We start from the raw sequence: 225,191 nt of genomic DNA, 5'->3' as shown, positions 1-225,191 counted from the left end.
ACCGGCATCACCCTCGCCCTGGCTCTGGCCAGCCTGCCTGCCTTCGCCGCTGCTGCCGACGACACCTCCGCGTCGGTCAAGGATCTGGACGCGGTGACCGTCCACGCCCAGCTCGACCAGGCCCGCAACATGCTGTCGCCGGACATCGGCAGCAGCCAGTACCAGATCACCGCCGAGGACATCCAGAAGCAGCCGCTGGGTGCCTCCGCGCCACTCAGCCAGGTGCTGCTGCAGGCCCCGGGCGTGGTCCAGGATTCCTATGGCGGCGTGCATGTGCGCGGCGACCACGCCAACCTGCAGTACCGCATCAATGGCGTGCTGCTGCCGGAGTCGATCTCCGGCTTCGGCCAGACCCTGGATGCGCGCACCATCAAGAGCATCCGCCTGATGGACGGGGCGCTGCCGGCGCAGTTCGGCGAACGTACCGCTGCGGTGGTCGACATCACTACGCGCAATGGCGCCGAACTTGGCAATGGAGGCAGCGCGGGCCTCACTGCCGGCTCGTTTGGCAAGGTCAATCCGAATGCCTCGTGGTGGGGCAACCAGGGCCGCTGGAGCTGGTTCCTGACCGGCAACTACGACCAGAACGAGGTCGGCCTGGAGAATCCGACCCCCTCGCGCAAGCCGCTGCACGACGACACCCACCAGGGCAAGGCCTTCGCCGACCTGACCTATCTGGTCAACGACAACACCCGGCTGAGCGTGTTCGCCGGCTTCGCCAACAACCGCTTCCAGATCCCGGTCAATCCAGGCCAGACACCGCAGTTCGGCTACCTCGACACCACCACCTTCGACTCCAGCCAGCTGGATGAGACCCAGCGCGAGACCACCCGCTTCGGCATGCTGGTGCTGCAGGGCACGCTGGGTAGCACCGCCTACCAGCTCTCGGCCGGGCAGCGTTACAGCGATGTCGGATTCAACCCGGACGTGGTCGGCGACCTGGTGTTCAGCGGCGTCGCCTCGCAGGTCCAGCGCAGCAACCGCGCGAACACCCTGCAGGCCGACTTCTCCACGCCGCTCGGCAACGACCACACGCTGCGCTACGGCCTGTACGGCAACTACGAGAGCGCGCGGGCCAGCAACAACAGCTGGGTGTTCCCGGTCGACGACGCCGGCCAGCAGTCCAGCACCACGCCGCGGCTGATACCCGATCGCAGCGCCTTCCACGCCAGCACGCTGGCGTTGTACGTGCAGGACGAATGGAAGATCGGCGACGACTGGACCGTCAACTACGGCCTGCGCGGTGATCGCTACAAGGCGTTTGGGCGCACCGAGGGCCAGCTCAGCCCGCGCGTGGGCGTGGTCTGGAATGCCAGCGACAGCACCACCGTGCACGCCGGTTATTCGCGCTACTTCACCCCGCCGGCCAGCGAGCTGATCGCCAGCAGCGACATCGCCCTCTACGACGGCACCACCAACCAGCAGCCCAGTGGCGGCAACACCATTCCGCTGGCCGAACGCAGCGACTACTACGACATCGGTGTCTCGCAGCAGCTGGGTGAACACCTCACGCTGGGCCTGGATGCGTACGACCGACGCGTCGCACGCCTGCAGGACGAAGGCCAGTTCGGCGCCGCCTACATCTATTCCACGTTCAACTATCGTCGCGGCCACATCCGCGGCCTGGAGTTCAGTGCCGATTACAGCAACGGGCCGTTCAGCGCCTACTTCAATGCTGCCCTGAACAAGGCCATCGGTACCGACGTCATCACCGGGCAGTACAACCTGGATCCGGAGGCCCTGGCTTACGTGGCCGACCACTGGATCCACCTCGATCACGACCAGAAGCTGACCTCGTCGGGCGGCTTCAGTTACGCCTTCGCGGGCCACAACCGGATCGGTGCCAACTACGTGTTCGGCAGCGGCCTGCGTTCGGATACCGAAGGCGTGCCCAACGGTGGTGAGCTGCCGTCGTACCTGCAGGTCAATCTCAGCGCAGGCCACGACTTCAACGCCGACAGCGGCCATCCGCTGCATGTGCAGCTGGCGCTGATCAACGCACTGGATCGCAGCTACCAGCTGCGCGATGGTGGCGGCGTCGGCGTGTTCGCCCCGCAATGGGGCCCGCGCCGCGGCGCCTACCTGAGCCTGCAGCAGGACTTCTGAGGACGGACCGTGGTAGTGCCGGCCGCTGGCCGGCATTACCTTGCCTCAGCGCTTGACCTTGCGCAGCGACACCAGCAGCGCCCACAGCGCCAGCAGCACGAACCACACGCCCGACCACATCGGCATGGTCAGGCCCAGGAAGGTCCAGTCGATGTTGCCGCAGTTGCCGGTACCGGTCAGCACGGTGCGGAACACTTCCAGCGGCCCCATGGTCTCGCGCAGGAAGCTCAGCGGCGGGCCGCAGGTCGCGCCCATCTCCGGCGGCAGCATCTGCACGTAGACGTGGCGCGCGGCGATGCCGACACCCACCGCGGCGGCGATGAAGGCCAGTACGCCATAGGTCGCCCGGCCGGGGCGGTTGGACGGCCCGTGCAGCGCGCCGATCAGGAACAGCAGGCCCAGCGCGGCGAATGCCAGGCGCTGGAAGATGCACAGCGGGCACGGTTCCAGGCCCATCTTCAACTGCAGGAAGATCGCGTAGCCCAGCAGGCCCGCACAGATCAGGAAGCCCAGGAAGAACTGGGCGCGGAAGGGCCAGCGCAGTGGATTCATCGTCAACGCTCGAATGGATCAGGCGCCAAGCGTAACCGAGAGTGCGCGCCATTCGAACCGCCACAGGTGACGCCTGTCGGAACGGTGTGGCTTGCGCGGCTCGCCGTGCAGCGTCCGGCAAGCCCGGAAACGCAAAAGCCCGGCAGAGGCCGGGCTTTCGCTGTGTCGCGTTGGAGCGGTCCGATTACTCGGCCACTTCCTCGGCCACGACCGGACGGTCAACCAGCTCGACGTAGGCCATCGGCGCGTTGTCGCCGGCGCGGAAGCCGCACTTCAGCAGGCGCAGGTAGCCGCCCGGACGGTTCGCGTAGCGCGGGCCCAGGATGGTGAACAGGTTGCCCACGGCTTCGTTGTCGCGCAGGCGGGCGAAGGCCAGACGGCGGTTGGCGACGGAGTCGACCTTGGCCAGGGTGATCAGCGGCTCGGCAACGCGGCGCAGTTCCTTGGCCTTCGGCAGGGTGGTCTTGATCAGCTCGTGCTTGAACAGCGAGGCGGCCATGTTCTTGAACATCGCTTCGCGGTGCGCGCTGGTACGGCTGAACTTACGGCCAGACTTCTGGTGACGCATGGTGATATTCCTTGGTTAATGATGAGGCTGTGCGGATCGTTGTCGCCATCCTGGCGTTGCTGCGCGGACTGCGGATGGTCCTGGCCGCCCATCCTGGACGACCTGCCGCGCGAACCTGGGGTTCGTCGTGGCATGTTGTGTTGCGTTGAAGGCTCCACCGTTGCCGGTGGAGCCTCCAGGCATTACCGATATCAGCCCAGCATGCCGTGGCTGGCGACGCCGGCCGGCGGCCAGTTCTCCAGCTTCATGCCGAGGGACAGGCCGCGCTGAGCCAGCACTTCCTTGATCTCGGTGAGCGACTTCTTGCCCAGGTTCGGGGTCTTCAGCAGCTCCACTTCGGTCTTCTGGATCAGATCGCCGATGTAGTAGATGCTTTCGGCCTTCAGGCAGTTGGCCGAACGCACGGTCAGCTCCAGATCGTCGATCGGGCGCAGCAGCACCGGATCCACGCCGTTGTTGGCCGGCTTGGCCGCACCGCGGTCGCGGTGGGTGAAGTCACCGAACACCGACAGCTGGTCGCTGAGGATGTCGGCGGCGGTGCGCACGGCTTCCTCGGCGTCGATGGTGCCGTTGGTCTCGATATCGATGACCAGCTTGTCCAGGTCGGTACGCTGTTCGACGCGGGCCGCTTCCACGGCATAGGCGACGCGGCGGACCGGCGAGAACGAGGCATCCAGGACCAGGCGGCCGATGGCACGGGTTTCTTCGTCCGGACGACGACGCGCGGCAGCCGGCTGGTAGCCGAAACCACGTTCGATCTTCAGACGCATGTTCACTGCCGTGTCCTTGGTCAGGTGGCAGATCACGTGGTCGCCGTTCAAGATTTCCACATTGTGGTCAACCTTGATGTCGGCAGCGGTGACAACGCCCGGGCCCTGCTTGGACAGGGACAGGGTGGCGCTGTCGCCGGAGTGCATACGGATGGCCACGTCCTTCAGGTTCAGCAGGACTTCGAGCACGTCCTCCTGCAGACCTTCGACCGTGGTGTACTCATGCAACACGCCGTCGATTTCGACTTCCGTGATGGCGAAGCCCGGGATGGACGACAGCAGCACGCGACGCAGGGCATTGCCCAGCGTATGCCCGTAACCCCGCTCCAAAGGTTCGATAACGACCTTTGCACGGGTGTCGGTAAGGCGTTCGATCTGCGGACCGCGAGGACGCAGAACCTGGTTGGCGGTAACCGTCATGTTGCGGGTTCTCCTAGTGAACCCCCGGCCGTCGCCGGGGGCTCTCCAATGATGAATTACTTCGAATACAGCTCGACGATCAGCGCTTCGTTGATGTCCGCAGGCAGATCCGAACGATCCGGAACAGCCTTGAAGATGCCGGTGAACTTACCGGAATCCACTTCAACCCACGACGGGCTCAGGTCATGCTGGGCGGCGACGGTCAGGGCTTCCTGGACGCGCAGCTGCTTGGCAGCCTTTTCAGACAGAGCGATGGCGTCGCCAGCCTTGACCTGGTACGAAGCCAGGTTGACCGACTTGCCATTCACGGTGACGCCGCGGTGCGACACCAGCTGACGGGCAGCCGGACGGGTCACGGCGAAGCCCATGCGGTAGACGACGTTGTCCAGGCGGGTTTCCAGCAGCTGCAGCAGGTTCTCGCCGGTGTTGCCCTTCTTGGTCGAGGCCTTCTTGTAGTAGTTGCGGAACTGACGCTCCAGCAGACCGTAGATACGCTTGACCTTCTGCTTTTCACGCAGCTGGGTGGCGTAGTCGGACAGCTTGCCCTTGCGGGCAGTGGCGCCGTGCTGGCCGGGCTTCTGCTCCAGCTTGCACTTCGAGTCCAGCGCACGCGCCGGGCTCTTCAGGGACAGGTCGGCGCCTTCGCGACGGGCGAGCTTACAGGTAGGACCGATATAACGAGCCATTTCTTATCGCTCCCTTTAGACGCGACGCTTCTTCGGCGGACGGCACCCGTTGTGCGGGATAGGCGTCACGTCGATGATGTTGGTGATCTTGTAGCCGACGTTGTTCAACGAACGCACGGCCGACTCACGGCCCGGACCCGGGCCCTTGATGCGGACTTCCAGCGACTTCACGCCGTAGTCCAGCGCAGCACGACCGGCCTTTTCAGCAGCCACCTGGGCAGCGAACGGGGTCGACTTGCGCGAACCGCGGAAGCCAGCGCCACCGGAGGTCGCCCACGACAGAGCGTTGCCCTGGCGGTCGGTGATGGTGACGATGGTGTTGTTGAACGAAGCGTGGACGTGGGCAACGCCGTCGGTGACGACGCGCTTGATCTTCTTCTTGGTCTTAGCAGCGGGCTTAGCCATTTCTCAGTCCCTTACTTCTTGATCGCCTTGCGCGGACCCTTGCGGGTGCGGGCGTTGGTACGGGTGCGCTGGCCACGCAGCGGGAGGCCACGACGGTGACGCAGGCCGCGGTAGCAGCCCAGGTCCATCAGGCGCTTGATCGCGATACCGATTTCACGGCGCAGATCGCCTTCCACGATGTACTTGCCGACTTCGGCGCGCAGGCGCTCGATTTCCGGCTCCGACAGATCGCGGATCTTGGTGGTCGAAGCAACGCCTGCGACTTCGCAGACCTTCTTCGAACGGGTACGGCCGATGCCGTAAATGCTTTGCAACCCGACCCAGACGTGCTTCTGGGCTGGCAGGTTGACGCCTGCAATACGCGCCATGACGCGGTTCTCCAGCTGAGTGATGGCCGACAGCGCGCCTCGGGCACGCCAATCCGGCAGGATGGATCAAAAAAGTGAACTAGCGATACTAACAAGGTTCCGGTTTACATGGAAGCCCGTGAAACCATTGGTTTCATGAACCCGGCCTGGGGAGTGTGCCCAGGCTCCGGCGCCGGATGGGGTTGGACCTGGGGTTTCCCCCGGAGCCGCCCGCGCTACTCCAGCGCGGGACCACCTCATCACACCCCCACCCGGAACCGCTGCGGGGGCCGCCCTTCGTTTGTGTGGCCGGAGTCCGCGAAGCGGAGGGACCATCACGTCAGGAAGACGAAAGTATAACAGGCCAATCAGCCGCGGGCAAAACCGCCGCGGTTGCCGCCCTTCAGGTTGGCCTTCTTCAGCAGGCTCTCGTACTGGTGCGACATCAGGTGCGCCTGCACCTGGGCGATGAAGTCCATCACCACCACCACCACGATCAGCAGCGAAGTACCGCCGAAGTAGAACGAGGCGTTCAGCTGCGTGCGCATCAGTTCCGGCAGCAGGCAGACGATCACCAGGTACGCCGAGCCGGCCGCGGTCAGGCGGGTCAGCACGCCGTCGATGTAGTCGGCGGTCGCCTTGCCCGGACGAATGCCCGGAATCAGCGCGCCCGACTTCTTCAGGTTGTCGGCGGTTTCCTGCGAGTTGAACACCAGCGCGGTATAGAAGAACGCGAAACCGGTGATCAGCGCAGCGAACACGATCATGTGCAGCGGCTCGCCCGGACCCAGGGCATTGGCGACCTTCTGCAGGATCTGGCCGAAGCTGCTCTGGTTGGCGGCCTGGCCGGACCACATGGCCAGGGTGGCCGGGAAGGCCAGCAGGCTGGAGGCGAAGATCGCCGGGATGACGCCGGCCATGTTGAGCTTCAGCGGCAGGAACGAGGTCTGGTTCATGTACGCGTTGCGACCACCCTGGCGGCGCGCGTAGTTGACCGTGATCCGGCGCTGGCCACGCTCGACGAACACCACGAAGAAGGTGAAGGCGAGCACGACGATGGCGATCAGCAGCAGCTGGATGAACTGGATGTTGCCGTCGCGGTAGGCGTCGAAGGTGTGGATGACCGCACCCGGCAGGCCGGCCACGATACCGGCGAAGATGATCAGCGACACGCCGTTGCCGATGCCGCGCTCGGTGACCTGTTCACCGACCCACATCAGGAACATGGTGCCGGCGGTCAGCGCGACCACGGCGGTGAGCACGAAGCCCATGCCCGGTGCGTACACGACCGGAGCGCCCGACGGCGAGACCTGGCCCTGCAGGGCCAGCGCGATCGAGCCGCCCTGCACCACTGCCAGCAGCACGGCGCCGATGCGCGAATACTGGGTGATCTTGCGGCGACCGGACTCACCTTCCTTCTGCATCGCCTTCAGGGCGGGGAAGATGTGCACGGCCAGCTGCATCACGATCGATGCCGAGATGTACGGCATCACGTTCAGCGCAAAAATGCTGAAACGGTGCAGGGCGCCGCCCGAGAACATGTTGAACATGTCCACGATGCCGCCGCCCTGCTGTTGCATCATGGCAAGCATGGCATCGGGATTGACGCCCGGCACCGGCACGTAGCAGCCAATGCGATAGACGATCAAAGCCCCGACGACGAACAGCAAACGTTGGCGAAGTTCAGTGAACTTGCCCATTCCGCCCGCGAGGTTACCGATGCCAGCTTGCGCCATGATTTTCTTACTCCGTCACGCTGCCGCCGGCAGCTTCGATTGCGGCCTTGGCACCAGCCGTGGCAGCAATACCCTTCAGGGTGAACGCCTTGGTCACTTCGCCCTTGACGACGACCTTGGCCTTCTTTGCGGTGCTCGGGACCAGCTTGGCAGCACGCAGGGCGGCGAAGTCGATCTCACCGGCCGGCAGCTTGTCCAGCGCGTACAGCAGCACTTCAGCGGTGTCCTTGGCGATCGGCGAACGGAAGCCGATCTTCGGCAGACGACGCTGCATGGGGGTCTGGCCGCCTTCGAAGCCAGCCTTGATCTTGCCGCCACCCTTACGGGCGAACGAACCCTTGTGGCCGCGGCCAGCGGTCTTGCCCAGGCCCGAGCCGATACCGCGACCGACGCGGGTGCGCTCGGTGCGGGCGCCCGGTGCCGGGCTCAGTTCATTGAGACGCAGAGTCATGATCGATTACTCCTCAACCTTGACGAGGTAGTGAACGGTGTTGATCAGACCGCGAACCTGCGGGCTGTCCTTCAGTTCACGCACATCGTTGAGCTTGTTCAGGCCCAGGGCACGCACCGACAGGCGGTGACGCGACTGGGTACCACGCAGGCCGCGCACCAGGCGCACCTTCACAGTCTTGTTGGACTCATTAGCCATGGTTGAGTTCCTCCACCTTCTTGCCGCGCTTGGCCGCGATGCGAGCCGGCGACTGCGCAGCAGCCAGGCCCTTCACGGTGGCACGCACCAGGTTGATCGGGTTGCGCGAACCGGTGGCCTTGGCCAGCACGTTCTTCACGCCAACGGCTTCCAGCACGGCGCGCATGGCACCGCCGGCGATGACACCGGTACCTTCCGAAGCCGGCTGCATGAACACGCGGGCTGCGCCGTGACCATCCTTGATGGTGTGCCACAGGGTGCCGTTGTTCAGGTCAACGCTGACCAGGTTCTTGCGAGCCTGTTCCATCGACTTCTGGATGGCGACCGGCACTTCGCGGGCCTTGCCATAACCGAAACCGACCTTGCCTTCGCCGTCGCCGACGACGGTCAAGGCGGTGAAGGTGAACTGGCGGCCACCCTTGACGGTCTTGCTGACGCGGTTGACCGCGACCAGCTTTTCGATCATGCCGTCGTCGATCTTCTCTTCGCGGTTACGGTCGCGATCGCGACCCCGCTGCTGACGCTCTTCTGCCATGTTGATTCCTTGGTTGTTTGGGTATGTACGGCTCGAGGCCGCTTATGGTTGTGAAGTGACGCGTCGTTCCGGTGGGCCACTGCAGAAGAGCGGCGCCGTCCAGCCTCGCTCAGGCTGGCGAGCAGGCGGGCAGGAGGCCATCGGCCCCCTGCCCTGATCCCTTAGAACTGCAGGCCGGCTTCGCGGGCCGCTTCTGCCAGGGCCTTGATGCGGCCGTGGTAGCGGTAGCCCGAACGATCGAAGGCAACCTTCTCGACGCCGGCGGCCTTGGCGCGCTCAGCGACGATGCGGCCAACCTTGGCAGCGGCATCGGCGTTCTTGCCGTTCTTCAGGCCTTCCATGACGTCGGTCTGGGTGGTGTTGGCGGCAGCCAGCACCTTGGAACCGTCGGCGGTGAAGACCTGGGCGTACAGGTGCTGGCCGGTGCGCAGCACCGACAGGCGGGCGACGCCGAGCTCACGGATGTGGGCGCGGGTCGACTTGGCGCGACGCAGGCGGGCGATGTTCTTGTTCATTTTGATTATTCCTTGAAAGCTGAAGGTTGGGCTTTTCCCTGAGGAGTCCGCACAAGGATGTGCGAGCTCTTCCGAGGGACTCGCGCTTACGCCTTCTTGGCTTCCTTACGGATGATGACTTCGTCGGAGTACTTCACGCCCTTGCCCTTGTACGGTTCCGGCTTGCGGAACGCACGGATCTTGGCGGCGACTTCACCGACGACCTGCTTGTCAGCGCCCTGGACCAGGATCTCGGTCTGGGTCGGGGTGGTGATGGTGATGCCTTCCGGCGCCACGAACACGACCGGGTGCGAGAAACCGAGCGACAGGCTCAGATCCTTGCCCTGCATGGCAGCACGGTAACCCACGCCGACCAGCTCCAGCTTGCGCTCGAAGCCTTCGGACACGCCCTTGACCATGTTGGCCAGGATCGCGCGGACGGTACCGGTCAGCGCGACCAGCTCGGCGTTCTCGGCGCTCAGGGTGGCAACGCCGTTGTCGACGTTGATGGCAATGCCAGCCGGCTTCGGCAGCGACAGGGTGCCCTTCGGGCCCTTGACGGTGACGCTTTCCGGCTGGACGTTCAGTTCAACCTTGCCCAGGGTGACGGGCTTCTTGGCTACGCGGGACATAGTTCTACTCCTCTCGCCTTAGGCCACGAAGCACAGGACTTCGCCGCCGACGCCCAGCTGGCGCGCCTGCGCATCAGTCATGATGCCCTTGGAGGTGGAAATGATGGAGATACCCAGGCCGTTCATGACCTTCGGCAGCTCGCTCTTGCCGCGGTACTGGCGCAGGCCCGAACGCGAGAAGCGCTTCAGGGTCGCGATGACCGGCTTGCCTTCGAAATACTTCAGCACGATTTCCAGCTCGGACTTGTTGTTTTCCAGCTGGGTCACGCGCAGGTCGGTGATGTAACCCTCGTCCTTCAGGACCTGGGCGATCGCAACCTTGATCTTGGACGACGGGGCTTTCACCGTCTGCTTGCCAACCGCGGCCGCATTCTTGATGCGGACCAGCAGGTCGGCGATGGGATCAGTCATGCTCATATGAGTACCTTTGAGTGCACCGATATCCGCTTTCGCGAAAATCTGTTGTCTCCTGGAAACGGGCCAGGTCCCTTGATGCAGCGGGCCAGAGACCCGCTCCTGCAACCCCGTTTGCACAGGGCAAGACGCGGGAGTATACGCCAAAAGAGCCCGGCTTGCGCCGGGCTCTTCGGTTTTTTTGCTCAGGGAAGGCTGAACGCCTCCCCTGCCCCGGTTCAGGAACCCCCGAGGGGGCTCCTGATCGCAGGGCCGGCTGGGATTACCAGCTGGCCTTGCGCAGACCCGGGACGTCGCCGCGCATGGTGGCTTCGCGCAGCTTGTTGCGGCCGAGGCCGAACTTGCTGTACACGCCACGCGGACGACCCGACAGCTCGCAACGGTTGCGCTGGCGGCTCGGCGACGAATCGCGCGGCAGCTTGGCCAGCTTGGTTGCGGCGTCGATCTTCTCTTCGTAGGTCGCGTCCACGGAGGACACGATCTTCTTCAGAGCCGCACGCTTTTCAGCGTACTTCTTTGCCAGCTTTTCCCGCTTGATGTCGCGGTTGACCATGGAGGTCTTTGCCATTTCGGTTTCCTCGACGGATCAGTTACGGAACGGGAACTTGAACGCTGCCAGCAGCGCCTTCGCTTCCGCATCGGTCTTCGCAGTGGTGGTGATGGCGATATCCATACCGCGGATCGCGTCGACGGCGTCGAAGTCGATTTCCGGGAAGATGATCTGCTCCTTCACACCCATGTTGAAGTTGCCGCGGCCGTCGAAGGAACGACCGGAAACACCACGGAAGTCGCGCACGCGCGGCAGCGAGATGTTGATCAGGCGATCCAGGAACTCGTACATCTTGTGGCGACGCAGCGTGGTCTTGCAGCCGATCGGCCAACCATCGCGGATCTTGAACGACGCAACCGACACACGCGACTTGGTGACAACCGGCTTCTGGCCGGAAATCTTGGTCATGTCGCCGACGGCGTTTTCCAGGATCTTCTTGTTGGTGGCCGCTTCGCCGACACCCATGTTCAGGGTGACCTTGACCAGCTTCGGCACTTCCATCGGATTGGTGTAGCCGAACTGCTTCATCAGCGCCGGCACCACTTCGTCCTTGTAGAACTTTTCGAGACGGGAACTCATCTTCTCATTCCTCAGGCGTCGAGCGCCTCACCGCTGGAGCGGAACACACGCAGTTTGCGTCCATCCTCCAGCACCTTGAAGCCAACGCGTTCGCCCTTGCCCGAAGCCGGGTTCAGAACATTCACGTTGGAGATATGGATCGAAGCTTCGCGCTCGACCACGCCGCCGGCAACACCTGCCTGCGGGTTCGGCTTGGTGTGGCGCTTGACGATGTTCACGTTGGCGACGACCACACGGTCGCCGTCGACGCGGACGACTTCGCCCTGCTTGCCCTTGTCCTTGCCAGCGTTGACGACAACCTGGTCGCCCTTCTTGATACGGTTAGCCATGATTATCTCCTGTCGCTCACAGCACTTCGGGAGCGAGCGAGACGATCTTCATGAACTTCTCCGAACGAAGTTCACGGGTCACCGGCCCGAAGATACGGGTACCGATCGGCTCCTGCTTGCTGTTCAGCAGAACGGCAGCGTTGCCGTCGAAGCGGATCAGCGAGCCATCGGCGCGACGCACACCCTTGCGGGTACGCACCACGACGGCGTCATACACTTCACCCTTCTTGACCTTGCCGCGCGGAATCGCATCCTTCACGGTGACCTTGATGATGTCGCCGATGCCGGCGTAACGGCGCTTGGAACCACCCAGCACCTTGAAGCACATCACCTGCTTGGCACCCGAATTGTCCGCGACGTCAAGGTAGCTCTGCATCTGGATCATGATTCAGACTCCTTATTCAGCCGCACGCGTGATGACTTCCACCACGCGCCAGTTCTTGGTCTTGGACATCGGAGCAATCTCGGTCACGCGGACGACATCGCCTTCCTTGCAGGCGTTGTCGGCATCGTGGGCGTGCAGCTTGGTCGAGCGCTTGATGTACTTGCCGTACAGCGCGTGCTTGACCTGACGCTCAACCAGGACGGTAACCGTCTTGTCCATCTTGTTGCTGACGACACGGCCTTCGACCGTGCGCAGCGTCTTCTTTTCAGTATTGTCGCTCATAGCGGCCATCCTTACTTCGTGCTGCCGAGCAGGGTCTTGACGCGAGCAATCTCGCGACGGACCCGGCGAATGTCGTGGGTCTTCGGCAGCTGGCCGGTGACCTGCTGCATACGGACAGAGAACTGTTCCTTACGCAGGTCGATCAGGTGGGCCTTGAGTTCGTCAGCCGACTTTTCACGGAGAGTTTTGATATCCATCAGCGCACCGTACGGGTCACGAAAGTGGTGGTGACCGAGAGCTTGGCGGCGGCCAGGCGGAACGCCTCGCGAGCCACTTCCTCGGAAACACCCTCGATTTCATAGATCATGCGGCCGGGCTGGATCTGGGCCACCCAGTATTCCACGTTACCCTTACCAGAACCCATTCGGACTTCGATGGGCTTCTTGGTGATGGGCTTGTCGGGGAACACGCGGATCCACATCTTGCCGCCGCGCTTGACGTAGCGGCTGATCGAGCGGCGGGCCGCTTCGATCTGACGCGCGGTCAGCTGACCGTGTGCGGTTGCCTTCAGGCCGTACTCGCCGAAGCTGACAGCGTTGGCGCTCCAGCTCAGGCCATCGTTACGGCCCTTGTGTACCTTGCGGTACTTGGTTCGCTTGGGTTGCAACATTGTCGTTACCTCGCTTCACGGGCCGGGCGCTGACGGTCACCGCGGTCGCCGCGATCGTGACGATCGTTGCGCGACGGGGTGTCGTCCTGCTTTTCCTGGCCAACCTGGGAGAAATCGAAGACCTCGCCCTTGTAGATCCAGACCTTGATGCCGATGATGCCGTAGGTCGTCTTGGCTTCAGCGAAGCCATAGTCGATGTCGGCACGCAGGGTGTGCAGCGGCACGCGGCCTTCGCGGTACCACTCCGAACGGGCGATTTCTGCACCGTTGAGGCGGCCACCGACGTTGACCTTGATGCCCAGGGCACCCAGGCGCATCGCGTTGCCGACCGAGCGCTTCATCGCGCGGCGGAACATGATGCGACGCTCCAGCTGCTGGGCGATCGACTCGGCAACGAGCTGCGCGTCCAGTTCCGGCTTGCGCACTTCGGTGACGTTGATGTGCGCCGGGACGCCCATCATCTCGCTCACTTCCTTGCGCAGCTTCTCGATGTCCTCACCGCGCTTGCCGATCACCACGCCCGGACGGGCGGTGTGGATCGTCACGCGAGCGGTCTTGGCCGGACGCTCGATCAGGATCTTGCTGATGCCGGCCTGAGCCAGCTTCTTGCGCAGCATTTCGCGCACTTTCAGGTCGGCTGCCAGGTAACCAGCGAACTCGGCCTTGTTGGCGTACCACTTGGAGTTCCAGTCCTTGGAAATGCCGAGGCGGATACCAATCGGATGAACTTTATGACCCATGGTCTTTTCCTTATCCGCTTACTTGGCGGCGCCCACAACCACAGTGATGTGGCTGGTGCGCTTGAGGATGCGGGTACCGCGGCCTTTCGCCCGCGCCATGAAACGCTTCAGGGTCGGACCTTCATCAACCATGATGGTCTGAACCTTCAGCTCGTCGACGTCGGCGCCCTGGTTGTTCTCGGCGTTGGCAATTGCCGACTCCACCACCTTCTTGATCAGGTGGGCAGCCTTCTTGTCCGAGAACTTCAGCAGGTTGACCGCACGCTCGGCCGGCAGACCGCGCACCTGGTCAGCGACCAGACGAGCCTTCTGCGGGGAGATGCGCGCAGTGCGCAGGATGGCTTTCGCTTCCATTGTCATCTCTCCTTACTTGCCCGACTTCTTGTCACCACCGTGACCCTTGAAGGTCCGGGTGATGGCAAATTCGCCGAGCTTGTGGCCGACCATGTTCTCGTTGACGAGAACCGGGATGTGGTTCTTGCCGTTATGCACGGCAATGGTGACGCCTACCATGTCAGGCAGGATCATCGAACGGCGCGACCAGGTCTTGATCGGCTTCTTGCTGCCCGCAGCGGCCTCCACCTTCTTGACGAGGTGGTGATCGACGAACGGGCCCTTCTTGAGTGAACGTGCCATGGTCGATTAGCCCCTACGATCGCGGACGATGAACTGCTGAGTGCGCTTGTTATGGCGCGTCTTGTAACCCTTGGTCGGGACACCCCACGGGGTGACCGGATGCGGGTTACCCTGGCCGGCCTTGGCCTCACCACCACCGTGCGGGTGGTCAACCGGGTTCATGGCAGCACCACGAACGGTCGGGCGGACGCCGCGCCAACGCTTGGCACCGGCCTTGCCCAGCTTTTCCAGGCTGTGCTCGTCGTTGCCGACTTCGCCGATGGTGGCGCAGCACTCGACCGGAACCTTGCGCATTTCACCCGAGCGCAGGCGCAGGGTGGCGTAGATGCCTTCGCGAGCCACCAGCTGCACGGCCGCACCAGCGGCGCGAGCGATCTGAGCGCCCTTGCCCGGCTTCAGCTCGATGCAGTGGATGGTGGTGCCGACCGGGATGTTGCGCAGCGGCAGGGTGTTGCCAGCCTTGATCGGGGCGTCCGAACCAGCGATCACCTGATCACCAGCCTTCAGGCCCTTCGGGGCGATGATGTAGCGACGCTCACCGTCGACGTAGCACAGCAGGGCGATGTGGGCGGTGCGGTTCGGATCGTATTCGATGCGTTCCACGCGCGCCGGGATGCCCAGCTTGTTGCGCTTGAAGTCGATGATGCGGTAGTGCTGCTTGGCACCACCACCGACGTGACGCACGGTGATGCGGCCATGGTGGTTACGACCACCCGAGCGGCTCTGCGACTCGACCAGCGCGGCGTGCGGAGCACCCTTGTGCAGGTCGGGGGTGACCACGCGCACGGCCGAACGGCGGCCGGGGGAGGTGGGCTTGAATTTCATCAATGGCATGGGATGTACCTCAGGCCTTGGCCGTTACATCGATCGACTGGCCGTCGGCCAGGCGAACGTACGCCTTGCGCCAATCGCCGCGGCGGCCAGCACGGTTACGGAAGGACTTGTTCTTGCCCTTGACGTTGACCACGTTGACGGCTTCGACCTTGACGTCGAACAGCTGCTCAACCGCGGCCTTTACATCGGCCTTGGTGGCTTCGTTCGAAACTTCGAAGACATACTGGTTGGAGAGTTCCTGCAGGCGCGCGGTCTTTTCGGAGACACGCGGGGCACGCAGCACGCTGAAGATTTTTTCGTTGCTGTTCATGCCAGCCACTCCTCGACCTTCTTGACCGCGTCAGCGGTGATGACGACCGTGTCGGCACCGACCAGCGACACCGGGTCCAGACCCTGCACATCACGCACCTGCACGTACGGCAGATTGCGGGCGGACAGGTACAGGTGCTCGGAGGCTTCTTCAGTGACGATCAGCGGGCGCTTGCCCACTTCCAGGCCGGCCAGCTTGGCGATCAGACCCTTCGTGTTGGTCACTTCGACATCGAAGGACTCCACGATGGTCAGACGGCCCTGACGGTTCAGCTCGGACAGGATCGCGCACATGGCGGCACGGTACTGCTTACGATTGACCTTCTGCTCGAAGCTGCGCGGCTTGGCCGCGAAGGTGACACCGCCGCCGACGAAGATCGGAGCCGTCAGTGCGCCATGACGCGCGCCGCCGCCCTTCTGCTTCTTCGACTTCTTGGTGGTACCAGCCACTTCAGAGCGAGTCTTCTGTGCCTTGGTGCCGGCGCGACCGGCGTTGCGGTAGGCAACGACGACCTGGTGGACCAGATCTTCGCTGAAATCGCGACCGAACACGGCGTCGGAGACCGAGACCTTGTTGTTGCTACCCGTGATAACGAGTTCCATCGTCATCTCTCCTTATGCCTTGCTCGCCGGACGGACGATCACGTCGCCACCCGCCGCGCCCGGAACGGCGCCGCGAACCGCGATCAGACCGCGCTCGACGTCGACCTTGACCACTTCCAGGTTCTGGGTGCTCTGCTGCACCGCGCCCATGTGGCCCGACATCTTCTTGCCCGGGAAAACACGACCCGGGGTCTGGCGCTGACCCAGCGAACCCGGCGCGCGATGCGACAGCGAGTTACCGTGGGTTGCATCGCCCATACGGAAGTTGTGGCGCTTGATGGTGCCCTGGAAGCCCTTACCCTTGGTGACACCCTGGACGTCGACGATCTGGCCGACTTCGAAGATGTCCGCCTTGACTTCGCCGCCAACGGCGAAATCGCCGAGCTGCGCGTCTTCAACGCGGAATTCCCACAGGCCACGACCCGCTTCCACCTTCGCCTTGGCGAAGTGGCCGGCTTCCGGCTTGTTGACCAGGGCAGCGCGACGCGCGCCGACGGTCACCTGCACGGCGCTGTAGCCGTCGGTTTCGACGGTCTTGATCTGCGCGATGCGGTTCGGGGTTGCTTCGATCAGGGTCACCGGGATGGAGCGGCCATCTTCAGTGAACACGCGGCTCATGCCAGCCTTGCGGCCCACGAAGCCCAACGAATACTTCTTCGTCATGGTCGTAGTCCTCAGGTCAGCTTGATCTGAACGTCGACGCCGGCAGCCAGTTCGAGCTTCATCAGCGCGTCCACGGTCTTGTCATTCGGGTCAACGATATCGAGCACGCGCTTGTGCGTGCGGGTCTCGTACTGGTCACGCGCGTCCTTGTCGACGTGCGGGGAGACGAGAACGGTGTAACGCTCGATCTTGGTCGGCAGCGGGATCGGGCCACGCACTTGCGCGCCGGTCCGCTTTGCCGTTTCAACGATCTCGCTGGCCGAACGGTCGATCAGACGATGATCGAACGCTTTCAGCCGGATCCGGATCTTTTGGTCCGCCATGGCGGTAGGTTCCTTCGTTAAAAGAGCGACAGACAAAGCCTCTGGGTTGCTTTGCCCCATGAAATTCCTGAATACAGACGGCCCACACTCCTGCAGGCCGACAAGGTCAATCCGTAGACCTCAAAAACGTAGGCAGACCCGTTCCCAGGCCTGCCCAGACGTAGAAGCATAATGGCACGCAAGGCAGCTGTCAACAGTCGCCTGTTGACGCCGCCTGAATGGCATTGACCCTTCCTGGTCCGGGGAACACAAGGCACATCCTGTGCCTGCTTTCCCATTTGATACGCCCCGATGCCCTACCCAGGCAACATCGGGGCGCAGATACTACCAGATTACTCGATGATCTTCGAGACCACGCCGGCGCCGACGGTACGGCCGCCTTCGCGGATGGCGAAGCGCAGGCCTTCGTCCATTGCCACCGGGTTGATCAGGGTGACGACCATCTTGACGTTGTCACCCGGCATCACCATCTCGACGCCTTCCGGCAGTGCAGCTGCGCCGGTGATGTCGGTGGTGCGGAAGTAGAACTGCGGGCGGTAGCCGTTGAAGAACGGGGTGTGGCGGCCGCCTTCGTCCTTCGACAGGACGTACACTTCGCCTTCGAACTTGGTGTGCGGCTTGATCGAACCCGGCTTGGCCAGGACCTGGCCACGCTCGACGTCGTCACGCTTGGTGCCGCGCAGCAGCAGGCCAGCGTTGTCGCCTGCCTGACCCTGGTCCAGCAGCTTGCGGAACATTTCAACGCCGGTCACGGTGGTCTTCTGCACCGGACGGATGCCGACGATTTCGATTTCGTCGCCAACCTTGATCACGCCGCGCTCGATACGACCGGTCACCACGGTGCCGCGGCCCGAGATCGAGAACACGTCTTCCACCGGCATCAGGAACGGCTTGTCGATTGCGCGCTCCGGCTCCGGGATCCAGCTGTCCAGGGCGTCGACCAGCTTCAGGATGGCCGGCACGCCGATGTCGCTCTGGTCGCCTTCCAGCGCCAGACGGGCCGAACCGGCGATGATCGGGGTGTCGTCGCCCGGGAAGTCGTACTTGCTCAGCAGCTCGCGCACTTCCATCTCGACCAGCTCGAGCAGCTCGGCGTCGTCAACCATGTCGGCCTTGTTCAGGAACACGACGATGTACGGCACGCCGACCTGACGCGACAGCAGGATGTGCTCGCGGGTCTGCGGCATCGGGCCGTCAGCGGCCGAGCAGACCAGGATCGCGCCGTCCATCTGGGCGGCACCGGTGATCATGTTCTTGACGTAGTCAGCGTGGCCCGGGCAATCGACGTGGGCGTAGTGACGGACCGGGGATTCGTATTCGACGTGCGCGGTCGAGATCGTGATACCACGAGCCTTTTCTTCCGGCGCGGCGTCGATCGAGGAGTAGTCCTTGAACTCGCCACCGAAGCGCTCGGCACCGATCTTGGTCAGTGCGGCGGTCAGCGTGGTCTTGCCGTGGTCGACGTGACCGATGGTGCCGACGTTGACGTGCGGCTTGGTGCGCTCGAACTTACCCTTGGCCATGGCTGCTTATCTCGAATTCGTCTGAGAGGTGATGCTTAAGATGGTGCTCACGAAAGGAATCGAACCTTCGACCTCTTCCTTACCAAGGAAGTGCTCTACCGACTGAGCTACGTGAGCCGAGTTTTGCATTATGACATGAACTCGATAATATTCAAAGTTCATTCAATGGAGCGGGAGACGGGAATCGAACCCGCACCATCAGCTTGGAAGGCTGAGGTTCTACCATTGAACTACTCCCGCGCCGGGAATGTCACAACGTGAAACTGGTGGAGGGAGGTGGATTCGAACCACCGAAGGCGTAAGCCAGCAGATTTACAGTCTGCCCCCGTTGGCCGCTTGGGTATCCCTCCTTACCACCCCATTCCGTTGCCGCCGAAGCGTTGCGGTGTGTGGTGGTGAGCCGCTTATTCTGCTGATGGGACGGGGGCCTGTCAACGCTTTTTTCCATCTTTTTCACACGTTGTCGCAAACCCATTGATACGCAAGGTTATTGCCCCGGGACCGGCAGGGTCTCGCTGGCGAAAATTGCGACATGGGGTACGCCGTCGGCGCCGATCCAGCCCCGATACATGCCCTGCGTGTTGAACGGCGTGGCCATTTTTCCATCGGCGGCCAGTACGATCGCACCACCGTCGCCACCCATCTGCGGAATCGTCTCGTTGATCACGCCCTTTCCGGCCTGCTCCGGTGTCTGGCCCTGGTAGCGCATGCGTGCGCAGATCTCGTGCGCGGCGGCGGTGCGGATGTAGTACTCGCCCCAGCCGGTGCCCGACACCGCGCAACGGGCATCAGCCCAGGTGCCGGCGCCGATGATCGGCGAGTCGCCCACGCGCCCGTAGCGCTTGTTGGTCATGCCGCCCGTGGAGGTGCCGGCGGCCAGGTGCCCCTGCGCGTCGAGCGCGACCGCGCCCACGGTTCCAAAGTGCTTTGCGGTCTCCAAGTCGGCATGCGCCTGGCCGCTGGCCTCTTCCTTCAACGCCCGCTGCAGCTGCTGCCAACGCTTGTCGGTGCGGAAGTACGACGGATCGACCAGGGTCATGCCCTGCTCCACCGCAAAGGCTTCGGCGCCCTGCCCGACCATCATCACGTGCCTGGACTTCTGCATCACGGTCTGCGCCAGCAGGATCGGGTTGCGCACCCGCTGCACACCGGCCACTGCACCGGCAGCCTGGCTCGCACCATCCATCAGCGCCGCGTCCAGTTCGTTGTGGCCATCGTGGGTGAACACGGCACCCTTGCCGGCGTTGAAGGTGGGATCATCCTCCAGCACGGTGATCGCCGCGGTGACCGCGGCCAGGGCCGGGCGCCCGGCCGCCAGTTCGGCGTGCCCCTTCAGCAGCGCGGCCCGCAGCGCTTCGCGTGCGGCCTTCTCCTCGGCCGGCGACAGATCCTTGCGCTCGACACCGGCGCCGCCATGGATGACCAGCAGCGGCGAAGTGGCCGGTGCAGCCTGGGCAAGCAGGGGCATGGACAGCAGCGCGGACAGCGCCAAACGCAGTTTCATCGGGTACGTCTCCAGCAGGACGAATGAATGGATTGCGGGGGTCATGGCCAGCGGCCGGCACGAGCGGAAAGGAGCATCATTGGCGCACGACGTCGATCTCTCCATCGCTGACGTCGGCGACGGCCTGGTAGTCGGCCTCGGCCTCGAAGTCATCCAGCCGCATGCGGCTGCCACTGCCGACCACCGTCACCGGCACGGCATGGAACCGCAGCGGCTCGCCTTCGACCAGGCGGTCGGCATCACGCCCGGGGCTGACCACCCACACCTTGCCCTCGCCGTCGGCGCTGTAGACCTGGGCCTGGCCATCCGGCTCCACGCACAGCGCGGTGTCCTCGTCGACGCCGATACCGACGATGTCGGGGTCGCCACTGTCCTGCGCGGCACGGGCCACGAACACGATGAGGCGGCCAAGGCGGTCGCGCTTGTCGAAGTGGGTGTCGGTGACCACCCGCTGCAGGTAGGGCATCTGCAGGAAACCGCTGTCCATGGTGACCGCGCTGCCCATCGGGTCGGCCAGCGCACCGGCGGAGGTGACACTGCCTCCGTCCATCGCGCCATAGGCATAACCACCGAGGATGGCCAGACCTGCGCTGGTACCGGCGATCGGCTTGCCGGCGCGTACGTGGGCGTTGAGCGCGCGGTTGAGCGCGGTGCCCTTCCAGAAGCGGATGTAGCGCGACTGGTCACCGCCGGCGATGAAGATGGCATCGGCTGCTGCAACCACCCGCAGCACGGCCGGATCGTCAGCGCCGCGGCGGCTGTCGAAGACCAGGGTCTGCACCGCGGTGGTACCGCCAATCTCCCGGTACAGGCGGTCCTGCAGTTCGTCGCGACCGGAGGCACGCAGAATCAGCACGCGGCCGTTGCCGGCCTGCCTGAGCCACCACTGGAATGCCTCCGGCACCCATTCGCCGCCGCCCATCAGCATCATCGCCGGCGCGCGCGGGCCGGGCCTCGGCGCCTCCAGGTCCCCCACTTCGTAGTAGGCGAAACCGGGGCTCTGCAGATCCTGCGCCGGGGTGGCGAGCGGCCAGGCCAGAACCAGGCAGGCCAGCCAGAAGGAGGGCCCTCGCAGGGCGCTGAGGAGGCGTCGCATCTTGATCTCCCTGAACAAAATCGACTTGCAAGCGTTTTCACTCTTTGCCAGATAGAAAGCCAGTAGTCAAGGACATAAAAAAGGCGTTAAATGCGCGCGCCCATTCCGGAAATCTGAATGGGGGACAGGGCCCCTCCTCTGCGGGCCGGCTTCATTTTCGAGAATTCCTCATGCGTAGAAAGGCGATGGCGTGGTCGATCCAGCTGGCGTTGATGGGCGTGGCTGCTTCCGCGGCGGCCCAGGCACCGGCTTCCTCTTCGGTTCAACAACTGGATGCGGTGCAGGTCACCGGTTCGCGCATTCCGCGCGCCCAGGTGGAAGGTCCCGCCCCGATCACGGTGATCAGCGCCGAGCAGATCCGTTCCAGCGGCTTCACCACCGTGCCGGACGTGCTGCGTTCGATGACCCAGAACGGCGGTGAGACCCAGAGCCAGCAATCGTCCAGCGGCGCCGACTTCTCGCCGGGCGCCCAGCAGGTGGACCTGCGCGGCCTTGGCCCGAACCACACGCTGGTGCTGGTCAATGGCCGCCGCATCGCCGACTTCCCGATGCCGTTCAAGGGCCGCAGCAACTTCACCGACGTCTCCAACATTCCGCTTGGCATGATCGAGCGCATCGAAGTGCTGACCGGCAGCGCCTCGGCCATCTACGGTTCCGACGCGATCGCCGGCGTGGTCAACTTCATCCTGAAGAAGAAGGCCGACGGCACCACGATCGACATGCGCATGGGCACTACCAGCGAGGGCGGTGGCGAGTCGTTCGACATGAGCCTGGCCAGCGGCTTCAGCCGCGGCAACTTCAACGCCGTGTACAGCGTTGAGCTGCAATCGCAGACCCCATTGTGGGCCTATGAGCGCGACATCCAGGATTCAACCCAGGACGGCCCCACCGAGGGCTCGCGCATCGCGCGCCGCGCCTACCTGCGCACCGACTACAACGATGACTATCTGGACCCGGGCGCCGCCACCTGCGAGGCGTTGGCCGGGCAGAACCAGGGCAGCACCTACCGCGCCTTCCGCCCGAAGTACGGCTACTACTGTGGCAGCGACGCGTCGATCGGCTACGGCACCATCCTCAGCAAGCGCCGCGGCGCCAATGGCTATGCGTCGCTGAGCTACGACTTCGACAACGGCCAGCAGTGGTTCGCCGACGTGCAGCTGGGTTACCACACGATGTCGCTGATGCGCGACGTCACCAAGTGGGGCCGGATGGATGCCAACGGTGACGAGTCGGGCTACTTCAACAACCAGGCCACCGGCGAAATCGAATTCTGGCAGCGCCAGTTCTCGCCCGAGGAAATGGGCGGCCTGCGCAATGCGATGGTGCGCAGCACGCAGAAGACCTTCAGCGTGACCACCGGCTTCAAGGGCAACCTGGCCGGCAACTGGGACTACGAGGCGGCGCTGAGCCACTCCCAGTACCAGTCGCGGATCAGCTGGGCGCAGATCATCGCCGCCAAGGCCAATGACCTGTTCCTCGGCCCGCAGCTGGGGGTGGACGATGACGGCTTCCCGATCTACAACGCCGACCCGTCGCGCCTGTACCGGCCGCTGACCCGCGCCGAGTACGATTCGATCGCCGCACGCACCACGTATTCGCCGAAGTCGCGCACCGAGACGGCCGCGTTCACCGTAACCAACTCGGCACTGTTCGGCCTGCCGGGCGGCGATGCCGGCTTTGCCGCGACCGTGGAAGTGGGCCAGCAGGCCTACGCGCTGAATCCCGATCCGCTGGCCACCCAGTACTACTACTACAGCTGGAAGGACTCGGACGGCCAGGGCTCGCGCAACCGCTGGGCCACGGCGGCCGAGCTGCGCATGCCGCTGCACGAGACGGTCAACCTGAGCGTGGCTGGTCGCTACGACCAGTACCGCTATTCGGGTCACACCATCGGCAAGGCCACCTGGAGCGGCGGCCTGGAATGGCGCCCGATCGACACCCTGCTGCTGCGTGGTTCGTATGGCACCGCGTTCCGTGCACCGGACCTGCATTACGTGTTCGCCGGCCCGGGCAACGACGAGACCAGCGCCGAAGACCTGTACAGCTGCCGCCTCGAAGGCGCCAGCGACTGTTCCGACTACGAGCGCAACCTGATCCGCAGCCGCACCGGCAACCGCCAGCTCGCCCCGGAAACCAGCACATCGTGGAGTGCCGGCTTCGTCTGGTCGCCGGCCATCGGCCTGGACCTGTCGGTGGACTGGTTCGACATCGACATGCGCAAGCAGGTGCAGGACATGGACGTGCGCACGATCCTGGCCAATGAAGCGAACTGCCGCCTGGTCAGCGCCGACATCAATTCGCCGACCTGCGTGGATGCGCTCGACCGCATCACCCGTACCAGCGATGGCCGCCTGTACGGCGTGCGCGTGGCCCCGATCAACGTTGCCCGCGAGTCCACCTCCGGCATCGACGTGGGCCTGCGCTACCGCCTCCAGACCGGGATCGGCGACTTCATCCTCAACGGTACCCACACCTGGGTGAAGAAGCACGATTTCCAGCGCTACCCGGGCGACCCGACCCTGGACCAGTTCGCGGTCAACAGCGGCTTCGACATCCCGCGTACCAAGACCAGCCTGAGCGTGACCTGGGAGAAGGACGCCTGGTCGGCCACGGTCTACGGCTCGCGCCTGGGCAAGCTGCCGACCTCGGACAACTACGACCAGGTGTTCAAGTGGGACAGCGGTGACAGCCCGTACGTGAAGGCGACCTACCGCTACAACGCGTCGCTGCAGTACCGCTTCGACGACCATTCGCGCCTGTCGCTGTCGGTGGTCAACGTGTTCAACAAGATGCCGCCGAAGGACGCCACGTACACCGCGTACCCCTACTACGACGTGTCCTGGTTCGACAGCGTCGGCCGCACCATCAACCTGCAGTACACCCACAAGTTTGGTGGCAGCGCGCTGTAAGCGCGGGCTGCTGTACTGGATGCAGGAAGGACGGAGGCGCAAGCCTCCGTCTTTTTTTACAGAGTCGCCTCAGGCCCCGACTGCGCCGGCGCTGCAAAGCGCCAGAAAACGCGCACCACGCCCAGCATCTGCCCATGCAACTCGTCATACCGGGCGATGACCTCCGGCGGGAACGATACTCTGCCGCTTGCATCCAGCGGAACCGGCTCCCCCAGCGCGCGGGCCACGTCGATGTAGAAGTGCGACATATCCCCGTACGGGCGCTTGCTGTCCATGAGCATCACCGCCCGACCCAGCACCCGGGTGTTCATGCTTCGCAGCAGCAAAAGATGCTCCGATGACACGGTGATCACTTCGCCGCCGCCGGAGCCACCTGCGGCCTCGGCCAGCACATAGCTGCCAGGCTCAAGCATGCCCTCCAGCATGAAACTGGATGCGATCCGGGAGAGCCGTTCGGCAAAGGCCCTTTCCTCGATGGCGCCTCGCCCAGATGACCCAGGGCAGATGCGAGCCAACGCTGCGTAGGCGATCAGCGCTTCCTCATCTGCAGCATCGACGGCGTCCAGGTAGATACCCTGGCTCTCGCTGAAGTCCGCTTCGGGCCGCAGCCATTTGCGCATTGCACTCAGCATGATGACCTCACTGCACTCCAGTGCTGCCGCGCTTCCTCCGACCTTCTCGGATCGCGCGACCATGGATCGATATCCATAAGCCAGAAGGAGGCCGACGAGAAGGATCGCAACTACCCACCAGTACGCTCGGGGTGCCATGGAGATTCTCCGGATAGCGCGCAGGCATGACATCGCGCCCCCGTATGAGTGGAAGGGTCAGCCGGTAGTCTGAAGCAATACCATCCAGTACTACATGCAATGAATCCGAAATTGATGGCTGCCATGGCATGTGGGTTTTCCACACCACGCGTGGAAAGCGATGGGAACTTGGTGTGGACAAGTGGCCGCGAGGCTTGCAGTGCAGGCGTTTCCGGGTGTGGTGATTTTTTATCCATCACCGTGATTGTTTTCCACACGGGACGTGGAGAGCGATGGGCACTTGATGTGGACAAGTGGGTGCGAGCATTGCGCCGCAGGCGTTTTGAGGCGTGGCGAATTTTTGTCCACGATTCGAAAGCACTGATCGGGGTCGGAGCCCTTTCCTGCGGAAAGGGCTCCGACCCCACGGTTTTCCACATTGGGCGTGGAAAGCGGTGGGGGTTTGGTGTGGACAAGTGCGTGCGAGCCTTGCACCGCAGCCATTCCGGAGCATGGTCAATTTTTGTCCATGCCCGAAACCGATACCGGAAACGCAAACGCCCCGCACAAGGCGGGGCGTCCGGCGTCGATCCGATGCCGCTGGATCAGACGTTGAAGCGGAAGTGCAGCACGTCGCCTTCCTGCACGCGGTATTCCTTGCCTTCCAGGCGCAGGCGACCGGCTTCCTTGGCGCCGGCTTCGCCCTTGTACTTGATGAAGTCGTCATACGCGATGGTTTCAGCGCGGATGAAGCCCTTCTCGAAGTCGGTATGGATGACCGCGGCAGCCTGCGGGGCGGTGGCGCCCTTGCGCACAGTCCACGCGCGCACTTCCTTCACGCCGGCAGTGAAGTAGGTCTGCAGGCCGAGCAGGCTGTAGGCCGCGTTGATCACGCGGTTCAGGCCCGGCTCGCTCAGGCCGAGGTCGGCCAGGAAGGTATCGCGGTCTTCGTCGTCGAGCTGGGACAGCTCTTCTTCGATCGCGGCCGACACCGGCACCACCTGCGCGCCTTCGGCGGCGGCGTGGGCACGCACGGCGTCCAGGTGCGGGTTGTTCTCGAAGCCGTCTTCCAGCACGTTGGCGATGTACATCACCGGCTTCAGGGTCAACAGGAACAGGTCACGCACCAGCGCCTTCTCTTCCTCGTCCAGGCCGACCGAACGACCGGACTTGCCGTCCGACAACGCCGCCTGCAGCTTGGCCAGCACCGGCTTGCGCGCGGCCGCTTCCTTGTCGCCACCCTTGGCGGCGCGCTCGGCGCGGTTCAGGGCCTTCTCGACGCTGTCCAGGTCAGCCAGCGCCAGCTCGGTATCGATGGTTTCGATGTCCGAGATCGGGTCGACCTTGTTGTTGACGTGGATGACGTCGGCGTTCTCGAAGCAGCGCACCACGTGGGTGATCGCATCGACTTCGCGGATATGGGCCAGGAACTTGTTGCCCAGGCCTTCACCGCTGGCGGCGCCGGCCACCAGGCCGGCGATGTCAACGAACTCGACCGCGGTCGGAATGACCTTCTGCGGGTTGATGATGCCCGCCAGTTCGTTCAGGCGCGGGTCCGGCACCGGCACGATGCCGACGTTCGGCTCGATGGTGCAGAACGGGAAGTTCGCCGCGGCGATGCCCGCCTTGGTCAGCGCGTTGAACAGGGTCGACTTGCCGACGTTGGGCAGGCCGACGATGCCGCATTTGATACCCATGGGTGACAGCTCTCTGGGGTGAAAGTGATTGGGAAAGCAGCGGCATGGGTGCTGCTTTTCCAATCATTCTCCGTACCGACCAACGGTCGGTACCTACCGGCGGCCTGTTTCCGTACCGACCAACGGTCGGTACCTACCGGCCGCCTGTTTCCGTACCGACCAACGGTCGGTACCTACCGTTTATTTCGGGGTGTGCAGCCGCTTCATCGCTTCGCTGAAATCACCCTGGACCGCCAGCGGCATCACGTCGATGGCATCGTCGATGGCGCGTGCGATCAGCAGGTCGTCATCCTTGGACGGGCGGCCCAGCACCCAACCCACCACGCGGTCCTTGTGGCCGGGGTGGCCGATGCCCACGCGCAGGCGATGGAACTTGCCGTGGCCGAGCAACCGGATGGTGTCGCGCAGGCCGTTCTGGCCACCGTGGCCGCCGTCGAACTTCAGCCGCGCCACACCGGGCGCCAGGTCCAGTTCGTCGTGAGCCAGCAGGGTTTCCTCCGGCTCGATCTTCCAGAACCGCTGGGCGGCGGTGACCGACTTGCCGCTGAGGTTCATGAAGGTAGCGGGCTTGAGCAGCCACACCGTCTGCCCGGCGATCTCGACCTTGGCGGTCTCACCGAACAGCTTGCTGTCCACATTCCATCGCGCACCGGCCTTTTCAGCCAGGGCCTCAACGAAATGAAACCCGGCATTGTGCCGGGTCCGGGCGTGTTCCGATCCGGGGTTGCCCAGACCGACGATCAGTCGCAGTCCTGCCATGGTTCCTTCCAGAACGGTGCCTGCCCGGAGGCAGGCACCGTCACTGCATTACTCGGCAGCCGGAGCTTCAGCGTCGGCAGCGTCTTCCTTGCCGTGCTTGGCGGTGACGATCGCGTCGTCGTGGTCCTTGCCCAGCGCCAGAGCCGGGATTTCCACGCCCTTCGGCAGCTTGATGTTGGACAGGTACACCACGTCGCCAGCAGCCAGGTCGGCCAGGTCGACTTCGATCGACTCCGGCAGGTCCTTCGGCAGGCAGCTGATGGTCACTTCCTTCAGTTCGTGGGTGACCACGACGTCGGCAGCCTTGCCGGCCGGCGAGGTGTCTTCGTTGATGAAGTGCAGCGGGACCGAAGCGGTCAGGGCTTCGTTCTCGTTCACGCGCTGGAAGTCCAGGTGCATGATCAGCTGCTTGTACGGGTGGCGCTGCATGTCACGCAGCAGGACCTTCTGCACCTGGCCGTCCAGGTTCAGGTCCAGGATCGAGGCATAGAACCACTCGTTCTGCTGGGCCAGCCAGATTTCGTTGTGGTCCAGGCTGATGGCGACCGGCTCGGCGTTGCCGCCGTACACGATGGCCGGGATCACACCGGCGTGACGCAGGCGGCGGCTCGCACCCTTACGCTGCAGTTCACGCTTGGTGACCTTGATTTCATGGGTCTTCGACATTTTCGACTACTCAGGTTGTTGCCGCGCCTTGCGGCGTGGCGGTTGAAGATGCTTCCGCGACCAGAAGCATCCGGGGCATGCCCCCACCGTTGCCGGCGGGGGCGAAAACTCAATCGACGTACAGCGAGCTGACCGACTCGCCGAAGGCGATGCGGCGCATCGTTTCGGCCAGCATTTCCGCCACGCTCAGCTGGCGGATCTTGCTGCACACCCGCGCGGCGTCCTTCAGCGGGATGGTGTCGGTCACCACCAGCTCGTCGAGCTGGGAATTGGTGATGTTGTCCACCGCCGGGCCGGACAGCACCGCGTGGGTGCAGTAGGCGGCAACCTTGAGCGCACCGCGCGCCTTGAGGGCAGCGGCAGCGGCGCACAGGGTGCCGGCGGTATCGACGATGTCATCGACCATCACGCAGGTCTTGCCTTCGACGTCACCGATGATGTTCATCACGGTGGAGACGTTGGCGCGCGGGCGGCGCTTGTCGATGATCGCCAGGTCGGCGTCATCCAGGCGCTTGGCCACCGCACGGGCGCGGACCACGCCACCCACGTCCGGCGAGACGACGATCAGGTTCTCGGTGCCGTAGGCGCGCCAGATGTCGGCCAGCAGCAGCGGAGAGGCGTACACGTTGTCGACCGGAATATCGAAGAAACCCTGGATCTGGTCGGCGTGCAGGTCGACGGTCAGCACGCGATCAGCGCCAGCGGTGCTGAACATCTTGGCCGCCAGCTTGGCGGTGATCGGCACGCGCGAGGAACGCATGCGGCGATCCTGGCGCGAGTAACCGAAGTACGGCACCACGGCGGTCACGCTGGCCACCGATGCGCGCTTGAGCGCGTCGATCAGCACCAGCAGTTCCATCAGGTTTTCCGCGCTCGGCGCGCAGGTCGGCTGGATCACGAACACGTCCTGCTTGCGGACGTTCTCTTCGATTTCCACCTGCACTTCACCATCGGAGAAGTGCGAGACCAGCGCCTTGCCCGGGCGAACCCCCAGTTCCTTGCAGATGTTCTGCGCCAGACGTTTGTTGGCGTTGCCGGAAAAGACCAGCAGGTTCGGGGACTCTTGCATCATGATTGTCTCGGGCGGGGACGAGTGGCGGGGATCCGGAGTCGGCAAGGACCCTCATGGACCCTTGCTGCTGACAACACCGCGGTTGTTTCCACGTCCCGCGCAGGCGATGCGCTGGAAGGCGCGGACACAGCCGCTATTGGCAGGGGCGGTAGGATTCGAACCTACGAATGCCAGGATCAAAACCTGGTGCCTTGGGCCTCTTGGCGACGCCCCTGCATTGATAAATCAGTGTTGCTCGAGTGCATCCAGCAGTGGCGAACGCGCAACGCCCGCTGCCACCCTTGCCCGCAACTCCTTCGGCAACTTCGACCGTCCCTGCTCTGCGGCAGCCTGCGATGCGAACTCGACGAAACAACCACTTCCCGAACCGGTCAGCCGCGCGGAGCCGATGCCGCTCAACGCTGCGAGCGCGGCCTCGACGGCAGGCTCACGGCGGCGCAGCACCGGTTCGAACGCGTTCCCGACCAGGGTCCCGGAAGCGAAGTCCTCTATTTTCGCCACTGGGCTGTCGCGCGTCAAATCCGGGTCTGCGAACAGGGCCGGCGTGGGAACATGAACGCCCGGCTCGACCACCACATACCAGGCCGGCGCCAGCGTGATCGGCTGCAGCCGCTCGCCTACCCCCTCGGCCCAGGCGTTGCGGCCACGTACGAACACCGGCACGTCGGCCCCCAGGCGCAGGCCGAGCGCGGCCAGCGCGTCTTCGTCCAGGCCGGCCTGCCAGAGCCGGTTCAACACGACCAGTACGGTGGCCGCATCCGAGGAGCCACCGCCGAAACCGCCACCGGCGGAAACATGCTTTTCGACGATGATGTCCGCGCCTTGCGCGACATTGGCTGCCTCTTTCAGCAACCTGGCGGCACGCACCGCCAGGTCATCGGCCTCGGCCACGCCCGCCAGGCCGTCGCCCTGCCGGCGCACCTGGCCGTCTTCACGCAGGCGCAGGCCGATGCGATCACCCCAGTCCAGCAGGCGGAACACGGTCTGCAGCTCGTGGTAGCCATCAGCCCGGCGGCCGGTGATGTGCAGGAACAGGTTCAGCTTGGCCGGGGCCGGCCACCAGGACCAGCCCGCGTCGTCGGCTGCAGCCTTCATGGCGCGCCCGGCCCCCACTGGTCCACCAGCAGGCGCACCTTGGCGTCGCCATTGCTGGCCTCGATCCGGCGCGGCAGCGCCGGGCGCGCGGCCTCGGCCGGGTACCAGTCCAGGTACTGCACCTGCCAGCCCATCTGCTGCATGCGGCGCGGGCGGCCTTCACCGTCACGCTCGACCTTCTCCGGACCGGCGGCATCGCCGGCCACCAGGCCACGGATCCAGTCCGGCAACTGGTTGACCGGGATGTCCCAGCCAGTCGCTTCCAGCAACAGCTGCTGGGCATCCTCGCCATCACGCGGCCCCCCGGCCAGTCCTTCCAGGCGGCCGGCCTCGGAATGGGTATCGCCGGTCAGCTTCCAGCTCTGCCGGGTCACCGGCGCGCTCAGCTCAACCACGTAGCGGCGCCCGTCCTGCTTCCAGTCGATGCGACCGCTGCCACCGTCCTTGCCCTTGCTGACCGCGACCCGGCCCTGGAAAGCCCAGTCCGGCTGTGCCTGCAGCGCCGCCACGCGCGCGGCCTCGGCCTGCGCGGCCTCGGCCGACACCGTCTCGACCACGGCCGGGGCCGGCGTCTTCTGCGTGCCCACCGTCGTGCACGCGCTGACCGCCAGGGTCACGGCCGCCAACAGCAGCGGCCGGATAAGGGAAACACTCATGGATTGAATTTCTCGCGGGCGCGCAGCAGCGCGCGGTTCTCGGGATCGAGCTTGGCCGCTTCCTCGAAGAAGTGGCGGGCCTCGTCATGCTTGCCCAGCACCCACAGCACCTCACCGACATGGGCGGCGATCTCCGGGTCCTTGGCCAGGGTCCAGGCACGGCGCAGCTGCACCAGGGCCTCTTCCTTGCGGCCCAGGCGGTACAACACCCAGCCGTAGCTGTCGACGATGGCCGCGTTGTCCGGCTCGGCCACGCGGGCACGGTCGATCAGCTCCAGCGCCTCCTGCAGACGGCCGGTACGGTCGGCCAGGGTGTAGCCCAGCGCGTTCAGTGCCGGCACGTTCTCGGGGTCGGTCACCAGGATCTTGCGCAGGTCAGCCTCGGCTCGCGGAATGTCGTCACGACGCTCCCAGGTGAGCGCACGGGCGTACAGCAGCCCGTTGTCATCCGGGTAGGCCGCCAGGCCGCGGGCCAGCGCGTCCAGTTCCCCAGCACTGTCGTCGGCGCGCTGGCGCAGCTCGGCCTCCAGCAGGTAGGCATCGCGGCGCACATCGTCGTCGACCACGGCGTCGGACTGGATCGCGTGCACTTCATCCAGCGCCAGCGGCAGGCGCCCGGCCAACGCCTGCGCATTGGCCGCACGCAGGCGCGCCTCGCTCAGCTCATCGCCACCGGGCACGCTGTGGTACCACTGCACCGCCTCGGGATAGCGCTTCAGGTATTCGGCGATCTTTCCGAGCAGCAGGCGCTGCGCCGGGTCCGGCTTGGCCGCCTGCCGTGACAGTTCGTTGTACAGGTTGGACAGCGCCGCCTTGTCGCCCTGCTTGGCCAGCAGCGAGGCGCGCATGCCCCAGGTCTGCACGTCCTGCGGGCCGAACGCCAGCACCCGCTCGGCCGCGGACGGCTGGCCGAGGCTGTCATAGGCGATGGCGACCGCGTTGCGCAGTTCCGGGTCCTGGCGGGTCTTCGGCTCGACGTCGTGCAGCAGCGACAACGCCTTGTCGGTCTCGCCCGCCTGCTGCAGCTGGCTGGCACGCAGCAGCGCCACGCGCGGCTCCTCGGGGAAGCGCTTGACCACTTCGTCGATCATGCGCCGCGCCAGCTCGGGCTTGTCCATGCGCAGGGCCAGGCGGCCGAACTCCTGCCAAGCCTCGATCTTCGGCGGAATGGCGTTGGCATCGACCAGCTCACCCAGCACCTGCGCCGGCACCGCCGGATCGCGGCCTCCGCCGATCAGCGCGGCCAGCGCGAACTTCCATCCGCGTTCATCAGGGTCGACCAGCAACGCCTGCAGGTCGCCACGCGCGGCCTTCACATCGCCCTGGCGCATGGCCAGCGCAGCGGCGGCACTGCGCATGGTCAGCGAGCTGGGCGCGCGCTGCTGCCACAGGGCCAGGCCCTTGGCGGCGCTGTCATCGTCGTTGGCGAGCATGGAAATGCGGGTCGCGCGCTCGGCCAGGCCTGCGTCGCCGTCGGTCTGCTGGGCCGCCTGCAGGTACCCGCGTGCGGCCTCGGCCAGCTTGCCGGCCTGCAGCGCGAACTCACCGGCCATCACCGGTTCCAGCGCCAGTTCCTCAGTGGCCGCGGCCCGTACGGGCGCCTTGGGCGGCACTGCTGCCAGGGCCTGGCCGCAGGCCAAGGACAGCAGCAGAACACTGGGGATGCGAATCAATGCGGGCATCGTCGGCATCGGGGCCTTAAAATGTCGTCCAATGGCCAGCAGCTTATCGCAAGCAACTGAACAATGACCCTGTGGGTGCTCGGACTGAATCACCAGACCGCACCGGTAGAGCTGCGCGAGCGCGCGGCCTTCGCCGGTGAGGCGTTGCCGCGCGCGCTCGGTTCGCTGCGCGATACCCCGCAGATCGCCGAGGCAGTGCTGCTGTCCACCTGCAACCGCACCGAGCTGTACGCCGTGGCCGATTCGGCGCAGGCGCTGGACCAGTGGCTGCATGCCCAGGCCGGCGACCTGCAGGGCTATCTGTACCAGCACGCCGACGCCGATGCGGTGCGCCACCTGTTCCGGGTCGCCACCGGGCTGGATTCGATGGTGCTGGGCGAACCACAGATCCTGGGCCAGGTGAAGGATGCCTGGTCGATCGCGCGTGAACACGGCCTGCTCGGCCAGCGCCTGGACCGCCTGTTCCAGCAGACCTTCTCGGTGGCCAAGCGCGCCCGCACCGATACCCAGGTTGGCGCCAATCCCGTCTCGGTGGCGTCGGCTGCGGTGCGCCTGGCGCAGAACGCGTTCGCGCGCCTGGACGATTCCACCGTGCTGCTGGTCGGTGCCGGCGAGACCATCGAACTGGCCGCGCGGCACCTGAGCGAGGGCAAGGTCCGGCGGCTGCTGATCGCCAACCGCACCCTCGCCCACGCGCAGGAACTGGCCACCCGCCATGGCGGGGTGGCCCTGCCGCTGACCGAACTGGACCGCCATCTGGGCGAGGCCGATGTGGTGTTCTCGGCCACCGCCGCACGCGAACCGGTGATCCATCGCGAGATGGTGGCCAAGGCGCTGCGTGCGCGCCGGCACAAGCCGATGCTGCTGTTCGACCTGGCCGTGCCGCGCGACATCGAGGCCGAGGTCGGCACGCTCAATGACGCCTTCCTCTACACCGTCGACGACCTCGAACGCGCGGTGGAAGACAACCGCCGTGGCCGCCGCGAGGCAGCCGCCGAGGCCGAAGCCATCATCGACCTGCAGGTGTCGCGCTTCATCGAGACCCAGCAGGCCAGCGCCCACCAGGCACCGCTGCGGCAGCTGCGCGCATTCGGCGAGGCCACCCGCACCGAGCTGCTGGAGCGCGCCCGCCAGCAGCTGGCCAACGGCAAGCCGGCCGACGAAGTACTGGAACTGCTGGCCCACGGCCTGACCAACCGATTGCTGCATCCACCGACCGCTGCCCTGCGCGCCGCCGCGCTGAGCGGCGATGCCGACCTGACCCGCGCCGCCGAGCGCCTGTTCCCGGCCACGCCGGGTTACCGCCACCCACCCGTGAGACCCGATGACGCCGACCCTGCGCCGTAAGCTGGAAGCGCTGGCCGAGCGCCGCGAAGAACTGGAACGCCTGCTCGCCGAACCCGATGTGGTCGCCGACAACACCCGTTTCCGCGACCTTTCGCGCGAATTCGCCCAACTTGAACCGGTCGCTGCTGCACTCGCCGATGAAGCCCGCGCCAAGGCCGACCTGGCCGCCGCCGAAGGCATGCGTGCCGACCCCGACCTGCGCGAGCTGGCCGACGAGGAAATCTCCGCCGCGCAGACGCGCCTGCAGCAACTGGAACAGGAGCTGGCGCTGCTGCTGGTGCCGCGCGACCCACGTGACGAAGGCAACCTGTTCCTGGAAGTGCGCGCTGGCACCGGCGGCGACGAAGCAGCGATCTTTGCCGGCGACCTGTTCCGCATGTACGCCCGCTACGCCGAGCGCCAGGGCTGGAAGGTCGAGATCGAGTCGGACAACCCGGGCGAACACGGCGGCTACAAGGAAGTGGTGGCGCGCGTGGTCGGCCGTGGTGCGTTCTCGCGCCTGAAATTCGAATCGGGCACGCACCGCGTGCAGCGCGTGCCGGCCACCGAATCGCAGGGCCGCATCCACACATCGGCGGCCACTGTGGCGATCATTCCCGAGGCCGACGAGGTCGATGACATCGTCATCAACCCGGCCGACCTGAAGGTGGATACGTTCCGCTCGTCCGGTGCCGGCGGCCAGCACGTCAACAAGACCGAGTCGGCGATCCGCATCACCCACGTGCCGACCGGCGTGGTGGTGGAGTGCCAGACCGAGCGCAGCCAGCACGCCAACCGTGACAAGGCGATGAAGCGACTGAAAGCGCAGCTGCTCGATGCCGAGCGCCAGCGACAGGACGCCGCGCAGGCCGAGTCGCGGCGCCTGCAGGTCGGCAGCGGCGATCGCAGCCAGCGCATCCGCACCTACAACTTCCCGCAGGGCCGGATCACCGACCACCGTGTGGAAGGCTTGACCCTGTACGACCTGCCCAACATCCTGGCCGGCGACCTCGACCCGCTGCTGCAGCGGCTCAGCCACGAACACCAGGTCGACGCCCTGGCCCAGCTGTCGGCGGGCTGAGCACGATGTCGGCCTGGCAGCAGCGACAGCACCTGCAGCAGGCGATCGCACGCCAGCCCGGCGATTTCGTCGCCTGGGTGATGCTGGCCGACGTGGAACTGGAAGCCGGCGACATCGCCGCCGGCGAACAGGCCGCACGACGCGCGCTGCAGCTGCGCCCGAACCATCCCGAAGCGCTGGCGCGCCTGGGCCGCGTGGCATGGATGGCCGGCGCGCATGCCGACGCCGCGACGCTGCTTGGCCAGGCGGCCGCTCTGGCACCGCAGCACCCGGGCATCGCGCTGTGGCTGGGCCACGCGCTGGAAGATGCCGATGATGCCGAGGGCGCGGCGGCGGCGTATCGACGCGCGCACGCACTGATGCCGTCCGAGCCGTACATCGCCGCACAACGTCTGGCCTGGCAGCGTCGCCTGTGCGACTGGCAGGACGTGGACGCGCTGGCCGCGCAGGTGCGCAGTGCACTCGCCTCCGGACAAGGTGTGGTCGAACCATTCGCCTTCCTCAGCGAAGACGCCTCCGCCGCCGAGCAGCTGGCCTGTGCCCGCACCCGTGCATCTGCCGTAGCCGCTTCGGCGCGACCGTTGCCAGCGGTAACGGTGCGCACCCGGGGCCCGTTGCGGGTGGGTTTCCTCTCCAACGGATTCGGCGCCCATCCCACCGGGCTGCTGACCGTAGCCCTGCTCGAGCAGCTGCGCGACGACCCTGCGCTGCAGCTGCATCTGTTCGCACTGAACCGCGACGATGGCAGCCGCATCCGCCAACGACTGCAGGCGGCGACGCAGCTGCACGACGTGGCCGGCCTGCGTCATGCCGACACGGCCACCCGCATCCGCGGGCAAGGCATCGACCTGTTGTTCGACCTGCGCGGCTGGGGCGGCGGCGGCACGCCGGAAGTGCTGGCCATGCGCCCTGCCCCGCTGCAGCTGAACTGGCTGGCCTACCCGGGCACGTCTGGAGCGCCGTGGATGGATGCAGTGATCGGTGATGACTTCACCCTTCCGCCATCACTGGAACCGCACTACAGCGAACGCGTGCTGCGCCTGCCGCGCGCCTTCCAGCCTTCGGACAACACCCGTGTGCTGGAGTCCGCACCGACGCGTGCCGAGTGCGGCCTGCCCGAACGCGGCGTGGTGTTCTGCTGCTTCAACAACAGCTACAAGCTCAACCCGCGCAGCATGGGCCGCGCCTTCGCCGTACTGCAGGCGGTGCCTGGCAGCGTGCTGTGGCTGCTGTCCGGCCCAGGCCAGGCCGATGCACGCCTGCGGGCGGCTGCGCAGAACGCGGGCCTGGACCCGGCACGCCTGGTGTTCATGGCCAAGCTGCCGCATCCGCAGTACCTGGCCCGCTATCAGCTGGCCGATCTGTTCCTCGACACGCATCCGTACAACGCGCACACCACTGCGTCCGACGCGCTGTGGGCCGGCTGTCCGGTGTTGACCTGTCCTGGCGATACCTTCGCCGCGCGCGTAGCCGGCAGCCTCAACCACCATCTCGGCCTGGCCCAGATGAACGTCGCCGATGATGCAGCGTTCATCGCCACCGCCAGTGCGTTGGGCAACGACCCAGCGGCACTGGCCACGCTGCGTGCCGAGCTGGCGCAGGCACGCGGCCACAGCGGCCTGTTCGACATGGGCGGGTTCGCCCGCGACCTGTCAGCGCTGCTGCAGAGGCTGGCCAGTGAGCACGGCTGGCGCGGCGTCGACAGAACCTGAGCGCCACCTGCGCTACGCTCGGGCTACCTTCCCGCGTGGTGTGACGATGGCAAAGCTCAAGCGCAAGGAGTACGACGAACTGCTGCTGCCGCTGCAGCTGGAACTGACCGCGATGGCGCGTTGGGTGCAGCACAGCGGCCAGCGCCTGCTGGTGCTGTTCGAAGGCAGGGATACGGCCGGCAAGGGTGGCGCGATCCAGGCCATCAGCCAGCATCTCAACCCCCGCCAGTGCCGGGTGGTGGCCTTGCCCAAGCCTACCGACCGTGAAGCCACGCAGTGGTACTTCCAACGTTATGCATCGCACCTTCCCGCCGCCGGCGAGATCGTGCTGATGGACCGCAGCTGGTACAACCGCGCCGGCGTCGAGCGGGTGATGGGGTACTGCAGCGAGACCGAGTACCAGCAGTTCCTGCGCCAGGCGCCGGTGTTTGAACAGCTGCTGGTGGACGACGGCATCCTGTTGTTCAAGTACTGGCTGTGCGTGGACCAGGCGCAGCAGGAAAAGCGCTTTGCCGAGCGCCACATCGATCCACTGAAGGGCTGGAAGCTGTCGCCGGTCGACCTGAAGTCGCGTAGCAAGTACAGCGCCTATACCGAAGCGCGCGAGGCGATGCTGCGTGCGACCCATCGCGAAGGTGCACCGTGGACGCTGGTGGATTTCAACGACCAGCGGCTGGGCCGGCTGACCCTGGTGCGCAACCTGCTGGACCGGTTGCCGGACACCCGGGTGGATGCGCCGTTGCCGGACCTGCCGAAGCTGAAGGGCAAGCTGCATCGCGAGCACTACGATGTGCTGAAGCCGATCGAGGATTTCCCGGTCGAGGAATAAGGTGGTTCGGCAGGGCTGCGCCCTGCACCTGCAGAAGCCTTAAAGCAACGGCCGAAGCAACAGCAGAAGCAGGCATTACGTGGGATGGCGGGGCGGTGCCGGAGTGCGGGGACGCCGTGAACCCATCCCTGGGGGCTTGGCCGCGGCATCCATGCCGCGGACACCCCGCACTCCGGCACCGCCCCACCTCTGACAGATTTCTGCGATCTGATGGATCCACTCTGTGTGTGGATGAATCCCAATCAAAATCGAATATTTCGACAGTTGAATGAAGAGCATCCACGCATGGCGTGGATCTACTGCAGGTCGCGAGAAACTGTCGAAGGCGGGGTGGGTCCGGTTGCGGGAGTGTCCGCGGCATGGATGCCGCGGCCAAGCCCCCATGGATGGGTTTACGGCGTCTCCCGCAACCGGACCCACCCCGCCATCCCAAGGAATGCGCGCTTTTGACGTTGACGTTGACGTTGATCCAGCGGGTGCAGGGCCGCAGGCCCTGCCGATCCACCCGCTACCTGGCAGCGGCGATCTGCTTTTCGATGTCGGCGGCCGTCACCGGGCCGAGGAAGCTGTGCGCCAGCTTGCCCTGCGGATCGATGAGATGCGTCAGCGGCAGGCCACGCGGTGTGGCGAAATCGGCCGGCGGATCGAACGGATCGACGATCACGATCGGATAGGTCACCGGATGCTTGGTCAGGAACGCCCGCATCTCCGGCGCTTCGATGTCCTCATACGCCAGGCCGACCACTTCGATGTTGCTGCGCATCGCATGCAGCGCCGACAGCTCCGGCATCTCCTTGCGGCACGGCGCGCACCAGGTCGCCCAGAAATTCACCACCACCCACTTGCCGCGGTGCGCGGCCAGGTCGTAGTCGCTGCCATCCACCGCCTTCATCTTCAGCGTCGGGAACTCGGCGGTGGTGCGTTCGGCCGGGGTCTCTTCGACCGGTGCAGGCGTGCTCGGTGCCGGTGCCTGCGCCGGCGGCTGGCTGCTGGACGGGGTCGGTTCCTGCGCCGGCTTGCAGGCGGCAAGGGCCAGCGCCAGGGCCAGCGGGAGCAGCAGCAACGGGGTCTTGCGGGTCATGGCGTGTCTCCGGAATCAGTATAGATATCGCTGACCTTGCGCTTGAGGCGTTCGCGCAGGGGCAGTCGCAGGTCGTCCAGTGCCGCCAGGGCGGCCCGGCCCAGGCTGTCGTCGCGGTACGGCAGGTGCTGCTCGGCTACCGGGATGCGCAGCTGGGTGCATTCGTACAGGTCGGCCAGGCTGACCTGGTCCAGGTCTCGCGACAGCAGCCACTCGCCTTGCTCGTCGCGGCGCAGCAGGCCGATCTCCTGCAGGTTGCAGGCCAGGTCATGCAGCAGGGAGTCCGTCAGCATCGGCTCCAGCCGCAGGATTTCATCATCGGCCAGGCCCCTGCCCTTCAAGCGTGCATGGTGGAAGCGGCCGAGCAGGCGCAGCAGGCCGTAGAACTCGTAGCCCTGCGGCAGGCGCAGCTCCACCGGCTGGTAGCGGAAGGCGGCCATCGACGAGGACAACGACGCGCCCAGCAGCACGGCCACCCAGCACAGGTAGATCCACAGCAGCAGGATCGGCACGAAGGCGACCGTGCCATACAGCTTCTGGTAGGACTGGAAGCTGCCCAGGTAGGCGCCGATGCCCCACTTCACCAGTTCCAGGATCACCGCGGCCAGGATCGCGCCGGGCACCGCGTGCCGCCATTTCACGGTGTGGTGCGGCACCACCCGGAACATCAGCGTGATGCACACGAACTCGATCAGGATCGGTGCCAGCCGTAGTGCCAGTTCGGCCAGCCAGCGGCCCTCCTGTGTGCCGAACAGCGGCATCGCGAACACCCGCGCCGATACCGCCAGCGAGGCGGCCGCCAGCATCGCGCCCAGGGTCAGTACGGTCCAGTAGACCAGGAAGCGGGTCAGCTTGGGCCGGGTCGAACCGACCCGCCAGATCTGGTTGAAGGTCTCTTCAACACTGTTGAGGGTGATCAGCAGCGACACCACCAGCGCGATGAAGCCGGCCGCGGTCAGCTGGCCGGCACTGGCCGAGAACTGCCGCAGGTAGCCCTCGGCCGCACGTGCGGCGTTGGGTACGAAGTTGGAGAAGACGTAATCGCTGAGCTGGTCGCTCCAGCGGTCGAAGACAGGGAAGGCCGAGAGCACGCCGAACACCACGATCGCCAGCGGCACCAGCGCGAACACCGTGGTGTACGCCAGCGCCGCCGCTGCCTGGAACAGGCGGTCGTCGAGGAAGCGATGCCACAGGAAGCGGCCGAAACTGATGGCCCGTGCGCGATCCCGCGCGCGCTCCATCCACAGGTTGAGCGTATCCAAAGGTTCCATCGGCGAAAGGGTACCCGATGCGGAATGCTCGCAGGATAGCCATACTGGTGGCCAGACGACGAGGAGAAGCGGGCACGATGGGCGAGATTCTGGTGCTGTACTACAGCCGGGGCGGTTCGGTGGCACGGCTGGCGCGCCAGATCGCGCGGGGCATCGGCGAGGTGCCGGGGATGACCGCGCGCCTGCGCACGGTGCCGCCGGTGGCCGCGGTAACCCAGACCGCGCAGCCGCCGGTACCCGACGATGGCGCCCCCTACGTGAGCGTGCAGGATCTGGTCGAGTGCCAGGGCCTGCTGCTCGGCAGCCCGACCCGATTCGGCAACATGGCCGCGCCGGTGAAGCACTTCCTCGATGGTCTGGGCGCCGAATGGGTCAATGGCACGCTGTCGGGCAAGCCGGCCGGGGTATTCACCTCGACCGCCTCGATGCATGGCGGCCAGGAGTCGACCCTGCTGTCGATGCAGGTCCCGCTGCTGCACCACGGCTGCGTGATTGTCGGCATCCCGTTCACCGAGCCGGCGCTGAGCCATACCACCAGTGGCGGCACGCCGTACGGTGCAAGCCATGTGGCCGGTGCCGCCGACGACCCGCAACCGACCGACGACGAGGCCGTGCTGGCCCGCGCGCTGGGCCGCCGGGTGGCCGACATCGCGCAGCGGTTGGCCCGATGAACCGGCCGCCGCGCACGGTCCTGCTGTTGGCCCTGATGGGGCTGGCTGCGCTGTTCGCAGGCTGGTTCATCAATGACAAGCACTGGCTGGCCACCCAGCTGGTGTTCACCGCGCCGCCGCTGGCGCTGGCCTTTGCGCTGCGGCTGGGCTGGCGCAAAGCCGGCTTCTGGGCCTCGGTATTGGCCCTGGGCTGGTTCAGCCACGGCGTGATGAGTGCATGGAGCCACCCGGAAACACGCTGGCTGGCGCTGATCGAGATCGGCCTGGCCCTGCTGGTGATCTTCAGCGCCAGCCTGCCGGGGCTGCGCGCCCGCTTCGGCAAGCGACGCTGACGCTGCGGCCGCCGGGCCGTATCATCTGTGTTCCTGGCCCCGCGCCGCTGTACCTGTCCTGGTTTCGCGCATGCACATGATGGAAGAGCTCCTGGTCGTCACCACCGGCGGCACGATCGACAAGATCTACTTCGACGACAAGTCGGACTACCAGATCGGCGATCCGCAGATCGGCATGATCCTGCGCGAGCTGGGCGTGACCTTCCGTTTCAACGTGATTCCGATCCTGCGCAAGGACTCGCTGCACATCAACGATGAGGACCGCGAGCTGATCCGCGCCACCATCGCCGCGCAGCCAACCCGCCACGTGCTGGTGACCCACGGTACCGATTCGATGGTGCAGACCGGCAAGGTGCTGGCGACGATCCCGGACAAGACCATCGTGATGACCGGCGCACTGAGCCCGGCCCGTTTCCGCGGCTCGGATGCGGAGTTCAACATCGGCTGTGCGATCGGCGCGGTGCAGTCGCTGCCGACCGGCGTGTACATCGCGATGAACGGGCGGATCTTTGATCCGCAGCACGTGCGCAAGAACGTGGCGGCGAACCGCTTCGAGGCGGTCTGAGGAACGGCGTGCCGACCAAGGTCGGCACCCACCAAAGCCCTGCCCTTGTAGTGCCGAGCGATGCTCGGCAACCGAAGGTCGGCACCCACCCAAAGAGAAAACGCCCCGGCCGAAGCCGGGGCGTGCCCATGGAGAGGGACTTGGGCTCAGTACTGCGCGTTCAGGGTCAGGCCCGAGAAGGTGCTGTACGCCTTCACCCGCACATACCAGGTGCCGGCAGCCGGGCTGTTGATGGTGCAGGTCTCACTGTTGCCACTCAGGTACGGGCGGCAGGTGTAGGTGGTATCGGTCGGGGCACTGCCCTGGCGCACATACAGGTCGGCATCGCCGCTGCCGCCACTGATCGCCACGCGCAGCTGCGTGCTGCCAGCCGGAACCGCGACGGTGTAGTTCAGCTCGGCACCGGTCGCAGCACCCAGGCCGGTCACCGGCACATTGTTCTGCAGCACGTTGCCACCCGGGTTCGGGGTGCCACCGTTGATGGCCGCAGCGACCGCAGCATTGGCGTCGATGATGCCGGCACCGCAACCACCCGAGCATGCACCCGGCAACGGACGTGCGGTGCTCTTGATGATGCTTTCAACCTGCGCGGGGCTCAGCGGGCTCGGCGCGACCGCCTGCATCAGCGCAACCACGCCGGCCACGTGCGGCGCCGCCATCGAGGTGCCGTTGTAGGACGCATAGGTGGCGCTGCCCGGGGTGGTGGTGCCGGTGTTGAGGGTGGACAGGATGCTCTGGCCCGGGGCCGAGATGTCGATGCCGGCGCCGTAGTTGGAGAAGCTGGCACGCGCACCGGCCGAGGTGGTGGCCGCCACCGCGATCACGTTCGGGCAGTTGGCCGGCACCGACGAGGACACGTTGGTGTTGCTGTTGCCGGCGGCCACCACCACGGTGGTACCGCGGCCAACCGCACCATTGATCGCATTCTGGTAGGTGGTCGAGCAGCTGCCGCCGCCGCCTAGCGAGAGGTTGATGACCTCGGCCGGATTGGCGTTGGCCGGCACGCCACTGACAGTGCCGCCGGAGGCCCACACGATCGCATCGGCGATGTCGGAGGTGTAGCCGCCGCACTTGCCGAGCACGCGTACCGGCACGACCTTGGCGTTGAACGCGGTGCCGGCCACGCCGGTGCTGTTGTTGGTCACCGCCGCCACCGTGCCGGCGACGTGGGTGCCGTGCCAGCTGGAGTTGGAGGCCGGAATGCCCGAGCCGCACTCGTTGGCGCCGTACCAGTCGCCTTCGTCATTCGGATTGCTGTCGCGGCCACCGCCATCGCGCGCCATCGCGGCGTCGCTGATGAAGTCGTAGCCGGGCAGGATGTTGGCATTCAGATCCGGATGATTGGTGATGCCGGTGTCGATCACCGCCACCACCACACCGGTGCCAGTGGACTTGTCCCAGGCCGGCTGGATGTTGATGCCGGCATTGGAGGTGCCAAAGCCCCACTGCTCGCTGAAGCGGGTGTCGTTCGGCGTCAGCGTGGCGCGCATGATCTGGTCGACCTCGACGTACTCCACGTTCGGGTCGGCGGCCAGCTTGCGCATCAGCAGCTCGGATTCGGCCTGGTCGAGCGGACGATCGGTCCTGACCACGGTCGGGCCGACGGCCAGCTTGCGCACTTCCTGCAGGCCCAGCGCGCGGCCCTGGCTGCTGGCGAGGCCGGCGGCAGCCGTCTTCAGCGAGGAAGCCAGTGCGGTGGTATTGGCCACCGGCGCACTGCCGTCACGGTACTTCACGATGAAGCGCTGGTGCGTCGGCGCGGACTGCAGGCCGCTGAGCTGGACGTCACCGGCCAGCGCAGGCGTGGCCAGCAGCAGCGATGACAGAACGGACGCACCAAGGACCACCCACACTCGACGCACACGCGGTTGCGTTACCTGGGACATCGTATTTCCCTTTCTAGTGGTGTGAATGCCGGAATCGGCAGAAGCACCGGCCCGAACCATGGGCTGGCTTGCGTTGGCGAGGTTCGAAGTCCGGCGAGTCAGCGGATCCCCCTTTTGATCCGCCGTGCAGATGACGCTAATGACCAAAACCGGACACCACAAGATTTTCAGCGTCTTTTCAGCAAGATGAAATGTCTGATCTGAGACTTTCCGGGTCGAGGGTTTGTGAAGGTGAAGGAACTTTCGCGCGCCCTGCACAGCCCTGACTGGGGGATGTCATGTCCACGCATGACTTTGCCGACATCGGCGTCCGCTCACCAACGACGACGGCCGCCCGGCATCGGAACGGCCGTCACGCGTGCGCTTCGGGGAACAGCGCTACTGCGCCTGCGCAGCACCGGCAGGACGGATCTGCTGCCCTTTGACCGGCTCACCGCGCGCGACGGGCTGGCCATCGGCCAGGTAATCGGAGAACTGCGCAGGCAGCGCCGCGCCAACACCGAATGCAGGCCCTGCCTGCAGCTGGTAATGCAGGTGCGGCTCGGAGGAATTGCCGCTGTTGCCACAGTCGGCCAGATGCGCTCCGCTGCGGACCCTCTGCCCCCGTGCGACGCGCACGCTGCCCTGCCGCAGGTGCGCCAGCACCGAGTACTCGTCATTGCCGTGGTCGAGGATGACCCGGTTGCCGGTGAGCTGCGCCGCATTCATCTGGCCGGGCACGTTGTCGGCAACATTGTCGAGCGCCTCCACCACGGTGCCGTCGGCAGGCGCGAGGATCGGGCGACCGAAGCAGAAGTAGTCTTCATTGCGCAGCCCGTCGCCGCGGTGCGACCGCCCCTCGCGGACCATCAGCAGGTCCAGCGCGAAGCGCTGGCCTGCGTGGGCTGCATGGTAGTTCTGCTCGATGCTGCGCCCACCCCAGAACACGAAGAACTCGTCGGCGAACGGCAGTTGCAGCCGCGTGCGGGTGGTGTAGTCAAGGTACCGGCTGGCCGCGGCCTGTGGGGGCGAGGACTGTTCGGGGCGGATATAAAAGCCGCTGATCCGCCCCTCGGCGTCGAGTGCCCACAGCATCTGGACGATGCCCGGACGCTTCTCGAAACGAGCCTGGCGCAGATAGGTGTCGTTTCCGTCAGCGCTGCCAACCTTCTCGCTGACCACTTCCGTTTCCGCACCCCAGCCGGAGATCACCTGCTCGCGCAGGGCCACCAGGTTCTGCCTGGACTGCAGCGCCGCCTGCATCTGCGGCGTCATCCGCTCCCACAGGGCGTCGATGTGTCCCTCGTAGAACTGCGTGGTCAACGCCGCCCCCTGCTGGCGCGGATCGCTCGTCGCGGCGCTGCCGCCGAAGGCTGGAAGGGCGAGAACCAGAACTGCAATCAGGCGTGGAAGCAATGTCATGTCAGGGCTCCTTGCGATCTGGAACGGGAATACCGGCGACGATCGCCGCCAGCTGCGTGCGGTACTCGGTAAGGGCCTGGCGCCCAACCGGAGTCAGCTGCAGGGTGGTCAGGGGACGCTTGCCCCGGAACGTCTTGTCGATGGCAACCAGCCCGGCCGCTTCGAGCTTGCTCAGATGGCTGGACAGGTTGCCCTTGCTCAGTCCACTGAGATGCTCGACGAAACCGAACTCGGCAGATTCGGCGCCGGCCAGGATCGACAGGATCAGCAGGCGTGCCGGTTCGTGGATCAGGCGATCAAGCTGCAGCAGCGTGCGGGCATCAGGCAATCTGCTCATTCGGGGTGTGCCCGCCCCGCCATGAACATGCGCATCTCGGCCTGCAGCCGGAGGAAGCGCTGGTGATCATGCCAGCCGACGACGATCAGCGCGATGGACGCCAGCGGGAACACGGCGGTGCTCGGCCCGAACCCATAGGTCTGCCCGGTGAAGGCCAGCGCGGCCTGGCACATCAGGAACACGCCCACGATGAACTCCAGGGGAGTACGCAGCCAACGCCACACCACCCAGGGCAGCATCGCCACCACCCCGAGGTAGCCGAGTGCGCGCAGGTCCCAGGGCCGCTCCCCCATCGGGGCCAGGCGGGTCAGCACGCTGCCGACCACCAGCACGCTCACCAGCGCGGTGAAGGCGATGAAGAATCGCTGGAAATTGCGCTCGACCGGCGTGACCTGCTCCTCGACCTGGCCCAGCCGCTGGTAATAGCGGCGCGCAAGCCACTGCTTGCCGACGATCCACAGCACGGGCATGGCGATCAGCACGATGCGCAACGCCAGGGTGGTCGGCAACAGGGCGCCGGCCAGGAAAGAGGCCAGGCAGGCAACGCCACCGGCCATCGCCGACAGGCCGCCGGCGCTTCGCGAGTACCGCGAGTATTCACGGGTCAGCGCCTGCAGGCGCGAGGAAGGGTCGATGACGGACGGCTGCTGCATGACATGCTCCATCGGGGGCGCGTGGATTAAGTTTGCAATGCAAACCTATTTGCGTCAACCACTTCCGGCGGCGATCCGGTGGCCCCATAACGCAGAAAGCCCGTCACGGGGACGGGCTTTCCGGAAACGCGGTCGAGCCTGGCTCGACGCTATCGTTCGGTGCGGGCAATCAACCCAGCTTGACCAGCCAGTTGTGGCGGTCCGGCAGACGGCCGTACTGGATGTCGGTCAGTTCCTTGCGAAGCGACATGGTCACTTCGCCGGCCGGGGCGTTGATGTCGCCGACCGAGAAGCCCTCGCCCTTCAGCTGGCCGATCGGGGTAACCACCGCCGCCGTGCCGCAGGCGAACACTTCGCTGATCGCACCGGACGCCACGCCGTCCTTCCACTCGTCGATGCTGACCTTGCGCTCTTCGACCTTCATGCCGCGGTCGCGCGCCAGCTGCAGGATGCTCTCGCGGGTGATGCCCTCGAGGATGCTGCCGGACAGTTCCGGGGTGACCAGCGTGCCGTCCTTGTAGACCAGGAACACGTTCATGCCGCCCAGTTCTTCCAGGTACTTGCCTTCGACCGGGTCGAGGAACAGCACCTGCGAGCAACCCTGGGCCTGCGCCTTCTGCTGCGGCAGCAGCGAGGCGGCGTAGTTGCCACCGCACTTGGCGGCACCGGTGCCACCCTTGGCCGCACGGGCATACTCGGTGGACAGCCAGATCGACACCGGGGCGACGCCCTTGGCGAAGTACGGGCCGGCCGGGCTGGCGATGACGTAGTAGCCGGCCTTGTGCGCGCCACGCACGCCGAGGAAGGCTTCGTCGCCGATCATGAACGGACGGAAGTACAGGCTGGACTCGTCGGCCGACGGCACCCAGGCGCTGTCCACCGCGATCAGCTGCTTCAGCGATTCGACGAAGATCTCCACCGGCAGTTCCGGCAGCGCCAGGCGCTGCGCCGAACGCTGCAGGCGACGGCCGTTGGCATCCGGGCGGAAGGTCCAGATCGAACCGTCGGCGTGGCGGTAGGCCTTGATGCCTTCGAAGATTTCCTGGCCGTAGTGCAGCACGGCTGCAGCCGGGTCCAGCTGCAGCGGGCCGTAGGCGCGCACGTTGGCGTTGTGCCAGCCGGCGTCCTTGTCCCAGCGCACTTCCACCATGTGATCGGTGAAGTGCAGGCCGAAGCCCGGCTTCTCCAGGATCTGGGCGCGCTCTTCAGCGCTGCGCGGGTGGTCCGAACGGGTGACGGCGAAGCTGGGAATGGACTGGGACACCGGAGATTTCCTGTTCTGGTTGCGGGTAGTGCCGGGCCCGCGTCGCTGCGGGCCGTGGGTCAAAGCATGCCGGTCTCGAGCCGCGCCGCTTCGGACATCATGTGCTGGTTCCACGGCGGGTCGAACACCAGCTCGACGTCGGCCTCGGCCACCGTCGGGATCATTTCAAGCTTGCTGCGCACATCATCGACCAGGATGTCACCCATGCCGCAGGCCGGTGCGGTCAGGGTCATCTTCACGTCGATCTCGCGCTGGCCTTCGTCCAGGTGCTTGATCTCGACTTCGTAGACCAGGCCCAGTTCGACGATGTTCACCGGAATTTCCGGGTCGAAGCAGGTGCGAAGCTGCTGCCACACCAGCTGTTCCACCTGTTCATCGGTGGCATCGGCGGGCAGCTCCAGCGGTGCCGGGGCCTCCTTGCCGATGGCGTCGCCGTCCTTGCCGGCGATGCGGAACAGGTTGCCCTCGACGAACACCGAGTAACTGCCGCCCAACGCCTGGGTGATGTACCCATAGCTGCCGGCGGGCAGGGTCACGGTATCGCCCTGCGGGACCATCACGGCCTCGCAATCGCGTTCGAAGTGGACAGGTTCGCTGCTACGGGAATACATGGGGACCGATATGGGGCCGCGGCCGAGGCCACGCAAGACGGCATTCTAGCCCAGCCGTCCTGCCACCGCCGGTGCACTGCGGCAAACCACAGTATCCTGTGGGCGACCTTCTGGGAGCTTCGATGTCCTCCAATGCCGCGCGTGCCAGGACCGTGACCTGGCTCTGGCCCTTCATGCTGTTGCTGGGTCTGGTTGTTGCTCCCCTTGCCTGGATGGTGCTGGCGCTGATGACCGGTCGGCAGGTCGGCTGGATGGCGGTACTGACCGCGCTGGAACTGGTGTTCATGCTGCGCATGGGCACGCTGGGGCCGGGTCGCCTGCGCATCGCGCTGGTCGTGCTGGGCACGCTGCTGGTCGCCGCCGTGGCCAACTGGACCATCGCCAGTGCCTGGATGGGCGGTTCGATCGGGCTGGGCCTGTGGGACGCCAGCCTGCGCATGGGCCCGCACCTGGCCTGGACCCTGATCACCCTGGCCAATGGCGCGATGGAATGGCTGTGGCTGGCCGTGGCCGTGGTCGTCGGCGGCTGGCTGGCGCGCTGATCCCACCCACAGGTAGTGCCGGCCGCTGGCCCGCAGAAACGTGCGGACCAAGGTCCGCACCTACCGCCCCCCGCGGATCCGCCCCCGGCCTTCAATGCCCGCCGTCGAGCGCCTTCAGTTCACTTACCAGTGAGGCCGCCGCTTCAGCACCATCGCCGTACAGCATGCGGGTGTTGTCGGCGTAGAACAGCGCATTCTCGATGCCGGCAAAGCCCGTACCCTTGCCGCGCTTGATCACCACCACATTGCGCGCGTTGACCACGTCCAGCACCGGCATGCCGTAGATCGGGCTGGCCGGATCGGTACGCGCGACCGGATTGACCACGTCGTTGGCACCGATCACCAGCACCACGTCGGTGTTGGCGAACTCCGGGTTGATGTCATCCATGTCGGCGATCATGTCGTAGGGCACGCCGGCCTCGGCCAGCAGCACGTTCATGTGCCCGGGCATGCGCCCCGCCACCGGGTGGATGGCGAACTTCACCTTCACCCCGCGCTGGCCCAGCCGCTGCGCCAGTTCCCAGATCTTGTGCTGCGCCTGCGCGACCGCCATGCCGTAGCCGGGCACGATCACCACGCGCTCGGCGAAGGCCATCATCGCGGCCACGTCGGCCGCATCGATCGGCTTCTGCGAACCGGAGATCGCCTGTGCTTCACCGCCGGCACCACCACCGAAGTTGGAGAACAGCACATTGCGGATCGGCCGGTTCATCGCCTTGGCCATCAACCGCGTCAGCAGGATGCCTGCCGCACCGACCATCATGCCGGCAATGATCAGCGCCTCGTTGCCCAGCACATAGCCTTCGAACGACACCGCCAGGCCGGTGAACGCGTTGTACAGCGAGATCACCACCGGCATGTCGGCGCCACCGATCGGCAGCGTCATCAACACGCCCAGCGCCAGCGCCAGCACGAAGAAGGCGACGATCGCCCAGGTGCTGAGCGTGCTGGCGGCGATGATCGCCAGCACCACCACCGCCAGTGCCACCACCAGGTTCATCACTTGCTGGCCCGGCCAGGTCACCCGCTTGTCGAGGCGGCCATCCAGCTTGGCCCAGGCGATCACCGAGCCGGACAGTGACACCGCGCCGATCGCTGCGCCGACCACCGCCAGCAGCAACACCGTGCCCGACGGCTGGCGCGCGGCCAGGTCGGCCAGTGCCTGCTCGCTCCAGTGGCTGGTATCGCGATGTGCCAGGAAGGCATAGCGCAGCAGCTCCACCGCACCGATGGCCGCCGCCGAACCGCCACCCATGCCGTTGTACAGCGCGACCATCTGCGGCATGTCGGTGATGGCGACCTTGCCGGCCGACCACCAGGCCAGGCCCGCGCCGAGCAGCAGCGCCACCAGGATCAACGGCACGTTGTGCAGTTCGGGCAGGAAGAAGGTCGCCACCGTGGCCAGCAGCATGCCCAGCCCGGCCCAGCGGATGCCGCTGCGTGCGGTCAGCGGCGAGGCCATGCGCTGCAGGCCCAGCAGGAACAGCGTAGCGGCGACGAGGTAGCTGGCCTTGACCAGCCAGTCGAGCAGTTCGACGGTGCTGATGTTCAAGCCTGTGGCTCCTTCGGTTGGTCCTTGCCACCCTTGGGCGCGCTCGGCTTGAACATCTCAAGCATACGCGCGGTGACCACGTAGCCACCGGCGGCGTTGCCGGCACCGAGCACCACGGCGAGGAAGCCCAGCGCTTTTTCCAGCGGCGTCTGCGCATGCCCCAGCACCACCATCGCACCGATCAGCACGATGCCGTGGATGAAGTTGGAACCCGACATCAGCGGGGTATGCAGGATCACCGGCACCCGCGAAATGATCACGTGGCCGGCAATGGCCGCCAGCATGAAGATGTACAGCGCTACGAACCCGTCACTCACTGGCAACGCTCCCGCTCTGTCTTCGTCGGCCCATCATAACCACGGGCTGAACCCGGCGCGTACTCCGGGTCAACCGAAGCTGCGCTCACGCGTTGTCGATGGTGACCCCGAGCGAGGAACCGTACCCTGTGCTGGTGAGCAGCCCCGTCCCCCCGAGCGCCGAGACCGATGCCCTGCCGGCGTCGCTGGAAGCGTTCCTGGCCAGCGTCGGCCCGCGTGCATTCCGCTTCGCCGAGGCCGGCCTGCGCCAGCGCGAAGACGCCATGGATGCGGTGCAGGACGCACTGATGCGCATGCTGGACTATGCCGACAAGCCGGTCGCCGAGTGGGCGCCGCTGTTCTGGAGCATCCTGCGCCGGCGCGTGATCGACCTGCAGCGCCGGCGCCGCTTCCGCCTGCCGTTCTGGCGCGACAACCAGGACGCCGACGGTGGCGAGATCGACTGGGCCGACCCCGGCCCGGACCCGGCGCAGGCGCACGAGCAGCGCCAGCAGTACCAGCAGCTGGTGCAGGCACTGCGCACGCTGCCTGCGCGCCAGCGCGAGGCTTTCACCCTGCGCGTGCTGCAGGATCTGGACGGGGCCACCACCGCCCGCGCCATGGGCTGCAGCGAAGGCGCGGTAAAAACCCATCTGGCACGCGCCCGGCAGGCGCTGCAGGACTACCTGGAGACCCACCCGTGAACCGCTCCCTGCCCTCCGATGACACCCTGCGCAGCCTGCACGCGCAGTCGCTGCAGGCGCTGTCGCCGGCCACGCTGGCCCGGTTGCGCCTGGCCCGCTACGGCGCCACGGCGGCCCATCGCGGGCGCTGGCGCTGGTGGCTGGCCAGTGCCTGTTCGCTGGTGGTGGCCCTGGGTATCGGCCTGCAGTTCAGCGGCCACGGCCCCGTGACGGGCCCCGCGCCGGCTCCGGTGCTGACCTCGGTGGAAGACAACAGCGCGCTGTACGACGAAAATCCCGATCTGTACCTGTGGCTGGGCGATACCGACCTGGCGATGGAGTGAAACCATGCCCCGATTGAACATCCTGCCGCTGTTGCTGACCCTGTCGCTGCTGCCGGCCGTCCCGGCGCTGGCGCAGAGCGCCGCGCACACGCCTGCCGCGCGCCCCCTGCCGGCCACGCCCCTGCCAGCGTGGGAACAGCTGAGTGAAGCCCAGCGCGAATCCCTGCTGGCACCGCTGCGCGACCGCTGGAACGGCGCCGATGCCGGCCAGCGCCAGCGCATGCTCTCGCACGGCCAGCGCTGGCAGTCGATGAGCCCGGAGGAGCGCGACAAGGCCCGCCGCGGCCTGCGCCGCTTCGAGCACATGAGCCCGGAACAGCGCGAGCAGGCGCGTGCCCTGTTCGGGCAGATGCGCGACATGCCACCTGAGCAGCGCGAAGCCCTGCGTGAGCGCTGGTCGCAGATGACGCCGGAACAACGCAAGGACTGGGTCCGCGACAACCCGCCGCCGGCGAAGCCGCGGTAAAGGCAGCGTTCAACCCTTTGTAGAGCCGAGCCCACGCTCGGCTGCTTTATAGCGCCTGCGCAAGCCGAGCATGGGCTCGGCTCTACAGGAGGCATATCAGGTTCACACCTGCCAGCGCGTCTTGGCCAGCAACTCGTCGTCCCAGTCGAACGCCAGCTCGCCCTCGCGCACGAACAGCGCGACGAAGTTGAGCAGGTTGCGCGCATACATTTCGCTGGCCTGGGTCGCACCACGACTGGCCAGGCCCAGCGGGCCATCGATGGTCACCCCTTGATGCTCGATGCACTGGCCCGGCTGAGTCAGCGCGCAGTTGCCGCCGCTTTCCGCCGCCAGGTCCACGATCACGCTGCCAGTGGCCATGCCCTCCACCATCCCCGCGGTCACGATCGTCGGTGCCGGGCGCCCCGGCACTGCCGCCGTGCAGATCACCACATCGACGCCGCGCAGATGGTCGGCCAGGCGGCGCTGCTGTTCGGCGCGCTCCTCATCGGTGAGCGCGCGCGCATAACCGCCCTCGCCGGCCGCGCTCACGCCCAGGTCGAGGAAGCGCGCGCCCAGCGACTGGATCTGCTCGCGGGTTTCCGGGCGCACGTCGAAGCCCTCCACCTGCGCGCCGAGCCGACGCGCGGTGGCAATCGCCTGCAACCCGGCCACGCCGGCACCGATCACCAGCACCTTGGCCGGCCGCACGGTACCGGCGGCGGTGGTCAGCATCGGGAAGAAGCGCGGCGCGCGTTCGGCGGCGATCAGCGCGGCCTTGTAGCCGGCCATGCCGGCCTGCGAACTGAGCACGTCCATCGCCTGCGCGCGGGTGGTCCGCGGCAGCTGCTGCAGCGGGAACAGGTGCAGACGATCGTCGGCAGCGAGTGCAGCCAGGGCCGGATCGCTGGCCGGGGTCAGCAACCCGACCACGCTGGCACCCGGCTTGAGCTTTTCCAGCACCCCCGCAGGCGGTGCCTGCACGCACAGCAGGATGTCGATCTCGCCCCAGCGCTGTGCATCGAACGCACGGGCACCGGCATCGTCATAGGCGGCATCGGTGAAACCCGCCGCCAGGCCGGCACCGCTTTCGTACCAGACGGTGATGCCCAGGGCACCGAGCTTGCGCGCGGTCTCCGGTGTCAGCGCCACACGCCGTTCGCCCGGCGCGGTCTCCTTGATCCCCAGCAACGCCACGGCCATGCAGGTCCCCGCTGATCGGTGAGTTTTCCCGATCCTAGCAGGCGGCCCCGCTCAATGCAGGGTGGCGCTGCCCGGGTCCAATCGATCGATCACACCCTGCATCGCGCTGTCGAAGGCGCCATCGTCAACGTGGGCACGCAGCCGGCCCAGCCGCACCATGACTGCCAGCTCTTCCGGCGAGGCCACGCAGAAACGCACACCGCGGCGGTTCACGAACAGCAGGCGCGAGGAAATCGGGCTGACCCAGGACAGCTTGCCGGCCTGGACCTTGCCATCCTTGTCGACGAAGTCCAGCCAGTTGCCGATTTCCATGCGACGGAAGCGATCGGCGTCGGCATTGTCGAAGTCATCGGCATCGATCTGGCCCCCCAGTTCCACTGCCGGCGATTCGGCCACCGGCGGTGCCGGCAGTGCGACCTGCGGCAGCTCCGGCAGCGCGCGCTGCAGCTCCGGCCGGGACTCGGCGATGCCCTGCAGGGTGTCATGCAATGCGTCGATGGCGCCGGTCGCCGCGTCGCCATGCACGCCGACACTGGCAAACACCTTGGCCAGCGCCGGCTGCCAGGCCTGCAGCCACGGCTTGCCGACGATCTGGCGGCGGGCCTCGGCCACTTCCTCCAGCAGGCCGTCGCCCAGGCCCAGGGCCTCGGCCACCGACGCGCCCTCCTCGCCCTCGCGCAGCAGCGCCAGGGTCAGGTGGTGCTGCCACGGCTGGCGCAGGAACTCGGCGATGGCCGGCGGCAAAGTGGCGTCACCGATACGGCGATCCAGCTCCGCCCCGGCACGGCTGCGGGCCATCTCCAGCTTTTCCTGGCCGCGCTGGGTCTCGGCGGCGCGACGCTCGGCGATTTCCACGCGGCGGCGATGCTGCACCAGGAACTCGCGGAATTCTTCTTCCAGGGTCAGGAAGATCGCCAGGTTCTCGTTGAACTCGGCCACCAGGCGCTCGATGATTTCCTCGACCTTGGCCATCAGCATGCGCTCGGCCTGGCTCTCGCCGGTGTTGCCTTCGCAGGCCTCGGCCAGCGAGTTGAGCAGCTTGCGGGCCGGGTGGGTCTTCTGCACGAACATGCGGCGGTCGAGCATCGCGACCTTGACGAACGGCACCACCAGGCGGCCGATCAGCTCGCGCGAGCGGCCTTCCAGTTCGCGCTCGTCCAGCATCACGTCGAACAGCATGCCGACCAGGTCGATCGCATCTTCGTCCTGCGGGTCCAGCCGGGTCTGGCCGGGGTCGACGCCGAGGCGGGTGGCGCTGGACAGCACTTCACTCTTCAACCGCTGCGCCAGTGATTCACCATCCTCGCCGATCGCTGCACGCAGCGTCGCACTGGGCGTGGCCTGCAGCAGCGACAACACCGACATCATCTCGCGCTGGCTGAGCGGACGCTGCTGGCCGATCGCCACCTGCGCGGCCGACGTCGCATCCTCGCGTACGTGGCGGGTCTGCTGCAGCAGTTCGTGCAGCGCTTCCAGCAGCATGCCCTGCTGGCCGGCGTAGGCCTCGCCAGTACCGCTGTCTTCGCCCGGCAGGTGCTGCTGCATGTGACCACGCCGCTCGGACCAGCGCGCGGCAAAGCGCTGTGCCCAGGCCGGCGCGGCCTGCTCATCTTCACTGAAGTCGGCATCGAAGCCCGCGCCCTGGCGCTGTTCCACCAGGTCATCCAGGGCCGAGGCCATGCGCGGGTCGGGCGCGGCCGACGGCGGACGCCGTGGCGCCCCCATCTGCGACATCACGCCGGCCGCAGCCAGTTGTTCGTCAAGTTTCTCGTAGATGCGGCCGACCGGTGCGCGCAGGTCGCGCTCGCACAGCTTGATCAGCACCAGGTGCACTTCCGGGGCCAGTTCACAGCCGGCAAAGGCTTCGTGGATGGCAACACCCAGATGCTCGGGACTGATCGGGTTGTGATCGGCATCCAGCTCGCTGCCACCGATCAGCCGGCCCAGGCGGCGGTCGAGCCGCGCCAGCACCGGTTTGAAGTCACGCAGCAGCACGGTGGCGAAGTTGCGCACCGCCAGCCGCGATTCCAGTACATGTTCCGCCAACAGGCTCAGGCCGTCCTCGGCCGGGCCGGACAGGGTCGTTTCGGCCGACAGCGGTTCACCGCTGGCCAGCGCCTCCCAGGCCCGCTGCAGATGGCCGGCAAAGGCGGCCGCGATATCCTCGCGGCGGCGGCGCAGTTCGCGCATCGCATCCAGGAACAGCAGCTGCGACGAACCGGCATTGCCGGCCCGGTCGAACAGGGCATCGTCGAACCGCGCCAGTGCAGCCCCGAAGGCCTGGCACAGCGCCGGCAGGACCATGTCCCGGGCACGCTGGAGCTGGGCCGGGTCACGCCCCGGCGATCCCATCGGTGTGGGCACGCTCATCATTCGGGAAGGCTCCCCACCTTCTCTGGTACGACAGACAGCATGGACATCGCGACGGCCGGCACACCCCATGCACCGGTACGTCGATGGTAGGCCGGCCAGCCCGTCACGGACAGTGAAACAGTCCTCACTTCAAACCTCATGACCGGCGGCCCGGCAAGATAGATATCGTAAGCCGTGCAAGGCCTGCGAGGCGAGGGGAAGCGGCCGTCCGTTTCCCGCCAGTGGCATGACGTTCATCACAGTTTGATATTCAAAGGCCGGACGCGACACAAACGGCGTCGTTGACCACCCCGACTATAATCAAACACCCGTGATGACCGGTTCAGACTCCATGCCCGACCCCGCCGCCCTGCTTGCCCTGGATGCCCGCCGCTCAGTGCCCTCGCGGCAGCTCGGCGAGCCCGGACCGGACCCGGCCACCCTGCAGCGGATGCTGGCCTCGGCGGTGCGCGTGCCCGACCACGGCAAGCGCGTGCCGTTCCGCTTCCTGAAGATCGCCGGCGATGCACGTCACACTCTGGGCGACTTCCTGGTCGAGCGCAGCCGGCAGCGCGACCCGCATGCCGGCGAGGCGGTGTTCGAGAAGGACCGCCAGCGCTTCAGCCACGCGCCGCTGGTGATCGTGGTGGTGGCCAGCCCACGCCCGGACCCGAAGGTGCCCGAGCAGGAACAGCTGATGACCGCCGGCTGCGTCTGCTTCGCCCTGCTGCAGGCGGCACAGGCGCTGGGCTTCGGCGCCCAGTGGCTGACCGCCTGGATGGCGTTCGACCCCGCAGTGCAGGCCCACCTGGGCCTGGCCGCGGGCGAAAGCATCGCGGGTTTCATCCACATCGGTACGCCGAAGGCCGAGGTTCCCGAGCGCGAGCGCCCCGACCCTGCGGCGCTGCTGCGCGACTGGACGCCGCCGGCATGACCCTGCCGGCACCGGCGCCTTCGCTGTACCTGGTTGATGCCAGCATCTACGTGTTCCGCGCCTGGCACTCATTGCCGGACCAGTTCCAGGATGCACAGGGGTGGCCGACCAACGCCGTGCACGGCTTCGCCCGCTTCCTGCTGGACCTGCTTGAGCGCGAGCGCCCGCGGCACATCGCCATCGCCTTCGACGAAGCGCTGGACAGCGGCTTCCGCCACCGCCTGTACGCGGCCTACAAGGCCAACCGCGACCCGGCGCCGGAAGCACTCAAGCGCCAGTTCGTGCACTGCAAGGCACTGTGCGCCGCGCTGGGCCTGGTGGTTCTGGCCCATCATGACTACGAGGCCGATGACCTGATCGGCAGCGCCCTGCACCAGCACCGGCACAGCCATCGTGGCGTGATCATTTCCGCCGACAAGGACCTGTCGCAGCTGCTGCTCGATCACGACGAGCAGTGGGACTACGCGCGCAACCAGCGCTGGGACGTGGCCGGCGTCAAGGCACGTCATGGCGTGCATGCACACCAGATCGCCGATTACCTGGCGCTGTGCGGCGATGCGGTGGACAACATCCCCGGCGTCAGTGGTGTCGGCAGCAAGTCCGCCGCCGTGCTGCTGGCCCACTTCGGCAGCATGGACGCGCTGTACGAACGCCTGGACGAAGTGCCGTTCCTGCGCCTGCGCGGCGCCGCACAGATGGCGGTGCGCCTGCGCGAGCAGCGCGAGCACGCCCTGCTGTGGCGCCAGCTGACCACCATCGCGCTGGATGCGCCGCTGGAAGGCAGCCAGCCCGGACTGCTGCGCCAGGCCGCCGACCCGGAGCTGCTCGGTGGCCTGTGCCAGACCCTGCGCTTCGGCCCGATGACCCGCCGCCGGCTGTTCGATGCCGCCGGCGTGGCCGACCCTCTTCCCATCCACAGCGAGCCCGCATGAGCCAGCGCAATACCGAAGCCCCGCGTGTCGTCTATGAAGGCAAGTACCAGCGCATGCTGGTGCGCGGCACCTGGGAATACAGCGAACGTACCCATGCCGGTGGCCTGGCGGCAATCATCATCGCCGTTACCCCCGAGGACAAGGTGCTGTTCGTCGAACAGTTCCGCGTGCCACTGCAGGCACCCACCATCGAGATGCCAGCCGGCCTGGTCGGCGACATCCATGCCGGCGAGTCGATCGAAGTCTCGGCCGTGCGCGAGCTGGAAGAAGAAACCGGCTGGACCGCCGATCACGCCGAAGTGCTGATGATCGGCCCGACCTCCTCCGGTGCCAGCAGCGAGAAGATCGCCTTCGTACGCGCCACCGGCCTGCGCCGGATCGGCGAAGGCGGCGGCGATGACAGCGAGGACATCACCGTGCACGAGATTCCGCGCGCGCAGGCCGCAGCGTGGCTGGTGCAGAAAATGGGCGAAGGCTACGAGCTGGATGCCAAGCTGTGGGCCGGCCTTTGGATGATCGAGCACCACCTGGACGGGCGCGCGCGTGGCTGACGCCGATCTGCACGCGCTGCCAGCGTTGCTGGGCGCCGATGACCCGGCGCTCTACACGATCCACCAGCCGCAGGGCGCCTCGCCGTTCCTGCTGCTGGCCGACCACGCCGGCCAGCAGGTGCCGCGTGCCCTCGCCGGCCTCGGCTTGCCGCAGGCCGAACTGAACCGCCACATCGGCTGGGACATCGGCATTGCCGGCACCACCCGCGCATTGGCCGAACGGCTCGATGCCTGGGCGATCGAACAGACCTATTCGCGGCTGCTGATCGACTGCAACCGCCCGCTGGCCTCGCCCACGCTGATTCCGGAAGTGAGCGACCACACTGTGGTGCCAGCCAATGCCGGGCTGTCGGCAGCGCAGCGGCAGCAGCGCATCGATGCGATCCACGCGCCCTACCACGCACGCATCGACGCCGAACTGGATGCACGCCACGATGCCGGCCGACCGACCCTGCTGGTGATGATGCACAGCTTCACCCCGGTGATGAACGGCATGCAGCGGCCGTGGCAGGCCGGCGTGCTGTACCACCAGGACACGCGATTTGCACATGCACTGCTGCAGGCGCTGCGCGACGAAGGCGACCTGGTGGTGGGCGACAACGAGCCGTATTCGGTGAGCAGCACCAGCGACTACGCGGTGCCGGTGCATGGCGAAGGCCGCGGCCTGGTGCACGTGGAACTGGAAATCCGCCAGGACCTGATTGCCGACGCCGCCGGGCAACAGGCCTGGGCCGAGCGGCTGGCGCGGATCTTCGGCGCCTTGCAGCCGCAGTTGCTGGCCCTGGCATGACCCTATCCACGCATGGCGTGGATCTACCCGGCGGCGGGTAGTGCCGGCCGCTGGCCGGCAACCTCAGGACAGTTGGATCATTGCGTTTGCCGGCCAGCGGCCGGCACGACCGCTACCGCTACCGGGCGCAGGCCCAGCGCGATCACCACGCCGAGCGCGGCGAACAGCGCGGCGCCGTACTGTGCGTTGACCATGCCCTGCAGGGCATCGGGACTGGTTGCTGCCTGCGTGCCGCGCGCGGCGTTGGCGACCATCACCAGTACCGCCAATCCCAAGGCGCCGCCGATCTGCTGGGCGGTGGCCGCCATGCCGGACGCGACACCTTGCTGCGGCCCCGGCACGCCCTGCCCGGCCACGATCCACATCGCCGTCCAGCTCATGCCCTGGCCGATGCTGAGCACCACGACGCCCGGCAGCAGCGGCCAGTAACCGGCGCCATGCGGCATCGCCAGCGCTACCGCGGCGATGCCGATGGCACCGGCGGCGAATCCCCAGGCCAGTACCTGCCGTGGCGAACGGCACCGCAGCATGCGTTCGGCAATACGGATGCCGAAGGTGCACACCAGTGTCGGCAGCAGGAACGCCATCCCGGCCTGCAGCGGGCTCCAGCCATAGCCATCCTGGAAGTACAGCGCCAGGAAGTAGTACTGCACGCCGTAGCTGCTCATGAAGGCGAAGGTCAGGCCGAGGGCCGCACGCAGGCCAGGCAGGCGCAACAGCGAAAACTGCATCAGCGGGTCACGGCTGCGCTTCTCGATCTGTACGAACACCGTCAACAGTACGGCTGAAAGCAGCAGGCAGATGAGCGTGGCCGGCGCCGTCCAGCCCCACTCCGGCCCTTGCACCAGGGTGGTGACCAGCAGGCTGCCGCCGGCCGTGACGGTGAGGCAACCGGCCAGATCGAATGAACGGCCCTGTACCCGTGGGCCATCGGCCGGCAGCCACGCGCCGGCCGCGACTGCACACGCCGTGGCCAGGGGAACGATCACCGCCAGCACCGCCGGCCAGCCGAACGCCTGGGTCAGCACCCCGCCCAGCAACGTGCCCAACGCCAACCCGACCGCGCTGGCCATGCTCCAGATCGCCAGCGCGCGGTTGCGTACCGGGCCTTCCGCGTACAGCGTGTTGATCAGCGCCAGCGTGGCCGGGAACAACAATGCAGCACCGATGCCCTGCGCCGCGCGCGCGATGATCAACAGCGTGGCATTGGGCGCCAGTGCCCCCAGCAACGAGGCCAGCGCGAACAGCAGCATGCCCAGCCGGTAGAAGCGGCGGCGGCCGATCAGGTCGGCGGCGCGCCCACCCAGCAGCAGGCTGCCGCCGAAGGCCACGGTGTAGGCACTGACCACCCATTGCAGCTGCTGCGCGTTGATCTGCAACGCGCGCCCCATGTCATGTAGGGCGACGAAGATGATGGTGGCATCCAGGGCGATGATCAGCTGGGCGGTGGCCAGCAGGGTCAGCGCCCAGCGCGGGTATTTGAGGGGAGGCATCGGCGGTCTGGCGTGGCGGGGGAACGCAGTCTCATTGATGCAGCCGAATCAATAAACCCCCGATTCACCATATCTGTCATGATTTTCGGCATGAATGAAGCCCCGATGGACCTCAATGCCGTGCGCATGCTGGTGCAGGTGGCCGAGGCACGCAGCTTCACCATTGCCGCCGGCCAGCTCGGCCTGAGCCAGTCCGGGCTGTCGCGCGCGATCAGCCGGCTGGAAGCCACGCTGGGGGTGAAGCTGCTGCAGCGGAACACCCGCAACGTGGCACTGACCCCGGATGGCCGCCAGTTCGTCGATCAGGTGTCGCCCCTGCTCGCCGGCCTCGACGACGCCGAACGGCAGCTCGCCGATCGCCCGTGCACACCCTCGGGCACGTTGAAGATCAGCGCGCCGTCGATGTTCGGGCGCAAGGTGCTGGTGCCGCTGCTGGCGCCGCTGCTGCAGCAGCATCCGCAGCTGCAGGTGGAAGCCGTGCTCAGCGATCGCCTGGTCGACCTGGTTGAAGAAGGGTTCGATGCCGCGCTACGCACCGGCGTCATTGCCGACCAGCGCATCGTCGCGCGTCCCCTGCGTCCGCTGCGCTGGGTGACTGTGGCCAGCCCGCAGTACCTGGAGCGCTGCGGCTCGCCGGCCGATGTGGCCGCGCTGCAGGATCACGCCTGCCTGGCGGTGCGCAACCTGCGCAGCGGCCGCCTGGTGGACTGGCAGTTCCTGCAGGACGGGCAGCTGCGTGAGTTCACCCCGCCGACGCGGATGGTGTTCGACAGCGGTGATCCGCTGGTGGAAGCGGCGATCGCCGGCATCGGCATCGTGCAGGTGATGGATTTCGCGGTGGCCGACGCGCTGGCCGATGGCCGCCTGCAACGCGTGCTGCAGCCGTTCGAAGGCCGCAGCCGTGCGTTGTCGTTGATCTACCCGCCTTCGCGCCAGCACTCTCCGAAGCTGCAGGTACTGGCCGACGCGCTGCTGGCGGGGGAGTGGTAGCGCCGGCCGCTGGCCGGCGCCTCCAGGAATTCAACCGTCCCAGGTTTGCCGGCCAGCGGCCGGCACTACCGATCAGGCAAAACCATCGGTGGCGCGCACCAGCGCGTCCACATTCTCCGCTTCGAACGCCGAGTGCCCCGAGGCCGGGGTGATTTCCAGCTTCGCCTTCGGCCACACCTTGGTCAGGTCCCAGGCGTTGGCCAGCGGGCAGACCACGTCGTAGCGGCCGTGCACGATCACACCCGGAATGTCGGCGATGCGGTGCGCGTCGCGCAGCAGCTGGTCTTCCACCTCGAAGAAGCCGCCGTTGACGAAGTAGTGGTTCTCGATGCGGGCGAAGGCCAGGGCGAAATGCGGGTCTTCATGGCTGTTGATGAAGTCATCATCCACGTGCAGGAAGCTGGTCGCGCCTTCCCACACCGCCCACGCCTTGGCCGCTTCCAGCCGCGTGGTTTCGTCGTCGCTGGTCAGGCGGCGGTGGAAGGCCGAGATCAGGTCGTGGCGCTCGACGGCCGGAATCGGCTTCAGGTAATGCTCCCACGCATCCGGGAACAGGCGGTTGGCGCCTTCCTGGTAGAACCATTCCAGCTCCCAGCGGCGCAGCATGAAGATGCCGCGCAGCACCAGTTCGGTCACGCGCTGCGGGTGGGTTTCGGCGTAGGCCAGGGCCAGGGTCGAGCCCCAGCTGCCGCCGAACACCTGCCAGCGATCGATCTTCAGGTGCTCGCGCAGTTTTTCGATATCGGCAACGAGGTCCCAGGTGGTGTTGTCCACCAGGTCGGCGTGCGGGGTGGATCGGCCGGCGCCGCGCTGGTCGAACAGGATGATGCGGTACTTGGCCGGGTCGTGGAACTGGCGCATCTTGTCGCTGCAGCCGCCGCCCGGACCACCGTGCAGCATCACCACCGGCTTGCCGTCCGGGTTGCCGCACTGTTCGAAGTACAGCGTGTGGCGGTCGTCGACCTTCAGGGTGCCGACGTCGTAAGGGGTGATGGCGGGGTACAGCGTACGCATGCTTGCAGCTCCAGGGTGATGCCCTGCCGGGGCAGGAGAACCCCCATTCTAGGCCGGTCGCCGGCCCAGGGTGATGCGATCGCGCTGCTCCAGGTCCTGCACGGTCTGCACGTCGGCGAAACGCGCCGCCTCGAACAGCGCGCGGATCGCTTCGCCCTGGTCCCAGCCATGTTCGATCAGCAGCCAGCCGCCGGGCAGCAGATGCGCCTGGCCGCCGTCGACGATGCGGCGGATGTCGTCCAGGCCATCCACGCCGGAGGCCAGCGCGGTAGCCGGTTCGAAGCGCAGGTCGCCCTGCTGCAGATGCGGATCGTCGCTGGCGATGTACGGCGGGTTGCTGGCGATCAGGTCGAAGCGCGCGCCCTGCAGCGGCGCGTACCAGTCATGCCCGCCCTCGGCGAAGCGCACGTTGCGCAGTTCGTGGCGCGCGGCGTTGCGCGCGGCTACCGCCAGTGCACCCGTGCTGGCATCGGTGGCCAGCACCTGCGCCTGCGGCCGTTCGCTGGCCAGCGCCAGCGCGATCGCGCCGCTGCCGGTACCGAGGTCGGCCAGCTGCAGCGGGCCGTCCAGTGGCAGGCGATCCAGCGCCAGTTCCACCAGCAGTTCGGTTTCCGGGCGCGGAATCAGCGTGGCCGGATCGACCTCCAGGTCCAGCGTCCAGAAACCGCGGCGGCCGGTCAGGTAGGCCACAGGCTCGCCGGCCACGCGACGCGCCAGCAGCGCTTCGAAGGTGGCGAGTTCAGCGGCGGCCAGCGGGTCGGTGGCGTGTGCGAACAGCCAGCTGCGTGGGCGCTCCAGCACGTGCAGCAGCAGCAGTTCGGCCTCATGGCGGGCCTCGATGCCGCCCAGGCGGGCACTGGCCTCGGCCACGACCTGGCGCAGGGAGGGTTCGGTTTTGACGGACATGCCGCAATTGTAGAGTCGAGCTTGCTCGACTGCTCCCTGCCAATGGTCGAGCAGGCTCGACGCTACAAAAGGCGGGAATCCGTTCAGGTTCTGGCGGACGGGATAAGGAAGGGCTATCGGCCGTCTTCACCCGCCAGGGAAGATTTTCCTTGTCACACAGGCAGTTGCAGGATGGAGGCAGCCGGGTTCAGTGCCTGCTCAGTGCATTTTGATAGACTCCATCTATCAAATAGATGCAATCAATGGATTGTTCTTATCGCCAGCGAGTCGGTAACCTAGCTCCTGTCGATTCACCCACCCCCCTTCACCCAGAGGAATAACGATGTCCCTGATCAACACCCAGATCCAGCCGTTCGAAGCCAACGCTTACCTGAATGGCGAGTTCATCAAGGTTTCCGACAGCACCCTGAAGGGCCAGTGGTCGGTCCTGATCTTCATGCCGGCCGCCTTCACCTTCAACTGCCCGACCGAGATCGAAGACGCCGCTGACCATTACGCCGAATTCAAGAAGGCCGGCGCCGAGGTCTACATCGTCACCACCGACACCCACTTCTCGCACAAGGTGTGGCACGAAACCTCGCCGGCCGTCGGCAAGGCCCAGTTCCCGCTGGTTGGCGACCCGACCCATCAGCTGACCAACGCCTTCGGCGTGCACATTCCGGAAGAAGGCCTGGCCCTGCGCGGCACCTTCATCATCAACCCGGAAGGCGTGATCAAGACCCTGGAGATCCACTCCAACGAGATCGCCCGTGACGTCTCCGAGACCCTGCGCAAGCTGAAGGCTGCCCAGTTCACCGCCGCCAACCCGAACCAGGTGTGCCCGGCCAAGTGGAAGGAAGGCGAGAAGACCCTGACCCCGTCGCTGGACCTGGTCGGCAAGATCTAAGGCAGTACCGGCCTGCCGTGGCCCCACGCCACGGCGCGCCCTTCATCCCCGTGCCGGTCCCCCCGCCGGCGTGGGGGTGAACCCAAGACAGCCAACGCTCGCCCGCCTTGGCCAGCCAGCCCCTTCCACGGTCGCTGTCTTGGGTTCACCCCTACCCCCTGCTGGTCCGCTAACTTCTACAGCGGTGCCACGCCCCCTGTTTGCCTGAAGCCAGGAGATGACCCGATGTTGGACGCCAACCTGCAGTCGCAGCTGAAGACCTATCTGGAGCGCGTGACCCGCCCGATCCAGATCACCGCGCACGCCGACGACGGCGCCAAGTCGCAGGAGATGCTGGAACTGCTGCAGACCCTGGAAAGCCTGTCGGACAAGATCTCGCTGCAGGTGCTGCGCGACGGCCAGGGCCGGGTGCCGTCCTTCGACCTGGGCACCCCGGGCCAGGACATCCACCTGACCTTCGCCGGCCTGCCGATGGGCCACGAGTTCACCTCGCTGGTGCTGGCCCTGCTGCAGGTCGGCGGCCACCCGTCCAAGGCCACCGCCGAGCTGATCGAGCAGGTGCAGAACCTGGAGGGCGACTTCAAGTTCGAAACCTACTTCTCGCTGTCCTGCCAGAACTGCCCGGACGTGGTGCAGGCGCTGAACCTGGCCGCCGTGCTCAACCCGCGTATCCAGCACGTGGCCATCGACGGCGCCCTGTTCCAGGACGAAGTGGAGAAGCGCGAGATCATGTCGGTACCGACCGTGTACCTCAACGGTGAAGTGTTCGACCAGGGCCGCATGACCCTCGAGCAGATCGTGGCCAAGCTGGACACCAATGCCAGCAAGCGCGATGCCGAGAAGATCGCCGCCAAGGATGCCTTCGACGTGCTGGTGGTCGGTGGTGGCCCGGCCGGCGCCGCTGCGGCGATCTACGCCGCGCGCAAGGGCATCCGCACTGGTATCGCCGCCGAGCGTTTCGGTGGCCAGGTGCTGGACACCATGGCGATCGAGAACTTCATCTCGGTGAAGGAGACCGAAGGCCCGAAGCTGGCCACGGCGCTGGAGCAGCACGTGCGCGAGTACGACGTGGACATCATGAACCTGCAGCGCGCCAGCGCCCTGGTGCCGGCCGGCGAAGATGGCCTGGTGCAGGTGCAGCTGGAGAACGGCGCGGTGCTGAAGTCGCGTTCGGTGATCCTGTCCACCGGCGCGCGCTGGCGGCAGATGAACGTGCCGGGCGAAGACCAGTACCGCAACAAGGGCGTGGCCTACTGCCCGCATTGCGATGGCCCGTTGTTCAAGGGCAAGCGCGTGGCGGTGATCGGCGGCGGCAACTCCGGCGTCGAGGCGGCCATCGATCTGGCCGGCATCGTGTCGCATGTAACCCTGCTGGAATTCGATTCCAGCCTGCGCGCCGATGAAGTGCTGCAGAAGAAGCTCCGCAGCCTGGCCAACGTGACCGTGCTGACCAGTGCGCAGACCACCGAAGTGCTGGGTGACGGCAGCCGGGTCACCGGCCTGGTCTACAAGGACCGCGTTGGCGGCGATGCCCACCGCGTCGAGCTGGAAGGCATCTTCGTGCAGATCGGCCTGCTGCCCAACACCGAGTGGCTGAAGGACACCGTGGCGCTTTCGCCGCGTGGCGAGATCGTCATCGATGACCGTGGCCAAACCAACCTGCCGGGCGTGTTCGCCGCAGGCGATTGCACCACGGTACCCTACAAGCAGATCATCATCGCCATGGGCGCTGGCTCGACCGCCGCACTGAGCGCGTTCGACCACCTGATCCGCTCGTCGGTGAGCAACAGCAGCGGTGCCGTTGCTGAAGCGGCCTGATCCACCGTTCCCAGATCACCGGGAACATTGTCTGCCTGCCGGGTAACCAAGCCGTCAGCCGGTCCGTTACCCCTGGGGTGTAAGGATGAACCTACGTGATCTGAAGTACCTGGTAGCCCTGGCCGACCACAAGCATTTCGGCCGGGCTGCCGCCTCCTGCTTCGTCAGCCAGCCCACGCTGTCCACGCAGATCCGCAAGCTGGAAGAAGAGCTGGGCCTGCCGCTGGTGGAACGCGCGCCGCGCAAGGTGATGCTGACCCCGGCCGGGCAGGAAGCCGCCGCGAGGGCACGGGTGATCGTGTCCGAAGTGGAGCAACTGAAGGAAGCGGCGCGACGCAGCCGCGATCCGGAAGCCGGTACGGTGCGCCTGGGGATCTTCCCGACCCTGGGCCCGTACCTGCTTCCGCATGTGATCCCGCGCATCCGCGAACGTTTCCCGGAGCTGGAACTGCTGCTGGTCGAGGAAAAGAGCGACGTGCTGCTCGACCGCCTGCGCGAAGGCAAGCTCGATGCCGCGCTGCTGGCGCTGCCGGTGATCGACGACCAGCTGCATGCCGAGTTCCTGTTCGAGGAGCCGTTCCTGCTGGCTGTGTCCGGGCGCCATCCGCTGGCCCGCCGCGAACACCTGGACGTGCAGGAGCTGGCCACGCAGAAGCTGCTGCTGCTGGAAGACGGCCATTGCCTGCGCGATCAGGCGCTGGAAGTGTGTCGACTGTTCGGCGCCAACGAGAAGTCCGAGTTCCGCGCCACCAGCCTGGAAACCCTGCGGCAGATGGTCGCCGCCGACGTCGGCATCACCCTGCTTCCCAGCCTGTCGGTACAACCGCCGGTGCCGCGCTCGAACAACATCCGCCTGCTCGACTTCACCGGCGAAGGTCGTCCGAGCCGCCGCATCGCCATGATCTGGCGCCGCAGCTCGGCGATGAATGGCTTCCTGATGGAGCTGGCCGACCAGTTCAAGCGGCTGCCGCATGCACTGTTCACCCTCGACGCGGTGAACGCCGTCGGCGACGACGCCAATGCACTGCCCGGCCCCGCGCTGAACGGCTGAGCCCCCACAGCCTCGGCCCGGAATCGGCAGGAGTCGATTCCGGTCGCATTTGTCCCCACAATACAGACAGGCGGCGCCAGCGGGTGCCGCCTTTTGCATGGCTTTCAACCAAGGAGCGTCACCATGAACACCGCCAGCGGCCTGCCGCCGTCGATCACTGTTTCCACCTTCGACATGGACCGCCTGGAGGCCATGCTCGACTCCCCTGCGCTGAGCCAGACGCCTGCCGCGCTCGCGCTTGCTGAAGAACTCAACCGGGCCACCGTGCTGGCGCCGGACCAGATTCCCGAAGGCATCGTCATGATGCATTCGCGCGTGGAGTGCGAAGATGAAGTGTCGGGCGAAAAACACGTCCTGACCCTGGTCTTCCCCCGCGAAGCCAACGTCGATGAAGGCAAGGTTTCCGTGCTGGCCCCGGTCGGCAGTGCCCTGCTCGGCCTGGCCATCGGCCAGAGCATCGACTGGAATGCGCCCGGCGGCCGCAAGCTGCGCCTGCGCGTGACCGCGGTCCACAACGACCGTCCCTGATTACCGCTGCGCACCGCGCGCGATTCGATCCCCCTGCACCAGGAGCCATAATGAGTACCCCGTCCAAACTGTCCCAGCTGCGCGAACTGTCCGTGGTCGTTGCCGATACCGGTGACTACGACGCGATCAAGCGCCTGCAGCCGGTGGATTGCACCACCAACCCGACCCTGGTGAAGAAGGCGCTGGACCTGCCGGTCTACGCCGAACTGATCGAACGTGAACTGGCCTGGGGCCGCCAGCAGAGCGGTGACCGCGAAGCGGTGGTGCACGCCGTGGCCGACCGCCTGACCATCGGCGTCGGCGCGTTGCTGAGCACGCTGGTGCCGGGCCGCGTGTCCACCGAAGTGGACGCCGACCAGGCCCACGACACCGCCGCGACCGTGGCCAAGGCCCGCCAGTTCATCCAGATGTACGCCGATGCCGGCGTGCCGCGCGAGAAGATCCTGATCAAGATCGCTGCGACCTGGGAAGGCGTGGAAGCCGCGCGCATCCTGCAGGCCGAGGGCATCGACTGCAACCTGACCCTGATCTTCAACCCGACCCAGGCGCTGGCCTGCAGCGAAGCCGGCGCATTCCTGATCTCGCCGTTCGTGGGTCGCATCCTGGACTGGTACGTGGCCAACGGCCAGGCCCCGGCCAGCATCGATGAAGACCCGGGCGTTAAGTTCGTGCGCGGCGTGTATGCCGAGTTCAAGCGCCGCGGTTCGCCGACGGTGGTGATGGGCGCCTCGTTCCGTTCGACCGCGCAGATCGAAGCGCTGGCCGGCTGCGACCGCCTGACCATTTCGCCGGACCTGCTGGAGAAGCTCGATGCCGACCACGGCGAGCTGCCGCGCAAGCTGGTGGCCGGTGCCGCCGATGGCGTGGCGGTGACCCCGATCGATGCGGCGAAGTTCGCTGCGGACCTGGCGGCGGACCCGATGGCGACCGAGAAGCTGGCGACCGGCATCGATGCGTTTGCCAAGGATCTGCAGGCGCTGCGCGAGCGGATTCGTTCGGAACTGTGAGGATTTCGGCCAACGGCTGAGCCCCTCGTGGCGGGGGGCTCAGAGCAAAAGCCGTGCTGGGTCGGGCGGGTTGGGTTCGCGGGGGACGCCGTGAACCCGTCCCTGGGGGCTTGGCCGCGGCATCCATGCCGCGGACACCCCCGCGAACCCAACCCGCCCGCCCTCTGACAGTTTCCGGCGGCCGCCCGCCACGTAAGAAAGAAAGAAGAGCAACAGCGGGTCGCGCGCTGCGCTTGCTCGCAGTCGAGCAAGCTCGACTCTACGGAGCACTGCATACAAACAAAAGGACGCGGCGAAGGCCGCGTCCTTTTGTTTTCCTTCAGTTCGTCAGTAACCCATGCTCTTGCCCACCGTCACCGGGAAATGATCGGAGGCGGGACGGGTGCAGATGGCGGGACCGTCCACGGCATGGATGCCGTGGCCGAGCCCCCAAGGACGGGTTTACGGCGTGTCCCGCCATCTGCACCCGTCCCGCCCAACTCACAACCACCCAGAGCCGCTTTGGCTTTGGCTTCTGCAGTAGATTCTGCCCGCCGCAGGCGGACCACCGCGCGTCAGCGCGGCCCCTCCACATCCAGCCCGATCGGGCAGCTCACCCCCGTGCCACCAATGCCGCAGTAACCGTTCGGATTCTTCGCCAGGTACTGCTGGTGATAATCCTCGGCGTAGTAGTACGTTGGTGCCGGGTACACGATCTCGGTGGTGATCGCGCCGTAGCCGGCCGCATCCAGCTGCGCCTGGTAGGCCTCGCGACTGGCCAGCGCGGCGGCGTATTGGGCCTCGTCGGTGGCGTGGATCGCCGAGCGGTACTGGGTGCCGGTGTCGTTGCCCTGGCGCATGCCCTGGGTCGGGTCGTGGCTTTCCCAGAACAGCTGCAGCAGCCGCTCCAGGCTCACCACCGCCGGATCGAACACCACCTGCACCACTTCGGTGTGGCCGGTCAGGCCCGAACACACCTCTTCATAGGTCGGGTTCGGGGTGATGCCACCGGCGTAACCCACGGACGTGCTGTACACGCCCGGCTCGTTCCAGAACTTGCGTTCGGCGCCCCAGAAGCAGCCCAGCGCGAAGCGGATCTGCTGCAGGCCGGCGAAACGGTCCTTCAGCGGATGACTGTTCACGAAGTGCTGGTTGCTGTGCAGCGGCAGCGGCTGCTCGCGCCCCGGCAGCGCTTCTTCCGGGCGCGGCAGGCGCTGCTTGAAGGCCCCGATGCCGAGGATGCCCTGGCCAATTCCCAACATGATGCGCTCCTACGCCGGAAGGCCGGCAATGTCGTCTGCATCTGAAATGGGGTCGTCCGGCGCGTGGCCCAAGTCCAGCGAGGCCACGATGTCCTCGGCCTGCGGCCGCGCCGCATCCGGGATGCCGACCCGCAGTACGCCGAACAATGGCAGCTCGCCCATGCCACCCAGCAGCTGCTCGCCAAACACGAAGGCGGGGATGCCGGCGTCTTCCAGCGCGTGCTTGACCAGGTGGGCGTCGAACAGGTTGTCGGCCTTGTACACGATGTGCATGCGGCGGCTCCTTGGGGCAGGGGTCCAGCATACGCCCGGGCGCTGAATGGTGGCGGTGGCGGCGGATGACCATTGCGCCGGAAGGTGGGGTGGTCGTGCCGGCCGCTGGCCGGCAACCCCGGACGGCGCCGGGCAGCCCTGCGCCGTACGCGCTAGACTGTTGGTCTTTCTGCCCTTTTTCGCCCCAGACTCATGTCCGAGCACACCCCCGCCAGCCCCGAGACCCCCGCCGACAGCCACGAAAAGCGCGATTTCATCCGCCAGATCGTGCGCGAGGACCTGGCCAGCGGAAAGCACCAGGCGATCAAGACCCGCTTCCCGCCCGAGCCGAACGGCTACCTGCACATCGGCCATGCCAAGTCGATCTGCCTGAACTTCGGCATCGCCGGTGAGTTCAGCGGTGTCTGCAACCTGCGTTTCGACGACACCAACCCGGCCAAGGAAGACCCGGAGTACGTGGCCGCGATCCAGGACGACGTGCGCTGGCTGGGCTTCGAGTGGAACGAGCTGCGCCACGCCTCGGACTACTTCCAGACCTACTACCTGGCCGCCGAAAAGCTGATCGAGCAGGGCAAGGCCTATGTCTGCGACCTGTCGGCCGAGGAAGTGCGCGCCTACCGTGGCACCCTGACCGAGCCGGGCCGCCCGTCGCCGTGGCGCGACCGCAGCGTCGAGGAGAACCTGGACCTGTTCCGCCGCATGCGCGCCGGTGAATTCCCGGATGGTGCGCGCACCCTGCGCGCCAGAATCGACATGGCCAGCGGCAACATCAACCTGCGCGATCCGGCGCTGTACCGCATCAAGCATGTCGAACACCAGAACACCGGCAATGCGTGGCCGATCTACCCGATGTACGACTTCGCGCACGCGCTGGGCGATTCGATCGAGGGCATCACCCACTCGTTGTGCACGCTGGAATTCGAAGACCACCGCCCGCTGTACGACTGGTGCGTGGACAACGTTGATTTCGCCCACGACGACGCGCTGACCCAGCCACTGGTCGACGCCGGCCTGCCGCGCGAAGCCGCCAAGCCGCGCCAGATCGAGTTCTCGCGCCTGAACATCAACTACACGGTGATGAGCAAGCGCAAGCTGATGGCGCTGGTCACCGAACAGCTGGTGGACGGCTGGGAAGACCCGCGCATGCCGACCCTGCAGGGCCTGCGCCGCCGTGGCTATACCCCGGCGGCGATGCGCCTGTTCGCCGAGCGCGTGGGCATCAGCAAGCAGAATTCGCTGATCGACTTCAGCGTGCTGGAAGGCGCGCTGCGCGAAGACCTGGACAGCGCCGCGCCGCGCCGCATGGCCGTGGTCGACCCGGTCAAGCTGGTGCTGACCAACCTGCCCGAAGGCCACGAAGAGCAGCTGACCTTCAGCAACCATCCGAAGGACGAGCGCTTCGGCAGCCGCCAGGTGCCGTTCGCACGCGAAGTGTGGATCGACCGCGAGGATTTCGCCGAAGTGCCGCCGAAGGGCTGGAAGCGCCTGGTCCCGGGTGGCGAAGTGCGCCTGCGCGGCGCCGGCATCATCCGCTGCGACGAAGTGATCAAGGATGCCGATGGCACCATCACCGAGCTGCGCGGCTGGCTGGATCCGGAATCGCGTCCGGGCATGGAAGGCGCCAACCGCAAGGTCAAGGGCACCATCCATTGGGTCAGCGCCGTGCATGGCGTGCCGGCCGAGATCCGCCTGTACGACCGCCTGTTCTCGGTGCCGAACCCGGACGACGAATCGGAAGGCAAGACCTACCGCGATTACCTCAACCCGGAATCGCGCCGCACAGTCACCGGCTATGTCGAGCCGGCCGCGGCCAGCGCCGCCCCGGAGCAGTCGTTCCAGTTCGAACGTACCGGCTACTTCGTTGCCGACCGCCGCGACCACACCGAGGCCAAGCCGGTGTTCAACCGCAGCGTGACCCTGCGCGACACCTGGTCGGCCTGAGGACCTGCGCGGGCGCCAGCACGGCGCCCGCTCGCCCGCGACGATGATCACCGCCCTGTCCGCCCTGCTCTGGTTCATCTCGCAGCATCCGCTGCTGACGTTCTTTGCAGCGATGGTGCTGGCCGGGCTGGTCTCGTGGTGGCGCCGCTTTCCGGGCTACGCCATCGTGGTGTTCCCGCTGGCGATGCTCAACATCTTCCTCGGCCACTTCCTCAACGCCGCCTTCCTCAACGTGGTGGGCGAGCGTGGTGAAGCGGTGATCGTCAAGGCCGAGGAAACCAACTCCACCCTCAACGAACAGTACATCTGGCGCTACGAAGCGGTGCTGCGTACCGCCGAGGGCCGTGACGTGGAGGTGGTGTTCCACACCAACACTGCCTCGCTGTGGCCGCTGGAGAACGCGATCCGTATTCCCGCGCGCGACCAGCCCTTCGTGGTGAAGTACACCCCGGGCTTCCCGCGCAACTTCGTCATCCTTACCAACGAATCACCGCACGGCATCGCGCAGGCCCGGGCCAGCGCGCGCGAACGGGTGGAAGTGGCCGCACGCAAGCTGCATTTCAGCCCGGGCAACGCCAATTTCCGCGAAGACTATCGCCGCGAGCTGGACACCTGGCTGCGCGAGCATGGCAATGATCCGCAGCAGCAGCCCGACGCGCAGCGCTATCGCGCCGAACTCGAAGCGCTCGACGCGATCGATCGCTAGACCCCAGGCACGGCCTGGATGTTCCACCCCATCCATCCACAGGCCTGACATGACCACGACTTCCACCGCCCTCCTCCCGCTGCTGCAGCAGGTCCTGCAGGGCGCCGGCATCGCCAGCCGCGTCGACGATGGCGCACTGCTGCTGGACAGCGGCCTGCGCCTGACCCCGCATGCAGTGGCCGCGAATGAACGCGACAACGGTGGCTGGCAGACCTCTACCGTCATCGAGACCCAGCACCCCGTGCTCTTCGCCGACGGCCTGTTCGAGTACCAGCACGCCAACGGTGCCGACGAACAGGCCTCGCTGCTGTCCGGCTTCCAGACCTGGATCCGGGTGGACCTGGCGACACTGCAGACCGCCATCGGCGCCGCAGACGCACAGGGCCTGCCGATGTTGGGCCTGAGCTATCCGGGCGCCGAGGAAGGCGAAGAACTGCAGCGCACCGTGGTGCTGGGGCCGCTGGCGCACTACCGCGCACAGGAGGTGGATGCCTCCAGCTGCAGCGAGGACGACCACGGTTCCTGCCCGTGCTGCCTGTTCACCCGCAGCATGGACGCCTTCGATGAGCTGCTGAGGGCGCGCCCGTTCCTGGCCATCCGCCTGTTCGCCTCGCGCGACGCCGAAGGCCTGTGCGAAGCCGATTGCCGGGTCAACGGCCACGATTTCGCCGCTGCCCTGCCCCTGCTGCGCGCCTATGCCGCCAGCTGGCCACAGGCCGGCCTGGAGTTCCGCAAGCAGTACGTGGTGATCCGCACCGGCTCGCCGGGCTGACCCGTCGCCACACCCGGTACAGGCCGGTGCGGCTACACTGCGCGCCGGTTTCCCAAGCAACCGCACCTTCTTCCATCCCACACGAGGCACCCCCGCGATGCTGTACGCGCAAGTCCACCTGACCCTTCCCGCCTGGATCCACGACCAGATCGACCTGGATCGTCGATATCCCGGCGATGAGGCCAAGGTCGCGCTGGCGATCGAGCTGTCGCGGCTGAACGTCGAGCACGCCAGTGGCGGCCCGTTCGGCGCGGTGGTGTTCGGCCCGGATGACAAGGTGATCGCTGCCGGCGTGAACCGGGTGATGCCGCACGCGACCTCGCTGGCGCACGCCGAGAACATGGCCTACATGCTGGCCCAGCAGCGCCTGCAGACCCCGCGCCTGAACGCGGTGCTGTCGCCGGTCACCCTGGCCACCAGCTCGCAGCCGTGCTGCCAGTGCTACGGCGCCACGGTGTGGGCCGGCATCGACCGCCTGCTGATCGGCGCCAACTCGGCCGACGTCGAGGAACTGACCCCGTTCGACGAAGGCCCGCTGCCGGCTGACTGGGTGGGCGAGCTCAACAAGCGCGGCATCGAAGTGGTGCAGGGCCTGAACCGCGACGCCGCACGCAGCGTGCTGCGCGCCTATGGGGAAAGCGATGGCGCCCGTTACTGAGGCCGGCATCGGCCTGCTGTGCCTGTGCCGGCAGGGCTTCGAGCCCGAGCTGGCCGGCGAGCTGCAGTTCCGCGCGGGCGAAGCCGGTTTCGCCGGGTATGCGCGCACCCAGCGCAACGACGGCTATGTGCTTTTCATGTGCGACGAAGCCGCTGCATTGGCACCGCGCCTGCGCTGGCGCGAGCTGATCTTCGCGCGGCAGAAACTGCTGGTACTGGCCGAGCTGCCGCAGCTGGATCCGGCCGACCGCATCACGCCGATGCTGGAGGTGCTGGCCGATGCGCCGCGCTTCGGCGACCTGTGGGTGGAGCATCCCGACTCGGATGCGGGCAAGCCGCTGTCCGGTCTGGCGCGCGCCTTCGGCAACGCGCTGCGCCCGGCGCTGCGCAAGGCCGGCAAGCTGACCGACAAGCCGAACAACCGCCTGCCACGCCTGCACGTGGTGTTCGTCGATGGCACCCACGCCTTCGTCTGCATCGCCGACCCGGCCGACAGCGCACCGTGGGCGCTGGGCATTCCGCGCCTGAAGCTGCTGCCCGAAGCCCCCTCGCGTTCGGCGCTGAAGCTGGACGAAGCGCTGTTGACCCTGCTGACGCCGGAAGAACGCGAGGCTCTGGCCAGACCCGGCATGCGTGCGGCCGACCTCGGTGCTGCACCGGGCGGCTGGACCTGGGTGCTGACCCGCCAGCACATGCACGTGCTGAGCATCGACAACGGGCCGCTGCGCCAGCATGTGCTGGATACCGGCCTGGTCGAGCACCTGCGCGCCGATGGCTTCCACTGGCATCCGGAACAGCCACTGGACTGGATGGTCTGCGATATGGTCGAGCAGCCGCGCCGCGTGGCCGAGCGCATGGCCACCTGGTTCCGCGAAGGCTGGTGCCGGCACGCGATCTTCAACCTGAAGCTGCCGATGAAGAAGCGCTGGGACGAGACCCGGCTGTGCCTGGACCTGTTCCAGGACCAGGCCGGCAAGCCGCTGGTGGTGCGCGCCAAGCAGCTGTACCACGACCGCGAAGAGATCACCGTACTGGCTTCGCCGCTGCGCTGAGGCCATCGTGCCCGCCGGGCATGGCCCGGCGCTACCGAGGGATGCAACCATGCGATACCACTCGACTCCGATACTGATCGCCCTGCTGGCGGCGGCGCCTGCCCTTGCCCAGCAGTTGCCGCATACGCCCGCGCAGAGCCAACCGCTCGGCCCGACCGGTGGCGCGATCCGCCAGCAACCGCTGGGCGCTGGCCGGGTCACCGGCAGCGTGGAGATTGCACAGCCGGCCGGCGAAGCGCAGGTGACGGTACGTTCGCTGGAACCGAGCAGCGTGGTCGGCCAGTACCGCATCCGCTTCAGCGACCTGGACGTGAACGGCGATGGCTTCATCAGCCGCGAGGAAGCACAGGCCAACCCGGCGTTGGCCGACGAGTTCAACGCGCTGGACCGTAAGCACCGCGGCAAGCTCGACCGCACCGACCTGGCCGGTTGGCTGGTGGATTGATCCGCCGTCGCGATCGTCATCCACGCATGGCGTGGTTCTACTGACTCCGGGCACACGACCCGTTCCCGGTGGGTGCCAACCTTGGTTGGCACACTGTCGAAGGCGTGCCAACCAAGGTTGGCACCTACCAGAGGGGCCGGTACTCCGGTCAGACGCCGGCGGCGCGTTTCCAGAATGCCTGCACCAGCGGCGGCCATTTGCCGACGCAGCCCAGCGCGCGGCCGCGGGCCAGGGTCAGGTGCATCTCGTCATTGGAGAACAGACGGTTGATCGCATCGAAGCTGTAGGCGGCGATGTGATTGTCACTGCGGCGTTCGCGGGCCCAGCGCTGCAGCCGCTGCGGTGAAAGGCGTGGCTGGCCGCGTCGTTCGCTCGAGGGCGCCAGCCACTGCTGCAGGGCGGCGACATCGCGCAGGCCCAGGTTCACGCCCTGCCCAGCCAGCGGATGCACGACATGCGCGGCATCGCCCAGCGCCAGCACGCGACCGGCGACATAGTGGCGAGCGAGCTGACGGCGCAGCGGGAATGCCGCCCGTGCCGAGGCCAGCCGCAGTTCGCCCAGGCGGGCGGCAAAGGCACGGGTCAGTTCGCGATTGAACGCGGCTTCGTCCAGTGCCAGCACGCGCGCGGCTTCCTCCTCCGGAAGGGTCCAGACGATCGAACTGCGGCGCTCGGCCACCGGCAGCAGCGCCAGCGGCCCGGTCGGCAGGAAGCGCTGCCAGGCCGTGGCCTGGTTCGGCAGCTCGCTGTCCACATAGGCCACCACGCCACGCTGGTGGTAGTCATGCCGCTCGACCTCGATCCCGGCCAGCTGGCGCAGGGTCGATTCGGCGCCGTCAGCAGCCACCGCCAGCGCCGCTTCCAAACGACGGCCATCATCCAGGCGCAGGCGCACGCCGGCCTCGTCCTGCTCCAGCGCTTCCACCCGCGCCGGGCAATGCAGCTGCACGCCCGCGGCCGGCAGCGCCGCCCACAGGCGATCCTGCAGCAGCCCGTTTTCGACGATGTAGCCGAGCTCGCGCCGACCGAAGCGGTCCGCGTCGAACAACAGATCCTCGCCACCCGCCGCATCCCACACCTGCATGCGCCGGTAGGGCCAGGCGCGGGCCTGGGCAATCGCCGGCCACACCCCCAGCCGGTTCAACAGCTGCACATTGTCAGCGGCGAAGGCAAACACCCGCAGGTCCGGCTGCGCGGCCTGCCAGGGCGCCGGTTCGCGCCCTTCCACCAGTGCGACCGAGAGCCCGGCATCGGCCAGTGCCAACGCGCAGGCCGCGCCCACCACGCCGCCGCCGACGATCGCCACGTCCAGTCGCGCGCGCCGGTTCATGCGGCTTCTCCACGGCACAGGCGCGGCACCTCGCCGCGGAAGCCCATCGCGCCACCGACCAGCATCGACTGCACCGAGGCACGTTGCGCGGCGACCAGGCCGAGGCTGCGCAGCGGTCGCATCAGCGGTGCCGGATTGCTGGTCAGCCGCGCCAGGCCACCGGAGAACGCCACCGTCTGCCGGCGGTCCTCCTCACGACGCGCGACATAGGCCTGCAGCAACGCGTCACTGCCGGCGTCCTCGTTCGCATCCTCCAGCAGTTCAGCCAGGGTCAGCGCATCGCGCAGGCCCAGGTTGAAGCCCTGTGCGCCCAACGGGTGGATGGTCTGTGCGGCGTTGCCGAGCAGCACGCTGCGCTCACCGGCCAGCGCGCGCGCCAGCACCTGGATCAGCGGATACGCACTGCGCGGGCCGGAGTCGAGCAGGCGCCCAGCACGCCAGCCGATCGCATGCTGCAGCCGCTGCAGCCAGGCGGCATCATCCAGCGCCATCACCGCGTCGGCCTGGTCGCGCGCAACACCGTGCACGGTGCCGAAGTGGCGGTCGCCGCGCGGCAACAGCGCGGTCGGGCCGGTATCGGTGAAGCGCTCCCACGCCGTGCCATCCGGCGCGCGCTGGCTGCGCACGCGGGCGACAAACAGCGTCTGCTGGAAATCATGGCGGTCGACCTCGATCCCCAGCGCGTCGCGCACGCCACTGGTGGTGCCATCGGCACCGACCACCAGCCGGGCCAGCAGCACGCGTTCGCCCGCCTCGTCGGCCACCCGCACCTGGCGGTAACCATCGAGCACCCCGCCCAGCCCGAGGAAACGCATCGGCCGGTAACGGCGCAGTCGCGGCAGCTCCTGCAGCCGTGCCTCCAAGGCCTGGCCGAAGTCGCGCGCAACCACCACCTGGCCGAACCAGGGCCGGTCATAGTCACTGGCGTCAAGCTGCACACGGCCGAAATCACCGGCGCGGCTGACATGGATGCGGCGGATCGGGCCCGGAGCCATCGCCAGCTTCTGCATCACGCCCAGTGCGGTCAGCGCGTTGACCGTGGCCGCAGCGAAACTGAGGTTGCGCTGGTCGAACACCGCCGGCAGTTCACCGGCGGGACTGGCCTCGAGCAGGCCCACATCGCGGCCCAGGCGCTCCAGGGCAATGGCCAGGCTGGCGCCGACCAGGCCGCCTCCGACGATCAGCACGTCATGTCGTTCACTCATGCGTTCATGATACGCGCTCGTCCCGACTGTACGTCGAACGGGACTACGCCAGCGCCATCCCGTGCGGCGGGCTAGAATGAAACCTGAATCCGCCCCGGGCCCCCACCATGTCCGACACTGCCAACCGCGCCTTCGTCCTGTCCGTGCTTGTACTGCTGCTGGCGGCGACCCGGGTCAATCACTTCGCGGCCATTCCCGATGCGTCCTGGGCCGTGTTCTTCATCGGCGGCTTCTATCTGGCGCGCTGGACGCGCTGGGCGTTCCCGCTGCTGATGGTGTTCGCGGTGCTGGTCGACTGGATCGTGATCCGCAGCAGCGGCCTGGATTTCTGGCAGCACTACTGCGTGTCGCCGGGCTACTGGCTGCTGCTGCCTGCGTATTTCTCGCTGTGGGCCGGCGGCATGCTGCTGGGCCGCAACTATCAGGGCGCGCGCTGGCCTGTGCTGGCCAAGGGCGCGCTGCTGCTGGTCGCCTCGGTGGCGGTCTGCCATCTGCTGGCGCAGGGCGGCTTCTACTGGACCAGCCGCAACGTGGCCGAACCGACCCTGACCGGCTGGGCGCAGAACTACGCGCAGTGGTTCGGGCCGTACCTGCGCACCACCGCAATCTACGTGGCGCTGGCCGCCGCCCTGCAACTGGCCGTGGAGCAGGTCCTGAAGCTCCAGCAGGCCCGCCGCGACATCCGCCACTGAGCCGCGCCATGGGCCATCGCCTCTCGCGCATCTACACCCGCACCGGCGACGACGGCAGCACCGGCCTCGGCGACGGCCAGCGCGTGGCCAAGGATGACGCGCGCGTTGCCTCCTTCGGCACGGTCGACGAGGCCAATGCGGCGCTCGGCCTGCTGCTGGCGGCGCCGCTGCCGGAGGACGTGCGAGCGCTGGTCGTGCACCTGCAGCACCAGTTGTTCGACCTGGGTGCCGAGCTGTGCATCCCCGGCCACGCCGCGATCCATGCCGCCGATGTCTCGGCGCTGGAACAGCAGCTGGACCACTACAACGCCGGCCTGCCGATGCTGAAGGAATTCATCCTGCCGGCCGGGGGCGAAGCCGCCGCGCGCTGCCACCTGGCGCGCACCATCGTCCGCCGTGCCGAGCGCGAGACCGTCGCGCTGGCCCGCCGCGAGGCGGTGCGCAGCGAGGCGCTGCAGTACCTCAACCGGCTGTCGGACCTGCTGTTCGTGCTGGCCCGGGTGCTGGCCCGTGCCGATGGCCACGGCGAGGCGCTGTGGCAGCCACAGCAGCGCCAGCGCTGAGTCGGCACGATGCTGGTCTATACCCATCCGTCCTGCCTGCTGCATGACCCCGGCCCCGGGCACCCCGAATGCCCGCAGCGCCTGCAGCATGTGCTCGATGCCCTGCATGCGGCCTTCCCCGGCCAGCTGCAGTGGCGCGAAGCCCCTCCGGCCAAGTTCGGCGAACTGACCCGCGTGCACGACAGCGCCCTGCTCGACGTCGTGCTGCAGCCCCAGACCGCCCCGCTGCGCCAGCTGGACATGGACACCTGGACCTCGCCGGGATCGGCCAGCGCCGCCGTGCATGCCGCTGGCGCCGGTGTGGCCGCGGTCGATGCGGTGATGCTCGGCGAGGATCCGCTGGCCTTCTGCGCGGTGCGGCCCCCGGGCCACCACGCCACCAGCAGTACCGCGATGGGCTTCTGCCTGCTCAACAACATCGCCATTGCCGCTGCCTACGCCCGCGACCGCCACGGCCTGGAACGGATCGCCGTGGTCGACTTCGACGTGCACCACGGCAACGGCACCCAGGACATCTTCCAGCACGATGCCCGGGTTTCGTACTACAGCACCCACCAGGCCGGGCTGTTTCCCAACTCGGGGCTGCGCCGCGACCGCGGTGCCGGCAACCTGATGAACATCCTGCTGCCGCCCGGAAGTGGCGGATTCCGCTTCCGCAATGTCTGGGCCGACGAAATGCTGCCGGCCATCGATGACTTCCGCCCGCAGCTGCTGTTGATCTCGGCCGGCTTCGATGCGCACCTGCGTGACCCGCAGGCCGATCTGATGCTGGAGACCGACGATTTCGCCTGGATCACCGGCGAGCTGCATGCGTTGGCACGCCGTCACGCGGCCGGCCGGGTGGTCTCGATGCTGGAGGGTGGCTACGACCTGCAGGCACTGGCCGAGTGCAGCGTGGCGCATGTCCGGACCCTGATTTCAGGCGCCGGTGGTACCGTTGCCGGATGAACCCGAACCGGCAGTCTCCACCGCCCTTCATTGCCCCTATGCAAGGGATGGGGCAAGCTACCGTCCGTTTTCGCCCGAATCCGAACCGCGTGCGCCGAGCCCTCCGACTGCTTCCCCTGCCTCTGAGCATCGCCATCAGCCTGCCGGCGATGGCCGACGACAAGCCGCTCAACTGGGGCCTGTGCCCGGCTACCGACGTGATTCCCGCGTTCACCGACGCCCCCACCCCGGTCCCCGGCCAGGACAAGGCCGCCGCCGCGGCCGCCCGCGAGCAGCAGTCGACCGACATCGAGGGCGACCAGCTGCTGGGCACCACCACCGTGCCGCAGTACGAGGGCAACGTGGCGCTGCGCCGCGGTGATCAGTTCGTCGGCACCGACAAGCTCAGCTTCGATACCGAGACCGGCAACTACATCGCCGACGGCAATGTCCGTTACCAGGACGGGTCGATCCGGATGATCGCCAAGCGTGCCGAAGGCAACCAGGAAAGCGACACCCACAAGATTTCCGACATCAAGTACCAGCTGGTGTCGCGCCGTGGCAACGGCGATGCCGAGTCGGTCGACCTGCAGGGCGCGGTCGGCCAGATGCACCGCTCGACCTACACCACCTGTGATCCTTCGCAGCCGGTCTGGAAGCTGTCCGCGCCGCAGATCGAGGTGGACAACGACGAGGGCTTCGGCACGGCCCGCAACGCCGTACTGCGTATCGGCAACGTGCCGGTCCTGTGGGCGCCGTACTTCAAGTTCCCGATCGATGACCGCCGCAAGACCGGCCTGCTGTTCCCGCAGCTGGGCATGTCCGGCCGCAACGGCTTCGACTACGCGCAGCCGATCTATTTCAATCTGGCGCCGAACTACGACGATACGTTGACGCCGCGCTACATGAGCCGGCGCGGGCTGCTGCTCGACAACGAGTTCCGCTACCTCTACAACGGCGGCCGTGGCGAGCTGCTGACCGCGTTCATCCCGAACGACAAGCTGCGCGACCGCGACCGCGGCCGGGTGATGTTCACCGGATATCACAACCTGGATGAGCACTGGCAGGCCCGCGCCAACCTGGCCTGGGTCAGCGACGAGCGCTATGTCGAGGACTTCGCCAACCGCCTTGTCGGCGTGACGGCCTCGAACCTGCAGAGCACCGTGGGCCTGTATGGCACCGGCCAGAACTGGACGGCCGGGATCATGGCCGACCGCTGGCAGCTGACCGACTACACCCTCAACGAAAGCGCCCTGGCCTACAACCGTCAGCCGCGCCTGTTCCTCAACTGGGACAAGCCGGTGCTGCCGTGGCTGGACGCGGGCGTCTACGCCGAAGCGGTGCGTTTCACCCACGACGACATCAACTACAAGTACGACGCCAGTGCCGGCCCGGACCTGCAGTACACGCGCAATGGCCTCCAGCAGCGATCCGGCGTGGGCGTCAGCGGTGGCTCGCGCCTGGACGTGAAGCCGTACGTGTCGTTCCCGATCAGCGGCGCGGCCTGGTACGTCACCCCCACCCTGGCCTATCGCTACACCGCCTACCAGCTGGACCGCAGCCTGGTGGACGGCGTCAATGGCATCCGTGGGCAGATCCTGCGTTCGCAGGGCATCGATCCGACCACCGCCACGCCGGAACAGCTGCGTGGCAATACCTCGCCCAGCCGCAGCCTGCCGATCGCCAGCCTCGATGCCGGCCTGTTCTTCGATCGCGAGACCAGGATCGGTGGCAAGTCGTTCCTGCAGACCCTGGAACCGCGCCTGTTCTACCTGCGCACGCCGTACCGCAACCAGGACGAGCTGCCGATCTTCGATACCCGTGATTTCACCTTCAGCTGGGGCCAGCTGTTCCGCGATTCGCGCTATACCGGCGCCGATCGCCAGAACGATGCCAACCAGCTGACCCTGGCCCTGGGCACCCGCTTCATCGACCAGACCACCGGCAAGGAACGGTTCTCGGCGGCCATCGGCCAGATCCAGTACTTCGACGAGTCGCGGGTGACGCTCCCGGGCGGCGCGCCGGTGGAAAAGGGCAAGTCGGCCTGGATCGCCGACGGCAACTACATGATCAACGACCGCTGGACCCTGGGCGCCACCTACCAGTGGGACCCGAAGTACAAGCGCGAGGATCTGGCCAGCGTCCGTGCCCGCTACCTGATGCCCAACGATGGCGTGGTCAACCTCAGTTACCGCTATCGCATCAATGCCGGTGCCCCGGCCAGCGCCAACAAGCATGACCGGACCCTGCTGGAGCAGGCCGACCTGTCGTTCCTGTACCCGCTGAATGCGCGCTGGAGCCTGGTGGGCCGCTACTACTACTCCCTGCAGGACAAGGAACCGCTGGAAATCATCGCCGGCGTGCAGTGGGACAGCTGCTGCCTGGCCGTGCGCGCCGTGGCCCGCCGCTACGTGCGCAACCGCGAAGGCGACATGAACAATGCCATCCAGCTTGAGTTCGTGCTCAAGGGCCTGAGCTCCATCGGCCAGGATACGGACCGTACTCTGCGCCGTGCTATCCTCGGCTACAACCGCGACGACCTCTATCTCGTGCCGCCCAGCAACACCGGGGCGACCCGGGATGACTACGATCCGAATCTGATCCCATGACCAAGCGCTTCCCCGTTCTTCTCGCCTCGCTGCTGGCGGTGTCCAGCGTGTCCGCCCCCCTGCAGGTGCTTGCCCAGGAGGCGCAGCCGCTTGACCGCATCGCCGCCGTCGTCGATGAGGACGTGATCCTGCAGAGCGAGCTCCAGCGTGCGATCGCCAACATCAAGGCGCAGTACGCCGGCCGCGAAAACCAGCTGCCGCCGGAAGACGTGCTCAGCCGCCAGGTGCTCGAGCGCCTGGTGCTGGTCAAGCTGCAGGTCGCCCGCGCCCAGAGCAGCGGCATCCGGGTCGGCGACCAGGAGCTGAACCAGGCGATGAATGCCATCGCCCAGCAGAACGGCTCGACGCTGGACGCCCTGCGCCAGCGCCTGGCCCATGACGGTATCGACTTCAACGACTTCCGGGCGTCGGTGCGCGACGAGATCACCGTGCAGCGCCTGCGCCAGAGCTTCGCGCAGAGCCGCATCAGCGTCAGCGAGGGTGAAGTCGATGCCGCGCTGAAACAGCAGGCCACGGTGGGCAACCAGTACCACCTGGCGCACATCCTGGTGGCCCTGCCCGACGGCGCCAACGCCGACCAGATCGCCACCGGCCAGAAGAAGGCCGACGGTGTGAAGGCCCTGCTGGACAAGGGCGAGCTGGACTTCAACGCCGCCGCCGTCCGCTATTCGGACAGCCCCAACGCGCTGGAAGGCGGCGACCTGGGCTGGCGCAGCCTGGATGAAATTCCGCAGGCGTTCGCGCAGATGATGGAAAAGATGAAGCCCGGTGAAGTGGTCGGCCCGATCCGCGGCCCGAGCGGCTTCCAGCTGCTGAAGCTGGTGGACGTGCGTGATGCCAGTGCCACGGCCGGTGCGAATACGGTCACCGAGTACCACGGCCGCCACATCCTGGTACGCGTGGACGACCACCAGACCGACGCGGCCGCCAAAGCCAAGATCGATACCCTGCGTGCCCGCATCGCCGGTGGCGCGGACTTCGAGACCGTGGCCAAGGAGTCTTCCGAGGACAACAACAGCAAGGGCCAGGGCGGCGATCTGGGCTGGTTCCCGGCCGATGCGTTCGGTCCGGCGTTCGGCCAGCAGGTCTCCGGCCTCCAGGACGGTGGCGTCAGCCAGCCGTTCCGTACCGATGCCGGCTGGCACATCGTGCAGCGCGTGGCCACCCGCCAGACCGACGTGACCAACGACAACCAGCGTGCCCAGGTCCGCGAGACCATCGGCCGCCGCAAGCTGGAAGACGAGTACAACCGCTTCCTGCAGGAACTGCGTGGCGAAGCCTACGTCAGCTTCCGCAGCGGCGACCGCGCGGAAAACACCGCCACGCCGCCGCAGTCCTGACCGATGCGCCCCGAGCTCGCTCTGGTACCGGGCGAGCCCGCCGGGATCGGCCCGGAACTGTGCGTCCGACTTGCCCAGCAGCCGCGTGAAGACAGCCGGCTGCTGGCCTTCGCCGACCCGGACACCCTGCGCGCGGCTGCAGCCGCGCTGAACCTGCCCCTGCAACTGCTGCCCGAGGACGCCGAAGCGTGCGTCCCGGGTGATCTGCGCCTGCGCGTGGTTGCCAATGCCGTGCCCAGCCGGTTTGGCCAGGCTGATCCGGCCAACGCGGGGGCGGTCATCGACGCGCTTCTCGGCGCCGGCCAGGCCTGCCTCAGCGGCGAGCTGCACGGCGTGGTCACCGGCCCGGTGCACAAGGCGGTCATCAACGAAGGCGGCATCGCCTACAGCGGCACCACCGAACTGCTGGCCGACCAGGCCGGGGTGAAGGTGGTGATGATGCTGGCCAACCACATCGTGCGCGTGGCCCTGGCCACCACCCACCTGCCGCTGCGCGAGGTGGCCGATGCGATCACCACGCCCGGCCTGGAACACACCCTGCGCACCGTGCATGCCGCGCTGCGGCGCGAGTTCGCCGTGCCTGCACCGCGCATTGCCGTGCTCGGCCTGAACCCGCACGCCGGTGAAGACGGCCATCTGGGCCGCGAGGAACTGGACCTGGTGATCCCGCTGCTGCAGCGCCTGCGCGCCGAAGGCATGGACCTGGTCGGGCCGCTGCCGGCCGACACCGCTTTCCTGCCGGCCAAGCTGGCCGGCTTCGACACCGTACTGGCCATGTATCACGACCAGGGCCTGCCGGTGCTGAAGTACTCGGGCTTCGAACAGGCCGTGAACCTGACCCTGGGCCTGCCCTATCCGCGCGTGGCGGTGGACCATGGCACCGCGCTGGATCTGGCCGGCCGCGGCATCGCCGATCCCTCCAGCCTGCAGGCGGCAACGACGCTGTGTGCGCAGCTGGCGCGGCAACGTACACTGAGCGCATGAATTCCCCGCATTCCCCCTCCGGCCCGGTGTTCACCGCCCCGGCCAAGAAGCAGCTTGGCCAGCATTTCCTGGCCGATCGCCACTACATCGACAAGATCGTGATGGCGGTCAATCCGAAAGACGGCGACCGCCTGGTCGAGATCGGTCCCGGCCAGGGCGCGATCACGCTGCCGCTGCTGCGCGTGCATCCGAAGCTGACGGTGATCGAGTTCGACCGCGACCTGATCGCGCCGCTGACCGCCGCCGCCGAGCCGCTGGGCGAGCTGACCATCGTCCATCGCGACGTGCTGCGCGTGGACTTCACCGAGCTGGCCGCCGGCCAGCCGATCCGCCTGGTCGGCAACCTGCCCTACAACATCTCCTCGCCCATCCTGTTCCATGCGCTGGAACATGCCGCAGTGGTCCGCGACATGCACTTCATGCTGCAGAAGGAAGTGGTCGACCGCATGGCCGCCGGCCCCGGCAGCAAGGTCTATGGCCGCCTCAGCGTGATGCTGCAGGCGTACTGCCAGGTGACCTCGCTGTTCGTGGTGCCGCCGGGCGCCTTCCGGCCGCCGCCGAAGGTTGATTCCGCCGTGGTGCGGCTGGTGCCGCGCGATCCGGCCAGCATCGGCATCAACGATCACAGGCGCTTTGCCGAGGTGGTCAAGGCCGCCTTCGGGCAGCGCCGCAAGACCCTGCGCAATGCGCTCAACAACGTGGTGTCCGCCGAGCAGTTCATCGCCGCCGGCGTGCGTCCCGATGCCCGCGCCGAACAGCTGGACGTGGCCGAATTCGTCGCTCTGGCCAATGCCTCCTGATTACACTGCCGGTATGGAAGACGCTGACGTTTATGCCATCTCCGTCGAAGTCGCGCCGCGCTTCCTCGACGATCAGTCCGCACCGGAAGACGGTCGCTTTGCGTTCGCCTATACGATCCGCATCCACAACCAGGGACGGGTGGCCGCACGCCTGGTCGCACGCCATTGGCGTATCACCGATGCCAATGGCCGCGTCGAGCATGTCGATGGCGACGGGGTGATCGGCGAGCAGCCGCGGCTGCGCCCCGGTGAAGACTTCCGTTACACCTCCGGTGTCATGCTGGGGACCGATCACGGCACCATGCAGGGACACTACGACATGGTTGCCGACGATGGCACCGAATTCGCCGCGCCGGTCGCACCGTTCGTGCTGGCCATCCCGCGTACCCTGCACTGACAAGGAGGCCGAACGATGAGTGTGTGGGCGATCGGCGACCTGCAGGGCTGCTATGACGTCACCCAGCGACTGCTGGAGAAGATCCGCTTCGACCCGGCGCAGGACACCCTGTGGTTCTGCGGCGATCTGGTCAACCGCGGTGGCCAGTCACTGGAAACGCTGCGGCTGGTGCACTCGCTGCGCGAGCACAGCGTGGTGGTGCTGGGCAACCATGATCTTTCGCTGCTGGCCGTCGGTGCGCGTACCGAAGAGGAGCAGCGCAAGGTCAACCCGGACCTGCTGCGCATCGTGCAGGCCGAGGACCGCGACGAACTGCTGGACTGGCTGCGCCTGCAGAAGCTGGTGCACGTGGACCGCGAGCTGGGCTGGATGATGGTGCATGCCGGCCTGGCGCCGAAGTGGACCACGCAGATGGCCGAGAAACATGCGGCCGAAGTCGAGGCGCAGTTGCACGGCGCCGGCTACCGCAAGCTGTTCCGCAACATGTACGGCGACAAGCCGAGCTGGGCACCCAACCTGTCCGGCTATGACCGCTCGCGCGCGATCATCAATGTGCTGACCCGCATGCGCTACTGCACCCCGCGTGGGCGCATCGGCATCGAGGACAAGGGCACGCCGGGCACCCAGGAACAGGGGTTGTACCCCTGGTTCGAAGTGCCGGGCCGGGTCGAGCGCGACCTGAAGGTCGTCTGCGGCCACTGGTCCGCGCTGGGCCTGACCATCACCCAGGGCGTGCACGCCATCGACACCGGTGCGGTGTGGGGCGGGAAGCTGACCGCGCTGCAGCTCGATACCGATGAGCTGCGCGTGGTGCAGGTGCCGGGCCGCGATGTGCCGGCCCCCGTTGCCAACGCCCGTCCGCCGGCGCGACCGGCACACGAGCGTCCTGCCGCTTCGGCACAGGGCAAGGAACAGGGCAGCAGCACACCTGCTGCCAACCCGGGCACCCGCGGCCCGCGTCGTCGTCGCCGTCGGGGCGGTGGTGGTGGCTCCGCAGGCCCCGGCAACAACGGCGCACCGCCGCAGGCATGATGCGACCGGGCCGGGCACCAGGGACGGTGCTGCTGCTGACGCTGGCGCTGGCCAGCGGCTGCCAGCCCGGTTCGCCCCCTGCTCCCACGGCCGCGCAGGACGCCGCAGCCACGCCGGCACCACCGCAGCCGCCCTCGCCGCCGCTGGTGGCCGCCGCACGTGCACAGATCGACGTCACCGTCCGCTACGATCCGGCTTATCAGGTGCTCGCCTATCCCGGTGGTGACGTCGCGCGCGATCGCGGTGTCTGCACCGACGTGGTGGTGCGCGCCCTGCGCGATCTGGGACTGGACCTGCAGGCACGCGTGCATGAGGACATGCGCGGGAATTTCAGTGCCTATCCGGCGATCTGGGGCCTGTCACGGCCGGACCGCAACATCGATCATCGTCGCGTACCCAACCTGATGCGCTGGTTCGAGCGGCAGGGCTGGCAGCAACCGGTCACCGCCCTCGCCATCGACTATGCAGCCGGCGACATCGTCGCGTGGAAGCTCAACGGCAATGGCCTGCTGCACGTCGGCATCGTCTCCGACCGGCGGCTGGCCGATGGCACGCCACTGGTACTGCACAACATCGCGCGCGGCACCCGCGAAGAGAACCTGCTGTTCCAGCACGCGATCATCGGGCATTACCGGATGCCGGCTCCGTAGAGTCGAGCTTGCTCGACTATGCCCTGTGTATCCACCAAGAGCAGTCGAGCAAGCTCGACTCTACAGGTGCGTTGCGGTCAGCGGCGAACGTAGTGAACGAAGCGGAACGCGTAGGCGTGGCGTTCGTCAGCCGGGTGCGGTTCGCCGCTCACTTCCTGCCAGTCGTGCGCATCCACCTCGGGGAAATGGGTGTCGGCCGGCACTTCGGCATCCACCCAGGTCAGGTACAGGTCACTGGCCTGGTCGAGCAGCTGCCGGAAGATCTCGCCCCCCCCGATGATGCACAGCTCGCTCGCGCCCTCGCCTTCGGCAACCGCCTTGGCCTCGTCCAGCGACGCCACCGCGCGCATGCCTTCAAATGGCACCTGCCCGCTACGGGTCAGCACCAGGTTGGTCCGCCCCGGCAGCACGCGGCCGATCGATTCGGCGGTCTTGCGCCCCATCAGGATCGGCTTGCCGAGGGTCAGCGCCTTGAAGTGCTTGAAGTCATCCGGCAGGTGCCAGGGCATGGCATTGCCCTGGCCGATGCCGCGGTTGCGGTCCAGCGCGACGATCATCGACAGCTTCATCGCACTCACACCGCCACCGGTGCCTTGATCGCCGGATGCGGGTCGTAGCCGTCGATGCGGATGTCGTCGAACTGGAAACCGAACAGGTCGGTCACGTCCGGGTTCAACCACAGCGTCGGCAGCGCGCGCGGTTCACGCGACAGCTGCTCGCGGGCCTGCTCGAAATGGTTCGAGTACAGGTGCGCGTCACCCAGCGTATGCACGAAATCGCCCACGCCCAGGCCGGTGGCCTGCGCCACCATGTGGGTCAGCAGCGCATAGCTGGCAATGTTGAACGGCACGCCGAGGAAGATGTCGCCGCTGCGCTGGTACAGCTGGCAGCTGAGCTTGCCGTCCACCACGTAGAACTGGAACAGGTTGTGGCACGGCATCAGCGCCATCTGCGAAAGCTCGCCCACGTTCCAGGCGCTGACCACCAGCCGGCGCGAATCGGGGTTGCGCTTGATCTCGTCCACCAGCCACTGCATCTGGTCGATCGCACCGCCATCGGCGGTCGCCCAGCTGCGCCACTGCTTGCCGTAGACCGGGCCGAGATCGCCGTTCTCGTCGGCCCACTCGTCCCAGATGCGCACCTGGTTGTCCTTCAGGTAGCCGATGTTGGTATCGCCCTTCAGGAACCACAGCAGCTCGTGGATGATCGAGCGCAGGTGCAGCTTCTTGGTGGTAACCAGCGGGAAACCTTCGTTGAGGTTGAAGCGCATCTGCCAGCCGAACACGCTGCGGGTGCCGGTACCGGTGCGATCGCTCTTTTCGGCGCCGTGCTCAAGCACATGCGAGAGCAGGTCCAGGTAGGGCTTCATGCCTTGCCCTCGGCGGTCACCATCGGCTGCGGCTGCAGCACCGGCGCGCGGCGCGACATCGCCAGCAGCACCAGGCCGAAGGCGATCAGCGGCAGGCTGAGGATCTGGCCACGGGTCAGCCAGTCGAAGGCCACGTAGACGCCGTTGTCGGGCATGCGCACGAACTCGACGGCGAAGCGGAACAGGCCGTACATCAGCGCGAACAGGCCGCCCACCAGGTAGCGGTGGCGCGGTTTGGCCGACACCACCCACAGCACCACGAACATCACCAGCCCTTCCAGGAACGCTTCATACAGCTGCGAAGGATGGCGTGCGAACTGGTTCAGCGCGCCGCTGGCGAACTGCGCCTGCAGGGTCGCGTGGTCGAGCTGGTTCAGCGGCGCCGGCAGGCCGGACGGGAACACCACGCCCCAGCTGCCGTCGGTGTACTTGCCCCACAGTTCGGCACCGATGAAGTTGCCGATGCGGCCGAAGCCCAGCCCCAGCGGCACCAGCGGCGCCATGAAATCCATGGTGTCGAAGAAGTGCAGCGCGTGCTTGCGCGACCACCACCAGCAAGCGCCGAGCACGCCCAGCAGGCCGCCGTGGAAACTCATGCCGCCGTCCCACACCTTGAACAGCAGCAGCGGGTTGTGCAGGAAATCGCCCAGCGCGTAGAACAGCATGTAGCCGATGCGCCCGCCCAGCACCACGCCGAGCATGGCGTAGAACAGCAGGTCGGAGAAGCCGTTGGCATCAACGCCCGGCAGGCGCCCGTCGGCGATGCGCTTGCGGCCCAGCAGCCACGCCGCGGTGAAGCCGAGCAGGTACATGATGCCGTACCAATGCACCTTGATCGGCCCCAGCGAGAGGGCGATGGGGTCGATGTCGTGGAAATAGATCATGGAAGGTGCCTTGCGGTTGAACGCCTATTCTCGGGCCAGTGCCGCCCCGGCTCAACCAAGGAGCTGCGGGGTGTTGGGCAGGCCGTCATCGTCTGACCGCGTCGCGGCCGGAAAGTGCCCTTCCACCAGGGTCGAGACCTCTTCGATGGCGCCGCGCAGCGCCTCGACCGGGTTCGGGCCGCGCAGGCCCTCGCGCAGGTGGGTGCAGACCCGCTGCCATTGCGCCGGGCTGACCCGGCCGTGCAGGCCACGGTCAGCGACGATCTCGATCGCGTGATCGGCCAGCAGCAGGTAGATCAGCACGCCGTTGTTGTGGGTGGTATCCCAGGTGCGCAGGCGGGCGAAGGCGTGTTCGGCGGCCTGGCGTGGGGTGACCTTGCGCCACAGCGCGTCCAGCGGCAGGTCCGCCTCCACCGCGAACATCACCTGGCCGCCGTGGCGCTGCTCACCGGCGGCGATGGCCTCGGTGATCGCCTGCAGCGTGGCCGGCGGGAAAGCGCGTCGTACCGACGGCGAGAACAGATGGCGGCACAGACGTTGGATCATCACCAGCCCCCCGATGCGCCGCCGCCGCCGGAACGGCCACCGCCGCCGCCCCAGCCACCACCACCGAATCCACCACCGCCGCCGAAGCCGCCTCCGCCGCCCCAGCTGCCACCGCCCCAGCCACCGCCGCCGGCAAAACGCCCAGGGTGCCCGGACAACATCGCCACGATCAGGCCCACGATGCCGGCCAGGCCACTGGCCAGCAGCGTGGAGGTGAACAGGAACGCCGCCAGTGCAGCTCCCCCGCCGCCGAGCAGCCCACGCAGCGGGCGCGGCACGCGCGAGAACACACCGCGCAGGATGCTGCCGGCAAACACGCCGATGAACAGGGCCAGGAACCAGGTGTCGCCACCGCCGTCGGGCTCGCCGCCCCGCTGGCCACTGACCGGCGCCGGCAGGTCTTCGCCGTCGATCAGCTTCACCAGCACTGCAGTAGCATCGGTGATGCCACCGGCATAGTCGCCGCTGCGGAATCGCGGCACCAGGTATTCCTGGATGACGCGGTTGGCGATGGCATCGGGAATCGCGCCCTCCAGGCCGTAGCCCGGCTCGATGCGCACCCGTCTGTCATCCTTGGCCACCACCAGCAGCACGCCGTCATCCACGCCCTTGCGGCCGATCTGCCATTGGTCGAAGACCCGCGTGGTGTACTGCGCGATGTCCTCCGGCTGGGTAGTGGGCACCACCAGCACCTGCAGCTGGCTGCCCTTGCGCTGCTGCAGGTCAGTCGCCTGCTGCACCAACGCCTGCTGCTGCGTGGCGTCCAGCGTGCCAGTGGTATCGACCACCGGCGAATCCAGCGCCGGAATCGGCGCCAACTGCTGCGCCTGCGACGCCAGCGGCAGCCACAGCAGCAGGGCCAGCAGCGCAGTGGCCAGGCGCATCGGTCAGTGGCCCGGCTGCGGTGCCGGCTGCTGCTGCGGCGCGTTGCCGAAATCGACCGCCGGCGCGCTGGAGATCTGCGCTTCATTGTCCACCGTGAAATTCGGCTTGGTCTTGTAGCCGAAGATCTTGGCGGTGATCACCTGCGGGAATGAGCGGATGTAGGTGTTGTAGTCCTGCACCTGCTGGATGTAACGGCCACGGGCGACGGTGACCCGGTTCTCGGTACCTTCGAGCTGCGCCTGCAGGTCGCGGAAGTTCTGGTCGGACTTCAGCTGCGGATAGTTCTCGGTGACCACCAGCAGCCGCGACAGCGCGCTGCCGAGTTCGCCCTGGGCCTGCTGGAACTGCTTGAGCGAGGCTTCGTCATCGGCGTTGACGTTGATCTGGCCGACCCGCGAACGGGCGTTGGTGACTTCGGTCAGCACGCGTTCTTCCTGGCTGGCGAAGCCCTTCACGGTCTGCACCAGGTTGGGCACCAGATCGGCGCGGCGCTTGTACTGGTTGATGACCTCCGACCAGCTGGCCTTGACCGCTTCATCCTTCTGCTGGATGGCGTTGTAGCCGCAGCCGGAGAGCAGGGAGGCCAGCAGCATCAGGGGCAGGATACGAGTGAACAGGCGCATGGCGGAGGTTCCGGGTGGACGTGGCGCCGAGGATGCCATGGTTCGGGTGAAGGTCGGCCATCGGGCGCCGCCCCCTCCGCGGTGGTTGTGCTCATGGATCGCCTGAGTAGTCCGGGCGGGTGGGCATGGCGGGGGACGCCGTGAATCCGTCCCTGGAGCCTTAGCCGCGCCATCCATGGCGCGGATACCCCCGCCACGCCCACCCGCCCGGCCTCATACGGTTTCCTGCGCACCGCGGGAAGATCAAAAGAAAAAATCAAAAGCAAAAGCCGGTTCTTCAGGCATTCGTGCCGACCAACGGTCGGCACCCACCATCAGCAGCAGGTTCCAACAGATCACAGGAAACTGTCGAAGGCGGGGTGGGTCCGGTTGAGGGGGTGTGAGCGGCATGGATGCCGCGACCAAGCCCCCATGGATGGGTTTACGGCGTCCCCCTCAACCGGACCCGCCCCGCCAACCCACGGAATGCAGGCTTTTGCCGTTGACGTTGACGTTGATTGCAGCGGGTGCAGGGCTGCAAGCCCTGCCGGACCCCACAGCCCTCAGCACGCCTCGACCACCGCAGCGCGCGGACGCCCCAGCCACGCCAGCAGCAACCCCGATGCCGCCAGCAACCCACCGGCCACCGGCACCGCCGCATACCCCAGCCCCGAGCTGATCACCGCACCGCCCAGCGCGGCACCCACCGCATTGCCGAGGTTGAACGCACCGACATTGATCGACGATGCCAGGCCGGGGGCCTCGCTCGCAGCCTCCATCACCCGGATCTGCAGCGGCGGCACGATCGCGAAGGTCGCCGCACCAAACAGCAGTACACCCAGCGCCGCCGTGGCGTGGCTCATGAAGGCCAGCGGCAGCACGAACATCAGCACGGCAAGGACCGCCAGCAGGATCCGGGTGGCGCCATCCAGCGACCAGTCGGCCATGCGCCCGCCGATGCCGTTGCCGAAGGTGAAGCCGATGCCGATCAGCGCCAGCGACATCGCAATGAAGGCGTTGGAAGCACCGGTCAACTCGGTCAGCACCGGCGCCACGTAGGTGTACAGCGTGAACATCGCACCGGCACCGAGCACCGTGGTGCCCATCGCCAGCAGCACCTGCGGCTGCAGGATCGCCTTCAGTTCCCGGCGCACATCCGGACGGGGCCCGGGGGCCGACGCCGGCAGCGCGAAGCCCAGCGCGGTGATCGCGACCAGGCCCAGCACCGCAGTGCCGGCAAAGGACAGCCGCCAGCCCAGCTGCTGGCCGACCCAGGTCGCCAGTGGCACGCCGCCGATGTTGGCGATGGTCAGGCCCATGAACATGGTGGCCACGGCGGCAGCCTGCTTTTCCTTCGGCACCAGGCTCGCGGCAACCACCGCGCCGATGCCGAAGAAGGCGCCGTGGTTGAGGCTGGTGACCAGCCGCGACAGCAACAGCAGGCCGTAGTTCGGGGCCAGCGCCGACAGCAGGTTGCCGACCACGAAGATCGACATCAGCAGCATCAGCGCGGTGCGCCTGCCGAAGCGCCCCATCAGCAGGGTCATCACCGGCGCGCCCAGCATCACGCCCACCGCGTAGGCCGTGATCAGCATGCCGGCGGTGGGGATGTTCACGCCGACGCCGTCGGCAATGACCGGGAGCAGGCCCATCGGGGCGAACTCGGTGGTACCGATGGCGAAGGCGCCGACGGCAAGGGCCAGCAGGGCGGCTCGGGAATTCATGGCGGGTTCCTGCGTGGGGCAGGCCTTGGGAAGAGAGCGCGTAGCCTGCGCGCATCGTCCTGCCGGATTAAGCCCCGCGGCGGGGAAACACTGTTGCCTCCACTTCACAGATGAGGCGTGGCGCTCCGCCGGGCATGCCCCGACAAGCCCTGCAACGCAGAACCCCCGGCAGTGCCGGGGGTTCTGGATCACGCGCTTACCAGTTGCCGGCGCCCGGCACGTTGTGTTCGCGTGCGCGGCGGCGCATCAGCAGGTTCAGCCACTCCACCAGCACCGAGAAACCCATCGCTGCATAGATGTAGGGCTTGGGCACGTGCACGTCCAGGCCGTCCAGGATCAGCACCGCGCCGATCAGCAGGATGAAGGCCAGCGCCAGCATCTTCACGGTCGGGTTGGCATCGATGAAGCGGCCCAGCGGGTTGGCGGCCAGCAGCATCACCATCACCGACAGCAGGATGGCGGCGACCATCACCGGGATGTGGTCGGCAATGCCGACGGCGGTGATCACCGAGTCCAGCGAGAACACGATGTCGATCACCGCGATCTGCGCGATGACGTAGCCGAACACGGCCGAGGCCTTGGTCGTGCTGGGATCTTCATCCTCGCCGCCGCTGATCAGTTCCTTGATCTCCATGAAGCCCTTGATGATCAGGAACAGGCCACCGACGATCAGCACCAGGTCGCGGATGGAGATGCCCATGCCGGCCACGGTGAACAGGTTGGCCGCCATGTGCGCCAGATAGGCCAGCGACACCAGCAACGCGATACGCGTGATGCACGCCACGGCGATGCCGAGCTTGCGTGCGAACGGGCGGCGCTCTTCCGGCAGCTTGCTGACCGCGATGGAAATGAACACCAGGTTGTCGATGCCGAGCACGATTTCCAGCGCACTCAGGGTGAACAGGGTCACCCAGGCATTGGGGTCGGCGAGGAACTCAAAGGACATGGAAACTCTTCAAGGCAGTGGGGGAATGGGGTTTCAGCCGTAGCTGCCGGCCAGCACGTGCGGAACCACGACCAGCGCCCAGCACAGCAGTACGTTCATCATCAGCACGAACACCGCCGCCGAGCCCATGTCCTTGGCGCGGCCGGCCAGTTCGTGGATTTCGCTGCCGTAGCGTTCGATCACCGCCTCGATGGCCGAGTTGGCCAGCTCCATCGCCAGCACCAGCAGCATCGAGCCGATCATCAGCGCGCGTTCGACCGGGGTCTGGCCCAGCCAGATCGCGACCGGGGTCAGCACGATCAGCAGGTAGACCTCCAGCCGGAACGAGGACTCGTGCAGCCAGGCGGCGCGAAGGCCCTGCCAGGACCAGCGGGCGGCCTGGAAGATGCGGCGCGGGCCGCGGGGCAGGTGGCCGAACTGATCAGCCACGGGAGGAAGATCCAGCAACAGGAGCGCGGCGCAGCGACCGCTCAGACGCACGGCAGGGAATCATGGGTGCACAGGAATAGGCAGATGGCGGCCATTTTGCCACAAGGCCGCCAGCCATACCCCCGGCGGCCCGGCCGAATGGCCTGCCAACGGCAAGCACCCGGCCGGCCCCTGCTCCTATGATGGAGGCTTCCTTCCTCGCTGGAGCGCCTGATGTCCCGTCGCCGTACCTGCCTGCTGATGCTGGGCCTGCTGACCGCCGCACCGCTGGCCCAGGCCCTGAGCCCGGCCAGGCCGCCCCAGGTGCCCGAACAGGTCTCGAACGTGGCCTGGGCGGGTGACATGGCCCGCTTCGCCAGCGCCGACCAGGCCAACCCGCCGCCGCGCGGTGGCATCGAGTTCATCGGCAGCTCCTCGATCCGCTTCTGGGAGAGCCTGGCCACCGACTTCCCCGGCCAGCCAGTGTTCAACCGCGGCTTCGGCGGCTCGGAAGTGCGCGACAGCACCTGGTACGCCGACCGCATCGTGGTGCCGTATGCGCCATGCAAGGTGTTCTTCTATGCCGGCGACAACGACCTCAACAGCGGCCGTAGTGCCGTGCAGGTGCGTGACGATGTGGTCGCCTTCGTGCAGCGCGTGCATCGCGACCTGCCGAAGACGAAGGTGGAATACCTGTCGATCAAGCCGAGTCCGTCGCGCGCGCACCTGCTGCCGGCGATCAACGAAGCCAACACGCTGATCAAGGCTGCCCTGGCAAAGCTGCCCAACACCGGCTTCACCGATATCTACACGCCGATGCTCGGCGCCGACGGCCAGCCGGATGCGACGCTGTTCCGCGAAGACATGCTGCACATGACCCCGGCCGGCTACGCGATCTGGACCAAGGCGGTGGCGCCGAAGGTGAAGTGCGATTGAGGCAGGCGTGTGCCGGGCATGGCCCGGCGCTACCGCAACTTCATCCACGCATGGCATGGATCTACTGCGGATCGCGGGAAACTGTCGAAGGCGGGGCGGTGTGGGTGTGCAGGACCGTTGGCGCCATGGATGACGCCATAGAGCCCCCATGGGTGAGGGCGCTTTGCTTGCGAAGCACTGCTTCGCAAGCGCCCGAACGCACAGCCGCCAGCGGCTGGGCCGGACCCCGGAGGGGGGTTTACGGCGTGTCCTGCACACCCACACCGCCCCGCCACTCCCCGGAATGCCCGCTTTTGAAGTTGATGTTGCCTCGGCGGGTGCCGGGCGCAGCCCGGCCAAAGCCCTCTACCGGAAGATCACAGTCGCCTCGGTGCCCTGCCCCGGCTCGCTGGCCAGGCTGACCTTCCAGCCGAAGCGGTCGCACAACCGGCGCACGATCGACAGGCCCAGCCCGGTGCCCTGCGGGCGGCTGGGCTCGGCGCGGTAGAACGGCTCGAACGCCCGCGACAGCGCCTCGGCGGACATGCCGATGCCGGTGTCGCGCACCACCACCCGGTCGCTGAGCACATGCACGTCGATGCGCCCTTCGTCGGTGTAACTGCAGGCGTTGCGCACCAGGTTGCTGACCACCACCTGCAGCACCCGTGGCGGCGCGTGCAGCTGCACCGGACCATCGCTGTGCAGGTGTACGGCTACCGGGCGCGTTCCCAACAGTTCGTTGGCGTTGTCCACTTCATAGCGGACGATGTCGTTGACATCGAACAGCTCGATCTGCGGCTCGACATCGGCCTCGCGGGCCAGGATCAGGAACGCATCGATCACCGCTTCCATGTCACGGCCGGCGCGCTGGATGCGCTGCAGGCTGCGGCGCAGGCGCGGCTGCAGCGTTTCATCGCCCAGCGCCATGTCACTGGCCACGCGGATCACGGTCAGCGGTGTGCGCAGTTCGTGGCTGGCATCGCGGGTGAAATTGCGCTCGCGCGCCACATGTGCGCTGACCCGGTTGGCCAGCGAATGCAGTGCTGCGGCCAGCTGCCGGGTCTCGCCCTGCATGTCGGCCGGCAGCTTGTTCGGCTCCAGATCGGCCGCCTCGGGGTGCCCAGGGTCCCAGCGCGACACGCGCCGCGCCAGCCAGTTCACCGGCGATACCAGGCGCTTGGAGGCACGATAGGTCACCCAGCTGGCGCCATACACTGCCAGCAGGGTCAGCAGCACCGGCACGATGCCGAACCAGAACGCCAGCATTTCCGCACGCGAGCGCAGGAACACCAGGTACAGGCGGCCGGCCGGGCGCACATCGACCAGCACCAGCTGGTCGTCCTTGGGCAGTTCGTGGAAACCAGGTTCCAGGTTGCGCAGGTTGGCCGGCAGCGACAACGCCGACTGCCCGCTTTCCAGCAGGTAGCCACGGATGTTCTGGGTGTTGGGTGGCGGCTGCACGGGCGAGGCCTCGTGCAACGTCCAGTAGTACGCCGCTTCCTCGCGCAGGGCGGCGCCGACCAGGCTGTGCTTGATCACCAGCGAGACCAGCCAGGCACCGAGCAGGATGCCCAGGCTGGCCAGCACTGCCTGCAGGATGAAGGCGATACGGATCTTGCGCGGCAGGCCGTGCGGCATTGCGGGGTCCCGGTCAGAGCGCTGCGATTATAGGCAGCGCGCCGCGCCGTGCGGGTGCACGGGCGATGACCGGCGGCAATGCCAGCCGGTCATCCCCTGCCCTCGTTCATGGCCATACCCCGGCCGGGCCTGCTGCTGCACCGGCACGGGCCCCGATCAGGCCATCGGCTGGGCGATATCGGCAATGCGGTAGCCGGCACTCTGCACGGTGTGCAGCAGCGGACGGTCGAACGGCTTGTCGATGATCTTGCGCAGGTTGTACAGGTGGCTGCGCAGGGTGTCCGAATCCGGCAGGCCATTGCCCCAGATCTCGCGTTCGATCTCCTGGCGGGTGACCACGCGCGGCGATTCGCGCATCAGGATGGTCAGCAGGCGCAGGCCGATCGGCGACAGCTGCAGCTCGGTGCCGGCACGGGTGGCACGCATGCTGACCGGATCGAGCACCAGGTCGGCGACCTTGAGCACTTCCGAACCGACCTGGCGACGCTCGCGGCGGATCAGCGCGCGCAGGCGGGCCTCCAGCTCCTGGATCGCGAACGGCTTGGTCAGGTAGTCATCGGCGCCGAACCCGAGGCCGGTGAGCTTGTCGTCCAGCGTGTCGCGTGCCGTGAGCATCAGCACCGGGGTGGACTTGCGCGCATCGTTGCGCAGGCGACGGCACACTTCGATGCCATCCAGGCGCGGCAACATCAAGTCGAGCACCACGACGTCATAGCTGTTTTCCGCCGCGAGGCGGTAGCCATCCAGGCCGTCCTGTGCATAGTCGACTTCGAAGCCGCGACCTTCCAGGTATTCCCCGATCATCTCGGAGATGTTGCGGTTGTCTTCGACCACCAGCACCAAGCCGGAGGTCTCCTTCGTCTGACGCATGTGATTCCCTCTAACTTCAGCTTTGTGAAACATGCCGGATCGACGGTGGACGCGATGTGAAGTTCCGTCAAGAGGGATGTAAATCGTTCAGAGCAGCGGACGCAGCAGTGGCCAGACGTTGTCCAGCACCTTCGGCTGCGCCTGCGCCGTAGGGTGCAGGCCATCGGCCTGCATCATGCCGGGCTGCAGGGCCACGCCCTCCAGCAGGAACGGCAGCAGCGGCACCTTGTACTGCGTGGCCAGTGCTTTGTAGGCCGCCGCCAGGCGTTGGCGATAGGCCGGCCCGTAGTTGGGCGGCACGTCGATGCCCAGCAGCAGCACCCTGGCGCCCGCCTTCTGGCTGGCCTGCACCATCTTCTCCAGGTTGCCCTGTACCTGCGCCGGGGTCAGCCCACGCAGCGCGTCGTTGCCGCCCAGCGCAATCACCACCACGGTCGGCTTCTCCTTCGCCAGCAGGCCAGGCAGGCGGGTCAGCGCGCCGGCGGTGGTCTCCCCGCTCATGCTGGCGTTGACGATGCGTGCCGGGGTTTTCGACTGCTGCCTGACCCGCTGCTGCAGCAGGCTGACCCAGCCGGCGTCGGCGGGGATATTGTGGGCAGCACTGAGGCTGTCGCCGAGTACCAGCACGGTACCCGCCGGACCTTTGGCACAGGCCAGCCCCGGCAACAGCAGGAACCCTAGCAGCAGCACCATCATCACGCCGGCTCGCCGGCTCCATTCCGTCTTGCGCATCTGGAGTCTCCTCATCGACAGCCTGTCCCCCCGCAGCGCGCCCGTCGCCATCGCCATCGCCGTCGACCAGGTCGGCAAGTCCGTGCAGGGCCCGGAGGGTGAAGTCCACATACTGGACAACATCACCCTGACCGTCCATGAAGGCACCAGCGTGGCCATCGTCGGCGCCTCCGGTTCCGGCAAGACCACCCTGCTCGGCCTGCTGGCCGGGCTGGACCTGCCCAGCCGCGGCAGCATCGCGCTGGCCGGCCAGGATCTGGGCGGTCTCGACGAGGAAGCCCGCGCCCAGCTGCGCGCACGCGAAGTCGGCTTCGTGTTCCAGAGCTTCCACCTGCTGCCGGCGCTGACCGCCGCCGAGAACGTCGCGCTGCCGCTGGAGCTGGCCGGCCGCGAAGACCGGGTGCGGGTGGACGAAGTGCTGGCGCAGGTCGGCCTGGGCCATCGCGCCCGTCACTACCCGCGCCAGTTGTCGGGCGGCGAGCAGCAACGCGTGGCCCTGGCACGTGCCTTCGTCACCCGCCCGCGCATCCTGTTCGCCGACGAACCGACCGGCTCGCTGGACCACGCCACCGGCCAGCACATCAGCGACCTGCTGTTCGAACTCAACGCCGGCAGCGGCACCACACTGGTGCTGGTCACCCACGACCTGCGCCTGGCCCAGCGCTGCCAGTACATCCATCGCATCGACGACGGCCGCCTGCTGCCGGTCGAGCGCGGAGCCGCAGCATGAACCTGCTGCGCCATGCGTGGCGCGCGCTGCGCCGCGAGGCGCTGGCCGGCGACCTGCTGACCGTGTTCGCGGCCTTGGTGCTGGGCGTGGCGGTGATGACCGCGGTCGGCACCCTGGTCAACCGGGTCAACCTGGCCCTGACCGGCAGTGCGGCGGAAATGCTCGGCGGTGACCTCGGCATCGCCGGGCGCGACGACCCGGCGCAGGCCTTCGCCGAAGAAGCGCAGCGGCGCGGACTGGCCTACACCCGCATCGCCAGCTTCGGCAGCGTGCTGTTCCACGGCGAGGCCAGCCAGATGGCCAGCATCAAGGCGGTGCAGGCCGGTTATCCGCTGCGCGGCGCGCTGCGGGTGCGGGCCACGCCCGGCGGTGCGCTGATCGCCGACGCCGGCATGCCCGCCAAGGGCCAGGCCTATGCCGATCCGCGCCTGCTGCAGGGGCTGGGGCTGAAGGCCGGCGATGACCTCGAGTTCGGCGCCGGCACGCTGCGCATTGCCGGCATCATCGAGGCCGAACCGGATGCCGGCGGTGACCTGCTCACCCTCTCGCCCACCCTGCTGGTCAACCGCGCCGATGTGGAGGGCACTGGCCTGCTCGGCCCGGGCAGCCGCATCAACTACCGGCTGATGTTCGCCGGAGCGGCCGATCAGGTGGCCGGGCTGCGCCAATGGCTGCTGCCGCAGGTCAAGGGCCTGCGCCTGCTGAGCGTGGACGACACCCAGCGTGGCGTGCGCCAGGCGTTCGACCTGGCCGGGCGCTTCCTCGGCCTGAGCGCGCTGCTGGCGGTGCTGCTGGCCGGCGTGGCAACCGCGCTGGCGGCCAACCGCTTTGCCCTGCGCCGCATCGACCAGGTAGCGATCCTGCGCTGCCTTGGCGCGCGCCAGCGCGACATCCTGTTCGGCCTGGCACTGCAGCTGCTGATGCTGGCGGTGCCGGCCTGTGCGCTCGGCATCGGCCTGGGCATGGCCGCGCAGGAAGGCCTGGTGCAGGTGCTGGGCAGCCTGGTACCGCAGCGCTTGCCGCTGCCGGAAGCGATGCCGGCGCTGACCGGTGCCGGCATCGGCCTGTTGCTGCTGTTCGGCTTCGGCCTGCCCCCACTGCTGCGCCTGCGCGGAGTGCCGCCGATGCGCGTGCTCAACCGTTCCTTCGCCGCGCTGCCACCAGCATCGCTGCTGGCCTATGTCGCGGCGCTGGCGGCGAGCCTGCTGCTGGCGGTGCAGGTCACCGGCGACCTGAAGCTGGCCCTGTGGGTGCTGGGTGGGCTGGCCGCACTGGCCGTGGCCGCCGGTGTGGTCGGCTTCGTGCTGCTGCAGCTGCTGCGCGGCCTGCAGCACCGCCTGCATGGCAACTGGCGACTGGGCCTGGCCGCGCTGACCCGGCGCCGCATGCTGGCGGTGATGCAGCTGGTCGGGCTGTCGCTGTCGCTGTGCGCACTGTTGCTGCTGGCGGTGACCGGTCCTGGCCTGCTGCAGCAGTGGCGCGAGCGGCTGCCTGCGGATACGCCGAACTACTTCCTGATCAACATCCAGCCCGAACAGCGCGACAGCGTGCTGACCGCGCTGCGCGGATTGGGCGCCAACGATGCCAGCATCGAACCGATGGCCACCGGCCGCCTGATCGCGATCAACGGCAAGCCGCCGCTGCGCGTGGACCGCACGCCGGAACAGAATGGGCAGCCCGCATCCGGCGAAGCCCAGCGCGACGACGATGACGAGAACCGGCCGTTGAACTTCAGCTGGCGCAGCAGCTTCCCGCCCGCCAACACGCGGGTCGACGGCACGTTCTGGACGGCCGACAGCACGGCGCCGGAAGCGTCGGTGGAGATCGGCTGGGCCAAGCGTTACGGGGTGGCCATCGGCGACCGAATCAGCATCGCCGTCGGCGAACAGGAGCGCGAATTCACCGTCACCAGCGTGCGCAAGGCGGACTGGAACACGTTCCGACCGAACTTCTTCGTGCTGCTGAACCCCAACGCGGTGGGCGACACCCCGCACAACCTGCTGTCGGCGTTCCATCTGCCGGCCGGCAGGGCCGCCGGGCTGGGTGAACTGGTGCGCGCGCAGCCGAACCTGTCACTGCTGGACGTGGATGCGGTGATCTCGCAGGTGCGCGATGTGATGGAGCGGGTGGCGCAGGCGGTGCAGCTGGTGATGGTGTTCAGCCTGCTGGCCGGCGTGCTGGTGCTGCTGGCCGCACTGCAGGCCACGGCCGGCGAGCACCGCTACGACAGCGCGGTGCTGCGCACGCTGGGCGCGACCCGGCGCCAGCTGCGCGGTGCGGTGCTGGTGGAGTTCGGCGCACTGGGCACGCTGGCGGCGCTGCTGGCGGTGGGCGCGGCCGCCGCCATCGGCGTGGCGGTCTCGCAGAAGGTGTTCGAGCTGCCGCTGCTGCCGCCGTGGCCGGGCCTGCTGCTGGGCGGGCTGGTTGGCATCGGGCTGAGCCTGCTGGCCGGCTGGTGGGGTACGCGGCGCATCCTGCATGCGCCGCCGGCCCTTGCCTTGCGCGAAGCTTGACGCGGCGTCGGACCGGAGAGCGTGCCGAGCAAGCTCGGCACCTACCAATGCGAAGGACCGGTAGATCCACGCCATGCGTGGATGCACGGAGGAGCGTGCCGAGCAAGCTCGGCACCCACCAAAGCGGCGGATCGGCACCTACCAATGCGAAGGACCGGTAGATCCACGCCGTGCGTGGATGCGGTGCCGGGCGCGCCCGGCACCTCACCGGATCCGCGGCGGCGATCAACCTTCCTTCGGCGCCTTTTCCACGTACTTGGCGAAGACTTCGTCGATCTGCTTGTCCTTCACCTTCTTGCCTGCCTGGATCTCTTCGGCCTGGGTGAACAGCGGGATGATCATCGCCATGCCGTCGATCTTGGTCTTCAGGCGCACGCCCGGGGCCTGGCCGAGGAAGCCGTCCCAGCGCTGGCGCACCTTGGCCCAGTAACCGGCGGTGGCCTTCCAGTAGTTGCGGGCCGGGGTGAAGTCGATCTCGGTGGTCTTCACGTAGTCGTTGAAGCCGAACTCGCGCGCGATCTCCACCTGGCTGCCATCGGCATTGCGCTGCACCTTGGTGTTGAACTGCTCGTGGGTCCAGCCGTTCGGGGTCAGCGTGTGGCGGTTGATCACGGCCAGCGCGTTGTAGTCGCTGCGCTTGGTGTACTCGCGACGCGGCAGCGGGCGCCAGCTCAGGTCGCTGGTCCAGCTCGGCACGTTGTTGGTGTAGGTCCACTTGCCGGTGCCGCAGTAACGCGGTGCATCGCTCACTTCATACACGCACTGGGTCCACGCCCCCTGGTTGGTCGCCGCCGGAATGGTGCGCACCTGCCAGGTCTGGTCGGCACTGAACTCGAAGCGGTTCGGCGCTTCGTACACCCAGTCCTGGCGCCAGTGCTTGGTGATGTGGCCGCTCTTTTCGTCCAGCAGCAGGTGCTGCAGCACGATGCGCTTCGGCGTGTCTTCCACCACGATGACCACTTCGTTGCCGCCGCTGCGCATCGCCGGCGCGCGTTCGTAACCGGGCTTCAGCAGCACGGTCTCGTCGAAGGCGAAATCCACGGTGTACTCGCCCTGCATGGCGAGGATGCTGTCGTGGTCGCGGGCGATGTCGGAGGGCTGCGCGCTGGCCACGCCGCTGGCGGCGAGCAACAGCAGGGCGCTGGCTGTCTGGAACTTCATCGGGGTCTTCCTTCAGGGTTGCAGGTTTGTTGAGAGGCCATCCGTGGCCGACAGGCGTTCCATCAGGTTCAAAGACGGATCAGCGGCAGGTCGCCGGGAATCCGCGGTGCCGGTCGCCGCGCGGCGTCGGCGCAGCAGCAGTCGTCGATCGCCAGCTCGCCTTCGGCGCCTTCCAGGCGTGCGATGCGGCGCGCGGTGGCGGCGCCCAGCGAGGACAGGGTCGACAGGCTGGCGGCCAGGGTGCGGCCATCGTCGGCCGCATGCAGGCGCAGCGCGCACAACCGCCAGCGCTGGCCACCGAGGTGGCCGGCCAGGCGTCGCCACAGCCGCTCGCCGACGCTGCCGTCGCTGTCGTGTTCCGGGCCGGGCGGCAACGCGGCCACCAGCCGGTCCCAGGCCAGGAAATCGCTGTCCGGCAGCAGGTACAACCGCCACACGCAGCGGCCGCGGCCATCGAGGAAGCACAGGCTTTCGCGCAGGCCCTCGCTGTCCACACCCTGGCAGGCATGCACGCGCACCGCCTGGCGCCAACCGCCCAGTTCGTTGCCGTCGGCGTGGTACAGGCACAACACGGTGCCGAGCGTGGCCAGCTGTGCCGGGGTCGGCCAGGCCGCACCGTTCGGTGCGGCGATGGAGTCGTTCCTGCGTGCGGACAATGCTCGGCTCATGAGGTCACCAGGAAACGGCAAGGCTGGCGGAGAAGGTGCGGCCCGGGCTGGTATAGCGGTCCAGCACACGGCTGGTCGGCAGCAGCGTCGAGCCGACATTGGACCAATCGATGTAGCGCTTGTCGGCCAGGTTGAACACGCCGACGTTGAAGGTCGCGCCCGGCGCGAAGTTCCAGTGCGCCATCAGGTCGGTCACGCCGTAGCCCGCCGGGCGATAGGCCGTGCTGCTGGCCAGGCGGTCCTTGCGCTTGACGAACGTGCCAGCCAGTTCAACACCCCAGGTCTCGGTGTCGTACATCAGGCCGACGGTGCCGCGCAGCGGGTCGACCGAGTCCAGCGGCGTGTCTTCGGTCTTGTTGTCGCCACGCGACCAGGCCACCGCACTGCGCAGCGCCCAACCCTGCAGGGTCGGGCTGATCTGCCCGAAGTCGACACCGGCCTTCAGTTCGGCGCCGTAGATGCGCGCATCGGCGATGTTGCGCGACTGGAACACCATCAGGCCCTGTGCGTTGGTACCGACCAGCGACTGCGACTCGATGAAGTCCTTGTATTCGTTGTAGTAGCCACTGACGCTGACGTAGGCGGCCGGCGACAGGAAACGCAGGCCCAGCTCCATGCCATCACTGGTTTCCGGCTTCAGGTCCGGATTGGGGATGGCGGTGTAGCCGAAGGCGAAGTTGGTGAAGCCAAGGTTGACGTCGTTGTACGGCGGCGAGCGGAAGCCATGCGAGTAGCCGGCGAACAGCGACCATTCGTCGGTGAAGCGATAGACCATGCCCAGCTTCGGCGAAACGCTGGTCTTGGTCAGCTTGGCCACCGGCACGCCGGGATTGTCTTCGGCGAAGATGCTGTCCACCTCCGGCTTCAGCTCGTAGCGGTCAACGCGCACGCCCGGCACCAGCGACAGCTTGCCGCCGGCCATGCGCATCTCATCCTGCGCGTAGAGGCCCAGCTCGGTGGTCTTGCTGATCGGGAAATCGCGCACCGGGAATGCATCGGGCAGGATGGTGGTGCTGGTCTGGCCGTTGGCCAGCACCTGGAAACCATCGCGTTTCTGGCGGATTTCGGTGCGTGCGCCCTCGAAGCCATAGGTCAACGCGTGTTCGACGCTGCCGGTGCTGAAGGCCTTGTTGAACTGCGCCTGCAGGCCGTACACGCGCTGGTCGAAATTGAACTCGCGGTGGCGACGGCTGCGGTTGGCGCGGTCCTCGTCGGTGACCTGGGTGGTCTCGCTGTGCTGGGTGTAAACCTGCCAGTGCAGGCTGTCGGCGAAGCCCTTGTCCAGCGCATCCATTTCATGGGCGAACGACACGCGGGTGCGGTTCTGCTTGTCGCGCGCCTTCATGCCGGTGGTGGTGGTGCGGTCGATCGACGACAGCACGTTGGTCTCGGTCTTGTCTTCGTTGCCTTCCACGGTCAGGCGGAAGCGCTGGTCCTCGCTCGGCGCGTAGACCAGCTTGGCCAGGCCGCTGCGACCATCGCGGTCCTGCGGGTTGGGCGCAGTGCGGGTGTTGTCGAGGCTTCGCACGTCACCCTTGTTGTCGGTTTCCTGGCCCTGGCGATGGTTGATGTTGACCATGCCGCTCCAGTGCTCGCCACCGAAGGCGGTGGTGACGCCGCCGAGCAGCCCCTTCCACTCGCCGTCATAGCCGAATTTCAGGCCGACGTAGCTGTCCTTGCCATCCTTCAGGTAGTCGGCCGGATCCTTGGTGACGAACGCGACCACGCCGCCGAGCGCGTCCGAGCCATACAACGAGCTGGCCGGACCGCGCACGATCTCCACGCGCTTGAGCGTGTCCAGGTCGGTGAAGTTGCGGTTGGCATTGGAGAACGAGCCAATGTTGAAGCTGGTCGGCATCGCGATGCCGTCGGTCTGCACGCGCACGCGGTTGCCGTCCAGGCCACGGATGCGGATGCTGCCGAGGCCGAAGCGGGCCGCGCTGCGGTTGACCGACAGGCCCGGCTCGTAGCGCAGCAGGTCCTTGATGTCCTGCACCAGGTGCCGGTCCATCTGCTCGCGGTCGATCACATCGACCGTGGCGGCCACATCACTCACCGCACGCTCGGTGCGGGTGGCGGTGACCTGCACGCGATCAAATTCGCGCGCGTCGGGCGCGGCGGTGGCAGCGGCGGCAGCATGGGCGGACAGCGGCAGGGCCATCCAGACAGCAAGGCAAAGGGCGGTATGGCGGGTCATCGGTTTCGTTCGGTCAGGCAAGGGAACCCCCGGTTACCGGCACACCCGGAGGGTGCGCGCGATAGACCGAGGGGGAGAGAGCGGGCGCGGACGGGTCGCCCACCCTGTCGGCGTCGCCGGCAGGAGGGAGGGAGGCGGGCGACCAGGCCGCGGTTACTTGGTCAGGATCAGCTTGTCGTTGCTGGTGTGCCGCAGGCGATAGAAGCGGTCGCCGTGCTGGATCAGGATTTCACGACGGCCCTTGAGCAGGGCTTCGCTGTCGATGACCTCTTCCGGCGGAACGACGCGGACCGGACGATCGCGGAGGGTCAGCGTTTCGGGGCGCAGCAGTACAGGTTGAGCATTCATGAGCATCTGGACTCGTGCGAGGGACGAGTTAAATGATAATGATTCTCAGTTGACAATCAACAACCATTCTCAATTTGATTGATGAGATTAATGATCGAATCCGGAAATTCGATAGTTTTCATCAATCAAAATGGCGTGGCGCTTTTGTAGAGTCGAGCCCTGCTCGACTGCTCTCACAGGGCCGGAGTCGAGCACGGCTCGACGCTACAAAGGGCAGTCAGGCGAACGCGGCTTCGACCTGGGCCCAACCGGCGGCATCGACCTGCTCCAGCACCTCCAGCGCCTGCAGGTTCTGCAGCAGCTGGCTGACCCGGCTGGCGCCGAGGATCACGCTGGAGACGTTCGGGTTGCGCAGGCACCAGGCGATGGCCAGGGTGGCCGGGGACAGGCCCAGCGCACGCGCCACCTCGCTGAAGCGGCGCACCTGGCCCAGGCGGGCCTCGGCGTCCGCCCCCAGCACCATGTCCTGCAACCACTCCATGCCCGGGCGGCCCAGCCGCGCATCGGCCGGGATGCCCTGGTCGTACTTGCCGGTCAACAGGCCCGAGGCCAGCGGCGAGAAGATGGTGGTGCCCAGGCCGGCACGCGCATACAGCGGTGCGTACTCCAGCTCTACCCGCTCGCGGTGCAGCAGGTTGTACTGCGGCTGCTCCATCGACGGTCCCTGCAGGTTGTGCGCCTCGGCGATGTCCAGCGCCTGCTGGATCTGCGCGGCCGACCACTCCGAGGTGCCCCAGTAGAGGATCTTGCCCTGCCGCACCAGCGTGTCCATGGCGTGCACGGTCTCGGCGATCGGGGCGTCCGGATCCGGGCGGTGGCAGTAATAAAGGTCCAGGTACTCCACCCGCAGGCGCTTGAGCGCGGCATGGCAGGCATCGGTCACATGCTTGCGCGACAGGCCGCGCTGGGTCGGCCGCGGGTCCTTGGCGCTGCCGAAGAACACCTTGCTGGACACGCAGAAACCGTCGCGCGGCAGGCGCAGGTCGATGATCACGTCACCCATCACCTGTTCGGCGCGGCCGTTGGCGTAGCCCTCGGCGTTGTCGAAGAAGTTGACACCGTGGTCCCAGGCGGCCGCCACCAGGTTGCGCGCCTCGTCGCGCGGAATCTGGTCACCGAAGGTCACCCAGGCACCGAAGGACAGGGCGGAAATCGGCAGGCCGGTGGAGCCCAGGCGACGGTATTGCATGCGAATCTCCTGCTGCGGGCCCGCATCCGGGCCGGGATCGAGCCTCATTCTACCTGCCGCTGCCGGCCGCAACCCCTTGCCGTTGCTGGCCTGATCGGTACCGATGGACGCCTGCACGTTGCTTTTCCTTGCCCCGGCCCCGGCCCTGCACTAGGCTTCCCGTTTTTCGCGACGCCCCAGGGGAGTCACTCACATGGTCGAAGGTTTGGGCAGGATCGGCTTCGGCCTGTTCGGGTTGGCGGTGCTGATCGGCATCACCTGGTTGTTTTCCAACAACAAGCGCGCGGTTGACTGGAAGCTGGTTGCCACCGGTATCACCCTGCAGATCGCCTTTGCGGCGCTGGTGATCCTGGTGCCGGGCGGGCGCGACGTGTTCGATGCGCTGGGCCACGGCTTCGTCAAGGTGCTGAGCTTCGTCAACGAAGGCTCGGGTTTCATCTTCGGCTCGTTGATGGACACCAAGAACTACGGCTTCATCTTCGCCTTCCAGGTGCTGCCGACCATCATCTTCTTCTCGGCGCTGATGGGCGTGATGTACCACCTGAACATCATGCAGGCGATCGTGCGCGTGATGGCATGGGCAATCACCAAGGTGATGCGCGTGTCCGGTGCGGAAACCACCAGCGTCTGCGCCAGCGTCTTCATCGGCCAGACCGAGGCGCCGCTGACCGTGCGCCCGTACATCGCCAAGATGACCCAGTCCGAACTGCTGACCATGATGATCGGCGGCATGGCCCACATTGCCGGCGGCGTGCTGGCGGCCTACGTGGGCATGCTCGGCGGCGGCGACCCGGTGCAGCAGGCGTTCTACGCCAAGCACCTGCTGGCGGCCAGCATCATGGCCGCACCGGCCACCCTGGTCGTGGCCAAGCTGCTGATTCCGGAAACCGGCACCCCGCTGACCCGCGGCACGGTGAAGATGGAAGTGGAGAAGACTTCCAGCAACATCATCGATGCGGCCGCAGCCGGCGCCGGTGACGGCCTGAAGCTGGCGCTGAACATCGGCGCGATGCTGCTGGCCTTCATCGCCCTGATCGCGCTGCTGAACGCCCCGCTGACCTGGCTCGGCGATGTGACCGGCCTGGCGGCCGCGATCGGCAAGCCGACCAACCTGTCGACCATCTTCGGTTACGTGCTGGCCCCGATCGCCTGGGTGATCGGCACGCCGTGGGCCGATGCCACCACCGTCGGTTCGCTGATCGGCCAGAAGGTCGTGATCAACGAATTCGTCGCCTATACCGAGCTGTCGCAGATCGTGAACGGCCAGGTGGCCGGCGTGAGCCTGTCCGACGAGGGCCGCCTGATCGCCACCTACGCGCTGTGCGGCTTCGCCAACTTCAGCTCGATCGCGATCCAGATCGGCGGCATCGGTGGCCTGGCTCCGGAACGTCGCCACGACCTGGCCAAGTTCGGCCTGCGCGCGGTGCTGGGCGGTACCATTGCCACCTTCATGACGGCGACCATCGCCGGCGTGCTGACGCACTTCAGTTGAACCCTTGGTTGAGAAAAGATTCCCTATGAGCAGCAGTGTCGTTGTCGTCGGTTCCTTCAATGTCGATCACGTGTGGCGGTGCGAGTCGCTGCCGGCACCGGGTGCGACCATTGCCGGCCGCTACAGCACCGGCCCCGGTGGCAAGGGCTTCAACCAGGCCGTGGCGGCCTGCCGCGCCGGCGCCGACACGCACTTCGTGTGCGCGCTGGGCGATGACGCCGGTGGCGCCACGGCACGCGAACTGGCCGCGCACGATGGTTTCGGGCTGATCGCCGAAGCCAGCAGCGAGCCGACCGGCACTGCCGGCATCTACGTCGACGCCCGCGGCCGCAACACCATCGTGATCGGCCCGGGCGCCAATGCCGCGCTCAGCACCGACTTCCTGCACCAGCAGCAGGCGCTGCTGACCGGCGCCAAGGTGGTGCTGGTGCAGCTGGAGTCGCCGGTGCCGACCATCGAAGCGGCGCTGGCCACCGCGCGCGAGGCCGGTGTCACCACCGTGCTCAACACCGCGCCGGCCGATGCCCCCTCGACCATCGGCCTGCTCAAGCTGGCCGATGTGATCACCCCGAACGAGACCGAATTCGCCGCCCTGCTCGGCCGCCACGTCGGTGAGCGCGTGGACGCCAACGACGTTGCCGCGCTGGACGGTGCCAGCCTGCACGCGCTGTGCCGCAAGCTGGTCGGCAACGGTACGGTGGTGGTGACCCTGGGCTCGGTGGGCGTATTCGTCTCGCATGCCGAAGAAAACCTGCGCGGCGATACCCAGCCGTACTACCGCGTGGGTGCCGAACAGGTGCAGGCGATCGACACCACCGGTGCCGGCGATGCCTTCAACGGTGCGCTGGCCGCCTCGCTGGCGCAGGTGGCCGATGCCCCGTTCGCACGCCATGTGCGCTTCGCCAACCAGTTCGCTGGCCGTTCGACCGAGAAGGAAGGCGCCGCTGCGGCGATGCCGCGCTTCACCCCGGCCGACGCAGAAGTGAAGTAGATCCACGCCCTGCGTGGATGAACGAGCCCGGGCATGCAGATGCCCGGGCTTTTTTGTTGGCCACCCATCGCGGCGCGGCGTGGTCGCCGGCCGATCCGCGGCCCCCTGCGGCCACCTGTCGCATTGCCCATGCAGCGCCCCTCGCCCACCATCCGCCCAGCGTCGTTTCTCGGGAAGGACATGGACGGATTCCCCTGGTTGCTGGCTGCCGCCGCCGGCAGCGCCCTCGCGGCCCTGTTGCATATCGGCTGTATCGCCTTCGGCGCCCCCTCGTACAGATGCTTCGGTGCTGGCCCGCGCATGGTCCGGCTGGCCCAGGCCGGGCACTGGTGGCCGCCGCTGATGACCGCCGGCATCACTGCCATGCTGGTGGCCTGGACGCTGTATGCCCTGGCCGCCGCCGGCTGGCATTCACCGTTGCCGGCCAGCCGCTGGGTGCTGCCCGGCATCGCTGCAGTATTGCTGCTGCGCGCGGCGATGGGCCTCGGCCTGGCGCTGTTCCGCCCCGGCTACAACGGCGCGCGCTTCTGGGCGATCAGCTCGCTGGTCTGCCTGGGCCTGGGGCTGGCCTTCGCCGTGGGTACCGGCCAGGCCTGGCAGAGCCTGGGTTAGCCGGCCACGATCACCCGCCCCTGGGGGCGGCGGAAGCAACCGTCAAGCATCTGCTGATGCCGGTACGGCATGAGGTCGGTGCCGATCGGCCTGAACCGGACCGCGCCCGACACGGCCGTACCGCCGCCCGCACCCTACAATGGGCGCATGCAGATCGGCCCGTACACCATTGCCCCCAACGTCGTGCTGGCGCCCATGGCCGGCGTCACCGACAAGCCCTTCCGCCTGCTGTGCAAACGGCTGGGTGCGGGCCTGGCCGCCTCGGAAATGACCATCAGCGACCCGCGCTTCTGGAACACGCGCAAGTCGATCCACCGCATGGACCATGACGGCGAACCGGCACCGATCAGCGTGCAGATCGCCGGCACCGAGCCGCAGCAGCTGGCCGAGGCCGCGCGCTACAACGTCGATCATGGTGCGCAGATCATCGACATCAACATGGGCTGCCCTGCCAAGAAGGTGTGCAACGCCTGGGCCGGCTCGGCGCTGATGCGCGACGAGCAGCTGGTGGCGCGCATCCTCGAAGCGGTGGTCAACGCGGTGGACGTGCCGGTCACCCTGAAGATCCGCACCGGCTGGGACTGCGACCACCGCAATGGCCCGCTGATCGCGCGCATTGCCGAGGACAGCGGCATCGCCGCGCTGGCCGTGCATGGCCGCACCCGCGACCAGCATTACACCGGCCAGGCCGAGTACGCCACGATCGGCGAGATCAAGGCCGCGCTGCGCATCCCGGTCATTGCCAACGGCGATATCGATTCGCCGCAGAAGGCCGCCTTCGTGCTGAAGCAGACCGGCGTGGATGCAGTGATGATCGGCCGCTCCGCACAGGGCCGGCCGTGGATCTTCCGCGAGGTGGCGCACTACCTGGCCACCGGCGAGGAACTGCCACCGCCGTCGCTGGCCGAGGTGCGCGACATCCTGCTCGGCCATATGCATGCGCTGCATGCGTTCTATGGCGAACCGCAGGGCGTGCGCATCGCGCGCAAGCACCTGGGCTGGTACGCCAAGGACCGGCCGGAGAACGCCGCCTTCCGCGCAGTGGTCAACCGCGCCGAAGACCCGCAGAGCCAGATCGCGCTGACCACCGAGTACTTTGATCGCCTGATCGCCGGGGAACCGGCGTTGTCATCTGCTGCCTGACTGCGCCAGCCGCCTCGTAACCTGCCCGCCTGCCTTGATCCGTAGAGTCGAGCTTGCTCGACTGGCTTTCCCGAACAGTCGAGCAAGCTCGACTCTACAAGAGCACACAATGACCCCGCCGATTTCCTCCCCGACCTACCTGCACGGATTTTCCGGCACCGAACAGCAGCGCCTGATGACCCAGGCGCGCCTGCTGGAATCGAGCATCTTCGGCCAGATCGACTACGGCGGTGCGCGTCGCCTGCTGGAAGTGGGCAGCGGCGTCGGTGCGCAGACCGAGATCCTGCTGCGCCGCTTCCCCGAGCTGCACGTGACCGGCGTGGACCTGAGTGAAACGCAGCTGGCCACCGCACGCGAGAATCTGGCGCGCACGCCGTGGTGCAGCGACCGCTACACCCTGCAGCAGGCCGATGCCGGCGAACTGCCGTTCGACGCCCGCACCTTCGATTCGGCGTTCCTGTGCTGGGTGCTGGAGCACGTGCCTTCACCGGCGCGCGTGCTGAGCGAGGTGCGCCGCGTGCTGGCGCCGGGGTCCCCGGTGTACATCACCGAGGTGATGAATGCCTCGTTCCTGCTCGATCCGTATTCGCCCCACATCTGGCGCTACTGGATGGCCTTCAATGACTTCCAGTACGACCACGGCGGCGACCCGTTCGTCGGTGCCAAGCTGGGCAACCTGCTGCTGGCCGGCGGTTTCCGCGACGTGCATACCGAGATCAAGACCATCCACCTGGACAACCGTGAGCCGGCCCGTCGCAAGACCATGATCGCGTTCTGGGAGCAGCTGCTGCTGTCGGCGGCCGACCAGCTGCTGCAGGCCGGGCTGGTGGACGAGGAGACCGTGGAGGGCATGCGCCGCGAGTTCCGGCTGGTGCAGAACGACCCGAACGCGGTGTTCTTCTATTCGTTCGTGCAGGGCCGCGCGACGGTGTATTGAGCCGCGTTCTACTGCCGATTGAGGCAGTAGAGCCACGCCATGCGTGGCTGCCTTCGCCGATGCACCGCCATCCACGCATGGCGTGGATCTACGAATCAATGCACGGCGGCGTGGTCGACCGCACCCGGCGGTGTCGCCGGCTCCTGCCAGATCCGCTGCCACATCGCGGCCAGCCGGCGACCGACGTCAGCGCGCGCGGCAGGGCTGCTGTAATCCACCCGCACCTGCTCGGGCGTGATCGCCCGCCACTGCCCATCAGCCTGCTCGGCCACCGCGAAGTTGAAGGTGTAATCCGGCTCCAGGCCCATGCGCAGATCGCTCAGCACCAGGCGGCCGTCCACCACCTGCGCGCGCATGAAACCACGGTTGAACCACTGCAGCTGCTGCACCGCCAGCACCGATTGCGCCTCCCGCAACGCCTGCACGTTGGACGCATGGCCTTCGAACCGCATCGGCCCGTGGTCGGCCACCAGCGAGCGGTCGCCGACCACGTAGCCATTCGGCGTCATCGCCACCACCCGCCACAGCAGGGTGTTGAACGGCATCGGCACCGAGAAGCGCGGTGCGTCCCCCAGGCCCATCGCGGCCAGGCTTTGTTCGGCGGCACGATCGACCTGCGCCTTGGCCAGCAGGCCCCAACCCAGGTAACCGCTGCTGACCAGCAGTGCTACGCCCAGCGCCTTGCCCACCCAGGCGCGCGCGCGGCCGAACCAGGCCAGCACGCAGCCCAGCAGCAGCCACACCGTGTAACCGGGATCGATGATGAAGACGCTGGAGCCCATCGTCGGGTGCGGCCGCAACGGCCACCACAGCTGCGTGCCGTAGACGGTGAACGCATCCAGCAGCGGGTGGGTGACCAGCGCCAGCTGCATCGCCCAGAACCAGCGCACCGGAGACTGCGCGACCCGGCCGTTGCCGAAGCGCTTGAACAGCCACCAGAGCAGCGCCGCCACCCACGGCAGCACCAGCAGCGAATGGCTGAAGCTGCGGTGCTCGATCATGTTGGCCACCGGGTCGGCCGCAGTGAAGCCCAGCCACAGGGCATCAAGGTCCGGCAGGGTGCCGAGCGCGGCACCGGCCAGCAGGGCCGCGCGGCGATGGCCGGGCGGTGCGATGGCAGCGGCGACGGCGCCACCGAGCACGATCTGGGTCAGGGAGTCCATTGGCCGATGCTAGCGCGATGGCCGCGCGTTTGTAGAGTCGAGCTTGCTCGACTGCGGATAGAGCAGTCGAGCAAGCTCGACTCTACAAGAGCAGGTTCAGGCCGCCTGCGACAGGCGCGCGCCCGGCAGTTCCACCAGGGTCTGGCCGTTGTGGTCGAGCAGGCGCAAGGCGCCGTCGTGATCCTCGACCAGCGCGGTCAGGCTCTCCACCCAATCGCCATCATTGGCGTAGACCAGGCCATCGCGTTCAACCAGCGCGGCGCGATGGATGTGGCCGCAGACGATGCCATCCAGGCCACGCCGGCGCACGTCATCCAGCCCGGCCTGCACGAAGCGCTCGATGTAGCGCTCGGCCGCACCACTGCGCTTCTTCAGGAATTCCGACAGCGACCAGTAGCGCATGCCCAGCCGGCGCCGCACGGCGTTCAACGCCTGGTTGCCGGTCAGGATGCGGTAGTACAGCCAGTCGCCGAACTTCTCCTGCAGCCCGCCGAAGTGGGTCACGCCGTCGTAGTCGTCGCCATGCGCCACCAGCAGCCGGCGACCATCGGCGGTCACGTGGATGGCGCGTCGGCGCACCTGCATTGCCGGCAGCATCAGCCCGCACACCTGGCGCAGCGAAGCATCGTGGTTGCCGGGAATGTAGATGATCTCGGTGCCGGCCCGGCGCAGCGCATGCAGGGCCTGGATGACTTCGCTGTGCGACTGCCGCCAGTTGGCGCGGCGATGGGCCATCCACCACAGATCGATGATGTCGCCGACCAGGTACAGGCGTTCGCAGCGCAGCTGCGAGAGGAACCGCGCCAGCTCGCTGGCATGGCAATGACGAGAACCCAGGTGCACGTCGGAGACGAACACTGCGCGCCGGTGCGGCGACAGGTTCGCCAGCGTGCTCATGCCGGCGTCCCCGCGTCGCGCAGGTAGCGTTTGCGCTTGTTGGGCCGGATCGCGCACAGGTCCACTTCGATCAGGCCGTCGATCGAGTCGCTGAAATCCGGGTCGACACCGAAGGCAAGGAAGCGTGCACCGCCGGGTTCGCACAGATCGGTGTACTGCCGGTACAGCGTCGGCACGCCGGTGCCGAGTGCGGCCAGGTTGGCCTTCAGTACATCGAATGCAGCGCCCGCATCCAGTTCGCCGAAACTCGGTGGCGCGGCGAAGTACTGGAACGGCCGGTTGGATTCGGCCAGGCCGGCGGTACCGCTGTAATAGCGCTGGTAGTACGCCACCAGCTGTTCGCGCGCATCACGCGGCAGCGCGGCGCTGATCGATACGGCGCCGAACAGGTAGCGGATGCCCGGCCGGCACTGCAGGTAGGCACCAATGCCCTGCCACAGGTAGTCCAGGCTGCGGCTGCCCCAGTAGTCGGGCACCACGAAGCTGCGGCCCAGTTCCAGGCCCTCGGCGATGTGGGTGATGGCGTCGTCGGAGTAGCGGAACAGCGACGCGCTGTAGAGCCCGGACAGGCCGTGCCGGGCCAGTGCCTGCGCACCGCGCATGATCCGGTAGGCGCCGGCGATGCGCTGCGCGGCGGCGTCCCAGATCACGATGTGCTCGTACTGCGGATCGTAGTCGTCCAGGTCGCGGCTGCGCCCGGTGCCCTCGCCCACCTGGCGGAAGGTCAGCTCACGCAGGCGGCCCAGCTCCAGCAGCAACGGTGAATCGGCGGTGCAGGTCGCCAGCAGGATCTGCTTGCCATCGGCGGTCTGGCCCAGCTGGGTCGCCGCGGCGATGCCGGCGGCCACCTGCGAAGGCGGCACCGGCGCTGCCAGCGGCTCGGGGCCGGCGCAGGCAACAGCCCCGCCGGTCGCGCCATTGCGGCCCAGCGCATACAGCGCGCGACGCACCGCCAACAGCTGCGCCCCGGGATCGCCCGCCTTGCCCAGCTGCATCGGCTCGCCGATGCTCAGCCGCAGCGGACGGCCACGGCGGGTGAACATCTCGCGTGCCAGCAGCGCGGTGCCAGCCGGCTTGAACAGGGTCGAAGCGCCGTAGAACAGCGCCGAGTTGCGCGCCTCCACCCGTACCGGCAGCACCGGCGCGCCCGCAGCGCGGGCGAAACGGACGAAACCGCGCTGCCAGCGGCCATCGCGGATGCCGCGCAGCGACAGCCGCGAGACTTCGCCGGCCGGGAACACGATCACGCACTGCTCGGCGGCCAGCGCCTCTTCAACCGCATGCAGGCTGCCACGCTGCGCCTTGCCACCGAGGATGCGCACCGGCAGCAGCAGATCCTGCAGCGGCGCGATCGCGCCCAGCAGATCGTTGGCCACGATCCGCACGTCGCGGCGGATGCGGCCGACCGCGTCCAGCAGGGCCAGCGCGTCCAGGGCACCGGAGGGATGGTTGGCGACGATCAGCAGGCGGCCGGTGGCCGGGATCTTCGCCAGCGCGGCCGGGTCCACCTGGTACTGGCCGTCGATGAATTCCAGGCCGGCGGCGACGAAGCCGAATCCGCGCAGGCCTGCGCTGCGCTGCAGGAAGGCTTCGATCTGGTCCAGCCGCGACCAGCGGCCAACGCTGCGCAGCAATGGCCGCGCCAGCTGGCCACGACGGCCATGGAACCAATCGGGGAAGCGTTGCTGAAGGCGCTGTTCGAGTTCCTGCATGGCGGTTCCATTCATGCCCGGCGGCCGGTTTGGCCGACAGCCTGCGCCCGGCAGGCGGCAGCCATATGGCGGTTTCGGGGCAGAACGATGACCGCATGCCGGATGTCGCAGGCAGCGCGGGCGGGGCCGTCAGGCCCCCGGCCCGTTGTCACGCTGGTGGAACACTGGGCACCGAGGCTGGGACCCAATCCCCGCCGGACGGCCCTTGCCGGGCCTACGCGGACTTAACCACCGCCAACCGGTACAGGTTCACAATGCACAGGCGGCGCGCCCCGTGTATCATGCGCGCCCATCTTTCCATCCGAATCAAGGGATATACCGCCTGATGTCCAGCTATCTCTTCACCTCCGAGTCGGTCTCTGAAGGCCATCCGGACAAGGTTGCCGACCAGATCTCCGATGCGGTGCTGGACGCGATCCTGACCCAGGACCAGCGCGCCCGCGTGGCCTGCGAGACCATGGTCAAGACCGGTGTTGCCATTGTCGCCGGTGAGATCACCACCAGCGCCTGGATCGACCTGGAAGCGCTGACCCGCAAGGTCATCACGGACATCGGCTATGACAGCTCCGAGGTCGGCTTCGACGGCGCCACCTGCGGCGTGCTGAACCTGATCGGCAAGCAGTCGCCGCACATCGCCCAGGGCGTGGACCGCAAGAAGCCGGAAGAAATGGGCGCGGGCGACCAGGGCCTGATGTTCGGCTACGCCACCAACGAGACCGACAGCTACATGCCGGCCGCGATCCACCTGTCGCACCGCCTGGTCGAGCAGCAGGCCAAGATCCGCAAGAAGCGCAACTCGCCGCTGTCGTGGCTGCGCCCGGACGCCAAGAGCCAGGTCACCCTGCGCTACGAAAACGGCGTGGTCTCGGCCATCGACGCCGTGGTGCTGTCGACCCAGCACGCCCCGGGCATCAAGCAGAAGGACCTCATCGAGGCCGTCCGCGAAGAGATCATCAAGCCGGTGCTGCCGGCCAAGTGGCTGCACAAGGGCACCAAGTTCCACATCAACCCGACCGGCAAGTTCGAGATCGGCGGCCCGGTGGGCGACTGCGGCCTGACCGGCCGCAAGATCATCGTCGACACCTACGGCGGCTGGGCCCGTCACGGCGGTGGTGCGTTCTCCGGCAAGGACCCGTCCAAGGTCGACCGTTCGGCAGCCTACGCGGCCCGCTACGTCGCCAAGAACGTGGTTGCCGCCGGCCTGGCCGACCGTTGCGAAGTGCAGGTTTCCTACGCCATCGGCGTGGCTGAGCCGACCTCGATCTCGGTCACCACCTTCGGCACCGGCAAGATCAGCGACGACAAGATCGAGAAGCTGATCCGCAAGCACTTCGACCTGCGCCCGTACGGCATCATCAAGATGCTGGACCTGGTGCACCCGATGTACCAGCAGACCGCCGCCTACGGCCACTTCGGCCGCAAGCCGAAGGAGTTCAGCTACCTCAACGGCGAAGGCGAGACCGTCAACGCCACGGCCTTCTCCTGGGAGAAGACCGACCGCGCCGCCGCCCTGCGCGCCGATGCGAAGCTGAAGTAAGAAACACGAAGGGCCGCTCACGCGGCCCTTCTGCTTTCTGTAGAGTCGAGCTTGCTCGACTTTCTTTTTGCCTGCGCCACAGGCCAATGCAGTCGAGCATGGCTCGACTCTACAAGGGCGACCATGTCGACCGAACTGAAAACCCACCAGCTGTCCATGACCGTGCTGATGTCGCCGGAGATGGCCAATTTCTCCGGCAAGGTCCACGGCGGTGCCATCCTGCGCCTGCTCGACCAGGTCGCCTACGCCTGCGCCAGCCGCTACGCCGGCAGCTACGTGGTCACCCTGTCGGTGGACCAGGTGATGTTCCGCCAGCCCATCGCGGTGGGCGAGCTGGTCACCTTCCTGGCCTCGGTGAACTACACCGGCACCTCATCGATGGAGATCGGCATCAAGGTGGTGGCCGAGGACATCCTCAAGCGCAGCGTGCGCCACGCCAACAGCTGCTTCTTCACGATGGTGGCGGTGGACGAGGAAGGTCGGCCGACACCGGTGCCGACCCTGCAGCCATCCACCTCGGACGAGAAGCGCCGCCTGGCCGCCGCGCAGATCCGCCGCCAGCTGCGCCAGGAAATGGAACAGCGCCATCTGGAACTGCTGGCGTCGAACCCGCCTTCGCCTGAAGAGTGATCGAGTGGCAGCGGTGGTCAATGCACGCCGCTACTCCTCTTCCTCCCGCAGATAGGGCGAACGGTAGCGCTGGATGTTCAACAGCGGATCGGCCTCCGACAGCGCAGACTCAGCATCCACCGACGACACCAGGTACATGTAGTAGTCGTAACCGAAGTGAACTTCGGCGGTGTCGCTCACCAGCTTGCACCAGATGACGTTGCGCAACGCATCGCGCGCCACCCGCTCGATGCCGACCAGATCCAGCGGCTGGCTCTCGTGGTAGTCGCGTGACTCACGCCGTTCAAGTGAATGGATACGCAGCGAATCCACGCCAGCTGCCACGCAGAATCGCCGGATGGCATCGAGATAGGCGTTCTCCACGATCTGGTAATCCTTGAGGGTTACCAACCTGCCCACGTCGCAGAATTCGGTCCATTCAGAGGGATGGGAGGACAGGTACCCCTCCGGCGTGTACTGCCAGTATTTTGTAATGCGCCAGGAATGAACGAGTTCCACTCAGTGCTCCATTGTCACCGGCCGCAACCAGGACTGCGGACTCCAGCCGAGCAGTACCTGCGCCGGCTGCCCGCCCTGGGACGCCACCACCAGGCCATCCATCGCGGGCGCGAAACGCCGCTGGAAACCGGAGGGTTGTGCGGCGAACAGTGACCTCAGCGTCGCCATGGATTGCGCCAGGCCAGCGTCATCGAGGCGCGAGAGGAAGAACACCATCTGCCGCCACGCATAGGCACCACGCTTGCGGGCCGTCAGCCATACATGCCAATGCGGAGCAACCTGCTGCAGGTCGGTACAGACCGCAGAAAAGCCACGCTGGATCATGTCCGGCAGTTCCTCGGCCAGCACCGCGTCGAGCTGGAAACGGTCGAACAGGACCGCCAGGTTGTGGGTGGTCAGGATCTGCACCTGTTCGAGCACTGCACCATTCGCAGCGGGCCCTGCCTGGCCCGGCGCAAGGTCTGCCCGAGCCAGGCACAGGCCCGCCAGATCGTCTACCCGATGCTGCGACCGTCGGCCCGTTCGGGGCCTCGGTTCGCCAAGCCGCTCGAGCATCATGCTGTCGATACCGTAGTAACGGGCGTACAGACTGCCTGCGGTGAACCGTCCGGCATGCCGTGCCGCTGCCGCGAACCCGGGGGCGAACGCGCCCATGAAGATATCTGCGGCCAGCTCTTCCACCAGGGGCAGATCAGCACCAGCACTGTCCGCCAGGCTACGCAGCTGCCGCAGCAGGGGGTTTGGCAAGGGGGTTTCCGGGTAGTGGCGCAAGGCAAGCGCCACGACGTCGCCCAGCATCCGCTGGGCGGCAGGCGTCCCGCGCTGCCGTTCGCTTTCCAGTCCAGCAGCCCATGGCAACTCCGCCATGCGCACCTGCGACTGCAGGTTCAACAGCAACAGTGAACGACGTGCATCGAAAGCGGTCCGGCAGGCGGCATAGAGACGACCATGCGCCGGATCGGTGAAGCCGCGCTCGGCAACCCGCGCACCCAGCTGCGGAAGCAGCAGCGCGAGCGACTCGAGCGAAGGAACCAGGCCGGCTTCGATAAGCTGTTCAACGGTGCCCTGCTGGCACCGGGCCACATGCTGTCGCAGCGTGCGGGGCAGAACGCTACCCACCGCAACCAGGGAAGTCGCTTCATCCGGCTGCACGTCCCGCTGCAGGGAAGCAACATCCACGACACCGGCATCGGCAGGGAACAGGCGCAGACGATTGGCGGCGATGCGTGCGAGCGCAGCATGCGGAGGTGCAGCAACACTCTCCTGCTCGAAGCGCATGCGTGCCGCGTAGATGTCCGAGTCAGGCACACCATGCTTGCCTGCGTGATCGTTCACGATCTGGCCCACGCGTGACCTCTGGTGTGGCGTCAGCACCGCACCATCTACGCACAACGCCAGGTACTCCAGCAGTTCAACATCACGATGCCGGCTCGCCTTGCGCGCGGGTGATTGCCTGCGCAACGTGCGGAACGTGGCCACGGCCTGCTTCGCATCCGGCAACCAGTCCTGCGGGAACTGCATGCAGGGCTGGCCATCGCGCCAGGTCTGCAGGAACAACCCGACAGCGGTCGCGTACAACGGGCGCCATTGCATCAGCACGTGATGCTGCGTCTTCACCCGTGCCGAACTCGTACGCCGCTGCAACTGCGCAACGACGGCGCCGGCGGTCTCCACGAAGAGGGTGAAGTCTCCCCCCGCCGGCAGCTTTTCAGTCCCGGCCGCCAACGGTACCGGCTCCGGATAGAAGCGAAGGCTCGGGAACCAGCCGACGATGGCGACCAGAATCGCTTCCACCTGCGCATGCGCCCCCTGCTGCAGGAGCCAGGCCACGGTGAGCAGCGCCGACTCTTCCGGTACGCCGACGCGATAGTCGCCCTGCTGCAACCGCGCGTGCAGCCAGGCCATGCCCTCATCGCCCAGGCACCATGCGTTCAGGCGCTGCCGCTCATTGCCGGTGCCCGTGTCCAGCACCTGGGCCGCAAGGTGCCTTTCCCAATCCAGCAGGGGCCCACCGGCCAACAGCGCACCGGTGGCGAAGCCGCCGGTAACCACTTCCGGCGTTGCCCATGCGGGCGCCCCCTCGATGGGCGTTCGTGAGCCGTGCAGCAGCAGGTCAAGCGCCTTGCCGTCGAGCAGCCGGCTCCAGCGATCGACACGTGCCTGTGCGGACTGGCGCTGCTGTCGATTGGCAGCCTCCTGCAACGCGCGCAAAGCCCGCGTCATCTGGGCGCCAATGTAGCCGCTCCCTATCGTAGGCGGAGCATCGCGTTCGTCGTCCTTGGCCATCGCTGCTGGAATCCGTGTGGTCCGGGGGCTGGAATCGAACCAGCGCCCACCCGGTTAAGAGCCAGGTGTTCTACCACTGAACTACCCCGGAGTAGAGCCCGCATGCTGCCCAATCGTAGACCGCAGGGCAAGCGATGAAGGGCAGACGGGGATTCCCCGCCCCAGGAACGTGGATCAACCGGTGTTCTGCACGCCCTGCGAAACACCGTTCACGCAGGCCACCAGCGCGCGCAGCAGGTCGTCATCCTCGCGCCCGCTGGCCCGCCAGCGCTGCAGCAGGTCTACCTGCAGCACGCTGATCGGATCGACATAGGGATTGCGCAGGCGGATCGACAGCGCCAACCGCGCGTCGTGGTCCAACAGTGTCTGCTGATCCATCAACGCCAGCAGCCAGTGCCGGGTGAGTTCCAGTTCGCGCTGCACCTGCGGGAAGAAACGCCCGTGCAGCTCACCGGACAGCTTCGAGAACTGCTCGGCAATGGTGATATCGCCCTTGGACAGCACCATCGCGATGTCATCCAGGAAGGTGCGGAAGAACGGCCAGTCGCGTGCCATCACGCGCAGGGTCTGCTCGTGGCCGGCATCGACCGCGGCCTGCAGGCCGCTACCCACGCCGTACCAGCCGGGAATCACCGCACGCGCCTGGCTCCAGGCGAACACCCACGGAATCGCACGCAGGTTGCCCAGCGCCGCGTCCTGGCCGAGCCGGCGCGATGGCCGCGAGCCCAGCGTCATGCGCTCGATCACGTCGATCGGCGTGGCAGTGCGGAAGTAGTCCATGAAACCGGGCTGGGCAACGAAGGCGCGATACACCTCGCTGCTGGCCGAGGCCACCGCGTCCATCACCGGCCGCCAGTCGTCCTCGCGCGGCTCAGGTGCGCGTGGCCGCAGGCTGGCACGCAATACCGCGCCGGTGGCCTGTTCCAGCGAACGCAGGGCCAGTGCACGGATGCCGTACTTGCGGTGGATCACCTCGCCCTGCTCGGTCACCCGCAGGCGGCCATCGATGCTGCCGCGCGGCGAGGCATCGACCGCGTGCGTGGTCTTGCCGCCACCGCGGCTGATCGAGCCGCCACGGCCATGGAAGAAGGTCAGGCGGATGCCGGCCTCGGCCGCCACCTCCAGCAGCTCCACCTGCGCGCGCTGCAGGCCCCAGCGCGAGGCGGCGATGCCACCGTCCTTGCTGCTGTCCGAATAGCCCAGCATCACCATCTGCACGTCGTCGCGCGCTTGCAGGTGTGTGCGATAGATCGGGTCAGCCAGCAGGTCGCGCAGGGTCGCGGTGCCACGCTTGAGATCGTCCACGGTCTCGAACAACGGCGCGATATCCAGCGGCACCGCCCCGCCCTCTTCCACCAGCCCGCCGCGGCGCGCCAATGCGAGCACCGCCAGCACGTCACTGCGGTCATGCGCCATCGAAATGATGTAGCTGCCCAGCGCATCGCCGCCATGGCGCGCGCGTGCATCGGCCAGTGCGGCGAATACTGCATCCAGGCGCTGGTTGCCTTCGTCGTCACTCTTGGGCAGCGCGGCTTCACCACTGGCATGCGGTGCCAGCAGGCGCGCGCGACCCACGGCATCCAGGCCGTCCCAAGCAGTTTCCCCGCCCAGCACCGCCGCCAGCGCGCGCGCATGCACGCTCGACTCCTGGCGCACGTCCAGCCGTGCCAGATGGAAGCCGAAGGTCTTGACCCGCCACAGCAGGCGCTGCACGGCAAAGCCACCGGCATGCTCGCCGCGGTGGGCGCGCAGGCTGTCGAGGATCAGCTGCAGGTCGTCGATCAGTTCGTCGGGGCCGGTATAGGCACCCTCGCCGTCGTCCAGCGTGGCCTGCAGGCGCGCGCGCATGCGGTCGTTGAGCAGGCGGTACGGCATGTCGGCATGGCGCGGCCGTGACTGCACCTGCGGCAGCAGCTGCTGGTAGTGCGCCACGCGCGCCTGCAATGCATCACTGACGCCCACCCGCTCGGTGGACTGGCTGAGCAGGCTGGCCAGTTGCAGCAGTTCCTTCTGGTAGCGCCCCAGTACCGCCTGGCGCTGCGCATCCAGCGTGTTGCGGATGGTGCTGGCATCCACGTTCGGATTGCCATCCATGTCGCCGCCCACCCAGGTACCGAAGCGCAGCAGTCGCGGCAATGGCAGTTCTTCGCCATAGGTATCGCGCAGCGCCTGCTGCAGCGATTCGTACAGCACCGGAATCACCCGGTACAGCACCTGCACCAGATAGAAGCCGACGTGCTCGCGTTCGTCATCGACGGTGGGTCGCACCGGCGAGGAATCGGTGGTCTGCCATGACGCGGTCAGTGCCATGCGGAAGCGCGCGGCATCTGCGGCGGCCTCACCCGGCGTGCGCTGGCCATCGAGGTTGTCGACCAGGCTGGCTACCATCAACTGCTCTTTTTCCAGCAGCGCGCGGCGCACGGCTTCGGTGGGATGCGCAGTGAACACCGGTTCGATATCGATGCGCGGCAGCCACTGCGCCAGCTCGTCCAGGCCCACGCCCTGCGCCTTCAGGTGCTGCAGCGCGTCCTGCAGGCCATCGGGCTGCGGCGCAGCAGTGCCGGCCCGCTGGTAGTCACGGCGACGGCGGATGCGATGCACGCGCTCGGCGATGTTGACCACCTGGAAGTAGGTGCTGAAGGCCCGCACCATGGTCTCGGCCTGCTGCGGCGTGCGCCCGGCCAGTCCTTCGGCCAGCTCCGACAGTGGCGCCTGGTTCTCGCGGCGGGCGATGGCGCGGGTGCGCACGTCTTCGACATCGTCGAGGAAGGCGGCGGAGACCTGCTCGACCAGCAGGTCGCCAACCAGCGCGCCGAGCCGGCGCACGTCATCGCGAAGCGGAAGATCGGGGGAAGCAAACTCGATGCTGCTGCGGTACTCGTTCATCGGCGACGCACAGGCCTCGGTCAACGGATCCAGACCCCAAGCCTATCCCAGATCGGGCGTCGTGCTGCGATGCAAAAATGGTTTCATCTGGTAGTGCCGGCCAGCGGCCGGCACTACCGGGTCCGGTCAGCGCTTCTTCTTCGCCTTGGCCTGCTCGGCCGGGCCGATGGTCTGCTCCAGCCAGCGCTCGCTCTCGGCCAGCATGGTCATGATCGATTCGCGTGCGCGGTAGGCATGCGATTCGTTCGGCAGCATCACCAACCGCGCGCTGCCACCCAGGCCCTTCACCGCAGCGAACATGCGCTCGCTCTGGATCGGGAACGTGCCGGAGTTGTTGTCGTCCACGCCGTGGATGAAGAGGATCGGATCCTTGATCCTGTCGGCGTAATTGAACGGTGCCATCTTCTGGTACACGTCCTGCGCCTGCCAGTAGTTGCGCTCCTCGGCCTGGAAGCCGAACGGCGTCAGCGTGCGGTTGTAGGCACCGCTGCGCGCGATGCCGGCCTTGAACAGGCGCGTGTGCGCCAACAGGTTGGCGGTCATGAACGCGCCGTAGGAATGGCCACCGATGGCGATGTGATCGCGGTCGGTCACGCCACGCCGCACCACTTCATCCACCGCGGCCTGCGCGTTGGCCACCAGCTGTTCGATGTAGGTGTCGTTGGGTTCCTTGTCGCCCTCGCCGATGATCGGCATCGACGGGCTGGCCAGCACTACGTAGCCCTTGGCCAGGAACGCCTGCGGTCCCCAGTAGCTGACCGCATTGAAGCGGTACGGCGAATCGGTCACCTGGCTGGCCGCAGCCGCACTCTTGAACTCGCCCGGGTAGGCCCACATCAGCAGCGGCCGCGGGCCGTCGCGCTTGGGGTCGTAGCCCGGCGGCAGCAGCAGGGTCGCGGTCAGGTCGACGCCGTCCTTGCGCTTGTAGCGGATCTGCTCCTTCTGCACGCCCTTCAGTTGCGGCAGCGGATGGGCAAAGTGGGTCAGCGCGCGCGGCGCGGCGCCAGCGTCGGCCAGCGACTGCACGTAGAAGTTGGCCGGCTCGTCCGGGCTTTCACGGCTCAGCAGCAGCGAACTGCCCTGTTCGTCCAGCAGCGCAACCGGCAACGAATAGCTCGGTGCCTGCGAGTGGAACAGGCGCGTTGCCTTGCCCGTGGCGATGTCGAAGCGATCGACGAACGGGCGGTCGCCTTCCGGCGAGGCACCGGCACCGGCCAGGTACAGGCTGCTGCCATCGGTGCTGGTCTGCAGCAGCGAGCGGCCACGGTCGTCGCTGGACATCAGCGGCCGGCCCGGATCGGCGTAGCGGTCCTGCGCATCGCGATCCCACAGCAGGCGCGGCTCGGCACCGGCGTTGTCCGGGGCGATCAGCCAGGTCCTGGTCTTGCGGGTCTTCCACCACGATTCGGTCAGCAGGGCCAGGTCGCCACGGCCCCAGCTGATGCCGGCCAGGCGGCTGCCGAGCTGGGCCAGGGTCACCGGCGGTTTGTCGAACGGTGCGGCCTGCATCAGCACCGCATCGCGCACCTTGGCCTCCCTGTTCGGGTCGCCGCCGTCCTGCGCCTCCGCCCACACCAGGGTCGCATCGGCATCACCGCGCCAGCGGATGTCACGCACGCCGGTCACCTCGGCATCGTTGCCGGTCGGCAGGCCTTCCACCAGCGGGCGTACCGCCACGGTGTGCACCAGCGTGCCGCTGGCACGGTCGATCACTTCGATGCGGCGCGGGAAGCTGTCCACCGGCACCACGTACGAGTACGGGCGCTGCACAGGCTGGCGCAGCACATAGCGGCCATCCGGCGAAACCGAGAAGCCCATGAAGATGCCGGGCGCGCCGATCGCGCGGGTGTTGCCATCCAGGCTGACTTCCACTGGCTGCGCGGTGGCGTAGTAATCGAACTGGCGCGCGTCGGCCTCGTTCTTCAGCAGGTCCTGGTAGGTACGGATCGAGACGACGCCGCCGCCCTGGCTGGTCTGCTGCACGGCCGGGCCGGTCGGGATGCCGTCGGCGGCGGGGGCGGCGCCCAGGTTGGCCGGGCGGGTGAACACCACCAGCCCACGGCTGTCCGGCAGCCACTGGTAGCCACTGCCCATCACCGTGTTCAGGCCGGCGACCAGGCGGCGGGCGCTGCCGGCTGCCACATCCACCAGCCACAATTCATTGGCACCGCTGGCGGCGTCCACCTGGTTGAAAGCCAACCACTTCTGGTCCGGCGACCACATCAGGCTGGCGATCGACAGCGTGCCCGGCAGGCCGCTGATCGGCCGTTCCTTGCCGTCGGCCACGTTCATCAGCCACAGCTTCTGGCCGAAGCTGAAGCGGCTGTCGGAGAACGTGCGCGGGTTGATGCGCTGGCCGGCCAGCTTCAGTTCCGGCTGCGCCACCACCTGGATCGACGGCAGCGACGGCATCTGCATCAGCGCGGCCACGTCGCGGCGCGGCGACAGGAACAGCGAGGGCGCGCGCGGCGCGTCGACCACCGCCTGCAGCGCGGCCGAGGGCAGTTCGTACGCCGTAACGCCCTGCGCCTGCGCCGCCGCCGGCTGCGGGGTGGCCGAGAAGGCCAGCGGGGCCACTGCCAGCAGACCCATCGACAGGACCAGGCCGGTCCAGCGCCGTGCGCGGCGCGTGTGCATGCTCATCGTTCCACCTGTGTGATGCGTGAAAACACCGACCTTAACAGGCCGTGCATGCCTGCCCATCTGCCGATGGTTGGGTCATCCCTGTGTCATGACGGGGCCGCGATATAATGGGGGTTCTCCCCTGCCGAGGGGCGCTGCGACCGGATCCCACGAGGCCCGGCCAGGCTCGGTAAGGTGGCTATGCAACAACGGCGCCCGGCCAGATGCGAGCACCCGCTCGCCCACAACCGGAGCACACGAATGAACGCTGTTGCCAAGACCTTCTCCACCGAAGGTGATTACAAGATCCGCGACATCACCCTGGCCGACTGGGGCCGCAAGGAACTGGACATCGCCGAGCACGAGATGCCGGGCCTGATGTCGATCCGCCGCAAGTACCAGGCCGAGCTGCCGCTGAAGGGCGTGCGCGTGACCGGCTCGCTGCACATGACCATCCAGACCGCGGTGCTGATCGAGACCCTGAAGGACATCGGCGCCGACGTGCGCTGGGCCTCGTGCAACATCTTCTCGACCCAGGACCACGCCGCTGCCGCCATCGCCGCCACCGGCACCCCGGTGTTCGCCTGGAAGGGCGAAACCCTGGAAGAGTACTGGGACTGCACCCTGGACGCGCTGACCTTCACCCTGGCCGACGGCACCCTGACCGGCCCGGAGCTGGTGGTCGACGACGGCGGTGACGTGACCCTGCTGATCCACAAGGGCTACGAGCTGGAAAACGGCAGCGACTGGGTCAACACCGCGTCCTCCTCGCACGAAGAACAGGTCATCAAGAACCTGCTCAAGCGCGTGGCCAAGGAGCGCCCGGGTTACTGGGGCCGCGTGGTCAAGGACTGGAAGGGCGTCTCCGAAGAGACCACCACCGGCGTGCATCGCCTGTACCAGCTGGCCCAGGCCGGCACCCTGCTGATCCCGGCGATCAACGTCAACGACTCGGTCACCAAGAGCAAGTTCGACAACCTGTACGGCTGCCGCGAGTCGCTGGCCGATGGCCTGAAGCGCGCGATGGACGTGATGCTGGCCGGCAAGGTCGCCGTGGTCTGCGGCTACGGCGACGTCGGCAAGGGCTGCGCCGCGTCGCTGCGTGCCTATGGCGCGCGCGTGATCGTCACCGAGATCGACCCGATCTGCGCCCTGCAGGCGGCGATGGAAGGCTATGAAGTCAACACCATCGAATCGACCCTGGGCCGTGCCGACCTGTACGTCACCACCACCGGCAACAAGGACATCATCCGCATCGAGCACCTGAGCGCGATGAAGGACCAGGCCATCGTCTGCAACATCGGCCACTTCGACAACGAGATCCAGGTCGATGCGCTGGTCTCGTTCGCCGGCATCAAGCACGTCAACATCAAGCCGCAGGTGGACAAGTACATCTTCCCGAACGGCAACGCGATCTTCCTGCTGGCCGAAGGCCGCCTGGTGAACCTGGGCTGCGCCACCGGCCACCCGAGCTTCGTGATGTCCAACAGCTTCGCCAACCAGACCCTGGCACAGATCGACCTGTGGGCGAACAAGGACAGCTACGAGAAGAAGGTCTACCTGCTGCCGAAGAAGCTGGACGAGGAAGTGGCCCGCCTGCACCTGGAAAAGATCGGCGTGAAGCTGACCACCCTGAGCCAGGAACAGGCCGACTACATCGGCGTGCCGGTGGAAGGCCCGTTCAAGCCGGACCACTACCGCTACTGATGCCTGTGGTGCGCCGGCCCACGGCCAGCGCACCCGGTGCATGCAACACACGGAACGGGCGCCTTCGGGCGCCCGTTCTGCGTCTGCATGCAGCCATGCGTGGATGCTCCACCCGCAATAGCCTCGGTCAAGGCAACGCCTCCGCCCCGCGCTACGATGCCTCCATGACACCGGCCATCAACCTGCTCAAGCGCGAGAAGATCGCCCACACCGTGCGCAGCTATGTGCACGACGCCCATGCCGAATCCTATGGCGGCGAAGCCGTCGACAAGCTCGGCCTGGATCCGGCCCAGGTGTTCAAGACCCTGCTGGCCAGCACCGAAACCCACGAACTGCTGGTGGCGATCGTGCCGGTGGCCGGCCAGCTGGACCTGAAGGCGCTGGCCGAAGCTGCGCGCTGCAAGAAGTGCGAAATGGCCGCGGCCGATGCCGCGCAGCGTGCGACCGGCTACCTGGTCGGCGGCATCAGCCCGCTCGGCCAGAAGAAGCGCCTGCGCACCTTCCTCGATGCAAGCGCGCAGGCGCTGCCCACGCTGCATGTCAGCGCAGGCCGCCGTGGCCTGGAAGTGGAACTGGCGCCGGACGACCTGCTGCGCCTGACCGCTGGCCACTACGCGGCAATCGGCAAGGCACGCTGATGCGCTGGCCGTGGTCCGCCGCACCGTCACCCCGGCTTGAAGATCCCCAGGCCGACGTGCTGCTGCAGGACCTGCTGTCGCGCGACGGTGCACGCATCACCGCTGCCGCACGCACGGTTGCCAGGTTGTTCAGCCCCCCGTCGCTGGAAGCACTGGCACCACACGCAGACCTGATAGAGCAGCGCTGCACAGGCCTCCAGCTGGGCGGCATGCTGATCAGCAACCAGGCGCACCTGAAAGCGGCCCTGCAGCGGCTGCGCTACTGGCAGGCGCGCCAGGGCTGCCTGTGCGCACTCAATCCCGGCTATCCGTTCTTCGATCCCCGTCGCCTGCTTGAACAGGGGCAGATGCAGCTGCTCTCGGTGCAGGACGCCGAGGATGGATGGGGCGACTGCCACACCGTTGCCTGCGTGCAGTGCGGACAGCACTGGCAGGCGATCGACCGCGAATACCATTACCCCTGGTGGGAGTGGAACGCCATCTGACAGGGACGGGAACCACGCATGGCGTGGCTCTACTGCAACCACATCGCCCGTGGATGGCATCACCACGCCCCCAGGCGAACGGCCTCACCACAGGTAGATCCACGCCATGCGTGGATGGCCGAGGTCGCTTACGGGCGCCAGTTGGCGTTGCTCTCCCAGAACGCCACCGAGCGCTGGTAGGCCTCGCGGTCCAGCGGCACGCCGGAACCGCCCTCCTCCACGCCCAGCGCATTGCGCATCATGGTGATCGGCGCCATCGGCACTTCTTCCGGTTCGGCGGTGTAGATGCAGCCGACGATGCCCCAGTCGGCCTCGATCGGCGAACCTTCCCTGGCGAGCTGCTCGGCGCTGTACAGGATCACCACCAGGTAGTTCGCGCGCGGCGACTCTACGCCTTCAAACCAGCGCACCAGCACCGGCAGCTCATCGCGGTTGCGCGCTTCATAGCCGCTGCGCAGCTGGTGGCGGTTGGCCTCGGTCACCGGCACCGTCAGGCAACGCGTGCGGGTCCAGTTCTCGTAGACGAACAGCTTGCAGAACGGCGCATAGCCGTCGAGCACCTTCAGCGGTGCGTGCGCATTGAGGTGCGCCTGGAACTGCTCGGCGGTGCAATCCTGGATGGTGTTGCCGCGCGGCACGCGCGGGAACAGGCGGGGACGGGCGAAATCGGTGAGGACGATGGACATGGCGCGATGTGATCAGGAGTTCTGCCGCACAGGGTAACCGCCCCGCAGGCGGCAGGGGCGGATACCGATGCCCACTGGCATCCCATCCAGGTTTGCCGCACCCTGCGCAGGACCCACCGCAAGGATCGCCGGCTCATGGAAGCAGCACGCGCGTTGCCCCGTCCCACTCCCCGTCGTCGCTGGCTGAAGGTGCTGGCCGCACTCCTGCTGGTGCCGCCGTTGCTGTTCGCTGCCGCCCTGTTCTGGCCGCTGTCGGCACCGCCGTTGCCCGATCCCGGGAACAGCCGCGTGATCGTCAATGCCCGGGTGGTAGACGTCGTACGCGGCCAGGTCAGCGAACCGACCACGGTGACGCTACGCGACGGCATGATCACTGCCATCGGCGAAAGCGTTGCCGATGCAGCGTTGCCGGTCTTCGACGCCGGCGGTCGCTGGCTGCTGCCCGGTTTCTGGGACATGCACACCCATGCGCTGCAGTTGTCGCCGCAGCTGCAGTTCCCGCTGATGCTGGCCAACGGCATCACCAGCACGCGCGACATGATGGACTGCCCGCAGGCCACCGATCCGCTGATCGCCTGCGTGGCCGACAAGCGCCGCTGGACCGCACAGGCCATTGCCGGGCAGCAGGTCGCACCACGCTTCATGCAGGTCGCCAGCTTCTACTTCGAAGATCCTGCGCTTGCGCCGGAAGCCGCCGCTGAGCGTGCACGCACCTACAGCGCGCGTGGCGTCGACGCATTGAAGGTCTACAACCGGCTGCGTGCCGATACCTACCAGCGGCTGGCCACCGAGGCGCAGCAGCTGCGTCGCCCGCTGGTCGGCCACCTGCCCAAGTCCGTGCCACTGGAAACCGCGTTGCAGGCCGGCCAGCGCAGCTTCGACCACGCCCATCTGTTCGTACGCCACTGCTTCGACAACGCAGCGGCGTGGCGCGGCGGCACGCTCGATGGTGAAGACCCGACCGCGCTGGCCGAACGGATGGTCGGCGGCTACCAGCCGGCCCTCTGCAGCGAAGCGTTCGGATTGATGCAGGCCAGCGGTGCAGCGTTCGTGCCGACCCACGTCACCCGCGAGGAAGACGCACGCGCACGCGATCCCGCCTTCATCAACGATCCACGCCTGGCTTATCTGGATCCGCTTTCCCGCTGGGCATGGCGCGACGATCTGCAGGCCACGGTGGAGCGCTACCCTGGCCTGCGCGGCGAAGACGTGCTGAAGGCCTACTTCGCGCATGGACTGGCGCTGACCGGCGCCGCGCATCGTGCGGGCGTCACCGTGCTGGTCGGCACCGATACAGGCCTGGGCGGGTTCCGCTACCACGATGAACTGCAGTGGCTGCGACGGGCGGGCCTGAGCCAGGCCGACGTACTGCGTGCCGCCACGCTGCAGGCCGCGCGTCATCTGGAGCTGCAGGCATCGCACGGCAGCGTCGAGGTCGGCAAGGCCGCCGATCTGGTCCTGCTCGATGGCAACCCGCTGCACGACACCGCCAACACCCGCCGCGTGCACGCCGTGCTGCTGGCCGGGCACCTCTACGACCGCCCGCGACTGGATACCCTGCAGGCCTACGCCCGTGCGCAGGCACGATCGCCCGCGGTGATGGCGCGCCTGCTGTGGGGCTTCGTCACCAGCCCGGTCAGTGCCGAACTGTAGCGGCGGCTACAACGCCATCCGTTCGCGCAGCTCGCGTGCCTGCCGCCGCGATACTTCCACTTCGCTGCCGTCATCCAGCGCCAGGTCGTAGCCATCGCCGATGCTCGGCGTCACCGCGCGGATACGGCGCAGATTGACCAGCGTGTTGCGATTTGCCCGGAAGAACAGCTCCTGCGGCAGGCGTGCTTCCAATGCGCTCAGGCTGCGGGTCAGCAGCGCGTTCTGGTCGCGGAACCACAGCCGCGTGTAGTTGCCGTCCACCACCAGCCGCCGGATCTCGGCGACCGCCACGAACCAGCAGCGCTCGCCTTCGCGCACGAACACCTGGTCCTGTGCGCCCAACGTGCCACGCAACGCCGGCGCTTCGGTCGTCTCCACCGCGCGCTGGCGCGCCCGCTGCAGCGCCTCCAGCAGCCGTGGCGCTTCCACCGGCTTGACCAGGTAGTCCAGCGCGTTGGCCTGGAAGGCGCGTACCGCATAGCCGTCGAAGGCCGTGACGAACACCACCGCCGGCACGGATTCCAGCCCCTCCAGCACGTCAAAGCCACTGCCGGAGGGCATCTGCACGTCCAGCAGCACCAGGTCCGGTGCCAGCGTTGCAATCGCCTCGCGCGCAGCCGGCACGTCGTCGGCCTCGCCCACGCACTGCACCCATGGCAACGCCGACAGCAGCGTGCGCAGCTCCTGCCGCGCAAGCCGCGCGTCATCGACAATCAACACACGCAGCATGCCGCTCATTGCGCAATCTCCAGCACGGCCTGCATGCGCTCGCCGACCGGCTGCAGGATGAAACAACCACGCGTGCCCAGCTGTGCACGCAGATAGGCCAGGCCAACGCCATGGCCCGGGCTGGGCTCGCCGGCGCCCCCCAGCGGGTTGTCCACCTGCAGCCGCAGCACGTTGTTGTCGAGCGTGGCACTTATCTGCACCACACCGCCGCCCGGGCGGCTGGCGATGCCGTGCTTGATCGCATTCTCGACCAGCAGCTGCAGCGCCATCGCCGGCAACTGTGCCTGCGTGGCAGCGGCATCGATCTGCTGCCGCACCTGCAGGCGCTGTTCGAAGTGGATCGCCTCGATGGCCAGATAGTCATCGACCACCGCCAGTTCCTCGGCCAGCGTGACCTGCTCGCTGCGGTTGTGCGCCAGCGCCTGGCGCAGGGTACGCGACAGGCGGGTGACCATGTCGCGTGCGCGCTCGGGATCTTCCAGGATCAACGCACGCAGGTTGTTCAGCGCATTGAACATGAAATGCGGATTGAGCCGCGCGCGCAGTGCATCGCGCTCCAGCGCGCTGCGCTCGGCTTCCGCGCGCAGCCGGGCCAGCTCCGCACCCCGTATCCGGCGCAGGCTGTGCAGGCCTGCCCAGAGCGCGGTCCACAGCGCCAGCATCACCGCCGTGGTGTACCAGTAGAGCAGCAGCGCCTTGGGGCTGAAGTCGGCCACCTGGCGACCGGCATCCACCCATCCCAGTGCCAGCGCCGTGTGCAGGGCGATGTTCACCAGCGCCTGCGCCAGCGCCGCGCCGAGCGCCACCGACACGGCCAGCCGCAACAACAGCCCGGCGGTACCGCGCGACCACCAGCCGCCGCGCAGGGCCAACGCGCGGATGCCACCGCTGCAGCCGAACAGGCTGACCGCCAGGCCGACCGTGATCAGCACGCCCGCGCTTCCGGCGTCGGCCAGATAGGCATGCCGCAGCGCGAGGCCGGCGACCGCGTAGAGTGCCCACACCAACGCATTGAGCAGCCAGAAGCGTACCGACGAAGAGGAGTCCGGCATGTCCATTCCGAGGCGTGTTGAATCTCAGGGGTGACGGTCGAGGAAGGCCTGCACCTGCCCGCGCAGCCAGCTCGGATCATCCCACATCAGGAAGTGGAAACCCTGCGCGCTCATCGCAACCTGCACATCGTGCAGCTTCGCGTACTGCGCCTGGAACACCGCCCGGGTGCTCGCTTCGGTGCCGCCCATCGGCTGGTAGCCGGCCCAGCTGCCCAGCACCAGCGTCGGCGCGCTGATCGAGGCGATGCTGTCACGCAGGTCGGTGGTCATCACCGCGTGCATCGCATCGGCCGTGGTCTGGCGATCACTGCTTTCGCCCCAGCGGCCCAGTTCGGCCTGCCGCTGCGGGTCACGGGTCATGCCCGGCAGGCCGGCCTTCAGCTGCGCCTGCCATTGCGCAGCGTCGGCGGCGAGCATGCCCTTGCGCAGCTGCTCGGCCATCGGCCGCACGCTGTCCGCGGTGGCATTCGGGTCGCGTGCCGCCGGCAGGAACGGCAGCGCGTCCACCACCACCAGCGCGCTGACCGCCTTCGGCTCGGCCTGTGCCATCTGCAGACCCAGCAGGCCGCCGAGACTGTGGCCAACCACCACTACCGGCCCCAGATGCTGGTCATGCAGGTAGGCCAGCAGCTGCGCGCGCATCGCCGGCAGGAACCCGGCCGGGCGTGGATCGGCCGGCGCGGCGCCGGCAAAACCCGGCAACTGCACCAGATGGCATTGCACGTCCTTCAAGGCCAGGCAGGTCTCGCGCCAGACCTCGGCGCTGCTGTTCAGGCCGGGGATCATCAACAGCGGGCGACCCTTGCCGACCACCTCGACCTGCACCCTGCCGGGGGCCGTGGCGCGGGTCGGGGCCGCATGCGCCGATCCGGAACCCAGCACGGCCATCGCCATGCCGATCATCGCCAGCCGTGCCAGCGCCTTCATTGCGTACCAGAGTGCCAGGAAGATCTTCATCGTCTGCTCCTTCATCGGGTGGATGTTGCCGGGTCGGGCTCAGCGTGCCGCCAGCCACGGCGCCCCTGTTGCGAATCCGGAGCAACGGCCGGACACCCGGGCGAACGGTCGCCGGCGACGGATGGCGCCCGTCACGCCATGCGTACACATCCATCTTGATGAAGCGATATACTTGTCCGCACCTGCCGCCGCCGCCCGCGCCATGACCGCCATCAGCTTCGAGTTCTATCCACCCAAGACCGACGAACAGCGCAGCCAGCTCGACCGCGCCGCGGACAAGCTGAAGGACTACGGACCCGAGTACGTGTCATGCACCTTCGGCGCCGGTGGATCGACCCTGAGCTACACCTCCGAAACCGTGCGCCACCTCAACCAGCACCATGGCTTCGAAGCGGCCCCCCACCTGTCGTGCGTTGGCGGCACCCGCCAGGAAATCCGCGAACTGCTCAAGCTGTACCGCGCCATCGGCTGCAACCGCCTGGTCGCGTTGCGCGGCGACCTGCCCTCCGGCATGGGTTTCCCCGGCGACATGCGCTATGCCGCCGAACTGATCGCCTTCATCCGCGCCGAGCACGGCGACGCCTTCCGCATCGAGGTTGGCGCCTACCCGGAAACCCATCCGCAGGCCTCCGATGCATTGGCCGACCTGAAGCACTTCAAGGCCAAGATCGATGCCGGTGCCGATGCGGCGATCACCCAGTATTTCTACAACCCGGATGCGTACTTCCATTTCGTCGACGCGGTGCAGCGGCTCGGTGTGCAGGTACCGATCACGCCCGGCATCATGCCGATCGCCAACTTCAGCCAGTTGCGCCGCTTTTCCGAGCAGTGCGGCGCGGAGATCCCGCGCTGGATCAGCCGCAGGATGCAGGCCTATGGCGATGACGTGGATTCGGTGCGTGCATTCGGCACCGAGGTGGTGGCCAGGCTGTGCCAGCGCCTGATCGAGGGCGGCGCACCCGGCCTGCACTTCTACACCTTGAACCTGGCCAAGCCGACCACGTCGGTGTTGAAACTGCTGCAGCTGTGAAAGCACGCCGCGCGAAGCGGAACGGCGTTACCCTGCGCGGATGATCCGGCTCTCCTTCCTGCTGTTGCTGCTGTGGTCTGTCACCAGCGGCGCCCACGCGCAATCCACGCGCCTGAACCGCTGCACCGATGCACAGGGCCAGAGCGTGTATACCGACCGCCCCTGCGACAGTCTGGGTGCACAGTCACGGCTGCCGCCGCCTGCGCCCAGCGGCAGCACCCTGCAGCGCGACACCCTGGGTGCACGCTGCCCACGGCGATTGAGCGAGCTGGTGGAAGCGCTGCGTACCGGCATCCTCAACAACGACGTGAACCGGCTGTCCTCGCTGTACCTGTGGGGCGCGGTCTCCGACACTGGCGCGCAGCGCATCCTCGGCCAGCTGGAATCATTGGCGCGGCGGCCGCTGGTGGACGTGGTGCCGGTGTATCCGCGGCAGGAACAGGACGCTTCGCAGGCGCTGGAGCAGGGTGATCCAGTGCCAGGCTCCGAGACCGAACCGGCTGCCGCGCGGCATCCGGTCGGCCTGCGCCTGGAGCAGACGTTGCCCGGCAGCGTTGCACGGGCCTCCACGGTGCTGGGGCTTCGGCGACAGTACGGGTGTTTCTGGATCACGCTGTGATCGCAGGGGGTCATCCACGCAGGGCGTGGATCTGCTGCATCCGGTGAAGGGTCAGCGCCGCACGTTGCGGGAAACCGACCCTGTTCGCATCACGCCGGCCACAGCCCGCGGATGGCGGCGATGCCCTGCCCACCATGGCGGCGCGCTTCGGTGATGTGGCCGCTGCCCATGCCCCCCAGCGCGTAGATCGGCAGTGACACCTGCGCACGCAGCTCGGCGAAAGCATCCCAACCCAGCGGTGCGGCGTCGGGGTGGCTGGCGGTGGCCTGCACCGGGCCCAGCACCGCGAAGTCGCAGCCCAGCTGTTGTGCCGCCTGCAACTGCTGCAGGTCGTGGCAGGACGCCGCCACCAGCTGCCCCTCGGGCAACGGGCGCTGCGACAGCTGCTGCAGCTGTTCGCTGCCCAGATGCACGCCCACGCTCAGCGCGCGTGCCAGTTCGATATCGCGGTTGAGCAGCCACTGCACGCCGCTGCGACGATGCGCACGCATCACTTGCTCGACCATTGCCTGCCGCTGCGGGTGCGCCGGTGGCAGGCGCAGCTGGATGCGCTGCTGGCCCGCCGCCACCGCGCGCTGCAGCTGGTCATGCCACTGCTGCACGCTGCCGGCATCATCGGCCGGGGCCGGGGTGATCAGGTAGCTGTCAGGCTGGCGCAGGGCCGCCACCACCGGCAGGTCGGCCGGCGGCATCGAATAGCGGCCCAGCTTGTCCGGCGCCACCCAGGTGATCGCCTGGCCCTCGCGCCCGCGCGGCGTGCCCTTCCAGCTGCGCACATGGCGTACTTCCAGGGTCAGATGCTTGTCCGGATAGCGCTGCGGAACATCCATCAGCCACTCACCAACATCGGCCTCGATGCCCAGTTCCTCGCGCAGCTCGCGTACCAGCGCCTGTTCGGAGGTCTCGCCGGATTCGCGCTTGCCGCCGGGGAATTCCCACAGGCCGGCCATGTCACGGTTCTCGGTACGACGGTTGAGCAGCACGCGGCCACGGGCGTCGGTGATGACGGCGGCCACGACGTGGATCGATCGGGTGGGAGGAGCCATGCGCAGAGCATGCCCAGAACAGGGGGACCGGCGCAATCGCGGATCCACCCTGGATCACCCGCCGGAAATGAAAAGCCCCGCTTTCGCGGGGCTCTCCGGAGGTCAGCTCAGCTGGCCGTGGCAGTGCTTGTACTTCTTGCCACTGCCGCAGGGGCACGGGTCGTTGCGGCCGATCTTCGGCTCATCGCGCTGCAGCTGCGCGACGCCCTGGCGTTCGGCCTCCACCTGCGCCGCTTCCTCGTCGGCGCTGTAGCCGCCCGCGTCCTGGTGCTGGAACTGCGACTGGCTCAGGCGTGCCTGGGCCTGCTGGCGTTCTGCCGCTTCCAGCGCCTGCACTTCCTCGTCGCTGCGGATGCGCACGCGCGACAGCAGGGTCACCACTTCGCGCTTCACGTTCTCCAGCATGTCGGAGAACAGTTCGAAGGCTTCCTTCTTGTACTCCTGCTTCGGCTGCTTCTGCGCGTAACCACGCAGGTAGATGCCCTGGCGCAGGTAATCCATGCGTGCCAGGTGCTCCTTCCAGCTCTGGTCCAGCACGGTCAGCATCACGTGCTTCTCCAGCGCGCGCATGGTCTCTTCGCCCACGCCGGCTTCCTTCTCGGCGAAGTGCTGGTTGACGCGCTCCTGCACCTTGGCGGCGATGGCCTCGGCGTCCAGTTCCTCGTGATCCTTGACCAGGTCGGTCAGCGACATCTGCAGGCCGAAGTCCGACTCCAGGGTCGCTTCCAGGCCACGCAGGTCCCACTGCTCGTCGATCGAGTTCGGTGGCACGAAGCGGGCCACCACGTCGAAGATCACGTCGTCGCGGATGCCGTCGACGTTGGCCTTCACCGACTCGGCGTCCAGCAGCTCGTCGCGCTGCGCGTAGATCACCTTGCGCTGGTCGTTGTTGACGTCGTCGAAGTCCAGCAGGTTCTTGCGGATGTCGAAGTTGTGGGCCTCGACCTTGCGCTGCGCCTTCTCGATCTGGCGGCTGACCAGGCGGTCCTCGATGACGTCGTCTTCCTTCATGCCCATCATGCGCATGGCCTTCTGCACCCAGTCGGAGGCGAAGATGCGCATCAGGTTGTCTTCCAGCGACAGGTAGAAGCGGGACGAACCCGGGTCACCCTGTCGGCCCGAACGGCCACGCAGCTGGTTGTCGATACGGCGCGACTCATGGCGCTCGGTGCCGACGATGTGCAGGCCGCCGGCCGCCTTGACCGCCTCGTGGCGCTTCTGCCATTCGGCCTTGACCGCGGCCTTCTGCGCGTCGGTCGCGTCCTCGCCCAGCTCGTGGATTTCCGCTTCCAGCGAACCGCCCAGCACGATGTCGGTACCACGGCCGGCCATGTTGGTGGCGATGGTCACCGCCGCCGGACGACCGGCGTTGGCGACGATGGTCGCTTCGCGGTCATGCTGCTTGGCATTGAGCACTTCGTGCTGCACGCCGGCCTTGCGCAGGTGCTCGGACAGCATTTCCGAGGTTTCGATCGAGGTGGTACCCACCAGCACCGGCTGGCCACGCTTGGCGCACTCTTCGATGTCGGCCAGCACCGCGTTGAACTTGCCCTTGCGGTTGAGGAACACCTGGTCCGGGCTGTCCTTGCGGATGGTCGGGCGGTTGGTCGGGATCACCACCACTTCCAGGCCATAGATGCTCTGGAACTCGAACGCTTCGGTATCGGCCGTACCGGTCATGCCGGACAGCTTCTTGTACATGCGGAACAGGTTCTGGAAGGTGATGCTGGCCAGCGTCTGGTTCTCGCGCTGGACCGGCACGCCTTCCTTCGCTTCCACGGCCTGGTGCAGGCCATCGGACCAGCGGCGGCCGGACAGGGTACGCCCGGTGAATTCGTCGACGATGACCACTTCGCCATCGCGCACGATGTAGTCCACGTCACGCTGGTAGATCGCGTGCGCGCGCAGCGCGGCGTTGAGGTGGTGGACCACGGTCAGGTTCTGCGGGGCGTACAGGCCTTCGGTCTCGGCATTGAGGATGCCGGCGTCGACCAGCAGCTGCTCGGCGTGCTCCATGCCCGCTTCGGACAGGTGCACCTGCTTGCCCTTCTCGTCGACCCAGAAGTCGCCTTCGCCGTCTTCCACTTCCTGCTTGACCAGGTTGGGCACGACGCGGTTGACCCGGATGTACAGCTCCGGGGAATCGTCGGCCGGGCCGGAGATGATCAGCGGGGTACGTGCTTCGTCGATCAGGATCGAGTCGACTTCGTCGACGATGGCGTAGTGCAGGCCGCGCTGGTAGCGGTCGGCCTTGGACAGCGCCATGTTGTCGCGCAGGTAGTCGAAACCGAATTCGTTGTTGGTGCCGTAGGTGATGTCCGAGGCATAGGCTTCGCGCTTGTCGCTGTGCGGCATGCCCGGGTACACCACGCCCACGCTCAGGCCCAGCCAGTTGTACAGCTTGCCCATCTGCGCGGCATCGCGGCGGGCCAGGTAGTCGTTCACGGTGACCACGTGCACGCCCTTGCCTTCCAGCGCGTTGAGGTACACCGGCAGGGTCGCCACCAGGGTCTTGCCTTCACCGGTGCGCATTTCTGCGATCTTGCCCAGGTGAAGCACCATGCCGCCGATCAGCTGCACGTCGTAGTGGCGCATGCCCAGCACGCGGCGGCCGGCTTCGCGGCAGACCGCGAACGCTTCCGGCAGCACCTTGTCCAGGGCTTCGCCGCCGGCGATGCGCTGCTTGAACTCCGGCGTCTTGGCCTGAAGCTGCTCGTCGGAAAGCTTCTCGATCTCCGGCTCCAGCGCATTGATCTTGGCGACGATGCGGTTGAGCTGGCGCAGCTGTCGTTCGTTACGACTGCCAAATACGCGGGTAAGCAGGCTGTTGATCATTGAAGGAACCGGGTTGGATGGACACGACGCCCGGCCTCCCCCTTGGGATCCGTCCGCCGCAAACGAAACAGGGCGCCTGGCGCCCTGTCGATGGCAACACCCATTGTAGCTTGGGACGGCCGGCTGAGGTTTCAAGCGCCGATCCGGTCGTGATCGCCCCGGATTCGGCAAAGAATCACGGATGCGGGGTCGAATCCCTGTCGCCGTGGCGGAAGGGATCCGGCCCCATACCGGGGATCAGCCGCGGCTGATGCGGCCGACCGGCGTGTTGCCGCCGTCGCCCAGGAACTTGCGCGGGTTGACCACGTTGCCGTTCTCCCACACTTCGAAGTGCACATGGGCACCGGTCGAACGGCCGGTGGAACCGGCCTTGGCCACTTCCTGGCCGGCACGGACCAGGTCACCGGCCTTCACCACCAGGCGCGAATTGTGCGCGTAGCGGGTGACATAACCGTTGCCGTGATCGACGTCGACCACGTTGCCGTAGCCACCCTTCACGCCGGCAAAGCTGACCACGCCTTCGGCCACGGCCATCACCGGGTCGCCGACCCTGGCGTGGAAGTCCATGCCCTTGTGGGTGGCGGCACCGCGGCCGAACGGGTCGGCGCGGGTACCGAAGCCGGAGGTCACGTAGCTGTTGCGGATCGGCATGCGCGAGGGCACGGCGTTCTGCTGCAGCTGGTGATCGAACATCAGCGATTCCATCACCGACAACTGGCGGCCTGAAGCAGCGAAGCGCTGCTCCAGCACCTGTAAGTCGGCGTTGACGTCCTTGACCGGGATGTCGCTGGTCGGGCCGCCGGCATCGCCGTCACCGAGACCCGGGGTCTCGTTGAAGTCGAACTCGCCGTCTTCCAGCTTGCCCATCTGGGTCAGCCGTTCGCCAAGCGCGTTGAGGCGGGTGGCCTGCGCCTGCAGCTCGCCCAGGCGTGCCGCCAGCGCGTTGACCTGGGTCTGCGCATCGCGCTTGACCTTGGCCAGCTCCGCATCCTGGCGCTCGACCTTGGCCTGCAGCCGGGAATCATTCAGCGCGCTGGCGCCAATGCCGCCAGCAAGGCCGATAATGCAGCCTACCCCGAGCACGCTGCCCAGCAGGGCGCGGGGGCGGTCCTCGAAATAGAACCGCAAACGCGTGATCGGCGACGCCTTGGCCTGTCCTTCACGCGTTTTGATTACGATCTTTTTGAATGCCATCAGTGAGTTTTCATGTCTGAGCCGAAATCCAGCGTTCGCCCCGCGTCAGTGCCGAAACCGGCGCTGGATGCGGTGATGGCGGACAAAAGCGGGAACCCGCTGCGGCGTGCCTTGTGGCTCGACGCGCTGGACCGTCAGTTGCGCCCCCAGTTGCCGCCACCTCTGCGCAGCCGTTGCCGGCTGGCCAATGTGGACGGGGAACACCTCGTTTTTCTCGTCGAGTCCCCGGTCTGGCATGCCAAGGTGCGGCTTGCCGAAGCCCAGTTGCTCGACGCGGCCCGTTCCATCGGGCTGAAGGCCACCAGGGTGACCATCAAGACTGCGTCTCCCACTCCCACGCGCTCCCCAGCGCTCGACAACCGGAATGGACCCCACGCAGTTTCAGCCGCCACGCATAAAGGGCTACGCGACGCCTTGGCTTGCCTGCAGGACGTTCCTTCGAAGCCGAAGAAGCGGTCCTGACGACAACGGAGCATCCGGCTCCGCTCCCCGTCGCACGTGTCACCACGGCGTGAAACATTTCGGGGGCCGGGTCGCATCCTAGCTGCCATCCGGGGGGCTGTCGTTAGATTGTTGTTAAAACTACGTTAAATTCAGGCTTCCGATCCAACAGGTTCACAAAACCGTGACCTCGAACCGCGCTTGACGCACCGCAAGCACGCTGAATGCGCCGCAGCCGCCACGAACGACAACGCCGCCCTCTCAGGCGGCGTTTTTGTCTTCCAATTCAACAACCTGCGGCAATCAGGCGTAGGCCGGAGTGGCGTATTCCACCGGATCCGGGGTCGCCGGCGAGTCGAAGCTGACCCATTCCCAGGCCGTGGCGTCGGCCATCAGTGCGCGCACCAGCTTGTTGTTGAGTGCGTGGCCGGACTTGAAGCCCTCGTAGGCCCCCAGCACCTGGCCACCGGCCAGATAGAGGTCGCCGATCGCGTCGAGGATCTTGTGGCGCACGAACTCGTCGGCGTAGCGCAGGCCGTCTTCGTTGAGCACGCGGAACTCGTCCAGCACGATGGCGTTGTCCATCGAACCGCCCAGGCCCAGGTTGCGCTCGCGCATGTATTCCAGGTCGCGCATGAAGCCGAAGGTGCGCGCGCGGGAGATTTCCTTGGTGTAGGCCAGCGTCGAGAACTCGATTTCCTGGCGCGACTGCTTGGCCGGGATCATCGGGTGGTCGAACTGAATGGTGAAGCCCAGCTTGTACCCCTCGTACGGGGTGAAGCGGGCCACCTTGTCGCCCTCGGTCACTTCCACGGTCTTCAGTACGCGGATGAAGCGCTTGGGCGCATCCTGTTCCACGATGCCCGCCGACTGCAGCAGGAACACGAACGGGCCGGCCGAACCGTCCATGATCGGCAGCTCGGCCGAGGACAGTTCGACGATGATGTTGTCCACACCCAGCCCGGCCAATGCCGACATCAGGTGTTCGACGGTCTGGATCTTGGCGTCGTTGCAGGTCAGGCCGGTGCACAGGGTCACTTCGGTGACCAGTTCGGCCTTGGCCGGCACTTCCACCACCGGGTCCAGGTCCACGCGGCGGAACACGATGCCATGGTTGACCGGTGCCGGGCGCAGGGTCATGTAGACCTTGTCACCGCTGTGCAGGCCAACGCCAGTGGCGCGGATCGTGTTCTTGAGGGTGCGTTGCTGGATCATGGGGGATGGACCGGAAGTGACACATTAGATTAACACGCACGCTCCCCTACCCTGGCTGAAAGGCCGGCAGGACACACCGGCACGCCAGTAGGACGGGCGTGAAGCAGGGCGGCCGGGCCCATCCTGGCCCGGCGCCCGCGTTTTCAGGACATGGTGGCGCAACCCGGGGAGGACAAGCCCCGGGCTACCCCGCTCAGTCCGCCTGGCGGCGCAGGAAGGCCGGGATGTCCAGGTAATCGTTCGGCAGTTCCGCCGCTGCCGGGGCCGAAGCGGCCGGCGCCGACGGGGTGGAGGCCGCTGCGGTATCGCTGCTGGCACGACGCAGGCCCAGGCCCATGCCGCCGACGGCCTTGGACACGGCGTCGCCGCCGTTGTCGAAGTCGCCGAACTCCGGCTGGCCGGTGGTCGCGTTGCGCACCAGCTTGATCGGCGCACGCTCGCCCGGACGCTGGGTCTTGCTGGCCGAGACGCGGTTCAGGCCGGTGGCGACCACGGTCACGCGCACTTCGTCCTGCATGTCCGGATCGAGCACGGTGCCGACCACCACGGTGGCGTCTTCGGAAGCGAAGCCATCGATGGTGCGGCCGATCTCGTCGAACTCGGCCATGGTGAAGTCGGCGCCGGCGGTGATGTTGACCAGGATGCCGTTGGCACCGGCCAGGTTCACGTCGTCCAGCAGCGGGTTCTGGATCGCCGATTCGGCAGCGGCCTGCGCGCGGTCATCGCCGCGGGCGGTGCCGGTACCCATCATCGCCAGGCCCATTTCGGACATGACGGTGCGCACGTCGGCGAAGTCGACGTTGATCAGGCCCGGACGCACGATCAGGTCGGCGATGCCCTGCACGGCGCCCTGCAGCACGTCGTTGGCGGCACGGAAGGCCTGGATCATGGTCGCGTTGCGACCCAGCACGGTGATCAGCTTTTCGTTGGGGATGGTGATCAGCGAGTCGCAGTGCTGGCTCAGCTCTTCGATGCCCTTCAGCGCCACCTGCATGCGGCGACGGCCTTCGAACGGGAACGGCTTGGTGACCACGGCTACGGTCAGGATGCCCATTTCCTTGGCCAGCTGTGCCACCACCGGCGCAGCGCCGGTGCCGGTGCCGCCGCCCATGCCGGCGGTGATGAACACCATGTCCGCACCCTGCAGCGCGTCCATGATGCGCTCACGGTCTTCCAGCGCGGCCTGGCGGCCGACTTCCGGGTTCGCGCCTGCGCCCAGGCCCTTGGTCACGTTGGTACCCAGCTGCAGCTGCAGCTTGGCACCGCAATTCTTGATGGCCTGCGAGTCGGTGTTGGCGGTGATGAATTCCACGCCATCCACTGCCGAGTTGACCATGTGCGCCACGGCATTGCCGCCGCCGCCGCCCACGCCAACCACCTTGATCACCGCATTGGGTGCCATCTTTTCGATCAGTTCAAAATGCGCCATGTCCGTGTCCTCGTTGTATCCGCTTCGGCTGGCATGGGCATTCGGGCGTCCTGCCCTCCTGCTGCATGCCGGCGTTGCGGCTGTGTGGGTTGTGTGTTGCCGGTGTTGCCGTCTATTGCAGGTGCTGCGACCGGGCGATGCCCGGGTATTGCAGGTTCCGCGTCAGAACTCGCCGCGGAACCAGGTCTTGAGTTTCTTGAACATGCTTCCGGCGCGGCCGGTCGGCAGCGACGGACGCCGCGGATGCTCGATCTGGCTGCCCATCAGCAGCAGGCCCACGCCGGTGGCATGCACCGGGTTGCCGACCACTTCGCCAAGCCCGGTGACGTGCTGCGGAATGCCCACGCGCACCGGCATCTGCAGCATTTCCTCGGCCAGCTCGACCACGCCTTCCATCTTCGAAGCACCGCCGGTCAGCACCATGCCGGCGCGCACCAGTTCCTCGAAGCCGGAGCGGCGCAGTTCGGCCTGCACCATCTCGAAGATTTCCTCGTAGCGGCCCTGCACCGCCTGCGCCAGCGAATGGCGGGGCATGCGGCGCGGCGGGCGGTCGCCCACCGACGGCACCTGGATGCTTTCCTCGGCGGTGGCCAGCTGGGCCAGGGCGCAGGCGTAGCGCACCTTGATCTGCTCGGCTTCCGGGGTCGGCGTGCGCAGCATGTGCGCGATGTCGTTGGTCACGTGGTCGCCGGCGATCGGCAGCGAGGCGGTGTGGCAGATCGCGCCCTGCACGAACACTGCGATGTCGGTGGTGCCGGCGCCCATGTCGACCAGCACCACGCCGAGCTCGCGCTCATCGGCGGTCAGCACCGCCACGCTGGAGGCCAGCGAGGACAGCACCAGGTCGTCCACCTGCAGGCCGCAGCGCTGCACGCACTTGCTGATGTTGGCCGCGGCCGACTGCGCGCACACCACCAGGTGGGCGTGCACTTCCAGGCGCACGCCGGTCATGCCGACCGGGTTGCGGATCCCTTCCTGCGAATCGTCCAGCACGTACTCGCGCGGAATCGCATGCAGGATCTTCTGGTCGGCCGGGATCGCCACCGCCTTGGCCGCGTCCAGCACGCGATCCAGGTCGCCCCAGGTCACTTCACCGTCGCGGATCGGCACGATGCCGGGCGAGTTCTTGCACTGCACGTGGTTGCCGGAGATCGAGGCGTACACCGAGCGGATCTCGCAGCCGGCCATCAGCTCGGCTTCTTCCACCGCGCGCTGGATCGACTGCACGGTCGATTCGATATCCACCACCACGCCGCGCTTGAGCCCGCGCGACTCGTGCGAGCCGATGCCGATCACTTCGATCGGGTTGCCCGGCGAATACTCGCCCACCAGCGCCACCACCTTGGAGGTGCCGATGTCCAGGCCAACGATCAGCGATTTGTCACCCTTGCGATTCATGTCCTTTCCTGCGTCCTGCTGGCCGGGGTCGCCGGCGTTTTCGCCGGCGTGGCCGGGGTACCCCAGCTCAGCGTGAAACCATTGGTGTAACGGAGGTCGGCGCGCTCGATCGGCGCGTCCTGGCGGTTCAACTGCGGCAGCACCTTGACGAAGCGCTGCATGCGCGAGCGCGCGTCGTCACGGCCGACCACCACTTCGGTGCCGTTGCTCAGCACCAGCGACCAGCTGCCACGCGCATCCATCGTCACCCGGCGCACATCGACGCCGGCCGGTGCGAACAATGCACGCGAGTCGCTGTACAGCTTCATCACTTCTTCGGTCTGGCTGTCCGGGCCGTCCAGTTCGGGCAGCGCCAGGTCGGCCAGCTTCTTCGGCGTGGGGAACAACTTGCCCTGCTCGGAGACCAGGCGGTCGTTGCCCCAGCGCGCGAACGGCTTGTGCTCGACCAGGGTCACTTCCAGCACATCCGGCCACTGCTTGCGCACCTGCGCGCTTTCCACCCACGGCAGTTTTTCCAGGGCGTCCTGCGCGTCCTGCAGCTTGACCGCGAAGAAACCGGCGTGCGCATACGGCAGCAGCACCTGCTGCAGCTGTTCGGCCGGCACCCGCTTGAACTCACCGTGCACGCGCAGCTTCGCCAGCGGCCAGCGCTCGGCGCCGACCCAGCCATTGACCACGGCCACCACCGGCAGTGCAACCACCGACAGCGCCAACAGCCAGACGAAGATGCGCAGCACCGCGTTCATGCGTGCGGGGCCTCCAGGGTCTGTTCCAGCACGCGCCACACCAGTTCCTCGAAACCGATGCCGGCCTGTGCGGCCGCCTTGGGCACCAGCGAGTGGCTGGTCATGCCCGGTGCGGTGTTCACTTCCAGCAGGAAGAAGCGGCCGCTGGTGCGGTCGCGCATCACGTCCACGCGACCCCAGCCGCGGCAGCCCGCGGCACGGAATGCAGCCAGCGCGATGCGGCGGATCTCGTCTTCGTCAGCACCATCCAGGCCCGGGCACAGGTACTGGGTGTCCTCGGCGATGTACTTGGCGTTGTAGTCGTACCACTGGCCCTTGGGCACGATGCGGATCGACGGCAGCGCCACGTCGCCGAGGATGGCCACGGTCAGCTCGTCGCCAACCACCATCTGTTCCATCAGCAGCTGGCCGTCATAGCGCGCGGCCAGGGCCACCGCCTCGTCCAGGCCGGCGTCGTCGGTGACCCGGCTGATGCCCACGCTGGAGCCTTCGTTGGCCGGCTTGACCACCACCGGCAGGCCCAGTTCGGCGGCATTGGCATGCACGTCCTCGGCCGTGACCTTGCGGTACCGCGGGGTCGGCAGGCCCAGCGACAGCCACACCTGCTTGGTGCGGATCTTGTCCATGCTCAGCGCCGAACCCAGCACGTTCGAGCCGGTGTACGGCACGCCGAAGGCGTCCATCAGGCCCTGCACGATGCCATCCTCACCGCCACCGTTGTGGCCGTGCAGGATGTTGAACACGCGGTCGACACCGCCGGCGGCCAGCACCTTGGCCAGCGCCGGGATGCCGTCCACGGCGAACGCATCGATGCCGCGCGCCTGCAGCGCTTCCAGCACGTTGCGGCCGGAGTCCAGCGACACCTCGCGTTCGCTGGAACTGCCGCCGAGCAGCACGGCGACGCGGCCGAACACGGCCGGGTCGGTCACGCGCAGCGGCGGGAATGTCAGCGTGCTCACGCCTCGCCCTCCGCCTTGAACCCTTCCACCGCGATGTGGCTGGCCACGGCGCCGATGTCGCCGGCCCCCATCATCAGCAGCAGGTCACCGTCCTGCAGCACGTCCGGCAGCACGCTGGCCAGTTCGGCCGCCTTGCCCACCACCACCGGCTCGCTGCGGCCGCGCGCACGGATGGCACGCGCCAGCGCATGCGAATCCGCGCCAGCAATCGGCTCTTCGCCAGCCGGGTACACCTCGCTCAGTACCAGCGCGTCGACGCTGGACAGCACCGCGGCGAACTTGTCGAACTGGTCGCGGGTACGGCTGTAGCGGTGCGGCTGGAAGGCCACCACCAGGCGCTTGTCGGCCCAGCCACCGCGGGCGGCGGCGAACACCGCTTCCAGCTCGCTCGGGTGATGGCCGTAGTCGTCGATGATGCGCACCTTGGCACCGCTGGCGGTGGTCACTTCGCCCAGATCGTTGAAGCGACGGCCGACACCGGCGAAGCCTTCCAGCGCGCGTGCGATGGCGTCCGGCGCCACGCCCAGCTGCCAGCCCACTGCCGCGGCGGCCAGTGCGTTCAGCACGTTGTGCCTGCCCGGCAGCGCCAGCACCACTTCCTGGCTGGTGCCCTGCGGCAGGCGCAGGGTGAAGCGCATGCGCGACCCTTCCTGCACCACGTTCTCGGCGCGCACGTCGGCCTGCGGGCTCATGCCGTAGCTCATCACGTGGCGCGGGGTCTTGGCGGCCAGTGCAGCCACTTCCGGGTCATCGATGCACAGCACCGCCAGGCCGTAGAACGGCAGGCGCTGCAGGAACTCGGCGAACGCCGCCTGCACGCGGGCGAAATCGTTGCCGTAGTTCTCCAGATGATCGGCATCAATGTTGGTGATGATCGACATCAGCGGGTTCAGGCGCAGGAAGCTGCCATCGCTTTCGTCGGCCTCGGCCACCAGCCACTGGCCACCACCCAGCTTGGCGTTGGCACCGGCGGCCAGCAACTGGCCACCGATCACGAAGGTCGGGTCCAGGCCACCTTCGCTCAATACTGCAGCGGTCAGGCTGGTGGTGGTGGTCTTGCCATGGGTACCGGCCACCGCGATGCCGCGGCGGAAGCGCATCAGCTCGGCCAGCATCGCCGCACGCGGCATGATCGGAATGCGCTGGCTGCGCGCTTCCATCAGTTCCGGGTTGTCCTCGCGGATCGCGCTGGACACCACCACGCAGTCGGTGCCCAGCACGTTGGCCGCCGAGTGGCCGCGCATGATGCGCGCACCCAGGCCGGCCAGGCGGCGGGTCGCGCCGTTGTCGGCGTTGTCCGAGCCGGACACTTCATAGCCCAGCGTCAGCATCACTTCGGCGATACCGCTCATGCCGGTGCCGCCGATGCCGACGAAATGCACGCGCGGGAACGCGCGCACCAGGTCGTTGGTGTCGTGCAGGCGACGGATCATGCGCGGCCTCGCGCAGGGCAGGCGCGGTGGCATGCCTTCTTCATACAGCTTCCTCAAGAATGATATCGGCGATGCGCTCGGCGGCATCGACCTTGGCCAGGGCACGCGCGGCTTGCGCCATCTGCATGCGGCGGGCGGGATTTTCGGACAGATCGCGCAGCAGTGCGGCAATGCCGTCGGCCAGCGTTCCGTCCTGCTTCAGCAAAACCGCCGCGCCGCGCTCGACCAGGTACTCCGCATTGCGGGTCTGGTGATCGTCGACGGCGGCGGGGAATGGCACCAGCACGCTGCCGACACCGACCGCGCACAGCTCGGCCAGGGTCGACGCGCCGGCGCGGCACACGACCAGATCGGCCCAGGCGAACGCTTCGGCCATGTCGGCGATGAACGGGGTGATTTCAGCCTGCACGCCGGCCTTGGCATACGCCTCGACCGCCTCGGCATGCATCTTCTCGCCACTCTGGTGGCGCACCTGCACCGGCAGGTCCGCGTCCAGCGCGGCAATCGCCTGCGGCACACCGGTGTTGAGTGCACGTGCGCCCTGGCTGCCACCGACCACCAGCACGCGCAGCGGACCGTGGCGGTCGGCGAAGCGCTGTTCGGGCGGTGCGATGGCGGCAATCTCCGCACGCACCGGGTTGCCGACGAACTCCTCGCGCCGGGCGAAGGTGCCCGGGAAGCCGGTCAGCAGGCGGCGCGCATAGCGCGACAGGATGCGGTTGGTCAGGCCCGGTGCGCGGTTCTGCTCATGCACGATCAGCGGCAGGCCGTGCAGGCGCGTGGCCATGCCGCCGGGGCCGGAGGCGAAGCCACCGAAGGCCACCACCGCGCGCGGCTGGCGCTTGCGGATGATCATGCCGGCCGCGCGCAGCGCGCGCATCAGCCGCCACGGCGCGGCCAGCAGGGCCAGCTTGCCCTTGCCGCGCAGGCCAGTGATCGCCAGCGTGTCGATCGCGATGTCGTGCTGCGGCACCAGGCGGGTTTCCATCGCACCGTCGGCGCCCATCCAGGTGACCGGCACGCCGCGCTCGTGCAGCACGCGTGCCACGGCCAGGCCGGGGAAGATGTGACCGCCGGTACCGCCGGCCAGGATCATCACCGGGCGTGCAGCGTCGTGGGCTGCGCTCATGACAGCCTCCCGAAGGTCGGTTCGACGCGCGACTGCAGGCGGCTGGTGCCACGCGCGGCGTTCGGCGCAGCGGCAGCCACCGGCTCGGCGCTCATCGGCACGCCGGCAGCCACCGGTGCAGCCGGCTCGTCCATCGGCTCGGCAGCGGCGTCTTCGGCGCCACCGATACGCACCGCCTGGCGGCGCTCGGCGCGCTTGAGTTCATAGGACACGCGCAGCAGCAGGCCCATCGCCACGCAGGTCATCAGCACCGACGAACCGCCGGAAGAGATCAGCGGCAGGGTCAGGCCCTTGGTCGGCAGGATGCCCAGGTTCACGCCGATCGAGACGAAGGTCTGCATGCTGATCCACAGGCCGATGCCGAAGGCGATGTAGCCGGAGAAGTGGCGCTTCATTTCCACGCAGCGCATGCCCAGCCAGAAGGTGCGGCCGACCAGCAGCGCGTACAGGGCCACGATCACGCAGGTGCCCAGGAAGCCGAATTCCTCGGCGGTGACCGAGAAGATGAAGTCGGTGTGCGCTTCGGGCAGGTAGTACAGCTTCTGCACCGAATTGCCCAGGCCGACGCCGGTCCACTCGCCACGGCCGACCGCCATCAGCGCGTTGGACAGCTGATAGCCGTCACCCTGCTGGTCGGCCCACGGGTCCAGGAAGGAGGTGATGCGGCGCATGCGGTACGGCTCGATGATCGCCAGCGCGCTCATGCCGACCAGGCCGATGATCACCGGCATCGACATGCGCGGCATGTTGACCCCGCCCAGCACCAGCATGCCGGCGGTGATCGCCAGCAGCAGGGTCGAGGAACCGAAGTCCGGCTGCAGCAGCAGCAGCACCACCAGCGCACCGGCCACGCCCAGCGGCTTGAGCATCGCCGGCCAGGTCGCGTTGACCTCGTCGCGGAAGCGCACCAGGTAGCTGGACAGCCAGACGATGTAGAGGACCTTCACCGCTTCCACTGTCTGGAACTTGGAGATGCCCAGGTTGATCCAGCGGCGCGCGCCGTTGACCGTGCTGCCCAGGCCCGGCGTGAACACCGCCAGCAGCAGCACGAAGCAACCCAGCAGCAGCATCTGGTTGTACTGCTCGATCGACTTCAGCTCGGTGCGCGCGGCAATCACCGCCAGCACGATGCCGACCGCCAGGAAGATCAGGTGGCGGTTGAGGTAGTAGAACGGGCTGCTCATCAAGGCGATCGAGCTGGACGCCACCATCACCACGCCCACACCGGTGAGCGCGATGATCGCGCCCAGCAGCCACTTGTCGTAGCTGCCTTCGATGGCTTCAAGGCGTGTTGCCTGGCGGGACAGGTCGTTCATCTCAGCGCACCTTCAACGTGGCCAGGCCGATCAGTACGAGCACAACGGAGATGATCCAGAAACGCACGATCACGCGCGGCTCGGGCCAGCCCTTCAGTTCGAAGTGGTGGTGGATCGGCGCCATGCGGAACACGCGCTTGCCGGTCAGCTTGAACGAGGCGACCTGGATCATCACCGACAGCGTTTCGATCACGAACACGCCGCCCATGATCACCAGCACCAGTTCCTGGCGGGTGATCACTGCGATCGTGCCCAGCACCGCGCCCAGCGCCAGCGCGCCGATGTCGCCCATGAAGACCATGGCCGGATAGGTGTTGAACCACAGGAAGCCCAGGCCCGCGCCAGCGATGGCCGCGCAGATGATGACCAGCTCACCGGCGCCCGGAATCTGCGGGATCTGCAGGTAGTTGGCGAACACCACGTTGCCCGAGGCATAGGCGAACACACCCAGCGCGCAGGCCACCAGCACGGTCGGCATGATCGCCAGGCCGTCCAGGCCATCGGTCAGGTTCACCGCGTTGGAGAAGCCGACGATCCAGAAGTAGGCGATGGCCACGAAGCCGATGCCGGCCAGCGGCAGCGCCACCGACTTGAACATCGGGATGTAGAAGGTCAGCGCGGCCGGCACGTCGGCCGTATAGAACAGGAACAGGCCCGCAGCCAGGCCGAAGATCGACTGCAGCAGGTACTTCCAGCGCGACTTCAGGCCGTTCGGGTCGCGACGGACGATCTTGATCCAGTCGTCATACCAGCCGATGGCGCCGAAGCACAGCATCACTGCCAGCACCAGCCACACGTAGCGGTTGCGCAGATCGGCCCACATCAGCACCGACAGGGTGATGGTGAGCAGGATCAGCGAACCGCCCATGGTCGGCGTGCCGGCCTTGGAGAAATGGGTCTGCGGACCGTCCTTGCGGATCGGCTGGCCGCCCTTGAACTGGGCAAGCTTGCGGATCATCGCCGGGCCGAGCCACAGCGACAGGAACAGGGCCGTCAGCGCGGCAAGGATGGCGCGGAACGTCTGGTAGTTGAACAGCCCGAACAGGCTCTCCAACTGCTGCAACCATCGAGCCAGTTCATACAACATGCGGGGATTCCTCTCCTTGCGCCAGCAGCGCTTTGACAATCGTGTCCATGGCGCTGCCACGGGAACCCTTGACCAGGCAGCGCACGCCCGCGTGCAGCTCGTCCTTCAGCGCCTGCGACAGCGCGTCATGGGTGGTGAAATGACGGCCACCGTCGCCGAAGGCGGCGGCAGCGGCGGCGCTGAGCGGACCCAGCGCGTACAGGCGCTTGAGGCCGGAGGCACGTGCGCGCAGGCCGGCCTGCGCATGCAGCGCCTCGGCATCCGGACCCAGCTCGCGCATGTCGCCCAGCACCAGCCAGCCCTCTTCCGGGGCTGCGGCCAGCGCATCGATGGCGGCGGCCAGAGAACCGGGGTTGGCGTTGTAGCTGTCGTCCACCAGCACCGCGCCATTGCGCAGCTGATGGGCGATCTGGCGGCCCGGCACCGGCTGCGCCTCGGCCAGTCCGGCAGCGATCAGCGCCAGATCCACACCGGCAGCCAGCGCCAGGCTGGCCGCGGCCAGCGCGTTGCTGACGTTGTGGCGGCCCGGCAGGCCCAGCACCACGCGGGCTTCGCCCATCGGCGAAACCAGGGTGAACTGGCTGCCCTGGGCACCGGCACGGATGTCGCGCGCGGTGATGTCGGCGGTGTGCTCCAGGCCGTAGCGCAGCACGCGGCAGCGCGCCGGCGTGCCGACGAAATGCTGTTCGAACCAGCGGCCGTAGGCATCGTCGACGTTGATCACCGCTACGCCATCGGCCGGCAGCGCCGCGTAGATCGCGCCCTTGGTGACGGCTACGCCGAGCAGGCTGCCCATCCTTTCCAGATGGGCCGGTGCGATGTTGTTGACCAGAGCGTAGCGCGGGCGGGCGATATCGGTCAGGTAGGCGATGTCGCCCGGCTTGCCGGCGCCCATCTCGTAGACGGCGTAGTCGGCATCTTCCGGCGCGTCGATCACCGCCAGCGGCAGGCCGATCTCGTTGTTGCGGTTGCCCGGGTTGGCGTAGACCACTTTATGCGCGTGCTGCGCCACCTGCTGCAGGATCGACAGCAGCAGGCTCTTCACGCTGGTCTTGCCATTGCTGCCGGTAATCGCGAACACCTCGGTCTCGCGGTCCCGCTGCATGCCGGTGGCGATCTTCGCCAGCGCCAGCTCGCTGTCGGCCACCAGCACCTGCGGCAGCTCGATCGGCAGCAGCCGCTCGACCAGCAGGGCACTGGCGCCGCGCGCCTGCGCATCGGTGGCGAAATCATGACCATCGAAACGCTCGCCGCGCAGTGCCACGTACAGGCTGCCCGGGCCGAGGCTGCGGGTGTCATTGCTGACCGCATCGATGGCCACGTCGTCGCCGTGGATCTCGCCGCCGGCCCAGTGTGCGATCAGCGAAAGCAGGGTGCGCTTCATGCGATGCCCTCCCCGGCCTGCGCGGCCAACACGCCGGCCTTGGCAGCCAATGCAGCCGCAGCCACTTCGGTGTCGTCGAAGTCATGGCGTACGCCATTGACCTCCTGGTAGGGCTCGTGGCCCTTGCCGGCGATCAGGATGATGTCGCCGGCACCGGCACGCTTCACCGCCAGGCCGATCGCACGCGCGCGGCTGCGCTGCACGGTCACGGCATCGGCATTCTGGAAGCCGGCCAGGATGTCGGCCACGATCACGTCGCCGTCCTCGCCACGCGGGTTGTCGTCGGTGACGATGACCTGGTTGGCCAGGCGCTCGGCAATGGCGGCCATCTGCGGGCGCTTGCCGGTATCGCGCTCGCCACCGCAGCCGAACACGCAGAACAGCGCGCCATGCAGGTGGCCGTGCAGGCTGTCCAGCGCCTGTTCCAGTGCGTCCGGCGTGTGCGCGTAATCGACCACCACGGTCGGCAGGCCGTCTTCGCCGCCGAGGCGGTTCATGCGGCCACGGATCGGCTGCAGCGCCGACAGCACCTCGGCGATGCGCGGCAGCGGCTGGCCCTGCGCATGCAGGGTGCCGGCCACGGCCAGCAGGTTGTCCACGTTGAAGCGGCCCAGCAGCGGCGACTGCACGGCGGCACGCTGGCCGTCGATGACCAGTTCGAAGGCGATGCCACGGCCGTCCAGCTGCAGCGCTTCGGCGCGCACGCTGGCGTCGGTGGCACCGCGCGAGCTCAGGCCGATCGGCTGCACGCCCGCCGGCAGACCAGCGAACAGCTGGCGACCGAACGCATCATCCAGGTTGACCACCGCGGCCTTCAGGCCCGGGCGATGGAACAGCCGCGCCTTGGCCGCGCCATAGCTGGCCATGTCGCCGTGGTAGTCCAGATGGTCACGGGTGAGGTTGGTGAACACCGCCACGTCATAGTGCACGGCATCCACGCGGCCCTGGTCCAGCGCATGCGAGCTGACTTCCATCGCCACCGCACGTGCACCGGCATCGCGCAGCTGCGCCAGCAGCGCATGCATCTGCAGCACCAGCGGCGTGGTGAAGCCGGTCGGTTCGACCGCACCATAAAGTCCGGCCCCCAGCGTGCCGATACTGCCACTGGGTGTACCGAGCAGGTGCCAGGCCTGGGCCAGCAGCTGCACGGTGGAGGTCTTGCCGTTGGTGCCGGTCACGCCGACCATCGCCATCGCCCGCGACGGCGCGCCATGGAACTGGTCGGCCATCGCACCCATGCGCGCGCGCAGGCCCGGCACGGCGATCGCATCGGCCGGGGCCGGCAGCTCGGCAGGCGCCGGCGGTTCAAACAGGATGGCGCTGGCACCGGCCGCGCGGGCCTGCTCGACAAAGCCCAGGCCATGCGCGCCGAACCCGGCGATGGCAACGAAGGCATTACCGGGGCGCACGGCGCGGCTGTCCAGCACCAGGCCGGTCAGAACGGGGTCATGGCCCGCCAGGGCCACGTCCGGAAGCAACTGCGAAAGCAACATCGAAGGACTCATTGCGTGCCTCCCGTAGCGGGCGGCGTCTGGGCATGCGCGCTCGGCAGCGCAGCATCGAATTCAGCGGCGGCATCCACCGGCAGTGCGGCTTCGGCCGGCGGCGCAGGCAGGATCGAAGCCGAATGGCCGACCTTGCCGGACTGCTGGGCCGCCAGCCACGACTGCAGGTCGTCCAGCGGCACGTCCATCAGGCGCAGGGTGCCTTCCATCACGTTGTGATAGACCGGTGCCGACACCAGGCCGCCGTAGAACTTGCCGGCCTGCGGGTCGTTGATGACGATGACGGTGGCGAAACGCGGGTTGGTGGCCGGCACCACGCCGGCGAACAGCGCGTTGTAGTGACCGCGCTCGTAGCCGCCGGGGCCGGCCTTGCGCGCGGTACCGGTCTTGCCGGCCACGCGGTAGCCCAGCACCGCCGCCTGCTTGGCGCCGCCCTGGGTCACCACCGTTTCCATCATCGCCACCACCTGCTTGGCGACGTTCTCGTCGATGATCTGCTGGCCTTCGTTGCGCTGGCCCTTGACGAAGGTCGGCGCGATCAGGCGACCGCCGTTGGCCAGCGCCGAGTAGGCCGTGGCGATCTGCAGCGGGGTGACGTTCAGGCCGTAGCCGTAGGACATGGTGGTCTTGGTGGTGCCCGACCAGCGCGCCGGGCGCAGCACCACGCCGCCGGATTCACCCGGGAAACCGCTGTGCGGCACCGAGCCGTAACCGAAGCGGCGCACGCCGTCGTAGAACACCTGGTCCGGCATCTTCGCCGCGACCTTGGCCGCACCCACGTTCGAACTGCGGGTGATCACGCCGGTCACGTTCAGCACGCCGTTGTTGCGCGGCACGTCGCGGATGGTGAAGCGGCCCAGGGTCATGTAACCCGGGTTGGTATCAATGATGGTGTCCTTGGTCACCGCACCGGCCTGCAGCGCGGTGGCGATGGTCAGCGGCTTCATCGTCGAACCCGGCTCGACCAGGTCGGTCACCGCACGGTTGCGGCGCGCATCGGGCAGCGCGCCGGTCAGCGAATTCGGGTTGTAGGTCGGCAGGTTGACCATGGCCAGGATCTCGCCGGTGGTCACGTCCATGATCACCATCGAACCGCCGGCCGCCTTGTTGGCCACCAGCGCGTTGCGCAGTTCCTTGAAGGCCAGGTACTGGATGCGGCGGTCGATGCTGAGGGTCAGGTCCTTGCCCGGTTCGGCGGCGCGCAGCAGATCGCTTTCGACGGTCTCGCCCTTGCGGTTGCGGATCACCCGCTTGGCGCCGGCCTTGCCGCGCAGCCATTCGTCGAACGCCAGCTCCAGGCCTTCCTGGCCGCGGTCGTCGATGTTGGTGAAGCCCAGCACGTGCGCCATCGCCTCACCCTGCGGGTAGAAGCGGCGGAACTCGCGCTGCGCGGCCACACCCGGAATCTTCAGCGCGACCACCTTCTCTGCCTCGTCCGGATTGATCCGGCGGCGCAGGTACATGAATTCCTTGTCCGACTTCTGCGACAGGCGGCTGCTCAGCTCATCCACCGACATGCCGACCGCCTGGGCCAGCTCGGGGATGCGCTCGGGCGAACGCAGCAGGTCCTGCGGGTTGACCCAGATCGAGGCAACCGGCGTGGACACTGCCAGCGGCTCGCCGTTGCGGTCAGTGATCATGCCGCGCGAGGTCTTGATCGGCAGCTCGCGCAGGTAACGGGCCTCGCCCTGGCGCTGGTAGAAGTCGCTGTTGATGATCTGCACGTAGGCGGCACGACCGACCAGCGACACCGAGCACAGGCCCAGCGCCAGCGCGACCCAGCGCAGGCGCTGGCGCAGGTTGAAGGCGTTGCGCGGGCGGTTGCGGCCGGTCTTGCTCATGGCCGCACCACCACGATGTCGGCAGCCTCGGGGAACTTCATGCCGAGCTTTTCGCGGGCGATGCGATCGACACGGTTGGCTTCGGCCAGCGTGGCCTGTTCCAGCTGCAGGCGGCCGAACTCCAGGTTGATGTCATCGCGCTTGCGCTCGGCGCGCGACAGCTCGATGAACGTCTGCCGGTGACGGTGACGCACGAACACGACGCCGATCGCCGAGGCCACGGTCGAGGCCAACAGGATGATCAGCAGCAGCCGGCTCATGCATCGGCCTCCCGCTTCTGGGCCACGCGCAGCACGGCGCTGCGGGCACGCGGGTTGGCCGCCAGCTCTTCGTCGGTGGCCTTGATGGCGCCGCCGATCAGATCCAGGGTGGGCACGAACACCTCCGCCTCGGGCAGGCGGCGGTTGGCCGGCGGCGCCTTGGCCAGGCGGTTCATGTACTGCTTGACGATGCGGTCTTCCAGCGAATGGAAGCTGATGATCGCCAGGCGACCACCGGGCTTGAGCCGTTCCACTGCCGCATCGAGCCCGGCTTCCAGATCGGCCAGCTCGCGGTTGATGTGGATGCGGATGGCCTGGAAGCTGCGCGTGGCCGGGTGGATCTTGTCCTTGCCACGCGGCATCACCGAGGCGATCAGCTCGGCCAGTTCGGCGGTGCGGGTGAACGGCTGCTTCTCGCGGCGGGCCACGATGGCACGCGCGATGCGGCGGCTCTGGCGCTCTTCGCCGTAGGTCCACAGCACATCGGCGATCTCGCGGTCTTCGACGCGGTTGATCCACTGCGCGGCGCTTTCGCCGCTGTCCGGGTCCATGCGCATGTCCAGCGGGCCGTCCTTGCCGAAGCTGAAACCACGCTCGGCCACGTCCAGCTGCGGCGACGACACGCCCAGGTCGAACAGCACGCCGTCCAGGCCGTCGGCCGTCGCATCCCACTGCAGCAGCTGGGCGAAGCTGCCGCGGAAGATGGACACGCGCGGGTCCGGCGCGAAATCGCGCTCGGCAACGGCGATGGCTTCCGGATCCTTGTCCATGACCAGCAGGCGCCCCTCGGGACCCAACTGGGTAAGCACGCCACGTGCATGACCGCCACGACCGAACGTGCCATCCAGATAACGTCCGTTTTCGATCACCCTCAGGCCTTCAAGGACCTGGGTGTACAGGACCGGCAGGTGCACCGCCGGCGACTGCGACACCGGAAGGTGACCGGTCTGCGCTTCTGGGCGCATCCGGGCACCCCGGCTCACAACTTCAGGTCGAGCAACCCATCACCCAGATCCTCGTCAGACAACGTCTGCTGGATCAGGGCCCGATGCGCCTGCTCGCTCCACAATTCGAACTTGTCGCCCATACCGAGCAATACCGCCTTCTTCTCAATGCCCACCGCACCGCGGTGGCTGGCGGGGATGCTGATGCGACCGTTGCCGTCCAGCTCCAGATGGGCGGCCGAGCCGACCAGCTTCTGCTGCAACAGGCGCACGACGCGCTGGGTGTTGGGCTTGGACATCACATCGTCGCGGACCCGCTCCCATTCCGACTCTGCGTACAGCCACAGGCAGCCGGCTTCGAACGGGTTGTAGGTCAGTACGAGACGGTTGTTGCTGGCGCGCGCGACAAGGTCGCGGTAAGCGGTGGGAACCGCCATGCGCCCTTTATCGTCAACTGTGATGGCCGTCTCGCCCTGGAACACGACGCGTGCACCTATCCTTCGCCCGGTGAAACATTGAACCACGAAAACCCACAAAACACCCGGATTTCCCTCTGATGCCCACCTTAGCAGCGAGCCAAGGGTTGTCAACAACTTTTCAGCAGGGAAATCGCCAGCCGCATCAATGGCTTGCAACAACCTTTAGAGAATTGTTCAAGGCTTATCCACAAGTTGCTGATCCGTCTCAATTTTTGAGATTGAACGGAAGTTCAGGGGTGTGGACAGGGCGTGAAACATCGGCTGCGCATTCATCCAGAGCGGGCCAAAAACGGCGCCGGACTGCGCAAACCGTGCACAATGACGCCATGTGCCTGCTCGCTCTTGGCTGGATGCACCACCCGCGCTGGCGGCTGGTGATGACCGGCAACCGTGATGAGTTCCACGCCCGCCCGACGGCGGCGCTGGCCCCCTGGCAGGATGAGACCTCCGTCATCGGCGGACGCGACCTGCGCTCCGGTGGTGGCTGGGCCGGGGTGGGTGCTGCGGGCCGGACGGCGGTGGTCACCAATGTCCGCGATCCGCTGGCCGCCCAGACCGGCCCGTCGCGCGGCGCGCTGGTGGCTGACTTCCTTCGCGGCCGCGACCCGGCCGCCGTGCACATCGATCGCCTGGCGGCCGTGGCCGGCGCCTACGCCCCGTTCAACCTGCTGCTGGCCGACGGCAACAGCCTGGAGTACCTGGGCAACCACCCGGCCGAGCGCCAGACCCTCGGGCCCGGCGTACACGGCATGTCCAACGGCGCGCTGGACGCCCCCTGGCCCAAGACCCGGCGGCTGATGGCGGCACTGTCGGCCTGGCTGCAGTCCGGCAATGGCGGGCTGGCCCCGCTGTGGACCGCGCTGGCCGACGAACACCGCCCCGCCGACGGCGAGCTGCCCGATACCGGCATCGGCCTGGAACGCGAACGCTGGCTGAGCCCGGCCTTCATCCGTGGCGACGACTACGGCACCCGCGCCAGCACCGTGCTGTTGATCGATGCCGACGGCCACGGTGAGATCCACGAGCGCCGTTTCGGCCCGCAGGGCGTCGCACTCGGCCAGAGCCGCGTCGCCTTCTGACCCTGTACCTGTTTTCTGTGTCTATAAATGTCTACCTGCACGCCACACGATGACTGGGCGCGGTCCTGCCGCGCACCCGACCGATCCACAGGGAGTCATCGATGCGCCGCGTTCTCTTGCTTGTCGCCACCCACCTGCTCACCCTCGGCCTCGGCTTTGGCCTGGGCGTCTACCTGCTGCCGATCCTGATCGCCCCCGACGATCCGCCCGCCGCGCAGGTGCAGGACGCCATGGGCAAGGCCGCCTACCACACCACCTTCCGGCGCGACCTCGAGGGCAGCGATGCCGTGCACTGGGCCGAAGGCAAGGTCAGCGTCAGCGCCACCCAGGTAGCCTTCGACGGAAAGATGGGGCCGGGGCCGGACTACAAGGTCTACCTGGTGCACGGCTTCGTCGACAACAAGGCCGACTTCCTGAAGGTCAAGGCACAGTCCCGGCGGATCGGCGAGGTGAAAACCTTCAACCGTTTCCTGGTCGATGTCCCTGATGACGTCAACGTGGACGACTACACCACGGTCGTGGTGTGGTGCGAGCGCTTCTCGCAGTTCATTTCCGCCGGGCAGTACCGCACGCCGGGCTGAGGCCGGACATCATCCCGGTAGTGCCGGCCGCTGGCCGGCAACAGCACGATGCGTCTGCTGGTGAGGAGGTTGCCGGCCAGCGGCCGGCACTACCGATGCGCGGTTCATGCATATAGAAGAAGGAGGCGGAGCCGGCCGATAAGCCGGGTTCTGTCGTGGACAGTCATTCCTCTAGGCGTTACGTCACCGCAACGCTCAAGCAACCTACCCGGATCCAACGCGGGCCGCGCCAAAGGATCCCTATTTGGTCTTGCTCCAGGTGGGGTTTGCCGTGCCGGTCTGTTGCCAGACTCGCGGTGCGCTCTTACCGCACCATTTCACCCTTACCGGCCTTCCGAAGAAGACGTAGGCGGTATCTTTCTGTTGCACTTTCCGTCGGCTTTCGCCGCCCAGGCGTTACCTGGCACCTTGCCCTATGGAGCCCGGACTTTCCTCGGCACCCCCGAAGGGATGACGCGACTGTCTGGCCGGCTCCGCCAACGCGCATTCTAGCGCAAATGCCAACACCACCGCGCGCCACCCTTCCGATTCAGCTGCCTGCGCACTTCGGTCCATACGATCCACCCGCAACAGACGGTGATGTTCCATTTTGTCGGTCGATATTCAAAACAACCGACATTATGGAACAATGCCAACATGGCGGACGTCGAGGCCAAGGCCCGAAAACTACTGCAGCGTGCAGGCAGCCTGCGCGCCCGCGAGCTGGTGGCCGCAGGCATCGCCCGCGTCCAGCTGTCCCGTCTGGTCGAGGCCGGCGCGCTGATCCGGTTGTCGCGCGGCGTCTACGCGCTGCCGGGCAGCAACAACGGCGAGGCCGATGAAGGGCTGCGGATCATTGCAGAGCGCATGCCGAAGGTCCGCCTCTGCCTGTTGAGCGCCCTGCGTCTGCATGGCCTGACCACCCAGGCACCGTTTGAACTGTGGGTGGCCATCGGCAACAGCGACCGCCCGCCCCGGATCGACTGGCCGCCACTACGCGTGGTGCGCATGTCGGCAACGACCCTCCAGGCGGGGCTGGAAGAGCGCCGCGTAGGCGCACGCCGCGTATACGTCAGCAACGTTGCGAAAACCGTCGCCGACTGCTTCAAATTCCGCAATCTCGTGGGTCTCGATGTCGCAATCGAGGCCCTGCGTGACGCGCTTGGCAACCGCGTTACCACCCCGGATGCGTTGATGAAATATGCACGGCTCTCCCGCGTTGCCAGACTGATGAGACCGTATATCGATGCCCTGACGTGACCCCCTCTTCCCTGCTTCCTCTTCCCCACCGCGTGGCCTCGATCCGGCAGCGACTGCTCGATCACGCGCGCACTCGCGGCGACGACTTCCAGTTCGTGCTGGACAGGTTTGCCGTTGAGCGCCTGCTCTACCGGCTCTCCACCTCCACGTTCCGCGACCAGTTCCTGCTGAAAGGCGCCATGCTGTTCGCGGCGTGGTTCGATGCGCCGCACCGGCCCACACGGGATGCCGATTTCCTGGGATTCGGAAGCACTGAGCCACGTCACCTGCTGCACATCACGCGCTCGCTCTGCGCAATGCCGGGTAATGACGGGCTCCGCTTCGATCCAGAGACCATCACCCTCGACACCACCCGCGAAGAGGCGGCATACGAGGGCCTGCGCATGCGCCTGGTGGCCTATCTGGGGCATGCACGCTGCCATGTGCAATGGGACGTAGGGTTCGGCGACGCGGTGATCACCCCACCGCCGGAGATCATCTATCCGGTGATGCTGGACGAACTTCCCGCCCCCTGCCTGCGCGTCTATCCGCGCGAAACGGTGTTCGCCGAGAAGCTGGAGGCCATTAGCGCGCTGGGTATTGCCAACAGCAGGATGAAGGACTTTTTCGACCTGCTGGCTCTGGTACGTGAGGACGCCATGGATCGCGCCAGCCTCGCAGCCGCCATAGACGCGACGTTTGATCGACGCGGCACCCCTGCGCCGCCACCTCCACCCTATGGGCTGACCCAGGCATTCGCCGCAGATACCCAGAAGCAGGCTCAGTGGCGCGCGTTCCTGCGCAGGAACCGCCTGCCCGCACCAGACCTTTCCACGGTGCTGACCGAGATTGCCGACTATCTGGACACCCTCGACACAGCCGTACAGTCCTGACGCCGCAAGGCCCGGCGCTATCGGTTCCGCTCGGGTGGGTGCGGATTCCGCTCTGGTGGGTGCGGACCTTGGTCCGCATGATCCCTCAACTGCCGTACAACGCCTTGCGCGGTGCGCCGGTCAATTCGGCGGCCAGCTTGGCGGCCGTCGACGGCGGCAGGTGTTCGCTCAGCTTGGCGTAGACACGGCGGCCGTGCGCCAGCTGCGCTTCCTCATCATCGCCAGCACCCTGCACCATCACCACAAACTCGCCCTTGCGCTGGTTCTCGTCGCCTTCCACCTTCGCCAGCAGACCGGCCAGGTCGCCATCCAGCACGGTCTCGAACAGCTTGGTCAGCTCGCGCGCCAGCACCGCCGGGCGCTCGCCGCCGAAGATCGCGGCCATGTCGGCCAGGGACTCGGCGATGCGGTGCGAGGATTCGTAGAACACCATCGTGCGCACTTCGCCGGCCAGCAGCTGCAGGCGGTCACGGCGTCCGCTGGCCTTGGCCGGCAGGAAGCCCTCGAAGCTGAAGCGGTCACTGGGCAACCCGGCCACGCTGAGCGCGGCGATGGCCGCGCAGGCGCCGGGAATCGGGCTGACCTTGATGCCGGCCGCGCGCGCGGCACGCACCAGGCGGAAACCGGGGTCGCTGACCAGCGGCGTACCGGCATCGCTGACCAGCGCCAGCGATTCACCGGCCTGCAACCGCGACACCAGGCGCTGCGACAGCGCTTCCTCGTTGTGCTCGTGCAGGGCCACCAGCGGCTGCTGGATGCCGAAATGGGACAGCAGCTGGCCGCTGCGGCGGGTGTCCTCGGCACAGATGGCGGCCACCGAACGCAGCACCTCCTGCGCGCGCGGGCTCAGATCGGCCAGGTTGCCGATCGGGGTGGCGACGACGTACAGGGTTGGGACACTCATTTCAGCGGTACTCACGGGGCAAGGGTAGAATCGTAGCGTGTACCCGGCCAAGGCCGCTGCCCTCATCGCATGGACCCGATCATGAACAAGCCCGCCGCACGGATCTCCGCCCTGTCGTTGTCGCTGATGCTGCTGGCCGGCTGTGCCACCACCAGCCTAACCAGCACGCCCGATTCGCCGGCCCAGAGCCAGGCGCTGGCGCTGATCGAACAGGGCAAGCCGCGCGACGCCGCATTGCAGCTGGAAGGCCTGGCCGCCACCCTGCGCGGGGGCGCGCGCAGCAACGCGCTGGCCGACGCGGCCTGGGCCTGGCACCTGGCCGGCGACAGCGCCCGCGCGCGCAGCCTGCTCGGGCAGCTCACCGCCCGCCAGCTGACCGGCGCCAGCCTGCAGCGTTACCAGCTGACCGGTGCCGAGCTGGCGCTGGCCGACAAGCAGCCGGCGCAGGCGCTGGCGCTGCTGAAGGACTCCGCCGACAGCGTTGCGGTCGGCCTGCGCACCCGCTGGTTGCTGGCCCGTGCGCAGGCACTGCAGGGCACCGGTGATGCCTTCGGTGCCGCCACCGAGCGCGCCCGCGCCCATGCCAGCCTCACCGGCAGCGCCCGCAGCGACAACCAGGCCGCCATCGCCGGCCTGCTGGGCACCCTGGACGACGCCACCCTGCGCAGCCGTGCCGCCGCGTTGCCGGCCAACGACCCGCTGTACAACTTCGCCGGCCGTGCGCTGATCGCGCGCGGCCTGCCGCTGCCGCGCCCGTTCGACCGCGATGGCGCGGCCCAGTTCGATACCAGCAAGCGCCCGCCGGCACTGAGCGATGGCTACCGCCCGCCGGCCAAGCTGGCCGTACTGCTGCCGCTCAGCGGCCGCCTGGCCACTGCCGCGCAGCCGGTGCGTGATGGCCTGCTGGCCGCTTACTACGGCGAGACCCGCCGCCGCCCGGACATCAACTTCATCGACACCGCCGGCACCCCGGCCGGCGCACTGGCCGCGTATGACAAGGCCGTCGCCTCCGGTGCCGACTTCGTGGTCGGCCCGCTGGGCCGCGACGAAGTGGACGCGGTGTACGGCCGCCAGCAGCTGCAGGTGCCGGTGCTGGCGCTGAACCGCGGCAAGGATGCACCGCCGGCCGGTAGCGCCGGCTTCTCGCTGGCCCCGGAAGACGACGGCATCGTCGCCGCCGAATACCTGCGTGGCCGCGAGCGTGGCAAGGCACTGGTGATCAACAGCGCTGACGACACCGGCCGCCGTGCCGCCGCCGCTTTCGCGCAGCGCTTCGCCCAGCGTGGCGGCCAGGTGGTGGCCACGATCGGCGTAACCGATGCGGTGGGTGATGTGGGCGCGCAGGTGCGCAATGCCGGCCAGGTCGATGCGGTGTTCCTCGCCGTGCGTGCCCCGCAGGCGCGCCTGCTGGCACCGCAGCTGGCACTGGCCGGTGCCGGTGGCGCGACCCGCGTCGGCACCTCGCAGCTGACTGTCGGCAGCGGCAAGGTGGAAGAAGACGTGGCGCTGGACGGCATCGTCTACCCGAACGAAGCCTGGAACGTGCGCAGCGTGTCCGGCCTGCCGTCGGCCAGCCAGGTGGCCAGCACCCTGCCCAGCGCACGCGGTGCGGCTGGCCGCCTGTTCGCCTTCGGCGCCGATGCCTGGAAGATCACCGCCTACCTGGACAAGCTGTCCAACGAAGGCGGCCTGGACGGCGCCACCGGCACCCTGTTCCTGGACAGCAACGGCAATATCCTGCGCCAGCCGGCGTGGTCCACCTTCAATGGCGGCCGGCCGATGCCGATCGTCGGTGGTCGCTGAGCGCAGCCAACGAGGCTCGGCGGTGGAAGCCGCCGCCGAGCAGCATCTGCAACAGGCCGGGCTGCGCCCACGTGCACGCAACGTGCGCTATCGCGGCGGTGAACTGGACCTGGTGATGGACGATGCCGGCACCGTGGTGTTCGTGGAAGTGCGCTACCGCGCGCGTTCGGACTTCGGTGGCGGCGCCGCGTCGGTGGATGCCCGCAAGTGCCGGCGCCTGGCGCATGCTGCGCAGCTGTTCCTGCAGGACAACCCTGCGCTGGCCAATGCCCCCTGCCGCTTCGATGTGGTCGAAGCCAGTGGCGAACCGCCGCAGCTGCACTGGCTGCGTGATGCGTTCCGGCTGGATGACTGCTGATGGCAACCCTTCGTTTCGGTAGAAGCCGACCTTGGTCGGCGCTTCTGTGCCAACCAAGGTTGGCACCTACCAAAAGCGGACAGCCCGATAGCGGCCGACCTTGGTCGGCGCTTCTGTGCCAACCAAGGTTGGCACCTACCAAGAGCGCGCAGCCCGGCGGAGGCCGACGTTGGTCGGTGCCCACCAGGGCGCGCTTCCCCGTTGATACCCCTGCTTCCCCGCGAGATCCGTCATGAGTACCGCACTGCCCGCCGCACTGGTTGCCGAACTGTCTGCCCTGCTGGGCGCGGAGGGTTGGCGCATGGACGACAGCGCGCTGGAAGCGAACGCGCAGGACAACTCATGGCGCCACCAGCGCCCGGCGGCAGTGGCGCTGCCAGCCAACATCGAACAGGTGCAGGCGCTGGTGCGTGCCTGCCGCGCGCATGGCATCGCGTTGGTCGCACGCGGCGCAGGCACCGGCACCACCGGTGCGGCGGTACCGCTGCCGGGCAGCATCGTGCTGTCGTTCACCCGCATGGACCGCATTCTTGAAATCCGCGCGGGCGACCGCTGCGCGGTGGTGCAGCCCGGCGTGTTGAACGGCACGCTGCAGCAGGCATTGGCACCGCACGGCCTGTTCTGGGCGCCGGACCCGTCCAGCGCGGACATCTGCAGCGTGGGCGGCAACCTGGCCTGCAATGCCGGCGGCCCGCGCGCGGTGAAGTACGGCACCAGCCGCGACAACGTGCTGGGCCTGGTGGCGGTCACCGGCACCGGCGAGGTGATCCGCTGCGGCGGCGCCTACACCAAGGATTCCACCGGCTATGACCTCACCCACCTGCTTGTGGGCAGCGAAGGCACGTTGGCACTGATCGTGGAAGCCACCCTGAAGCTGACCCCGCTGCCGGTCAGCCAGGCCGGCCTGCGCGTGCTGTACCGCGATGCCGACGCCGCCGCCGCCGCCGTATCGCGGCTGATGTCGCAGCCGGTGGTGCCCACGCGCCTGGAATTCATGGATGCACGCAGCCTTGAATTGCTGCGGCTCAACGGCGCCGACGTGCCCGAGGCCGGCGCGATGCTGCTGGTCGAAGCCGATGGCGACCACGACACCCTGCCCTACCTGCTGCAGGCACTGGCCAGCGCCGCTGAAGGCGACGGCATGATCGCGCTTGACGTGGCGATGGAAGGCCGCGCGCGCGACCAGCTTTGGGCCGCGCGCAAGGCGCTGTCGCCCGCGCTGCGCAGCGTCGCCCCAGGCAAGATCAACGAAGACGTGGTGGTGCCGGTATCGCGCATTCCCGATCTGGTAGCGGGCGTGCAGGCACTGGCACGCGACTACACGCTCACCATCGTCACCTTCGGCCATGCCGGCAACGGCAACCTGCACGTCAACATCCTGTACCACCCGGACGACGCCGCCGAGAACGCCCGTGCGCATGCTGCGCTGCCGAAGATCTTCGAACTGACGCTGGCACTGGGTGGCACGCTCTCCGGCGAGCATGGCATCGGCCTGGCCAAGCGCGATTTCATGGCCAGGGCCTTCAGCGCGGAAACACTGGCGACGATGCGCGCGATCAAGGCCGCGCTGGACCCGGATGGCATCCTCAACCCCGGCAAGGTGCTGCCGCCGGCCTGAGGACGTACAACGCTTATGTAGAGTCGAGCTTGCTCGACTGTTGTCGGCCGCAGTCGAGCAAGCTCGACTCTACGAAGCGCAGCCGAGCGCACGTGCTGGGGTCAGACCCCATTGCCGTGGCAATGGGCTCTGACCCCGATCCTGCATTACCAGGTCAGGCGCACACCCACCTGCCCGCCCACATCGCGGAAGCCGTGGTCACCGCGCTGCATGCTCAGGCCACCCCATGCCCCCAGGCGCTGGCTGATCTTCAACTCGGCACCGGCCTGCACCTCATAGCGGTTGCGCGGCAGATCGGCCCGCAGCGTTTCACCCCGGAAGTCGATGGCATTGCGGCCACTGCTGCGCAACCAGTTCACGCCCAGGTACGGCTGCACCAGCGTGCCCATGCCTGCGCGCTGGCCGAACGCGCGCACACCCACGCGTCCGGCCAGCCCGCCTGCCTCTGCGCCATCAACCACCGTGCCGTTGCTTTCCACGTGTCGGTCGGCGCTGTAGTCGGCATAGGTCAGCTGCATCTGCGGCTGCACATACACGTTGCTGGACGCGCCCTGCCAAACGTTGAGGGTGTAACCCGCTTCCAGCGAGCCGCTGCGCATGCGCGAATCGTAACTTTCCTGGTCCAGCGCAGCGCCGTGCACGCGGTTGCTGAAACGCCCGTACTGCAGCTGCGCATCCACATACGCGCCTTCGCTGCCATCGGCCTGCTGAAGCCAGGTGCCGTACACCCCCACCGCCGTGCCGCGTACGCGGCCCTTGGCGCTGTAACCGGTAAGGTTGGAGACCACTGTGTTGTCGGCGCGGCCACTACCCAGCATCACACCCAGCACGGCATTGCCGCGCCGCCACACCTCCGTGCCGATCTGCAACACAGACGTATTTCCGTCCACCGACAGCTGCCCGCCCACCGCAGTGAAATCAGCATTGCTGCGGGCCACGCGCGCCCATGCGGCACGATCCTCGCTCATTGCCACCGCGCCCATGCGGTCGCTCAGACGGTGCGCGAACATGTTCACTGCCGCCGACTGGTTGGCCAGATAGGCACCCGCTTCCGGGCGCAGCACCGGCGGCGGGGTGACCGGATCGACCGGATCAACCGGATCAACCGGGTCTACCGGATCAACCGGGTCGATGGGATCGATCGGATCGATCGGATCCACCGGGTCCGGGTCCGGGCCGGGGTCCACTGCGCAGCCCGGTGCATTCGGATCCTCTTCGCAGATATCGAACCACTGCGAACGCAGGTACCAGTTGCCATCATTCGGGTCCAGCAGGCCACCCTTGAACAGGAAGTACTCGTAGGCACCGCCCACGGCGCGGCCGGCCAGTGCGTAGTCCGCAAGCGAATTGCCGTCGATGCGGATCAACTGAATACCATCGAAGGTGGGTGCGCCCACGCCGCCGATGTTGTTCACCACGATGGACGCATTGCCACTGGCGTCGCCGCGCACGTGCAGGCGATCGATGTCCGAGGTGTCACCGGCCAGCGTGCCATTGAACAGGAAGGTAGAGCCTTCGCTGTGCAGATCACCGTCCACCGTCAGCACGTTGAAGCGACCGCTGCCATCCGACAGTGCCAGCGTGCTGTCGCGCAGTGCAAGTTCCTGCACGGTGGCATTGCCATTGAGTATCCACTGGCTGCCGCCATCCAGTGCCATGCCCTGCACAAGATGGGACGCACCATACCAACCCGAGTTGTTGGTCAACTGCACATGCACTTCAGACTGCGGCACCAGGCCGGCATCTTCGTCCTCGGGGGTGATCACAATGTCGCCGATCATCACCGCGCCACTGTCCAGCTTCACATCGAAGCGCCCGGCCACAGCCGCATCCAGCGCCAGTGCAATGCCATTGCCGCCGGAGACCACTGCGCCATTGGCCAGGGTCAAACCGGGGTCGCGGCTGCTGCGCATCCAGATGCCACCGTGCTGTTCACTCATCAGTGAACCGCCATCGATGGAGAGCTTGCCATCGTTGTTCACCACCGCCGCCCACGCCCCCTCGCCTTCGGTGCGCACGTAGGTGTTGGTCAGGCTCATCTCTCCCGTACCACTGGCTAGAACGCCATAGGAACTGGCACCGTGCGTCGTTACCCAGCTGTCTGCCAGATTGACGGTTGCGCCTTCCCGCGAGATGACACCAATACCGCCCTCGCCGTGGGTCGTGATGACCGCATCCTGCGCGTCCACCACCGGGCGCAGCAGGAGCGATCCCTCAGCGAACAAACCATGGCTGTTGTAGCCGCGAGCAGTCAGCTGGCTTGACTGCAATAGAACGCGGCCACCACGGGCGTACAGCGCATTCTTCTGCGTACCGTCACTCACCACGGAGGAGCCACCACGAAGCGTGAGCGTTCCATCGTCCAACATGCGGATGCCGTCGCCCGCAGAGGCCTCGATGTGCGAGCCCTCTACCAACGCGGTGGCGCCGCGATTATTCAGATCCAGCCCCACGGCGGCGCCGCTGACGGTGCTTCCATACAGGAAGAGCTGGGAGTTCTCCTGCATGAAAATCCCGTGATGCCCGCTCACCTGCGTGCCATCCAGGGTAACCTTGCCACCGCGCGAGGCAAAGCTGATGGCCGTGCTGTTGCTGCCAGCGGTGTGGATGCTGCCGCCTCGCATGTCCACCTCACCGGCTACGTTCATTCCCGGCCCGGAGCGCGCATGGTTCAGCTGGATATCGACATTGTCCAGGCTGACACTGCTGCCCGCCGCAACGCCCACGCCGCTCGATCCCGCACCCGTACCGTTGATCTGCGAATCGGCCACGCTGACCTTGCTGCCGTTGCTGGCCGAAATGCCCTCACCGGCGGCGGCCATTTCAATGCGCACGCGCTCGGCCACGATCTCACCACCCGAAGCATCCAGCCCCTTGCTGGACGTGCCCTGCATTTCCACCACGCTGTCGCGCAGTTCGATGCGGCCGGACTGTGCGCTGACACCCTTTCCCAGTGCGCCATGCATAGTGACGTGGACGTTGGATGCGTCGATCACGCCGCCGTCGGTCAGCAGGCCTGCGCCTTCGCCGGCATGAATGTTGATGCGTGTGCCGTCCAGCTGCGCCTTGCCCCCCGTGCCCACTGAAACGCCGGCAGCACCGTAGCCCTGGGTGGTGATGCTGCCGCCACTCAACCTCAGGACACTGCCCCTGCCTTCAACGCGCGCAGCGGTGGCCCTCATGCCCTCGGTATGCAGGTTCACCTCACCCAGCGGAATGATCGAGCCGCCGTTGAGCACATGGAACGCGTGGCCAGCCGGGTTGCCCGGTTCAACCGGATCGGTGGTGCGGTAGTCGCCTGCGGCGGGTGTCTGCTCGTCACCATCGGCCACAACCTGCTGTGCATGGGCGGGTGCGGCCAGCGCGACTGCCAGGGCGAAGGCCAGCGCGCAGCGGCGGGGGTGCATCGGGTGGGTCATTGCATGTCTCCAGAAAACTGCGAAACATGCTGAATATGTGCATCTACGAGATGAATCGAATAGGTTGCAACAGCAGGTGCGACCCGTTGTCGCAGTGCTGTCCGCGCCCTGAACTTCGCTCCAGGGCAAAGCACGCTTTGCAACTAATTGCATGGGATGTGGGCGGCCGCAGGCGGACACTGCAGGCCGAAAGAGACATTCCACATCGCCATCAAACAGATGTAATCACATCTGCTTCACATAACAGGCACGTATACACCACCTGCCTGAACAGCTTGGCGATGGCAGTTTCCATTTCAATCGAGAGGAACTTCCGATGATCCGCCGTATGCCCTGCCGTACCCCTTCCCCTTCGCTGCGCCCGCTTGCACGCAGCCTGCTACTCGCCCTGGCCACCCTGCCGGCTGGCGCTGCCCTGGCCGGAGACCTGGACGGGACCAACCACACCGTCGTTGCCGGTGACCCGGCTGAAGACTGGCGGGTACGTAACGGCGGCGAGCTGACGCTGGCTACCGGTGCGCAGGCCGGTTACATCCAGGCCGATGAGGATTCCCGTCTGGTGATGGATGGCGCCACCGTCACACGCCCGCTCAGCGGCTCGAACGCCGGCTCAAACCACGCCGTACGGGTATTGGAAGACGCCCAGCTCGAAGCCCGCAACACCACTTTCCTGGGCGGCGGAGTCTTTGTAGGCGGTGCCAGCGCGTCGGCCCATCTGGTGGACAGCCGCATCTTCGTGTCTACCGCCGCTGGTGATGCGAGGATCACCACTGGTATCGACATCACCAGCCTGGGCGGCACGTTGTCTACCGACCCGTCAATCACGATCGAGGGCACGCAGGTGCTGGTGGAGGATGCCAGCGCCCCCCTTCGACCGCTGACCAGCGGTATCGGCGCGCGAATGTCGTATGGCCGAATGAACATTCTCAACGGCTCCTACGTCGAGGGCGCCAACGTGGGCGCGTTGATCCTGGGGCTGAATACTGGTGAAGGCGCAGGCGCCACGCCCCCGCAGCTGCGGATAGATGGTTCCACCGTGAAATCCGGCCGGGGCGCGGCCATTCGCGTGGCACCGTTCAGGGATGATTCGAACATGCAGATCACCGTTGCCAACGGCTCCAACCTGATCAGCGGCGATGGCAACCTGCTGCTGGTGGAGTCCTACGATGGAAGCCAGGCCGCCGGCGCGGCCAACGTCAACTTCACCGTGGACGATTCGCGCCTGGCTGGCAACATCACCCTCGATCAAGCCACCGCCGCCAACAGCAGCCTGGACGTCATCCTGCGCAACAAGGCACAGATCGATGGCCGCTTCACCAACGTCACCTCGGCCGACATCGGCAGCGACAGCACCTGGCTGATGACCGGCGACAGCACCGTCGGCGCACTCACCCTGGGCGCCACCGGCACTGTCGCACTCGGCAACGGCAGCACGTTCAACACCCTCAACGTCGATAGCTTCACCGGCAGCGGCGGCACCCTGCTGTTCAACACCCAGCTGGGCGATGACACCTCGGCCACCGACAAGCTGATCGTGGCTGGCGATACCAGCGGCCAGGCCAACGTGCGCGTAGTCAATGCCGGTGGCGCCGGTGCGAAGACCGACAAGGGCATCGAACTGATCCGCGTGGGCGGTGCGTCCAACGGCCAGTTCGATCTGCAGGGCCGCGCGGTGGGCGGAAAGTACGAGTACTTCCTGTTCAAGGATGCCACCAACGGTGGCTGGTACCTGCGCTCGGAACTTGCCACCGTGCCCGACCCGTGCGTGGTCGACCCGACCCTGCCGGAGTGCGGGCCGATCATTGACCCGGTGGACCCGGTTGATCCGGTGGACCCCACCCCGGTGCTGCGCCCGGAAACCGGCGCCTACCTGGCCAACCAGTTCGCGGTGGACCAGCTGCTGCGCCACGGCTGGCGTGACCGCCAGGGCGGCAGCTTCAGCGACGACGGCGTGCGCGGCTGGGCGCGCGTGGATGCCAACCAGAGCAAGCTGGGCGCCGTGAATGACCAGCTGGACCTGCGCGTGGACCGCTCGCGCGTGCAGCTGGGTGCCGACATGGGCGTGTTCGACAGCGGCCGTGGCCGCGTGGGCGTGATGGGTACGCTGGCGCAATCCAGCGCGACCTCGCGTTCCGAGCTGACCGGCTACAGCGCCAGGGGCAAGGTGGAAGGCGGCGCACTGGGCGTGTACGGCAGCTGGAACAACGATGCCCTGTACGTGGATGCCAGTGTGCAGCGCGGCCAGTTCCGCAACCGCGTGCAGGGCGAAGGCCTGGCCGAGGAGCGCTACGATTCGGATATCTGGCAGAGCGCGCTGGAAGCTGGCTACCGCATCGGCATCGGCCAGATCGGCAGCACCGCCGTGAGCCTGCAGCCGGAACTGCAGCTGATCTACACCAACACCAGCACCGACCGCCACGAAGAAACCAACGGTACCGTGGTGCGTGCGCTGGACAACAACGGCCTGTCCGGCCGCCTGGGCCTGCGCCTGCAGGGCGAAGGCCACAGCACCGCCGGTGCCTCGGTCAGCCCGTATGTGGTGGCCAACTGGTACCGCGATGGCGCCAACAACGGCATCGCCTTCGATGATGAAGTGCTGAAGGCCGGCATCCCGCGCAATCGCTATGAACTGAGTGCCGGTGCACGCGTGCAGTTCCGCCGCGGCCTGAGTGCCTGGGGTGGCTTCGGTGTGATGCGTGGTGACCACGGCTACCGCGAAGCCACGGGCAACCTGAGCGTTGCGTACAAGTGGTAAGGCAGAACTGAAACGGCGCCGGAGCAATCCGGCGCCGTTTTTCTTTCTGTAGAGTCGAGCTTGCTCGACTGTTGTCGGCCGCAGTCGAGCATGGCTCGACTCTACACAAAGCAGTCGAGCAAGCTCGACTCTACAAGGGGCCATCGACGTCGGCACGGGTGCGGTTACCACGTGCATTTGCCGGCGATCACGCGTAACAAGTCACCTTCAGCGAACGACCTCGTATGTCGTGCGAACCAGTCCATCGTCTGTCGCATGACTCCCACGCACCACAAGCTGCACTTCGGCATCCAACACACCGAACAACGAACGCCCCGCCCCAAGCACGACGGGAGCGACCGAGATCGTGATCTCGTCAACCAGATCCGCGCGCAGAAACGCTTGAATGGTTCGGCCTCCATCGATGTACACATCGTGGACACCCAAAGCCTCAAGAAGCCGGCTCGCCTCCTCGACAGATCCTGCCACTCGCACACGCGAGTCATCGATCTGGCCACGCGTCGTCAGCACGACCACCTGCATGCCCTCAAACGGCCACTGGTCAAACCCGATGACCGTCTCGTAGGTGGCCCGCCCCATGACGATGGCGTCGATCTTCTCAATGAACGTGTCCCAGATCAGCGCTGGATGCTCGATCGCCGCGTTGACGTTGTGGCGACGTGCTGGCAAGTCGGTCAGCCAATCAAGCGTACCGTCTTCGCGGGCGATCTTGCCGTCGACACTTGTACCGATGAATACCCGTCCGCGCCAGGTTCGAGCCGTAGTCATTTCCATCTCCATCAATCGGTCGGGGGTGAGAGGGTACAGGCTCAAGCCGACGCGACAACACCCCGCTGTCGCTTTTGACCTTGAGCGTCGTATATCGACACTCCTAGACTCACGCCCCGCTGGATTCCCGAGCACCGAATCGAGCAACGCAGCACCACTTGGTCCATCTGACCACGCCAGGCTAAAGCCATCCTCCCCAGCCATCGGTAACTCACATGAAACGCGCTACCCGTCTTCTTCTGCTCCTGTCCATTGGCCTTCTTGCGGCATGTGATGCCATCCCGGATACGCGCGGCTACATCTATCCAAATGACCGCTATCTGGAGGAAAACGTAGCAAAATGGAACAGCATGGTCGACGCGGTGAACACCTGGAACGACGGCCCATGGGCAGAGGAGTTCCATGAGGCAGTTGATAGCGGAGATGACTTATCCAAGTTTCGCTTTCGACTGCAGAATGCACACAAGGACGCCGTCGAGCGGCGAGTATCTGCAGCACGCATGACACATCGCTCTGAGGCAGATGATCTGCACCAGCATCTGCTTGCATCGCTGCAGAGCACTGAAGACATGTTCTCCATCATGGTGTCCCTCGCAGAGCTGCCGGCCGGCTACACCACAGAGCAATCTGCATCGATTCTGGCGCGTTTGGAACCTGCCATTGAGCGTATGGATGCAGATCTCCAAAGGCTGAGTGATGCCCAGGACGCCTTTGCCAAGTCGGAGAAAATCCGGCTCACGACCAGTGACCCCACCCGTCACTAGAACCGACTCATGGGTCGACGCGACCGCATTGAAGACGGATCAACCTGCAACTTGTTGTATCGCATACGCCAAGCACGGTCGATACGATCACTGCCCCGTACATCATCCATCTTCAACATGATCAATCTTGCACTGCGCCCCTATCGCCTGTTCGCCTGTTTCAAAGGACGATCATCGAGGCGAGAGTTCTGGCTCTTCTTCCTTCTTCAACTCCTGGTGAACATTCTGATCGTTGGGACAATTGCATACGCCTCCCGACACGTGCCGCCCACCGCGCCCGCAGAAGGCGTGCGATTGAACGATCTGCTTGCATACGTTTGGTTTGGCTACATGCTGTTGAACGTCGTTCCGTTCTATGCGCTTGTCGCGCGCCGATTCCGCGATCTCGGCCAATCCGGGTGGATGTGCCTTACGTTCATGATCCCCGCACTTGGACCCGCCTTTGTGCTGTGGCAGATGCTTCTCCCCGGCCAAGAGGGCGATAACCTCTATGGACCTGCGCCACGATAAGCCCGTCCTCATATCTTGTAGAGCCGAGCGCACGCTCGGCTGCAGAGAATGTCGCGATCTGCACGCATTGACGGCTTTCGCCACGTCGCTGTAAACATTCGTACTTTTTCTACTTTCCAACTTTTCTCATTGGCAGCACGGGCGCTGCATGCAAATCATGTGCGGCCACCGACAACGGGTGGCACGGGCTTGCAATCCCGTTTGGTAACACCAGTTACGCTTGTCTGCCGGCGTCGCCCATACCCTGTGGGTGACGTCGGCAGGCATTCTGCCCCCATCTATGGCGGGCGGTGCGTGGGGGCCTCGTGCCCGCCGGCGTTTTGACTGGAGTTACCACCGGTATTGCAACCACGCATCGTCCGCCGCCCTTGCTGTTAAGCAGGGCGGCTCCTTCGCGTAACGCATAAGGAAGCCATCATGAGCGCCAATCGCTACCCGTTCCTGTTCGCCACCCTGGGCGATCTTGCCAACCAGCTACCCGCCGAGATTGCCGAGCCGCTGGAAACCACCCTCGCCGCCAACCCCGCCGCCAACGGCATCACCCTGCTCGATTGCCTGCAACGCATCCGCGATGTGGAGGCGGCCGATGGCCAGCCTTTGCTGCGGAAAGGCCGCGCGCCTGGCCAGTGCGTGGCGCTGGCGCGCATCAACCGCGCCAATGCCGGGCTGACGGTGCTGCTGGAACTGCTGCACGCCAGCGAACGGGTGCGCGTGGATGGCGAAGAAGCGCAGCAGGTGGGCAACGACGTGCGCGAGGGCCTGCTGCTGGCCTGCCGTGGGTTGTCTGAATATGTGGATGAGCAGGTGCAGGCCGCCTGAGGTGTGGCGCCGGGCATGGCCCGGCGCTACCAGCGGGGCTACAGGCGCATCATTGCCGCCGGGGCGCCCGACCGCCAAACGTCCGCTGCACGATGACAAAGAACAGCGGCACGAACACCAGGCCCAGCAGCGTGCCCACGAACATCCCACCCAGCACGCCCGTGCCGATCGCCCGCTGTGCGCCCGAACCTGCGCCGCTCGCCAGGGCGAGGGGCAGCACGCCTAGACCAAACGCCAACGAGGTCATGATGATCGGCCGCAGGCGGTCCCGCACAGCATGCAGCGTGGCATCAACCAGTTCGGCACCGTTGTGCATGTGCTCCCTCGCGAACGCGACAATCAGGATCGCATTCTTGCTGGTCAGGCCCACGGTGGTCAGCATGGCCACCTGGAAGTAGATGTCCCGTTCCAGCCCGACAAGCGTGTTGGCCAGTACCGCGCCGAGGATGCCCAGCGGGGCCGCCAGCAGCACCGCCGTGGGGATCGTCCAGCTCTCATACAGGGCGGCCAGACACAGGAACACCACCAGCAGTGACAGAACAAACAGCAGCAGCGCCTGTGCCTGTGACGCCCGCTCCTGCACGGCACTGCCCGTCCATTCCACGCTGAAGCCCGCAGGCAGCTGCTTGGCCAACCGCTCGATCTCCGCGATCGCCTGGCCCGACGCCACACCCATCGCCGGCTCGCCCTGGATCTCCATCGCAGACACTCCGTTCTGCCGCTCCAGCCGTGGGGAGGCGTGCGACCAGTCCGCACTGGCGAAGGAGGCGAAGGGCACCATGCTGCCGTCTTCATTCTTCACGGACCAGCGGTTCAGGTCGTCCTTTTTCATCCGGAAGGGAGCATCTGCCTGTACGTACACGCGCTTGGTGCGCCCGCGATCCACGAAGTCGGCCACGTAGCGCCCGCCCCAGGCAGCACTCAGGGTGCCGAGGGCAACCGCCGGGTCCAGGCCATGCGAACGTGCGCGGGCAGCGTCCACGTCCATCTTGAGGACGGGCATGTCGACCATGCCGTTGGCCCGCATTCGAGCCAGTCTGGAGCTTTCTGCGGCGAGGGCGAGCAACTGATCGCGCGCCGCAGCCAGGACAGCATGTCCTTGCCCCGCATCGTCCTTCAGGAAGAAGCTGAACCCGGAAACCGTACCCAGGCCGGGCACAGGCGGGGGCGAGAGCACATGCATGCTGGCATCCCCGTGCAGGGCAAGCGCGTTGGATGCGCGCGCCACGATGGCGTCTGCCGAATCCGCGCCGGACCGCACAGACCAGTCCTTCAATCGCAGGAAGGCCAGCCCCGCGTTCTGGCCCATGCCTGCGTAGTTGTAGCCGGCAACGGTGAACATCGATTCGACAACCGGATCCTGCTCGAGGAAGTAGGTTTCGACGAACCTGAGCGCCTCCTGCGTTCGCGCAAGCGTAGCCCCGGGCGGCGTCTGCACCATCACCACCAGCGTTCCCTGGTCTTCATTGGGAAGGAACGAGCTCGGCAGGCGCACGAAGAGCACTGCCATCAGTGCCGTCAGCGCGACAAACAGCAGCAGGAAACGCCATGGGCGATGCAGTACGCCATTCACCCCACGCTGGTAGAGGGCGCTGGTGCGATCAAAGCGCTCGTTGAACCTGCCAAACCATCGCCCGATCCATCGCATCTTGCCTGTGTCGGCATGGCCGTGCGCTGCCGGCTTCAGCAGCGTGGCGCACAACGCCGGCGTCAGTATGATCGCCACGATGACCGAGAGCGCCATGGCCGAAACCAAGGTGGCGGTGAACTGGCGGTAGATGACGCCGGTTGCCCCGTCCATGAAGGCCATCGGCACGAACACGGCGGAGAGCACCACGCCAATGCCAACCAGTGCGCCGGTAATCTGCCCCATCGACTTCCGCGTGGCATCGCGCGCCGAAAGCCCCTCCTCCACCATGATCCGCTCGACATTCTCGACAACCACGATCGCATCGTCCACGAGCAGGCCGATGGCCAGCACCATGGCAAACATCGTCAGCATGTTCACCGAGAAGCCCATGACCGCCAGGATGCCAAACGTGCCCAGCAGCACGACCGGCACTGCAATGGTCGGAATCAGGGTTGCCCGCAGGTTCTGCAGGAACAGGTACATCACCACGAAAACCAGGAGGATGGCCTCCAGCAGGGTCTTGATCACGCCCTGGATGGACAGCCGGACGAAGGGCGTCGTGTCGTAGGGAACCACGGCCCGGACACCTGCGGGCATACCGGGACCGAGCGCCGCCACGGCGTCATCAACGGCCGCGCGGGTCTCCAGTGCATTGGCCCCGGGCGCCAGTGAGATGCCGATACCGGCCGCCGGTTTTCCGTTCAGGCGGTTGCCGAAGTCATAGCTCTCCGCCCCCAGCTCGACCCGGGCAACCTCGCCCAGGCGCAGTACGCCGCCATGCGCTTTGCTGCGGATGACCACCTGGGCGAACTCGGCAGCGGTGCGCATGGGCGACGCCCCCTCGATGAAGGCGCCCAGCTGCTGGCCCTCGACGGCGGGTGCGCCGCCCAACTCCCCCAGCGGTACCTGCAGGTTCTGCGCACCGATTGCGCTGACCAGCTCATCCACCGACAGGTTGTAGCGATCCATCCTGACCGGATCGAGCCAGATACGCATCGCATACTTGCCACCAAACTCCCGTACCTGGCCCACGCCAGGCACCCGCCTGATGGCATCCACCACCGTCGTCCCGACATAGTCGGCAACGTCGGCCTCGCTCAACCGCCCGTCTTCAGAGACGAATGCGAGCATCTGCAGATAGTCGCCACTCGACTTGGTCACCGCCAGCCCGCGGCGCTGCAGGGCCTCGGGCAGCGATGGCATCGCCAGCTGGACGCGGCTCTGCACCTGGGTCTGCGCCTGGTCCAGATCGATGCCGTTGCGGAACACAAGGGTGATCATCGCGTAGCCACCGTAGGAGTAGCTCTGCGAGGAGAAGTGCAGCATGCCTTCAAGGCCACCCAGCTGCTGTTCCACCACCTGCACCACCGTCTCCTGGATGACACTGGCCGACGCACCCGGGTAGATGCCGGTGATGGTGATGGTCGGTGGCGCAACATCCGGGTACATGGCCACCGGCATGCGGGCCAGCGCCAGGCCACCGGCCAGCATGATCAGCAGTGAGATGACCCACGCAAGCACGGGGCGGTCGATGAAGAACCGCGACATCAGCTCTCCCCAACTGCAGCAGCCGCTTCCAACGGCGCAACGCGGATGCCCGGCTGCAGCTTGTGCAGGCCCTGCACGGCAATGCGCTCACCCGCGCTCAGGCCATCTTCCACCAACCAGCGTTCACCCAGCGCCCGCCCCAGCAGCACGGTCCGGCGCGACACCTGGCCGCTGCTGTCGACCACCATGACATGGGTTTCCCCGTTGGCCTCCCGCGTCACGGCCTTCATGGGCACCAGCACTGCCTCGCGGCGCACCCCGGCACCGAGGGTGGCCGAAACATACATGCCGGGCAGCAACATGCCGTCGGGGTTGGCGACCCGCACCCGCAGGCCATAGGTGCCCGTTGCAGGGTCCACGCTTACATCAGAGAACTGCAGCGTGCCGGTACGATGGAGGGCACTGCCGTCCTCCAGGCGGATAGCCACGGGCAGCGCTCGATTGTCATGCAGGCGGCCATCGGCGAGATCACGACGGAGTTGCAACCATTCCGCTGCGGATTGGGACAGGTCCACATACATCGGATCCAGCCCGCGCACCGTCGCCATGGCAGTGGGCTGGTGCGAGGTGACCAACGCGCCTTCCTTAACATGGGACCGCCCGATCCAGCCATTGATGGGGGCAACGATGCGCGCGTGGCCCAAGGCAACCTTCGCGCGCTGCAGGGACGCCATGGCCATCTTGATGTCTGCCTCTGCGCGCTCATATGCGGCAGTCGAGCGTTCCGCCTCCTGATGGCTGACCATCTGGATGCCGGCCAACTGCTTCAGCCGCACGGCCTCCTTGCGCGCAGCAGCGCACGTGGCATGGGCATACTCCAGGCGCGCCCTTGCATCGTCACGGGCTGCACGCAGGGTGGCGTCATCAAGCTGGTAGAGCGGCTGCCCCGAGACGACCTGGCTGCCCTCTTCGAACAGACGCCGGGCGACGATGCCATCGGCCTGGGGGCGGACTTCCGCCTCGTGGGCAGCGGCCACTCTGCCGGGAAGCACGACGTGCAGTTCAGCGTCTTCAGCGGTCAGGGTCTGAACCTCCACGGTAACAGGTGCATCCTCTTTCTCCGGGCCAGAGGGCGTGCATGCGGTGAGGAAGGTGATCAGCGCGAGCAGAGGCGCGCGCTTGAGTGGCAACTGCATGGGTGATGCTCCATGAGGTAATGGAACTCCGCGTGGACGAGCGCAGCGGAGGGCGGCGCGTCATTCAACTTTTTTGAGTTCTCACTTCCTATGAAGAAACTTGCAAAACGCCCGCCCGATGCCACCGTGATTCAGCCGCCGGCATGCATGCCGCGCCGCAAGCACGGAAGTGGTGAGGTAGATAAAGCAACGGCGCCGGAGAAATCCGGCGCCGTTCTGCTTTCTGTAGCGTCGAGCTTGCTCGACTGCTCTTCGTCCGGACTACGGCAGTTCCCACGCTGCGCGTGGCGAGCCGAGCATGGCTCGACTCTACAACGGCAACCGCAACACCACCATGGCACCACCCATGCCCGAATCAGCAATATCCACCGTGCCGTTGTGGCGTTCGACGATGGTCTTGACCATCGCCAGGCCCAACCCGAACCCTCCGCTGCTTTCGCCCAACCGCACATACGGCATGAACACGCGCGCGCGGAATGCAACAGGAATGCCGGGGCCATCATCCTCCACGCGGATGCACACGCGGTCGCCTTCAACCTGCGCGTGAACGCTCACCCGTTCACGTGCATGCCGCGTCGCATTGGCCAGCACATTGCGCAGTGCCAGTTCCATTGCCATGGCATGCGCCTTCACCACCACGCCCGGTGCACAGCGGCAGCGAATCACCACCTCTGTGCGAGCCTGCACATGCGCCACCACCGCGTCCATCAATGCCGGCAATGCCACCTCGCTGCGGTCGACCAGCGGCATGCGGCCGAACCGGATGTACTCGATACCCGCGGTACTCAATCCATCCAGGTGCTGGATATCGGTCTCGACCTCGCGCAGCAGCGCGTCATGCTCCACCACATCCTTGCGCGCGGCCTGCAAAAGGCTGGCGGTGAATCGGATGCGTGCCAGCGGCGTGCGCAGCTCATGCGCCATCGCCTGGCCCATCAGCCGCTGTCCGTCCAGCAGCAGGCGCATCTGTTCGGCCATGTCCTGCAACGCCAGCGCCAGTGGCTTCAGCAGCGCGGTGCGCATGGGTGGCACCGGATGGTCGAAGCAATTGGCACGCAGGTGCCCCACCGCCCGCTGCAACGTGCGGATGTCATGCCACAGCCGGTGGATGAGGAAGTAGAGCGGCACGGCCACGGCAGTGGCCAGGGCCAACCACAATCCAATCCACGTGATCTGCCCTTCCACCTCCACCGGGGCGTCGGTCCAATCGCCCACCGCCAGCACGCAATCCCCTGTGCCCAGCCGACGGTAGCTTCTGCCTTCTTCCAGCACCACCGCGCCCGGCACCCGCTGCAGACGACGGCGATCGTCCGGCGCCAGCGTGTCGGGTAGCTCATTCAAGGCCAGCAACTGCAGTGGGTAGCCGGTCTCATGCTCTATGGCGCGAAGCAGCGCACGCCGATCACCCTGCGGCTGGGCCAACAGACGCTCACCCAGCATGGCGTGTACCCGCCTGGCTTCGGCATGCTCGGCCTTTTCATGTGTGGTCTGCACCCAGCGCATCCACAGTTCGGTGCCTGCATACAGCAATGCCACCTGTGCCAGCAGGAACACCGCGCAATAGCGTGCATAGAGCCGAAGCGGCCCAGGGTTGCGCCGTTTCATTGCCAGCCGGACTGGCTGAAAAGATAGCCCTGCCCGCGTACCGTCTTGATCCGCGTGGCCTCCAGATCGGTATCGCCCAGCTTGCGGCGCAGGCGGGAAATGCGCGCATCGATGGAGCGGTCCATGCCGTCGAAACCGATGCCACGCAACTGCTTGAACAGGTGGTCGCGGCTGAGGACGCGGCCTGCATTGCTGGCCAGAACGGACAGCAGGTCGAACTCGGATGTGGTCAGCTGCACCGGTTCCTGGCCCAGCAGGACATCGCGCGAGGCCAGATCGATACGCAACTGGCCAAACAGCAGCACGTCACCTTCACCACTGCTCTGCGAGCGCCGCAGATGCGCGCGCAGCCGTGCCAGCAGCAGCCGCGGTTCCACGGGCTTGGAAATGTAGTCGTCGGCGCCCAGTTCCAGCCCCAGCACCTGATGGATGTCGTCGGCGCGGGCGCTGAGAATGCACAGCAGCCCTTTGTAGCCGGGGCGGATGGCACGGCACAGATCCAGGCCGTCGATGTCGGGCAGGCCCAGGTCCAGCAGCACGATATCCGGTGGATCGGCGGTGATGGCATCCAGCGCACTGGCACCGTCGCTGACGCGTTGCAGTTCGAAGCCGTGCCCCTGCAGGTAGCGCATCACCAGGCTGGCAAGCCGATCATCATCTTCGACCAGAAGTAGTCGGGTCATGTCGCTTTCTCACATCAACTGCCGGCATGCTAGTCAGTGCGAACGGCACCGGTCAGTGGCAATTGCGACAAACCTATCCATCGTTCCTGCACGGTTAACCGTTGCAGCCAGGGCCAGGTTACACACCGTCGCACACCGTCTTTTCCGCTACACACAGGCACCTGCAATGCGCTGAGGAACCCCCACTGCCGGGGCGGCAGGATGGCGGCTCCCAACCAACGGAGTTTCTCCATGCGTATGTCAGTTGCCTCCCTCGCCCTCGTGCCCTGCCTGCTGCTGGCCGGCCACGCCAGTGCACAGTCCGCCGACCGCTCCGGTCTCTACGGCTTCGCCGGTGCCAGCAAGAGTGATGTATTCACGCCTGGCACGAACCAGCAGGGCCAGAAGAGCGACCGCAAGTGGAGCGATGGCAAGCTGGGCTATACGGTGGGCGTGGGCTATCGCATCACCCCGAGCCTGGCGCTGGAAGCGGCCTACCACCGGCAGGCATCCGAATCGCGCTCCAGCAGCCGCAGCAAGAACACTGATACGCCTATCGCTGGCGGCTACACCGGCAGCCATGCGTCGGCATCGGCGCTGGGCATCCTGCCGATCGGTGATCGATTCGAGATTTTCAGCCGTCTCGGTGTGGCATCGATGCAGACGTCGTTCAAGGCGGACCGCGACAGCTCACTGGACAACCGTAGTTCGCGGCAGTGGGCCATGCAGTACGGCTTTGGCGCCACGATGAATCTTGGCGAGAACAGCTTCCTGCGCACTGAATGGAGTGCGCTGGTACCCCGCGGCAAGAGCGGAGCCGCACAGGCTGTCGGGCGTGACCGCATTCGCCATTCGCAGATCGGCGTCGCCTTCGGCCATCGCTTCTAAGCGCGTGGCCTGAGCACGCCACTGTGCGGGTTGGCATCCACGCTGAGGCGTGAGAAGGGAGTGCTCTCTGTAGAGTCGAGCCATGCTCGACTGCTCTTCTGCGCGTGGCAAGTCAAGCATGGCTCGACGCTACAGAGTTTGTCGCATTCGGCACGAAGCGCGCTCTACCGCCTGCCAACGACCAGATTCCAATTCTTTCGAACTTTACGATTTTTCTCATTGGCAGCACTGGCGCTGCATGCAAATGATGTGCGGCCACCGACAACGGGTGGCACGGGCTTCCAATCCCGTTTGAAGCATCTGGTGGTTACGCTTGTCTGCCGGCGCCGCTCATTCCCTGTGGGTGGCGCCGGCAGGCATTCTGCTCGCACATCCATGGCGGGCGGTGCGTGGGGGCCTCGTGCCCGCCGGCTTCTTCACCAGATGCTTCACCGGTATTGGAACCACGCATCGTCCGCCGCCCTTGCTGTTAAGCAGGGCGGCTCCTTCGCGTAACGCACAAGGAAGCCACCATGAGCGCCAATCGCTACCCGTTCCTGTTCGCCACTCTGGGCGATCTTGCCAACCAGCTGCCTGCCGAGATTGCCGAGCCGCTGGAAACCACCCTCGCCGCCAACCCTGCCGCCAACGGCATCACCTTGCTGGATTGCCTGCAACGCATCCGCGAGGTGGAGGCGGCCGATGGCCAGCCCCTGCAGCGGAAAGGGCGTTCGTCGGGCCAATGCATGGCACTGGCGCGCATCAACCGCGCCAACGCCGGGCTGACGGTGTTGCTGGAACTGCTGCATGCCAGCGAGCGCGTGCGCGTGGATGGCGAGGAAGCGCAGCAAGTGGGCAACGACGTACGCCAGGGCCTGCTGTTGGCGTGCCGGGGCTTGTCGGAGTACGTGGATACGCAGGTCTACGTGGCCTGAGCGATGCTGCCGGGTCTTCTGTAGAGTCGAGCTTGCTCGACTGCCTTTCGTAGAGTCGAGCTTGCTCGACTGCGTCCGCCAAGAGCAGTCGAGCAAGCTCGACTCTACAGAAGCGGGCTTCAGCGGTAGGTGGCCGTCAGGATCGCCTGCCCTTCCACCAGGCCTGCGCCAAAGTCGCCCGCAATGCGGTGGTAGCGCGCGGCCAGTGGAATCATCTGCGGCCCCACTTGGGTGCGCGCGATGGACCAGGCCTTGCCCAGTTCTACCGGGCTGCCTTCGCGCAGCAATTGCACCCGCACACCATCGGCCGTGGCATTGCTGGTTGGACTCAGCAGGCTGCCTGCATTGCCGGGCGCGTGCGCGTCGGTCAGGGTGAGATCCAGGGCAAAATTGCCGTTGCAGTCCATCGCCACCTCGAATGCCTCCAATCCAGCATCGCTGCCTGCGGCGGGAAGATCGGCCGCACGGATGTCCTGCAGGGAAACTGCCTTGTCGGTGAACGTGCAGGTCGGCATGTCCAACGTGGCTGAAAAGCTGAAGGTGTCGGTCTTCACAAAGGCGGGATAGAGCGGCGAGATGTGCGTGACCGGCCCCAGCACGGTGGACGGTATCGATTCCATCAGCCCACCCCGTGCCATTGCGGCCATCCGCACGATCGAGCCACGCTGGTTGGTCGCGTGCGCCTGCGAAGGAACGTGCATGGGCATGCGCACGTCCAACGGCCCATAGTGGTCTGGGGTAATGGGATCACCATCCCAGTCGACGTACCTGAAAATCAACAAGGGCGAGCGCGGGTAGCTCCGCAGCCCGAAGGCCGGATAGCTCAGGCCTTCAAAGGTGATGTTCTCCACATAGACCAGCTCTGGCAGCAGAGCAGTGAGATCGCGGGGCACCACCTCGCCCGGCGTGCAACCGGTCAGGAACTGGTTGGCCCCCATGTTGGTCCAGTTGCCTATGCGCGTGTGCCTGGGCGCATTGGCCCAGCCGGTGATGTTGAGGCTGATGGCCGAGCCGGCGTTGTGCTGGCCGGTGCAGGCAACGGCACTTGCCGAGAACAGCAAGCCCAATGCCGCGCAGATACCGCCATCACGCAAGCGGCGCCGCTGGCGGTGCGGGAGGGCAGTAAGGGTTGCCATTGCGATGTCTCCATGTACGCCGTGGGTGCTATCGGTACGTTGCGGTGATCACCGCCTGCCCCTCAACCACGCCGCCATGCAACGTCCCCGTCTCGCGGTAGTAGCGAGCGCCCAACGTCACATCCTGCGCCCCGTTCTGGCTCATCGGCACTGGCCAGCGTCGGGCCAGCACCACTGGGTCGCCCTCAAGCAGCAACTGCACGCTCACGGCACCGGCCGTTGCGTTGCCGGTGGGTGTCAATCGGCTGCCGTTGTTGCCCGGCGCATTGGCGTCTGTCAATTCCAGGAACATCGGGAACGCGCCGTTGCAGTTCATCGGCACATTGAACTCCCGCTCACGGGCAGTGCTGCCTTCCGTGGGCAGATCGGCAATGTCCACATCCTGCAGCGTGACCGCGGTCGCGGTGAGCGTGCAGGTCTTGGTCTTCAGGGTGGCGGTGACGCTGTAGTTGTCCTTCTTTACAAGTGCGGGATAGCTCGGCGTCGAATAGGTGATCTCTCCCACAATGGTGGTCGGCAACGCCTCCATTTCGCCACCGCGCGACACCGCGGCCATGCGCACCCACGACCAGCGACTGCTGCCGCTCCAGCCAGCGCCGGATAGCTGCAGGCCGGTCAGCGGGTTGAAGGGAAAAAGCTGAGCTCCTCCGCTGCCGTTGCCGATCGCCAATTGAAAGATCAGCAGCGGCGCTCTGGGCTTGCCGTGGATTCCGAACGCCGGAAAGGTCTCCCCCCCCACAAAAACGTTCCGTACAAACTCCAGGTCGGGCATTGCCGCTGAGACATCAACGGGTATCAGTTCACTGTTGCTGCAACCCCTCAGGTAGACGGCGTTGCCATCATGCATCCAGGGACTGACGATGACACCTTCATCGATATCGTCCCAGGCATCGATCCTGATGCTGGTGTTGGCCCCACCCTGCACGCTGGTGCAGGCCTCTGCCGCGCCTTGCATCAGCAAGCCGCAGCCGAGCAGCATCATTGCCGCGCGGCAGCGGCCAGTGCCACCGAATAATTGAATTTTCATTCTGAGCTACCTCACCCTTTCTGTTTTTGTGCGGGCTATCTGTAAGTGGCGGTAATCACCGCCTGCCCTTCCACCACACCGCCATGGAACGTGCCCGCCTCGCGGTAGTAGCGCGCAGCCAGGGTGATGTTCTGCTTTCCGTTCTGGGTGAGCGGAATCGTCCAGCTCTTGCCCAGCTCCACCGGCGCGCCTTCGCGCAACAGTTCTACGCGCACCGCGCCGGCAGTGCTGTTTGCTGTGGGTGTCAGGCGGCTGCCAGTATTGCCCGGCAGGTTGGCGTCGGTCAGTACCACCTCAATGGGGAACGCGCCATTGCAGTCCATCGCCACGTTGAAATCGCGCTCGCCTGCATGGCTGCCGCTGGCGGGAAGATCAGCTGCTGCCACTTCCACCAAAGCAACTGGCGTGTCGGACAGCTTGCAGGTGGGTATACGCAGATTGGCCGTCATCGTGATGGTGTCGGTCTTGACGAAGGCGGGGTACAGCGGCGACTGCCGGCTTACAGTGCCCAGCAGCGTGGAGGGGACCCGCTCCATGATGCCGCCGCGAGACACAGCCGCCATCATCACCTGCGAGCCTCGACCACTCGAGTCCAGTGGCTTTGATGGAAAATTGACCGTGCCGCGGATATCCAGCGGCTGGGGCTCTTCGCGAATGACGCCCGAACCGGTCCAGATCAGGTGCTGAAAGATGAGCAAGGGTGAGCGCGGGTAAGCAATCAAACCGAAGGCTGGATAGGTCTTACCATTCACCGTGACATTGCGGATGAATTCCAGGCCCGGAAGCGCCGAGGTGACATCCATGGAAACTGCCTGGCTGTACGAACACCCGGTCAGGAACTGGGCATTGCCACTACCTGTCGTGAAATTGGCGATCAACTTATCCTGCTCTACGTCATCCCAGGCGTCGATCACCATCGTTACCGCGCCGCCCGCATTGTGCTGCCCGGTGCAGGCAGCTGCCGTGGCCGAAGCCAGCAAACCCAGTACCGTCCACGCACAACGGCTACGCACAATGCGTCGCGTCAGCTCAAGCTGGAATGTAGGAGTTGCCATCGTGTTGCGTCCTGTCAGATAGAGAGAAACTGCTACCGATACGTAGCGGTGATGACCGCCTGGCCTTCCACGTCACCGATCTTCAACGCACCCGGCACACGGGTGTAGCGCGCCTGCAGATCGATGTTCTGTTCACCATTGCCGGAAGCACCGTGGTCCCATTGCTGGCCGAGTTTCACCGGCACGCCGTTGTGCAGCAGTTCTACCTGCACACCCTCCGCTGTCGCATGGGCAGTCGGCTTCAGCAGGCTGCCGGTGGCGGTGGGGTCATTCGCATCGGTCAGCGTCAGCTTTACCGGAATGCCTGCCGCTTCGCACTGCATCTTCACCGGGAAGGTCTGCTCAGGGCTGCTGTCGCCTACCGTACGCACTACGTCGGCACTTATCCCGGTAAGCGTGAACGCCGTGTTGCTGAGGCTGCACGTGGGTTGCCGGATGTTTACCGTGACAGACACGGTGTGACGGATCGCCTGCGGCAACTCTGTGTGCTGCGCCACCTCGACACCCAGCCGTGTGTTTGGCACCGGCTGCATGCCCGCGCGTGCCACTACGCCAACGTGGGCTCTGCTGGGTATCAGGCCGCCACCGTCCGTGTAGAGAGTGGCCTTGGTCCCCGTGCCTTCGTTCGCGGGAATCAGCTCCATTCCACCTCCGCCCCCCTGGTTGGATGTCTTCAGGTCAAGCGGGAAGAAGAACAATGGAGAAGTCGCGCTTAACTGATAGGTCACATAGGTCTTTCCGCCGTAAACGACAGTCGATACCCGAGTCAGTCCACTTCCCTCCAGGGAAACCTCCACGGGGTGCGCGCGGCTGTTATCGCATTTGGTGAACCAGCCCAAGGGCCCCTGCAGGACGGTGATCTTACCGGGTGGATCAGACTCATTGAGGTCAAACGTGGGGGCAAAGTTCCCCCCCCAACCTGAGCAGGCAATTGCGCCACCGCTTGCCAGACACAGCAGTGGACCCGCCAGGATGCTGAGGAGCTTGCGCGACCCAGGTGATCGCTGGAAGGGCAGCTGCATTCTGGCTCTCCGTGTTACTTGTAGTCGGCTGTCACGGTGATTTCGGCCCTGACTGCACCGGCCACCAGCGGCGTTCCGGTTTTGCGGAAGTAGCCCACGCCCATGTCCAGCTTTGCCGTTGCCGCACCGTTGACGGCAACGTTCTCCGTGTCGCCATTCTTGAAGTAGTTCGGGCCAGTCGGGCCTTTCAGCAGCGCTACCGCAACGCCCGTAGCGCCACCGGTCGTCTCAAGGTTCTTCCAGTGCCCATCCTGCGCGGCATCACTGGTCCCGTCGAACTTCAGGTCGATGCTGCCCACGCCCACGCAGCCGGTGAAGTTGAGCGTGGCCGGCTTCAGGCCGTTGTCATGCCCAGCCTTCAGATCAGTGGCGTCGATGTCATCCAGCGTCAATGTCACATCGTCCATGGTGCAGGTACCCGGCAATACTTTGCCGGTGACGGTGATGTTGGCCGTATCGGCATGGGCCAGCGGCGCGGCGCCGAACAGCAATGCAGCGAAGATCAGGTGCGAAGGTTTCATTGAGAAGCTCCAGTAGTTGAAGAGGAAACATCGTCGGCCAGCCCTTCCTCGGCCGGCGCCAGACAGCGCGCCTGTGCCCAGTACTGGCCGCGTGCATCGGGGGCATCGGGCATGCTGTAGTGCAGCCGGCAGGCGATGCCGTCTTCGGTCTGCACGTGCACCAGCCCGGTGTTTTCAAGGCCACGCAGGGCCACCACGCCGCCCTGCCCCACCTGGCCCAGCACGCGGCCATCGGGGTGGGCAATCTGCGCGCCGTAGGGCAGCGGCTGCCCGTCGGCATCGCTGGCATCGATCAGCCACAGGCGATCATTGCGGGTCTGGAAGCTGACCTTGACGATGCTGCCGGCGCTGGGTGCCACGCGCTGCGAGCTGGCCTGCACTTCCACGTCCAGCGGCAATGCGGCGGTGTCCAGCTGCACCTGGTTCCAGCGGTAGGGGCTGGTGTAAGGCAGCACGGCATAGCCGTTGCCGGCCACGGTAACGGTGCGGCCACTGCCTACCTTTGCGCCCTGCGCGCCCTGCGCTTCCACCAGCGCGAAGCTTTCGCCCAGCGACGGGCCGAAGTTGATGCCGCCCTGGTGCAGCACCACGCTACCGGTGGCCCCGGCATTGAAGCTGCTGCTGCCGTTGGCATGGCTGTAACCGGCGCTGAGGTCGGCATGGCTGCCCTGGTAGCTGGCATAGGCGTTGTAGCCGCTTCCGCCCTGGCCGCGGTTGCCGGACAGGCTGTAGGACAGCGCGCGGTCTTCGCCCAGGTTGCCGTTGACGCCCAGCTGCTGCTGGCTGCCCAGGCGGCTGTCGCTGTAGGTGGCGGTGGCACGCGGCGCGCTGCCACTGCGGCCCAGCGGCACGCTCAGCATGAATGACAGGCGCGTATCGGGTGCGCCATTGGCCATGCGGTAGCGCGTGGCGGACAGGGTGTAGTTGGCGCTGCGATGGCTGCTATGGAAACCCAGCTGCAGATCGTTCTGCTTGCCGGGGCGGTTCCAGTAGGCCACATGGCCGCCGCTGACATACAGCTGGCTGCGCTGGCCGACTCGCTGCGAGAAGTTCACCTGGAAGCGCTGGCGGGTGCGCATGACGAACGCATCGGCCGCCTGCGGGCGGTCGAACGACAGCTGCGACACATCGGTGAGGGTAAGGAAGCCTTCGGTGCTGTAGCGGTACGCGGCCAGGCCCAGGTTGGTGCCGGTACGCGCCACGCTGCGCTGGTAGTTCACGCGATAGCTGCGGCCGCTCTGCGCCGGCAAGCCCGGCACGTTGGCGCGGGCATGGGTGATATCGGCACCGATGGCGCCGAACGGCGTGTTGAACGCCGCACCAGCCAGGCCTGCCTGATAGTGCTCGGCTACCTGCACGCCGCCCAGCAGGGTCACGCGGTTGCTGACGCCACGTGCGTAGGTACCCTCGGTGAAGCGCAACGCGTTCTGTGCCAGGCCGGTATTGCGCAGCTCGCCGGCCGTGACGCTGAAGCGCTGGCTGCCTTCGCGCAGTGCCTGCGGCACGGCCGAGAACGCCACGGTGAAGCGCTCTTCGCGGCCGTCAGCCTCGGTGACGGCCACTTCCAGATCACCGCTGCCGGCGTTGGGATAAAGATCGTCGATGGCGAACGGACCCGGCGCCACCGTGGTTTCGTACAGCACCGCGCCGTTCTGGCGGATGGTGACGCGTGCATTGCTCTGTGCCACGCCACGCACCACCGGCGCGTAGCCACGCAGTGAATCGGGCAGCATGCGTTCGTCGGTGCTGATGCGCACGCCGGTGAAGCCAACGCTGTCGAACAGTTCACCACCGGTATTGGCCTGGCCCAGCGTGAGCTGGCTGTTCCAGCGCGGCAGATCGCGCTGCAGCGTGCTGTTGAGCGTGCTGAAGTGCGTGCCCTGCGGGCTGTGGCTGAGCGAACTGCGGTGGCGCAGCCGCCATGCCCCCAGGTTCAGCCCGGTGGTGATGCCCGCGTAGGTGTTCTGCTGGCCCTGGTTGCGGTAGTGGTTGACGCTGTAGCCGAGGAAGGCGGCGGTGATGCCGTGGTCGCGCAGTTCTGGAGCGACGAAGCCGCGCGCCTGGCGTTGCAGTGCGACCTGCGGCAGAGAGATATCCAAACGCAGCTGGCTGTCGTCGTAGCGCACGCGTGCGCCTTCAATCGCGGCCTCTACATCGACGCAGTCTGGGGTGGCAGTCGCTTCCACGGCCTGTCGGGCGGCATCGCTGAGGCCCAACGCCAGCAGCAGGTGCGCCGGTACGCAGGGCTGCGCAACGTGCGGTGTATCTGATGCCACCAGATCGATGTCATCGCGGCGGATGAACTCGCCGTTGAGATGGATATCAACGTTGTATCGCCCCGGCTCCACCGGGTTGCCCATGCTGAAGCGTGCCAGGTCTTCGCCGACGAAGCCGCTGGCGAAGCCTTCGCTGAATTCCACTTCGCCGCCGGGGCGAGCGTGTGCCGGCAGCGCGGCCGCAAACACCAGCGTAGCGCTGATGGCTGCGGCCAGTGCGGTATGGCGCAGGGAATACTGCATGGCACTTTGAGGGGGAGAGGAAGACAGGCGCATGGCGTCGACGCGGCCGCAGTGCAGCCCCGGTAGTAATGGGAGGCGTGCAGACTAGGGCGCGGCCTTGCTGGCGAACATGCAACTAATTGCAGTTTTTGCGGTATGGGGGCCTTTGCAACAAGTTGTATGGCCTGCCGCGGGCATCAGCCCGAACATGCGCCGGGCAGAAAAACGGGCGTGCCTCGCCTGTTGTCGGCAAGCCATCTACCGACGGGCATCTCGCCCCCTGCCCCGGCCACCCTTCGCACAGATGACGGGTGGCGTTCCCGATTCCTTTACTTGTTGAAGAGCACACCCATGAAGAACCTGAAGACCCCGATGGCACTGGCCATCCTGCTGGCTGCTGCCCCGGCCGTGAATGCTGCTGATCTGACCATCAGCGGTGAAATCAAGGACACCTCCTGCGCTGTCTCCATCAAGGGCGGCCTGACCGTTGTGATGGACAAAGTAGACATCGAGGACCTGAAGGGCAGCGACCGCGTTGGCCGTCGTGCACTGGACGTGGAGGTGGATTGCAACGGTGCCAGTGGCGCGAACGATGTCGCGGTGAAGTTCACCGGCGTGACGACTGCTGACGGTGCACTGGCCCTGGACGGTACTGGCGATGCCGAAGGCGTGGCCTTCAAGATCTTCGATGTCAATGACGATCAGCTGGCCATCAATGCTACGCCGACTGTGTTCGTCAACGTCCCCGCATCGGCCCCGCAGACCATCCAGCACAGTGTCTGGTACACCAAGACCGGCGCTGGCGCTGACGTGGTGGCCGGCGAGGCCTACGCCAAGGCTCAGATGGACATCGTCTACAAGTAAGCGCACACCGCCCGGCGGCACGCTGCCGGGCGGCTCTTCCCGAGGAAACTTCCATGAACCTTCGCGCATGCGCGGTGATGCTGGCACTGGCCGGCGCTTCCGCAGTACTTCCGGCCTCTGCTGCAGTGACCCTGCAGGGCACGCGGGTGATCTACGACGGCAGCAAGGGCGCGGTAACGGTGAACGCCAACAACCGCGGCGAAAGCGTTGCCCTGGCCCAGGTGTGGCTGGACGATGGTGATGCCAGCGCCAAGGCTGGCAGCCAGAAACTGCCGTTCGTGCTGACCCCGACCACGCGCCGCATTGATGCCGGGCATGCGCAGGCATTCCGGCTGACGTATGCACCGATGGCCGGTGCGGCGCTGCCAGCGGACCGCGAATCGCTGCTGTACTTCAACCTGCTGGATATTCCGCCCAAGCCGGAGAATGTGGAAGGCAGGAACCTGCTGCAGTTTGCCGTGCGCACGCGGGTGAAGCTGTTCTACCGGCCTGCTGGCCTGCAGGGCCATGCGCGTGACGCGGCGGCGGCGCTGGAATGGCGCGTTGAAGGTGGGTCATTGCAGCTGCACAACCCCACTGCTTACCACGTGACACTGGCCAACCTTGTGCTGCCCGATGGCAAGACCATCGAAGTGGACATGGTGCCGCCGGGCGAGCGCATCAGCTTGGCCGTGCCGGCTGGTGCAACGGTGCCGGCCACGCTGAAATTCCAGTGGCTGGATGACTACGGTACGGCGCGCGATGCCGAGGCGAAGATCGCCCGTTGAAGATGTAGAGCCGAGCCTATGCTCGGCTTTCTCTTTATACGAAGCAGCCGAGCGTGAGCTCTGCTCTAGAGAAATTCTCGTTGCGATTGCAATAAGTTGCATGGAGTACCTTCCTGCCAGCAGCGATAGTGCGCGCTTCCTTTTTTGAGAGAGTGCCGATGCACAAGATGATGACTCCGCTGACCCGCTATGCGCAGTTCAGCGGGCGTGCCAGCCGCAGTGAATTCTGGTGGTTCCAGTTGTTCATCGTGATCATTTCGATCCCGCTGTACGTGCTGAGTTTCTACGCGGGCTACACCGGTTCAAGCACGCTTGCGCTGGTAGTCAGCGGGTTGAGCGTGGTGCTGTGGCTGGTGTTTGTGCTGCCATGCCTGGCTGCGACGGTTCGCCGCTTGCACGACACCGACCGTTCGGGCTGGTGGGTATTTCTGGCGTTCGTGCCGTTCGTGAGCCTGGCGGCACTTGTATTCCTGGTGCTGCCCAGCTCGCCGGGTGACAACCGTTTCGGCGCGCCGGTTCCGCACGTGTAATTGCCTCGCTTTGGTGGGTGTCGGCCTTGGTCGACACGGTGTGGGTACGGATGCCTGACACATTCGTGCCAACCAAGGTTGGCACCTACCAGAGCAATTCCGGCACGCCCCGCGTGGGTGGGTGTCGACCTTGGTCGACACGGTGTGGGTACGGATGCCTGACACATTCGTGCCAACCAAGGTTGGCACCCACCAGAGCAATTCCGGCACGCCCCGCGTGGGTGGGTGTCGACCTTGGTCGACACGGTGTTGGTACGGATGCCGGACACATTCGTGCCAACCAAGGTTGGCACCCACCAAAGCAGTACGCAGGCAGCCCATGGTCTTGGCCTGACACCTTCGTGCCACCCAAGGTTGGCACCCACCAGGGCAAGCAGTGCTGCTTCTACGCGAAGTGCTGGTAACCGCCGCTGGCGGCTTCGCCGTCCACGTGTACGCCCTGCCCTTCGGCAATGCGGCCGATGCGGGTAAGCGGCAGGTCCAGCGTCTGCGAGAGGTACATCAGTGCATCGCGCTGATCGGCGGCAGCGGTGAAGCACAGTTCGTAGTCGTCGCCGCCGCGCAGTGCGCACTCACGTGCTTCCTCGCGACCGAGCAGTTCGCGCAGCTCCGGCGAGATCGGCAGCATGTCGGCATCCACATGCACGGCCACGCCACTGCGTGCGGCGATATGGCCGGCGTCGGCCAGCAGGCCGTCCGATACATCCACGGCCGCGTGCGCGAAGGCACGCAGGCGCAGGCCCAGTGTCACCCGCGGCGTGGGCCGCAGCAGGCGCAGGCGCAGGTGCTCGTAGTCGGCCAGCAACGTGGCGGCCGCAACGTTCAGCGCGCCCTGCTGCCAGAGCTTCAATGCGCCGGCGGCATCGCCCAGGGTGCCACTCACCCAGAGGTCGTCGCCCTCCTGCGCGCGATCACGACGCAGCGCCTGGCCTCGGCCCACCTGCCCCATCGCAGTCACCGACAGCGACAACGGGCCGCGCGTGGTGTCACCGCCAATCAGCGCGATGTCGTGCTGGTCGGCCAATGCGAAGAAGCCATCGGCAAAGGCTTCGATCCAGTCTTCAGAGGTTTCCGGCAGCGACAGCGCCAGCGTGCACCAGGCCGGGCGTGCGCCCATCGAGGCCAGGTCGGACAGATTGACCGCCAGCGTCTTCCAGCCGATGTCGAACGCCGGGGTTTCCACCGGGAAGTGCACGCCGCTGTTGAGCGTATCGGCGGTGACCACCAGCTGTTCGTTGGCACGCGGCTGCAGCAGCGCGGCGTCGTCGCCGATGCCGAGCAGGATGTCGTCGCGCTCGAGGGTGCGGGCGCGGATGCGGTCGATGAGGGCGAATTCGGCCAGGGACATGGGGCGGTCTGCTGTTATGTAGAGCCGAGCCATGCTCGGCTGCAGTTCGATCACGCGCCGCAATGCCGGACGCAACCGTGCGCTGCACGGTGAGCCGAGCATGGCTCGGCTCTACAGAAACCGGGTCAGTGACCCGATTCGACCTTGCGCCATTCCACGGCGGCACGATCCAGCACGCCGTTGACGTAAGTGTGGCCATGCTCGGAACCGAAGCGCTTGGCCGATTCGATGGCTTCGTTGATGACCACGCGGTACGGCACGTCCAGGCGGTAGCGCAGCTCGTAGCCGGCCAGGCGCAGCACGGCGCGTTCGATGGCGTCCACTTCTTCAATGCCACGGTCCAGGTACGGGCCGAGCGCTTCGTCGATGTCGCGGCGGTTGTCCAGCACGCCATGCACCAGCGCTTCGAAATAGGCCAGATCGGCGATTTCGCGGGCCTGCTCGTGAGCGAACTGGGCGATCAGCGATTGTGCGTTGCCGCCGGAGATCTGCCAGGCATACAGCGCCTGCACGGCACGACGGCGGGCGCGCGAGCGCAGCACAGGGTCGACGCCATCACGGCGGACAGGTTTACCGGAGGGCTTGCCCTGGGTGTTCTTGTTCATGGCAGTTGCTCCAGCAGGTTGACCATTTCCAATGCGGCGAGTGCGACTTCCTCGCCCTTGTTGCCGTGGCTGCCGCCGGCACGTGCCTCGGCATCCTCAGCGCGTTCCACCGCCAGCACGCCGTTCAGCACCGGCACGCCGAAATCCAGCTGCACGCGCATCAGGCCTTCGGCGCAGCGGTCGGCCACGTGTTCGTAGTGGCGGGTGTCGCCACGGATGACGCAGCCCAGGGTGAGGATGGCGGCGTGTTCATGCGCGGCAGCCAGGCGTGCGGCCACCAGCGGCAGTTCCCAGGCACCCGGCACGCGGATCACGTCGATGTTGGCTTCGCTGACGCCGTTGCCGGCCAGGCTCAGGCGGGCGCCCGCGACCAGCGCGTCGGTGATGCGGGCATTCCAGCGGCTGGCCAGGATGGCGAAGCGCGCCGACTCGGGAGTGCGAAGATCGCCTTCGTAGTGGCTCATATGCGGCTTGGGGGACTCGATAAGGGGGTGATTCTACCGTGGATGGGCCCCGGCCGTGGCTGGCGGGGGCCTTGGGGGTGTGCCGACCCACGGTCGGCACCCACCGGTAGTGCCGGCCGCTGGCCGGCACCATCCATTACAGGGTGACCGTCTCCACCACTTCCAGGCCGTACCCGGCCAGGCCGACCTGGCGGCGCGGCGTGCCCAGCACGCGCAGCTTGCCCAGCCCCAGGTCGGACAGGATCTGCGCGCCGGCACCGTTGCGGCGCCACTGGCCCACATCCTTGTCCTTGCCCGGCACCACCGGCGCCGGCTGCTGGCGCAGGCGGGCCAGCAGGGCCTCGCCATCGCGCGGGGCCGACAGCACCACCATCACACCCGCGCCTTCGGCATCGATCGCCCGCAGGGCATCGGTAGCGGCCACGCCGAAATCGTCGCGGCGCCAGTGCAGCAGGTCGGCCAGCGGGTTTTCCACCTGCACGCGCACCAGCGTCGGCGTTTCGGCATCCGGGGTGCCACGGACCAGGGCGAAATGCAGGTCGTGGGCGATGCGGTCGCGGTAGGTGACCAGCTTGAACGGGCCGAATTCGGTGTCGATGTCGCGCTCGTCGACGCGCTCGACGGTCTTTTCGGTGGCCAGCCGGTAGGCGATCAGATCGGCGATGGAACCCATCTTCAGGCCGTGCTCGCGGGCGAACACTTCCAGCTCCGGGCGGCGCGCCATGCTGCCATCCGGGTTCAGGATCTCCACGAGTACGCCGGCCGGCTCCAGCCCGGCCAGCATGGCCAGGTCGACGCCCGCTTCGGTGTGGCCGGCACGGGTCAGCACGCCACCCGGCTGGGCGATCAGCGGGAAGATGTGGCCCGGCTGGTGCAGGTCGGCCGGCTTGGCATTCGGCTTCACCGCAGTGCGGATGGTGTGCGCGCGGTCGTGTGCCGAGATGCCGGTGGTGACACCCTCGGCGGCCTCGATGCTGACCGTGAAGTTGGTCTGGAACTGCGCGGTATTGGCCTGCACCATCGGCGCCAGGCCGAGGTCTGCGGCGCGGGTACGGGTAAGCGGCAGGCACACCAGGCCACGGCCGTGGGTGACCATGAAGTTGATGTCCGACGGCTTGACCAGCTCGGCGGCCATGATCAGGTCGCCTTCGTTCTCGCGGTCTTCGTCATCGACGATGACCACCATGCGGCCCAGGCGGATCTCTTCCAGGATTTCCGGAATCGGGGCGAAATTCATGCGGCATCTCCCTCTTCAGACGATAGCTGCCGGCCGCTGGCCGGCAGGCTGACAAGCCTTTCCACATATCGAGCCACCAGGTCGATTTCCAGGTTGACCGCGCTGCCCACGCCCGAGGCGGAGAAGGCGGTATTGGCCACGGTGTGCGGGATCAGGGCGACTTCAAAACCTTCGTCATCCACTTCGTTGACGGTGAGGCTGACGCCGTCCACGCAGATCGAGCCCTTCTTGGCGATGTAGCGGCGCAGCGAGGCCGGTGCGGCAAAGCGCCAGCGCTGGGCGCGCGCGTCTTCGTGGATGGACAACACCTGGCCGAGGCCATCGACGTGGCCGCTGACCAGATGGCCGCCGAGGCGGTCGGTCGGGCGCATGGCGCGCTCCAGGTTGATGACCGCGCCCTCGCCCAGCTGGCCCAGCGTGGTCAGGCCCAGGGTCTCGGTGGAGGCATCGGCCTGGAAGCTGCTGGCGTCGAATGCGATGACGGTGAGGCAGACGCCGTTGATGGCGATGCTCTCGCCCATCTGCACGTTGTCGAACGGCAGATTCCCGATATTGAAGGTGAAGCGGACATCGCCGCCGATGGATTCGCGTGCGGCCAGACGGCCGACGCCTTCGATGATTCCAGTAAACAAGTAACGTTCTCCGCGGAATGTGAGCGAAAAACGCCGCAAGGCAAACAGGCGCACACAGGGCATGAGCCCTGTGGCACCGTCTTCTTTCATCCGGACTATGACCGTCGGCTCCGGCATTGGACCGGATCTGCTGACCCCCGGCGGTGGGCCGGGGCGCTCGCGGGCTCGTGCTTGCGCACCTACCGCCGGTGGGGAATTGCACCCCGCCCTGAAGACGTTTGTGTACCGGCGAACCGGCGCGGGTAGTGTACCAGCCGCCTTGCCGGGGTCGCGCAGGGCCGGGCCATCCCACGTTCAGCTGTGACCGACGTCGCGTTGCTGGCCACGGCTTCGCCCCACGGCTCGCATTTTGTAAAACTTTCATTAAAATCCGTCGCCGGACGACATGAGGTCGCCACGGGCCGCCCGCAGGGCCGGCTCGCCAATGGACTGAAATTCACAGGAATTCCCATGCGCAAGATCCTGATCGTGGCCGCTCTGCTGGCCGCCGCCCCCTTCTCGGCTTCGGCCGACGCCCTGAGCTACACCTACGTGGAAGGCGGCTGGACGCAGGTCAAGGTTGACGACAACGCACTGGACGACCCCAAGGTCGACGGCGCCTATCTGCGCGGTTCGTTCGCACTCTCCGAACAGGTGCACGTGTTCGGCGGCTGGTCGCGTACCCGCAAGACCTATCACTACAGCGATGGCTCGCTGAAGCTGGAGCTGGACCAGCCGGAGCTGGGCATCGGCTATCACATGCCGTGGACCGACCGCGTCGACTTCACCGCCGACGCCGCCTGGGTGCGCCAGAACGTTGAGCTGACCGATCATTACTACGGCTATTCCGAGCGCCTGAAGGACCACACCAACCTGGGCCGCGTCACCGTGGGCCTGCGCGGCAAGCCGTCGCGCATGACCGAAGCCTGGGTCAAGACCGGCTACATGGATGGCGGCAACAACTTCAAGGGCACCTGGGTGGGCACCCTGGGCGGCCAGATCAACTTCACCAGGACCTGGGGTCTGGTGGGCGAGATCTCCGGCTACCGTGACGTCACCCAGTACTCGGCCGGCGTGCGCGCCAGCTTCTGATCCAACGATCGCTCCTCGTCGTGCGATCGAACGGGCCCCGCAAGGGGCCCGTTTTTTTGGCCCACGCGCACCCGCGCGTGACCCCCTGGCGCCATCGAACCTGCGCGAAGATGCGCTAGGCTTGCGCGCCTCTGGAACAGGAAACTCCGTCATGAAGACCCCAATCCGCACGCTGCTGGCCAGCGCCCTGCTGTGCGCCCCGCTGTTCGCCAGCGCTGCCCCGGCCACGCTGTCGCCCGAGCAGGCCTTCGACCTGTATGCACGCGTGCTGCTGGAAGACGACACCGCCGCCACCCGCAGGCTCAACGATGCGTTGAAGCCCGCGTTCGAAGGCCAGGATGCCGTGACCCCGACGCCGGGTGCGCTGGCCAAGGCACTGGCCGAGCCCTGGCAGACCGTGCTCGCCAGCACCGGCGCCAAGGTAGACGCCGCCACCACCGAAGCGCTGTACGCCAAGGCACTGCGCGATTCGAAGTGCCGCGCCACCAAAAGCGTGATTGAAGACAACGAATACGTGGAAGACCAGAAGCTGGCGCGGATCAGCTACAGCTGCCAGCTGCCCGACCTGGGCAAGGTACGCCCGCTGTTCGCCGCCAGCCTGGCCGCCGATGCCAGCCCGGCCGTGCGCAAGCAGTTCACCGATGCCTACACCCAGGCACTGCAGACGGGCGCGCGCTTGCCGGTCAGTGGCACCTTCACCCTGTACCCGGCCAAGGACAACGGCTACTGGTACAGCGGCAATTTCGATGATCTGGTCGGCACCGTGGCCGGCGCGCTGGCGCCGTTCGAGGACTGGATGCAGGACGCGCAGGCGGCCAGTGCACCCAAGGTGACCGGCGTGCCGGGCTGCGACCTGCTGCTGCAGCAGCACCGCGCGTGCGTGGCGAAGATCGCGCCGGAACAGATCAGCGGCGTGGATGCGATGGCCGAGGAACTGAAGGCCAAGGCGCAGGTGCAGTCGGCCGAGGAAATGACCCAGGAGTGCAAGGCACTGCGCCCGATCGCCGAGATGATGTGGACCGACGCGTGCGCGTGAGCGCGTGACGCTTGGACACTTTTCAGGGCGTGGCAACCGACTACCGTTCTACTTCAAACAAATCTGATAGATAGCACCTGACGCCCACTGCACTCTCGCGAGCCATTCGCCCCAAGGCTCTATTTGTGCGCCTTCTACTTCTCTCCCTGCTGCTGGCGACGGTGCCAGCAGCAGCTCGGCCAGCGCCGCTCTCGCCGGAATCCACCTTCGACTTGTACATGCGGGCGCTGGTCGAGAACGATCGCCAAGCGTGGCGGGAGTTCCACGCAACCGTGGGGTCTGCAATGGGCGACTTCCGTGGATGGGAAGACGAAACATCACCGTTGGCCAAGGGCTTTCCAGACGCTGCTCTAGGACGCTGCTCTAGAATGGCTGGCCGATGACGCTGGGGCGGGCGATGCCACTCGCGCCCAGCAGACGTGGATTACTGCGGTTACCCGCAGCTCGCACTGCCGCGCTTTAAGCAGCGATACCTGGCACCGGCCAAGCGACGGCTATCGCGTCGCCACCGTTCGCTTCACCTGCCAGGTGGGCGATATCGAGCGACTGCGCCCCCTGTTTGAGGCATCGCTGTTTGACGATCAGGATGATAGAAACGCTCCCCTGTGGTCTTCCTATGTCACGCTGTTGCGCGATGGCCCGTTCCGGTCACTCTACGGCACGACCCAGCTGGTGATGGACCCCGATAGCGAGATTTGGCATAGCGAGGGGCTCGACCAGCTCTCGATCCATGGCCGGATGGAGAAAGATATCAGCAGGGTGCTGATGGAGGCATGGATGCCGATGCTCCACTGGTGGAGTCAGACGCATAGAGCGCGCGAAGAACACATGATACTGGTTGCCGATTGTTACGGCATGATCCAGCAGTATCAGCGCTGTGCGGCCCGCTTCGCACCGAATGAACTTCTGGGCGCCCACGAACTTGCAAGACATATCAGCGCACAGCACAAGACGTTAGCGGGCAGAAAACTGACGCAGCAATGCCTGGCAATGCGACCCAAGATTGACGCCCTGCGGCCAGAACCCTGCGATTGACGCGTAGATGCTCCGCAGAATGCGCCTGTATTCGCCAATGCCGAGTCCACCGTGAATGATGCCATTTCGGAATAGTTGCATGGACGGCCATAGGCGGTCGGGCAATGCTTCCCGCTCCTTCGCCAAGGTCGATCCTTGATGCGTACGCTTCTCTACCTCCTGGCCCTTGCCGCCTTCCCGGCTGCAGGCAGCCCCCCTTCCCTCACACCTGAAGCGACGTTCGATCTATACGCACGCACCATGCTGCAGAACGATGCCGACTCCCAGCACGAGTTCGATGCACGCATTGGACCCGAACTGGGCGAGTTCCGCGGGAGGCATCCCGATGTCCCTGCGATCGCATGGGCCCTGTCCCGACAATCGCACAGGGTTCTTTTTCAGGGTGCCAGCCCGGATGAGGTGAAGACCGCAAGACGGCACTGGGCTATCGAGGTGCAGCGTAGGACGCACTGTCGCGCTGTCCACAGCGAAGTCAGGGATCGTCTTGAGGAGGGCTTTCGCGTGGCAGATGTCCATTTTTCCTGTGACGTGGCCGATGTGGATGCACTTAGCTTGCTCTACGATGCTTCGTTGTTTGACCGGGGCGATACTAGCGACATCCGCTTCTGGTCGGCCTATCGCACGCTGTTGAGCGATGGGCCTTTCCGTGTGGTCGACGGAAACACCCGATTGATTTCGGCACCGGGGAGCAGCACATGGCACAGCGAAGGGCCAGGCGTTAACACCATCTACGGCCAGGTCGAAAAGGATGTGGGCGAGGTCCTGATGCGCGCATGGTTGCCAATGCAAAGGTGGCTGTTCGAGACAATGCGCCGCGCTGAAATGCAGAAGACCCGCGTAGCCGAATGCGATGAGCTGATCCAACGGTATCGCCGCTGCGCCGCGCATCTTGAACCACAGAAACTAGCTGATGCCGATGCTCTGGCACAGAGACTGAGTATCGAACGCAAGGACATGGCGGACGCCGAGCTCGCACAGCAGTGTGTGGCGCTGCGCCCGAAGATCGATGCAATGTGGCCGGAGCCATGCAAATGACGATCCAGACGGCACGATACCTGACAGGTCGCGCGGCGCTGTTGATTGCCTGCGCGGCGTTGCCAGCCTTCGCAATGGGCGCACCGGACAGGCCTGATCAGAGCCATCTTGACGCAAGCACGCCCGAGCGGAGCTTCAGTCTGTATGTACGGTTCACGGAAGGTGACCCGCATGCCATCGAAAAATTCGCGGCACTGAACGAGGTGCCAGCGCATGATCTTGAAGAAATGCGCAGTCTGATGATTCACACGATCATGTTCGGTGATACACCGCATATTGGCGAGGAGGCACAGCTGCGCGAGGAATACGTCCGTGAACTGAAGGCGCGGCTGCGCAGCATGCAGTGTCGAACCATTGGATCGAAACAGGAAGTGCATGAGGATGTGCACTGGGCCACAGTGGACTACACCTGCCGGTTGCCGGACATTGCTGCGGTGACACCAAGGCTGACGCGGGCGGAGTTTCAAGTGCAGCTGGATGAAGATCCGCTCACAAGGCTGCGCATCAACCTCGATAGGTTGCGAAAAGCACCCAGCATCGCGAGGACCGGCAGCGTGAAATTTTCACAGGACGCGGGTACGAAGGAGTGGGTGCCGAAGGACTTACCGTCGCTGCGTACGTGGGTTTTGATGATGGCTCCGCTGTCGGGCTTACCGGGCGAACCAAGCGAACCAAGCGAAGTCAATGTCTGGGATGCCATAAATTGGTAGTGAACTGATGAGCATGCATGCGTCCCGCAGGACCTGCCGCCCACGTACGAGTGGATACAGATGCTGCTGACGTCACCGGAATAGGCCCGCGCTGCGCCTCGCATCCTCGCATCCTCGCATCATGCATGTTCCCGTTCGCCATCCCCGGGGCTCGGATTTCGGACAAGTTGCATGGACGTGGGCAGTGCAGGCGATGATCCTCGGGTGTTATTCCGCCTGCCCACGCCCTGCCATGTTGAAACCGTTGCTCGCCCTGCTGCTTGGTACCCCCCTTTCCGCGATCGCTGCCGAACCTTCCCCCCTTTCGCTGGAAGAGACCTTTGATGCCTACGTACGGGTGCTCACTCAGGGAGACGAGCAGGCCAAGGCAACGCTGCGGAACAGCCTTCTGTCCGCAAAGGACCTGGAGCCGGCAGACGTGGACAGCATCATCGACAGTGTCTCCTCCATAGGAAACTTCTCCGCAAGCTTCAGCGGGACGTCGCTGGAGTCTATCGCCGATGCCCTGAGCGCACGTCAAAGCGCGGTGTCCTGCGTAACGACGGCGATAGCACGTAGCGACGTCGATGGCGCCGGTCAGGCCACGGTGAACTACCGCTGCGATCTACCGGATGTGTCTGGATACTTTCCGGTCTACCGCAGGATATACATGGAGCGTAAGGCGGAAGCAGATGATCCTTCCCGCGCATCGAGGTTCATCAACGACTATGCACGCGCGTTGATGGAAGCACCTACCGTTCCGTATGACGGCGAGGCCATTTTTCTTCAGGCTGGGGACGATGGTCCTTGGACCAGCCCTACGCTACCCCTCCTTGGCGTCATGCTCACCAAAAGCCTTCTGCCGCTCTCCGAGTGGAGAGAACGGATCGAAGCGGAGGCGGCCGCTGCGTACTCGGGCATCCCGGCCTGCGACCTGATGTTGGACGCGCAACTGAAGTTCGTCGAGCGCTATGACCGGGATAGCACCCTGCTACGTGGCACGGCGCTGCAGGATGCCGTGGACGAAAAAGTGAGAACGCTGGGGCCGGAGCTGGCCGCTGCATACTGCCGGGGAATCCTGGAACGGTTCCGCGAACGGTGACCCAGTGAGTCTGCGCAGCGCGATGTTGTTGTATGCGATGGTCGGGCTCGGCGGATGCGCCCTCCCGCCGGGTTACGAGATCGCGCCCGAACAGGCCCGGAGTCGCCTGCAGACTGAGAGTCCGGGTTGCAGGGAAGAAGACGATCCCGTCACATGCCTGCGGCGCTTCACATCCACGCCGCCCCGAACCTTCACGGCACGCGCCGACTGCAGCGTATTCACCGAGCGCAGCGACAGCGTTACGATCGAGCCCACCACGCGTGCGGCACGGCCGGCCCGATTCCCCGCAACAGCGCGCGAAGGCGGCAAGGTACACCTGCAGATGCAGGTGGATGCCACTGGCCGACTGGCCGGAATCCGTGTGCTGGAATCCAGCGGCCATCCCCAGCTTGCCGAGGCGGCGATGGCCGCCGCCAGGGACTGGTGCTATCTGCCCGCACACCGCAATGGCCGCGACACCGGCGGCGAGGTGGAAGCGTGGTTCCACTTCAACGTCGTGAGCTGGCCGCGGAACGGCAATGCACCACAGGAAGAAGCGTAAGGGCCCCAGCACCGACCCGGCTCGGTCCCTACCAGAGCATTACACGCGCAGCAGCAACCGCAGGTCCTCACCCACCTGGCGCTGATCGACCACGCGCAGGCGGCGCTGCTGGTCCATCGCGTCGATGCCGAGGCCAGCCAGCAGCGGGCGGCCGCTGTCACCCAGCAACGTGGGCGCCAGGTACAGCAGCAGTTCGTCTACCCAGCCACCGCGCAGCAGCGCGCCAGCCAGGGTCGCACCCGCTTCGGTGTGCACTTCGTTGATGCCGCGCTCGGCCAGCAGCGCCAGTACCGCGCCCAGATCGAGATGCCCATGGCGAAGCGCCACGCTGGCGAATGCGGCGTCGGCTGCATCAGGGGGGCTGACAACCGCGTTGTGCAGGTACAGCGTGGGTGCCCCGCCCTCGCGCACGCGGCTGCATTCCAGCGACCGCAGGCGCGAATCGAGTACGACGCGCAGCGGCGGCATCACTTCGGTATCGGCCAGGCGCACGGTCAGCATCGGGTCGTCGGCCAGTACGGTGTCGGCGCCAGTGAGGATGGCGCCCGCACGCGCGCGCCAGTGCTGCACGTCTTCGCGCGCCGCCGCGCCGGTGATCCACTTCGACGTGCCGTCGGCCATCGCGGTACGGCCATCCAGGCTGGCGGCCAGCTTCACCCGCAGCCACGGACGGTTGCGCTCCACGCGCGACAGGAAGCCCTTGTTGAGCTCGCGCGCCTGCGCGGCCATCAAGCCTTCAGACACGTCGATGCCGGCCTCGCGCAGCAGATCGAAGCCACCGCCATCGACCTTCGGGAACGGATCGCGCATCGCCGCGACCACGCGCGATACGCCGGCTTCGATCAGGGCCAGCGCGCAGGGCGGTGTACGCCCGTAGTGCGCGCAGGGTTCCAGCGTGACGTAGGCGGTGGCACCGCGCGCTTCGCTGCCGGCCTCGCGCAGCGCGAACACTTCGGCATGCGGCCCACCGGCACGCTGGTGCCAGCCCTGCCCGACCACGCGTTCGCCGTGGGCGATGACGCAGCCGACCATCGGGTTGGGACGGGTGGTGTAGGCACCGCGCTCGGCCAGACGCAACGCGTTGGCCATGTGCAGGTGGTCAAGGACGGAGAACGGTGTGGTCATGCCGCCATGGTAACGCCGTCGGTGTGGATCCATGCCACGCGGTCTCTGTGCCAACCAAGGTTGGCACCCACCGAGGCAGATATCTGTGCCAACCAACGGTTGGCACCCACCAGGGCGTCAGCCCTTCTTCTTCTTGGTCAGGGCGATCACATCGCCCAGCAGCTGCAGCTGTTCGGTACTGGAGGGCAGTTCGCGTTCCAGCTTCTCGATCTCCTCGCGGAAATCGGCCACATCCTCGAAGCTGCGGTACACCGAGGCGAAACGCACGTAACCCACATGGTCGAGCTTGCGCAGTTCGTTCATCACGAACTCGCCGACCTTGATGGAAGGCACTTCGCGTTCGCCACTGATGCGCAGCTGGTGGACCACGGCGCGCACCGCTGCTTCGATTTTCTCTTCGGGCACGGCGCGCTTCTGCAGCGCGCGGTCGAAGCCGGCGCGCACCTTGCGCTGGTCGAAGGCCTCGCGGGTGCCGTCACTTTTGACGATGGCCGGCAGCTTAAGCTCGACCGTTTCCAAGGTGCTGAAGCGTTCGTTGCAGGCCTCGCACTCACGCCGACGACGGATCGTCGCGCCGTCTTCGGAGACGCGCGAGTCGATGACCCGGGTATCGGCATGCTGGCAGAAGGGGCAATACATGGAACGCCTGGCTCGCGAGAAGACCTGCGGCCACGGTCGTGGCAGCGTCGCAAAGGTACCTGAGAAGGGGCGCAGCAGCAAATGCTGTCTGCGCGGAAGTACCTGCACAAAACGCCAACACTGCTTGCAGTTGGCGCCTCAGCCGCCCTGGCCGGACGCAGCGCCGCCCCGGCCCCAGCGCAGCCACGCCAGATGTGCGGCCGGCAGCAGGAACGGCGGCCCTAATCCCAGGTAGCTCAACAGCGCGAACTCGCCGTCCTTGAACGCCAGATGCAGCGTGACGGCGACCACAGCCAGCGCGGCCAGGACGCCCAGCAACAATCCCACCCACGCCACAGGCGACGATTGCCGCAGGCCATCAAGGCCGCGCCGCAGGAATACGCCGCTCAGCCACAGCCATGACAGCAGGCCGATGATCCCGCCCAGCGACCACAGCAGCAGCAACGTGGGTTCGTTGCCGGACAGATACTTGCCGTCCATCGCGACCATCAGCCCCAGCGCCGCGACGGTTCCGCCGGCAGCAAGTGCAGGCAGGCCGAGCACGAGACCGCCCACCGCAACCATCCGTTTGTGCAGATGCTCATCCATGCATCCGGTTTCCTTCCATGGGCCTCATCATGCGCGGCGTTTGAGCCACAGCAGCATCGCGGCCGGCACCAGCAGCGGCGGGCCGAACAGCAACAGGCCAAAGCCCTCCGCGCGTTCGGTCAACCCGACCACCACGCCCAGTACAGCGATGGGCACGGCAACCAGCGCACCCAGCAGCAGCCCCCACCAGCCGATGCGGCTCACGGCCCGCAGGCCCGGCCGGCCGTGCAGCAGAAAATCGACGCTGATACGCAGCCAGACAACGATGCCCACGGTGCCGGCAGCGCCCAGCAGCACCATCAGCAACCGGCTCGGCAGCCGGGTTTCCTGCATCAGGCCGGCGTACACGCCCACCAGGGCGACAATGCCGCCCAGCAGCGCTCCCGGCAGGCCAAACACCACTGCCAGGGCGGCATACAGATATCTGAGGCGGCGCTCGTCCATGCGCGGGTGCTCCGATGCCGGGGTCAGAGCCCTTCCCGCGGGAAGGGTTCCGACCCCACAGGACCGATCAGCCGTAGACCGGGTACTTGCGGCACTGCGCGCTGACCGCATCGCGCACGCGGGCGATGACCGCTTCATCGGCCGGTGCATCAAGCACGTCGGCGATCCAGTTGGCCAGGTCCACGCAGTCCTGTTCGACGTAACCGCGGGTGGTCACCGCCGGGGTGCCCAGGCGCAGGCCCGAGGTCACGAACGGCGAACGCGGATCGTTCGGCACCGAGTTCTTGTTGACGGTGATGTGGGCCTTGCCCAGCGCGGCTTCCGCGTCCTTGCCGGACACGTCCTTGCCGATCATGTCGACCAGCATCAGGTGGTTCTGGGTGCCGCCGGAAACGATCTTGTAGCCACGTGCGATGAGCGTGTTGGCCATCGCCTGGGCATTCTTCACCACCTGCTGCTGGTAGGCCTTGAAGCCCGGCTCCAGCGCTTCCTTGAAGGCCACGGCCTTGCCGGCGATGACGTGCATCAGCGGACCGCCCTGGATGCCCGGGAACACGATCGACTGCAGCTTCTTGACCAGGTCTTCGTCGGCGCCCTTGGCGACGATGATGCCGCCGCGTGGGCCGCGCAGGGTCTTGTGGGTGGTCGAGGTGACCACGTGGGCGTGTTCCAGCGGGCTCGGGTAGACGCCAGCGGCGACCAGGCCGGCCACGTGCGCCATGTCGACGAACAGGTAGGCACCGACCTTGTCGGCGATGGCGCGGAAGCGCGCCCAGTCGATCACCTGCGAGTAGGCCGAGAAGCCGGCCACGACCATCTTCGGCTTGTGCTCCAGGGCCAGGCGCTCGACTTCGTCGTAATCGATCAGGCCCTGGTCGTTCACGCCGTACTGCACGGCGTTGAACAGCTTGCCGGAAGCATTCACCTTGGCACCGTGGGTGAGGTGGCCACCGTGGGCCAGGCTCATGCCGAGGATGGTGTCGCCCGGCTGCAGCAGGGCGAAGTACACGGCCTGGTTGGCCTGCGAGCCGCTGTGCGGCTGCACGTTGGCGTAGTCGGCACCGAACAGCTGCTTGAGGCGGTCGATGGCCAGCTGCTCGGCGATGTCCACGTATTCGCAGCCACCGTAGTAGCGCTTGCCCGGGTAGCCTTCGGCGTACTTGTTGGTCAGCTGGCTGCCCTGGGCTTCCATCACCGCCGGGCTGGTGTAGTTCTCGCTGGCGATCAGCTCGACGTGGTCTTCCTGGCGCTGGGTCTCAGCGGCAATGGCCTTGGCCAGTTCGGGATCGTAGGATTCGATGCGGACGTCACGCGGGAACATCGGGTACTCCAGCAGGCAGGGAAAGGGGGTACGACTCAGCCCTCGATTGTAGCCCCGCACCGGCCTGCTGGGGCCGAAACGGACGGGGCCGGCATCCCCGAAGGAATCCGGCCCCGTATGGTTTCGCCTGCCGTATCAGTAGACCCACGCTATGCGTGGATGTGACCGCCGACTCAGCGTCCGCTGAGCACGTACTGGGCGATCACGCCGGTGGCGATGGCCACCAGCAGCATGTTGCCGCGGTCATCGCGGATCCACTGGTGCCCGTACGGCGGGCGGCGCAGGTGGTAGCGCGGGTAGTCGTTCACCACGTAGACCGGGCCGGAGTAGTAGTTGCGGTAGGGGGAGCCGACCCGCCAGCCGTAGCTGCCATAGCGCGGCGGCGGCGGTGCCGGCCGATAGACCACCCGCGGCGGTGCCGGGCGGTAGTAGCGGTCGTGGTCGCGGTGCCAGTCGCGGCGGTCACGCTCCCAGTCACGCCGGGCCTCGCGGCGGTCGCGTTCCCAGTCACGGCGATCCTGGCGCCACTCGCGGCGGTCTTCGCGCCACTCACGGCGGTCGCGGTGGTCGTTGTCGGCGAAGGCCGGGGCGACGGCGCCAAGCGCCAGCACAGAGGCCACGGCGCCGGCCATTACTCGATTGATGCGCATGTCAGACCTCTGCTTGGGTGGGTGGTGAGCCCATATTGCGCACTTGATCTGAACCGTTTCCAGCTGGAAACGCTTCCCGTTTCAGGACTGTGATCAGGTATTCAGGCGATAGCCAGCCCAGCGCCCCCTGCCCGGCGCGGCCCGGAACCGGTTCCGGCTATAATTGGCGGTACACCTTTTCAGTCTGTGCCCGCTGCCGCAACGGGATGTTCCCGTGGCGGACCGGGCGCAGGGCCGCGCCTACGGAGACCTCATGTCCTCGCAATACATCTACACCATGAACCGCGTGTCCAAGGTGGTCCCGCCCAAGCGGCAGATCATCAAGGACATCTCGCTGTCCTTCTTCCCGGGCGCGAAGATCGGCCTGCTGGGCCTGAACGGCGCCGGCAAGTCCACCGTGCTGAAGATCATGGCCGGCGTGGACACCGATTTCGAGGGCGAAGCCCGCCCGCAGCCCGGCATCAAGGTCGGCTACCTGGCCCAGGAACCGGAACTGGACCCGACCAAGACCGTGCGTGAAGCGGTCGAGGAAGGCGTGGGCGAAGTGCTGCAGGCCCAGGCCGCGCTGGACGCGGTGTACCTGGCCTATGCCGAGGAAGGCGCCGACTTCGACGCGCTGGCCAAGGAACAGGAGCGCCTGGAGGCGATCCTGGCCGCCGGCGACGCGCACACCCTGGAAAACCAGCTGGACGTGGCCGCCGATGCGCTGCGCCTGCCGCCGTGGGATGCCGTGGTCGGCAAGCTGTCCGGTGGTGAGAAGCGCCGCGTGGCGCTGTGCCGCCTGCTGCTGCAGAAGCCGGACATGCTGCTGCTCGACGAACCGACCAACCACCTCGACGCCGAGTCGGTGGAGTGGCTGGAACAGTTCCTGGCGCGCTACACCGGCACTGTCGTGGCGGTCACCCATGATCGCTACTTCCTGGACAACGCCGCCGAGTGGATCCTGGAACTGGACCGCGGCCGCGGCATTCCGTGGAAGGGCAACTACACCGACTGGCTGACCCAGAAGGACGAGCGCCTGAAGCAGGAAGACAACCAGGAAAAGGCTCGCCAGAAGGCGATCCAGAAGGAACTGGAGTGGTCGCGCCAGAACGCCAAGGGCGGCCGCACCAAGGGCAAGGCCCGTCTGGCCCGCCTGGAAGAGCTGCAGTCGGTCGATTACCAGAAGCGCAACGAGACCAATGAAATCTTCATCCCGCCGGGCGAGCGCCTGGGCAATGCGGTGATGGAGTTCAAGAACGTCTCCAAGAAGTTCGGCGACCGCCTGCTGTTCGACAACCTGAGCTTCCTGGTGCCGGCCGGCGCCATCGTCGGCATCATCGGCCCCAACGGTGCCGGTAAGTCGACCCTGTTCAAGATGATCACCGGCCAGGAAAAGCCGGATACCGGCGAGATCGTGGTCGGCCCGACCGTGAAGCTGTCCTACGTGGACCAGAGCCGCGACGCGCTGGAAGGCAACCACAACGTCTTCCAGGAAATCGCGGGTGGCCTGGACATCCTCAACATCAACGGCATCGAGATCCAGTCGCGCGCCTACATCGGCCGCTTCAACTTCAAGGGCCAGGACCAGCAGAAGATGGTTGGTTCGCTGTCCGGTGGTGAGCGTGGCCGCCTGCACATGGCCAAGACCCTGCTGCAGGGTGGCAACGTGCTGCTGCTCGACGAACCGTCCAACGACCTGGACATCGAAACCCTGCGTGCGCTGGAAGATGCGCTGCTGGAGTTCCCGGGCAACACCTTCGTCATTTCGCATGACCGCTGGTTCCTGGATCGCATCGCGACCCACATCCTGGCGTTCGAAGGCGACTCGCACGTGGAGTTCTTCCAGGGCAACTACCGCGAGTACGAAGAAGACAAGCGCCGCCGCATGGGCGACGACGCTGCGCCGAAGCGCCTGCGCTTCAAGGCGCTGAAGTAACGGTTCCTGCAGGAAACGAAAGGCCGCGCTCGCGCGGCCTTTCGTCATTCAAGAGGACCTATCGCCACGCATTGTCGTTTTCAGCCGCTCTGGCCCACGGACTCCAGCCACGCTGGACCGCCACGCCCTCAACCGGCCTTGCTGCACCCGGCACCCACCGCACTTTGCAACTCGTTGTATGTTTCCGCCCGCGCTCATCGGCTTTCCTACGTCCCGCTTCATCCCCCAACGTAGGAAACCGCAATGAAAACTCTGATCATCACCACGGCCGCCCTGCTGCTGTCGGGCACTGCCACGGCCGCCACCCCTGACTGGGACGTCTTCTACCTGGGTGCGCAGGCCTCGCATGGCGAGGGGCACAGCAAGGACCGCAGCAATGCCAGCGCCTCGGAAAAGAGCGTGCGCGGCTTCAGTGGCGGCGTGCAGGGTGGGCGTCGCTGGCAGTTCGACAACAACATCGTGGTCGGCGTTGAAGGCGCGCTGTCGTTCGGCAACATCACGCGTGACTGGAAGGATCGCGAGCAGCACCGGTACAGCCCGTACTACGGCAAGGATGCGGTGACCCGTTCGGGCACCTTCGATGTGACGCTGGGCCGAGCGATGGGTCGCTGGCTGCCCTACCTCGGCGCCGGCGTGACAGTGGCCCAGCAGGCATTCACGCTGGGCTGCGACAAATCGCTGGTGGAAGCCACCAACGGCTGCCGCGTGGCCGAGTTCGAGACCCGTGCCTCGCACCTGTCCACCGGCGCCAACGCCACGGCAGGCGTGCTGTACCGCTTCAACGACCGTCTTTCCGCCGGTGCCGAGTACCGTTACACCCACCTGGGTTCCAGCCCGGTGACGCTCGACGATCCCAACTACCCGGCCGCGGCCCGCCGCAGCTTCCATACCGACTACAGCAGCGCTACGCTGAAGTTGAACTACCACTTCTAACCGCCTGACGACGCACCTGCGGCACCTTCGGGCGGCAGGGCGCGCAGGCATGAGAGATCTGCGATGCCCCTGTTCGAACGCCTGTTCCAGCTGCAGCAGCACGGCACCACCGTGCGCACCGAGCTGCTGGCCGGTGTCACCACCTTCCTGACGATGTCCTACATCGTCTTCGTGAACCCCGAGATCCTCGGCACCACCGGCATGGATGCCGGTGCGGTGTTCGTGGCGACCTGCCTGGCCGCCGCGCTGGGTTCGGCGGTGATGGCGCTGGCCGCCAACTTCCCGGTCGGCATGGCGCCGGGCATGGGCCTGAACGCGTTCTTTGCCTTCACCGTGGTCGGCGCCGCCGGCCTGCCGTGGCAGCAGGCGCTGGGTGCGGTGTTCATCTCCGGCCTGGTGTTCCTGGTGCTGTCACTGACCGGCGTGCGCGCGTGGCTGGTATCGGGCATTCCGGCATCGCTGCGTTCGGCCATCGTGGCCGGCATCGGCCTGTTCCTGGCGATCATCGCGCTGCAGAAATCCGGCGTGATTGTCGGCAATGAAGACACGCTGGTGGCGCTGGGCCCGTTGAACACGGCACCGCCGCTGCTGGCACTGGCCGGCTTCCTGCTGATCGCGGTGCTGGAAGCACGCCGCATCCGCGGCGCGATCCTGATCGGCATCCTGGCAGTGACAGCTGCAGGCTGGGCCCTGGGTGATGTGCAGTACCAGGGCCTGGTGTCGTTGCCGCCGAGCCTGGCCCCGACCTTCCTGCAGCTGGACCTGCCGGGCCTGCTGCACCACGACGGCGGCGCGCCGATCGCGGTGCTGCTGCAGGTGGTGCTGGTGTTCGTGCTGGTGGAAGTGTTCGATGCCACCGGCACGCTGTATGGCGTGGTCGGCCGCGCCGGCCTGCTGAAGCTGCCGGGCGCGCAGAAGCGTTTCGGCCGCGCACTGCTGGCCGACAGCACCGCGATCGTCGCCGGTTCGTTGCTCGGCACCAGCAGCACCACCGCCTTCGCCGAAAGCGCCTCGGGCGTGCAGGTGGGCGGCCGCACCGGGCTGACCGCGCTGGTGGTGTCGGCGTTGTTCCTGGCCGCGCTGCTGTTCTCGCCGCTGGCGGCGATGGTGCCCAGCTATGCCACTGCGCCGGCGCTGCTGTTCGTGGCCGGATTGATGCTGCGCGAACTGGTGGAAGTGGACTGGAGCGACCTGACCGAATCGGTTCCCGCCGCGCTGTGTGCGCTGGCGATGCCGTTCACCTACTCGATTGCCAACGGCCTGGCGTTCGGTTTCATCGCCTACGCCGCGCTGAAGGCGGGCACCGGCCGCTGGCGCGAGGTGCACCCGGCGGTGTGGCTGGTGGCGGTGCTGTTCACCCTGCGCTACGCGCTGGAGTAGGCGGCGCCGGCATGCACCCGACCCTGCAGCGCGCGCGGCTCACCAGCGCGGCTGCAGCCTGCCGTCGGCGTTGAAGCGCCAGCGTCCTTCGGCCCAGCCCAGCCCGAACAGGCTGAGCATCTGCGAGTAGTACGCCGGGGCATCGGCGCGCTGCTGCTCGGCGCTGGGCAGGCTGGCCTGCAGTGCACGGGCGCGCTCGTTTTCTCCCTGGGCCAGCAGATATGGCAGCAACGCCGCGCGGAAGCCGTAGTTGCCTTCGCCCTGCCCCTGCCCGCTGCGGGTGTCGATCTTTTCCCACATGGCGGCGCCGCTGCGCAGGCGCTGCAGCGGGCCGGACAACGCAGCCAGCTGCGGCCGGAACAGCGGATCGCGCGGCGCGGTCATGCCGGCCCAGGCGTAGCAGCGGATCGCATCGTAGCTGCCGACCGCCCCCTTCACCGGGTCGTCCACGAAACCGCCGGCCTGCCACGCCGTCCAGTCCGGCACGAATCCGTGCGGACTGCTCTGCTGCAGCATCCGCACCGTGTTTGCCGCCAATGCCGGCCACGGTCCCTTGCGGTCAACCGATGCAAACCGTCGCAGCAGCGGCAACGGCAGATAGCTGGGGTTGATCCGGGTCGCATCGCCTTCGACGAAGCCCTGCGGGCCGGGCAGCAGCATCGGCCCCAGCGCCGGCAGCTGCACGATCTCGCGCTCGCGCACCTGCTGCAGCATGCCTTCGGCGATGGCCTGCAATGCCGGACGCCGCCACAGGCGCGCACCTTCCAGCAGCGCATAGGCCAGCCACAGATCCGAGTCAGAGGCGGGGTTGCTGTCCAGTACCTGCCAGCCTCCTTTGGCATCCCGCCCCCACAGCCAGGCCGGCAGGTGCTGGCGCATGTCACCGCCCGCCAGGTTGTCCTGCGTCCAGGCCAGGATGCGATCAAACAGGGTCTGGTCATTGGCGACCAGCGCAAAGAACAGTGCATACGACTGCCCTTCGGAGGTGCTGCGCTGATCATCCTGGCTGCGATCGATCATGCGCCCGTCGCGGCTCAGGCTGCTGTCGAGCAGCACCTGCCACGCCGGCCAGCGCGATGCCGGTGGCGCCGGTTGCGCCTGCACGGCACCCCAGCCGAGCAGCGGCACGGCCGCGGCCGCCTGCAGCAGGCGCCGGCGCTGCAGGTCAGCGGAATTCGCCATAGGGCACCAACGGAGAGACCGGCAACGGCAGGTTGCCCTGCCAGGGTTTGAAGGTATAGCGCAGGTAGAGCTGGAACGAGTTCGGCGAGAAGTCGCGGCTGCGCTGCAGGGTACCGGCGGCGCCGAGCACGAAGTGGTCACCCAACCGGCGCTCCACCGCACCGTACAGGCGGTAGCCGGTGCCGGTGCTCTTGCTGTCGCCGGTGTACAGACCCGCCTGATCCAGTGTCAGCGGGCCGTACTGCGGTTCCAGCTGCGCGATCACGCGTTCGATCAGCGCCTGATCCGGGTAACGGCTGATCGAGGACGTCCGCGCGCTGGACACGCTGACCGATCCATCCAGGCGTACCGACCAGTTGTCGTTGCGCCAGGCGAAGCTCACCGGCAGGCTCAGCGATGCGTAGCGCTGCGGGCTGTAATAGCCGCCCTGGCCCAGCGAGTATCCGCCCAGATCCTTCTGGTAACGCCAGTACATCGCGGTGGTACCGACATCCAGGCGCATGTCGGTGCGCTGGATCAGCTTGTGGTACCAGCCAACCATCGCACGGGCACGCGTGTTGTCCACCACGTTCTCGCCGGTCAGGCGATGCCAGCTCCAGTTCGACCAGACGCCATTGCGGCCGCCCTGGTCGTAGCCCAGGCTGAAGGTCAGGCCATTGGCGGTGACACCCCCCCAGCGGATGCCGCTGCGCGGGTCGTATGCACCGGCCTGCGACAGCAGCGAATTGGTCATCGGCCGCCGCGACACGGTAGCTCCCCAGCCGAAACGGCCCAGGTCTCCATTGACGGTAAGGCCGCCGAGCCAGTTGCCGACCGCATAGTTGGACGGGGTATGGCCGATATCGAAATTCCAGCGATCGTCGAGCGTGCGCCAGCCGACGGCGAAACCGGCACCGGACGTGCGTTGCTGATGCACGAACCGGGTGCAGCCCGGTGCACGCAGGCGCGTGCCGTCGGCCTGGACCAGGTCCAGATCGCAGCTGCCGAAGTCTTCGTCGTAGGCGCCGTTGGCATCGGTCTGGAAGCGCCCGGCATCGAACTGCACCTGCTCGATGCGCGCCCAGCCCAGCCCGCCGGCGAACGGCGCGTCGAGGTGCGCGATGCGGGTATCACGCGACAGCCGCGAGATGCCCGGCGTGCCATCGCTGCGGCGACCCGTATCCTGCATCACGGTCAGGGTGGGATTCTCCTGCTGGTACAGGGTTTCGACATCACTGCGCAGGCTGCGACGCAGCCAGTCGTCGCCTGCGGTTTCGCGGCTGGCCAGCGTCAGCGCGCGGTTGTCGCGCGGTGCTGCCTGTGCCGGTGCCAGCAGCCCGTTGTCGGCCATGGCCTGCGCGTACATGTCCAACGCCTGCTGTGGATCGTCACGGCGGACCAGCCGTGCCGCGTCGCGCCAGGACTGTGCATCGGGCGCGGTCCTGCGTGCCAGCAGCGCACGCAGGATCGCAAGCGCCTTCGCGTCCTCGCGCAGGTCGGTCCAGATGGTGGCGAGCTGGCGCTGCTGCCCCGTCGCCTCATCGGCAACCTGGGGCGGTGCATCCTGCATCTGGCGGCGTGCGCTGGCCAGGTCGCCGCTGCCGATCCAGGCCAGGATCCGGCCCAGCTGCGCATCGACGTTGTCCGGCTGTGCGGCCAGCACGCGCTGGTAATAGTGCAGTGCCTGCGCGTGGTCACCGCGCAGGCGGGCCCACTCGGCCAGCAGCATGTCGTTGTCGGTGCTGGGCGGTTGCTGCAGCAGCAGGGCGATGGCCTCGGCCTCCCTGCCCTGCGCGCGCAGCTCCCACAGATGGTCGGTCAGCTGCTGCCGGTGCAGGCGCGCCGACAGCGCGCGGATGTCATCGTCCCACTGCGCCTGGGGCAGTGCATCGAGCACGGCCAGCGCCTGCGGCAGGCGATCGGAGCCGGACAGGTACAGTGCCTGCGCATAGCGCGCCTCTGCACTGCCGTTGCGCCGGGCCATGTCGGCCACCACGGCATCGGCATCCTGCTCCCGGCCTGCCGCACGCAGCTCGTTGCCGAGGGCATAGGCCAGCCAGGCATCATCGGGCAGTTCCACACGCAGCTGCGTTCCCAGTTCGATGGCCGTGGCGGCATCACCGGCCGCCAGTGCCTGCTCGCGGCGTTCACGCAGCCGCGTGATCTGCAGCTGGCGCAGGTCTTCGGCATACAGCTTGCGCTGTGCGGCAGGCAACGCGTTGATGAAGGCCTCCAGCCGCTGCGGATCGGTGCGGCCATACAGCTGCACCAGCTTGCGCACCACGTTGGCATCGGTGGGCGCGATCCGCCGCGCACTCTGCAGCTGGCGTTCGGCGGCCGCATCGTCACCGCGCGCGACGGCGACGTCGACCAGCCCCAGCGCAGCATTGACGTCGCGCGGCTGCTGCCGCCGTGCCTGCGCGTACAGGCGCTCGGCCTCGTCCAGGCGGCCCGCCTTCAGCGCGGCATCGGCCTGGTCCAGCTGCAGCCAGTAGCGGGTGCTGGCGATCAGGTCACGCCACTTGTCATTGCTGTCGCCGGCCGGTGTCGCCTGCACCGCGCGCTGGAAGTAGGTGATGGCCTGCTCGCGGCGGCCCTGGCGCATCAACGCCATGCCCAACCCGCCAAGCAGGCCTGGCTCGCGTGGATAGCCTCTCAGCGCCTGCAGGAAGGCGCGCTCGGCGTCTTCATTGCGGCCCGCGTCCAGCAGTTGCTGGCCGCGCAGCCCGGCACGCCAGGCCGGATCACTGACCCGCTTGTGCTGGTCCGCGTAGCGCTCGCGCACCAGTGCGATGTCGGCAAATGTGGGATTGCGGGTGATGAAGTCCTGCAGGCGGCGCACGCTGCGCTCGTCGGCAGCCTGATCCTTCAGGTAGGCCCATTCGGCGTCGGCGGCCATGCCGCGTGCTTCCGGATTGCGCCCCATGCGCTGCAGCGCCGCCAGTGCCTCGCTGTCGCGGCCCGCAGCGAACAGCAGCTGCGACAGTGCCTGCAGCAGGGTGACATTGCCCGGGTAGCTGCGATCCAGCTCGGTGAGCGCACGGATCGCCGGTGCACGGCCTTCGGCCTGGGTACCGCGAAGCCGCCAGTATTCCAGGCCCAGCTGCAGGCCCGGCGGGTCGTCGTTGAACAGGCGCCGGTAGATCGCCAGTGCTTCCTCGCTGCGACCACCGGCGGCGAACAGGCGGGCCTGCTGCAGTTCCTGCTGAAGGTCGCCGCGATAGGCCTGCCACAGGCGTTCGCCGGCCGCCAGCTCGCGGCTGCCTGCGCCGATCTGGCGCAGCCGTGCCAGCGTGGCTTCGGCATCGTCCAGCTTCTGCTGCGACAACTGCACTTCCAGGATCGCCACCAGCGTGCCGCGATCATCCGGTGCCAGCATCCGCAGCCGCGCCAACGCGTCTTCGATCAGGCTCTGGCGGCCGGTGGCCTCGCCGATGCGCACCTGCTGCAGCAGCCACTGGCGTTGCTCGGCCACCGTGCCTCCCGGTGTGGCCGGCAACGCTTGCGCCGCGCACGGGCCGGCACCGGCCAGTCCCAGCAGGACCAGCCCCGACGCCGTCACCAGCGGGTGCCGCGTGCGCGCCATCAGTTCCCCGGATCCAGGCGCTTGGCGGCCACCCAGCGCAGCGCGCGCCACAGCAGGAAGGCGAACATCAGCACCACCAGCGTGGCCAGCACCGCCAGCAATGCGGGATGGTCGGCCAGGTGGTACCACAGCAGCAGCCACCACGGCAGCGCGCCAACGTAGTAGTGCTCACCCACGAACTGGCTGTGGATGCCGGATGTGCGCAGGATCGCCACCGAGCCGGCAATTGCCTCGCGCTTGCCGGTATCGCTGAGCGCGTCATCGAGCAGGCCATAGTCCGCGGCATTGCTGGCGGCCAGCGAGACGATGCTGCGCTGGGCATGATGCGGCGACTGCATGCCGATGATCGCGGCAAACGGTGCCTGCGCGGTCACCGCAACCTCGGTCACCGCCGGGTCGCCATCACGGCTGCCACGCCGTGCCTGCTCCATCGCCTGCTGCGGCGAAGGCGACTGGCCGTTCAGCAGCCGCGTGCGCTGGTCATCGATCAGCAGCGAAAGCTGCTGGCTGCCGCGCAGCTCGGCCGGCAACGCGCCCAGCATCAGCAGGTCCGCATCCAGTGCGCTGGCCTGCTTCCAGTCATCGGACAGGCGCAGGCCGTAGGCGGGGTAGCCGGTCTGCACGCCCAGGCCACCCACCAGGTTCAACAGCAGGCTGACCTGCGCCTCGCTGGCAGCGGGCGGCACCAGCACGACGGTCTCGGACAGGTCGGCCATGCGGGTGAACGGGAAACCGCTCAGGGCGAATGCAGACAGGTCCGGCAGGCCCATGTAGTGATGGAAGCCGGAGAAGTCGATGGTTGAATCTTCCTCGATCGCCGCCTGCAGGTTCGGTGGCAGCACGGTCTGGCAATGATCGCGCTGCGCGCTGCCCATCACGCTGGCGAAGTTGAAGTCGAAGCGCAGCTGGTTGCGGTCACCCAGCTTGAGTGCAGGAATCAACAGGCGTCCATCGTCGGCACCGGCATCACCGGCCAGTACCGGCAGACGGATCTCTTCCAGGCCCTGCTTGCCGGTGCGCCGCACCAGCGGGAAGCTGGAAATGAACTGATCGTTGATCGCAACGCCCAGCCGCGACTCGTCGCTGCCGAAGGGCGGCGTGTAGCGGTAGCGCAGGTTCAGCGGAATGCCCTGGTTGCGCCAGATGAACAGATCCGGCGGCAGGTTGAGGTTGACCGTGATCGGCTGCGGCGACACGCCGTTGGCATGCAGCTGCTGCGGATAGTCCAGCAGTTCGGCCAGGCGCACGGCGCGGTCGGTGCGCACCCAGTTCGGGGCGTCGTACGGCTTGCGCGGGGCCAGCGGCTTGATCTCATCAATGCTGACCTGGCGGCCACGGAACAGCACGTTGCCGGCCGCCATCGCGGCCACTGCCTTCTGCAGGTCGTCATCGTTGCGGCCCAGCACCAGCAGCAGCTTGCGCTGCGGGTCGTCCGGCAGTGCCATCAACTCGATCACCGGGCCCTTCACCGGCGCGTGGTTGCCGATCACCGCGGGGAATTTCCCGTTCACGGCCAGCACCACCGCGTGGCCCTTCTCGGGCAGCGCGCCGAAGCTCACCGGGAACCGCGCCTGCCGCCACCAGCCGGCGAGGCTGCCGAAGTACGACGACATCACCGCCGCCGCGCGCTGCTGTGCCAGGCTCGGGGTGCCGGCGAACACCACCGGCAGTTCGAGCCGCGCGGTGTCGCGCGGATCGAAGAACGGCAGCGGGAAGTTCGCCAGGTCGTCCTGCATCGCCAGCGGCTGCCCGCCCAGGCGCAGGGTGCTGTTGCTGGACAGGTTGACCCACAGCGAACTGTGCGTGGGTTCTTCGCAGATGTCGGTGTAGTGGCCGACGAACTCCAGCCGCACCTGGTTGAAGTCGGCGATCAGCCGCGCATCCAGCGGCAGCTTGGCCTGCACCGGGCGACCCAGCTGATCGTTGCTGATCGGCACCACGCCCATCATCGCGTCGTTGAGGTAGACCCGCAGATGCGACAGGGTCGGCAGCAACGACGGCGAAGGCGTGAAGCTCAGGTCCAGTTCCGCATCGCGCACCAGGCGGTCGCGGCGGACCTGGAACTCGAACGTAGTGGCGTTGCGCACGCCGGACAACAGGGTGTCCTGGCGGCGCCCCAGCTGGGCGAACGTGCTCTGCCGCTGCCAGGGCCAGGCGCTGCCGGCCCAGGTCTGCGTCAGCGCCGCGGCCTCGGCCGGAGCCGCGGGGGTGGCCGAGGTCGCGGGCAGCGCAGGCGGCGCTGCCACCGGTGCGGCATTCGCCGGTGCGGGCGGCGGCACCGCGACCGGAGCAGGAGCGCTGTTGCCGGATGCCACCGGCAGGGCCAGCAGGGGCAACAGCAGCCAGCGCAGAGAAGACGGAATGCTCATGGACGAAGCCCTGGATCAGCGGCTGGGTCAGCCGGGTGGGAAGGAAGCGGACGTTGCGGGGCAAAGCTGGCGAGCCATCGCAGCAGGCGACGATTCCAGTGTGCCGGGCGGTCGAGGTCGAACGGAGTGAAATCGCCCATCCGGCGGTAACCGCGCCAGCCCAGAACCAGCACGCTCCACAGGCTGCGCGGCAGGCTCTTGGGTTGATAGCCGGCATGCCAGTCGAGCCACGCGTCCGCGCGCGCGAACGTGCACTGGGCGAACTCCACGCGCTGGCGCTCGTCCTCGAACAGCAGCAGCAGGCCCAAGCGGTGGCCGACGGTGCGCTGCACGCGTGCCGGGAAAGCGAATTCACGCCGGCCGCGACCCAGCAGCACCTGTACCTGCTGGCCTTCGGCAAGCTGGGCATCTTCGCCCAGTTCGACGCCAACGCCATCGTTGGAGTAATCCTGCAGCACGCCACGCAGGCGCCGGCCATCGGGAATCTCCAGCGCCATCGGCAGGCGGGTGGTGACGCGATGGGTGCGCCGCACCTGCTGCACTTCGGCGGCCACGGCCAGCGCTCCGCCGATGATCAGCAGGTTGTACAGCACCCACAGCGAGCTGACGACCACCGTGCCGCGTTCGTCGGCCGGCCCGTGCATGAACCGCCACACCGCAAAGCACAGGCCCAGCACGTTCAGCAGTGCCAGCACCAGATAGGGCCGCGCCACCCGCCAGTCGAAGCGGTCACCGGCCTGGGTGCCGCCCTTGTCGGTGACGTTGAACTTGCCGCGCCCCGGGCTGAACAGTGCCACCGTGGTGGGCCGCGCGATGTACCAGGCCAGCACGGTCTCATACACCTCGCCCCAGAACGGGCGGCGGTACTTGCCCTGGATGCGGGCATTGGTGAGGCTGGCATGGGCCATGTGCGGCACCACGAACAGCAGGATGGCCAGCGCCGGGGCGTAGATGATGTAGACGTGCAGCAGCAGGAACGCCAGCGGCGCGGTCAGGAACACCAGCCGCGGGATGCCGGCAAGGAAATGCAGCATGGCGTTGGCATAGCAGAAGCGCTGGAACAGGCTCAGCCCCTTGCCCAGCAATGGGTTGTCGATGCGGAAGATCTGCACCATGCCGCGCGCCCAGCGGATGCGCTGGTTGACGTGCGCGCCGAGGCTGTCGGTGGCCAGCCCGGCCGCCTGCGGGATGCGCAGGTAAGCCGAGTTCCAGCCCTTGCGGTGCAGGCGCAGGGCGGTATGCGCATCTTCGGTGACGGTCTCGGTGGCGAAGCCACCAATCGCATCGATGGCCTCGCGCCGCAGCACCGCGCAGGAGCCACAGAAGAACGCCGCGTTCCACAGATCGTTGCCGTCCTGCACCAGCCCGTAGAACAGCTCGCCCTCGTTGGGATCGCTGCGGAACACCTGCAGGTTGCGCTCGAACGGGTCGGCGGAGAAGAAGTGATGCGGGGTCTGCACCAGCGCCAGCTTCGGGTCACGCAGGAACCAGCCACAGGTGATCTGCAGGAACGAGCGCACCGGCAGATGGTCACTGTCGAAGATCGCCACCAGCTCGCCATCGATCAGGGTAAGCGCATGGTTGAGATTGCCGGCCTTGGCGTGGCGGTTGTCGGTGCGGGTGATGTAGTTCACCCCGGCGCGCTCGGCGAAGGCACGGAACTCTTCGCGCTTGCCGTCATCCAGGATGTGGATGCGCAGTTTGTCCGCAGGCCAGTCCAGGCCCATCGCGGCGTATACGGTATGCCGTACCAGCGCCAGGTCTTCGTTGTAGGTGGGAATCAGCACGTCTACCGTCGGCCATTGCCGCACGTCGGCCGGCAGCGGCGCGGGTCGCCTGCGCAACGGCCAGGCGACCTGCACGTAGCCCAGCATCAGCACCAGCCAGGAGTAGGTTTCCGCAGCTAGCAGGATCACGCCGCAGACCAGGTCGAAGGTGCTGTTCCAGTTCAGGGTGGCGGTATAGCGCCACCACAGGTAGCGGCAGGACACGGTGATCGACAGCACCACCAGCACCAGCGTGGCGTAGCGGCCCTGCATGCGCCGCACCAGCAGGGCGATGATCCACAGCAGCAGCACGAACACGAACTGCGCGACGTAGGTGAACGGCTGGGTGATGCACAGCGCCGCCAGGCCCAGGGTGATCAAGCCGATCAGCAGCGTCAGCAGATGCCGCGAGCGCGGCGACAGGGCGCGGACGCGCTGCCCGAACCAGCCCGCGAAACGGCTGTTCCAGAATTCGCTGGGTGCATCGCTCATCGCCCGCAGATAGCGCAGGCGGCCACGGCCTGCGGCGCCGCGAAGCTCGGCAATCCGCTGGCGGTTGGCGTCGGCCAGGCGCTGCCGCCGCTTCGACGCCTTCGGCACCAGCCGCACCAGTGACAGCCAGGCGGCCTGGATCAGCAGGCGCAGGGGATCGCCCGGACGCCAGCGACGGTCACCCTGGATCTGCGGGAAGGCGTTGCGCAGGCGCGGCGCGATCGACTGCCAGGCCGGTCCCTCCAGGCGCAGGAAGGCCCACCCGGTCCATTGCAGCAACCACAACAGGGCCCGCGTCGGCCAAGAGGCATGCACCCGCTCGCGCAGGCGCCCCCAGCCTAGGTAGTAGACCCGGGCGCCCATCAAGGGCCGCCTTCGCGGTGCTGCCGCCGCGCCGCTTCAGCCAGGCACCACAGCACCAGGCCGTCGACGTCGGCCGCGGCCAGCGAGTTCGCTGCATGACGCCCCAGCGGTTGCTTGCTGGCGAGTGCGGCCGGCACCCGCGCATCCTCATGCAACGGCTGCGGCACCAGCCGCCTGGCATGGGTGTGCAGCCACAGCTGCATCAGATCGCGCTGCACCGGAACGGCCGGGTCGTAGCGGTTGGCCAGCACCCGGCGCTCGTCGTCCGGCTGCCGTTGCAGGACCACATGACTGACCGGATCGACGCAGGCCAGGCGCAACGGCAGGGTGCAGCGCGCGTGCTGGTTGATGGCCGCCGCATGTGCCGGCAGTCGCTGTGGCAGATCGAACAGCATCCAGTCGAACTGGGCCTGCAGCAGCGGGAGACGATCAGCCCAGGTGGCGGGCGCCTGGCGCAGCTGCTGCTCGATCTGCATCGCACCCTCGGCATCCACCCGCCCGTAGGGCAGCACGGCCAAGCCGGGCGCGATGGCATAGGCCGCATCGCGCCAGTCGCTGCCGTCCAGCTGTGCACGCGCCCAGCCACCTTCGACATCGGCGGGCAGGCCCAGATGCAGGCCGAGCATCTGGTCGGGACTGCATTCCACCAGCAGCACGCGCTGGCCCTGGGCATGCAGGCCCTGTCCCAGCGCGGCCAGCACCGTGGTCACGCCGGTGCCGCCGTGGACGCCCTGCAGGGACAACACGTTGCTCATCCGCGCCGCTCCAGTTCCGCCAGCAGCGGCCAGCGCGCCAGCGCCTGGGCACGTTCATGCTGGGCCGAGAAATCCACGTAGGGCAGCTCCGGCATGTCCAGGCTGCGGCGCAGCAGATCGATGTCGTCCTCTTCCACAGACAGGGTGGCGGGCACGGCAAGAATGTCG

General features: G+C 66.8%; 214 protein-coding genes, 5 tRNA genes, 1 other RNA gene, 2 pseudogenes and 2 riboswitches (2 of these 224 only partly in view). Of the genes and pseudogenes, 82 read left to right on the top strand and 140 right to left on the bottom strand.

Annotated elements, in window-relative coordinates:
* Positions 1-2,106, top strand: partial view of a TonB-dependent receptor gene (locus N440_RS01845; protein WP_133933900.1) — the 3' portion only. The gene continues 21 nt to the left of window position 1, outside the view; 2,106 of the gene's 2,127 nt are visible here — the last part of the coding sequence; the start codon falls outside the window, past its left edge; its stop codon occupies positions 2,104-2,106.
* 45 nt (positions 2,107-2,151) lie between these two features.
* Here the strand turns inward: N440_RS01845 and N440_RS01840 are convergent, their stop codons facing one another.
* From N440_RS01840 to N440_RS01675, 34 genes are all read right to left on the bottom strand, one after another.
* Positions 2,152-2,658: a disulfide bond formation protein B gene (locus N440_RS01840; protein ID WP_004154504.1), complete on the bottom strand. Its 507-nt coding sequence runs from the start codon at positions 2,656-2,658 to the stop codon at positions 2,152-2,154.
* A gap of 184 nt (positions 2,659-2,842) precedes the next feature.
* Positions 2,843-3,226, bottom strand: a complete 384-nt coding sequence (gene rplQ, locus N440_RS01835; protein WP_005408217.1) for a 50S ribosomal protein L17 — start codon at positions 3,224-3,226, stop codon at positions 2,843-2,845.
* Positions 3,227-3,417: 191 nt separating this feature from the next.
* Positions 3,418-4,416 carry a DNA-directed RNA polymerase subunit alpha gene (gene rpoA / locus N440_RS01830; protein WP_004145453.1) on the bottom strand — a complete coding sequence of 333 codons (999 nt, stop codon included), beginning with the start codon at positions 4,414-4,416 and terminating at the stop codon, positions 3,418-3,420.
* A gap of 56 nt (positions 4,417-4,472) precedes the next feature.
* Positions 4,473-5,102, bottom strand: coding sequence for a 30S ribosomal protein S4 (gene rpsD, locus N440_RS01825; RefSeq protein WP_004145446.1), 630 nt, complete (start codon positions 5,100-5,102; stop codon positions 4,473-4,475).
* A gap of 15 nt (positions 5,103-5,117) precedes the next feature.
* A complete protein-coding gene (rpsK, locus tag N440_RS01820) occupies positions 5,118-5,507 on the bottom strand; it encodes a 30S ribosomal protein S11 (protein WP_004145443.1) in 390 nt (129 codons plus the stop codon).
* An 11-nt stretch (positions 5,508-5,518) separates the two neighbouring features.
* Complete coding sequence (rpsM, locus tag N440_RS01815) at positions 5,519-5,875, bottom strand: 30S ribosomal protein S13 (RefSeq protein ID WP_004154500.1); 357 nt, start codon at positions 5,873-5,875, stop codon at positions 5,519-5,521.
* 347 nt (positions 5,876-6,222) lie between these two features.
* Entirely contained in the window at positions 6,223-7,590 is a 1,368-nt protein-coding gene (gene secY, locus N440_RS01810) for a preprotein translocase subunit SecY (RefSeq protein WP_004154499.1), read from the bottom strand.
* 7 nt (positions 7,591-7,597) lie between these two features.
* On the bottom strand, positions 7,598-8,041 hold the full coding sequence (gene rplO, locus N440_RS01805) for a 50S ribosomal protein L15 (protein ID WP_004154498.1): 444 nt from the start codon (positions 8,039-8,041) through the stop codon (positions 7,598-7,600).
* A gap of 6 nt (positions 8,042-8,047) precedes the next feature.
* Positions 8,048-8,239 carry a 50S ribosomal protein L30 gene (rpmD, locus tag N440_RS01800; protein ID WP_004154497.1) on the bottom strand — a complete coding sequence of 64 codons (192 nt, stop codon included), beginning with the start codon at positions 8,237-8,239 and terminating at the stop codon, positions 8,048-8,050.
* Entirely contained in the window at positions 8,232-8,774 is a 543-nt protein-coding gene (gene rpsE / locus N440_RS01795) for a 30S ribosomal protein S5 (RefSeq protein ID WP_004154496.1), read from the bottom strand. Before rpsE ends, rpmD begins: the two co-directional genes overlap by 8 nt.
* A gap of 161 nt (positions 8,775-8,935) precedes the next feature.
* Positions 8,936-9,295: a 50S ribosomal protein L18 gene (gene rplR / locus N440_RS01790; protein WP_024957318.1), complete on the bottom strand. Its 360-nt coding sequence runs from the start codon at positions 9,293-9,295 to the stop codon at positions 8,936-8,938.
* A gap of 80 nt (positions 9,296-9,375) precedes the next feature.
* Positions 9,376-9,900 carry a 50S ribosomal protein L6 gene (rplF, locus tag N440_RS01785; protein WP_133933899.1) on the bottom strand — a complete coding sequence of 175 codons (525 nt, stop codon included), beginning with the start codon at positions 9,898-9,900 and terminating at the stop codon, positions 9,376-9,378.
* Between the two features lie 18 nt (positions 9,901-9,918).
* Complete coding sequence (gene rpsH, locus N440_RS01780; protein WP_005408210.1) at positions 9,919-10,317, bottom strand: 30S ribosomal protein S8; 399 nt, start codon at positions 10,315-10,317, stop codon at positions 9,919-9,921.
* Between the two features lie 259 nt (positions 10,318-10,576).
* A complete protein-coding gene (rpsN, locus tag N440_RS01775; RefSeq protein ID WP_005408209.1) occupies positions 10,577-10,882 on the bottom strand; it encodes a 30S ribosomal protein S14 in 306 nt (101 codons plus the stop codon).
* 18 nt (positions 10,883-10,900) lie between these two features.
* A complete protein-coding gene (rplE, locus tag N440_RS01770) occupies positions 10,901-11,443 on the bottom strand; it encodes a 50S ribosomal protein L5 (RefSeq protein WP_004154491.1) in 543 nt (180 codons plus the stop codon).
* 11 nt (positions 11,444-11,454) lie between these two features.
* On the bottom strand, positions 11,455-11,772 hold the full coding sequence (rplX, locus tag N440_RS01765) for a 50S ribosomal protein L24 (protein ID WP_004154490.1): 318 nt from the start codon (positions 11,770-11,772) through the stop codon (positions 11,455-11,457).
* 16 nt (positions 11,773-11,788) lie between these two features.
* Positions 11,789-12,157, bottom strand: a complete 369-nt coding sequence (gene rplN, locus N440_RS01760) for a 50S ribosomal protein L14 (protein WP_004145357.1) — start codon at positions 12,155-12,157, stop codon at positions 11,789-11,791.
* Positions 12,158-12,169: 12 nt separating this feature from the next.
* Positions 12,170-12,439 carry a 30S ribosomal protein S17 gene (rpsQ, locus tag N440_RS01755; RefSeq protein WP_004154489.1) on the bottom strand — a complete coding sequence of 90 codons (270 nt, stop codon included), beginning with the start codon at positions 12,437-12,439 and terminating at the stop codon, positions 12,170-12,172.
* Between the two features lie 11 nt (positions 12,440-12,450).
* Positions 12,451-12,636 carry a 50S ribosomal protein L29 gene (gene rpmC, locus N440_RS01750; protein WP_004154487.1) on the bottom strand — a complete coding sequence of 62 codons (186 nt, stop codon included), beginning with the start codon at positions 12,634-12,636 and terminating at the stop codon, positions 12,451-12,453.
* Positions 12,636-13,049: a 50S ribosomal protein L16 gene (rplP, locus tag N440_RS01745; protein ID WP_004154486.1), complete on the bottom strand. Its 414-nt coding sequence runs from the start codon at positions 13,047-13,049 to the stop codon at positions 12,636-12,638. The genes rpmC and rplP overlap by 1 nt, the downstream gene beginning before the upstream one ends.
* A gap of 5 nt (positions 13,050-13,054) precedes the next feature.
* Positions 13,055-13,789, bottom strand: coding sequence for a 30S ribosomal protein S3 (gene rpsC, locus N440_RS01740; protein ID WP_004145350.1), 735 nt, complete (start codon positions 13,787-13,789; stop codon positions 13,055-13,057).
* An 18-nt stretch (positions 13,790-13,807) separates the two neighbouring features.
* Positions 13,808-14,143: a 50S ribosomal protein L22 gene (gene rplV / locus N440_RS01735; protein ID WP_004145348.1), complete on the bottom strand. Its 336-nt coding sequence runs from the start codon at positions 14,141-14,143 to the stop codon at positions 13,808-13,810.
* A gap of 12 nt (positions 14,144-14,155) precedes the next feature.
* Complete coding sequence (gene rpsS / locus N440_RS01730; RefSeq protein ID WP_004154485.1) at positions 14,156-14,425, bottom strand: 30S ribosomal protein S19; 270 nt, start codon at positions 14,423-14,425, stop codon at positions 14,156-14,158.
* A gap of 6 nt (positions 14,426-14,431) precedes the next feature.
* Complete coding sequence (gene rplB, locus N440_RS01725; RefSeq protein ID WP_004145339.1) at positions 14,432-15,259, bottom strand: 50S ribosomal protein L2; 828 nt, start codon at positions 15,257-15,259, stop codon at positions 14,432-14,434.
* A 10-nt stretch (positions 15,260-15,269) separates the two neighbouring features.
* Positions 15,270-15,569, bottom strand: a complete 300-nt coding sequence (rplW, locus tag N440_RS01720) for a 50S ribosomal protein L23 (protein ID WP_004145338.1) — start codon at positions 15,567-15,569, stop codon at positions 15,270-15,272.
* Positions 15,566-16,171, bottom strand: a complete 606-nt coding sequence (gene rplD / locus N440_RS01715) for a 50S ribosomal protein L4 (RefSeq protein WP_004145337.1) — start codon at positions 16,169-16,171, stop codon at positions 15,566-15,568. Before rplD ends, rplW begins: the two co-directional genes overlap by 4 nt.
* A gap of 12 nt (positions 16,172-16,183) precedes the next feature.
* Positions 16,184-16,834 (bottom strand): 50S ribosomal protein L3, encoded by a 651-nt coding sequence (gene rplC / locus N440_RS01710; protein ID WP_004145336.1) that lies wholly within the window; start codon positions 16,832-16,834, stop codon positions 16,184-16,186.
* An 11-nt stretch (positions 16,835-16,845) separates the two neighbouring features.
* On the bottom strand, positions 16,846-17,157 hold the full coding sequence (rpsJ, locus tag N440_RS01705; RefSeq protein WP_005408208.1) for a 30S ribosomal protein S10: 312 nt from the start codon (positions 17,155-17,157) through the stop codon (positions 16,846-16,848).
* A gap of 332 nt (positions 17,158-17,489) precedes the next feature.
* On the bottom strand, positions 17,490-18,680 hold the full coding sequence (tuf, locus tag N440_RS01700; protein WP_004154360.1) for an elongation factor Tu: 1,191 nt from the start codon (positions 18,678-18,680) through the stop codon (positions 17,490-17,492).
* Between the two features lie 41 nt (positions 18,681-18,721).
* A tRNA-Thr gene (locus N440_RS01695) sits at positions 18,722-18,797 on the bottom strand.
* A gap of 49 nt (positions 18,798-18,846) precedes the next feature.
* Positions 18,847-18,920, bottom strand: a tRNA-Gly gene (locus N440_RS01690).
* A gap of 24 nt (positions 18,921-18,944) precedes the next feature.
* A tRNA-Tyr gene (locus N440_RS01685) sits at positions 18,945-19,030 on the bottom strand.
* A 137-nt stretch (positions 19,031-19,167) separates the two neighbouring features.
* Positions 19,168-20,184 carry an isoaspartyl peptidase/L-asparaginase gene (locus N440_RS01680; protein ID WP_133933898.1) on the bottom strand — a complete coding sequence of 339 codons (1,017 nt, stop codon included), beginning with the start codon at positions 20,182-20,184 and terminating at the stop codon, positions 19,168-19,170.
* Positions 20,185-20,260: 76 nt separating this feature from the next.
* A complete protein-coding gene (locus tag N440_RS01675) occupies positions 20,261-21,280 on the bottom strand; it encodes a cyanophycinase (RefSeq protein WP_133933897.1) in 1,020 nt (339 codons plus the stop codon).
* A 170-nt stretch (positions 21,281-21,450) separates the two neighbouring features.
* Here N440_RS01675 and N440_RS01670 point away from each other — a divergent pair, with 170 nt between their 5' ends.
* Positions 21,451-24,189, top strand: a complete 2,739-nt coding sequence (locus N440_RS01670) for a TonB-dependent receptor (protein WP_133933896.1) — start codon at positions 21,451-21,453, stop codon at positions 24,187-24,189.
* A 56-nt stretch (positions 24,190-24,245) separates the two neighbouring features.
* On the opposite strand, the gene N440_RS01665 is transcribed toward N440_RS01670, so the two are convergent.
* The 9 genes from N440_RS01665 to N440_RS01625 all read right to left on the bottom strand — a co-directional run bounded on the left by N440_RS01665 (position 24,246) and on the right by N440_RS01625 (position 32,565).
* Positions 24,246-24,884 carry a hypothetical protein gene (locus N440_RS01665; RefSeq protein ID WP_133933895.1) on the bottom strand — a complete coding sequence of 213 codons (639 nt, stop codon included), beginning with the start codon at positions 24,882-24,884 and terminating at the stop codon, positions 24,246-24,248.
* A 659-nt stretch (positions 24,885-25,543) separates the two neighbouring features.
* Positions 25,544-26,635, bottom strand: a complete 1,092-nt coding sequence (gene ychF / locus N440_RS01660) for a redox-regulated ATPase YchF (RefSeq protein ID WP_004154474.1) — start codon at positions 26,633-26,635, stop codon at positions 25,544-25,546.
* A gap of 180 nt (positions 26,636-26,815) precedes the next feature.
* A complete protein-coding gene (pth, locus tag N440_RS01655) occupies positions 26,816-27,394 on the bottom strand; it encodes an aminoacyl-tRNA hydrolase (RefSeq protein WP_133933894.1) in 579 nt (192 codons plus the stop codon).
* Positions 27,395-27,442: 48 nt separating this feature from the next.
* Positions 27,443-28,060 carry a 50S ribosomal protein L25/general stress protein Ctc gene (locus tag N440_RS01650; protein WP_008268775.1) on the bottom strand — a complete coding sequence of 206 codons (618 nt, stop codon included), beginning with the start codon at positions 28,058-28,060 and terminating at the stop codon, positions 27,443-27,445.
* A gap of 109 nt (positions 28,061-28,169) precedes the next feature.
* Entirely contained in the window at positions 28,170-29,129 is a 960-nt protein-coding gene (locus N440_RS01645) for a ribose-phosphate diphosphokinase (protein ID WP_005415400.1), read from the bottom strand.
* A 140-nt stretch (positions 29,130-29,269) separates the two neighbouring features.
* Positions 29,270-29,346: transfer RNA gene (locus N440_RS01640), tRNA-Gln, on the bottom strand.
* A gap of 11 nt (positions 29,347-29,357) precedes the next feature.
* Positions 29,358-30,227 (bottom strand): 4-(cytidine 5'-diphospho)-2-C-methyl-D-erythritol kinase, encoded by an 870-nt coding sequence (ispE, locus tag N440_RS01635; protein WP_133933893.1) that lies wholly within the window; start codon positions 30,225-30,227, stop codon positions 29,358-29,360.
* Positions 30,224-30,883, bottom strand: a complete 660-nt coding sequence (lolB, locus tag N440_RS01630) for a lipoprotein insertase outer membrane protein LolB (RefSeq protein WP_133933892.1) — start codon at positions 30,881-30,883, stop codon at positions 30,224-30,226. The genes ispE and lolB overlap by 4 nt, the downstream gene beginning before the upstream one ends.
* Entirely contained in the window at positions 30,880-32,565 is a 1,686-nt protein-coding gene (locus N440_RS01625) for a tetratricopeptide repeat protein (protein ID WP_208322775.1), read from the bottom strand. Before N440_RS01625 ends, lolB begins: the two co-directional genes overlap by 4 nt.
* A gap of 63 nt (positions 32,566-32,628) precedes the next feature.
* Here N440_RS01625 and hemA point away from each other — a divergent pair, with 63 nt between their 5' ends.
* From hemA to ppk2, 4 genes are read left to right on the top strand one after another with little or no spacing between them, the layout of a single operon-like run.
* On the top strand, positions 32,629-33,912 hold the full coding sequence (gene hemA, locus N440_RS01620; RefSeq protein ID WP_133933890.1) for a glutamyl-tRNA reductase: 1,284 nt from the start codon (positions 32,629-32,631) through the stop codon (positions 33,910-33,912).
* Positions 33,890-34,972 (top strand): peptide chain release factor 1, encoded by a 1,083-nt coding sequence (gene prfA, locus N440_RS01615; RefSeq protein ID WP_133933889.1) that lies wholly within the window; start codon positions 33,890-33,892, stop codon positions 34,970-34,972. The genes hemA and prfA overlap by 23 nt, the downstream gene beginning before the upstream one ends.
* Before the next feature lie 5 nt (positions 34,973-34,977).
* On the top strand, positions 34,978-36,684 hold the full coding sequence (locus N440_RS01610; RefSeq protein WP_133933888.1) for a tetratricopeptide repeat protein: 1,707 nt from the start codon (positions 34,978-34,980) through the stop codon (positions 36,682-36,684).
* A gap of 46 nt (positions 36,685-36,730) precedes the next feature.
* Positions 36,731-37,513, top strand: coding sequence for a polyphosphate kinase 2 (ppk2, locus tag N440_RS01605; protein WP_133933887.1), 783 nt, complete (start codon positions 36,731-36,733; stop codon positions 37,511-37,513).
* A 508-nt stretch (positions 37,514-38,021) separates the two neighbouring features.
* Here the strand turns inward: ppk2 and N440_RS01595 are convergent.
* Both N440_RS01595 and N440_RS01590 read right to left on the bottom strand, forming a co-directional pair.
* Positions 38,022-38,594 (bottom strand): TlpA disulfide reductase family protein, encoded by a 573-nt coding sequence (locus N440_RS01595; protein WP_133933885.1) that lies wholly within the window; start codon positions 38,592-38,594, stop codon positions 38,022-38,024.
* Entirely contained in the window at positions 38,591-39,865 is a 1,275-nt protein-coding gene (locus N440_RS01590; RefSeq protein WP_004154462.1) for a YihY family inner membrane protein, read from the bottom strand. The genes N440_RS01595 and N440_RS01590 overlap by 4 nt, the downstream gene beginning before the upstream one ends.
* Before the next feature lie 77 nt (positions 39,866-39,942).
* Between N440_RS01590 and wrbA the strand changes: the two genes are divergently transcribed.
* The 3 genes from wrbA (at position 39,943) to N440_RS01575 (ending at position 41,433) form a co-directional block, all read left to right on the top strand.
* Positions 39,943-40,536 (top strand): NAD(P)H:quinone oxidoreductase, encoded by a 594-nt coding sequence (gene wrbA, locus N440_RS01585; protein ID WP_012510135.1) that lies wholly within the window; start codon positions 39,943-39,945, stop codon positions 40,534-40,536.
* Positions 40,533-40,868, top strand: a complete 336-nt coding sequence (locus tag N440_RS01580) for a DUF2069 domain-containing protein (protein ID WP_049457528.1) — start codon at positions 40,533-40,535, stop codon at positions 40,866-40,868. Before wrbA ends, N440_RS01580 begins: the two co-directional genes overlap by 4 nt.
* A gap of 79 nt (positions 40,869-40,947) precedes the next feature.
* Positions 40,948-41,433 (top strand): asparaginase domain-containing protein, encoded by a 486-nt coding sequence (locus N440_RS01575; protein ID WP_133933884.1) that lies wholly within the window; start codon positions 40,948-40,950, stop codon positions 41,431-41,433.
* Between the two features lie 146 nt (positions 41,434-41,579).
* Here N440_RS01575 and N440_RS01570 read toward each other — a convergent pair whose 3' ends face one another.
* From N440_RS01570 to sufT, 6 genes are all read right to left on the bottom strand, one after another.
* Positions 41,580-43,319, bottom strand: a complete 1,740-nt coding sequence (locus N440_RS01570) for a S8 family peptidase (protein WP_133933883.1) — start codon at positions 43,317-43,319, stop codon at positions 41,580-41,582.
* Between the two features lie 378 nt (positions 43,320-43,697).
* Positions 43,698-44,720 carry a M23 family metallopeptidase gene (locus N440_RS01565; protein ID WP_133933882.1) on the bottom strand — a complete coding sequence of 341 codons (1,023 nt, stop codon included), beginning with the start codon at positions 44,718-44,720 and terminating at the stop codon, positions 43,698-43,700.
* A 1-nt stretch (position 44,721) separates the two neighbouring features.
* Positions 44,722-45,057, bottom strand: coding sequence for a transcriptional regulator (locus tag N440_RS01560; protein WP_004154344.1), 336 nt, complete (start codon positions 45,055-45,057; stop codon positions 44,722-44,724).
* Positions 45,054-45,710, bottom strand: coding sequence for a hypothetical protein (locus tag N440_RS01555; RefSeq protein WP_133933881.1), 657 nt, complete (start codon positions 45,708-45,710; stop codon positions 45,054-45,056). Before N440_RS01555 ends, N440_RS01560 begins: the two co-directional genes overlap by 4 nt.
* A 169-nt stretch (positions 45,711-45,879) precedes the next feature.
* A complete protein-coding gene (locus tag N440_RS01550; protein WP_004154341.1) occupies positions 45,880-46,974 on the bottom strand; it encodes a branched-chain amino acid aminotransferase in 1,095 nt (364 codons plus the stop codon).
* A gap of 59 nt (positions 46,975-47,033) precedes the next feature.
* Complete coding sequence (gene sufT, locus N440_RS01545) at positions 47,034-47,585, bottom strand: putative Fe-S cluster assembly protein SufT (protein ID WP_004144911.1); 552 nt, start codon at positions 47,583-47,585, stop codon at positions 47,034-47,036.
* Positions 47,586-47,707: 122 nt separating this feature from the next.
* Between sufT and N440_RS01540 the strand changes: the two genes are divergently transcribed.
* Positions 47,708-48,127, top strand: a complete 420-nt coding sequence (locus N440_RS01540; protein WP_133933880.1) for a hypothetical protein — start codon at positions 47,708-47,710, stop codon at positions 48,125-48,127.
* A 91-nt stretch (positions 48,128-48,218) separates the two neighbouring features.
* On the opposite strand, the gene N440_RS01535 is transcribed toward N440_RS01540, so the two are convergent.
* On the bottom strand, positions 48,219-49,679 hold the full coding sequence (locus tag N440_RS01535; protein ID WP_133933879.1) for an NAD(P)(+) transhydrogenase (Re/Si-specific) subunit beta: 1,461 nt from the start codon (positions 49,677-49,679) through the stop codon (positions 48,219-48,221).
* Positions 49,676-49,996 (bottom strand): NAD(P) transhydrogenase subunit alpha, encoded by a 321-nt coding sequence (locus N440_RS01530; RefSeq protein WP_049457539.1) that lies wholly within the window; start codon positions 49,994-49,996, stop codon positions 49,676-49,678. Before N440_RS01530 ends, N440_RS01535 begins: the two co-directional genes overlap by 4 nt.
* 98 nt (positions 49,997-50,094) lie before the next feature.
* Between N440_RS01530 and N440_RS01525 the strand changes: the two genes are divergently transcribed.
* The 3 genes from N440_RS01525 to N440_RS01515 are packed head-to-tail and all read left to right on the top strand — an operon-like array spanning position 50,095 to position 51,468.
* On the top strand, positions 50,095-50,679 hold the full coding sequence (locus N440_RS01525) for an RNA polymerase sigma factor (RefSeq protein WP_133933878.1): 585 nt from the start codon (positions 50,095-50,097) through the stop codon (positions 50,677-50,679).
* A complete protein-coding gene (locus N440_RS01520; RefSeq protein WP_133933877.1) occupies positions 50,676-51,002 on the top strand; it encodes a hypothetical protein in 327 nt (108 codons plus the stop codon). Before N440_RS01525 ends, N440_RS01520 begins: the two co-directional genes overlap by 4 nt.
* A gap of 4 nt (positions 51,003-51,006) precedes the next feature.
* Positions 51,007-51,468, top strand: a complete 462-nt coding sequence (locus N440_RS01515; protein WP_133933876.1) for a DUF3106 domain-containing protein — start codon at positions 51,007-51,009, stop codon at positions 51,466-51,468.
* A 102-nt stretch (positions 51,469-51,570) separates the two neighbouring features.
* On the opposite strand, the gene N440_RS01510 is transcribed toward N440_RS01515, so the two are convergent.
* Both N440_RS01510 and N440_RS01505 read right to left on the bottom strand, forming a co-directional pair.
* On the bottom strand, positions 51,571-52,650 hold the full coding sequence (locus tag N440_RS01510) for an NAD(P) transhydrogenase subunit alpha (protein WP_133933875.1): 1,080 nt from the start codon (positions 52,648-52,650) through the stop codon (positions 51,571-51,573).
* 51 nt (positions 52,651-52,701) lie between these two features.
* Positions 52,702-55,023: a DUF1631 domain-containing protein gene (locus N440_RS01505; RefSeq protein ID WP_053511489.1), complete on the bottom strand. Its 2,322-nt coding sequence runs from the start codon at positions 55,021-55,023 to the stop codon at positions 52,702-52,704.
* A gap of 331 nt (positions 55,024-55,354) precedes the next feature.
* Here N440_RS01505 and N440_RS01500 point away from each other — a divergent pair, with 331 nt between their 5' ends.
* From N440_RS01500 to N440_RS01485, 4 genes are read left to right on the top strand one after another with little or no spacing between them, the layout of a single operon-like run.
* Positions 55,355-55,936 carry a nitroreductase gene (locus tag N440_RS01500; protein ID WP_065428689.1) on the top strand — a complete coding sequence of 194 codons (582 nt, stop codon included), beginning with the start codon at positions 55,355-55,357 and terminating at the stop codon, positions 55,934-55,936.
* Entirely contained in the window at positions 55,933-56,868 is a 936-nt protein-coding gene (locus tag N440_RS01495) for a 5'-3' exonuclease H3TH domain-containing protein (RefSeq protein WP_049457964.1), read from the top strand. The genes N440_RS01500 and N440_RS01495 overlap by 4 nt, the downstream gene beginning before the upstream one ends.
* Positions 56,865-57,419 carry an NUDIX hydrolase gene (locus N440_RS01490; protein ID WP_049457965.1) on the top strand — a complete coding sequence of 185 codons (555 nt, stop codon included), beginning with the start codon at positions 56,865-56,867 and terminating at the stop codon, positions 57,417-57,419. Before N440_RS01495 ends, N440_RS01490 begins: the two co-directional genes overlap by 4 nt.
* Complete coding sequence (locus N440_RS01485) at positions 57,412-58,209, top strand: N-formylglutamate amidohydrolase (RefSeq protein ID WP_133933874.1); 798 nt, start codon at positions 57,412-57,414, stop codon at positions 58,207-58,209. Before N440_RS01490 ends, N440_RS01485 begins: the two co-directional genes overlap by 8 nt.
* Positions 58,210-58,286: 77 nt before the next feature.
* Here the strand turns inward: N440_RS01485 and N440_RS01480 are convergent, their stop codons facing one another.
* Positions 58,287-59,702, bottom strand: coding sequence for an MFS transporter (locus tag N440_RS01480; RefSeq protein WP_133933873.1), 1,416 nt, complete (start codon positions 59,700-59,702; stop codon positions 58,287-58,289).
* 105 nt (positions 59,703-59,807) lie between these two features.
* Here N440_RS01480 and N440_RS01475 point away from each other — a divergent pair, with 105 nt between their 5' ends.
* Positions 59,808-60,692 carry a LysR family transcriptional regulator gene (locus tag N440_RS01475; protein ID WP_133935955.1) on the top strand — a complete coding sequence of 295 codons (885 nt, stop codon included), beginning with the start codon at positions 59,808-59,810 and terminating at the stop codon, positions 60,690-60,692.
* 72 nt (positions 60,693-60,764) lie between these two features.
* Here N440_RS01475 and pip read toward each other — a convergent pair whose 3' ends face one another.
* Positions 60,765-61,706, bottom strand: coding sequence for a prolyl aminopeptidase (pip, locus tag N440_RS01470; RefSeq protein ID WP_133933872.1), 942 nt, complete (start codon positions 61,704-61,706; stop codon positions 60,765-60,767).
* Positions 61,707-61,754: 48 nt separating this feature from the next.
* Positions 61,755-62,612 (bottom strand): peptide chain release factor N(5)-glutamine methyltransferase, encoded by an 858-nt coding sequence (gene prmC / locus N440_RS01465; protein ID WP_133933871.1) that lies wholly within the window; start codon positions 62,610-62,612, stop codon positions 61,755-61,757.
* Between the two features lie 322 nt (positions 62,613-62,934).
* Between prmC and ahpC the strand changes: the two genes are divergently transcribed.
* The 5 genes from ahpC to N440_RS01440 all read left to right on the top strand — a co-directional run bounded on the left by ahpC (position 62,935) and on the right by N440_RS01440 (position 67,902).
* Complete coding sequence (ahpC, locus tag N440_RS01460) at positions 62,935-63,498, top strand: alkyl hydroperoxide reductase subunit C (protein WP_004144811.1); 564 nt, start codon at positions 62,935-62,937, stop codon at positions 63,496-63,498.
* Between the two features lie 225 nt (positions 63,499-63,723).
* The gene (gene ahpF / locus N440_RS01455; protein ID WP_040008812.1) at positions 63,724-65,316 is read left to right on the top strand and encodes an alkyl hydroperoxide reductase subunit F; all 1,593 of its coding nucleotides are present in this window, start codon (positions 63,724-63,726) and stop codon (positions 65,314-65,316) included.
* A gap of 85 nt (positions 65,317-65,401) precedes the next feature.
* Positions 65,402-66,367, top strand: a complete 966-nt coding sequence (locus tag N440_RS01450; protein WP_008268420.1) for a LysR substrate-binding domain-containing protein — start codon at positions 65,402-65,404, stop codon at positions 66,365-66,367.
* 123 nt (positions 66,368-66,490) lie between these two features.
* Positions 66,491-66,895: a nucleoside diphosphate kinase regulator gene (gene rnk, locus N440_RS01445; protein ID WP_004154317.1), complete on the top strand. Its 405-nt coding sequence runs from the start codon at positions 66,491-66,493 to the stop codon at positions 66,893-66,895.
* A 50-nt stretch (positions 66,896-66,945) separates the two neighbouring features.
* Positions 66,946-67,902: a transaldolase gene (locus N440_RS01440; RefSeq protein ID WP_133933870.1), complete on the top strand. Its 957-nt coding sequence runs from the start codon at positions 66,946-66,948 to the stop codon at positions 67,900-67,902.
* A 554-nt stretch (positions 67,903-68,456) separates the two neighbouring features.
* Here the strand turns inward: N440_RS01440 and msrA are convergent.
* Both msrA and N440_RS01430 read right to left on the bottom strand, forming a co-directional pair.
* Positions 68,457-69,122 carry a peptide-methionine (S)-S-oxide reductase MsrA gene (gene msrA / locus N440_RS01435; protein ID WP_133935954.1) on the bottom strand — a complete coding sequence of 222 codons (666 nt, stop codon included), beginning with the start codon at positions 69,120-69,122 and terminating at the stop codon, positions 68,457-68,459.
* A gap of 30 nt (positions 69,123-69,152) precedes the next feature.
* A complete protein-coding gene (locus tag N440_RS01430) occupies positions 69,153-69,416 on the bottom strand; it encodes a DUF2007 domain-containing protein (protein ID WP_004154314.1) in 264 nt (87 codons plus the stop codon).
* A gap of 192 nt (positions 69,417-69,608) precedes the next feature.
* On the opposite strand from N440_RS01430, the gene N440_RS01425 reads away from it, so the two are divergent.
* The 6 genes from N440_RS01425 to N440_RS01400 all read left to right on the top strand — a co-directional run bounded on the left by N440_RS01425 (position 69,609) and on the right by N440_RS01400 (position 74,989).
* A complete protein-coding gene (locus N440_RS01425) occupies positions 69,609-71,357 on the top strand; it encodes a glutamine--tRNA ligase/YqeY domain fusion protein (protein ID WP_133933869.1) in 1,749 nt (582 codons plus the stop codon).
* A 43-nt stretch (positions 71,358-71,400) separates the two neighbouring features.
* On the top strand, positions 71,401-72,063 hold the full coding sequence (locus N440_RS01420) for a hypothetical protein (protein ID WP_133933868.1): 663 nt from the start codon (positions 71,401-71,403) through the stop codon (positions 72,061-72,063).
* Between the two features lie 49 nt (positions 72,064-72,112).
* The gene (locus N440_RS01415) at positions 72,113-72,835 is read left to right on the top strand and encodes a DUF6348 family protein (protein WP_133933867.1); all 723 of its coding nucleotides are present in this window, start codon (positions 72,113-72,115) and stop codon (positions 72,833-72,835) included.
* Positions 72,836-72,932: 97 nt separating this feature from the next.
* Entirely contained in the window at positions 72,933-73,493 is a 561-nt protein-coding gene (locus N440_RS01410) for a nucleoside deaminase (protein ID WP_004154307.1), read from the top strand.
* Positions 73,477-74,544 (top strand): 23S rRNA (cytidine(2498)-2'-O)-methyltransferase RlmM, encoded by a 1,068-nt coding sequence (gene rlmM / locus N440_RS01405; protein ID WP_049457325.1) that lies wholly within the window; start codon positions 73,477-73,479, stop codon positions 74,542-74,544. Before N440_RS01410 ends, rlmM begins: the two co-directional genes overlap by 17 nt.
* Before the next feature lie 49 nt (positions 74,545-74,593).
* The gene (locus tag N440_RS01400; protein ID WP_133933866.1) at positions 74,594-74,989 is read left to right on the top strand and encodes an EF-hand domain-containing protein; all 396 of its coding nucleotides are present in this window, start codon (positions 74,594-74,596) and stop codon (positions 74,987-74,989) included.
* 148 nt (positions 74,990-75,137) lie between these two features.
* On the opposite strand, the gene N440_RS01395 is transcribed toward N440_RS01400, so the two are convergent.
* A complete protein-coding gene (locus N440_RS01395) occupies positions 75,138-76,319 on the bottom strand; it encodes a UbiH/UbiF family hydroxylase (RefSeq protein ID WP_133933865.1) in 1,182 nt (393 codons plus the stop codon).
* Positions 76,316-77,524, bottom strand: coding sequence for a 2-octaprenyl-6-methoxyphenyl hydroxylase (gene ubiH, locus N440_RS01390; RefSeq protein ID WP_133933864.1), 1,209 nt, complete (start codon positions 77,522-77,524; stop codon positions 76,316-76,318). Before ubiH ends, N440_RS01395 begins: the two co-directional genes overlap by 4 nt.
* Before the next feature lie 107 nt (positions 77,525-77,631).
* On the opposite strand from ubiH, the gene N440_RS01385 reads away from it, so the two are divergent.
* The 10 genes and pseudogenes from N440_RS01385 (at position 77,632) to N440_RS01340 (ending at position 87,518) form a co-directional block, all read left to right on the top strand.
* On the top strand, positions 77,632-78,216 hold the full coding sequence (locus tag N440_RS01385; protein WP_133933863.1) for a hypothetical protein: 585 nt from the start codon (positions 77,632-77,634) through the stop codon (positions 78,214-78,216).
* A gap of 8 nt (positions 78,217-78,224) precedes the next feature.
* Positions 78,225-78,779, top strand: a complete 555-nt coding sequence (locus N440_RS01380; protein WP_008265473.1) for a cob(I)yrinic acid a,c-diamide adenosyltransferase — start codon at positions 78,225-78,227, stop codon at positions 78,777-78,779.
* A 9-nt stretch (positions 78,780-78,788) separates the two neighbouring features.
* Entirely contained in the window at positions 78,789-79,727 is a 939-nt protein-coding gene (locus N440_RS01375) for a histone deacetylase family protein (RefSeq protein WP_133933862.1), read from the top strand.
* An 89-nt stretch (positions 79,728-79,816) separates the two neighbouring features.
* Positions 79,817-82,315, top strand: a complete 2,499-nt coding sequence (gene lptD, locus N440_RS01370; protein WP_133933861.1) for an LPS-assembly protein LptD — start codon at positions 79,817-79,819, stop codon at positions 82,313-82,315.
* A pseudogene (locus N440_RS01365) lies at positions 82,312-83,640 on the top strand (peptidylprolyl isomerase); the annotation flags it as partial. The gene lptD and the pseudogene N440_RS01365, both read left to right, overlap by 4 nt.
* 18 nt (positions 83,641-83,658) lie before the next feature.
* A complete protein-coding gene (gene pdxA / locus N440_RS01360; RefSeq protein WP_133933860.1) occupies positions 83,659-84,639 on the top strand; it encodes a 4-hydroxythreonine-4-phosphate dehydrogenase PdxA in 981 nt (326 codons plus the stop codon).
* The gene (rsmA, locus tag N440_RS01355) at positions 84,636-85,439 is read left to right on the top strand and encodes a 16S rRNA (adenine(1518)-N(6)/adenine(1519)-N(6))-dimethyltransferase RsmA (RefSeq protein ID WP_133933859.1); all 804 of its coding nucleotides are present in this window, start codon (positions 84,636-84,638) and stop codon (positions 85,437-85,439) included. Before pdxA ends, rsmA begins: the two co-directional genes overlap by 4 nt.
* A 13-nt stretch (positions 85,440-85,452) precedes the next feature.
* The gene (gene apaG, locus N440_RS01350; protein ID WP_133933858.1) at positions 85,453-85,836 is read left to right on the top strand and encodes a Co2+/Mg2+ efflux protein ApaG; all 384 of its coding nucleotides are present in this window, start codon (positions 85,453-85,455) and stop codon (positions 85,834-85,836) included.
* Between the two features lie 15 nt (positions 85,837-85,851).
* A complete protein-coding gene (locus tag N440_RS01345; protein ID WP_133933857.1) occupies positions 85,852-86,868 on the top strand; it encodes a symmetrical bis(5'-nucleosyl)-tetraphosphatase in 1,017 nt (338 codons plus the stop codon).
* A complete protein-coding gene (locus N440_RS01340) occupies positions 86,865-87,518 on the top strand; it encodes a DUF1287 domain-containing protein (protein ID WP_133933856.1) in 654 nt (217 codons plus the stop codon). The genes N440_RS01345 and N440_RS01340 overlap by 4 nt, the downstream gene beginning before the upstream one ends.
* A 77-nt stretch (positions 87,519-87,595) precedes the next feature.
* Here the strand turns inward: N440_RS01340 and N440_RS01335 are convergent, their stop codons facing one another.
* The 9 genes from N440_RS01335 to N440_RS01295 form a co-directional block, all read right to left on the bottom strand.
* On the bottom strand, positions 87,596-88,087 hold the full coding sequence (locus tag N440_RS01335; RefSeq protein WP_133935953.1) for a dihydrofolate reductase: 492 nt from the start codon (positions 88,085-88,087) through the stop codon (positions 87,596-87,598).
* 5 nt (positions 88,088-88,092) lie between these two features.
* On the bottom strand, positions 88,093-88,887 hold the full coding sequence (locus N440_RS01330) for a thymidylate synthase (RefSeq protein ID WP_133933855.1): 795 nt from the start codon (positions 88,885-88,887) through the stop codon (positions 88,093-88,095).
* Positions 88,884-89,771 carry a prolipoprotein diacylglyceryl transferase gene (lgt, locus tag N440_RS01325; RefSeq protein ID WP_133933854.1) on the bottom strand — a complete coding sequence of 296 codons (888 nt, stop codon included), beginning with the start codon at positions 89,769-89,771 and terminating at the stop codon, positions 88,884-88,886. Before lgt ends, N440_RS01330 begins: the two co-directional genes overlap by 4 nt.
* A 51-nt stretch (positions 89,772-89,822) precedes the next feature.
* Positions 89,823-90,317, bottom strand: coding sequence for a TPM domain-containing protein (locus N440_RS01320; RefSeq protein ID WP_133933853.1), 495 nt, complete (start codon positions 90,315-90,317; stop codon positions 89,823-89,825).
* Positions 90,317-91,201 (bottom strand): TPM domain-containing protein, encoded by an 885-nt coding sequence (locus N440_RS01315; protein ID WP_133933852.1) that lies wholly within the window; start codon positions 91,199-91,201, stop codon positions 90,317-90,319. Before N440_RS01315 ends, N440_RS01320 begins: the two co-directional genes overlap by 1 nt.
* 3 nt (positions 91,202-91,204) lie before the next feature.
* Positions 91,205-91,825: a LemA family protein gene (locus N440_RS01310; protein WP_008266893.1), complete on the bottom strand. Its 621-nt coding sequence runs from the start codon at positions 91,823-91,825 to the stop codon at positions 91,205-91,207.
* 542 nt (positions 91,826-92,367) lie between these two features.
* On the bottom strand, positions 92,368-93,528 hold the full coding sequence (locus tag N440_RS01305; protein WP_133933851.1) for an MFS transporter: 1,161 nt from the start codon (positions 93,526-93,528) through the stop codon (positions 92,368-92,370).
* Between the two features lie 196 nt (positions 93,529-93,724).
* Positions 93,725-94,474, bottom strand: a complete 750-nt coding sequence (locus N440_RS01300) for a TerC family protein (protein WP_053512148.1) — start codon at positions 94,472-94,474, stop codon at positions 93,725-93,727.
* Positions 94,475-94,507: 33 nt separating this feature from the next.
* Positions 94,508-94,903, bottom strand: coding sequence for a diacylglycerol kinase (locus N440_RS01295; protein WP_049456903.1), 396 nt, complete (start codon positions 94,901-94,903; stop codon positions 94,508-94,510).
* 213 nt (positions 94,904-95,116) lie between these two features.
* Here N440_RS01295 and N440_RS01290 point away from each other — a divergent pair, with 213 nt between their 5' ends.
* The gene (locus tag N440_RS01290; protein WP_133933850.1) at positions 95,117-95,818 is read left to right on the top strand and encodes an SGNH/GDSL hydrolase family protein; all 702 of its coding nucleotides are present in this window, start codon (positions 95,117-95,119) and stop codon (positions 95,816-95,818) included.
* 345 nt (positions 95,819-96,163) lie between these two features.
* Here N440_RS01290 and N440_RS01285 read toward each other — a convergent pair whose 3' ends face one another.
* From N440_RS01285 to N440_RS01275, 3 genes are all read right to left on the bottom strand, one after another.
* Positions 96,164-97,435, bottom strand: coding sequence for a HAMP domain-containing sensor histidine kinase (locus tag N440_RS01285; RefSeq protein ID WP_133933849.1), 1,272 nt, complete (start codon positions 97,433-97,435; stop codon positions 96,164-96,166).
* Positions 97,436-97,591: 156 nt separating this feature from the next.
* Positions 97,592-98,305 (bottom strand): response regulator transcription factor, encoded by a 714-nt coding sequence (locus N440_RS01280; RefSeq protein ID WP_002811889.1) that lies wholly within the window; start codon positions 98,303-98,305, stop codon positions 97,592-97,594.
* An 87-nt stretch (positions 98,306-98,392) separates the two neighbouring features.
* Positions 98,393-99,052, bottom strand: coding sequence for an arylesterase (locus tag N440_RS01275; RefSeq protein WP_193391336.1), 660 nt, complete (start codon positions 99,050-99,052; stop codon positions 98,393-98,395).
* Positions 99,053-99,119: 67 nt separating this feature from the next.
* Between N440_RS01275 and N440_RS01270 the strand changes: the two genes are divergently transcribed.
* On the top strand, positions 99,120-99,767 hold the full coding sequence (locus N440_RS01270) for an ATP-binding cassette domain-containing protein (RefSeq protein ID WP_133935952.1): 648 nt from the start codon (positions 99,120-99,122) through the stop codon (positions 99,765-99,767).
* Positions 99,764-102,280, top strand: coding sequence for an FtsX-like permease family protein (locus tag N440_RS01265; RefSeq protein WP_133933848.1), 2,517 nt, complete (start codon positions 99,764-99,766; stop codon positions 102,278-102,280). The genes N440_RS01270 and N440_RS01265 overlap by 4 nt, the downstream gene beginning before the upstream one ends.
* A gap of 225 nt (positions 102,281-102,505) precedes the next feature.
* Here the strand turns inward: N440_RS01265 and N440_RS01260 are convergent, their stop codons facing one another.
* From N440_RS01260 to N440_RS01240, 5 genes are all read right to left on the bottom strand, one after another.
* A complete protein-coding gene (locus tag N440_RS01260; protein WP_133933847.1) occupies positions 102,506-103,441 on the bottom strand; it encodes a DUF6607 family protein in 936 nt (311 codons plus the stop codon).
* A 68-nt stretch (positions 103,442-103,509) separates the two neighbouring features.
* Positions 103,510-104,109, bottom strand: a complete 600-nt coding sequence (locus N440_RS01255; protein WP_004154268.1) for a hypothetical protein — start codon at positions 104,107-104,109, stop codon at positions 103,510-103,512.
* A gap of 4 nt (positions 104,110-104,113) precedes the next feature.
* Positions 104,114-106,270 carry a TonB-dependent hemoglobin/transferrin/lactoferrin family receptor gene (locus N440_RS01250; RefSeq protein WP_133935951.1) on the bottom strand — a complete coding sequence of 719 codons (2,157 nt, stop codon included), beginning with the start codon at positions 106,268-106,270 and terminating at the stop codon, positions 104,114-104,116.
* Between the two features lie 189 nt (positions 106,271-106,459).
* On the bottom strand, positions 106,460-106,654 hold the full coding sequence (locus N440_RS01245) for a hemin uptake protein HemP (RefSeq protein WP_005412278.1): 195 nt from the start codon (positions 106,652-106,654) through the stop codon (positions 106,460-106,462).
* A 217-nt stretch (positions 106,655-106,871) separates the two neighbouring features.
* Complete coding sequence (locus N440_RS01240; protein ID WP_133933846.1) at positions 106,872-107,843, bottom strand: aldo/keto reductase; 972 nt, start codon at positions 107,841-107,843, stop codon at positions 106,872-106,874.
* A 193-nt stretch (positions 107,844-108,036) separates the two neighbouring features.
* On the opposite strand from N440_RS01240, the gene N440_RS01235 reads away from it, so the two are divergent.
* The 5 genes from N440_RS01235 to N440_RS01215 all read left to right on the top strand — a co-directional run bounded on the left by N440_RS01235 (position 108,037) and on the right by N440_RS01215 (position 113,018).
* Positions 108,037-109,335, top strand: coding sequence for a nucleoside transporter C-terminal domain-containing protein (locus N440_RS01235; RefSeq protein ID WP_004154263.1), 1,299 nt, complete (start codon positions 108,037-108,039; stop codon positions 109,333-109,335).
* Positions 109,336-109,360: 25 nt separating this feature from the next.
* Positions 109,361-110,326 (top strand): ribokinase, encoded by a 966-nt coding sequence (locus N440_RS01230; RefSeq protein ID WP_049456910.1) that lies wholly within the window; start codon positions 109,361-109,363, stop codon positions 110,324-110,326.
* A gap of 180 nt (positions 110,327-110,506) precedes the next feature.
* Positions 110,507-110,938, top strand: a complete 432-nt coding sequence (locus N440_RS01225) for a hypothetical protein (protein ID WP_133933845.1) — start codon at positions 110,507-110,509, stop codon at positions 110,936-110,938.
* A 147-nt stretch (positions 110,939-111,085) separates the two neighbouring features.
* On the top strand, positions 111,086-112,081 hold the full coding sequence (dusB, locus tag N440_RS01220; protein WP_133933844.1) for a tRNA dihydrouridine synthase DusB: 996 nt from the start codon (positions 111,086-111,088) through the stop codon (positions 112,079-112,081).
* Positions 112,082-112,190: 109 nt separating this feature from the next.
* A complete protein-coding gene (locus N440_RS01215) occupies positions 112,191-113,018 on the top strand; it encodes a class I SAM-dependent methyltransferase (protein WP_049456913.1) in 828 nt (275 codons plus the stop codon).
* A 95-nt stretch (positions 113,019-113,113) separates the two neighbouring features.
* On the opposite strand, the gene N440_RS01210 is transcribed toward N440_RS01215, so the two are convergent.
* From N440_RS01210 to N440_RS01200, 3 genes are all read right to left on the bottom strand, one after another.
* On the bottom strand, positions 113,114-114,181 hold the full coding sequence (locus tag N440_RS01210) for a metal-dependent hydrolase (RefSeq protein WP_133933843.1): 1,068 nt from the start codon (positions 114,179-114,181) through the stop codon (positions 113,114-113,116).
* A 96-nt stretch (positions 114,182-114,277) separates the two neighbouring features.
* The gene (locus N440_RS01205; RefSeq protein WP_133933842.1) at positions 114,278-115,078 is read right to left on the bottom strand and encodes a UDP-2,3-diacylglucosamine diphosphatase; all 801 of its coding nucleotides are present in this window, start codon (positions 115,076-115,078) and stop codon (positions 114,278-114,280) included.
* Complete coding sequence (locus N440_RS01200) at positions 115,075-116,790, bottom strand: lysophospholipid acyltransferase family protein (RefSeq protein ID WP_133933841.1); 1,716 nt, start codon at positions 116,788-116,790, stop codon at positions 115,075-115,077. The genes N440_RS01205 and N440_RS01200 overlap by 4 nt, the downstream gene beginning before the upstream one ends.
* A gap of 325 nt (positions 116,791-117,115) precedes the next feature.
* Between N440_RS01200 and metK the strand changes: the two genes are divergently transcribed.
* Positions 117,116-118,327: a methionine adenosyltransferase gene (metK, locus tag N440_RS01195; RefSeq protein WP_004154246.1), complete on the top strand. Its 1,212-nt coding sequence runs from the start codon at positions 117,116-117,118 to the stop codon at positions 118,325-118,327.
* A 123-nt stretch (positions 118,328-118,450) separates the two neighbouring features.
* Positions 118,451-118,957 carry an acyl-CoA thioesterase gene (locus N440_RS01190; RefSeq protein WP_004154245.1) on the top strand — a complete coding sequence of 169 codons (507 nt, stop codon included), beginning with the start codon at positions 118,451-118,453 and terminating at the stop codon, positions 118,955-118,957.
* Positions 118,958-118,987: 30 nt separating this feature from the next.
* Here the strand turns inward: N440_RS01190 and N440_RS01185 are convergent, their stop codons facing one another.
* The 5 genes from N440_RS01185 to N440_RS01165 form a co-directional block, all read right to left on the bottom strand.
* A complete protein-coding gene (locus N440_RS01185; RefSeq protein WP_133933840.1) occupies positions 118,988-119,455 on the bottom strand; it encodes a hypothetical protein in 468 nt (155 codons plus the stop codon).
* Positions 119,456-121,741, bottom strand: coding sequence for a hypothetical protein (locus tag N440_RS01180; protein WP_133933839.1), 2,286 nt, complete (start codon positions 121,739-121,741; stop codon positions 119,456-119,458).
* A gap of 19 nt (positions 121,742-121,760) precedes the next feature.
* Positions 121,761-121,832: transfer RNA gene (locus N440_RS01175), tRNA-Lys, on the bottom strand.
* Between the two features lie 83 nt (positions 121,833-121,915).
* The gene (gene ppc, locus N440_RS01170; RefSeq protein WP_133933838.1) at positions 121,916-124,627 is read right to left on the bottom strand and encodes a phosphoenolpyruvate carboxylase; all 2,712 of its coding nucleotides are present in this window, start codon (positions 124,625-124,627) and stop codon (positions 121,916-121,918) included.
* Positions 124,628-124,753: 126 nt separating this feature from the next.
* The gene (locus tag N440_RS01165) at positions 124,754-127,270 is read right to left on the bottom strand and encodes a prolyl oligopeptidase family serine peptidase (protein WP_133933837.1); all 2,517 of its coding nucleotides are present in this window, start codon (positions 127,268-127,270) and stop codon (positions 124,754-124,756) included.
* Between the two features lie 120 nt (positions 127,271-127,390).
* A riboswitch (S-adenosyl-L-homocysteine riboswitch) is annotated at positions 127,391-127,474 on the top strand.
* A 36-nt stretch (positions 127,475-127,510) separates the two neighbouring features.
* On the opposite strand from N440_RS01165, the gene ahcY reads away from it, so the two are divergent.
* The 3 genes from ahcY to N440_RS01150 all read left to right on the top strand — a co-directional run bounded on the left by ahcY (position 127,511) and on the right by N440_RS01150 (position 130,079).
* Positions 127,511-128,956: an adenosylhomocysteinase gene (gene ahcY / locus N440_RS01160; RefSeq protein ID WP_004154241.1), complete on the top strand. Its 1,446-nt coding sequence runs from the start codon at positions 127,511-127,513 to the stop codon at positions 128,954-128,956.
* Positions 128,957-129,120: 164 nt separating this feature from the next.
* Positions 129,121-129,594: a Cys-tRNA(Pro) deacylase gene (ybaK, locus tag N440_RS01155; protein ID WP_133933836.1), complete on the top strand. Its 474-nt coding sequence runs from the start codon at positions 129,121-129,123 to the stop codon at positions 129,592-129,594.
* Positions 129,594-130,079: a hypothetical protein gene (locus N440_RS01150; RefSeq protein WP_133933835.1), complete on the top strand. Its 486-nt coding sequence runs from the start codon at positions 129,594-129,596 to the stop codon at positions 130,077-130,079. The genes ybaK and N440_RS01150 overlap by 1 nt, the downstream gene beginning before the upstream one ends.
* Positions 130,080-130,207: 128 nt before the next feature.
* Here the strand turns inward: N440_RS01150 and N440_RS01145 are convergent, their stop codons facing one another.
* Positions 130,208-130,765, bottom strand: coding sequence for a DUF3228 family protein (locus tag N440_RS01145; RefSeq protein ID WP_133933834.1), 558 nt, complete (start codon positions 130,763-130,765; stop codon positions 130,208-130,210).
* Positions 130,766-130,900: 135 nt separating this feature from the next.
* On the opposite strand from N440_RS01145, the gene N440_RS01140 reads away from it, so the two are divergent.
* The gene (locus N440_RS01140; RefSeq protein ID WP_133933833.1) at positions 130,901-132,418 is read left to right on the top strand and encodes an amidohydrolase family protein; all 1,518 of its coding nucleotides are present in this window, start codon (positions 130,901-130,903) and stop codon (positions 132,416-132,418) included.
* Positions 132,419-132,424: 6 nt separating this feature from the next.
* On the opposite strand, the gene N440_RS01135 is transcribed toward N440_RS01140, so the two are convergent.
* Genes N440_RS01135 through N440_RS01125 form a run of 3 tightly spaced genes read right to left on the bottom strand, consistent with a single transcriptional unit; the run spans position 132,425 to position 135,156 of the window.
* Positions 132,425-133,156, bottom strand: a complete 732-nt coding sequence (locus tag N440_RS01135) for a LytTR family DNA-binding domain-containing protein (protein ID WP_133933832.1) — start codon at positions 133,154-133,156, stop codon at positions 132,425-132,427.
* Positions 133,153-134,199, bottom strand: a complete 1,047-nt coding sequence (locus N440_RS01130) for a histidine kinase (RefSeq protein ID WP_133933831.1) — start codon at positions 134,197-134,199, stop codon at positions 133,153-133,155. Before N440_RS01130 ends, N440_RS01135 begins: the two co-directional genes overlap by 4 nt.
* A gap of 24 nt (positions 134,200-134,223) precedes the next feature.
* A complete protein-coding gene (locus N440_RS01125; RefSeq protein ID WP_133933830.1) occupies positions 134,224-135,156 on the bottom strand; it encodes an alpha/beta hydrolase in 933 nt (310 codons plus the stop codon).
* Between the two features lie 202 nt (positions 135,157-135,358).
* On the opposite strand from N440_RS01125, the gene metF reads away from it, so the two are divergent.
* Together metF and N440_RS01115 are read left to right on the top strand one after the other, a co-directional pair.
* Complete coding sequence (gene metF, locus N440_RS01120) at positions 135,359-136,186, top strand: methylenetetrahydrofolate reductase [NAD(P)H] (protein WP_133935950.1); 828 nt, start codon at positions 135,359-135,361, stop codon at positions 136,184-136,186.
* Positions 136,187-136,226: 40 nt separating this feature from the next.
* Positions 136,227-136,805 carry a DUF4124 domain-containing protein gene (locus N440_RS01115; RefSeq protein ID WP_133933829.1) on the top strand — a complete coding sequence of 193 codons (579 nt, stop codon included), beginning with the start codon at positions 136,227-136,229 and terminating at the stop codon, positions 136,803-136,805.
* Positions 136,806-136,894: 89 nt separating this feature from the next.
* On the opposite strand, the gene N440_RS01110 is transcribed toward N440_RS01115, so the two are convergent.
* From N440_RS01110 to N440_RS01100, 3 genes are all read right to left on the bottom strand, one after another.
* Entirely contained in the window at positions 136,895-137,851 is a 957-nt protein-coding gene (locus N440_RS01110; RefSeq protein ID WP_133933828.1) for a Nudix family hydrolase, read from the bottom strand.
* 102 nt (positions 137,852-137,953) lie between these two features.
* Positions 137,954-140,686 (bottom strand): preprotein translocase subunit SecA, encoded by a 2,733-nt coding sequence (secA, locus tag N440_RS01105; protein ID WP_053448803.1) that lies wholly within the window; start codon positions 140,684-140,686, stop codon positions 137,954-137,956.
* Positions 140,687-140,923: 237 nt separating this feature from the next.
* Positions 140,924-141,880, bottom strand: a complete 957-nt coding sequence (locus tag N440_RS01100; RefSeq protein WP_004154230.1) for a M23 family metallopeptidase — start codon at positions 141,878-141,880, stop codon at positions 140,924-140,926.
* Between the two features lie 12 nt (positions 141,881-141,892).
* Between N440_RS01100 and N440_RS01095 the strand changes: the two genes are divergently transcribed.
* Positions 141,893-142,342 carry a DUF721 domain-containing protein gene (locus N440_RS01095; RefSeq protein WP_004154229.1) on the top strand — a complete coding sequence of 150 codons (450 nt, stop codon included), beginning with the start codon at positions 141,893-141,895 and terminating at the stop codon, positions 142,340-142,342.
* A gap of 282 nt (positions 142,343-142,624) precedes the next feature.
* On the opposite strand, the gene lpxC is transcribed toward N440_RS01095, so the two are convergent.
* From lpxC to mraZ, 15 genes and pseudogenes are all read right to left on the bottom strand, one after another.
* Positions 142,625-143,536, bottom strand: coding sequence for a UDP-3-O-acyl-N-acetylglucosamine deacetylase (gene lpxC / locus N440_RS01090; protein ID WP_004143722.1), 912 nt, complete (start codon positions 143,534-143,536; stop codon positions 142,625-142,627).
* A gap of 193 nt (positions 143,537-143,729) precedes the next feature.
* Positions 143,730-144,965 carry a cell division protein FtsZ gene (gene ftsZ / locus N440_RS01085; RefSeq protein ID WP_040008912.1) on the bottom strand — a complete coding sequence of 412 codons (1,236 nt, stop codon included), beginning with the start codon at positions 144,963-144,965 and terminating at the stop codon, positions 143,730-143,732.
* A 162-nt stretch (positions 144,966-145,127) separates the two neighbouring features.
* Positions 145,128-146,363 (bottom strand): cell division protein FtsA, encoded by a 1,236-nt coding sequence (gene ftsA / locus N440_RS01080; RefSeq protein ID WP_005408083.1) that lies wholly within the window; start codon positions 146,361-146,363, stop codon positions 145,128-145,130.
* A gap of 71 nt (positions 146,364-146,434) precedes the next feature.
* Positions 146,435-147,109, bottom strand: a pseudogene (locus tag N440_RS01075) (cell division protein FtsQ/DivIB); the annotation flags it as partial.
* A complete protein-coding gene (locus tag N440_RS01070) occupies positions 147,106-148,068 on the bottom strand; it encodes a D-alanine--D-alanine ligase (RefSeq protein ID WP_133933827.1) in 963 nt (320 codons plus the stop codon). The pseudogene N440_RS01075 and the gene N440_RS01070, both read right to left, overlap by 4 nt.
* Entirely contained in the window at positions 148,065-149,501 is a 1,437-nt protein-coding gene (gene murC, locus N440_RS01065; RefSeq protein ID WP_053510455.1) for a UDP-N-acetylmuramate--L-alanine ligase, read from the bottom strand. Before murC ends, N440_RS01070 begins: the two co-directional genes overlap by 4 nt.
* A 40-nt stretch (positions 149,502-149,541) precedes the next feature.
* Positions 149,542-150,630 (bottom strand): undecaprenyldiphospho-muramoylpentapeptide beta-N-acetylglucosaminyltransferase, encoded by a 1,089-nt coding sequence (gene murG / locus N440_RS01060; RefSeq protein ID WP_133933826.1) that lies wholly within the window; start codon positions 150,628-150,630, stop codon positions 149,542-149,544.
* Entirely contained in the window at positions 150,627-151,946 is a 1,320-nt protein-coding gene (gene ftsW / locus N440_RS01055) for a putative lipid II flippase FtsW (protein ID WP_133933825.1), read from the bottom strand. Before ftsW ends, murG begins: the two co-directional genes overlap by 4 nt.
* Before the next feature lies 1 nt (position 151,947).
* On the bottom strand, positions 151,948-153,033 hold the full coding sequence (gene mraY / locus N440_RS01050; protein ID WP_004154219.1) for a phospho-N-acetylmuramoyl-pentapeptide-transferase: 1,086 nt from the start codon (positions 153,031-153,033) through the stop codon (positions 151,948-151,950).
* Positions 153,023-154,417, bottom strand: coding sequence for a UDP-N-acetylmuramoyl-tripeptide--D-alanyl-D-alanine ligase (gene murF / locus N440_RS01045; protein WP_133933824.1), 1,395 nt, complete (start codon positions 154,415-154,417; stop codon positions 153,023-153,025). Before murF ends, mraY begins: the two co-directional genes overlap by 11 nt.
* A complete protein-coding gene (locus N440_RS01040) occupies positions 154,414-155,922 on the bottom strand; it encodes a UDP-N-acetylmuramoyl-L-alanyl-D-glutamate--2,6-diaminopimelate ligase (RefSeq protein ID WP_053510459.1) in 1,509 nt (502 codons plus the stop codon). Before N440_RS01040 ends, murF begins: the two co-directional genes overlap by 4 nt.
* Entirely contained in the window at positions 155,919-157,763 is a 1,845-nt protein-coding gene (locus N440_RS01035) for a penicillin-binding transpeptidase domain-containing protein (RefSeq protein WP_004154216.1), read from the bottom strand. The genes N440_RS01040 and N440_RS01035 overlap by 4 nt, the downstream gene beginning before the upstream one ends.
* The gene (gene ftsL, locus N440_RS01030; RefSeq protein ID WP_005412242.1) at positions 157,760-158,023 is read right to left on the bottom strand and encodes a cell division protein FtsL; all 264 of its coding nucleotides are present in this window, start codon (positions 158,021-158,023) and stop codon (positions 157,760-157,762) included. Before ftsL ends, N440_RS01035 begins: the two co-directional genes overlap by 4 nt.
* Positions 158,020-158,988, bottom strand: coding sequence for a 16S rRNA (cytosine(1402)-N(4))-methyltransferase RsmH (gene rsmH, locus N440_RS01025; protein ID WP_004154215.1), 969 nt, complete (start codon positions 158,986-158,988; stop codon positions 158,020-158,022). The genes ftsL and rsmH overlap by 4 nt, the downstream gene beginning before the upstream one ends.
* Before the next feature lie 14 nt (positions 158,989-159,002).
* The gene (gene mraZ / locus N440_RS01020; RefSeq protein ID WP_004143635.1) at positions 159,003-159,449 is read right to left on the bottom strand and encodes a division/cell wall cluster transcriptional repressor MraZ; all 447 of its coding nucleotides are present in this window, start codon (positions 159,447-159,449) and stop codon (positions 159,003-159,005) included.
* A 323-nt stretch (positions 159,450-159,772) separates the two neighbouring features.
* Between mraZ and N440_RS01015 the strand changes: the two genes are divergently transcribed.
* Together N440_RS01015 and N440_RS01010 are read left to right on the top strand one after the other, a co-directional pair.
* A complete protein-coding gene (locus N440_RS01015) occupies positions 159,773-160,525 on the top strand; it encodes an NRDE family protein (RefSeq protein WP_133933823.1) in 753 nt (250 codons plus the stop codon).
* A 101-nt stretch (positions 160,526-160,626) separates the two neighbouring features.
* The gene (locus N440_RS01010) at positions 160,627-161,106 is read left to right on the top strand and encodes a DM13 domain-containing protein (protein ID WP_133933822.1); all 480 of its coding nucleotides are present in this window, start codon (positions 160,627-160,629) and stop codon (positions 161,104-161,106) included.
* Positions 161,107-161,229: 123 nt separating this feature from the next.
* On the opposite strand, the gene rnpB is transcribed toward N440_RS01010, so the two are convergent.
* Positions 161,230-161,581, bottom strand: an RNA gene (gene rnpB / locus N440_RS01005) — RNase P RNA component class A.
* A 104-nt stretch (positions 161,582-161,685) separates the two neighbouring features.
* Between rnpB and N440_RS01000 the strand changes: the two genes are divergently transcribed.
* Together N440_RS01000 and N440_RS00995 are read left to right on the top strand one after the other, a co-directional pair.
* Positions 161,686-162,345 carry a type IV toxin-antitoxin system AbiEi family antitoxin domain-containing protein gene (locus N440_RS01000; RefSeq protein WP_243831273.1) on the top strand — a complete coding sequence of 220 codons (660 nt, stop codon included), beginning with the start codon at positions 161,686-161,688 and terminating at the stop codon, positions 162,343-162,345.
* On the top strand, positions 162,342-163,217 hold the full coding sequence (locus N440_RS00995; RefSeq protein ID WP_208322774.1) for a nucleotidyl transferase AbiEii/AbiGii toxin family protein: 876 nt from the start codon (positions 162,342-162,344) through the stop codon (positions 163,215-163,217). Before N440_RS01000 ends, N440_RS00995 begins: the two co-directional genes overlap by 4 nt.
* Before the next feature lie 85 nt (positions 163,218-163,302).
* Here the strand turns inward: N440_RS00995 and rsmI are convergent, their stop codons facing one another.
* The gene (gene rsmI / locus N440_RS00990; protein ID WP_008265809.1) at positions 163,303-164,121 is read right to left on the bottom strand and encodes a 16S rRNA (cytidine(1402)-2'-O)-methyltransferase; all 819 of its coding nucleotides are present in this window, start codon (positions 164,119-164,121) and stop codon (positions 163,303-163,305) included.
* A gap of 81 nt (positions 164,122-164,202) precedes the next feature.
* On the opposite strand from rsmI, the gene N440_RS00985 reads away from it, so the two are divergent.
* The 3 genes from N440_RS00985 to N440_RS00975 all read left to right on the top strand — a co-directional run bounded on the left by N440_RS00985 (position 164,203) and on the right by N440_RS00975 (position 167,900).
* Entirely contained in the window at positions 164,203-165,924 is a 1,722-nt protein-coding gene (locus tag N440_RS00985) for a penicillin-binding protein activator (protein ID WP_133933821.1), read from the top strand.
* Positions 165,914-166,282 carry a YraN family protein gene (locus N440_RS00980; protein ID WP_208322773.1) on the top strand — a complete coding sequence of 123 codons (369 nt, stop codon included), beginning with the start codon at positions 165,914-165,916 and terminating at the stop codon, positions 166,280-166,282. Before N440_RS00985 ends, N440_RS00980 begins: the two co-directional genes overlap by 11 nt.
* A gap of 232 nt (positions 166,283-166,514) precedes the next feature.
* Positions 166,515-167,900: an FAD-linked oxidase C-terminal domain-containing protein gene (locus N440_RS00975; protein WP_133933819.1), complete on the top strand. Its 1,386-nt coding sequence runs from the start codon at positions 166,515-166,517 to the stop codon at positions 167,898-167,900.
* Between the two features lie 146 nt (positions 167,901-168,046).
* Here N440_RS00975 and N440_RS00970 read toward each other — a convergent pair whose 3' ends face one another.
* Entirely contained in the window at positions 168,047-171,319 is a 3,273-nt protein-coding gene (locus N440_RS00970; RefSeq protein WP_243831272.1) for an autotransporter outer membrane beta-barrel domain-containing protein, read from the bottom strand.
* A 316-nt stretch (positions 171,320-171,635) separates the two neighbouring features.
* On the opposite strand from N440_RS00970, the gene N440_RS00965 reads away from it, so the two are divergent.
* Positions 171,636-174,074 carry an autotransporter outer membrane beta-barrel domain-containing protein gene (locus N440_RS00965; RefSeq protein ID WP_243831271.1) on the top strand — a complete coding sequence of 813 codons (2,439 nt, stop codon included), beginning with the start codon at positions 171,636-171,638 and terminating at the stop codon, positions 174,072-174,074.
* Between the two features lie 207 nt (positions 174,075-174,281).
* Here the strand turns inward: N440_RS00965 and N440_RS00960 are convergent, their stop codons facing one another.
* The gene (locus tag N440_RS00960; protein WP_243831270.1) at positions 174,282-174,842 is read right to left on the bottom strand and encodes a dihydrofolate reductase family protein; all 561 of its coding nucleotides are present in this window, start codon (positions 174,840-174,842) and stop codon (positions 174,282-174,284) included.
* 215 nt (positions 174,843-175,057) lie between these two features.
* On the opposite strand from N440_RS00960, the gene N440_RS00955 reads away from it, so the two are divergent.
* The 3 genes from N440_RS00955 to N440_RS00945 all read left to right on the top strand — a co-directional run bounded on the left by N440_RS00955 (position 175,058) and on the right by N440_RS00945 (position 176,935).
* Positions 175,058-175,606 (top strand): hypothetical protein, encoded by a 549-nt coding sequence (locus tag N440_RS00955; protein WP_133933817.1) that lies wholly within the window; start codon positions 175,058-175,060, stop codon positions 175,604-175,606.
* Between the two features lie 117 nt (positions 175,607-175,723).
* Complete coding sequence (locus N440_RS00950; protein ID WP_166671529.1) at positions 175,724-176,116, top strand: DUF805 domain-containing protein; 393 nt, start codon at positions 175,724-175,726, stop codon at positions 176,114-176,116.
* A gap of 417 nt (positions 176,117-176,533) precedes the next feature.
* A complete protein-coding gene (locus N440_RS00945; protein ID WP_133933815.1) occupies positions 176,534-176,935 on the top strand; it encodes a hypothetical protein in 402 nt (133 codons plus the stop codon).
* A gap of 49 nt (positions 176,936-176,984) precedes the next feature.
* On the opposite strand, the gene N440_RS00940 is transcribed toward N440_RS00945, so the two are convergent.
* The 4 genes from N440_RS00940 to N440_RS00925 form a co-directional block, all read right to left on the bottom strand.
* A complete protein-coding gene (locus N440_RS00940; protein ID WP_133933814.1) occupies positions 176,985-180,113 on the bottom strand; it encodes an efflux RND transporter permease subunit in 3,129 nt (1,042 codons plus the stop codon).
* A complete protein-coding gene (locus N440_RS00935; RefSeq protein WP_133933813.1) occupies positions 180,113-181,249 on the bottom strand; it encodes an efflux RND transporter periplasmic adaptor subunit in 1,137 nt (378 codons plus the stop codon). Before N440_RS00935 ends, N440_RS00940 begins: the two co-directional genes overlap by 1 nt.
* Before the next feature lie 309 nt (positions 181,250-181,558).
* The gene (locus N440_RS00930; RefSeq protein WP_133933812.1) at positions 181,559-182,854 is read right to left on the bottom strand and encodes an ATP-binding protein; all 1,296 of its coding nucleotides are present in this window, start codon (positions 182,852-182,854) and stop codon (positions 181,559-181,561) included.
* A complete protein-coding gene (locus N440_RS00925; RefSeq protein ID WP_133933811.1) occupies positions 182,851-183,537 on the bottom strand; it encodes a winged helix-turn-helix domain-containing protein in 687 nt (228 codons plus the stop codon). The genes N440_RS00930 and N440_RS00925 overlap by 4 nt, the downstream gene beginning before the upstream one ends.
* A 231-nt stretch (positions 183,538-183,768) precedes the next feature.
* Between N440_RS00925 and N440_RS00920 the strand changes: the two genes are divergently transcribed.
* On the top strand, positions 183,769-184,404 hold the full coding sequence (locus tag N440_RS00920; protein WP_166671528.1) for an outer membrane beta-barrel protein: 636 nt from the start codon (positions 183,769-183,771) through the stop codon (positions 184,402-184,404).
* Between the two features lie 512 nt (positions 184,405-184,916).
* Positions 184,917-185,318 (top strand): hypothetical protein, encoded by a 402-nt coding sequence (locus tag N440_RS00915; protein ID WP_133933809.1) that lies wholly within the window; start codon positions 184,917-184,919, stop codon positions 185,316-185,318.
* A 119-nt stretch (positions 185,319-185,437) separates the two neighbouring features.
* On the opposite strand, the gene N440_RS00910 is transcribed toward N440_RS00915, so the two are convergent.
* The 6 genes from N440_RS00910 to N440_RS00885 are packed head-to-tail and all read right to left on the bottom strand — an operon-like array spanning position 185,438 to position 192,598.
* On the bottom strand, positions 185,438-186,454 hold the full coding sequence (locus N440_RS00910; protein WP_133933808.1) for a fimbrial protein: 1,017 nt from the start codon (positions 186,452-186,454) through the stop codon (positions 185,438-185,440).
* A 28-nt stretch (positions 186,455-186,482) separates the two neighbouring features.
* The gene (locus N440_RS00905) at positions 186,483-187,481 is read right to left on the bottom strand and encodes a fimbrial protein (RefSeq protein WP_133933807.1); all 999 of its coding nucleotides are present in this window, start codon (positions 187,479-187,481) and stop codon (positions 186,483-186,485) included.
* A 35-nt stretch (positions 187,482-187,516) separates the two neighbouring features.
* Positions 187,517-188,536: a type 1 fimbrial protein gene (locus N440_RS00900; RefSeq protein ID WP_133933806.1), complete on the bottom strand. Its 1,020-nt coding sequence runs from the start codon at positions 188,534-188,536 to the stop codon at positions 187,517-187,519.
* Positions 188,537-188,568: 32 nt separating this feature from the next.
* The gene (locus tag N440_RS00895) at positions 188,569-189,558 is read right to left on the bottom strand and encodes a fimbrial protein (protein WP_133933805.1); all 990 of its coding nucleotides are present in this window, start codon (positions 189,556-189,558) and stop codon (positions 188,569-188,571) included.
* Between the two features lie 14 nt (positions 189,559-189,572).
* The gene (locus N440_RS00890; RefSeq protein ID WP_133933804.1) at positions 189,573-190,079 is read right to left on the bottom strand and encodes a fimbrial protein; all 507 of its coding nucleotides are present in this window, start codon (positions 190,077-190,079) and stop codon (positions 189,573-189,575) included.
* Positions 190,076-192,598 (bottom strand): fimbria/pilus outer membrane usher protein, encoded by a 2,523-nt coding sequence (locus N440_RS00885; RefSeq protein ID WP_243831269.1) that lies wholly within the window; start codon positions 192,596-192,598, stop codon positions 190,076-190,078. The genes N440_RS00890 and N440_RS00885 overlap by 4 nt, the downstream gene beginning before the upstream one ends.
* 330 nt (positions 192,599-192,928) lie before the next feature.
* On the opposite strand from N440_RS00885, the gene N440_RS00880 reads away from it, so the two are divergent.
* From N440_RS00880 to N440_RS00870, 3 genes are all read left to right on the top strand, one after another.
* Positions 192,929-193,441: a fimbrial protein gene (locus N440_RS00880; protein WP_166671527.1), complete on the top strand. Its 513-nt coding sequence runs from the start codon at positions 192,929-192,931 to the stop codon at positions 193,439-193,441.
* A 53-nt stretch (positions 193,442-193,494) separates the two neighbouring features.
* Complete coding sequence (locus N440_RS00875; RefSeq protein WP_133933802.1) at positions 193,495-194,208, top strand: fimbria/pilus periplasmic chaperone; 714 nt, start codon at positions 193,495-193,497, stop codon at positions 194,206-194,208.
* A 170-nt stretch (positions 194,209-194,378) separates the two neighbouring features.
* The gene (locus tag N440_RS00870; RefSeq protein ID WP_243831268.1) at positions 194,379-194,738 is read left to right on the top strand and encodes a DUF805 domain-containing protein; all 360 of its coding nucleotides are present in this window, start codon (positions 194,379-194,381) and stop codon (positions 194,736-194,738) included.
* Positions 194,739-195,123: 385 nt separating this feature from the next.
* On the opposite strand, the gene thiL is transcribed toward N440_RS00870, so the two are convergent.
* The 5 genes from thiL to N440_RS00845 form a co-directional block, all read right to left on the bottom strand.
* Positions 195,124-196,086 (bottom strand): thiamine-phosphate kinase, encoded by a 963-nt coding sequence (gene thiL / locus N440_RS00865; protein ID WP_133933800.1) that lies wholly within the window; start codon positions 196,084-196,086, stop codon positions 195,124-195,126.
* A 125-nt stretch (positions 196,087-196,211) separates the two neighbouring features.
* Positions 196,212-196,691, bottom strand: coding sequence for a transcription antitermination factor NusB (gene nusB, locus N440_RS00860; protein ID WP_008266434.1), 480 nt, complete (start codon positions 196,689-196,691; stop codon positions 196,212-196,214).
* Entirely contained in the window at positions 196,688-197,155 is a 468-nt protein-coding gene (gene ribH, locus N440_RS00855) for a 6,7-dimethyl-8-ribityllumazine synthase (RefSeq protein WP_004154191.1), read from the bottom strand. The genes nusB and ribH overlap by 4 nt, the downstream gene beginning before the upstream one ends.
* Positions 197,156-197,291: 136 nt before the next feature.
* Positions 197,292-198,392 (bottom strand): 3,4-dihydroxy-2-butanone-4-phosphate synthase, encoded by a 1,101-nt coding sequence (gene ribB, locus N440_RS00850; RefSeq protein ID WP_133933799.1) that lies wholly within the window; start codon positions 198,390-198,392, stop codon positions 197,292-197,294.
* Entirely contained in the window at positions 198,389-199,024 is a 636-nt protein-coding gene (locus N440_RS00845) for a riboflavin synthase (protein ID WP_133933798.1), read from the bottom strand. The genes ribB and N440_RS00845 overlap by 4 nt, the downstream gene beginning before the upstream one ends.
* Before the next feature lie 74 nt (positions 199,025-199,098).
* Positions 199,099-199,244, bottom strand: a riboswitch (FMN riboswitch).
* Positions 199,245-199,474: 230 nt separating this feature from the next.
* On the opposite strand from N440_RS00845, the gene N440_RS00840 reads away from it, so the two are divergent.
* From N440_RS00840 to N440_RS00810, 7 genes are all read left to right on the top strand, one after another.
* Positions 199,475-200,095 carry a hypothetical protein gene (locus N440_RS00840; RefSeq protein WP_133933797.1) on the top strand — a complete coding sequence of 207 codons (621 nt, stop codon included), beginning with the start codon at positions 199,475-199,477 and terminating at the stop codon, positions 200,093-200,095.
* A gap of 151 nt (positions 200,096-200,246) precedes the next feature.
* Positions 200,247-201,131 (top strand): hypothetical protein, encoded by an 885-nt coding sequence (locus N440_RS00835; protein WP_133933796.1) that lies wholly within the window; start codon positions 200,247-200,249, stop codon positions 201,129-201,131.
* A gap of 528 nt (positions 201,132-201,659) precedes the next feature.
* Positions 201,660-202,166 (top strand): hypothetical protein, encoded by a 507-nt coding sequence (locus tag N440_RS00830; protein ID WP_133933795.1) that lies wholly within the window; start codon positions 201,660-201,662, stop codon positions 202,164-202,166.
* 138 nt (positions 202,167-202,304) lie between these two features.
* Complete coding sequence (locus N440_RS00825) at positions 202,305-203,201, top strand: hypothetical protein (RefSeq protein WP_133933794.1); 897 nt, start codon at positions 202,305-202,307, stop codon at positions 203,199-203,201.
* A complete protein-coding gene (locus tag N440_RS00820) occupies positions 203,198-203,911 on the top strand; it encodes a hypothetical protein (protein WP_133933793.1) in 714 nt (237 codons plus the stop codon). Before N440_RS00825 ends, N440_RS00820 begins: the two co-directional genes overlap by 4 nt.
* A 184-nt stretch (positions 203,912-204,095) precedes the next feature.
* Complete coding sequence (locus N440_RS00815) at positions 204,096-204,992, top strand: hypothetical protein (RefSeq protein ID WP_133933792.1); 897 nt, start codon at positions 204,096-204,098, stop codon at positions 204,990-204,992.
* A 4-nt stretch (positions 204,993-204,996) separates the two neighbouring features.
* The gene (locus tag N440_RS00810) at positions 204,997-205,533 is read left to right on the top strand and encodes a TonB family protein (RefSeq protein WP_133933791.1); all 537 of its coding nucleotides are present in this window, start codon (positions 204,997-204,999) and stop codon (positions 205,531-205,533) included.
* A gap of 39 nt (positions 205,534-205,572) precedes the next feature.
* Here N440_RS00810 and ribD read toward each other — a convergent pair whose 3' ends face one another.
* From ribD to N440_RS00780, 6 genes are all read right to left on the bottom strand, one after another.
* On the bottom strand, positions 205,573-206,658 hold the full coding sequence (gene ribD, locus N440_RS00805) for a bifunctional diaminohydroxyphosphoribosylaminopyrimidine deaminase/5-amino-6-(5-phosphoribosylamino)uracil reductase RibD (RefSeq protein ID WP_133933790.1): 1,086 nt from the start codon (positions 206,656-206,658) through the stop codon (positions 205,573-205,575).
* Positions 206,659-206,775: 117 nt separating this feature from the next.
* Positions 206,776-207,297, bottom strand: coding sequence for a transcriptional regulator NrdR (nrdR, locus tag N440_RS00800; RefSeq protein ID WP_004154186.1), 522 nt, complete (start codon positions 207,295-207,297; stop codon positions 206,776-206,778).
* A 138-nt stretch (positions 207,298-207,435) separates the two neighbouring features.
* The gene (locus N440_RS00795) at positions 207,436-207,885 is read right to left on the bottom strand and encodes a hypothetical protein (RefSeq protein WP_133933789.1); all 450 of its coding nucleotides are present in this window, start codon (positions 207,883-207,885) and stop codon (positions 207,436-207,438) included.
* 27 nt (positions 207,886-207,912) lie between these two features.
* Entirely contained in the window at positions 207,913-208,329 is a 417-nt protein-coding gene (locus N440_RS00790) for a hypothetical protein (protein WP_133933788.1), read from the bottom strand.
* A 67-nt stretch (positions 208,330-208,396) separates the two neighbouring features.
* Complete coding sequence (gene glyA, locus N440_RS00785; protein WP_053509807.1) at positions 208,397-209,650, bottom strand: serine hydroxymethyltransferase; 1,254 nt, start codon at positions 209,648-209,650, stop codon at positions 208,397-208,399.
* A 173-nt stretch (positions 209,651-209,823) separates the two neighbouring features.
* Positions 209,824-210,300 (bottom strand): RcnB family protein, encoded by a 477-nt coding sequence (locus N440_RS00780; protein WP_133933787.1) that lies wholly within the window; start codon positions 210,298-210,300, stop codon positions 209,824-209,826.
* A gap of 253 nt (positions 210,301-210,553) precedes the next feature.
* On the opposite strand from N440_RS00780, the gene ettA reads away from it, so the two are divergent.
* From ettA to N440_RS00765, 3 genes are all read left to right on the top strand, one after another.
* A complete protein-coding gene (ettA, locus tag N440_RS00775; RefSeq protein ID WP_005412220.1) occupies positions 210,554-212,218 on the top strand; it encodes an energy-dependent translational throttle protein EttA in 1,665 nt (554 codons plus the stop codon).
* Positions 212,219-212,461: 243 nt separating this feature from the next.
* Positions 212,462-213,151: an outer membrane beta-barrel protein gene (locus N440_RS00770; protein WP_133933786.1), complete on the top strand. Its 690-nt coding sequence runs from the start codon at positions 212,462-212,464 to the stop codon at positions 213,149-213,151.
* 63 nt (positions 213,152-213,214) lie between these two features.
* Positions 213,215-214,531 (top strand): NCS2 family permease, encoded by a 1,317-nt coding sequence (locus N440_RS00765; RefSeq protein WP_004154176.1) that lies wholly within the window; start codon positions 213,215-213,217, stop codon positions 214,529-214,531.
* A 39-nt stretch (positions 214,532-214,570) separates the two neighbouring features.
* On the opposite strand, the gene bcsZ is transcribed toward N440_RS00765, so the two are convergent.
* The 6 genes in view from bcsZ to bcsR are tightly spaced (each overlapping or abutting the next) and all read right to left on the bottom strand, a layout consistent with a single transcriptional unit that may run on beyond the window.
* Complete coding sequence (gene bcsZ, locus N440_RS00760) at positions 214,571-215,713, bottom strand: cellulose synthase complex periplasmic endoglucanase BcsZ (RefSeq protein ID WP_133933785.1); 1,143 nt, start codon at positions 215,711-215,713, stop codon at positions 214,571-214,573.
* The gene (gene bcsC / locus N440_RS00755; protein ID WP_133933784.1) at positions 215,697-219,278 is read right to left on the bottom strand and encodes a cellulose synthase complex outer membrane protein BcsC; all 3,582 of its coding nucleotides are present in this window, start codon (positions 219,276-219,278) and stop codon (positions 215,697-215,699) included. The genes bcsZ and bcsC overlap by 17 nt, the downstream gene beginning before the upstream one ends.
* The gene (gene bcsB / locus N440_RS00750) at positions 219,278-221,647 is read right to left on the bottom strand and encodes a cellulose biosynthesis cyclic di-GMP-binding regulatory protein BcsB (RefSeq protein WP_133933783.1); all 2,370 of its coding nucleotides are present in this window, start codon (positions 221,645-221,647) and stop codon (positions 219,278-219,280) included. Before bcsB ends, bcsC begins: the two co-directional genes overlap by 1 nt.
* On the bottom strand, positions 221,644-224,268 hold the full coding sequence (bcsA, locus tag N440_RS00745; RefSeq protein WP_133933782.1) for a UDP-forming cellulose synthase catalytic subunit: 2,625 nt from the start codon (positions 224,266-224,268) through the stop codon (positions 221,644-221,646). Before bcsA ends, bcsB begins: the two co-directional genes overlap by 4 nt.
* A complete protein-coding gene (gene bcsQ / locus N440_RS00740; RefSeq protein WP_133933781.1) occupies positions 224,268-225,023 on the bottom strand; it encodes a cellulose biosynthesis protein BcsQ in 756 nt (251 codons plus the stop codon). The genes bcsA and bcsQ overlap by 1 nt, the downstream gene beginning before the upstream one ends.
* Positions 225,020-225,191 carry the 3' portion of a cellulose biosynthesis protein BcsR gene (bcsR, locus tag N440_RS00735; RefSeq protein ID WP_040008936.1) on the bottom strand. The gene runs 8 nt beyond the window's last position, so the window shows 172 of its 180 coding nt (coding positions 9-180); its start codon lies off the right edge, out of view — the gene reads right to left on this strand; the stop codon is at positions 225,020-225,022. The genes bcsQ and bcsR overlap by 4 nt, the downstream gene beginning before the upstream one ends.

This window comes from Stenotrophomonas sp. CC22-02 (assembly GCF_004365115.1).
Lineage (GTDB): Bacteria > Pseudomonadota > Gammaproteobacteria > Xanthomonadales > Xanthomonadaceae > Stenotrophomonas > Stenotrophomonas forensis.
This window is presented reverse-complemented; position numbering and strand designations above follow the sequence as displayed.

What these genes read in the sequence shown, in the direction of transcription:
- N440_RS01560 (WP_004154344.1), bottom strand. Translation starts at nt 45,057, where the DNA reads ATGAGCAGATTGCCTGATGCCCGCACGCTGCTGCAGCTTGATCGCCTG.
- N440_RS00945 (WP_133933815.1), top strand. Translation starts at nt 176,534, where the DNA reads ATGAGCGCCAATCGCTACCCGTTCCTGTTCGCCACCCTGGGCGATCTT.
- rsmH (WP_004154215.1), bottom strand. Translation starts at nt 158,988, where the DNA reads ATGCGCCCAGAAGCGCAGACCGGTCACCTTCCGGTGTCGCAGTCGCCG.
- N440_RS00905 (WP_133933807.1), bottom strand. Translation starts at nt 187,481, where the DNA reads ATGAAAATTCAATTATTCGGTGGCACTGGCCGCTGCCGCGCGGCAATG.
- N440_RS01590 (WP_004154462.1), bottom strand. Translation starts at nt 39,865, where the DNA reads ATGGAACCTTTGGATACGCTCAACCTGTGGATGGAGCGCGCGCGGGAT.
- N440_RS00975 (WP_133933819.1), top strand. Translation starts at nt 166,515, where the DNA reads ATGAGTACCGCACTGCCCGCCGCACTGGTTGCCGAACTGTCTGCCCTG.
- nusB (WP_008266434.1), bottom strand. Translation starts at nt 196,691, where the DNA reads ATGAACAAGAACACCCAGGGCAAGCCCTCCGGTAAACCTGTCCGCCGT.
- ftsA (WP_005408083.1), bottom strand. Translation starts at nt 146,363, where the DNA reads ATGAATCGCAAGGGTGACAAATCGCTGATCGTTGGCCTGGACATCGGC.
- N440_RS01230 (WP_049456910.1), top strand. Translation starts at nt 109,361, where the DNA reads ATGAGCAGCAGTGTCGTTGTCGTCGGTTCCTTCAATGTCGATCACGTG.
- N440_RS01115 (WP_133933829.1), top strand. Translation starts at nt 136,227, where the DNA reads ATGATCCGGCTCTCCTTCCTGCTGTTGCTGCTGTGGTCTGTCACCAGC.
- rplQ (WP_005408217.1), bottom strand. Translation starts at nt 3,226, where the DNA reads ATGCGTCACCAGAAGTCTGGCCGTAAGTTCAGCCGTACCAGCGCGCAC.
- N440_RS01330 (WP_133933855.1), bottom strand. Translation starts at nt 88,887, where the DNA reads ATGAAGCCCTACCTGGACCTGCTCTCGCATGTGCTTGAGCACGGCGCC.
- ubiH (WP_133933864.1), bottom strand. Translation starts at nt 77,524, where the DNA reads ATGAGTGAACGACATGACGTGCTGATCGTCGGAGGCGGCCTGGTCGGC.
- rplX (WP_004154490.1), bottom strand. Translation starts at nt 11,772, where the DNA reads ATGGCTAACCGTATCAAGAAGGGCGACCAGGTTGTCGTCAACGCTGGC.
- N440_RS01225 (WP_133933845.1), top strand. Translation starts at nt 110,507, where the DNA reads ATGGACGGATTCCCCTGGTTGCTGGCTGCCGCCGCCGGCAGCGCCCTC.
- N440_RS01420 (WP_133933868.1), top strand. Translation starts at nt 71,401, where the DNA reads ATGATCACCGCCCTGTCCGCCCTGCTCTGGTTCATCTCGCAGCATCCG.
- pth (WP_133933894.1), bottom strand. Translation starts at nt 27,394, where the DNA reads ATGGCAGGACTGCGACTGATCGTCGGTCTGGGCAACCCCGGATCGGAA.
- metK (WP_004154246.1), top strand. Translation starts at nt 117,116, where the DNA reads ATGTCCAGCTATCTCTTCACCTCCGAGTCGGTCTCTGAAGGCCATCCG.
- mraY (WP_004154219.1), bottom strand. Translation starts at nt 153,033, where the DNA reads ATGTTGTATGAACTGGCTCGATGGTTGCAGCAGTTGGAGAGCCTGTTC.
- N440_RS01840 (WP_004154504.1), bottom strand. Translation starts at nt 2,658, where the DNA reads ATGAATCCACTGCGCTGGCCCTTCCGCGCCCAGTTCTTCCTGGGCTTC.
- N440_RS01385 (WP_133933863.1), top strand. Translation starts at nt 77,632, where the DNA reads ATGTCCGACACTGCCAACCGCGCCTTCGTCCTGTCCGTGCTTGTACTG.
- ribH (WP_004154191.1), bottom strand. Translation starts at nt 197,155, where the DNA reads ATGAGCCACTACGAAGGCGATCTTCGCACTCCCGAGTCGGCGCGCTTC.
- N440_RS01145 (WP_133933834.1), bottom strand. Translation starts at nt 130,765, where the DNA reads ATGTCCATCGTCCTCACCGATTTCGCCCGTCCCCGCCTGTTCCCGCGC.
- murF (WP_133933824.1), bottom strand. Translation starts at nt 154,417, where the DNA reads ATGAAGCGCACCCTGCTTTCGCTGATCGCACACTGGGCCGGCGGCGAG.
- N440_RS01595 (WP_133933885.1), bottom strand. Translation starts at nt 38,594, where the DNA reads ATGACCCGCAAGACCCCGTTGCTGCTGCTCCCGCTGGCCCTGGCGCTG.
- N440_RS01265 (WP_133933848.1), top strand. Translation starts at nt 99,764, where the DNA reads ATGAACCTGCTGCGCCATGCGTGGCGCGCGCTGCGCCGCGAGGCGCTG.
- N440_RS01505 (WP_053511489.1), bottom strand. Translation starts at nt 55,023, where the DNA reads ATGATGAGCGTGCCCACACCGATGGGATCGCCGGGGCGTGACCCGGCC.
- N440_RS01180 (WP_133933839.1), bottom strand. Translation starts at nt 121,741, where the DNA reads ATGGCCAAGGACGACGAACGCGATGCTCCGCCTACGATAGGGAGCGGC.
- N440_RS00880 (WP_166671527.1), top strand. Translation starts at nt 192,929, where the DNA reads ATGAAGAACCTGAAGACCCCGATGGCACTGGCCATCCTGCTGGCTGCT.
- rplV (WP_004145348.1), bottom strand. Translation starts at nt 14,143, where the DNA reads ATGGAAGCGAAAGCCATCCTGCGCACTGCGCGCATCTCCCCGCAGAAG.
- rpsC (WP_004145350.1), bottom strand. Translation starts at nt 13,789, where the DNA reads ATGGGTCATAAAGTTCATCCGATTGGTATCCGCCTCGGCATTTCCAAG.
- rpsQ (WP_004154489.1), bottom strand. Translation starts at nt 12,439, where the DNA reads ATGAGCGACAATACTGAAAAGAAGACGCTGCGCACGGTCGAAGGCCGT.
- N440_RS00900 (WP_133933806.1), bottom strand. Translation starts at nt 188,536, where the DNA reads ATGGCAACTCCTACATTCCAGCTTGAGCTGACGCGACGCATTGTGCGT.
- glyA (WP_053509807.1), bottom strand. Translation starts at nt 209,650, where the DNA reads ATGTTCCCGCGTGACGTCCGCATCGAATCCTACGATCCCGAACTGGCC.
- N440_RS01395 (WP_133933865.1), bottom strand. Translation starts at nt 76,319, where the DNA reads ATGAACCGGCGCGCGCGACTGGACGTGGCGATCGTCGGCGGCGGCGTG.
- N440_RS01035 (WP_004154216.1), bottom strand. Translation starts at nt 157,763, where the DNA reads ATGAGCAAGACCGGCCGCAACCGCCCGCGCAACGCCTTCAACCTGCGC.
- rplC (WP_004145336.1), bottom strand. Translation starts at nt 16,834, where the DNA reads ATGACGAAGAAGTATTCGTTGGGCTTCGTGGGCCGCAAGGCTGGCATG.
- rpoA (WP_004145453.1), bottom strand. Translation starts at nt 4,416, where the DNA reads ATGACGGTTACCGCCAACCAGGTTCTGCGTCCTCGCGGTCCGCAGATC.
- N440_RS01310 (WP_008266893.1), bottom strand. Translation starts at nt 91,825, where the DNA reads ATGCGCCTGTTCACTCGTATCCTGCCCCTGATGCTGCTGGCCTCCCTG.
- N440_RS01680 (WP_133933898.1), bottom strand. Translation starts at nt 20,184, where the DNA reads ATGAAACTGCGTTTGGCGCTGTCCGCGCTGCTGTCCATGCCCCTGCTT.
- rsmI (WP_008265809.1), bottom strand. Translation starts at nt 164,121, where the DNA reads ATGAGTGTCCCAACCCTGTACGTCGTCGCCACCCCGATCGGCAACCTG.
- prmC (WP_133933871.1), bottom strand. Translation starts at nt 62,612, where the DNA reads ATGTCCGTCAAAACCGAACCCTCCCTGCGCCAGGTCGTGGCCGAGGCC.
- N440_RS01425 (WP_133933869.1), top strand. Translation starts at nt 69,609, where the DNA reads ATGTCCGAGCACACCCCCGCCAGCCCCGAGACCCCCGCCGACAGCCAC.
- N440_RS00920 (WP_166671528.1), top strand. Translation starts at nt 183,769, where the DNA reads ATGCGTATGTCAGTTGCCTCCCTCGCCCTCGTGCCCTGCCTGCTGCTG.
- N440_RS00985 (WP_133933821.1), top strand. Translation starts at nt 164,203, where the DNA reads ATGAACAAGCCCGCCGCACGGATCTCCGCCCTGTCGTTGTCGCTGATG.
- ychF (WP_004154474.1), bottom strand. Translation starts at nt 26,635, where the DNA reads ATGGGTATCAAATGCGGCATCGTCGGCCTGCCCAACGTCGGCAAGTCG.
- N440_RS00820 (WP_133933793.1), top strand. Translation starts at nt 203,198, where the DNA reads ATGACGATCCAGACGGCACGATACCTGACAGGTCGCGCGGCGCTGTTG.
- N440_RS01625 (WP_208322775.1), bottom strand. Translation starts at nt 32,565, where the DNA reads ATGCCCGCATTGATTCGCATCCCCAGTGTTCTGCTGCTGTCCTTGGCC.
- N440_RS01250 (WP_133935951.1), bottom strand. Translation starts at nt 106,270, where the DNA reads ATGGCCCTGCCGCTGTCCGCCCATGCTGCCGCCGCTGCCACCGCCGCG.
- N440_RS01610 (WP_133933888.1), top strand. Translation starts at nt 34,978, where the DNA reads ATGTCGGCCTGGCAGCAGCGACAGCACCTGCAGCAGGCGATCGCACGC.
- N440_RS00970 (WP_243831272.1), bottom strand. Translation starts at nt 171,319, where the DNA reads ATGACCCACCCGATGCACCCCCGCCGCTGCGCGCTGGCCTTCGCCCTG.
- N440_RS01415 (WP_133933867.1), top strand. Translation starts at nt 72,113, where the DNA reads ATGACCACGACTTCCACCGCCCTCCTCCCGCTGCTGCAGCAGGTCCTG.
- bcsZ (WP_133933785.1), bottom strand. Translation starts at nt 215,713, where the DNA reads ATGGCGAATTCCGCTGACCTGCAGCGCCGGCGCCTGCTGCAGGCGGCC.
- pip (WP_133933872.1), bottom strand. Translation starts at nt 61,706, where the DNA reads ATGCGTACGCTGTACCCCGCCATCACCCCTTACGACGTCGGCACCCTG.
- N440_RS01440 (WP_133933870.1), top strand. Translation starts at nt 66,946, where the DNA reads ATGAGTACCCCGTCCAAACTGTCCCAGCTGCGCGAACTGTCCGTGGTC.
- N440_RS01645 (WP_005415400.1), bottom strand. Translation starts at nt 29,129, where the DNA reads ATGCAAGAGTCCCCGAACCTGCTGGTCTTTTCCGGCAACGCCAACAAA.
- rpsM (WP_004154500.1), bottom strand. Translation starts at nt 5,875, where the DNA reads ATGGCGCGTATTGCAGGCGTCAACCTGCCAGCCCAGAAGCACGTCTGG.
- N440_RS01540 (WP_133933880.1), top strand. Translation starts at nt 47,708, where the DNA reads ATGTCCTCCAATGCCGCGCGTGCCAGGACCGTGACCTGGCTCTGGCCC.
- N440_RS01490 (WP_049457965.1), top strand. Translation starts at nt 56,865, where the DNA reads ATGAGCCAGCGCAATACCGAAGCCCCGCGTGTCGTCTATGAAGGCAAG.
- N440_RS01410 (WP_004154307.1), top strand. Translation starts at nt 72,933, where the DNA reads ATGCTGTACGCGCAAGTCCACCTGACCCTTCCCGCCTGGATCCACGAC.
- N440_RS01275 (WP_193391336.1), bottom strand. Translation starts at nt 99,052, where the DNA reads ATGAGGAGACTCCAGATGCGCAAGACGGAATGGAGCCGGCGAGCCGGC.
- N440_RS01555 (WP_133933881.1), bottom strand. Translation starts at nt 45,710, where the DNA reads ATGCAGCAGCCGTCCGTCATCGACCCTTCCTCGCGCCTGCAGGCGCTG.
- N440_RS00965 (WP_243831271.1), top strand. Translation starts at nt 171,636, where the DNA reads ATGATCCGCCGTATGCCCTGCCGTACCCCTTCCCCTTCGCTGCGCCCG.
- N440_RS01210 (WP_133933843.1), bottom strand. Translation starts at nt 114,181, where the DNA reads ATGGACTCCCTGACCCAGATCGTGCTCGGTGGCGCCGTCGCCGCTGCC.
- N440_RS00890 (WP_133933804.1), bottom strand. Translation starts at nt 190,079, where the DNA reads ATGAAACCTTCGCACCTGATCTTCGCTGCATTGCTGTTCGGCGCCGCG.
- N440_RS00960 (WP_243831270.1), bottom strand. Translation starts at nt 174,842, where the DNA reads ATGACTACGGCTCGAACCTGGCGCGGACGGGTATTCATCGGTACAAGT.
- metF (WP_133935950.1), top strand. Translation starts at nt 135,359, where the DNA reads ATGACCGCCATCAGCTTCGAGTTCTATCCACCCAAGACCGACGAACAG.
- ybaK (WP_133933836.1), top strand. Translation starts at nt 129,121, where the DNA reads ATGACACCGGCCATCAACCTGCTCAAGCGCGAGAAGATCGCCCACACC.
- ettA (WP_005412220.1), top strand. Translation starts at nt 210,554, where the DNA reads ATGTCCTCGCAATACATCTACACCATGAACCGCGTGTCCAAGGTGGTC.
- bcsC (WP_133933784.1), bottom strand. Translation starts at nt 219,278, where the DNA reads ATGGCGCGCACGCGGCACCCGCTGGTGACGGCGTCGGGGCTGGTCCTG.
- rpsJ (WP_005408208.1), bottom strand. Translation starts at nt 17,157, where the DNA reads ATGGCGGACCAAAAGATCCGGATCCGGCTGAAAGCGTTCGATCATCGT.
- N440_RS01300 (WP_053512148.1), bottom strand. Translation starts at nt 94,474, where the DNA reads ATGTCCTTTGAGTTCCTCGCCGACCCCAATGCCTGGGTGACCCTGTTC.
- N440_RS01650 (WP_008268775.1), bottom strand. Translation starts at nt 28,060, where the DNA reads ATGTCGAAGACCCATGAAATCAAGGTCACCAAGCGTGAACTGCAGCGT.
- tuf (WP_004154360.1), bottom strand. Translation starts at nt 18,680, where the DNA reads ATGGCCAAGGGTAAGTTCGAGCGCACCAAGCCGCACGTCAACGTCGGC.
- rpsH (WP_005408210.1), bottom strand. Translation starts at nt 10,317, where the DNA reads ATGAGCATGACTGATCCCATCGCCGACCTGCTGGTCCGCATCAAGAAT.
- N440_RS01245 (WP_005412278.1), bottom strand. Translation starts at nt 106,654, where the DNA reads ATGAATGCTCAACCTGTACTGCTGCGCCCCGAAACGCTGACCCTCCGC.
- N440_RS01510 (WP_133933875.1), bottom strand. Translation starts at nt 52,650, where the DNA reads ATGGCCGTGGCGTTGCTGGGGATCAAGGAGACCGCGCCGGGCGAACGG.
- secY (WP_004154499.1), bottom strand. Translation starts at nt 7,590, where the DNA reads ATGGCGCAAGCTGGCATCGGTAACCTCGCGGGCGGAATGGGCAAGTTC.
- N440_RS01130 (WP_133933831.1), bottom strand. Translation starts at nt 134,199, where the DNA reads ATGCCGGACTCCTCTTCGTCGGTACGCTTCTGGCTGCTCAATGCGTTG.
- N440_RS01345 (WP_133933857.1), top strand. Translation starts at nt 85,852, where the DNA reads ATGAGTGTGTGGGCGATCGGCGACCTGCAGGGCTGCTATGACGTCACC.
- N440_RS01375 (WP_133933862.1), top strand. Translation starts at nt 78,789, where the DNA reads ATGCTGGTCTATACCCATCCGTCCTGCCTGCTGCATGACCCCGGCCCC.
- rpsK (WP_004145443.1), bottom strand. Translation starts at nt 5,507, where the DNA reads ATGGCTAAGCCCGCTGCTAAGACCAAGAAGAAGATCAAGCGCGTCGTC.
- N440_RS00925 (WP_133933811.1), bottom strand. Translation starts at nt 183,537, where the DNA reads ATGACCCGACTACTTCTGGTCGAAGATGATGATCGGCTTGCCAGCCTG.
- N440_RS00895 (WP_133933805.1), bottom strand. Translation starts at nt 189,558, where the DNA reads ATGCAGCTGCCCTTCCAGCGATCACCTGGGTCGCGCAAGCTCCTCAGC.
- N440_RS01140 (WP_133933833.1), top strand. Translation starts at nt 130,901, where the DNA reads ATGGAAGCAGCACGCGCGTTGCCCCGTCCCACTCCCCGTCGTCGCTGG.
- ispE (WP_133933893.1), bottom strand. Translation starts at nt 30,227, where the DNA reads ATGAAGGCTGCAGCCGACGACGCGGGCTGGTCCTGGTGGCCGGCCCCG.
- N440_RS01255 (WP_004154268.1), bottom strand. Translation starts at nt 104,109, where the DNA reads ATGAGCCGAGCATTGTCCGCACGCAGGAACGACTCCATCGCCGCACCG.
- N440_RS01670 (WP_133933896.1), top strand. Translation starts at nt 21,451, where the DNA reads ATGCGTAGAAAGGCGATGGCGTGGTCGATCCAGCTGGCGTTGATGGGC.
- N440_RS00950 (WP_166671529.1), top strand. Translation starts at nt 175,724, where the DNA reads ATGATCAATCTTGCACTGCGCCCCTATCGCCTGTTCGCCTGTTTCAAA.
- N440_RS01015 (WP_133933823.1), top strand. Translation starts at nt 159,773, where the DNA reads ATGTGCCTGCTCGCTCTTGGCTGGATGCACCACCCGCGCTGGCGGCTG.
- N440_RS00790 (WP_133933788.1), bottom strand. Translation starts at nt 208,329, where the DNA reads ATGGACGAGCGCCGCCTCAGATATCTGTATGCCGCCCTGGCAGTGGTG.
- rpsD (WP_004145446.1), bottom strand. Translation starts at nt 5,102, where the DNA reads ATGGCTCGTTATATCGGTCCTACCTGTAAGCTCGCCCGTCGCGAAGGC.
- N440_RS00770 (WP_133933786.1), top strand. Translation starts at nt 212,462, where the DNA reads ATGAAAACTCTGATCATCACCACGGCCGCCCTGCTGCTGTCGGGCACT.
- N440_RS00875 (WP_133933802.1), top strand. Translation starts at nt 193,495, where the DNA reads ATGAACCTTCGCGCATGCGCGGTGATGCTGGCACTGGCCGGCGCTTCC.
- wrbA (WP_012510135.1), top strand. Translation starts at nt 39,943, where the DNA reads ATGGGCGAGATTCTGGTGCTGTACTACAGCCGGGGCGGTTCGGTGGCA.
- N440_RS01320 (WP_133933853.1), bottom strand. Translation starts at nt 90,317, where the DNA reads ATGATCCAACGTCTGTGCCGCCATCTGTTCTCGCCGTCGGTACGACGC.
- N440_RS01200 (WP_133933841.1), bottom strand. Translation starts at nt 116,790, where the DNA reads ATGCAGGAACTCGAACAGCGCCTTCAGCAACGCTTCCCCGATTGGTTC.
- N440_RS00825 (WP_133933794.1), top strand. Translation starts at nt 202,305, where the DNA reads ATGCGTACGCTTCTCTACCTCCTGGCCCTTGCCGCCTTCCCGGCTGCA.
- rplD (WP_004145337.1), bottom strand. Translation starts at nt 16,171, where the DNA reads ATGGAACTCGTTATCACGGGTAGCAACAACAAGGTCTCGGTCTCCGAC.
- N440_RS01235 (WP_004154263.1), top strand. Translation starts at nt 108,037, where the DNA reads ATGGTCGAAGGTTTGGGCAGGATCGGCTTCGGCCTGTTCGGGTTGGCG.
- N440_RS01135 (WP_133933832.1), bottom strand. Translation starts at nt 133,156, where the DNA reads ATGAGCGGCATGCTGCGTGTGTTGATTGTCGATGACGCGCGGCTTGCG.
- N440_RS00915 (WP_133933809.1), top strand. Translation starts at nt 184,917, where the DNA reads ATGAGCGCCAATCGCTACCCGTTCCTGTTCGCCACTCTGGGCGATCTT.
- rplN (WP_004145357.1), bottom strand. Translation starts at nt 12,157, where the DNA reads ATGATCCAGATGCAGAGCTACCTTGACGTCGCGGACAATTCGGGTGCC.
- N440_RS01040 (WP_053510459.1), bottom strand. Translation starts at nt 155,922, where the DNA reads ATGAGTCCTTCGATGTTGCTTTCGCAGTTGCTTCCGGACGTGGCCCTG.
- N440_RS01495 (WP_049457964.1), top strand. Translation starts at nt 55,933, where the DNA reads ATGACCCTGCCGGCACCGGCGCCTTCGCTGTACCTGGTTGATGCCAGC.
- N440_RS01570 (WP_133933883.1), bottom strand. Translation starts at nt 43,319, where the DNA reads ATGTCCCAGGTAACGCAACCGCGTGTGCGTCGAGTGTGGGTGGTCCTT.
- N440_RS01475 (WP_133935955.1), top strand. Translation starts at nt 59,808, where the DNA reads ATGGACCTCAATGCCGTGCGCATGCTGGTGCAGGTGGCCGAGGCACGC.
- N440_RS01500 (WP_065428689.1), top strand. Translation starts at nt 55,355, where the DNA reads ATGCCCGACCCCGCCGCCCTGCTTGCCCTGGATGCCCGCCGCTCAGTG.
- apaG (WP_133933858.1), top strand. Translation starts at nt 85,453, where the DNA reads ATGGAAGACGCTGACGTTTATGCCATCTCCGTCGAAGTCGCGCCGCGC.
- N440_RS01665 (WP_133933895.1), bottom strand. Translation starts at nt 24,884, where the DNA reads ATGGTCGCGCGATCCGAGAAGGTCGGAGGAAGCGCGGCAGCACTGGAG.
- rpsS (WP_004154485.1), bottom strand. Translation starts at nt 14,425, where the DNA reads ATGGCACGTTCACTCAAGAAGGGCCCGTTCGTCGATCACCACCTCGTC.
- N440_RS01400 (WP_133933866.1), top strand. Translation starts at nt 74,594, where the DNA reads ATGCGATACCACTCGACTCCGATACTGATCGCCCTGCTGGCGGCGGCG.
- murC (WP_053510455.1), bottom strand. Translation starts at nt 149,501, where the DNA reads ATGATCCGTCGCCTGCACGACACCAACGACCTGGTGCGCGCGTTCCCG.
- N440_RS00795 (WP_133933789.1), bottom strand. Translation starts at nt 207,885, where the DNA reads ATGGATGAGCATCTGCACAAACGGATGGTTGCGGTGGGCGGTCTCGTG.
- rplF (WP_133933899.1), bottom strand. Translation starts at nt 9,900, where the DNA reads ATGTCCCGCGTAGCCAAGAAGCCCGTCACCCTGGGCAAGGTTGAACTG.
- lgt (WP_133933854.1), bottom strand. Translation starts at nt 89,771, where the DNA reads ATGATCTATTTCCACGACATCGACCCCATCGCCCTCTCGCTGGGGCCG.
- N440_RS01305 (WP_133933851.1), bottom strand. Translation starts at nt 93,528, where the DNA reads ATGAATTCCCGAGCCGCCCTGCTGGCCCTTGCCGTCGGCGCCTTCGCC.
- N440_RS01565 (WP_133933882.1), bottom strand. Translation starts at nt 44,720, where the DNA reads ATGACATTGCTTCCACGCCTGATTGCAGTTCTGGTTCTCGCCCTTCCA.
- N440_RS01095 (WP_004154229.1), top strand. Translation starts at nt 141,893, where the DNA reads ATGTCTGAGCCGAAATCCAGCGTTCGCCCCGCGTCAGTGCCGAAACCG.
- N440_RS00840 (WP_133933797.1), top strand. Translation starts at nt 199,475, where the DNA reads ATGCGCAAGATCCTGATCGTGGCCGCTCTGCTGGCCGCCGCCCCCTTC.
- N440_RS01675 (WP_133933897.1), bottom strand. Translation starts at nt 21,280, where the DNA reads ATGCGACGCCTCCTCAGCGCCCTGCGAGGGCCCTCCTTCTGGCTGGCC.
- sufT (WP_004144911.1), bottom strand. Translation starts at nt 47,585, where the DNA reads ATGTATTCCCGTAGCAGCGAACCTGTCCACTTCGAACGCGATTGCGAG.
- N440_RS01205 (WP_133933842.1), bottom strand. Translation starts at nt 115,078, where the DNA reads ATGAGCACGCTGGCGAACCTGTCGCCGCACCGGCGCGCAGTGTTCGTC.
- rplO (WP_004154498.1), bottom strand. Translation starts at nt 8,041, where the DNA reads ATGACTCTGCGTCTCAATGAACTGAGCCCGGCACCGGGCGCCCGCACC.
- N440_RS01215 (WP_049456913.1), top strand. Translation starts at nt 112,191, where the DNA reads ATGACCCCGCCGATTTCCTCCCCGACCTACCTGCACGGATTTTCCGGC.
- N440_RS01575 (WP_133933884.1), top strand. Translation starts at nt 40,948, where the DNA reads ATGGAAGAGCTCCTGGTCGTCACCACCGGCGGCACGATCGACAAGATC.
- N440_RS01000 (WP_243831273.1), top strand. Translation starts at nt 161,686, where the DNA reads ATGTTCCATTTTGTCGGTCGATATTCAAAACAACCGACATTATGGAAC.
- N440_RS01165 (WP_133933837.1), bottom strand. Translation starts at nt 127,270, where the DNA reads ATGAGCATGCACACGCGCCGCGCACGGCGCTGGACCGGCCTGGTCCTG.
- N440_RS01190 (WP_004154245.1), top strand. Translation starts at nt 118,451, where the DNA reads ATGTCGACCGAACTGAAAACCCACCAGCTGTCCATGACCGTGCTGATG.
- N440_RS00930 (WP_133933812.1), bottom strand. Translation starts at nt 182,854, where the DNA reads ATGAAACGGCGCAACCCTGGGCCGCTTCGGCTCTATGCACGCTATTGC.
- N440_RS00780 (WP_133933787.1), bottom strand. Translation starts at nt 210,300, where the DNA reads ATGCGCATCAATCGAGTAATGGCCGGCGCCGTGGCCTCTGTGCTGGCG.
- ahcY (WP_004154241.1), top strand. Translation starts at nt 127,511, where the DNA reads ATGAACGCTGTTGCCAAGACCTTCTCCACCGAAGGTGATTACAAGATC.
- rlmM (WP_049457325.1), top strand. Translation starts at nt 73,477, where the DNA reads ATGGCGCCCGTTACTGAGGCCGGCATCGGCCTGCTGTGCCTGTGCCGG.
- N440_RS01010 (WP_133933822.1), top strand. Translation starts at nt 160,627, where the DNA reads ATGCGCCGCGTTCTCTTGCTTGTCGCCACCCACCTGCTCACCCTCGGC.
- N440_RS00940 (WP_133933814.1), bottom strand. Translation starts at nt 180,113, where the DNA reads ATGTCGCGGTTCTTCATCGACCGCCCCGTGCTTGCGTGGGTCATCTCA.
- N440_RS01480 (WP_133933873.1), bottom strand. Translation starts at nt 59,702, where the DNA reads ATGCCTCCCCTCAAATACCCGCGCTGGGCGCTGACCCTGCTGGCCACC.
- N440_RS00885 (WP_243831269.1), bottom strand. Translation starts at nt 192,598, where the DNA reads ATGCAGTATTCCCTGCGCCATACCGCACTGGCCGCAGCCATCAGCGCT.
- N440_RS01380 (WP_008265473.1), top strand. Translation starts at nt 78,225, where the DNA reads ATGGGCCATCGCCTCTCGCGCATCTACACCCGCACCGGCGACGACGGC.
- N440_RS01150 (WP_133933835.1), top strand. Translation starts at nt 129,594, where the DNA reads ATGCGCTGGCCGTGGTCCGCCGCACCGTCACCCCGGCTTGAAGATCCC.
- lpxC (WP_004143722.1), bottom strand. Translation starts at nt 143,536, where the DNA reads ATGATCCAGCAACGCACCCTCAAGAACACGATCCGCGCCACTGGCGTT.
- N440_RS00765 (WP_004154176.1), top strand. Translation starts at nt 213,215, where the DNA reads ATGCCCCTGTTCGAACGCCTGTTCCAGCTGCAGCAGCACGGCACCACC.
- N440_RS01125 (WP_133933830.1), bottom strand. Translation starts at nt 135,156, where the DNA reads ATGAAGATCTTCCTGGCACTCTGGTACGCAATGAAGGCGCTGGCACGG.
- rplB (WP_004145339.1), bottom strand. Translation starts at nt 15,259, where the DNA reads ATGCCATTGATGAAATTCAAGCCCACCTCCCCCGGCCGCCGTTCGGCC.
- ftsL (WP_005412242.1), bottom strand. Translation starts at nt 158,023, where the DNA reads ATGAGCCGGCTGCTGCTGATCATCCTGTTGGCCTCGACCGTGGCCTCG.
- N440_RS00835 (WP_133933796.1), top strand. Translation starts at nt 200,247, where the DNA reads ATGAAGACCCCAATCCGCACGCTGCTGGCCAGCGCCCTGCTGTGCGCC.
- pdxA (WP_133933860.1), top strand. Translation starts at nt 83,659, where the DNA reads ATGCGCCCCGAGCTCGCTCTGGTACCGGGCGAGCCCGCCGGGATCGGC.
- murG (WP_133933826.1), bottom strand. Translation starts at nt 150,630, where the DNA reads ATGAGCGCAGCCCACGACGCTGCACGCCCGGTGATGATCCTGGCCGGC.
- rpsE (WP_004154496.1), bottom strand. Translation starts at nt 8,774, where the DNA reads ATGGCAGAAGAGCGTCAGCAGCGGGGTCGCGATCGCGACCGTAACCGC.
- bcsB (WP_133933783.1), bottom strand. Translation starts at nt 221,647, where the DNA reads ATGAGCATTCCGTCTTCTCTGCGCTGGCTGCTGTTGCCCCTGCTGGCC.
- lolB (WP_133933892.1), bottom strand. Translation starts at nt 30,883, where the DNA reads ATGAGTGTTTCCCTTATCCGGCCGCTGCTGTTGGCGGCCGTGACCCTG.
- N440_RS00910 (WP_133933808.1), bottom strand. Translation starts at nt 186,454, where the DNA reads ATGGCAACCCTTACTGCCCTCCCGCACCGCCAGCGGCGCCGCTTGCGT.
- N440_RS00935 (WP_133933813.1), bottom strand. Translation starts at nt 181,249, where the DNA reads ATGCAGTTGCCACTCAAGCGCGCGCCTCTGCTCGCGCTGATCACCTTC.
- rplE (WP_004154491.1), bottom strand. Translation starts at nt 11,443, where the DNA reads ATGAGTTCCCGTCTCGAAAAGTTCTACAAGGACGAAGTGGTGCCGGCG.
- rplW (WP_004145338.1), bottom strand. Translation starts at nt 15,569, where the DNA reads ATGAACAGCAACGAAAAAATCTTCAGCGTGCTGCGTGCCCCGCGTGTC.
- bcsA (WP_133933782.1), bottom strand. Translation starts at nt 224,268, where the DNA reads ATGGGCGCCCGGGTCTACTACCTAGGCTGGGGGCGCCTGCGCGAGCGG.
- rpmC (WP_004154487.1), bottom strand. Translation starts at nt 12,636, where the DNA reads ATGGATATCAAAACTCTCCGTGAAAAGTCGGCTGACGAACTCAAGGCC.
- N440_RS01580 (WP_049457528.1), top strand. Translation starts at nt 40,533, where the DNA reads ATGAACCGGCCGCCGCGCACGGTCCTGCTGTTGGCCCTGATGGGGCTG.
- dusB (WP_133933844.1), top strand. Translation starts at nt 111,086, where the DNA reads ATGCAGATCGGCCCGTACACCATTGCCCCCAACGTCGTGCTGGCGCCC.
- thiL (WP_133933800.1), bottom strand. Translation starts at nt 196,086, where the DNA reads ATGTCCCTGGCCGAATTCGCCCTCATCGACCGCATCCGCGCCCGCACC.
- ahpC (WP_004144811.1), top strand. Translation starts at nt 62,935, where the DNA reads ATGTCCCTGATCAACACCCAGATCCAGCCGTTCGAAGCCAACGCTTAC.
- rpsN (WP_005408209.1), bottom strand. Translation starts at nt 10,882, where the DNA reads ATGGCAAAGACCTCCATGGTCAACCGCGACATCAAGCGGGAAAAGCTG.
- N440_RS01240 (WP_133933846.1), bottom strand. Translation starts at nt 107,843, where the DNA reads ATGCAATACCGTCGCCTGGGCTCCACCGGCCTGCCGATTTCCGCCCTG.
- secA (WP_053448803.1), bottom strand. Translation starts at nt 140,686, where the DNA reads ATGATCAACAGCCTGCTTACCCGCGTATTTGGCAGTCGTAACGAACGA.
- N440_RS01260 (WP_133933847.1), bottom strand. Translation starts at nt 103,441, where the DNA reads ATGAAGTTCCAGACAGCCAGCGCCCTGCTGTTGCTCGCCGCCAGCGGC.
- ppc (WP_133933838.1), bottom strand. Translation starts at nt 124,627, where the DNA reads ATGAACGAGTACCGCAGCAGCATCGAGTTTGCTTCCCCCGATCTTCCG.
- N440_RS01450 (WP_008268420.1), top strand. Translation starts at nt 65,402, where the DNA reads ATGAACCTACGTGATCTGAAGTACCTGGTAGCCCTGGCCGACCACAAG.
- N440_RS00870 (WP_243831268.1), top strand. Translation starts at nt 194,379, where the DNA reads ATGACTCCGCTGACCCGCTATGCGCAGTTCAGCGGGCGTGCCAGCCGC.
- N440_RS01285 (WP_133933849.1), bottom strand. Translation starts at nt 97,435, where the DNA reads ATGCCGCACGGCCTGCCGCGCAAGATCCGTATCGCCTTCATCCTGCAG.
- rnk (WP_004154317.1), top strand. Translation starts at nt 66,491, where the DNA reads ATGAACACCGCCAGCGGCCTGCCGCCGTCGATCACTGTTTCCACCTTC.
- N440_RS01280 (WP_002811889.1), bottom strand. Translation starts at nt 98,305, where the DNA reads ATGCGTCAGACGAAGGAGACCTCCGGCTTGGTGCTGGTGGTCGAAGAC.
- nrdR (WP_004154186.1), bottom strand. Translation starts at nt 207,297, where the DNA reads ATGTATTGCCCCTTCTGCCAGCATGCCGATACCCGGGTCATCGACTCG.
- N440_RS01335 (WP_133935953.1), bottom strand. Translation starts at nt 88,087, where the DNA reads ATGAAGCTGTCGATGATCGTCGCGCTGGACCGCAACCGCGGCATCGGC.
- N440_RS01430 (WP_004154314.1), bottom strand. Translation starts at nt 69,416, where the DNA reads ATGCACATCGTGTACAAGGCCGACAACCTGTTCGACGCCCACCTGGTC.
- ribD (WP_133933790.1), bottom strand. Translation starts at nt 206,658, where the DNA reads ATGACCACACCGTTCTCCGTCCTTGACCACCTGCACATGGCCAACGCG.
- rsmA (WP_133933859.1), top strand. Translation starts at nt 84,636, where the DNA reads ATGAATTCCCCGCATTCCCCCTCCGGCCCGGTGTTCACCGCCCCGGCC.
- N440_RS01340 (WP_133933856.1), top strand. Translation starts at nt 86,865, where the DNA reads ATGATGCGACCGGGCCGGGCACCAGGGACGGTGCTGCTGCTGACGCTG.
- hemA (WP_133933890.1), top strand. Translation starts at nt 32,629, where the DNA reads ATGACCCTGTGGGTGCTCGGACTGAATCACCAGACCGCACCGGTAGAG.
- ftsZ (WP_040008912.1), bottom strand. Translation starts at nt 144,965, where the DNA reads ATGGCGCATTTTGAACTGATCGAAAAGATGGCACCCAATGCGGTGATC.
- ppk2 (WP_133933887.1), top strand. Translation starts at nt 36,731, where the DNA reads ATGGCAAAGCTCAAGCGCAAGGAGTACGACGAACTGCTGCTGCCGCTG.
- ahpF (WP_040008812.1), top strand. Translation starts at nt 63,724, where the DNA reads ATGTTGGACGCCAACCTGCAGTCGCAGCTGAAGACCTATCTGGAGCGC.
- N440_RS01290 (WP_133933850.1), top strand. Translation starts at nt 95,117, where the DNA reads ATGTCCCGTCGCCGTACCTGCCTGCTGATGCTGGGCCTGCTGACCGCC.
- N440_RS01525 (WP_133933878.1), top strand. Translation starts at nt 50,095, where the DNA reads ATGGTGACCCCGAGCGAGGAACCGTACCCTGTGCTGGTGAGCAGCCCC.
- rplP (WP_004154486.1), bottom strand. Translation starts at nt 13,049, where the DNA reads ATGTTGCAACCCAAGCGAACCAAGTACCGCAAGGTACACAAGGGCCGT.
- ftsW (WP_133933825.1), bottom strand. Translation starts at nt 151,946, where the DNA reads ATGAACGACCTGTCCCGCCAGGCAACACGCCTTGAAGCCATCGAAGGC.
- ribB (WP_133933799.1), bottom strand. Translation starts at nt 198,392, where the DNA reads ATGAATTTCGCCCCGATTCCGGAAATCCTGGAAGAGATCCGCCTGGGC.
- N440_RS01315 (WP_133933852.1), bottom strand. Translation starts at nt 91,201, where the DNA reads ATGCGCCTGGCCACTGCGCTGCTGGCCCTGCTGCTGTGGCTGCCGCTG.
- N440_RS01110 (WP_133933828.1), bottom strand. Translation starts at nt 137,851, where the DNA reads ATGGCTCCTCCCACCCGATCGATCCACGTCGTGGCCGCCGTCATCACC.
- N440_RS01100 (WP_004154230.1), bottom strand. Translation starts at nt 141,880, where the DNA reads ATGGCATTCAAAAAGATCGTAATCAAAACGCGTGAAGGACAGGCCAAG.
- N440_RS00955 (WP_133933817.1), top strand. Translation starts at nt 175,058, where the DNA reads ATGAAACGCGCTACCCGTCTTCTTCTGCTCCTGTCCATTGGCCTTCTT.
- bcsQ (WP_133933781.1), bottom strand. Translation starts at nt 225,023, where the DNA reads ATGAGCAACGTGTTGTCCCTGCAGGGCGTCCACGGCGGCACCGGCGTG.
- N440_RS01515 (WP_133933876.1), top strand. Translation starts at nt 51,007, where the DNA reads ATGCCCCGATTGAACATCCTGCCGCTGTTGCTGACCCTGTCGCTGCTG.
- prfA (WP_133933889.1), top strand. Translation starts at nt 33,890, where the DNA reads ATGACGCCGACCCTGCGCCGTAAGCTGGAAGCGCTGGCCGAGCGCCGC.
- rpmD (WP_004154497.1), bottom strand. Translation starts at nt 8,239, where the DNA reads ATGGCTAATGAGTCCAACAAGACTGTGAAGGTGCGCCTGGTGCGCGGC.